The sequence below is a fragment of the Kosakonia sp. YIM B13588 genome, from assembly GCF_042788165.1.
Classification (GTDB): Bacteria; Pseudomonadota; Gammaproteobacteria; order Enterobacterales; family Enterobacteriaceae; genus Kosakonia; species Kosakonia sacchari.
Genome location: NZ_JBHZPO010000011.1, coordinates 1 through 185,411, shown reverse-complemented (window position 1 = coordinate 185,411; position 185,411 = coordinate 1). Strand labels below are relative to the sequence as shown.

General features: G+C 52.7%; 160 protein-coding genes, 3 tRNA genes, 3 pseudogenes, 3 riboswitches and 1 other annotated feature. Of the genes and pseudogenes, 115 read left to right on the top strand and 51 right to left on the bottom strand.

Annotated features, from left to right (window positions below):
• Positions 1–77: 77 nt before the first annotated feature.
• Positions 78–2,111 carry a methionine--tRNA ligase gene (metG, locus tag ACFX4U_RS18385; protein ID WP_313506894.1) on the bottom strand — a complete coding sequence of 678 codons (2,034 nt, stop codon included), beginning with the start codon at positions 2,109–2,111 and terminating at the stop codon, positions 78–80.
• A 291-nt stretch (positions 2,112–2,402) separates the two neighbouring features.
• Here metG and apbC point away from each other — a divergent pair, with 291 nt between their 5' ends.
• On the top strand, positions 2,403–3,512 hold the full coding sequence (gene apbC, locus ACFX4U_RS18380) for an iron-sulfur cluster carrier protein ApbC (protein WP_017459824.1): 1,110 nt from the start codon (positions 2,403–2,405) through the stop codon (positions 3,510–3,512).
• Between the two features lie 33 nt (positions 3,513–3,545).
• Here apbC and ACFX4U_RS18375 read toward each other — a convergent pair whose 3' ends face one another.
• The 4 genes from ACFX4U_RS18375 to ACFX4U_RS18360 all read right to left on the bottom strand — a co-directional run bounded on the left by ACFX4U_RS18375 (position 3,546) and on the right by ACFX4U_RS18360 (position 6,770).
• Positions 3,546–3,971, bottom strand: coding sequence for a GNAT family N-acetyltransferase (locus tag ACFX4U_RS18375; RefSeq protein WP_305735537.1), 426 nt, complete (start codon positions 3,969–3,971; stop codon positions 3,546–3,548).
• Between the two features lie 12 nt (positions 3,972–3,983).
• Positions 3,984–4,319: an RcnB family protein gene (locus ACFX4U_RS18370; RefSeq protein ID WP_200550425.1), complete on the bottom strand. Its 336-nt coding sequence runs from the start codon at positions 4,317–4,319 to the stop codon at positions 3,984–3,986.
• A 198-nt stretch (positions 4,320–4,517) separates the two neighbouring features.
• Complete coding sequence (locus ACFX4U_RS18365; protein ID WP_349350653.1) at positions 4,518–5,531, bottom strand: zinc-binding alcohol dehydrogenase family protein; 1,014 nt, start codon at positions 5,529–5,531, stop codon at positions 4,518–4,520.
• Positions 5,532–5,639: 108 nt separating this feature from the next.
• Entirely contained in the window at positions 5,640–6,770 is a 1,131-nt protein-coding gene (locus ACFX4U_RS18360; protein ID WP_200550426.1) for an ABC transporter ATP-binding protein, read from the bottom strand.
• Between the two features lie 352 nt (positions 6,771–7,122).
• Between ACFX4U_RS18360 and ACFX4U_RS18355 the strand changes: the two genes are divergently transcribed.
• From ACFX4U_RS18355 to ACFX4U_RS18330, 6 genes are all read left to right on the top strand, one after another.
• The gene (locus tag ACFX4U_RS18355; RefSeq protein WP_313506690.1) at positions 7,123–8,358 is read left to right on the top strand and encodes an extracellular solute-binding protein; all 1,236 of its coding nucleotides are present in this window, start codon (positions 7,123–7,125) and stop codon (positions 8,356–8,358) included.
• Positions 8,359–8,414: 56 nt separating this feature from the next.
• Complete coding sequence (locus ACFX4U_RS18350; protein ID WP_313506691.1) at positions 8,415–9,722, top strand: sugar ABC transporter permease; 1,308 nt, start codon at positions 8,415–8,417, stop codon at positions 9,720–9,722.
• 10 nt (positions 9,723–9,732) lie between these two features.
• On the top strand, positions 9,733–10,584 hold the full coding sequence (locus tag ACFX4U_RS18345) for a sugar ABC transporter permease (protein WP_020454348.1): 852 nt from the start codon (positions 9,733–9,735) through the stop codon (positions 10,582–10,584).
• Between the two features lie 4 nt (positions 10,585–10,588).
• On the top strand, positions 10,589–11,788 hold the full coding sequence (locus ACFX4U_RS18340; protein ID WP_305735540.1) for an arabinogalactan endo-beta-1,4-galactanase: 1,200 nt from the start codon (positions 10,589–10,591) through the stop codon (positions 11,786–11,788).
• A gap of 30 nt (positions 11,789–11,818) precedes the next feature.
• Positions 11,819–13,876 carry a beta-galactosidase gene (locus ACFX4U_RS18335; protein ID WP_313506692.1) on the top strand — a complete coding sequence of 686 codons (2,058 nt, stop codon included), beginning with the start codon at positions 11,819–11,821 and terminating at the stop codon, positions 13,874–13,876.
• A 66-nt stretch (positions 13,877–13,942) separates the two neighbouring features.
• Positions 13,943–14,260 carry a glucose PTS transporter subunit EIIB gene (locus tag ACFX4U_RS18330; protein WP_313506693.1) on the top strand — a complete coding sequence of 106 codons (318 nt, stop codon included), beginning with the start codon at positions 13,943–13,945 and terminating at the stop codon, positions 14,258–14,260.
• A 223-nt stretch (positions 14,261–14,483) separates the two neighbouring features.
• Here the strand turns inward: ACFX4U_RS18330 and ACFX4U_RS18325 are convergent, their stop codons facing one another.
• Positions 14,484–15,749, bottom strand: a complete 1,266-nt coding sequence (locus ACFX4U_RS18325) for a maltoporin (protein WP_313506694.1) — start codon at positions 15,747–15,749, stop codon at positions 14,484–14,486.
• A 268-nt stretch (positions 15,750–16,017) separates the two neighbouring features.
• On the opposite strand from ACFX4U_RS18325, the gene ACFX4U_RS18320 reads away from it, so the two are divergent.
• The 5 genes and pseudogenes from ACFX4U_RS18320 (at position 16,018) to ACFX4U_RS18300 (ending at position 25,399) form a co-directional block, all read left to right on the top strand.
• Entirely contained in the window at positions 16,018–17,091 is a 1,074-nt protein-coding gene (locus ACFX4U_RS18320) for a LacI family DNA-binding transcriptional regulator (protein WP_313506695.1), read from the top strand.
• Positions 17,092–17,854: 763 nt separating this feature from the next.
• Positions 17,855–22,516, top strand: a complete 4,662-nt coding sequence (locus tag ACFX4U_RS18315) for an autotransporter outer membrane beta-barrel domain-containing protein (RefSeq protein ID WP_380218521.1) — start codon at positions 17,855–17,857, stop codon at positions 22,514–22,516.
• 131 nt (positions 22,517–22,647) lie between these two features.
• A riboswitch (TPP riboswitch) is annotated at positions 22,648–22,742 on the top strand.
• A gap of 67 nt (positions 22,743–22,809) precedes the next feature.
• A pseudogene (locus ACFX4U_RS18310) lies at positions 22,810–23,507 on the top strand (integrase); the annotation flags it as partial.
• Positions 23,498–24,391, top strand: a pseudogene (locus tag ACFX4U_RS18305) (methyl-accepting chemotaxis protein); the annotation flags it as partial. The pseudogenes ACFX4U_RS18310 and ACFX4U_RS18305, both read left to right, overlap by 10 nt.
• Before the next feature lie 336 nt (positions 24,392–24,727).
• Positions 24,728–25,399 carry a hypothetical protein gene (locus ACFX4U_RS18300; RefSeq protein WP_380218523.1) on the top strand — a complete coding sequence of 224 codons (672 nt, stop codon included), beginning with the start codon at positions 24,728–24,730 and terminating at the stop codon, positions 25,397–25,399.
• A 606-nt stretch (positions 25,400–26,005) separates the two neighbouring features.
• On the opposite strand, the gene ACFX4U_RS18295 is transcribed toward ACFX4U_RS18300, so the two are convergent.
• On the bottom strand, positions 26,006–26,536 hold the full coding sequence (locus ACFX4U_RS18295) for a hypothetical protein (RefSeq protein WP_349350522.1): 531 nt from the start codon (positions 26,534–26,536) through the stop codon (positions 26,006–26,008).
• A 381-nt stretch (positions 26,537–26,917) separates the two neighbouring features.
• Positions 26,918–27,013: riboswitch (TPP riboswitch) on the top strand.
• Between the two features lie 34 nt (positions 27,014–27,047).
• Between ACFX4U_RS18295 and thiM the strand changes: the two genes are divergently transcribed.
• The 9 genes from thiM (at position 27,048) to ACFX4U_RS18250 (ending at position 36,492) form a co-directional block, all read left to right on the top strand.
• A complete protein-coding gene (gene thiM, locus ACFX4U_RS18290) occupies positions 27,048–27,830 on the top strand; it encodes a hydroxyethylthiazole kinase (RefSeq protein WP_305735546.1) in 783 nt (260 codons plus the stop codon).
• Entirely contained in the window at positions 27,827–28,627 is an 801-nt protein-coding gene (gene thiD, locus ACFX4U_RS18285) for a bifunctional hydroxymethylpyrimidine kinase/phosphomethylpyrimidine kinase (RefSeq protein ID WP_313506699.1), read from the top strand. The genes thiM and thiD overlap by 4 nt, the downstream gene beginning before the upstream one ends.
• Before the next feature lie 150 nt (positions 28,628–28,777).
• On the top strand, positions 28,778–29,830 hold the full coding sequence (fbaB, locus tag ACFX4U_RS18280) for a class I fructose-bisphosphate aldolase (RefSeq protein WP_131410601.1): 1,053 nt from the start codon (positions 28,778–28,780) through the stop codon (positions 29,828–29,830).
• A gap of 235 nt (positions 29,831–30,065) precedes the next feature.
• Positions 30,066–31,220 carry a mandelate racemase family protein gene (locus tag ACFX4U_RS18275; protein ID WP_305735549.1) on the top strand — a complete coding sequence of 385 codons (1,155 nt, stop codon included), beginning with the start codon at positions 30,066–30,068 and terminating at the stop codon, positions 31,218–31,220.
• A gap of 88 nt (positions 31,221–31,308) precedes the next feature.
• Entirely contained in the window at positions 31,309–32,937 is a 1,629-nt protein-coding gene (locus tag ACFX4U_RS18270) for an ABC transporter substrate-binding protein (protein ID WP_313506700.1), read from the top strand.
• On the top strand, positions 32,934–33,971 hold the full coding sequence (locus ACFX4U_RS18265; protein WP_313506701.1) for an ABC transporter permease: 1,038 nt from the start codon (positions 32,934–32,936) through the stop codon (positions 33,969–33,971). Before ACFX4U_RS18270 ends, ACFX4U_RS18265 begins: the two co-directional genes overlap by 4 nt.
• A complete protein-coding gene (locus ACFX4U_RS18260) occupies positions 33,968–34,873 on the top strand; it encodes an ABC transporter permease (RefSeq protein ID WP_313506702.1) in 906 nt (301 codons plus the stop codon). The genes ACFX4U_RS18265 and ACFX4U_RS18260 overlap by 4 nt, the downstream gene beginning before the upstream one ends.
• Positions 34,845–35,708, top strand: a complete 864-nt coding sequence (locus ACFX4U_RS18255; protein WP_313506703.1) for an ABC transporter ATP-binding protein — start codon at positions 34,845–34,847, stop codon at positions 35,706–35,708. The genes ACFX4U_RS18260 and ACFX4U_RS18255 overlap by 29 nt, the downstream gene beginning before the upstream one ends.
• Positions 35,709–35,718: 10 nt before the next feature.
• Positions 35,719–36,492 (top strand): ABC transporter ATP-binding protein, encoded by a 774-nt coding sequence (locus ACFX4U_RS18250; RefSeq protein ID WP_305735554.1) that lies wholly within the window; start codon positions 35,719–35,721, stop codon positions 36,490–36,492.
• Positions 36,493–37,353: 861 nt separating this feature from the next.
• Here the strand turns inward: ACFX4U_RS18250 and yegS are convergent.
• From yegS to ACFX4U_RS18235, 3 genes are all read right to left on the bottom strand, one after another.
• Entirely contained in the window at positions 37,354–38,253 is a 900-nt protein-coding gene (yegS, locus tag ACFX4U_RS18245; protein ID WP_313506704.1) for a lipid kinase YegS, read from the bottom strand.
• A gap of 250 nt (positions 38,254–38,503) precedes the next feature.
• Positions 38,504–39,865 carry a tRNA 5-hydroxyuridine modification protein YegQ gene (yegQ, locus tag ACFX4U_RS18240; RefSeq protein ID WP_380218529.1) on the bottom strand — a complete coding sequence of 454 codons (1,362 nt, stop codon included), beginning with the start codon at positions 39,863–39,865 and terminating at the stop codon, positions 38,504–38,506.
• A 117-nt stretch (positions 39,866–39,982) separates the two neighbouring features.
• On the bottom strand, positions 39,983–40,714 hold the full coding sequence (locus tag ACFX4U_RS18235) for a tetratricopeptide repeat protein (protein WP_313506706.1): 732 nt from the start codon (positions 40,712–40,714) through the stop codon (positions 39,983–39,985).
• 233 nt (positions 40,715–40,947) lie between these two features.
• On the opposite strand from ACFX4U_RS18235, the gene ACFX4U_RS18230 reads away from it, so the two are divergent.
• On the top strand, positions 40,948–41,412 hold the full coding sequence (locus tag ACFX4U_RS18230) for a helix-turn-helix domain-containing protein (RefSeq protein ID WP_313506707.1): 465 nt from the start codon (positions 40,948–40,950) through the stop codon (positions 41,410–41,412).
• A gap of 41 nt (positions 41,413–41,453) precedes the next feature.
• Here ACFX4U_RS18230 and baeR read toward each other — a convergent pair whose 3' ends face one another.
• The 7 genes from baeR to yegD all read right to left on the bottom strand — a co-directional run bounded on the left by baeR (position 41,454) and on the right by yegD (position 54,070).
• On the bottom strand, positions 41,454–42,176 hold the full coding sequence (gene baeR / locus ACFX4U_RS18225) for a two-component system response regulator BaeR (protein WP_131410581.1): 723 nt from the start codon (positions 42,174–42,176) through the stop codon (positions 41,454–41,456).
• Positions 42,173–43,693: a two-component system sensor histidine kinase BaeS gene (baeS, locus tag ACFX4U_RS18220; protein ID WP_313506709.1), complete on the bottom strand. Its 1,521-nt coding sequence runs from the start codon at positions 43,691–43,693 to the stop codon at positions 42,173–42,175. The genes baeR and baeS overlap by 4 nt, the downstream gene beginning before the upstream one ends.
• The gene (locus ACFX4U_RS18215; protein ID WP_313506710.1) at positions 43,690–45,105 is read right to left on the bottom strand and encodes an MFS transporter; all 1,416 of its coding nucleotides are present in this window, start codon (positions 45,103–45,105) and stop codon (positions 43,690–43,692) included. Before ACFX4U_RS18215 ends, baeS begins: the two co-directional genes overlap by 4 nt.
• Positions 45,102–48,179 carry a multidrug efflux RND transporter permease subunit MdtC gene (gene mdtC / locus ACFX4U_RS18210; RefSeq protein ID WP_313506712.1) on the bottom strand — a complete coding sequence of 1,026 codons (3,078 nt, stop codon included), beginning with the start codon at positions 48,177–48,179 and terminating at the stop codon, positions 45,102–45,104. The genes ACFX4U_RS18215 and mdtC overlap by 4 nt, the downstream gene beginning before the upstream one ends.
• The gene (locus ACFX4U_RS18205) at positions 48,180–51,302 is read right to left on the bottom strand and encodes an MdtB/MuxB family multidrug efflux RND transporter permease subunit (RefSeq protein ID WP_313506713.1); all 3,123 of its coding nucleotides are present in this window, start codon (positions 51,300–51,302) and stop codon (positions 48,180–48,182) included.
• Complete coding sequence (locus ACFX4U_RS18200) at positions 51,302–52,537, bottom strand: MdtA/MuxA family multidrug efflux RND transporter periplasmic adaptor subunit (protein WP_349350525.1); 1,236 nt, start codon at positions 52,535–52,537, stop codon at positions 51,302–51,304. Before ACFX4U_RS18200 ends, ACFX4U_RS18205 begins: the two co-directional genes overlap by 1 nt.
• Positions 52,538–52,717: 180 nt before the next feature.
• Positions 52,718–54,070, bottom strand: coding sequence for a molecular chaperone (gene yegD / locus ACFX4U_RS18195; RefSeq protein WP_313506715.1), 1,353 nt, complete (start codon positions 54,068–54,070; stop codon positions 52,718–52,720).
• 133 nt (positions 54,071–54,203) lie between these two features.
• Between yegD and alkA the strand changes: the two genes are divergently transcribed.
• Together alkA and ACFX4U_RS18185 are read left to right on the top strand one after the other, a co-directional pair.
• Positions 54,204–55,052 carry a DNA-3-methyladenine glycosylase 2 gene (gene alkA / locus ACFX4U_RS18190; protein WP_313506716.1) on the top strand — a complete coding sequence of 283 codons (849 nt, stop codon included), beginning with the start codon at positions 54,204–54,206 and terminating at the stop codon, positions 55,050–55,052.
• On the top strand, positions 55,027–55,218 hold the full coding sequence (locus ACFX4U_RS18185; RefSeq protein WP_380221005.1) for a hypothetical protein: 192 nt from the start codon (positions 55,027–55,029) through the stop codon (positions 55,216–55,218). The genes alkA and ACFX4U_RS18185 overlap by 26 nt, the downstream gene beginning before the upstream one ends.
• Here ACFX4U_RS18185 and ACFX4U_RS18180 read toward each other — a convergent pair.
• Positions 55,211–58,540 carry a diguanylate cyclase gene (locus ACFX4U_RS18180; RefSeq protein WP_313506717.1) on the bottom strand — a complete coding sequence of 1,110 codons (3,330 nt, stop codon included), beginning with the start codon at positions 58,538–58,540 and terminating at the stop codon, positions 55,211–55,213. The two genes, ACFX4U_RS18185 and ACFX4U_RS18180, sit on opposite strands and share 8 nt — an antisense overlap.
• Before the next feature lie 353 nt (positions 58,541–58,893).
• Here ACFX4U_RS18180 and udk point away from each other — a divergent pair, with 353 nt between their 5' ends.
• The 3 genes from udk (at position 58,894) to asmA (ending at position 62,079) form a co-directional block, all read left to right on the top strand.
• Positions 58,894–59,535 carry a uridine kinase gene (udk, locus tag ACFX4U_RS18175; RefSeq protein WP_017458502.1) on the top strand — a complete coding sequence of 214 codons (642 nt, stop codon included), beginning with the start codon at positions 58,894–58,896 and terminating at the stop codon, positions 59,533–59,535.
• Between the two features lie 86 nt (positions 59,536–59,621).
• Complete coding sequence (dcd, locus tag ACFX4U_RS18170) at positions 59,622–60,203, top strand: dCTP deaminase (protein ID WP_017458501.1); 582 nt, start codon at positions 59,622–59,624, stop codon at positions 60,201–60,203.
• A gap of 25 nt (positions 60,204–60,228) precedes the next feature.
• Positions 60,229–62,079: an outer membrane assembly protein AsmA gene (gene asmA, locus ACFX4U_RS18165; RefSeq protein ID WP_313506718.1), complete on the top strand. Its 1,851-nt coding sequence runs from the start codon at positions 60,229–60,231 to the stop codon at positions 62,077–62,079.
• A 46-nt stretch (positions 62,080–62,125) separates the two neighbouring features.
• On the opposite strand, the gene ACFX4U_RS18160 is transcribed toward asmA, so the two are convergent.
• Positions 62,126–62,710 carry an NUDIX domain-containing protein gene (locus ACFX4U_RS18160; RefSeq protein ID WP_313506719.1) on the bottom strand — a complete coding sequence of 195 codons (585 nt, stop codon included), beginning with the start codon at positions 62,708–62,710 and terminating at the stop codon, positions 62,126–62,128.
• 84 nt (positions 62,711–62,794) lie between these two features.
• Here ACFX4U_RS18160 and ACFX4U_RS18155 point away from each other — a divergent pair, with 84 nt between their 5' ends.
• Complete coding sequence (locus ACFX4U_RS18155; RefSeq protein WP_313506720.1) at positions 62,795–63,550, top strand: DeoR/GlpR family DNA-binding transcription regulator; 756 nt, start codon at positions 62,795–62,797, stop codon at positions 63,548–63,550.
• A gap of 41 nt (positions 63,551–63,591) precedes the next feature.
• Here the strand turns inward: ACFX4U_RS18155 and ACFX4U_RS18150 are convergent, their stop codons facing one another.
• Positions 63,592–65,175: a TerC family protein gene (locus ACFX4U_RS18150; protein WP_313506721.1), complete on the bottom strand. Its 1,584-nt coding sequence runs from the start codon at positions 65,173–65,175 to the stop codon at positions 63,592–63,594.
• Between the two features lie 693 nt (positions 65,176–65,868).
• On the opposite strand from ACFX4U_RS18150, the gene ACFX4U_RS18145 reads away from it, so the two are divergent.
• The 39 genes from ACFX4U_RS18145 (at position 65,869) to ugd (ending at position 109,807) form a co-directional block, all read left to right on the top strand.
• Positions 65,869–67,014 carry a polysaccharide export protein gene (locus ACFX4U_RS18145; RefSeq protein ID WP_065370566.1) on the top strand — a complete coding sequence of 382 codons (1,146 nt, stop codon included), beginning with the start codon at positions 65,869–65,871 and terminating at the stop codon, positions 67,012–67,014.
• Between the two features lie 2 nt (positions 67,015–67,016).
• The gene (gene wzb / locus ACFX4U_RS18140; protein WP_313506722.1) at positions 67,017–67,460 is read left to right on the top strand and encodes a low molecular weight protein-tyrosine-phosphatase Wzb; all 444 of its coding nucleotides are present in this window, start codon (positions 67,017–67,019) and stop codon (positions 67,458–67,460) included.
• A gap of 2 nt (positions 67,461–67,462) precedes the next feature.
• Positions 67,463–69,631, top strand: a complete 2,169-nt coding sequence (wzc, locus tag ACFX4U_RS18135; RefSeq protein ID WP_305735568.1) for a tyrosine-protein kinase Wzc — start codon at positions 67,463–67,465, stop codon at positions 69,629–69,631.
• Between the two features lie 103 nt (positions 69,632–69,734).
• Positions 69,735–70,580 (top strand): colanic acid biosynthesis glycosyltransferase WcaA, encoded by an 846-nt coding sequence (wcaA, locus tag ACFX4U_RS18130; RefSeq protein WP_044489411.1) that lies wholly within the window; start codon positions 69,735–69,737, stop codon positions 70,578–70,580.
• The gene (gene wcaB, locus ACFX4U_RS18125) at positions 70,580–71,071 is read left to right on the top strand and encodes a colanic acid biosynthesis acetyltransferase WcaB (protein ID WP_131410548.1); all 492 of its coding nucleotides are present in this window, start codon (positions 70,580–70,582) and stop codon (positions 71,069–71,071) included. Before wcaA ends, wcaB begins: the two co-directional genes overlap by 1 nt.
• Positions 71,068–72,285 carry a colanic acid biosynthesis glycosyltransferase WcaC gene (gene wcaC, locus ACFX4U_RS18120; protein ID WP_313506724.1) on the top strand — a complete coding sequence of 406 codons (1,218 nt, stop codon included), beginning with the start codon at positions 71,068–71,070 and terminating at the stop codon, positions 72,283–72,285. Before wcaB ends, wcaC begins: the two co-directional genes overlap by 4 nt.
• Complete coding sequence (gene wcaD, locus ACFX4U_RS18115) at positions 72,260–73,480, top strand: colanic acid polymerase WcaD (RefSeq protein ID WP_017458489.1); 1,221 nt, start codon at positions 72,260–72,262, stop codon at positions 73,478–73,480. The genes wcaC and wcaD overlap by 26 nt, the downstream gene beginning before the upstream one ends.
• Positions 73,481–73,493: 13 nt before the next feature.
• Positions 73,494–74,240, top strand: a complete 747-nt coding sequence (gene wcaE, locus ACFX4U_RS18110) for a colanic acid biosynthesis glycosyltransferase WcaE (protein WP_200550460.1) — start codon at positions 73,494–73,496, stop codon at positions 74,238–74,240.
• Positions 74,241–74,262: 22 nt separating this feature from the next.
• The gene (gene wcaF / locus ACFX4U_RS18105) at positions 74,263–74,817 is read left to right on the top strand and encodes a colanic acid biosynthesis acetyltransferase WcaF (protein ID WP_313506725.1); all 555 of its coding nucleotides are present in this window, start codon (positions 74,263–74,265) and stop codon (positions 74,815–74,817) included.
• A 26-nt stretch (positions 74,818–74,843) separates the two neighbouring features.
• Entirely contained in the window at positions 74,844–75,965 is a 1,122-nt protein-coding gene (gene gmd, locus ACFX4U_RS18100; RefSeq protein ID WP_305735571.1) for a GDP-mannose 4,6-dehydratase, read from the top strand.
• Between the two features lie 2 nt (positions 75,966–75,967).
• Positions 75,968–76,933 (top strand): GDP-L-fucose synthase, encoded by a 966-nt coding sequence (locus ACFX4U_RS18095; RefSeq protein ID WP_313506726.1) that lies wholly within the window; start codon positions 75,968–75,970, stop codon positions 76,931–76,933.
• A 2-nt stretch (positions 76,934–76,935) separates the two neighbouring features.
• Positions 76,936–77,409, top strand: coding sequence for a GDP-mannose mannosyl hydrolase (locus tag ACFX4U_RS18090; protein ID WP_017458484.1), 474 nt, complete (start codon positions 76,936–76,938; stop codon positions 77,407–77,409).
• On the top strand, positions 77,406–78,710 hold the full coding sequence (gene wcaI / locus ACFX4U_RS18085) for a colanic acid biosynthesis fucosyltransferase WcaI (RefSeq protein WP_313506727.1): 1,305 nt from the start codon (positions 77,406–77,408) through the stop codon (positions 78,708–78,710). The genes ACFX4U_RS18090 and wcaI overlap by 4 nt, the downstream gene beginning before the upstream one ends.
• Entirely contained in the window at positions 78,707–80,143 is a 1,437-nt protein-coding gene (cpsB, locus tag ACFX4U_RS18080; RefSeq protein ID WP_313506728.1) for a mannose-1-phosphate guanyltransferase, read from the top strand. The genes wcaI and cpsB overlap by 4 nt, the downstream gene beginning before the upstream one ends.
• 109 nt (positions 80,144–80,252) lie before the next feature.
• A complete protein-coding gene (cpsG, locus tag ACFX4U_RS18075; RefSeq protein WP_313506896.1) occupies positions 80,253–81,623 on the top strand; it encodes a colanic acid biosynthesis phosphomannomutase CpsG in 1,371 nt (456 codons plus the stop codon).
• Between the two features lie 59 nt (positions 81,624–81,682).
• The gene (gene wcaJ / locus ACFX4U_RS18070) at positions 81,683–83,077 is read left to right on the top strand and encodes an undecaprenyl-phosphate glucose phosphotransferase (RefSeq protein ID WP_017458480.1); all 1,395 of its coding nucleotides are present in this window, start codon (positions 81,683–81,685) and stop codon (positions 83,075–83,077) included.
• A gap of 9 nt (positions 83,078–83,086) precedes the next feature.
• A complete protein-coding gene (gene wzxC, locus ACFX4U_RS18065; protein WP_305735573.1) occupies positions 83,087–84,565 on the top strand; it encodes a colanic acid undecaprenyl disphosphate flippase WzxC in 1,479 nt (492 codons plus the stop codon).
• A 32-nt stretch (positions 84,566–84,597) separates the two neighbouring features.
• The gene (gene wcaK / locus ACFX4U_RS18060) at positions 84,598–85,878 is read left to right on the top strand and encodes a colanic acid biosynthesis pyruvyl transferase WcaK (protein ID WP_020454300.1); all 1,281 of its coding nucleotides are present in this window, start codon (positions 84,598–84,600) and stop codon (positions 85,876–85,878) included.
• Positions 85,875–87,095: a colanic acid biosynthesis glycosyltransferase WcaL gene (gene wcaL, locus ACFX4U_RS18055; RefSeq protein WP_313506729.1), complete on the top strand. Its 1,221-nt coding sequence runs from the start codon at positions 85,875–85,877 to the stop codon at positions 87,093–87,095. The genes wcaK and wcaL overlap by 4 nt, the downstream gene beginning before the upstream one ends.
• A 10-nt stretch (positions 87,096–87,105) precedes the next feature.
• A complete protein-coding gene (gene wcaM / locus ACFX4U_RS18050; RefSeq protein ID WP_313506730.1) occupies positions 87,106–88,521 on the top strand; it encodes a colanic acid biosynthesis protein WcaM in 1,416 nt (471 codons plus the stop codon).
• A gap of 177 nt (positions 88,522–88,698) precedes the next feature.
• Positions 88,699–89,592, top strand: coding sequence for a GalU regulator GalF (gene galF, locus ACFX4U_RS18045; protein WP_305735577.1), 894 nt, complete (start codon positions 88,699–88,701; stop codon positions 89,590–89,592).
• A 405-nt stretch (positions 89,593–89,997) separates the two neighbouring features.
• Positions 89,998–91,086 carry a dTDP-glucose 4,6-dehydratase gene (gene rfbB / locus ACFX4U_RS18040; protein WP_313506733.1) on the top strand — a complete coding sequence of 363 codons (1,089 nt, stop codon included), beginning with the start codon at positions 89,998–90,000 and terminating at the stop codon, positions 91,084–91,086.
• Positions 91,083–91,982, top strand: a complete 900-nt coding sequence (gene rfbD, locus ACFX4U_RS18035) for a dTDP-4-dehydrorhamnose reductase (RefSeq protein ID WP_313506734.1) — start codon at positions 91,083–91,085, stop codon at positions 91,980–91,982. Before rfbB ends, rfbD begins: the two co-directional genes overlap by 4 nt.
• Before the next feature lie 47 nt (positions 91,983–92,029).
• Positions 92,030–92,908, top strand: coding sequence for a glucose-1-phosphate thymidylyltransferase RfbA (rfbA, locus tag ACFX4U_RS18030; RefSeq protein WP_313506735.1), 879 nt, complete (start codon positions 92,030–92,032; stop codon positions 92,906–92,908).
• 2 nt (positions 92,909–92,910) lie between these two features.
• Positions 92,911–93,459 carry a dTDP-4-dehydrorhamnose 3,5-epimerase gene (gene rfbC / locus ACFX4U_RS18025; protein WP_313506736.1) on the top strand — a complete coding sequence of 183 codons (549 nt, stop codon included), beginning with the start codon at positions 92,911–92,913 and terminating at the stop codon, positions 93,457–93,459.
• Positions 93,460–93,505: 46 nt separating this feature from the next.
• Entirely contained in the window at positions 93,506–94,504 is a 999-nt protein-coding gene (pseB, locus tag ACFX4U_RS18020; RefSeq protein ID WP_313506737.1) for a UDP-N-acetylglucosamine 4,6-dehydratase (inverting), read from the top strand.
• Positions 94,504–95,655, top strand: coding sequence for a UDP-4-amino-4,6-dideoxy-N-acetyl-beta-L-altrosamine transaminase (gene pseC, locus ACFX4U_RS18015; protein WP_313506738.1), 1,152 nt, complete (start codon positions 94,504–94,506; stop codon positions 95,653–95,655). Before pseB ends, pseC begins: the two co-directional genes overlap by 1 nt.
• Complete coding sequence (gene pseF / locus ACFX4U_RS18010; RefSeq protein WP_313506739.1) at positions 95,656–96,366, top strand: pseudaminic acid cytidylyltransferase; 711 nt, start codon at positions 95,656–95,658, stop codon at positions 96,364–96,366. It begins immediately after the preceding gene.
• A complete protein-coding gene (pseG, locus tag ACFX4U_RS18005; RefSeq protein ID WP_380218543.1) occupies positions 96,344–97,882 on the top strand; it encodes a UDP-2,4-diacetamido-2,4,6-trideoxy-beta-L-altropyranose hydrolase in 1,539 nt (512 codons plus the stop codon). The genes pseF and pseG overlap by 23 nt, the downstream gene beginning before the upstream one ends.
• On the top strand, positions 97,875–98,927 hold the full coding sequence (gene pseI, locus ACFX4U_RS18000) for a pseudaminic acid synthase (protein ID WP_313506741.1): 1,053 nt from the start codon (positions 97,875–97,877) through the stop codon (positions 98,925–98,927). Before pseG ends, pseI begins: the two co-directional genes overlap by 8 nt.
• A 1-nt stretch (position 98,928) precedes the next feature.
• The gene (locus ACFX4U_RS17995) at positions 98,929–100,167 is read left to right on the top strand and encodes a hypothetical protein (RefSeq protein WP_313506742.1); all 1,239 of its coding nucleotides are present in this window, start codon (positions 98,929–98,931) and stop codon (positions 100,165–100,167) included.
• Entirely contained in the window at positions 100,160–101,140 is a 981-nt protein-coding gene (locus ACFX4U_RS17990) for a polysialyltransferase family glycosyltransferase (protein ID WP_313506743.1), read from the top strand. Before ACFX4U_RS17995 ends, ACFX4U_RS17990 begins: the two co-directional genes overlap by 8 nt.
• Before the next feature lies 1 nt (position 101,141).
• On the top strand, positions 101,142–102,491 hold the full coding sequence (locus ACFX4U_RS17985) for a DUF6418 domain-containing protein (protein ID WP_313506744.1): 1,350 nt from the start codon (positions 101,142–101,144) through the stop codon (positions 102,489–102,491).
• Positions 102,476–103,459, top strand: coding sequence for a glycosyltransferase (locus ACFX4U_RS17980; RefSeq protein ID WP_313506745.1), 984 nt, complete (start codon positions 102,476–102,478; stop codon positions 103,457–103,459). Before ACFX4U_RS17985 ends, ACFX4U_RS17980 begins: the two co-directional genes overlap by 16 nt.
• Entirely contained in the window at positions 103,459–104,229 is a 771-nt protein-coding gene (locus ACFX4U_RS17975) for a DUF4422 domain-containing protein (RefSeq protein WP_313506746.1), read from the top strand. The genes ACFX4U_RS17980 and ACFX4U_RS17975 overlap by 1 nt, the downstream gene beginning before the upstream one ends.
• Complete coding sequence (gene glf, locus ACFX4U_RS17970; protein ID WP_313506747.1) at positions 104,226–105,371, top strand: UDP-galactopyranose mutase; 1,146 nt, start codon at positions 104,226–104,228, stop codon at positions 105,369–105,371. Before ACFX4U_RS17975 ends, glf begins: the two co-directional genes overlap by 4 nt.
• A 14-nt stretch (positions 105,372–105,385) precedes the next feature.
• Entirely contained in the window at positions 105,386–106,822 is a 1,437-nt protein-coding gene (locus ACFX4U_RS17965; RefSeq protein WP_313506748.1) for an undecaprenyl-phosphate galactose phosphotransferase, read from the top strand.
• 144 nt (positions 106,823–106,966) lie between these two features.
• Positions 106,967–108,373, top strand: coding sequence for an NADP-dependent phosphogluconate dehydrogenase (gndA, locus tag ACFX4U_RS17960; protein WP_313506749.1), 1,407 nt, complete (start codon positions 106,967–106,969; stop codon positions 108,371–108,373).
• A gap of 267 nt (positions 108,374–108,640) precedes the next feature.
• Entirely contained in the window at positions 108,641–109,807 is a 1,167-nt protein-coding gene (ugd, locus tag ACFX4U_RS17955; RefSeq protein WP_249881374.1) for a UDP-glucose 6-dehydrogenase, read from the top strand.
• Between the two features lie 43 nt (positions 109,808–109,850).
• Here the strand turns inward: ugd and ACFX4U_RS17950 are convergent, their stop codons facing one another.
• Positions 109,851–110,855 carry an NAD-dependent epimerase gene (locus ACFX4U_RS17950; protein ID WP_313506750.1) on the bottom strand — a complete coding sequence of 335 codons (1,005 nt, stop codon included), beginning with the start codon at positions 110,853–110,855 and terminating at the stop codon, positions 109,851–109,853.
• A 204-nt stretch (positions 110,856–111,059) separates the two neighbouring features.
• Between ACFX4U_RS17950 and wzzB the strand changes: the two genes are divergently transcribed.
• Positions 111,060–112,043: an LPS O-antigen chain length determinant protein WzzB gene (wzzB, locus tag ACFX4U_RS17945; RefSeq protein ID WP_313506751.1), complete on the top strand. Its 984-nt coding sequence runs from the start codon at positions 111,060–111,062 to the stop codon at positions 112,041–112,043.
• Between the two features lie 41 nt (positions 112,044–112,084).
• Here the strand turns inward: wzzB and hisIE are convergent, their stop codons facing one another.
• The 9 genes from hisIE to hisL form a co-directional block, all read right to left on the bottom strand.
• Entirely contained in the window at positions 112,085–112,696 is a 612-nt protein-coding gene (gene hisIE, locus ACFX4U_RS17940; RefSeq protein ID WP_305735596.1) for a bifunctional phosphoribosyl-AMP cyclohydrolase/phosphoribosyl-ATP diphosphatase HisIE, read from the bottom strand.
• Positions 112,690–113,466 (bottom strand): imidazole glycerol phosphate synthase subunit HisF, encoded by a 777-nt coding sequence (gene hisF / locus ACFX4U_RS17935; protein WP_249881378.1) that lies wholly within the window; start codon positions 113,464–113,466, stop codon positions 112,690–112,692. The genes hisIE and hisF overlap by 7 nt, the downstream gene beginning before the upstream one ends.
• On the bottom strand, positions 113,448–114,185 hold the full coding sequence (gene hisA, locus ACFX4U_RS17930) for a 1-(5-phosphoribosyl)-5-[(5-phosphoribosylamino)methylideneamino]imidazole-4-carboxamide isomerase (protein WP_313506752.1): 738 nt from the start codon (positions 114,183–114,185) through the stop codon (positions 113,448–113,450). Before hisA ends, hisF begins: the two co-directional genes overlap by 19 nt.
• Entirely contained in the window at positions 114,185–114,775 is a 591-nt protein-coding gene (gene hisH, locus ACFX4U_RS17925) for an imidazole glycerol phosphate synthase subunit HisH (protein WP_200550489.1), read from the bottom strand. Before hisH ends, hisA begins: the two co-directional genes overlap by 1 nt.
• Entirely contained in the window at positions 114,775–115,842 is a 1,068-nt protein-coding gene (gene hisB / locus ACFX4U_RS17920) for a bifunctional histidinol-phosphatase/imidazoleglycerol-phosphate dehydratase HisB (protein ID WP_313506753.1), read from the bottom strand. The genes hisH and hisB overlap by 1 nt, the downstream gene beginning before the upstream one ends.
• Positions 115,839–116,900, bottom strand: coding sequence for a histidinol-phosphate transaminase (gene hisC / locus ACFX4U_RS17915; protein WP_380218551.1), 1,062 nt, complete (start codon positions 116,898–116,900; stop codon positions 115,839–115,841). The genes hisB and hisC overlap by 4 nt, the downstream gene beginning before the upstream one ends.
• Complete coding sequence (gene hisD / locus ACFX4U_RS17910; protein ID WP_313506755.1) at positions 116,897–118,201, bottom strand: histidinol dehydrogenase; 1,305 nt, start codon at positions 118,199–118,201, stop codon at positions 116,897–116,899. The genes hisC and hisD overlap by 4 nt, the downstream gene beginning before the upstream one ends.
• Before the next feature lie 4 nt (positions 118,202–118,205).
• Positions 118,206–119,105 carry an ATP phosphoribosyltransferase gene (gene hisG / locus ACFX4U_RS17905; RefSeq protein WP_017458451.1) on the bottom strand — a complete coding sequence of 300 codons (900 nt, stop codon included), beginning with the start codon at positions 119,103–119,105 and terminating at the stop codon, positions 118,206–118,208.
• Positions 119,106–119,140: 35 nt separating this feature from the next.
• Positions 119,141–119,263: a sequence feature (His leader region), on the bottom strand.
• Positions 119,239–119,289 carry a his operon leader peptide gene (gene hisL, locus ACFX4U_RS17900; RefSeq protein WP_001364200.1) on the bottom strand — a complete coding sequence of 17 codons (51 nt, stop codon included), beginning with the start codon at positions 119,287–119,289 and terminating at the stop codon, positions 119,239–119,241. (Overlaps the previous feature by 25 nt.)
• A gap of 175 nt (positions 119,290–119,464) precedes the next feature.
• Here hisL and ACFX4U_RS17895 point away from each other — a divergent pair, with 175 nt between their 5' ends.
• The 4 genes from ACFX4U_RS17895 to tsuB all read left to right on the top strand — a co-directional run bounded on the left by ACFX4U_RS17895 (position 119,465) and on the right by tsuB (position 123,456).
• Positions 119,465–120,292 carry an SDR family oxidoreductase gene (locus ACFX4U_RS17895; RefSeq protein ID WP_313506756.1) on the top strand — a complete coding sequence of 276 codons (828 nt, stop codon included), beginning with the start codon at positions 119,465–119,467 and terminating at the stop codon, positions 120,290–120,292.
• Between the two features lie 339 nt (positions 120,293–120,631).
• Complete coding sequence (locus ACFX4U_RS17890) at positions 120,632–121,993, top strand: APC family permease (protein ID WP_017458449.1); 1,362 nt, start codon at positions 120,632–120,634, stop codon at positions 121,991–121,993.
• A 164-nt stretch (positions 121,994–122,157) separates the two neighbouring features.
• Positions 122,158–123,213 (top strand): thiosulfate utilization transporter TsuA/YeeE, encoded by a 1,056-nt coding sequence (tsuA, locus tag ACFX4U_RS17885; protein WP_305735602.1) that lies wholly within the window; start codon positions 122,158–122,160, stop codon positions 123,211–123,213.
• Positions 123,214–123,228: 15 nt separating this feature from the next.
• Positions 123,229–123,456: a thiosulfate utilization sulfurtransferase TsuB/YeeD gene (gene tsuB, locus ACFX4U_RS17880; RefSeq protein WP_020454267.1), complete on the top strand. Its 228-nt coding sequence runs from the start codon at positions 123,229–123,231 to the stop codon at positions 123,454–123,456.
• Between the two features lie 32 nt (positions 123,457–123,488).
• Here the strand turns inward: tsuB and sbcB are convergent, their stop codons facing one another.
• Positions 123,489–124,913 carry an exodeoxyribonuclease I gene (gene sbcB, locus ACFX4U_RS17875; protein ID WP_349350526.1) on the bottom strand — a complete coding sequence of 475 codons (1,425 nt, stop codon included), beginning with the start codon at positions 124,911–124,913 and terminating at the stop codon, positions 123,489–123,491.
• Between the two features lie 210 nt (positions 124,914–125,123).
• Between sbcB and dacD the strand changes: the two genes are divergently transcribed.
• The 4 genes from dacD (at position 125,124) to ACFX4U_RS17855 (ending at position 128,566) form a co-directional block, all read left to right on the top strand.
• The gene (gene dacD, locus ACFX4U_RS17870) at positions 125,124–126,284 is read left to right on the top strand and encodes a serine-type D-Ala-D-Ala carboxypeptidase DacD (RefSeq protein ID WP_313506817.1); all 1,161 of its coding nucleotides are present in this window, start codon (positions 125,124–125,126) and stop codon (positions 126,282–126,284) included.
• Positions 126,285–126,405: 121 nt separating this feature from the next.
• The gene (gene sbmC / locus ACFX4U_RS17865) at positions 126,406–126,879 is read left to right on the top strand and encodes a DNA gyrase inhibitor SbmC (RefSeq protein WP_200550498.1); all 474 of its coding nucleotides are present in this window, start codon (positions 126,406–126,408) and stop codon (positions 126,877–126,879) included.
• Positions 126,880–127,005: 126 nt separating this feature from the next.
• A complete protein-coding gene (locus ACFX4U_RS17860; protein WP_305735607.1) occupies positions 127,006–128,064 on the top strand; it encodes an FUSC family protein in 1,059 nt (352 codons plus the stop codon).
• 166 nt (positions 128,065–128,230) lie between these two features.
• Entirely contained in the window at positions 128,231–128,566 is a 336-nt protein-coding gene (locus ACFX4U_RS17855) for a DUF496 family protein (RefSeq protein WP_017458442.1), read from the top strand.
• A 31-nt stretch (positions 128,567–128,597) separates the two neighbouring features.
• On the opposite strand, the gene ACFX4U_RS17850 is transcribed toward ACFX4U_RS17855, so the two are convergent.
• On the bottom strand, positions 128,598–129,458 hold the full coding sequence (locus tag ACFX4U_RS17850; protein ID WP_313506819.1) for an L-threonine kinase: 861 nt from the start codon (positions 129,456–129,458) through the stop codon (positions 128,598–128,600).
• A 453-nt stretch (positions 129,459–129,911) separates the two neighbouring features.
• Positions 129,912–130,094, top strand: a riboswitch (cobalamin riboswitch).
• Between the two features lie 98 nt (positions 130,095–130,192).
• Here ACFX4U_RS17850 and ACFX4U_RS17845 point away from each other — a divergent pair.
• From ACFX4U_RS17845 to cobT, 16 genes are all read left to right on the top strand, one after another.
• A complete protein-coding gene (locus tag ACFX4U_RS17845) occupies positions 130,193–131,572 on the top strand; it encodes a cobyrinate a,c-diamide synthase (protein ID WP_313506821.1) in 1,380 nt (459 codons plus the stop codon).
• Positions 131,569–132,525: an adenosylcobinamide-phosphate synthase CbiB gene (gene cbiB, locus ACFX4U_RS17840; RefSeq protein ID WP_305735611.1), complete on the top strand. Its 957-nt coding sequence runs from the start codon at positions 131,569–131,571 to the stop codon at positions 132,523–132,525. Before ACFX4U_RS17845 ends, cbiB begins: the two co-directional genes overlap by 4 nt.
• An 11-nt stretch (positions 132,526–132,536) precedes the next feature.
• Positions 132,537–133,169 (top strand): cobalt-precorrin-8 methylmutase, encoded by a 633-nt coding sequence (locus ACFX4U_RS17835; protein WP_313506907.1) that lies wholly within the window; start codon positions 132,537–132,539, stop codon positions 133,167–133,169.
• Entirely contained in the window at positions 133,166–134,305 is a 1,140-nt protein-coding gene (gene cbiD / locus ACFX4U_RS17830) for a cobalt-precorrin-5B (C(1))-methyltransferase CbiD (RefSeq protein WP_313506823.1), read from the top strand. Before ACFX4U_RS17835 ends, cbiD begins: the two co-directional genes overlap by 4 nt.
• Positions 134,299–134,904 carry a precorrin-6y C5,15-methyltransferase (decarboxylating) subunit CbiE gene (cbiE, locus tag ACFX4U_RS17825; RefSeq protein ID WP_305735613.1) on the top strand — a complete coding sequence of 202 codons (606 nt, stop codon included), beginning with the start codon at positions 134,299–134,301 and terminating at the stop codon, positions 134,902–134,904. The genes cbiD and cbiE overlap by 7 nt, the downstream gene beginning before the upstream one ends.
• Positions 134,894–135,463 carry a decarboxylating cobalt-precorrin-6B (C(15))-methyltransferase gene (locus ACFX4U_RS17820; RefSeq protein ID WP_305735614.1) on the top strand — a complete coding sequence of 190 codons (570 nt, stop codon included), beginning with the start codon at positions 134,894–134,896 and terminating at the stop codon, positions 135,461–135,463. Before cbiE ends, ACFX4U_RS17820 begins: the two co-directional genes overlap by 11 nt.
• Positions 135,456–136,229 carry a cobalt-precorrin-4 methyltransferase gene (locus ACFX4U_RS17815; protein WP_305735615.1) on the top strand — a complete coding sequence of 258 codons (774 nt, stop codon included), beginning with the start codon at positions 135,456–135,458 and terminating at the stop codon, positions 136,227–136,229. Before ACFX4U_RS17820 ends, ACFX4U_RS17815 begins: the two co-directional genes overlap by 8 nt.
• Positions 136,210–137,265 (top strand): cobalt-precorrin 5A hydrolase, encoded by a 1,056-nt coding sequence (gene cbiG / locus ACFX4U_RS17810; protein ID WP_305735616.1) that lies wholly within the window; start codon positions 136,210–136,212, stop codon positions 137,263–137,265. The genes ACFX4U_RS17815 and cbiG overlap by 20 nt, the downstream gene beginning before the upstream one ends.
• Positions 137,265–137,990, top strand: coding sequence for a precorrin-3B C(17)-methyltransferase (locus ACFX4U_RS17805; RefSeq protein WP_313506824.1), 726 nt, complete (start codon positions 137,265–137,267; stop codon positions 137,988–137,990). Before cbiG ends, ACFX4U_RS17805 begins: the two co-directional genes overlap by 1 nt.
• Positions 137,987–138,772, top strand: a complete 786-nt coding sequence (locus tag ACFX4U_RS17800) for a cobalt-precorrin-6A reductase (protein WP_349350528.1) — start codon at positions 137,987–137,989, stop codon at positions 138,770–138,772. The genes ACFX4U_RS17805 and ACFX4U_RS17800 overlap by 4 nt, the downstream gene beginning before the upstream one ends.
• 10 nt (positions 138,773–138,782) lie before the next feature.
• Positions 138,783–139,577, top strand: coding sequence for a sirohydrochlorin cobaltochelatase (locus ACFX4U_RS17795; protein ID WP_313506828.1), 795 nt, complete (start codon positions 138,783–138,785; stop codon positions 139,575–139,577).
• The gene (locus ACFX4U_RS17790) at positions 139,574–140,284 is read left to right on the top strand and encodes a cobalt-factor II C(20)-methyltransferase (RefSeq protein ID WP_313506830.1); all 711 of its coding nucleotides are present in this window, start codon (positions 139,574–139,576) and stop codon (positions 140,282–140,284) included. Before ACFX4U_RS17795 ends, ACFX4U_RS17790 begins: the two co-directional genes overlap by 4 nt.
• Before the next feature lie 202 nt (positions 140,285–140,486).
• The gene (locus ACFX4U_RS17785; RefSeq protein WP_313506832.1) at positions 140,487–142,010 is read left to right on the top strand and encodes a cobyric acid synthase; all 1,524 of its coding nucleotides are present in this window, start codon (positions 140,487–140,489) and stop codon (positions 142,008–142,010) included.
• Positions 142,004–142,549 (top strand): bifunctional adenosylcobinamide kinase/adenosylcobinamide-phosphate guanylyltransferase, encoded by a 546-nt coding sequence (cobU, locus tag ACFX4U_RS17780; RefSeq protein WP_313506834.1) that lies wholly within the window; start codon positions 142,004–142,006, stop codon positions 142,547–142,549. Before ACFX4U_RS17785 ends, cobU begins: the two co-directional genes overlap by 7 nt.
• Positions 142,546–143,286, top strand: coding sequence for an adenosylcobinamide-GDP ribazoletransferase (cobS, locus tag ACFX4U_RS17775; RefSeq protein WP_313506836.1), 741 nt, complete (start codon positions 142,546–142,548; stop codon positions 143,284–143,286). Before cobU ends, cobS begins: the two co-directional genes overlap by 4 nt.
• Positions 143,287–143,313: 27 nt before the next feature.
• Complete coding sequence (cobT, locus tag ACFX4U_RS17770) at positions 143,314–144,372, top strand: nicotinate-nucleotide--dimethylbenzimidazole phosphoribosyltransferase (RefSeq protein ID WP_313506838.1); 1,059 nt, start codon at positions 143,314–143,316, stop codon at positions 144,370–144,372.
• A gap of 39 nt (positions 144,373–144,411) precedes the next feature.
• Here cobT and ACFX4U_RS17765 read toward each other — a convergent pair whose 3' ends face one another.
• Positions 144,412–144,723: a helix-turn-helix transcriptional regulator gene (locus tag ACFX4U_RS17765; protein WP_305735625.1), complete on the bottom strand. Its 312-nt coding sequence runs from the start codon at positions 144,721–144,723 to the stop codon at positions 144,412–144,414.
• A gap of 237 nt (positions 144,724–144,960) precedes the next feature.
• Here ACFX4U_RS17765 and fusA point away from each other — a divergent pair, with 237 nt between their 5' ends.
• From fusA to ACFX4U_RS17720, 9 genes are all read left to right on the top strand, one after another.
• Positions 144,961–147,063, top strand: coding sequence for an elongation factor G (gene fusA / locus ACFX4U_RS17760; RefSeq protein WP_313506840.1), 2,103 nt, complete (start codon positions 144,961–144,963; stop codon positions 147,061–147,063).
• Between the two features lie 216 nt (positions 147,064–147,279).
• Entirely contained in the window at positions 147,280–147,633 is a 354-nt protein-coding gene (locus ACFX4U_RS17755) for a type II toxin-antitoxin system RelE/ParE family toxin (RefSeq protein WP_380218560.1), read from the top strand.
• 4 nt (positions 147,634–147,637) lie between these two features.
• Entirely contained in the window at positions 147,638–147,940 is a 303-nt protein-coding gene (locus ACFX4U_RS17750) for a helix-turn-helix domain-containing protein (protein ID WP_249881412.1), read from the top strand.
• Positions 147,941–148,022: 82 nt separating this feature from the next.
• A complete protein-coding gene (gene ldtA, locus ACFX4U_RS17745) occupies positions 148,023–148,973 on the top strand; it encodes a L,D-transpeptidase (protein ID WP_313506845.1) in 951 nt (316 codons plus the stop codon).
• A 144-nt stretch (positions 148,974–149,117) separates the two neighbouring features.
• On the top strand, positions 149,118–150,143 hold the full coding sequence (locus ACFX4U_RS17740; protein ID WP_380218564.1) for an LLM class flavin-dependent oxidoreductase: 1,026 nt from the start codon (positions 149,118–149,120) through the stop codon (positions 150,141–150,143).
• 374 nt (positions 150,144–150,517) lie between these two features.
• Positions 150,518–151,099 carry a hypothetical protein gene (locus ACFX4U_RS17735; RefSeq protein WP_305735629.1) on the top strand — a complete coding sequence of 194 codons (582 nt, stop codon included), beginning with the start codon at positions 150,518–150,520 and terminating at the stop codon, positions 151,097–151,099.
• A 187-nt stretch (positions 151,100–151,286) separates the two neighbouring features.
• Positions 151,287–151,763 (top strand): cold shock domain-containing protein, encoded by a 477-nt coding sequence (locus ACFX4U_RS17730; RefSeq protein ID WP_313506849.1) that lies wholly within the window; start codon positions 151,287–151,289, stop codon positions 151,761–151,763.
• Positions 151,764–152,003: 240 nt separating this feature from the next.
• Complete coding sequence (locus ACFX4U_RS17725) at positions 152,004–152,543, top strand: DUF2058 domain-containing protein (RefSeq protein WP_313506851.1); 540 nt, start codon at positions 152,004–152,006, stop codon at positions 152,541–152,543.
• A 37-nt stretch (positions 152,544–152,580) separates the two neighbouring features.
• Positions 152,581–152,826 (top strand): DUF2543 family protein, encoded by a 246-nt coding sequence (locus ACFX4U_RS17720; protein WP_097399497.1) that lies wholly within the window; start codon positions 152,581–152,583, stop codon positions 152,824–152,826.
• Between the two features lie 97 nt (positions 152,827–152,923).
• Here the strand turns inward: ACFX4U_RS17720 and ACFX4U_RS17715 are convergent, their stop codons facing one another.
• Together ACFX4U_RS17715 and ACFX4U_RS17710 are read right to left on the bottom strand one after the other, a co-directional pair.
• Positions 152,924–153,433 carry a hypothetical protein gene (locus ACFX4U_RS17715; protein ID WP_313506853.1) on the bottom strand — a complete coding sequence of 170 codons (510 nt, stop codon included), beginning with the start codon at positions 153,431–153,433 and terminating at the stop codon, positions 152,924–152,926.
• Positions 153,434–153,963: 530 nt separating this feature from the next.
• Positions 153,964–154,299 (bottom strand): gamma-glutamylcyclotransferase family protein, encoded by a 336-nt coding sequence (locus ACFX4U_RS17710; RefSeq protein WP_305735632.1) that lies wholly within the window; start codon positions 154,297–154,299, stop codon positions 153,964–153,966.
• A gap of 210 nt (positions 154,300–154,509) precedes the next feature.
• Between ACFX4U_RS17710 and ACFX4U_RS17705 the strand changes: the two genes are divergently transcribed.
• Positions 154,510–155,817 carry an MFS transporter gene (locus ACFX4U_RS17705; protein ID WP_313506855.1) on the top strand — a complete coding sequence of 436 codons (1,308 nt, stop codon included), beginning with the start codon at positions 154,510–154,512 and terminating at the stop codon, positions 155,815–155,817.
• A gap of 108 nt (positions 155,818–155,925) precedes the next feature.
• Here the strand turns inward: ACFX4U_RS17705 and ACFX4U_RS17700 are convergent, their stop codons facing one another.
• Together ACFX4U_RS17700 and ACFX4U_RS17695 are read right to left on the bottom strand one after the other, a co-directional pair.
• Positions 155,926–157,104 carry a CocE/NonD family hydrolase gene (locus ACFX4U_RS17700; RefSeq protein WP_313506856.1) on the bottom strand — a complete coding sequence of 393 codons (1,179 nt, stop codon included), beginning with the start codon at positions 157,102–157,104 and terminating at the stop codon, positions 155,926–155,928.
• A gap of 285 nt (positions 157,105–157,389) precedes the next feature.
• Positions 157,390–157,465 (bottom strand) — tRNA-Asn (locus ACFX4U_RS17695).
• Positions 157,466–157,471: 6 nt separating this feature from the next.
• Between ACFX4U_RS17695 and ACFX4U_RS17690 the strand changes: the two genes are divergently transcribed.
• From ACFX4U_RS17690 to ACFX4U_RS17680, 3 genes are all read left to right on the top strand, one after another.
• The gene (locus ACFX4U_RS17690; RefSeq protein ID WP_353891278.1) at positions 157,472–157,630 is read left to right on the top strand and encodes a DUF5951 family protein; all 159 of its coding nucleotides are present in this window, start codon (positions 157,472–157,474) and stop codon (positions 157,628–157,630) included.
• Positions 157,631–157,639: 9 nt separating this feature from the next.
• Complete coding sequence (locus ACFX4U_RS17685; RefSeq protein ID WP_380218568.1) at positions 157,640–159,106, top strand: EmmdR/YeeO family multidrug/toxin efflux MATE transporter; 1,467 nt, start codon at positions 157,640–157,642, stop codon at positions 159,104–159,106.
• Positions 159,107–159,187: 81 nt separating this feature from the next.
• Positions 159,188–159,263: transfer RNA gene (locus tag ACFX4U_RS17680), tRNA-Asn, on the top strand.
• A gap of 449 nt (positions 159,264–159,712) precedes the next feature.
• Here ACFX4U_RS17680 and ACFX4U_RS17675 read toward each other — a convergent pair.
• From ACFX4U_RS17675 to ACFX4U_RS17650, 6 genes and pseudogenes are all read right to left on the bottom strand, one after another.
• Positions 159,713–161,491 carry an aminopeptidase P family protein gene (locus tag ACFX4U_RS17675; protein ID WP_313506857.1) on the bottom strand — a complete coding sequence of 593 codons (1,779 nt, stop codon included), beginning with the start codon at positions 161,489–161,491 and terminating at the stop codon, positions 159,713–159,715.
• A gap of 19 nt (positions 161,492–161,510) precedes the next feature.
• Positions 161,511–162,965 (bottom strand): AMP nucleosidase, encoded by a 1,455-nt coding sequence (locus ACFX4U_RS17670; RefSeq protein ID WP_313506858.1) that lies wholly within the window; start codon positions 162,963–162,965, stop codon positions 161,511–161,513.
• A 136-nt stretch (positions 162,966–163,101) separates the two neighbouring features.
• Positions 163,102–164,079 carry an MDR family oxidoreductase gene (locus ACFX4U_RS17665; protein ID WP_313506859.1) on the bottom strand — a complete coding sequence of 326 codons (978 nt, stop codon included), beginning with the start codon at positions 164,077–164,079 and terminating at the stop codon, positions 163,102–163,104.
• Positions 164,076–164,813 (bottom strand): annotated as a pseudogene (locus ACFX4U_RS17660) (TetR family transcriptional regulator C-terminal domain-containing protein). Before ACFX4U_RS17660 ends, ACFX4U_RS17665 begins: the two are co-directional and overlap by 4 nt.
• 146 nt (positions 164,814–164,959) lie before the next feature.
• Positions 164,960–165,148, bottom strand: a complete 189-nt coding sequence (locus ACFX4U_RS17655) for a YjfB family protein (RefSeq protein ID WP_017458405.1) — start codon at positions 165,146–165,148, stop codon at positions 164,960–164,962.
• Positions 165,149–165,307: 159 nt separating this feature from the next.
• Positions 165,308–165,796, bottom strand: coding sequence for a GNAT family N-acetyltransferase (locus tag ACFX4U_RS17650; protein ID WP_380218571.1), 489 nt, complete (start codon positions 165,794–165,796; stop codon positions 165,308–165,310).
• Between the two features lie 96 nt (positions 165,797–165,892).
• On the opposite strand from ACFX4U_RS17650, the gene ACFX4U_RS17645 reads away from it, so the two are divergent.
• Positions 165,893–166,825, top strand: a complete 933-nt coding sequence (locus ACFX4U_RS17645; RefSeq protein WP_313506863.1) for a LysR family transcriptional regulator — start codon at positions 165,893–165,895, stop codon at positions 166,823–166,825.
• Between the two features lie 350 nt (positions 166,826–167,175).
• Positions 167,176–168,720 (top strand): methyl-accepting chemotaxis protein, encoded by a 1,545-nt coding sequence (locus tag ACFX4U_RS17640; RefSeq protein WP_313506864.1) that lies wholly within the window; start codon positions 167,176–167,178, stop codon positions 168,718–168,720.
• A 315-nt stretch (positions 168,721–169,035) separates the two neighbouring features.
• Here ACFX4U_RS17640 and ACFX4U_RS17635 read toward each other — a convergent pair.
• Positions 169,036–169,111: transfer RNA gene (locus ACFX4U_RS17635), tRNA-Asn, on the bottom strand.
• Between the two features lie 330 nt (positions 169,112–169,441).
• Between ACFX4U_RS17635 and nac the strand changes: the two genes are divergently transcribed.
• Positions 169,442–170,359 carry a nitrogen assimilation transcriptional regulator NAC gene (gene nac, locus ACFX4U_RS17630; RefSeq protein ID WP_017458401.1) on the top strand — a complete coding sequence of 306 codons (918 nt, stop codon included), beginning with the start codon at positions 169,442–169,444 and terminating at the stop codon, positions 170,357–170,359.
• 104 nt (positions 170,360–170,463) lie between these two features.
• A complete protein-coding gene (gene cbl, locus ACFX4U_RS17625) occupies positions 170,464–171,414 on the top strand; it encodes an HTH-type transcriptional regulator Cbl (protein ID WP_200550541.1) in 951 nt (316 codons plus the stop codon).
• Positions 171,415–171,459: 45 nt separating this feature from the next.
• Here cbl and shiA read toward each other — a convergent pair whose 3' ends face one another.
• Both shiA and ACFX4U_RS17615 read right to left on the bottom strand, forming a co-directional pair.
• A complete protein-coding gene (gene shiA / locus ACFX4U_RS17620) occupies positions 171,460–172,785 on the bottom strand; it encodes a shikimate transporter (RefSeq protein WP_313506866.1) in 1,326 nt (441 codons plus the stop codon).
• Between the two features lie 341 nt (positions 172,786–173,126).
• On the bottom strand, positions 173,127–173,672 hold the full coding sequence (locus ACFX4U_RS17615) for a chorismate mutase (protein ID WP_313506868.1): 546 nt from the start codon (positions 173,670–173,672) through the stop codon (positions 173,127–173,129).
• A 294-nt stretch (positions 173,673–173,966) separates the two neighbouring features.
• Here ACFX4U_RS17615 and ACFX4U_RS17610 point away from each other — a divergent pair, with 294 nt between their 5' ends.
• Entirely contained in the window at positions 173,967–174,479 is a 513-nt protein-coding gene (locus ACFX4U_RS17610; RefSeq protein ID WP_313506870.1) for a GNAT family N-acetyltransferase, read from the top strand.
• A 49-nt stretch (positions 174,480–174,528) separates the two neighbouring features.
• Here the strand turns inward: ACFX4U_RS17610 and ACFX4U_RS17605 are convergent, their stop codons facing one another.
• On the bottom strand, positions 174,529–175,320 hold the full coding sequence (locus tag ACFX4U_RS17605) for an MBL fold metallo-hydrolase (protein ID WP_313506871.1): 792 nt from the start codon (positions 175,318–175,320) through the stop codon (positions 174,529–174,531).
• A gap of 227 nt (positions 175,321–175,547) precedes the next feature.
• Entirely contained in the window at positions 175,548–175,892 is a 345-nt protein-coding gene (locus tag ACFX4U_RS17600; protein ID WP_313506873.1) for a helix-turn-helix domain-containing protein, read from the bottom strand.
• A 90-nt stretch (positions 175,893–175,982) separates the two neighbouring features.
• Here ACFX4U_RS17600 and ACFX4U_RS17595 point away from each other — a divergent pair, with 90 nt between their 5' ends.
• Positions 175,983–176,309, top strand: coding sequence for a nuclear transport factor 2 family protein (locus ACFX4U_RS17595; protein ID WP_313506876.1), 327 nt, complete (start codon positions 175,983–175,985; stop codon positions 176,307–176,309).
• The gene (locus ACFX4U_RS17590; RefSeq protein ID WP_313506878.1) at positions 176,309–177,088 is read left to right on the top strand and encodes an SDR family oxidoreductase; all 780 of its coding nucleotides are present in this window, start codon (positions 176,309–176,311) and stop codon (positions 177,086–177,088) included. The genes ACFX4U_RS17595 and ACFX4U_RS17590 overlap by 1 nt, the downstream gene beginning before the upstream one ends.
• Positions 177,089–177,953: 865 nt before the next feature.
• Here the strand turns inward: ACFX4U_RS17590 and ACFX4U_RS17585 are convergent.
• Positions 177,954–178,802, bottom strand: coding sequence for a toll/interleukin-1 receptor domain-containing protein (locus ACFX4U_RS17585; RefSeq protein ID WP_129991155.1), 849 nt, complete (start codon positions 178,800–178,802; stop codon positions 177,954–177,956).
• 55 nt (positions 178,803–178,857) lie between these two features.
• Complete coding sequence (locus ACFX4U_RS17580) at positions 178,858–180,501, bottom strand: CBASS cGAMP-activated phospholipase (RefSeq protein WP_129991154.1); 1,644 nt, start codon at positions 180,499–180,501, stop codon at positions 178,858–178,860.
• 672 nt (positions 180,502–181,173) lie between these two features.
• On the opposite strand from ACFX4U_RS17580, the gene ACFX4U_RS17575 reads away from it, so the two are divergent.
• The 3 genes from ACFX4U_RS17575 to ACFX4U_RS17565 all read left to right on the top strand — a co-directional run bounded on the left by ACFX4U_RS17575 (position 181,174) and on the right by ACFX4U_RS17565 (position 184,316).
• Positions 181,174–181,761, top strand: coding sequence for a TIR domain-containing protein (locus ACFX4U_RS17575; RefSeq protein ID WP_129991153.1), 588 nt, complete (start codon positions 181,174–181,176; stop codon positions 181,759–181,761).
• A gap of 516 nt (positions 181,762–182,277) precedes the next feature.
• Complete coding sequence (locus tag ACFX4U_RS17570) at positions 182,278–183,495, top strand: toll/interleukin-1 receptor domain-containing protein (RefSeq protein ID WP_129991152.1); 1,218 nt, start codon at positions 182,278–182,280, stop codon at positions 183,493–183,495.
• A complete protein-coding gene (locus ACFX4U_RS17565) occupies positions 183,492–184,316 on the top strand; it encodes a hypothetical protein (RefSeq protein ID WP_129991151.1) in 825 nt (274 codons plus the stop codon). The genes ACFX4U_RS17570 and ACFX4U_RS17565 overlap by 4 nt, the downstream gene beginning before the upstream one ends.
• 361 nt (positions 184,317–184,677) lie before the next feature.
• Here the strand turns inward: ACFX4U_RS17565 and ACFX4U_RS17560 are convergent, their stop codons facing one another.
• Positions 184,678–185,334 carry a hypothetical protein gene (locus ACFX4U_RS17560; protein WP_380219121.1) on the bottom strand — a complete coding sequence of 219 codons (657 nt, stop codon included), beginning with the start codon at positions 185,332–185,334 and terminating at the stop codon, positions 184,678–184,680.
• Between the last annotated feature and the right edge of the window lie 77 nt (positions 185,335–185,411).

The window sequence follows — 185,411 nt, the reverse complement described above, 5'->3', positions numbered from 1 at the left end:
CCTGTTAGGGCGCGGCTGGTAAGAGAGCCTTATAGGCGCATCAGAAAAACCTCCGGCTATGCCGGAGGATATTTATTTTACTTCACTTGCTGGCCTGCTTTTGCGCCGCTATCAGGGCTTAACAGGAAGATATCTTTCCCGCCAGGGCCGGCGGCCATCACCATCCCTTCGGAGATACCAAAACGCATTTTGCGCGGTGCCAGGTTGGCGACCATCACCGTCAGGCGACCAATCAGCGCGCTCGGATCCGGGTACGCGGAACGGATGCCGGAGAAGACATTGCGTTTTTCGCCATCCAGATCCAGCGTCAGGCGCAGCAGCTTATCGGAACCTTCAACGAACTCGGCGTTTTCAATCAGCGCCACGCGCAGATCGACTTTCGCGAAATCATCAAAGTTGATGGTTTCCTGAATCGGGTTATCTGCCAGCTCGCCGGTGACCGGTGCGGCAGCCGCTTTCACTTCCTCTTTTGAGGCTTCCACCAGTGCTTCTACCTGTTTCATTTCGATACGGTTGTACAACGCTTTGAAGGCGTTAATTTTGTGGCCGAGCAGCGGCTGGTTGATGGCATCCCACTCAAGCGTCGTATTGAGGAACGCTTCGGTGCGCTCCGCCAGCGACGGCAGAACCGGTTTCAGCCACGTCATCAGCACGCGGAACATGTTCAGCCCCATGGTGCAGATGGCTTGCAGATCGGCGTCGCGGCCTTCCTGTTTTGCCACCACCCACGGTGCTTGTTCGTCAACGTAACGGTTCGCCACGTCGGCCAGCGCCATAATTTCGCGTACCGCTTTGCCGAACTCACGACTCTCCCACGCTTCGCTAATGGTCGCTGCCGCGTCGGTAAAGGTTTTGTACAGCGCAGGATCCGCAAGCTCTGCGGCCAGCACGCCGTCGAAACGCTTATTGATAAAACCGGCGTTACGGGAAGCGAGGTTAACCACTTTATTTACGATGTCGGCATTCACGCGCTGGATGAAATCTTCCAGGTTGAGATCGATATCATCGATGCGCGAAGAGAGTTTCGCCGCGTAGTAATAGCGCAGGCTGTCGGCGTCGAAATGGTTCAGCCAGGTGCTGGCTTTGATAAACGTCCCGCGCGATTTGGACATCTTCGCGCCGTTCACCGTCACATAGCCATGGACGAACAGGTTGGTCGGCTTACGGAAACCGCTGCCTTCCAGCATTGCCGGCCAGAACAGGCTGTGGAAATAGACGATATCTTTACCAATGAAGTGATACAGATCGGCGTCGGAATCTTTCTGCCAGTACGCGTCGAAGCTGGTGGTATCGCCACGTTTGTCGCACAGGTTTTTGAACGAACCCATATAGCCAATCGGCGCATCCAGCCAGACGTAGAAGTATTTGCCCGGCGCGTTCGGGATTTCAAAACCGAAATAGGGCGCATCGCGGGAGATATCCCACTGCTGTAAGCCGGATTCAAACCACTCCTGCATTTTGTTTGCCACCTGCTCCTGCAGCGCGCCGCTGCGCGTCCACGCCTGCAACATTTCGCTGAATGACGGCAGATCGAAGAAGAAATGCTCAGAATCACGCATCACCGGCGTCGCGCCGGAAACCACCGACTTCGGCTCAATCAGCTCGGTCGGGCTGTAGGTTGCGCCGCACACTTCGCAGTTATCGCCGTACTGATCCGGTGATTTACATTTCGGGCAGGTGCCTTTCACAAAACGGTCCGGCAGGAACATGCCTTTTTCCGGATCGTAGAGCTGAGAGATGGTGCGGTTTTTAATAAAACCGTTCTCTTTCAGGCGGGTGTAGATAAGCTCCGACAGTTCGCGGTTCTCGTCGCTGTGCGTCGAGTGGTAGTTGTCGTAGCTGATGTTAAAGCCAGCAAAATCGGTCTGATGCTCCTGACTCATGTCCGCAATCATCTGCTCCGGGGTGATCCCCAGTTGCTGGGCTTTCAGCATGATCGGCGTGCCGTGGGCATCGTCCGCACAGATGAAGTTGACCTCGTGGCCGCGCATTCGCTGGTAACGGACCCAGATATCAGCCTGGATGTGCTCCAGCATATGGCCGAGGTGGATGGAGCCGTTGGCGTACGGCAGTGCGCACGTTACCAGAATTTTCTTCGCGACTTGAGTCATAGTAGGCATTACATCTTCTTGAGAAAAAGGGGGGAGAAATATTACCAAAAAGGTAAATATTGCGCCACGCGAGAAGGCCTTTTGGCGCGTTTTAATCCAGATAAGGTTTTTTGGGTAAAGATTGCTCCCTCAGTACTAAGGGCTTTAAGAACGTTTCAATCCCTATATGAATACATGAGTAATAATTAACCCATGCGTTAACGGCATTTATCCGTAAATGAATAATTGTTGCCCGTGGGGTAAACTTGCTGGCTACAATGTCGTTTTCAGAACAACTACAAAGGAGTCGGGATGAGTTCGCAATCCCAGGCCAAATCCCCGGAAGCGTTACGCGCGATTGTCACCGGGACGCTGGCCGATTTTCAGCACCCAACCCTGAAGCACAATCTCACCGCGCTTAAAGCGGTGCACCATGTCGCCTGGCTGGATGACACGCTGCACGTCGAGCTGCTGATGCCGTTTGTCTGGCGCAGCGCGTTTGAAGAGTTAAAAGCGCAGTGTAGCGCCGAATTGCTGCGTCTGACCGGCGCGCGCGCCATCGACTGGAAGCTGTCGCACAACATCGCTACCTTAAAACGTGTGAAGAACCAGCCTGGCGTAAACGGTGTGAAAAACATCATTGCCGTCAGTTCCGGCAAGGGTGGGGTAGGGAAATCCTCCACGGCGGTAAACCTGGCGCTGGCGCTGGCGGCGGAAGGGGCGAAAGTCGGTATTCTCGACGCCGATATTTATGGCCCGTCGATCCCGGTTATGCTCGGTGCGGAGCATGAGCGTCCGACCTCGCCGGACGGCACGCATATGGCGCCGATTATCGCCCACGGTCTGGCGACCAACTCGATTGGTTACCTGGTCACCGATGATAACGCCATGGTGTGGCGCGGCCCGATGGCCAGCAAAGCGCTGCTGCAACTGTTGCAGGAATCCATGTGGCCGGATCTGGATTACCTGGTGCTGGATATGCCGCCAGGCACCGGTGATATCCAGTTGACGCTGGCGCAAAACATTCCGGTGACTGGCGCGCTGGTGGTGACAACGCCGCAGGATATCGCGCTGATCGACGCCAAAAAAGGCATCGTCATGTTCGAGAAAGTGGAAGTGCCGGTGCTCGGGATTGTTGAAAACATGAGCATGCATATTTGCAGCAACTGCGGTCATCACGAACCGATTTTTGGCACCGGTGGTGCGGAAAAACTGGCCGAACAGTATCACACCGAGTTGTTGGGTCAGATGCCGCTGCATATTTCGCTGCGTGAAGATCTGGATAAAGGCACGCCGACCGTGGTGAGTCGCCCGGACAGCGAATTTACCGCTATCTACCGTCAACTTGCCGGGCGCGTAGCCGCGCAGCTTTACTGGCAGGGCGAAGTCATTCCTGGCGATATCGCGTTTCGCGCGGTGTAAGCCAGTCAACCTCTCCCGTTCGGGAGAGGTTTTTTACTTCTTCAGATAGTGCATCAGCACGTAATCCCCTTCCGGCGAAACGCCCTGTGCTTCGATATGCCAGCCGTGGTGCTGATAAAACGCCAGCGCGGCTTTGTTATGCTGCAGGCATTTCAGCGCACCGGTGCCGGTAAAGGTAGATTGCGCATGTTTGAGCAGTGCGCTGCCGACGCCTTTGCCCTGAAAGGCCGGGTCGACAAACAGGTTGTGCAGGAAATTGTCGTTTTCATACACCGAGGCGAACCCCAGCCGGTGGCCCTCTTCTTCGGCGACCCAGATGGTTTCATCGAGCGTGGCGGCGTCAAAATCTTCCAGCCGCCAGTCGCTGCCATCAAGCCAGTGCCAGCTCGCTTTGCGGGCGTGTAAAAAAAGGGTGCGTAAAAACGGTCTGTCACTTTCCTGCCAGCGGCGAATAATCATTCAGCTCCTGGTTTAGCGATGGTAAAAGATGTCGCCGTTATAGGCTTTGAGGATTTTGCCTTCGGCATCGGTGATAAGTACATAGTTGCCGCCCATGTAGGTCCAGTGGCTACCGGCTTCGGGGGCTGGCAGGTTACGCAATTGCCACTGTTTAATGTTGTATTCTTCGCTGCGGTACATCGCCGGTACGGTATCGCCAATGGTGAATTTCGTAAAGTCAGCGACAAATTCGTTAATTTCGTAAGATTGCGGCCCGGTTGCGCCTGGCGTAGCGGTTTGCGGTGCGGCAAAGGCCGTCGAGGCGGTTGCCAACAGCGCGCCCAGAAGCATCATTTTTGTTTTACTCATACTCTCTCCAGGTTGTTCTTATACATTTCACGCGGTTGCATAAATAGCACGCCATCATTGCCGTTAACTGACAGCGGAGCAACCACCAAAAAATAACGCTTTGGTAAAAAGTGTAAGCAAACCCAGGGCAGAGCAGGAAAAGCGGACGGCGATTTTCGCTATCCGCTTGTAACCTTTGAGAATAATCCTGGCTAATCGTCAGTCAGCAAACCCTTCCAGCACGATTTTGCCCACCGCCCGCTGGCTTTCCAGCAGCGCATGGGCTTTGCGCAGGTTCGCGGCAGTGATGGTGCCAAAGTGCTCGCCAAGCGTGGTTCTTAACACGCCTTCATCGATCAACTGCGCCACGCGTGAAAGCAACTGGTGCTGGGCAATCATATCGTCAGTGGTGAACATTGAGCGGGTAAACATAAACTCCCAGTGCAGCGAAATGCTCTTCACCTTCAGCGGCAGCGCGTCCAGGCTTTGCGGATCATCAATCAGCGCCAGTTTACCCTGCGGTTTCAGGGCATTAATCAGCTGCTGATAATGCTCTTCAGTATTATTGAGGCTGGCGACATGTGAAACTTGTTTGACGCCGATGCGCGCCAGCTCTTCGGTCAGTGGTTTGCTGTGGTCAATCACATAATGCGCGCCCAGTTCTTTTACCCACTGCTGGCTGGCGGGGCGGGATGCCGTACCAATCACCGTTAAGCGGGTTAACTTACGCGCCAGCTGCGTCATGATCGAGCCTACGCCGCCCGCCGCGCCAACAATCAGCAGCACATCATTTTCGCTGCCGCCCTCTTTGATGCCAAGACGGTCGAATAACAACTCCCAGGCGGTAATGGCGGTTAAGGGCAGTGCGGCGGCGGAAGCGTTATCCAGCGTTTTCGGTTTGCGCGCCGCGATGCGTTCGTCCACCAACTGGAATTCGCTATTGCTGCCGGGGCGGGTCAATGCGCCGGCGTACCACACTTCATCGCCCGGCTGGAACAACGTTACCGCTTCACCCACGGCAGTCACCACGCCAACGGCATCCCAGCCCAGTATGCGCGGTGCATCGGCGTTAAAACCGGCGCGCACTTTGGTGTCCACCGGGTTGACGGAAACGGCTTTCACTTCAACCAGCAAGTCGTGGCCGCTGGCGGTCGGTTGTGGCAGTTCAATGTCGGTAAGAAAATCCAGATTGCTGCCGTTCTGCGCGGCGCGGGTAATAGCGATAGCTTTCATCATGGCTCCGTTAATGCGTTTTTAGTGTCGATGCAGATAAGGGTAGTCAAAGCCTATCTGATGAAAAACACGCAAAACGGAGCAGCACTTATCCTCGATGAGTGAAAATCAATTGATCTGGCCATCCGGGGAGTCCGGGTTTGGCACCGGAATATCGGCGCTGACGCGCAGATCCTGGTCGTCGAAAATCATGCAGTGGCGGCTATCAAAGGCGAGGGTAATTTTCTGCCACGGACGGAAATGGACATCCCCCGGCAGCAGAATTTTTATGTTGTCATGGCCGTAGCATTGTCCGAACAGGTAAGTGTTATTACCCAGCCGTTCCACCACTTCACACTGAAATTCCAGCGGCGTGCCGCGCGTGACATCCGTCGATAGATGCTCCGGGCGAATGCCGAGCGTGATCGAAGCACCGGGTTCCAGGCGCGAGGTGTCGATACCGAGCGTTAATTGATGCCCCTGCGCCAGCGTGAGAGTCACTTCGCCGGGTTGCCAGGCTTTAACCGTTGCGGGCAGGAAGTTCATCTTCGGCGAGCCGATAAATCCGGCGACAAACTTGTTTTTCGGGTTGTAATAGAGCGACATCGGCGAGCCCATCTGCTCGACATTGCCGTAGTTCATCACCACGATTTTATCCGCCAGCGTCATTGCCTCCACCTGATCGTGGGTGACATACACCATGGTGGTTTTCAGCTCCTGATGCAGGCGCGCAATGTGCAGGCGCATCTCAACGCGCAGTTCGGCGTCGAGGTTTGAGAGCGGCTCGTCGAACATAAATACGCGCGGGTTGCGCACAATCGCGCGGCCAATGGCGACGCGCTGGCGCTGGCCGCCGGAGAGCTGTTTCGGTTTTCGGTCCAGCAGGTGGCTCAGTTGCAGGGTTTTCGCCACCATCTCCACCTGGCGGCGGATCTCCTCTTTCGGCACTTTGTTCACTTTCAGCCCGTAGCCCATATTTTCCGCCACGGTCATATGCGGGTAGAGCGCGTAAGACTGGAACACCATCGACACGCCGCGATGCGCCGGCGCGACATCATTCATCACTTCGTCACCAATCAACACTTCGCCTTCGCTGACCTCTTCCAGACCGGCAATCATGCGCAGCATGGTGGATTTGCCACAGCCGGAAGGGCCGACAAATACCGCGAATTCGCCATCATCAATCGACAAATTGACATTGTTCAGCGTCACCGTGTCGCCAAACCGTTTGGTGACATTCCTCAGTCGTATATTGGACATCAACGTTCCCCGAATGTAGTAGCCGTTATTTACCGTTTATGCCGTGCGCTGAGTGTTTTTGTACTACGTATAACAATCATCTGGCGTTGCTGCGTAACGGCGAAAAATCTTGCTATGACTATAACTTCCAGTGTTTTTGCGCCCTATATCGAATTTTCATTTCTGTAATGCCGGTCACATAACTCACCGTTTATGCTCGTTTTATTAATTAGTAAAGCGTAGCGTATAACAAATTCAATAAGGCGGATGAATACGTCTTAAACCCTGCAATATCAGGTGCTTTATTTAAAGGGTATTCTGGTGCTGCGCCATAAAAACCACAAAATTGTTATACCTTGACATGAGGTTGATAATGAAAAAGAACATACTTACTGCACTGATCCTCTCTGCACTCGCCGTTGGCCAGACGGTTAGCCTGTCGGCGCACGCCGCCACCCGACAGCTGAATGTCTGGGAAGACATCAAAAAGTCGGTCGGCATTCAGGACGCCGTAAAAGATTTCGAACAAAAGTACGACGTCAAAGTTAATGTGCAGGAGATGCCCTACGCGCAGCAGCTGGAGAAATTACGCCTTGATGGCCCGGCCGGGATTGGCCCGGATGTGCTGGTCATTCCCAATGATCAACTGGGTGGCGCGGTGGTGCAAGGGTTGCTGACGCCGCTGAATCTGGATAAAGAAAAAGTTGACGCCTTTACGCCTGCGTCCATCAACGCCTTTCGTCTGGATAACACTCTGTATGGTGTGCCGAAAGCGGTGGAAACCCTAGTGCTTATCTATAACAAAGAACTGATTGATAAGCCGCTGCAAAGCCTGCCGGAATGGCTCGACTATTCGAAAAAACAGCGCGCGCAGGACAAATACGGGCTGCTGGCCAAGTTTGACCAGATCTATTACAGCTGGGGCGCCATCGGGCCGGAAGGCGGCTACCTGTTTGGTAAAAACGATAAAGGCGGCTTCAACCCTCAGGATATTGGCCTCAATAAACCGGGCGCGGTGGAAGCTGTCACTTTCCTGAAAAAATTCTACGCCGAAGGCGTGTTCCCCTCCGGCATCCTCGGCGATAACGGCCTGAACGCCATCGATTCACTGTTTACCGAGAAAAAAGCCGCAGCGGTAATCAACGGCCCGTGGGCGTTCCAGCCGTATGAAGCGGCGGGTATCAATTACGGCGTCGCGCCGCTGCCGAACCTGCCGGACGGCAAGCCGATGAGCTCGTTCCTCGGCGTGAAAGGCTATGTCGTTTCAACCTGGAGCAAAGACAAAAAGCTCGCCCAGCAGTTCATCGAATTTATCAACCAGCCGCAGTACGTGAAAACGCGCTATATCGCCACGCGTGAAATCCCGGCGCAGAAAGCGATGATTGACGATCCGGTTATCAAAAATGACGAAAAAGCCAGCGCAGTAGCGGTACAGGCGGCGCGCGCGACGGCAATGCCGGGCATTCCGGAAATGGGCGAAGTGTGGGGGCCGGCAAACGCCGCGCTGGAGCTGAGCCTGACCGGCAAACAGGAACCGCAGGCGGCGCTCGATGCGGCCACCAAACAGATCCATATGCAAGTTGAAGCGATGCAGGCCAGTAACCAGTAACCGCGTGTTGTTGCGAAACGGGAGGGGCACCTCCCGTTGTTGAAAAGGAGTCGTACGTGATTATCAGTCCCAGCGAAAATTTTGCCAAAACGCGTTGCGCAGGTCGACATGCGTGGTGCGGGCTGCTGCTGGCCGTTGTGCCGGGTTTTGGTCAGTTTTATCACCGCCAGTGGTTCAAGGGCCTTATCTTCCTGGTGCTGCTTAGCAGCTTTATGGGCATTTTTTACGATTTTCTGCGTGAAGGATTGTGGGGGTTATACACCCTTGGCGAAGAAGTCCCGCGGGATAACTCCATTTTCTTACTGGCGGAAGGGATTATCAGCGTACTCATCATCGCCTTTGGCGTGATGGTCTATTACCTCTCGCTGCGCGATGCGTGGGTAAACGGTAAAAAACGCGACGCAGGAAAACCGCTCAACAGCGTGCGCAAACAGTACCAGATGTTGCTCAGCGACGGTTTCCCGTATCTGATGATCACGCCAGGCTTTATTCTGCTGGTGTTCGTGGTGATTTTCCCGATTCTGTTCGGTTTCGCCATCGCTTTCACCAACTACAACCTTTACCACACGCCGCCGGCCAAACTGGTGGACTGGGTGGGATTAAAGAACTTCGTCAACATCTTCACCTTGTCGATCTGGCGTTCAACCTTCTTTGATGTGCTGCAATGGACGGTGGTCTGGACGCTGCTGGCTACCACGTTGCAGTGTTCCGTTGGCGTGCTGCTGGCAATTCTGGTGAACCAGAAAGATCTGCGCTTTAAGCCGCTGGTACGCACCATTTTTATCCTGCCGTGGGCGGTGCCGGGATTTGTCACCATTCTGGTGTTCGCCGGGATGTTTAACGATTCGTTCGGCGTGATTAACAATGCCATTCTCGCGTTCTTCGGCATTGCGCCGAAAGCGTGGCTGACGGATCCGTTCTGGACCAAAACGGCGCTGATCATGATGCAAACCTGGCTCGGTTTCCCGTTTGTTTTCGCCATGACCACCGGCGTGTTGCAGGCCATTCCTGACGATTTGTACGAGGCGGCGAAAATGGATGGCGCGGGCACCTGGACACGGCTGCGCACCATTACGCTGCCGTTGGTGCTGTACTCGATTGCGCCAATCATCATCACCCAATACACCTTCAACTTTAACAACTTCAACATCATCTATCTGTTTAACAACGGCGGCCCGGCAGTCGCGGGGGCGAACGCGGGTGGGACGGATATTCTGGTGTCGTGGATTTACAAGCTGACGATGTCCTCCTCGCAGTACGCGATTGCAGCGACCATCACCATTTTGCTGTCGATTTTTGTCGTCGGCCTGGCGCTGTGGCAGTTCCGCGCGACCAAATCCTTTAAAAACGACGACATGGCATAAGGGAGGAAAAATGGCTCAATCACAAAGTATCCGCCGCGAGAAGTGGATCCGCCTGACGCTCTCCTGGCTGGTTATCGCGCTGGTATCGCTGATGATTATCTACCCGCTGGTGTGGACGATTGGCGCGTCGCTGAATGCCGGTAACAGCCTGCTCAGCACCTCGATAATCCCGGAAAACCTCTCGTTTCAGCACTATGCCGATCTGTTTAACGGCCAGGTCAACTACCTGACCTGGTACTGGAACTCAATGAAGATCAGCCTGCTGACAATGGTGCTAACGCTTATCAGCGTCAGTTTCACCGCCTATGCCTTTTCCCGCTTTCGTTTTAAAGGGCGGCAGAACGGGCTGATGCTGTTTTTGCTGTTGCAGATGATCCCGCAGTTTTCGGCGCTGATCGCCATTTTTGTGCTGTCGCAACTGTTGGGCTTAATCAACAGCCATATGGCGCTGGTACTGATTTATGTCGCCGGGATGATCCCGATGAATACCTATTTGATGAAAGGCTATCTCGATGCCATTCCGCGCGATTTGGATGAGTCCGCACGCATGGACGGCGCGAGTAACTTTCGCATTTTTATTGAGATCATCATGCCGCTGTCGAAACCGATTGTCGCCGTGGTGGCTCTCTTCTCTTTCACCGGGCCGCTGGGGGATTTCATTCTCTCCAGCACCATTTTGCGCACCCCGGACAAATACACGCTGCCGATTGGGCTTTACAACCTGGTGGCGCAAAAAATGGGCGCCAGTTACACCACCTACGCGGCGGGCGCGGTTTTGATCGCCGTTCCGGTGGCCATTCTTTATCTGGCATTGCAAAAATACTTCGTCTCCGGCCTGACCTCCGGCAGCACCAAAGGATAACCACATGAAAAGATTTGCACCCGCTCTGCTTGCTGTCTGTCTTGGTAGTTTGTCCGCCAGCACCTTTGCCGCCGACGCGTTAAAAACGCGTCCTTTTAGCGGCATGCCCGCCGATTTCATCAAAGGCGCGGATATTTCAACGCTGCTCGACGCCGAGAAACACGGGGCGAAGTTTTATAACGAAAATAACCAGCCGCAGGATGCGATCGCCATTCTGAAAGCCAACGGCGTCAACTATGTACGTTTGCGTTTGTGGGTGGACCCGAAAGATGCGCAAGGCCAGGCCTACGGCGGCGGTAACAATGATTTAGCCAGCACGCTGGCGCTGGCGAAACGGGCCAAAGCGCAGGGTATGAAACTGCTGCTCGATTTCCACTACAGCGATTTCTGGACCGATCCGGGCAAACAATACAAACCCAAAGCCTGGGAGAAGATGGATTACCCGCAGCTGAAAACGGCCATCCATGACTACACCCGCGACACCATCGCCCGCTTTAAGCAAGAAGGCGTGCTGCCGGATATGGTGCAAATCGGCAATGAGATCAACGGCGGCATGCTGTGGCCGGAAGGCAAAAGCTGGGGGCAGGGCGGCGGTGAGTTTGACCGGCTGGCGGGCTTGCTGAATTCCGCTATCGACGGTCTGAAAGAGAACCTGAAGAACGGTGAACAGGTAAAAATCATGTTGCATCTGGCGGAGGGCACCAAGAACGATACCTTCCGCTGGTGGTTTGATGAAATCACCAAACGCAATGTGCCGTTCGATGTCATTGGCCTTTCGATGTACACCTACTGGAACGGGCCAATCAGCGCGTTGCAGGCCAATATGGACGACATCAGTAAGCGCTACAACAAAGATGTGATTGTGGTGGAAGCGGCCTACGGCTATACGCTGGCGAACTGTGATAACGCGGAAAACAGCTTCCAGGCAAAAGAAGAAAAAGAGGGCGGCTACCCCGGCACTGTGCAGGGGCAATATGACTATATTCACGATTTAATGCAGTCGGTAATCAATGTTCAGGGCCATCGCGGCAAAGGTGTTTTTTATTGGGAGCCAACCTGGATTGCCGTTCCCGGAAATACCTGGGCCACACAAGCGGGCATGAAATATATCAACGACCAGTGGAAAGAGGGAAATGCCCGCGAAAACCAGGCGTTATTTGATTGCCAGGGGAAAGTGCTGCCATCGGTAAAAGTCTTTAATTAATTTTGGTGTGGTAAATTTCAGGAATTCATTATGAATAAATTTGCGCCTTTAAGCCCGAAGGTCGTCTCGCTATTGCATGGCGCGGACTATAACCCGGAACAGTGGGAAAACTATCCCGATATTATTGATAACGACATTGCCATGATGCAGCAGGCAAAATGCAATGTAATGTCTGTCGGCATATTCAGCTGGTCGAAACTCGAACCGCAGGAAGGGGTATTTAATTTCGCCTGGCTGGATGATGTCATCGATAAATTATATGCCGCCGGTATCCATATTTTTCTGGCCACGCCAAGCGGCGCGCGTCCGGCGTGGATGTCGCAAAAATACCCGGAGGTGTTGCGGGTCGGGCGCGATCGCGTCCCGGCGCTGCACGGCGGGCGGCACAACCACTGCATGACCTCGCCGGTGTATCGGGAAAAGACGCTGAAAATCAATACGCTGCTGGCAGAGCGCTATGCGCACCATCCGGCGGTGCTGGGCTGGCACATTTCCAATGAATATGGCGGCGAATGCCACTGCGCGTTGTGTCAGGAGAAATTCCGCGGCTGGCTGAAAGCACGCTATCAGACGCTGGAAAACCTCAATCACGCCTGGTGGAGCGACTTCTGGAGCCACACTTACAGCGACTGGTCGCAGATCCAGTCACCGGCGCCGCAGGGCGAAGTCTCCATTCACGGGCTGAACCTCGACTGGCGGCGTTTTAACACCGCGCAGGTAACCGACTTTTGCCGCCATGAAGTGGCCCCGCTGAAAGCCGCCAACGCGACGCTGCCGGTGACCACCAACTTTATGGAGTATTTCTACGATTACGACTACTGGCGGTTGGCTGAAGCAATTGATTTTATCTCCTGGGACAGCTACCCGATGTGGCACCGCGATAAAGACGAAACGGCGCTGGCCTGCTACACCGCCATGTATCACGACATGATGCGCACACTGAAAGGCGGCAAACCGTTTGTGCTGATGGAGTCGACGCCGAGCGTCACCAACTGGCAGCCGACCAGCAAGCTGAAAAAGCCGGGAATGCACATTCTCTCGTCACTGCAGGCGGTGGCGCACGGTGCCGATTCGGTGCAGTACTTCCAGTGGCGTAAAAGCCGCGGGTCGGTCGAGAAGTTCCACGGCGCGGTTATTGATCACGTCGGGCATCTGGATACGCGCGTGGGTCGTGAAGTCTGCGCGCTGGGCGACATGCTCAGCAAACTCACCCCGATAATGGGATGCCGTACCGATGCCCGCGTGGCGATCATCTTCGATCAGCAAAACCGCTGGGCGCTGGATGACGCCGAAGGCCCGCGCAATAAAGGGCTGGAGTATGAAAAAACGGTTAACGAGCACTATCGACCGTTCTGGGAAAAAGGCATTGCCGTTGACGTGATCAATGCCGATGCCGATCTCAGCCGTTATCAACTGGTGATTGCGCCGATGCTGTATATGGTGCGCGACGGTTTTGCCGAACGCGCAGAGGCGTTTGTCGCGGCGGGTGGTCATCTGGTGACCTCTTACTGGACCGGCGTGGTCAATGAGAGCGATCTCTGTTATCTCGGTGGTTTCCCAGGTCCGCTGCGCAAATTGCTTGGTATCTGGGCAGAAGAGATTGATTGCCTGGACGATAACGAGCGCAATCTGGTGCAGGGACTGGCGGGGAATGAAGCCGGGTTACAGGGGCCGTATCAGGTGCGCCATCTGTGTGAGTTGATTCATACCGAGCGCGCGCAGGCGCTGGCAACTTACCGGGATGATTTCTACGCCGGGCGACCCGCAGTGACGGTCAATCATGTCGGCAAAGGCAAGGCCTGGCACGTTGCCTCACGCAACGATCTCGCTTTCCAGCGCGACTTCTTCGCCAACATCATTGATGAGCTGGCGCTGCCGCGCGCGTTGCAACACGATTTGCCGCCGGGCGTCGTTGCCACAGCGCGTACCGATGGCGAAAGCACCTTTGTCTTTATCCAGAACTTTAGCGCCCAGCAGCAGGCGATAACGCTGCCTGGCGGCTATCAGGATTGTTTATCTGGTTCGTCGGTCAGCGGCGCGATGTCGCTCGCTCCCTGGGATTGCCGGGTTGTAAGCCGTAAAGCGTAAGTGAACCTTCCGCGCCTGCCCATTCGGGCAGGCGTTTTTTTATCTGCTGATTATCAGGAGACTATTATGGTAAGCCTTAAATCCTTCCTGCATTACTTCTCTGAACCGAAAAACGCGACTGCAACGCCCATTAGCGAAGGGGAGTTACAGAAAATCCAGCGGCTGGCGCAAGCCTTTGGCGGCGCGCCGAATATTGCGCATGTGGATGCCTGCTTAACCCGTTTACGCGTGACGGTAAACGATCTGGCTGTTGTCGATTCTCAGGCACTGCAAAATGAAGGGGCGTTGGGTGTAATTATTCTTGGCCAGGAAGTCCATGCTATTTTCGGTAAACAATCCGATGCGCTGCGTAAATTACTTGATGAACATTTCTCATCTCGCTAATAAATAAAAAAAGGGATACCTGCATGGGTATCCCGAAATAAAACAGTGGCAACTTTGCTCAGTTTGCGGAGATAAAGTAAATAATGATGTTACTCGTTAATACATACAACGTGGTGCATTATCTTTTTGCGACAACATAGTTTCCCGGTATTGGCTTATTGAAATAAAAAGCCAGAGCAAACAGATTCAGCCAACAAAGAGATAAAGTGAAGGATGAAGCGTATTACCACCAGGCTTCAACCTGAACACCGAAGTTCCAGGTATTATTTTTCGTTCCATCTTCAAATGATTTTCCGTCTTCCGAATCATTTAAATAGGAAGCGAAAAGGCGTAACTCAGGACGAGACATAAATTCCGGGCCGTCCGCCAGACCGACGGCAAAAGTATATTTCTCGCCGCTCTGTTTGTAGTGAGTGCCGTTTTTATAATCATCTTTCTGGTAGAAACCGCCGACTTCACCAATCAGGCGCACATAATTGGTGAGCTGATACTGAGCGCGGCCAACCAGCGAAACCAGACGCGTTTTGTCGGTGTATTCGGTAATGTCGTTGGCCGAACCGTATGTCAGCACGTGGTTCAGTGAGAACTTATCGGTAATCGGAATAAGACCGGTGTTAATCACGCGATAGCCGCTGGCGTCATTAACGTAGTGCCACATGTCGTACCAGCCGCCGCCCTGCGACACCATGTTCTGCGCCAGCCCTTTGTTGGCGTATTGCAGCACCAGCTTGTTGTAGCCGCCAAACATATCCTGGCTGATTTCACCGGTCACCATGACGCCATCATCGGCTTCATACAGGCCGCCATACTGTTTCTGTTTTTTGGTCGGGTTTGGCATGGCGTAGTCGATGCCGAACTCGGTCCACGCGCCTGACCACGGTTTCCAGCCCGCGTAGCGCAGGTCGATATAGTTGATATTGACGTCGTTATCGTTATCCACGCGGTAATCGACATCGTTGGCGTCGCCACGGATCCACGCCACGGACACTGCGCCCGGGCCTAAGGTGTAATTTTCAACACCTGCGCCGGAGCCGGAAATGTTCCAGTATTTAGTATCGATAATGTGCAGATCGTGACGCTGGTAGTAACGTTTACCACCCCAGATCACCGCGTTGGGATCGTTAGGGATAAGCCCTTTGATTTGCAGGTTTAACTGGCGCAAACCAAATTGAGCGTCATCGCCAATGGTGGTTTCGTTGTCGTTGGAGCCGTCGGAAACCATGCTGACCATGGTGTCGAGGTAAAAGCTCACTTCGTCTTTTTTATACACTTCCGAGCCCAGTTCCACTTCCCCGTAGGTGTCGGATTCGTTACCGAGGCGGCCGAGTTTGTTTTTCTGCCACTCCACCTGTCCGCCATCGCCCGACACGCCTACGCCACCGCGCAGGTAACCGTGAAAGTCGATAGGCACAGATGAGGCAGCCAGGATGGATGGTGAAGTCAGCGCAGCGGCTAACGCAAGTGTGAGAGTGCGTAGCGTAGTGTTCATATCATTCCTCTTATTGTTTTGTATTACGTTCACATAAACGCTGTCATAAAATGCCTAAATGTAAAAACAGGCAAACTAACGATTGCGAATGTGTGATTAAGTGCAAATAAATCAGCGTTTTTTGTTACAAGTAGCGAATTCCTTCACAATGTTCGCTATTGTGAGCGTGATACTTATTTGGCGAAAAAGAGGCGAGGAAAAGTGTGGTGAGCGTTTTTTTAGATGGCCCCTGTTACAATCGGCGCATAACAACATAAGGAACCGGACCATGAAGTCTAAAAGTGCGACGTTAGAAGACGTTGCCCGCCATGCGGGTGTCTCCTATCAGACCGTGTCCAGGGTACTCAACAAATCTGCCAATGTATCCGAAGCCACGCGTCTCAAGGTTGAGAAATCCATAGAGTTATTGCGCTACGTACCCAACAGGCTGGCCCAACAGCTGGTCGGCAAGCAGAGCCAGACCATTGGGCTGGTGACCACTTCGCTGGCATTGCACGCGCCATCGCAGGTGGCGGCGGCGGTAAAACGCTATGCCAACCTCGATGGTTACCAGGTACTGATCTCAATGATTGATGAGAACGTCAATCATGATATTCAGGCTGCCATCAACGAACTGAAATCACAGCTGGTCGATAAAGTGATCATCAACGTACCGCTGGAGACCGAACAGGCGCAGCGCATCGCGTCTGACAACGACGACATCGTCTGCCTGTTTCTCGATGTTGACCCTTACAGTTCGGTGTTTAACGTTTCGTTTAACCCGGCGGACGGTACCCGTGCCAGCGTCAAACACCTGTACGATTTGGGACACCGGGAGATTGCTTTACTGGCCGGGCCCGAAAGTTCTGTCTCCGCGAAGCTGCGCCTGAAAAGCTGGATCGAAACCCTAAACGGCTATGGCCTGAAACCGGTGATGGTTTTTCACGGTAACTGGGACGCGCAAAGTGGCTATGCCGGTGCGCTACAGATGCTGCGCGAAACGCCAAACTTTACCGCCGTGTTGGTAGGTAACGACCAGATGGCGCTGGGTGTGTTAAGCGCGTTTCATCAGCACCAGGTGGCGATCCCCGGTGAGAAATCGGTCGTCGGTTATGACGACACCTACGAAAGCTCATTCTTTTACCCGGCGCTGACCACCGTCTCGCTGGATCTTGATTTACAGGGTAAGGAAGCGGTTCGGCGGCTGCTCGACAGCGGTCACGGCGATGCCGCTCGCAGCTCTTCGGTATTGCCCGCACGGCTTATTGTGCGCCACTCAACAGGGGCACTGCAGGCGCAGGACACCAACCTGCAAGAGATCGCCCAGCAACTGCAATCCATTGCGCACAAGTTATGGAAATAATTACGCTTTAATGTCACCTGTCATCCGGCACTTGTGTCGGGTGACATCACCGCGCCGGCTCACTTACCAATCCATTATTCCGCGTTTCAGCCATGTATATCATTTTGGCCTTGCGCTGAGGCTGCATTTATTTTCGGATTTTTAATTTTATTTATTAACACAAAAATAACAGGCAACTTGTTAATATTTATCACTTCATTGAGCGAAATAAACGACGGTTAAAAAATGCTTTTGCCTGGTAACTGTCCAGCAGTTTGCTGTTAAGATAACTCGTGCATGAGGGTTAATGCCGACGTTTTCGGGTAAATGTAATTAAGCGTTTACTTAACCGATAAATACTTTGTGATCTTAGCGGTAACGGTAAGCGGATATATTTAATATTTTAAGTTCGGTGCGTTATTTTCTGTGTGATAGCGTTTTGTTTTATCTGTTCCATTAATTTATCTTCCATGACTGTCACGAATTGTTCAGTTGAGGTCGCGGTGCGTCTGCATGAGTTGTGGGTGTTGCCCGTATTTTACCGAAATAAATTACAGGAACGCTTATTTTAAATATAAGGAAGTTCTCTATGGAAAGGATGGTTAAACCTAATGCAGGGAAGTTAATACAGCAATTCTCTGCACCCTCTAAACTGGATATGACGCGCTACCCCTCATCCGGTTTAAATAGCGTGCCGAATATGAAAACCACGCTTACACGCCTTTCCTGCGCAGTAAGACTTACTTTTCCCGTGTTGTTGTTTTTTACGGGCATTCCAGGTGCTATGGCCGTAAATATTACGCAAAATACGCTTTACGATAAGCCGGTTAACGATATTACCGATGGTCTTAAGTTCAATCCGAATAGCAGTCTGGAAATTACCGCTGGAGCCGGTACCGTCAATATCACTAACGGCTCTGGTCCCTATGCAGTAGAGATGGACAGCGCTTATTTATGGTTACATGGCGGTTCGCTTAATGGCGCAGGCGATCTGTTTTTGAATGGTCAGTCGCACATTCAGTTCGGCGGGGCGCAAATCGGTGGTGTCCCCGCATCGACAAGCGGATATGGCGGCACACTCTCGTTCGGCAACCTTGTGACCAGCACCGGTGCTGGCACGTCAACGTCTATTAATATTTATGATGCGCAGTCGATAATCGTGGCCAACAGCATCAACCTGCAGTCTGAAACAAGCCAGTTCGTCCAGACCGGCGGCACGACCACCGTGGCGCATGATATGTCGATTTCTCCCAGTGGCGGCGCGGTGAGTGGCGGGTTATCGGTCAGCGGTTCCGCAATTCTCAACGTTGGCGATAATCTCACCGCCGATCTCGCTGGCGGCGGCATGGGGTTGCATATTGCCGATGGCGCAACCGTTAATGTTGGCGGTGATTTAACGCTCTCAAATGATCGAACACTCAATGACATTAATGCGGTCGCGGATAACGCATTAATTCGCAATGCGGACGTGCATGTTAACGGCGATATGAACCTTAACGGCACGCATGCCGGTGACTCGGCGTTGCAAATACATGGTGGTTCTTCCGGGCAACACGTAGTTATCGGCGAAAATATGAATCTTAATGCGTCTGCTGCCGGTAATGACATGAAAACGGTACTCGGTAATAATGCGTGGGTGGATGTGGGGGATAATATTAACCTTGGCAGCGTATCCGGCGCAAATAACACCCTTTATATCGGTGACGCATTAACGGATGAACAAAATCATATTCGGGCAACTCGCATTATTATGAGCGGGGCTGGTAATAATAAAGTTATTTTTAATAATAATTTTTCTACGCAATCGAATGATGATGGCTATGTTTTTAATATGCAAATAGTGGGTGAGGGCAGTGTCGAATATCAGTCGGGTCATACCACTCTGGGTTTAGAATCTGATTATAGCGGTGATACGCTAATTAGCGGCGGTTTGGTTACGATTAATCATACGAAAGCGCTGGGATCAAACACTATAACAATTAATACTGACGAAAATGACTGGTCGCAAGGGCTGGAAATTGCCGGGATGGAACACTACGCCTTCACCAATAAAATGATCGGTACCGGTGTGACTACCGTGTCAGGGGATGTCATCATTTTTATTAATAAAAACACCTATGCCGGAATGTGGAATATTACCGGAAAAGCGGCAGCCAGTAAGGATTTATTATTCAGTAACAATGCGTTTGGTGCGGGTACTATTCATGTTGATGTGAATGGGGAGTTCAGTGCACAAACAGATGCGGCTTTCGAATTTAATAATCACCTGACCGGTACGGGCGATTTTATTGCCGATAATAACCACAACGCGTTTAATTTTACCGCAGATGTGGGGCGTGATTTTTCCGGTGATGTCTATCTCAGAAACAACGATTTTCTGCTGGATGGGGTCAATACCGCCGCGCTTACACAGGCCACACTGCATGTTGAAAACGGCAACACGACTACCGTTGGCGCAGGCACCCAATCCATTGGCGGCCTGGCTTTCAACGGCGGCACCATGGTATTTGGCGATGTCGGCTCTCTACCTTTAGTTGAGGCGGCGGGAAATGTGGATTTGTCCGGGCGGGGCACCATTCAGATCAGCAACAGCAGCAGTTTGCAGCATGCGCCGCCTGATATCAGCAAACCGCTCATGCAACAGGACGAGGCGGACGTCGTACATCAGTTGGTGGAAAGCCAGCAAGCCGTAACCGGCGCTGGCGGTAATTTGCTGCTCGTCGATGAAAATGGCCAGGCTGTTTCCGCAAAAACGGAGCACGACGTTACGCAAAATGGCCAGACCGTGGCGAAAGGGCACTATGACTATCGTCTTACCAGCGGTAGCGGTGCGGATGGTATGTATATCAATTACGGGCTGACTGAGCTTGAACTGCTGGCGCAGGGTAATGACGCCCTGACATTGAACGCCGAAGGCAACAGCGATAACGCCGCCGATCTGAGCGCGAAAGTCAGCGGAAGCGGTGATTTACAAATTAATACCGACACCGCAGTTTCACTCTCCAATCAGGATAACGACTACACCGGCACAACGCGGATTGTGGCAGGTGAGTTGCAGTTAGCCAACGATCACACCCTGGGCAACACCTCGTTGCTCGACATGGCCTCTGCAACGGTGCTGGACATTCATGGCTATCAGCAAACGCTGGGCGCGGTGGAGAGCGAGCAAGGATCGCGGATTGATCTTGCTGGCGGCACGCTGACGGTGACCAAAGGCGGCGATATCGCTGGTGCGCTCACCGGCGGTGGCGCGTTGAATTTCACCAGTGGGCAGATGGCTATCCACGGTGACAATACCGCGCTCAGTGCCGATATCACCATAACATCGGGGGCATCCGTCACCCTCGATACTCCTCGTGGACTGGGAACCGCGGGCATCGATAACCTCGGTTTTCTCAAATTTAACGGTGCTTCCGGTCTGTTTGAAAACACGCTTACCAATAACGGGATTGTTGTGCTGAACGACAGCGACATCCAGTTTACCGCTGACAACACCTATTTCGGCGGGACGGTTGAGATTGGCGACGGCAGCCAGCTTACGGTTAATGCGGCAAATCAGTTGAGTTGCGCGTCGATAATCAATGACGGAACGCTTCGGCTGGTGACCAACGATGACTGGACCGTGCAAAACAGTGTGACCGGTTCGGGCGGGCTGGAAAAAGGTGGCCTCGGCATCATCACACTCTCGCAGGCCGCTGCGCTTTATAAAGGTGAGACGAATATCCGAACCGGCGGCGTGAAGTTTGGTTCCCCCGAAGATCCGTTCACGCTGGAGTCATCGCACGTCAATATCTATCAGGACGCCGCACTTATCGGCAACGGCGCGGTAGCAGGCGATGTCACCAACGCTGGCACCCTGGCGATCGGAACCGGGAAGCAGTCTGCACGCGCGGCCGGTGCCGCCGCAGTGAGCGATGTGTTAACCATTAACGGTAACCTGAGTAACAGCGGCACCGTTCAGATAGGCGCGGCAACAAGCGGCAAAGCGCCGGGTAATCAACTGGTAGTGAAGGGCGATTACCAGGGCAGCAACGGTGTAATTAATTTCAACACCGTTCTGGCGGATGACAGCGCCGCCACGGAAACGCTGCGCGTGGAAGGCGATACCAGCGGTACGACAAAGGTCAGCGTTAACAATGTCGGCGGCACTGGCTTGCCTACGCTAAACGGGATTCGGCTCATCCAGGTAAACGGTCACTCCGCCGGGCAATTCACTCAGCAGGGGCGAATTGTCGCGGGCGCGTATGAATATATGCTGGTGCGCGGCAACGGGCAGGATCATGCGCACTGGTATTTAAGCAACCAGATGCCAGAAGACGTGCCGCCTGACCCGGATGACCCGCCGACCGAACCGGAAGATCCCCCGAGCGAACCGGAACAACCTCCGACTGAACCCGGGCAGCCGCCCTCTGAGCAGCCCGATCCTGACCCGACGCCATCCCAACCGGAACCACCGCAATCCGCAACGCCGGTTAACCGCCCGGAAGGGGGAAGCTACACGGAAAATCTGGCGGCAGCCAACCGCATGTTTGCCTTCCGTTTGCAGGATAGCGAGACCGATAACGCGCAACTGGGCGATACCGCAGAAAGCGGCATGTGGATGCATCAGGCGGGAACGCGTAATCGCTCGCGCGACGGCAGTGGGCAGTTGAAAACCTCGTCGACTCAGTACGTAGTGATGCTGGGCGGCGACCTGGTGCAGTGGAGCGACGACCGCCAGGGGCGCGGGCGCGCGGGCGTTATGGCCGGGTATGGAAACAACCACAGCAACACGTACTCGGACATCAGCGGTTACGATGCTGACGGTCGGGTAAACGGCTATACGGCAGGCGTATACGGCGCATGGTACGCCGATGATGTGGATAAAACCGGGCTGTATATTGGCAGTTGGGCGCAATACAGCTGGTTTACGAATTCAGTCAGCGGCGAGGAACTCTCTGGCGAGTCGTATCAAGCCAAAGGCGTCAGTGCGTCCGTTGAAACCGCCTGGAACTGGAAAGCCGCGGAGTTTTCCGCCAGCAACGGTTCGCGGACAATCTGGCACATCCAGCCGCAGGCGCAGGCTATCTGGATGGGGGTAAAAACCGAAGATCACCGTGAAGCAAACGGCACGCGTGTCAGCGGCGACGGGAGTAACGCGCTACAAACGCGGCTCGGGATCCGCAGTTGGTTGAACAGCTACGGCAGTGAGGATAATCAAAACGGACGCACGTTACAGCCGTTTATCGAAGCCAACTGGATCCACAACACGCAGCGTTTCGCCACGCGTATGGATGGTGAAACCATCAGCCAGGCGGGCGCGGAGAATGTCGGCGAAGTGAAAATCGGCATTACCGGCAGGTTGAACCCGCAACTGAGTCTGTGGGGCAATGTCGGCCATCAACTCGGCGGCAAAAGCTATAGCAGTACGCAAGCGACGTTGGGTGTTCGTTATGAATTCAAATAGTTGTCCGTACGTCTTACATTGCAGGGTTTGCCCGTATGTGTCGCTTTTGCCGGAAGGCTGGTTTACAACACCCGACGCGCGCATTATCCTGAGTGGCGGTTACTAAACGGTTAACCGCAACGTATTGATTTTTAAATGACTCGGGGTGCCCTTCGTATGAAGGCTGAGAAATACCCGTACCACCTGATCTGGATAATGCCAGCGTAGGGGGCCGAAATTAGGCTTACTTATCATGAGATTGCATCTCTTTTTGTCCGTGCTGAATGCACTTGAGGTACAAAAAGGGCTTAATCATGAGGTACAGAACTCTTCCATACACGTTTCAACGAAACGGCAATTACTATCTGCAAATCCGGCTTTCAAATGGCAGGATGTATAAAAAATCCCTTCTCACTGATAGTTATCGTGAAGCATCTGCTTTGATGGTTGGTGTTACGCCAATCATTCCTTTTGTTAAATTATTAGCTACGCCGCTCCTCCTGTTCGAATCATTTTTGTCTAATCTGATTGCGTCAGAACGCAAGGCTGTGAGAAATCCACTTTTGCCCCACCAGCAGATAGCTCCTCCTGTTGAAATCGTGGAATCTCAACCGGCAGCCGAACCGGAAAAAGTGCTAACCCTCTCGGATGCGTGGGCGATGTACAAAGACGAAAAGGGGCGAAACTGGACGAAATCGATCTCAATGGCGAATGAGCGTTATATGGAAGTATTGCTAACTGTCTTGGGCGGAGAAACTAATGTCGCGGCTATCACCAAGCAGGACATTAAACAGGTGATGGAGGTCGTTGAATATCTCCCAAAACGCGTTTTTCAACCTTATCGCTCGATGACTATTCAGCAACTGATCGAATGCGATGATGTTCCACCTGATGAGCTGGTTGGGTTGAGGCCATCCACAAGCATCTCAAGCTCTGTAAATCACTATTCAAAACTTTTCTCACTGAGGGCAAAGACGTGTTGCAAAAGCCGCCAACTGATGGCGTCGTGTCCTTTTTCCTCTTGACTCTGCCCGTCTTCACTGTAAGCAGATGACTACCGGAGAACTGCATAGCCCGGTGATATTGCGCTCGAAAGATGAAATCGGTACGTTGCTCAGCTCGCTGGAGCAGATGCGTCTTTCGCTGGTGGATATCATTGCACAGGTTCGTCATTCAAGCGAAAGCGTGGCTCATGCCGCAGAAGAGATTGCCGCAGGAAATACGGATCTCTCGGCACGAACAGAGTCGTAGGCCGCTTCCCTTGGCGAAACGGCTGCCGGTAGAGAACAACTGACTTCCACGGTGAAACACACCTCAGAAAACACGCACCTGGCTAACCAGCTTGACAGCAAAATGCGCAACTCTGCGCAAGAGGGAAGCGGTGCTTTCAATAAAGGAAACCGAAAGCAGCTCAGGCAAAATCGACACAATTATCGGCCTGATTGAAGATATTGCTTTCCAGACTAATATCCTGGCGCTTAACGCGGCCGTTGAGGCAGCCCGCGCTCGCGAGCAGGGGCGCGGTTTTGCCGTTGTCGCTAGCGAAGTCCGCAATCTGGCGCAGCGCTCGTCGGTTACTGCGAAAGAGATTAAGGAGTTGATTGAGCAGTCCGGCACTCAGACTCAGCCTGGCAGCGAAAGGGGGAGCGAGCGGGCGAAAGCATGAAGCGCATTATCGCTTCCGTTAAACAGGTGTCCGAACTGATGTCGGAGATTGATCTCTCCACCGATAAGCAAAGCCGCGGTATTGAGCAGATCAATATTGCTGTCGCGCAAATGGATTCCGTTACCCAGCAGAAAGCCGCACTCGTTGAGGAAGCCTCTGCCGCGGCACATTCGCTGAAAGTGCAGTCGCAATTACTTAAACAGGCTGTGGCTGTCTTCAAACTTAACTGATGACAAACGGTGACAGACAGGCTTCGGCCTGCCTTTCTTTTTGTGGTCGCGTTATCTTTGAAGGTGATTTTGCGCTCCGGTTCCAGCAACGCGAGGCGTTTGAAAGGAAGCGGGGGTTGGTAAGGCTGGGCTGGGTTAAGCAAAAATCAGACTGCAAGAAAAAGTGCGAAACAATCAAAATTAGGAGTTTTCCTACGTTTTGATAAGCAGTAGACTATCCTTTTACCTATCACATAACAAAATGAAATATACGATTCCAGCCAAGTTGTTCTTCGGTGTTTTAGCTCTGACTTTTGTTTGTTTAACATACTTGTTGATTAATGTGGTGATTTAAAAATGAAAAATGAAACGACAGAGATAGATTTACTCGAGTTGCTTTTCTTTATGAAAAAGAAAAGTAAAAGTGTCATTTTCTCAATGGCGGCAGCGCTGATTTTAGCAATTGTTTTTTTGTTGGTAGAAAAAGATAAAGTAAATATAAACTATGAAATAAAAATAAACAGTGATGCTCCCAGTATGATTATTAACTGTGATGCTGATTTTGATTGCAAATCGAATTTCATTGAATCGATTATCAAAGGCATTAATGACAGATTTACTATTCAGTCAGATGAAAGAACTAAAGTAATTAATCTCACCTGGAGAGGCAAGACTTCAGAAAAACCGATCGCTGATGCTGCAATTAAAACGATATATCAAAAAATCAACGCTTGGTATATTCAGGATTATCAAGCGTATAAAAGAATAATTGATGATAATAAAAACAACGTGATGAATGGTACTGAACTATATACAAAAATAGCCTTTATTACAAAGCTGGACTATTCGAAGGAAAAGGATTTTATATTTATCAGTAAAGGTGACGTCAGTAAGAAATATAAAAATGGTATATTCATCGTGTTATCGTTAATGGTGGGGTTTATTTTATCAACTTTTTATCATTTAACGAAAAGAAGCATTATTGAATATAATGAAAAGAAAATATTCAAAAAATCACAAATTAACTAATAAGCATGGTTGTTTGTTACCCAAAGTGATACCAGTGTATAAATAAAGTATAAGCCCGCCGAGTGAATTATCCACAAAATGGGGTTCACTCGAGAGTTGCGGGCTTTTTACAGTAGTAAATGGAAACAGGATCAACCAGATGGGCGTTATACAGTACCCATTTCCTTAGCAGAGTAAGTAATTAAAAAATTTAACTGATTCATCTTTAATCAACACGATTGATAACCGGGAACATCAGGATAGATCTATAAAAATTCGTTTCGGATATTGTATTGACACTGACCACATAACCATATTCCTTTCCTGTCCATATTTCTTTTATCCACCACGGTTCGGTACATACTGAGAGAGCCCCGTTTGCCTGGCTGGGGCAGAGCAGGTTAGCAGAATAGAGATGGACTCCTGAGATGACGGAAAAGTTGAATCAGATTCAACTGATTCAGGGTGCCCTTCCTTGTGAAGGCTTAGAAATACCTGTATTACCCGATCTGTAAGATACCCACGTCAGTTACGACGGGATTTTCCGCCGTTGTGTACCCGAATAATTTTCACAAATGAAAAAAGCCCACCTTTTTAGGTTCGGGGGCAGATCTGGCGCGCTTAAATTTACCGTAGGCTGTACGTTAAAAAGTAGCGGCTTGCGTGCTGTTCGATGCTGTATACCCTGCCGCTGTAATCGACCCGAACCGTGTCACCGTCAACGGCGATCGCCGATAGGGTGCCGCTGCCAGTCAGGAATGGAAAGTCGTCGTAAAGCTGCTGTACGCTAGCTCCATCGACGTTGCGTAGGTAATACCGGTATACGGTCGGGACGGTGGCTCCGCCTTCGCTGTTCTGCGTGGTGTAAAGCCATGTGCCTGGGGCGACCTGGCGCACGCTCTGAAGCGTGTCGCCTGCTCGCGGATCTGGCTGATAACTCAGCCAGGCGAAGATGGCCAGCAACACAGTTAACAGCCAATGGGCCGCATTAATGCGCACCTTCTGATAAAACCATAAATAAGTTTGCGGCAGTGCGGCGTTACGTCCGTAGCCGTGACTGCGTGCTTCTCTCATTTCTCTCATTTCTCTCATTTCTCTCATATTGTTTTGTAGGATCTGCTGTCTACTTATAGGGCCGATGCCTGGCGGTGATGCCATCTTCCTTCTCCTTTTCCCTTTGAAGGTTATGGGAATAATGTGGAGGCAACTCATTGATAAGCAAGCATTAAAAAACGTTCTTTACGGTGTAGAGAAAGATACCTGTGATTTTAGGAACCATAGAAATCAACGTGTCAGGCTGCCTGCAGGTATCGATGTTGTGTTCATGACCGCTATGAAATCATTAAATTCTCATGACTTGCACCTGCTTGTTGAAAAGCCGATTAGCCGGTGAAACCGTCGTCGTAATGTGGGCGCATCCGCGTGGGTTGTGATGAGAGGCAGATGCCGTTTTTAAAGAGGTTGTGTCTTTGTTTCCCCGCTGGCATGATCCTGAACAGAGATTAATGAGAGCATTAATCGCAATTAGTTGAATTTGTTTTAAATGACTCGGGGTGCCCTTCGTATGAAGGCTGAGAAATACCCGTACCACCTGATCTGGATAATGCCAGCGTAGGGAAGTCAGATGCCTGCCCGGCATCCCTTCTTCACGCCGGGCAGGAGCGAAACCATGCAACCTGACCTGCTTGATCCTGTGCAACTCGCACATGCGTTACAGCAATTCCGCCGCCGTTCTCCCCTTGTGCATTGTATGACCAATGACGTCGTACAAACCTTTACCGCTAACGTGCTGCTGGCGCTTGGTGCATCACCCGCGATGGTGATTGATAGCGAAGAAGCGCCACAGTTCAGCGCCATCGCCGATGCCTTGCTAATTAACGTGGGCACCTTAACGCGCGAACGCGCCGCAGCGATGCGCGCGGCGGTAGAGAGCGCGAATGCCGCACATAAACCCTGGACACTCGATCCCGTTGCCGTTGGCGCGCTCACGCTACGCACGCAATTCTGCCAGCAATTGCTGGCGTTGCGCCCGGCGGCGATCCGGGGGAATGCTTCGGAAATCCTCGCGCTGGCCGGCATGAGTGCAGGTGGGCGCGGCGTGGATTCCACCGACACCGCCAGCGCGGCACTGCCTGCTGCCCAGGCGCTGGCGCGGCAAAGCGGGGCGATTGTTGCGGTAAGCGGCGAAGTGGATTACATCACCGATGGCCCGCGCGTGCTGATGGTCACCGGCGGTGATGTGCTGATGACACGCGTGGTCGGCACCGGCTGCGCACTCTCGGCGGTGGTAGCTGCCTGTTGCGCGTTGCCGGGCGATAAGCTGGAGAATGTCGCTGCGGCCTGTGCGTTTATGGCGCAAGCCGGTAGCCTGGCCTGCGCGAAAAGCACCGGACCGGGCAGTTTTGTTCCCGCCTTTCTGGATGCGCTGTACGCGCTGGGAGGCAACGCATGAAACGCATCAACGCGTTAACCATTGCCGGTACCGACCCCAGCGGTGGGGCGGGTATTCAGGCGGATCTGAAAACCTTTTCGGCGCTGGGCGCATATGGCTGTTCGGTGATCACCGCGCTGGTGGCGCAAAACACCCGTGGCGTGCAGTCGGTGTACCGCATTGAACCCGACTTTGTTGCCGCGCAGCTTGATTCCGTGCTCAGCGACGTGCGTATCGACACCACCAAAATCGGCATGCTGGCGGAAACGGACATTGTTGAAGCCGTCGCGGAGCGACTGCGGCGCTACCAGGTGCGCAATGTGGTGCTGGATACGGTGATGCTCGCAAAAAGTGGCGACCCGCTGTTATCGCCCTCAGCGGTCGCTGCGCTGCGTCAGCATTTACTGCCGCAGGTTTCACTTATTACGCCTAATTTGCCGGAAGCCGCCGCGCTGCTTGATGCGCCACATGCCCGCAGCGAACAAGAGATGCATGCGCAGGGCGAAGCGCTGCTGGCGCTCGGCTGTGAAGCGGTGTTGATGAAAGGCGGTCATCTGGATGACGCCGAAAGCCCGGACTGGCTGTACACCCGCGACGGGGCACTGCGCTTTACGACACCGCGCGTGAAAACGAAAAATACCCACGGCACGGGCTGCACGCTCTCTGCCGCGCTGGCGGCGCTGCGCCCGCGCCATGACGACTGGGCATCAACCGTTGCGCAAGCAAAACAGTGGTTAACGGCGGCGCTCGCGCAGGCGGATACGCTGGAAGTGGGGAACGGCATTGGGCCGGTGCATCACTTTCACCAGTGGTGGTAAACCGCTATACGAAACGTGCCAGCAGATAATGCTGAAAAAATGGCCAGCGGTGGAAAATCTGACGAGAGAGAACCAGGCTTATCTCTGCCTGCCGTCAGGCAGGTAAGGATAATCCAATTCGCTTTGCGCGAAGCTTACGGGAGCATAGCTATGACTGATATTGTGCAGTTACTTGGCAAAGACGCCGACAGCCTTCTGCAACACCGTTGTATGACCATCCCCGCTGACCAGCTCTATCTGCCAGGACACGATTATGTTGATCGCGTAATGGTCGACAATAACCGCCCGCCAGCGGTGCTGCGAAATATGCAGACGCTGTATAACCACGGGCGGCTGGCGGGCACAGGCTATCTGTCTATTTTGCCGGTCGACCAGGGCATCGAGCACTCGGCGGGCGCGTCGTTTGCCGCCAACCCGCTCTATTTCGATCCGAAGAACATTGTCGAGCTGGCGATTGAAGCGGGTTGTAACTGCGTGGCATCCACTTACGGCGTGCTGGCGTCGGTTTCGCGCCGCTATGCGCACCGCATTCCCTTCCTGGTAAAACTGAACCACAACGAAACGCTCAGCTACCCCACCGAATATGACCAGACGCTGTACGCCAGCGTTGAGCAGGCGTTCAATATGGGCGCGGTCGCCGTCGGGGCGACGATCTATTTCGGTTCGCTGGAGTCTCGCCGCCAGATTGAGGAGATCTCCGCCGCCTTTGAACGCGCGCATGAACTTGGCATGGTCACCGTATTGTGGGCGTACCTGCGTAATTCGGCATTCAAGAAAGATGGCGTTGATTATCACGTTTCCGCCGATTTAACTGGCCAGGCGAACCACATTGCCGCCACCATTGGCGCGGATATTGTGAAGCAGAAAATGGCGGAAAATAACGGCGGCTACAAAGCAGTGAATTTCGGTTACACCGACGAGCGCGTTTACAGCAAGCTTACCAGCGACAACCCGATTGATCTGGTGCGTTACCAGCTGGCGAACTGCTACATGGGCCGTGCCGGGCTGATTAACTCCGGCGGCGCGGCAGGCGGCGATACCGATCTCGGCGACGCTGTTCGTACGGCGGTTATCAACAAACGCGCGGGCGGCATGGGGCTAATCCTTGGCCGTAAAGCGTTTAAGAAAACCATGGCCGACGGCGTGAAGCTGATTAACGCCGTGCAGGATGTCTATCTTGACGAGAAAGTGACCATCGCCTGATGCGTCCTTTACCCTCCCTGCGGGGAGGGTAAACTAAAAACGCCATTTCATTTCTGCTCAACTCCCTTCCCGATCGTCATCACATTTCCGTAACCTTTTGTGAAAAACGTCACGCACCGTCGTGCGCATGCCCAAAAAATGGCGGCCGCTTAGCGGAAATTGTCCGAGGATGCGGTGTATTTTTGTGCATATATTTGCTTATGAAACAGCTTTTCAAAAATACCAAGGATCTGTAATGAAAATTGAATCTGTCAATGTCACCGTCTTTCAGCATCCCACGCGTCGCGTTTCCGACAGCGCCGGGCACTCGCACCCGGGGCCGGAAACGCAGGCCAAAATGGCGATGCTGACGATCACCGCAGACGATGGCAGCAAAGGCTACTCCTTCGCGCCGCCGGAAGTGGTGCGCCCGTTTGTGCTCAACGCTTTTTTCCGCAAAGTGATGGTCGGGCAGGATCCGTTTAACCGCGAGCGCATCTGGCAGGATCTGGTGCACTGGCAGCGCGGCAGCGCACATCAGTTAACCGAGCGCGCATTGTCGTTTGTTGAACAAGCGCTGTGGGATCTGATTGGTCGCAAATTAAACATGCCGGTGTACAAGCTGCTTGGCGGCTACCGCGACAAAGTGCCTGCTTACGGCAGCACCATGTGCGGCGACGAACTGGAAGGCGGGCTTTCGACTCCGGAGGAGTACGCCGCGTTCGCGGAAAAACTGGTGGCGCGCGGCTACAAAGCCATCAAGTTACACACCTGGATGCCACCGGTGAAATTCGCGCCGAACCCGAAAATGGACGTCAAAGCCTGCGCGGCGGTGCGTGAGGCGGTCGGCCCGGATATCGACCTGATGATTGACGGCTACCACTGGTACAGCCGCACCGAGGCGCTCTATATCGGCAAAGAACTGGAAAAACTCAACTTCGCCTGGTTCGAAGAGCCGATGGAAGAAGAGAGCATGTCCTCTTACGCGTGGCTTGCGGAAAATCTGTCGATTCCAATTATCGGACCGGAAAGCCTCGGTGGGAAACACCACAGCCGCGCAGACTGGGTAAAAGCGGGCGCCTGCGACATTCTGCGTGCCGGAGCCAACGGCGTGGGCGGTATTTCGCCAACGCTGAAAGTGGCGAACCTGGCGGAATCGTTCGGCATGGATTGTGAAGTGCATGGCAACGGTGCGGCGAGCCTGGCGGTGATTGGCGCAATCCGCAACTGCCGCTGGTACGAGCGCGGTTTGCTGCACCCGTTCCTCGACTATGACCAACCGGCAGCGTACTTAAACAGTATCGTCGACCCGATGGATGAAGAGGGTTTTGTTCATCTGCCGCAGCGACCGGGACTCGGCGAAGACATCAATTTTGCGTATATCGAAGCCAATACCGTCAGCCACGACTGACAGATAACAATAAATGCCCGGAGGCAATGACTTTCGGGCTACACAAGCCGATTTCCGGCAAAACGTACTCTACAAACGGTATGCACAGATGAAAAAAACTTCCCTCGCGGGAGCGTGTTTACTCGCGCTCTCGCTGGTGATGGGGAGCGGCGCGGCGTTGGCGAAAACGCCGCCCGATCAGCTCATCATCGGCATGAACATGAACAACCTGCTGACCCTCGATCCGGCGGCAATGACCGGCAACGAAGTGGTCGGCATTGTGGTCAATCTCTACGATTCGCTGGTTGAGCTCGATCCAAATGAACTCACCAACGTCAAACCGGCGCTGGCGGAGTCCTGGGATATCAGCCCGGACGGCAAAACGCTCACCTTCCACCTGCGCAACAACGTCAAGTTTCACTCCGGCAACCCGCTGACCGCGCAGGATGTGGTGTGGTCGATGCGCCGCCTGCTGCATTTGAACCTGGCGCAGGCGTCGGTGTGGAAATCCTACGGTTTTAGCAAAAAGAATATCGACCAGCAGGTGAGCGCACCGGACAACAACACCGTGCAAATCACCCTGCCTAAGCCTAACGATCCGCAACTGGTTATCTACTCGCTGGGCGCGCTGGGCAATCTCGGCGTGCTGGACAGCAAAACCGTGCAAAGCCATGAAGTGAACGGTGACTGGGGCAACCGCTGGCTGACTACCAACGAAGCGGGTTCCGGCCCGTTTATGCTGGAAACCTGGCAGGCGAAAGATGTGCTGCGTATGAAGCGCAACCCGGATTACTGGCGCGAGGAGCCAAAGCTGAGCCGCGTGGTGCTGCGCCATTTCCAGGAGTCGCAAACCCTGCGTCTGATGCTGGCGAAAGGCGATCTGGATATTGCCAACAACATGGCGGTATCGGATATCAACGCGCTGCGTAAAGACCCTGACGTGACGGTTGAAGCGGTGCAAAAGGGCACGGTTTATTACGTGGCGATGAGCATGAAAGAGCCGCATTTCGCCAACCCGAAAGTGCGCGAAGCGGTGCGTTATCTGATTGATTACCAGGGCATCAATAAAGCGCTGATGCCGGGCTACGGCGTGCTGCACCAGCGGCCGATCAAAGCGGGTATGCCCTCAACGCTGCCCGATCCCGGCTACCGGCTGGACATTCCGCGTGCGAAAAAACTGTTAGCGGAAGCGGGTTACCCGCAGGGTTTTGACACCACGCTGCGCGTACTGGCTGACCAGCCGTTTCTCAATATCGCCATTGCCGTGCAGTCAACGCTGATGCAGGCCGGGATCAACGCCAAAATCGTCACCGGCACCGGCAACCAAATTTATGGCGCGATGCGTGAGCGTAAATTCGAAATGCTGGTGGGGCGCGGCGGCAGCGGTGTGGAGCCGCATCCTCACTCGAGCCTGCGCGCGCTGGTCTATAACCCGGATAACAGCGACGAAGCCCGGCTGACCAACTTCCAGGGCTGGCGCACCAGTTTCTACGATAAACCGCTTAACGAGATGATCGACAACGCGTTGCTGGAGCGCGACCCGGAAAAACAGAAAGCGGATTATCAGCAAATTCAGCTGCGCTATGACCAACTGATCCCGGCGCTGATCCCACTCTCGCAAATGGTGGATTCGGTGGTGGTGCGTAATGAAGTGAAAAACTTCCAGTCGCACCCGTCTGCCACCACATTCCTGCGCGATGTGTACAAAGTGCCCGCCACCGGAGGAGAGAAAGGATGAGTTCGTTACTGCTTGCGCCTGGCTCACGCACCAGACGCCTTTCAAAACGGTTAACTCAGGTGGTGGTGACGCTGTTTGGCCTGTTGCTGCTGACCTTCTTTATTGGCCGCGTGATGCCTGTCGATCCGGTGCTGGCGATTGTTGGCCCGGATGCGGATCACAGCACCTATCAGCAGGTTTATCAGCAACTGGGGTTTGATAAGTCGCTGCTGACCCAGTTCGGCATTTACCTGAACAACCTTTTGCACGGCAATCTCGGCAACGCGTTGCTGACCGGCAAACCAGTGCTGGACGATATTGCGCGCGTCTTCCCGGCGACGCTCGAACTGGCGACGATGGCGATTATCGTTGGCGCCGGGCTGGGTATTCCGCTGGGTGTGCTGGCGGCGGCACGGCGTAACAGTGTGTCCGATTATGTGGTGCGCATTATCAGCCTTGCCGGTTACTCCACGCCGATTTTCTGGGTCGGCATGATGGGACTGCTGCTGTTCTACGCCTGGCTTGGCTGGGTCGGCGGTGCCGGTCGTCTGGATCTGGGGCTGGATGGCGTGGTTTTGCGTCGCACCGGGCTTATCACTGTGGATGCGCTGCTGGCAGGCAACGGCGCGGTGTTCTGGAATGCGCTTAATCATCTGGTGCTGCCCGCCTCGCTGCTCGGTTTCCACTCGCTGGCGTATATCAGCCGCATGACCCGCAGTTTTATGCTGGCGCAACTGTCGCAGGAGTTCATCATCACCGCGCGGGTGAAAGGGTTGACGGAACGCCAGGTCATCTGGAATCACGCGTTTCGCAATATCCTCGTGCAACTATTAACGGTGGTGGCGCTGGCTTATGGTTCGCTACTGGAAGGGGCGGTGCTGATCGAAACCGTCTTTTCGTGGCCGGGCTTTGGTTCCTACCTTACCGGCAGTTTATTGCTGGGCGATATGAATGCGGTCATGGGCTGCGTACTGCTGGTCGGGGTGATTTTCGTGATGCTCAATCTGCTCTCCGACATGCTTTACCAACTCTTTGATCCGAGGACGAAATCATGACGGTCTCTTTTGATTCGCCGGTCTCTTCGGCAAGCCGCGAGCGCAGCCTGCGCATCAAACGCGGCGTCGGGCGTGCGGCCGGTTTTATCGGCAAAATGGCGCGCAACCCGCTCACGGCAATCGGTGGCAGCATTATTTTGTTGCTGTTGGTGGTGGCGATTTTCGCGCCGCTTATCGCGCCCTATAACCCGCTGGTTCAGGATCTGGAAAATGCGCTGAGCGCGCCGAATGCCACGCACTGGTTTGGCACCGATGAGTTTGGTCGCGATATCTTCAGCCGCCTGGTCTACGGCTCGCGTATCACGCTTTATATCGTGCTGCTGGTTTCCGTTACCGTTGGCCCACTGGGGCTGCTGCTTGGCGTCAGCGCCGGGTACTTTGGCGGCAAGGTCGATATGGTGCTGATGCGTGTGACCGACATCTTTATCTCGTTTCCAGGGCTGGTGCTGGCGCTGGCGTTTGTCGCGGCGCTTGGGCCGGGGCTTGAACATGTGGTGATCGCCATTACGCTCACCGCCTGGCCGCCGATTGCGCGTCTGGCGCGCGCGGAAACCCTCTCATTGCGCCAGGCCGATTTTATCTCCGCCGTGCGCTTGCAGGGTGCGTCTCCGGTGCGTGTGCTGTGGCGTCATATTGTGCCGCTGTGCCTGCCGTCGGTGATTATCCGCATCACCATGAATATGGCGGGGATCATCCTGACTGCGGCGGGGCTGGGCTTTTTAGGCCTGGGCGCGCAGCCGCCGGAGCCGGAGTGGGGCGCGATGATCTCAAGCGGGCGCACCTACATGATGGAGTGCTGGTGGGTAGTAACCATTCCGGGGCTGGCGATCTTGATCAACAGCCTGGCCTTTAATTTCCTGGGAGACGGCTTACGTGACATCCTCGATCCTCGCAGCGAATAATTCGCCGCTACTCGATGTGCGCAACCTGCATGTCGATTTTATCAACGGGCGCGCGGTGACCCATGCGGTACGCGGCGTCTCCTTCAGTCTTGGTCAGGAGAAACTGGCGATTGTCGGTGAGTCTGGCTCAGGGAAATCCACCGTCGGGCGCGCCTTGCTGCGCCTGCACCCGGCGAAAGCGCGCATTCAGGCAGAGGCGATGCAGTTTGGCGACGTTGATCTGCTGAACATCAGCGAAGCGCAGATGCGCCAGGTACGCGGCAAGCGTATTTCGATGATTATGCAGGATCCGAAATATTCGCTGAACCCGGTGGTTTGCGTGGGCGATCAGATTGCTGAAGCCTGGCTGACGCACCATCCAGGCAAGAAAGCCGAGGCGAAAGCAAAAGTGCTGGAGATGCTCGATGTGGTGCGCATCCGCCAGCCGGATCGCGTTTATCATCTCTACCCGCACGAGATTTCCGGCGGGCAGGGACAGCGCATCATGATTGCCATGATGCTGATCACCGACCCGGAACTGGTGATTGCCGATGAACCTACCTCGGCGCTGGATGTTTCGGTGCGTTTGCAGGTGCTGGGTTTGCTGGATGACTTAGTGAAATCGCGCGGGCTGGGGCTGATTTTTATCAGCCACGACATCAACCTGGTGCGCAGTTTCTGTGACCGCGTACTGGTGATGTACGCCGGGCGGGTGGTGGAGTCGATTGCCGCGAAAGATCTTGATAGCGCGCAGCACCCCTACACGCAGGGGCTGATTCACGCCCTGCCGGAAATCCATAACCGTCGCCCGGAATTGCCGGTGTTGCAGCGTCAGGCCAGCTGGCTCGGCGAATAAGGAGAGCAGAATGATCAACGTAAAACACCTTCACCTCGCGTTTGGTGAAGGAGAGAAGCGCAATCAGGTGCTGGAGGATGTCAGTTTCAGCGTGCGGCCGGGTGAGATTTACGGGCTGGTGGGGGAATCCGGCTCCGGCAAAACCACGGTGTTGAAATGCCTGGCCGGGTTGTTTACCCACTGGGAAGGCGAGTTAGCAATCAACGGCCAGCCGCTGGAAAAGCGCCTTAACCCGGCGCGCTGTCGGCTGGTGCAGATGGTGTTTCAGGATCCTTACGGCTCGCTGCACCCGCGCCATACCATTGGCGACATTCTGGAAGAGCCGCTGCAAATTCACGGCATTAACGACCGCGATCGGCGCATCAATACGCTGCTGGATAAAGTAGGGTTAAACCGCGCTTTTCGTGACCGTTATCCGCATCAGCTCTCCGGCGGCCAGCGTCAGCGTGTGGCCATCGCCCGGGCGCTGATTCTGGAACCGCGCGTATTGCTGCTCGATGAACCGACCTCGGCGCTGGATGTCTCGGTGCAGGCGGAAATTCTCAACTTGCTGGCGGCGCTGCATCAGGAGTCTCAACTCACTTACCTGATGGTGACGCATGATCTTGGCGTGATTGCTCATTTGTGCCAGAAAGTGGCGGTGATGCAGCACGGTAAAATCCTCGAGACATTAACCGTCGATGCGCTGGTGAGCGGCGCGGCGCAAACGGATTATACGCGGATGCTGGTTAACGCCAGCCAGCAATATAGCCGCGAGATGGCACGCGAGGTGGCGGCGTATTAAATTTGTCTGCCGTCCGGCTTATCTGTCGCGATTGTGGAAGGGTTCCGTTCACCATCAGAACGGTTCTCACAATAGACTTCATTGCGGTGAACGGGACCATTGCACCCATTCGGCATGCCACATCGATTGCCGGATGGTGCATATCCGGCCTACAACAACGTACTTTTCAGCATCACCGGCTTTGTTTTGACTTTCGGTCTCACAGCGATGGGGTTGAGTCCCCGCTGAAATCGGCGAACCGGAGCGTGAATGACAAGGGCTGGACGCCATGGATGGCGGCCAGAGGCGAATCGAGCCACGACGGCGAGTCGAGCCGACCGCAGGCAGGCATGCGGGAGGTGAGCGTAGTGCGCAGCACCGATTTCCTGCGGGGCCGCAGGGATTGATAAGGGGAGCGCGGCAGCTCCCCTTATCCCGTTCACCGTATGTGAAGCTTCAGAAACGCCAGAACGTCTGGTGAACGGAACCATTGCACCCATGCGGCATGCCGCATCGATTGCCGGATGGTGCATATCCGGCCTACAACAACGTACTTTTCATCACCACCGGCTTTGTTTTGACTTTTGGTCTCACAGCGATGGGGGTGAGTCCCCGCTGAAATCGGCGAACCGGAGCGTGAATGACAAGGGCTGGACGCCATGGATGGCGGCCAGAGGCGAATCGAGCCACGACGGCGAGTCGAGCCGACCGCAGGCAGGCACGCGGGAGGTGAGCGCAGTGCGCAGCACCGATTTCCCGCGGGGCCGCGGGGATTGATAAGGGGAGCGCGGCAGCTCCCCTTATCCCGTTCACAGTATGTGAAGTTTCAGAAACGCCAGAACGTCTGGTGAACGGAACCATTCCACAGTGGTGGTACATACGTTAACGCAATAACGGGCAATCCGGCGGCAACCGGCATTGCAACGCATTCGGTACCACTTCAATGCGAAATTGCTCACCGCGCAGCGGTTCGCCGTCGAGATTAAACGTCATTTCATGCGGGGCATTGATCTCAAACCATGCCGATTTCCCGTCGACAATATGCGGATTATCTTCCGGCTGGGTCAGGGTAGTGAACAGCGCCGGAAGCAGCTCATCGCCGGTGAAAATCCGTAGCTGTAATAAGCCGTCATTGATCAGCGCCTGCGGGCAGAGTTGCTGTCCGCCGCCCGCCTGGCGGCCATTGCCGATGCCGATCACCAGTGCGTCGCCCTGCCAGTGAAAATCCTCACCGCTTATGTCGCAGCGATCCGCTTTCAGCATATCCATGCGCATCAGACCGTGAATCAAGTAGGAGACGCCACCGAGCGCGGCTTTGAGTTTTTCCGGCGTTTCACTGGTAATGCGGGTGCCAAAACCGCCGGTCGCCATATTGATAAAGCAGGTTTTATCGTTCACGCGGGCGATATCAATCGGCACCGCTTTACCGACAATCGCCAGTTGCAAGGCTTTATCCAGCGCTTCCGGGATGCCTGCGCTGGTGGCGAAATCATTGGCGGTGCCGAGCGGCAAAATGCCCAGCGCCGGGCTTGTCTCTCCTTTGCTGTTCACCAGCGCGGTCGCCACTTCGTTAATGGTGCCATCGCCGCCACCGGCAATCACCGTGGCAACGCCGAGCCGTTGTGCCTCCTCGACATAGCGCACCGCGTCGCCTTTTTCCCAGGTGACGCGCACCTGAATATCCATGCCTTCGTCGCGCAATAGCGTTACCGCTTCGCGCAGGGCTTCGTCCCCGGCGCTTTTACCGTTGAGGATTAACAAACTTGTGGGAAATGCGCTCATTCTCTTCATCCTTATTGAATTCGATGAGAAAAGTGTATCTCAGGAGAGAAAAGTGGGGAGAAAAAGCAGAGAAAGGATGAAAAAAAATCAGCCTGCGTAAGGGAGATTACGCAGGCTAAGGAGGTGGTTCCTGGTACAGCTAGCATTTATGGGTTATGTTTTTCAGCGAGAAGGATAATACCCGTATTAAACGGGGCGGTATGTGATCCGATTCTAAGATTTTTCGCGCCGAAAAAATAACCCTGCTCAATCACTTCGCGTGAGGATTACGCGTTGACTGACCGGTGAAATTACGCATTAACAGCGCATATTCCAGCGCCATATCCTGCGGAACCGGTAGCCAGACAGTATAACCGTCTCCAGGCGCGACCGGCATGGCTTCGCCTTTGGCGTTTTCCATATGCTCCAGCGTAAAGTTGACGTTGCCCTGCGGCGTCATCAGCTCCAGGCTATCGCCAACGGAGAACTTGTTTTTCACCGCGACGGCCGCAAAGTCGCCTTTGCGCTCACCGGTGAATTCACCGACAAACTGCTGGCGTTCGGAAACGGAATAACCGTATTCATAGTTCTGGTAGTCGTCATGGGTGTGACGGCGCAGGAACCCTTCGGTGTAACCACGGTGCGCCAGGCCTTCCAGCGTCTCCAGCAGCGAGGTGTCGAACGGCTTGCCCGCTGCGGCGTCGTCAATCGCTTTGCGATAAACCTGCGCAGTGCGCGCGCAGTAGTAAAACGATTTGGTACGGCCTTCGATTTTCAGCGAATGCACGCCCATCTGCGTTAAACGTTCAACGTGTACGATCGCCCGCAGATCTTTCGAGTTCATGATGTAAGTGCCGTGCTCGTCTTCGAAGGCGGTCATGTACTCGCCCGGACGCTGGGCTTCTTCAATCATGAAGACTTTATCGGTCGGCGCACCAACGCCGAGCGTAGGTTCAATGTTTTGTACCGGAATCGGTTCATGCACGTGCACGATATTGCCGATAGCGTCTTCTTTGCCTTCCTGCACCTTATATTCCCAGCGGCAGGCGTTGGTACAGGTGCCCTGGTTTGGGTCGCGTTTATTGATATAACCCGAGAGCAAGCAGCGGCCGGAATAAGCCATGCACAGCGCGCCGTGCACGAAGATTTCAATTTCCATTTCCGGCACTTGAGCGCGGATTTCGGCAATCTCTTCCAAAGAGAGCTCGCGGGAGAGGATGACGCGGCTCAGCCCCATTTGCTGCCAGAACTTCACGGTCGCCCAGTTAACGGCGTTGGCCTGCACCGAGAGGTGAATCGGCATCTGCGGGAAGTTTTCACGTACCAGCATGATTAAACCGGGATCGGACATAATCAGCGCGTCCGGCCCCATATCCACCACCGGTTTCAGATCGCGAATAAATGTTTTCAGCTTGGCGTTATGTGGGGCAATGTTCACCACCACGTAAAACTGCTTGCCCAGCGCGTGGGCTTCGTTAATGCCGATTTGCAGGTTTTCGTGGTTGAATTCGTTATTGCGCACGCGCAGCGAGTAACGCGGTTGGCCCGCGTAAACCGCGTCTGCGCCATAGGCGAAAGCGTAACGCATATTTTTCAGCGATCCCGCCGGGGAGAGGAGTTCCGGTTTAAACATGATGTTCTCATTCTGATGACAGGTCAGACAGCCTCACCGCAGTGAGGCAGTAGGGGAGTTCCCCTAAATTTAGGGCGGGAATTGTAGCGCCGTGGGGCAGGGGAGTAAACCCGCGCGTTAGTTCACGCGCAGGTAGGTGCCATCGGCGCTGACGTTATGGCCGAAACCGCAGTTCATCGCGTCATCGGTTTTCATCTCCAGCCTGTTGAAATCCGCCGTCAGATTCAGCGAAATGGTGCATTGGGAAATGCCTTCATCACGCAAAACGATGTCGCCTTTGCCGTTTTTCAGCGTCACTTTTTCGCTGAAATCGCCCATATTTGGCCCGGAGTACAGCCCCATAATGCCGAAATAAAGACCGGACCAGTCGGCCTGCCAGCTCTCTTTACCCTGCGGTTTGAGCGTGAGTACTTCCCACTCGCTGCGCCCGGCGTACTGCCAGTATTCACCTGCGGCGGAAGCCGGTTTTGGCAGCGCCTGCAGCTTGTCCTGAATACGTGAAAGGTTATATTTCGACTTTTCATCGTCCGGCATAATGGACAGCCACGCCTGCGCTTTGCGGTACTCGCCCTGGCGGATCCAGGTAAGCGCGACGTTGTTGTAGGCGGTCGCTACCAACACATCGTTCGGTTTATCTTTGCCTAATTCGCACTGCTCCAGCCATGCCGCCTGTTCTTCGAAAGCCTCGCGCGCTTTGGGGTAGTCTTTTGCTTTGTAATACTGATCGCCTTTTTTGGCGTAATCGGCGATTTTCGCGCAGTCTGCATCCATCTGTGCTTCGGTTAGCTCTGCCTGGCAGTTGAACGCTGCAAAGAAGAGTGTCAGCGCACCGTAGTAGTATTTCCTCACTATCCCTTTCCTTTTATTGTTGTTAGGCCTGGCGGCTGGCGAAACGATACTCTGCCCCAGGCGGCAGCCATCATACAGATGATTGCGCCGTTGTTCACGGAAGACGTATTCACTGGGGTTATACTTGACGACAGGCCGTGTCAGGCTGCTGTCGGGTTGCTGTCAGGTGCGGATCGTGTTGCTGTCTGCGGGGTTGGGTGACACTACAGGCCGGATTCATCAGGAGAAAGAGTATGAGCGATAACAAAGTAAAAACATTACGTCTGGCTCGGGCCTGGTCACAGGAACAACTGGCGGAGATGGCGGCGCTGAGCGTCAGAACCGTGCAGAGAATTGAAAATGGCGATCAGCCTTCTCTGGAAACACTCAGCGCACTGGCGGCGGTGTTTGGCGTCAGCGTTACCGCGCTTTCCGCGCAGAGCGAGGCGGGCGAAGAGGCGCTGGATAAACGCATCACCGCAGCGCGGGAACAGCTCGATGCCGAAAGCAGTTTCTGGCGCATGTTGATCACCGCCGTTGTCGTCTGCGTGCTGCTGTTTTTCCTCAACCGCAGCACCTCGCCGGATAGCGATTGGTCATTGTGGGTGGCGGCGATTTGGGGCGGGCTAGTGGCGGTGAAAGGGCTGCGGATTTTTGTCTTCGCTAATCTGATTAGCCAGTGGCATAAGCAGCGTTTGCAGCGATTGCTGCGTAAATAACGTGGATGAAGCGTGTCGGGCGCATGCGCCCGACATACGGCTTACGCCAGTTTGCAGGCGTCGGCTTCCCAGCGGTAGCCGACACCGTAAACGGCGCGGATAAAGGATTGCTCCTCATCCAGCGCTTCAAGTTTGCGGCGCAGGTTTTTGATATGGCTGTCGATGGTGCGGTCCGTCACCACGCGATAATCATCATACAGATGGTTAAGCAACTGCTCGCGGGAGAAGACTTTGCCCGGCTCGCTGGAGAGGGTTTTCAGCAGGCGAAACTCAGCAGGGGTAAGATCCAACAGCTTGTTGTGCCAGCTCGCCTGGAAACGGCCTTCATCGACAATCAGCGGGCTTTCTGCGTCCAGCCGCTCCAGCTCGCGCTGCGGTTTGCAGCGGCGCAGAATGGTTTTCACGCGCGCCACCACTTCACGCGGGCTGTACGGTTTGCAGATGTAATCATCCGCGCCAATCTCCAGCCCCAGCAGGCGGTCGATCTCTTCGATTTTCGCCGTCACCATAATAATGGGCACGTTAGAAAAACGGCGGATTTCCCGACATAACGTTAATCCGTCGGTACCGGGGAGCATCAAATCCAGCAGGATCAGATCCGGCGGCGTCTGGCGCACGTAAGAGAGCACCTGATCGCCGTGGTTAATCAGCGCTGGCGCGTAGCTTGCCGCGCGCAGATAGTCGAGCAGCAACTGCCCAAGCTTTGGCTCATCTTCAACAACCAGGATGCGTGGCGTGTTTTCATCGATCGGTAACTCAGTCATACATCTCTCGTTTTTTCGCGTTCAAGCGGTAGTTCAACTGTAATGCTAACCCCGCCGAATGGCGAGTGCGCCGCATGGATAGCGCCACCGTGCGCTTCCACAATATTCAAACAAATAGCCAGCCCCAGGCCGGAGCCGCCGCTGGCACGGTTACGTGAGCCTTCCGTGCGATAAAAGCGCTCGAAAAGCCGTTTGAGTTGCTCATCGCTGACGCCCGGCGTGCTGTCGGCAAAGCGCATCACCAGCGTATTGTCGCGGGTAACAACCTGGATAAGCGTTTGCCCGCCCGCATCGGTGTAGCGCAGGCTGTTTTCCAGCAGGTTATTAAACAACTGCATCAGGCGATCGGGATCGCCAAACACCGTGGCGCTGGCGGGCACTTCAAGAGAAAGGGTCAGATTGCGGCTGGCGTAACGCTCGCGGAAAGCGCCTGCGGCGATCTCCACCAGCGACACCACATCCACCGGCGCTTTCTGGTAGGCCAGCGCGCCTTCATCGGACATCGACAGCTGGTGCAGGTCATTGACCAGCTTTGTCAGCGTGCCAACTTCCGCCTGTAACGAAGTTACCGATTCCGGCGTGAATTGCCGCACGCCATCCTGAATCGCCTCCAGCTCGCCGCGCAGCACCGCCAGCGGCGTGCGCAGTTCATGCGAGATATCCGCCATAAAGTCACGGCGCATCTGCTGGTTACGCTCCAGCGTGCTGGCGAGCTGGTTAAAGTCGCGCGCCAGCCGGCCAAGCTCATCCTGGCTACCGGGATTGACGCGGGTGGAGAAATCGCCCGAGGCGAGCCGGTGGGTGCCATCGACCAGCCGTTTTACCGGCGCCAGTAAACCGCGCGCCAGCGGGAAAGTAGCCAGCGCAGCAAGCAGCGTGGCAAGACCGACAATCAGCCAACTGGTGCGCCGCTGCTGGCGATCAAAGTTGATATCGGTATTGCGCGTCAGACGCTCAATCGGCGAAGCGATAACCCAACCGACGGTCGCATTATTAACAACAATCGCCCGGCGAGTGCCGTCCGACGGCACCGGTGAGCGCGGGCCGACCAGCACATTATTATCCTGATCGGCGACCCAGAATTTGGTGCGCCAGCCGTGCGGCGGCATATCCGGCGGTGGCGGTCCAGGCTCGCGTTCCATTTCGCCATCCGGGCCGGGACGCATGTCGCGGTCCATGCCAGGCGGTGCGTTTCTGTCCATCTCGCGCGGCGGCTCGCCGGGGCCACCAGGCCTGTCTTCTTCACGATCGTTATCGCGTTCGAATGAACGCAAGAGCTGAAAAATCACCCGGTCGTTGTTGCGCAGAAACTGCCAGCTTCCGTTCTGCGCATACTGCTCGGCCAGCGAGTCGCTCAGCATTTGCAGGCGCTGTTCGTTACCACGCTTAATGTAGTCAATAAAACCGTGCTCAAAGCTGAGACGCACCGCCCAGTGCATGGTGATCAGCAGAACAATGCAGGTGGCTAAAATCGCCAGAAACAGTTTGGCCGTAATACCCGGCCGCCAGAACTTCATGATTCTCTCCTGTTGCGACGGGCAATCACGACGTTCTGGCTGGCATCATTCGGGACGCGGGCGAAGAGCAACGCCGGAAGTGAAATAATCACCGCCATGCTGAGATACGTGTAAAGGAAAACATGGTGCGCCACCCCGCTGTCTGCGGACAGATGCTGCTGACCAAACAGGCCGAGCAGCAGCCCGGCGATGGTCACGCCGATACTCATCGATAACTGCATGATCATTGACAGCAGACTATTGCCGCCACTGGCCAGCTCATCGGGCAGATCTTTGAGCGTTAAGGTGTTCATGGAGGAGAAGCGCATTGAGTTGATCATACCCTGGCAGAACAGCACCACCGGCAGCAGGTAATACCAGCCGAGCAGCGCCGTTGCCATAAACAGCAGGCTGATGGCGGCCAGGCCAAGCGTGGAACAGACCAGCGCGCGGCGGTAACCAAAGCGGTTCACCACCTGCACCACGATGCGTTTCATCCCCATGCTGCCCAGCACCATCGGGATCATCATCAGCCCGGCGTGAAAGGGCGAAAACCCCAGGCCAATCTGCAAAAACACCGGCGTCATAAACGGCAACATACCGCTGCCGATGCGTCCGGTGAAACTTCCGGCCAGACCCAGCGAAAAAGAGGGGGTGCGGAATAACCGCAGATTAAACAACGCGCCGTCGTTGCCCCTGGCATGCAAAAGATAAAAGAGAATTGCCGCCGCGCCCACCGCCACCAGCGCGCCGAGTTGCCACGACGTTAGCCCCAGCCCGCGATTACCATCGAGCGCCAGCGTCAACGTTGCCATGCCGCCCGCGAGCAGCACAAAACCCGCCATATCAAAGCGGCGGGTTTGCAGGGTGTAGTTGGGCATCAGGCTCAGGGTGGCAATCGCACCGAGAATGCCCACCGGCAGGTTAATGAGGAAAATCCAGTGCCAGGAGGCATATTCAACCAGGATACCGCCAAGCGCCGGGCCGAGCAGCGGGCCTACCTGCCCTGGCAGGGTGACAAACGTCATCGCCGCCATGTACTGATCGCGCGGGACAATTTTCATCACCGTTAGCCTGCCAACCGGCACCATCATCGCGCCGCCGACACCTTGCAGCACACGTGACATGACCAACTGATCGAGCGTAGAAGCCTGGGCGCAAAACAGTGAACCGGTGGTAAACAGCACAATGGCGGCAAAAAAGATGTTTCGCACGCCAACCCTGTCTGCCAGCCAGCCGCTGGCGGGCAGCATCACCGCTACCGTCAGCACATAGGAGACCACTACCATATGCATGTGCAGCGGGCTCTCCCCGAGGCTTTTCGCCATCGAGGGGAGCGCCGTGTTAACAATGGTGGTATCCAGCGACTGCATAAAAAAGCCAAAGGCGACAATCCATAGCTGCCAGCGGATGTTTTTGGGTAGCTCATTCATTCACTAACAGGCTCTCTTTCGTGTCGGCTAAAACGCATACGCAGGCGGTCGAAGAAGAGATAGACCACCGGCGTGGTGTACAGGGTGAGCAACTGGCTCATTACCAGCCCGCCGACAATGGTGATACCAAGCGGCTGGCGTAGCTCGGAGCCATCGCCACCGGAGATAACCAGCGGCAGCGCGCCAAACAGCGCCGCCAGTGTGGTCATCATAATCGGGCGAAAACGCAGCAGACAGGCCTGGAAAATCGCCTCTTCAGCCGTGAGGTTCCCCTGGCGCTGCGCTTCAAGCGCAAAGTCGACCATCATTATCGCGTTCTTCTTTACAATCCCAATCAATAACATAATGCCAATGAGCGCTATTAAACTGAACTGCGCACCGAAAAGCTCAAGCGCCAGCAGCGCGCCCACGCCCGCCGAGGGCAGGGTAGAGAGAATGGTCAGCGGGTGAACATAGCTCTCATACAAAATCCCCAACACGATATAGACCGTCGCAATGGCCGCCAGGATCAGAATGACCTGTGAGTTCATCGTCTCCTGGAACACCTGCGCGGTGCCGGCAAAACTGCCGCGCACGCTGGAAGGCACACCAAGCTGTGTCATCGTGCGGTTAATGGCATCGCTGGCTTGCGATAACGAGGTGCCTGTTGGCAGGTTAAAGGCAATGGTCGATGCCGCCGACAACCCCTGATGATTTACCGACAGCGGCGCGTTGGCGGGCAGCCAGTGCGCGAAGTAGGAGAGCGGGATCGTTTTGCCGTCACTGTTGATGACGTACATCTTATCCAGCGCGCTAACATCCTGGGTGTAACGCGGGTCGACTTCCATCACCACTTTGTACTGGTTTAGCGGCTGGTAGATGGTGGAAATTTGCCGTTGACCGAAAGCATTATTCAGCAGGCTGTTGGCTGCCTGGACGCTGATACCGAGCCGCGACATGGTTTCGCGGTCATACACCAGATTCATCTCCGCACCGTTATCCTGCTGATCCGAGTTAACGTCCGCCAGCTCCGGCAGCGCGGCAAGGGCTTTGCGGATTTTGGGTTCCCATTCGCGCAGGGCGCTGAGCGAGTCCGACAGTAAGGCGAACTGGTAGCTGGCGTTGGCCTGACGTCCGCCGACGCGAATATCCTGCACGGCCATCAAAAACAGGCTCGCGCCCGGCTCTTTGGCCAGCTTGCCGCGCAGACGATCAATCACCTGTTGCGCGGTCTCTTTACGCACATCGCGGGGTTTCAGGGTGATAAACATCATGCCGCTGTTAACGCGCGAACCGCCGGTAAAGCCGGTGACATTATCCACTGCTGGATCGTCGCGGATGATCTTCATAAAGTCCTGCAATTTGCCGCGCATCGCCTGGAACGAAATGCTCTGATCGGCCTGAATACCGCCCATCAGCACGCCGGTATCCTGCTCCGGGAAGAAGGTTTTCGGGATCGAAATATAGAGCCAGATATTGAGCGCGATGGTGCCAATTAACACTAACCCGACTAACCGCGCGTGGTTGAGCACCCATTTCAACGAACGCGCATATTGCCGCTGCAGCGCCACCAGCAGGCGGCCGAAGCCTTTTTCCCGGCTGCGCTCGCGGGGTTTATGCGCTTTTAACAACCAGCCGCACATCATCGGCGTTAGCGTCAGGGAAATAATCAGCGAAATACCAATCGCCACCGACAGCGTAACGGCGAATTCGCGCAGCAAACGTCCCGGAAGCCCCGCCATCAGCAGCAGCGGCAGGAATACGGCCACCAGTGAGATACTCATCGATAACACGGTAAAGCCCACTTCGCGCGTACCTTGCAGCGCCGCCTGCAAAGGTTTCATCCCTGCTTCCAGATGGCGCGAGATATTTTCCAGCACCACAATGGCATCATCGACAACAAAACCGGTGGCAATGGTCAGCGCCATCAGCGACAGGTTATTCAGGCTAAAGCCGCATAAATACATGGCGGCAAAGGTGCCGATAAGCGACACGGGCACAGCGACTGCCGGGATCAGCGTTGCGCGGCCTGAACGCAAAAACAGGAATACCACGAGGATCACCAGCGCCACCGAGATAACCAGCGTCTGTTCGACCTCGGCCAGCGAAGCGCGAATCGTCGGCGAGCGATCCTGGGCGATTTGTAAATCGATCGCTGCGGGAATGGTTTGCTGCAAGCCGGGCAGACGCGCGCGAATACTGTCCACCGTCTGGATAATATTGGCTTCCGGCAGTTTGCGGATCATCAGCAAAATGGCGGGTTTCGCATTAGTCATCCCGGCGTTGCGCACGTCCTGCACCGAGTCAGTGACTTTAGCGACATCGCTTAAGCGCACGGCGGAGCCGTTTTTGTAGTGAATGATTAACGGTTGGTATTCGGCGGCGGTTTTCAGCTCGTCGTTGGTTTGCACCTGCCAGCGTTGCGCGCCATCTTCCACTGCGCCCTGCGGTTTGCGCACGTTGGCATTGCTGATTGCCGTGCGCACCGAATCCAGTGACACGCCCTGGTTAAACAGCGCCTGCGGGTTTAAATCCACACGCACCGCGGGCAGGGAACTGCCGCCAACATCAACGTCGCCCACGCCATCAATCTGCGCGATGGTTTGCGCCAGTTGCGTCGAGGCGAAGTCATATAACTGACCCTGCGAATAGGTGTCTGACGTGAGCGTCAAAATCATGATTGGCGCAGAAGACGGATTCGCTTTGCGATAGGTTGGGCGCGATGGCATGCCGCTTGGTAACAGGTTTTGCGCCGCGTTAATCGCCGCCTGCACATCGCGCGCCGCGCCGTTGATATCGCGGTCGAAATTAAACTCAAGAATAATACGCGTGCTGCCCAGCGAGCTGGATGAGGTCATTTCGCTGACCCCGGCAATGCGCCCGAGCGAGCGCTCAAGCGGTGTCGCCACGGAGGAGGCCATGGTTTCCGGCGACGCGCCCGGCAGTGAGGCGCTGACCATAATCACCGGAAAATCAACCTGCGGCAGCGGGGCGACCGGCAGCAACCGGAAGCCGAGAATGCCGCACAGCGTAATGGCGAGAGAAATCAAAATCGTCGCCACCGGGCGGTAAATGAAGAGGGCGAAAAACTTCACTTACGCCTCCTCTTCACGGCGCGGGAAACGCTTTTTCACCGCCAGCGACAGGCGATCAAACAACAGGTAAATCACCGGCGTCGTAAAGAGCGTCAGCACCTGGCTTACCAGCAAACCACCGACCATGCCAATGCCCAGCGGGCGGCGTAACTCTGCGCCGACGCCGGTGCTCAGCATGAGCGGTAGCGCACCGAGCAGCGCCGCCAGCGTGGTCATTAATATCGGGCGAAAACGCAGTAAACAGGCCTGGAAAATCGCATCGCGCGGCGACATGCCCTCTTCGCGTTCGGCGGCGAGGGCGAAGTCAATCATCATGATGGCGTTTTTCTTGACGATACCGATAAGCAAAATAATGCCAATGATGGCAATCACATCCAGTTCACTGCCGGACACCATCAGCGCCAGCAGCGCGCCAACGCCTGCCGTTGGCAATGTCGACAGGATGGTGATGGGGTGAATAAAGCTCTCGTACAGCACGCCGAGCACGATATACATCGCCGCGACCGCCGCAACAATCAGCCAGATGGTGCTGCCAAGCGCCGCCTGGAACGCCAGTGTGCTACCCTGGAATTGCGTGGTGATGTCCGTCGGGAAGTTGAGCGTTTTCTCGCTATCCAGCACGGCCTGCACCGCATCGCCGAGCGAATACCCCTCCGCCACGTTGAAGGAAATTGTCGTCGACGGGAATTGATCCAGATGGTTGATACTCAGCGGTGCGTAGCGTTGCTCCACTTTCGCAATCGACGAGAGCGGCACGATGCCGCCATCGGTGCTGGTCAGGCGGATGTTGTCCAGCGCGGAAAGCCCCGGCGTTTGCGCCGTGTCGTGTTCCAGCACCACGCGATACTGGTTTGCCTGGGTGTAAATGGTGGAGATCAACCGCTGACCAAACGCGTTATAAAGAGCGTTATCCACATCCGCCATGTTGATGCCCAGGCGGCTGGCACTGTCGCGATCGACATTAACGTAGGCCACCAGGCCTTTGTCCTGCCAGTCGCTGCTGACATCCGCTAACTGTGGCAACGCCTGCAGTTTGCTCACCAGTTGCGGCACCCAGGTACTAAGCGCATCTAACGAGTTGGCCTGCAAGGTGAACTGATATTGCGTGCGGCTGACGGTGGTATCAATGGTTAAATCCTGCGTCGGTTGCAGGTAAAGTGCGACGCCGGGCACTTTCGCCGCCGCCTGTTGCAGGCGCTCAATCACCGGCTGGACGCGATCGTCGCGCTCATCCAGCGGTTTCAGGTTGATTTGCAATCGTGCGCTGTTAAGCGACGGGTTGGTGCCATCAACCCCGACAAAGGAGGTCAGGCTTTCTACCGCCGGATCGCGCAGGATAATATCGGCCACCTGGCGCTGGCGTTCGGCCATGCTGGCAAAGGATGCGGATTGCGGCGCTTGCAGGGTGCCCTGGATAATGCCGTTGTCCTGTACGGGGAAGAAACCTTTCGGAATAAACACCCACAGCATGATCGACAAAAACAGCGTTCCGACCGCCACGCTCAGCGTCAGCCACGGGTGATTGAGCACTTTGCTCAGTAGCCTGCCGTAGGCCGCGATGACGCGCTCGAAGAAGCGCTCCGAGGCGCGGGAAAAACGGTTCTGTTTGCGCAGAGATTCGGCGCTCAGCATGCGTGCGCACATCATCGGCGTCAGCGTCAGCGACACAATCGCGGAAATCAGGATCGCTATCGCCAGCGTGACGGCAAATTCGCGGAACAGGCGACCGACGATATCCCCCATAAACAGCAGCGGGATCAGCACAGCAATTAACGAGAAGGTCAGCGAGATAATGGTAAAACCGATCTCACCGGCCCCTTTCAGGGCGGCGGCAAGCGGTTTTTCGCCTTTTTCGATATAGCGCGAGATGTTCTCGATTACCACAATGGCGTCGTCAACCACAAAGCCGGTGGCGATGGTCAACGCCATTAGCGTCAGGTTGTTGATGGAGAAATCAAGAAACACCATCGCCGCGAATGTCCCGACCAGCGACAGCGGCACCGCCACGCCCGGAATAATGGTCGCCGGAATATTGCGCAGGAAGACGTAGATAATCATCACGACCAGCGCGATGGCCAGCATCAGTTCAAACTGGGTGTCGTCAACCGACGCGCGAATGTTGTTGGTTCTGTCCGACAGCACTTTCACCGTCACCGATTTTGGCAGGCTTTCGGTTAACTGCGGCAGCAGCGTACGGATGTTGTCGGCGGTGTCGATAATGTTCGCCCCCGGCTGGCGCTGAACATTCATGACAATCGCTTGTTGCTTATTGGCCCATGCGCCCAGCCAGCTATTTTCTGCGCCTTGTTCAACGGTTGCGATATCGCCAAGGCGGATCGGCGCGCCGTTCTGATACGCGACAATCAACTGGCGATACTCTTCGGCAGACTGCATTTGATCGTTGGCAGAAAGCGTGACGGCGCGGGTTGGGCCGTCGAGGCTGCCTTTCGCCGAATTGACGTTGGCGTTACTGATGGCGGTGCGAATAGTTTCGCTGGTCAGCCCGAGAGCAGCAATCGCCTGGGCATTGAGTTTGACGCGCACCGCCGGGCGCTGGCCGCCTGAAAGTGTCACCAGGCCGACGCCGGAAACCTGCGAGATTTTCTGCGCGACGCGTGTTTCCACCATATCTTCCACCTGGGTCATGGGCATGGCGGAAGAGGTGACGGCGAGCGTCATAATCGGTGGATCTGCCGGGTTAACTTTACTGTAGACCGGCGGGTTGGGCAGATCGGACGGTAGCAGGCTGTTTGCGGCATTCATTGCCGCCTGCACTTCCTGCTCGGCGACATCGAGCGGCAAACTGAGCTGGAACTGCAATGTCACCACCGACGCGCCGCCGGAACTTTGCGACGACATCTGTTTTAAGCCGGACATCTGACCAAACTGGCGCTCCAGCGGTGCGGTGATCGCCGACGTAACCACATCGGGGCTGGCGCCGGGGTAGAGCGTCACCACCTGAATGGTCGGGTAATCGACTTCAGGCAGCGCGGAAACGGGCAGAAAACGGTAGCCGATAATACCGGCAAGCAGGATCGCCACCATTAACAGCGTAGTGGCGACCGGACGCAAAATAAACAGACGGGAAGGGCCGCCCGTCCGGCCCGGCGGTAGCAACTGCATCAGGAATGCGCTCCTTTGGCCGGATGTTCACGCTTTGCCGGTACGGCGTCGGCGTTTTTCGCATCCACGACTTCCACTTTCGCCCCTTCGGTCAGGCGGTCAATGCCGTCCGTCACCACGCGATCGCCCGCCGACAGACCCGCGGCAATCACCACTTTCTGGCTGTCCTGAATACCTGGCGTGACGGTGTGTTTGCTGACCTGATTTTTATCGTTCAGAACCCAGACGAAGTTGCCTTCGTTGCCCATTTGCAGGGCAGCGGCCGGGATCACTACCGCGTCCTGCTGCGTGGCCACCAGCATGCGCGCGTTGACGAACTGGTTGGGGAACAGAGCATCGTCCTGGTTATCAAAGCGGGCTTTCAGTTTGATGGTGCCAGTGGTGGCGTCAATCTGGTTATCGAGACTTAACAATGTGCCGCTACTCAGCTTCTGTTTATTGGTGCGATCCCAGGCTTCCACCACCAGTTGCTGACCTGCTTTTTGCGCCTGCACTACGGTGGCGATTTCGCTTTCCGGCAGGGTAAACACCAGATCGATGGGGTGCGTTTGCGTCAACACCACGATGCCGGTGGTGTCGCTGCTGCTGATTTGGTTGCCGATATCCACCTGTTTTAAACCCACGCGCCCGGAAATGGGCGCGGTGATACGGCTCCAGTCCAGCTCTAACTGTGCACTGGCCACGGACGCTTCATCCGCTTTCACGGTGCCTTCCGATTCGGTCACCAGCGCTTGCTGGCTATCGAGATCCTGGCGTGAAACCAGGCTGGTTTTCGCCAGTTGCTGGTAGCGAGAAAGGTCACGGCGGGCGTTGGCGAGTGTGGCTTTATCTTTCGCCAGTTGGCCCTGCGTTTGCGCCAGTGCCACTTTGAACTGGCTTGGATCGATTTCCGCCAACAGATCGCCGGCTTTTACTTGCTGACCTTCCTGGAAATGGATCGCCATAAGCTGGCCCGAAACGCGGCTGCGCACGGTAACGGTGTTAGCGGCGGTAATGGTGCCGAGCCCGGAGAGATAACGCGGTACGGCTTCACGGGTTGCGGTTGCGGCCTGCACCGGCGGCAGCGCACCACCGCGCATACCATGACGGCCACCAGCCGGCGCACCCTGGCGCTGAGTCTGTCCGGTAGCGGTAGAAGAAGGATCTTTATGTGCGAACTGGTACCAGGCTACGCCCGCTACCGCCATGACCACGGCCGCGACAAGCGTGCGGCGAAACGTAACACTGCCTTTCATCGTTATAGGTATCTCATCGGAAAACTAATGGCGAAATAATACTAGTTTAGTAACGGCATGCCCCGGAAAAATGGAGGAAAAATGAAACACTGTCTGGAAACGTATGGCAGGTAGGGTAATTTGCGTTAGGGGGATTTTAAAGAAGAAAATAATGCCGGGAGGGATCCTCCCGGCAAGATATTAACGAAACAGTGTCTGCGCCCAGCGCGCAAGACCGGCGGTGACGGAGCCGAAGTCATCGCCGCCCGCAATCGGGATCCCCGGCAGGGTTTGCGCCAGCGCTTTTTTAATCAGCGGTGAACGCGCGCTACCGCCGGTGAGATAAATCACTTCCGGCGTTTCCGCGCTGTTTGCCAGCGCCAGTTGCACCTGTTCAAGGATGCGTTGCAGCGGTTGATTTAGCGCGCTTTCCAGACCTTCCTGGTCTATCGCCGCCGCGAGATTATCGCTAATAAAGGGCAGTTGCGCGCTAACCTGTGCGTCATCGGAAAGGGCGATTTTACTCTCTTCGGCGCTGCGCACTAACCGGTAGCTCAGACGCTGCCGCCACACTTTTACCAGCAGCGCAACTTTCTCCGCATCGCGGGCTTCGCGCAGGAGATCGTTAAGCAAGCGGCCATTGGCGGCGCTGTAAAACTCGGTCTGCGCGGGAACATCGTTAATCGCTACCGCATTCCACCAGGGCAGGATCGGCAGGGCGATGCCTTTTTCTGTCTGACCGCCCATGCCGAGCAGCGGCATCAGGCTTTTGAACGCCAGCGCAATGTCTAAATCGTTACCGCCAACGCGGCAACCGCTGTGGCCCAACAGACTGGCGGCGCGTTCTTGCTTGTCGCGCCACTGTGGCCCCATCAGCAATAATGAGCAGTCGGTCGTACCGCCGCCGATATCCACCACCAATACACGTTTTTCCGCACTTAGCGTGGCTTCAAAATCGAGCCCGGCGGCGACTGGTTCAAACTGGAACACCACATCACGGAACCCGGCGCGCTTCGCGGCGCGCTCAAGGATGCCTTGCGCCTGCGCGTTGGCTTCCTCACCGCCCAGCCCCTGGAAGTTGATCGGGCGGCCAATCACGGCCTGATCAATACTTTCCGGCAGTTGCGTTTCTGCCTGCTGGCGAATATGCAGCATCATGGCGCAGACCAGATCTTCGAACAGGGCGATTTGCTGCGGTTTCAGGCCGCTGGCACCAAGGAAGGATTTCGGTGATTTAACAAAGTACACCTCTTCCGGGTCGCTGACGTATTGACGCAATGAAGCCAGCCCGAACTGCACGCTGGCGGCGCTAACCTCAATATCTTCCTCGCGGTTAAAGCTCATTGCCCGACGCAACAGCGCCTGGGTTTCGCCGTCTGTCGCCGGAACCTGATGGTGGCGATAGAGCCACTCGCTGACCGCTTCACGCGTCGGTGCGCAGAGCATCGACGGGAGTAAGGTACTGTTGTTTTCCATTTTCAGCAGTTGCGCAGCGCCGTCGCGCATCACCGCGACTGAGCAGTTTGCCGTACCGTAGTCAAAACCAACAAACACGTGTTTATCCCCATGCCAGTGAAGAAGGGGGGCGACTTTAGCCGAATGCGTGACGGGCGACAACAGGAATATGAAAGCAAGGCGGAAAATGCCCGGTTTGTTATGCTGTTAGCGTCACTATTCAGGAGTTGCTATGTATACACTGCACTGGCGCAAGCCATATGACTGGGCGTGGATGTTCGATTTTTTACGCGCGCGCGCCGTGGCGGGCGTTGAAGAGATTAGCGCAACGCGTTATGTGCGCACTTTCCATTATCATGGGCATCGCGGATTAATCACCGCCGAGCCTGACTTAGCCACCACGACGCTGAAGGTCATACTCAGCGATGGGCTTGTGCCGGTGGCTGAACACTGTCTGGTGCGCCTGCGGTGCTTGTTTGATCTGGATTGTGACGCAGAAACCGTCAACACCGCGCTGGGCTCACTTGGCGCGGCGCGGCCCGGTTTGCGTTTGCCGGGCAGTGTGGACCCTTTTGAACAGGCGGTACGGGCGATTTTGGGGCAACTGGTGAGTGTGGCTATGGCGGCGAAACTGACCGCAAAAGTGGCGCAGCGCTTCGGTGAACCGCTGGCAGACGCGCCGGGAATGATCTGTTTCCCCACGCCGCAGCAACTGGCGCGAGCGCAGCCGGAAGAACTCAAAGCGCTGGGCATGCCGCTAAAACGTGCGGAGTCGCTCATTTTTCTTGCGCAGACGGTTTGCGACGGTACATTTCCGCTCAGCCCACCCGCGGATATGGAACAAGGGGTGAAAGCGCTGCAAACCTGGCCGGGTATCGGTCGCTGGACCGCGAACTATTTCGCGTTGCGTGGCTGGCAGGCGAAAGATGTATTCCTGCCGGATGATTACCTTATTAAGCAGCGTTTTTCCGGGATGACGCCCGCGCAAATTCGCCGTTACGCGGCGCGCTGGCAGCCGTGGCGCTCATATGCGTTGTTGCATATCTGGTATACCGATGGCTGGCAGCCTGAAGGGGAATAAGGCTATTTTTCTTGCCATTTTGACCCCGGGCAGTGCTCAAAATCCTCACGTACTGCGTGTACGCTCCGGTTTTTCCGCGCTGGCCGTGGCCAAACTAGCTGCGACAATAACGCCTTATTTACCCTCCATGACGGCGAAATGTCTGTATTTACATCAATTCAGTTAATTGCGAAATAACTGGTATTCAGCATCAAATCCAGCGGCTGTGCCTGAGAAATAATATCTCCGTAGATCAAATCGATACCGATTCCCGACAGGGTATCCATCATCAGCGGCTGATGAGTTGGCCCGGCGATACTTTTCACGCTCAGTCGCTGCGCGTGACCCTGAATAATGGTCACCATCATCTCGTCCATCAGGTTGCCGTGGACATTGGTGACTAACTCAGGCTCCAGCAACAGGTAGTCGGCCATATGCGGTGTGAGGTGGTTAAACACTTCCAGATCGTGCCCGATATGGCTGAAAATAATGCGGCAACCCGCATGGCGCAGTCGTTTGAGATTTTCAGTAATGGTGTTGCCTTCGCGCATCAGCGCATCGGCATGAATAATCAGGTGCAGCAAACGTCCCGGCATTGGCCCGCTTTCCAGCATTTGCAGCAGTTCTGTCACCAGAGACTGACTGGCCAGCCCAACGACGGAAAGGGGCAGGGCGACGCCAAGGCCCTTACCCGCGACGGCTGTCGCATGGTTGCGGAAAAATTCGTGAAACACCCGTCTGTCGAGTGCGCGGATAAGTTCCGGTTCCGACAACCCTGAGCGGAACGCGTGCTCCTCCATCACTTCCCCTTCGCTGGTCCACAGGCGCAGCGACAGCAGCCAGAAATTACAGGCCTCCGGCACGCGCGGCGAGGCCACGCCGCGCGCAATCATCAGCAAATGGTTGTCTTTGATCATATGCCACTGCTCATCCAGTGACATCATGCTGCGCTCATGCTGCATCAGCCCTTGCTGCGCTTCGTAGACGGTAACGATGCCGCGACCATTGTTCTTGGAGGCGTAACAGGCGATGTCCGCCTGCGACATGACGTCTGATGCCTGGTAATTGGTCTCATCAATAATCGTAATCCCGGCGCTGGCGCCGATGTGGTGCAAACGGCCTTCCCACATAAACTGGTAATCATTAATGGCTTCAACCATCCGCCCGGAGATATAGCGCGCGCTCTCGATATTGCAATCTGGCAGCAGCAGACCAAACTCATCGCCGCCGAGACGGGCGAGAATATCGGTGGATCGCAGCATACTGAGCATCAGCGAGGAAATTTCGCGCAACAAGGCATCACCGGCGGCATGCCCGGCGGTGTCATTCACTGCCTTAAAGCGGTCGAGATCGATAAACACCAGCGCGTGTCGCTGGTGGAACTCCTGCACGGTCACCAGCAGGCGCTTGAGATGATTTTCAAAACTGACGCGGTTCGCCAGGTGGGTGAGGGCGTCATGAGAGGCGCTGTAACTGAGCTGGCGCAGCATTTTGCGCGACTCGGTGACATCCTGGATAACCAGCACCGAGCCGATATTCTGCCCGTCCAGCGTGCTTAACGGCGTGACGCTGTAGTGGATATCGAAGCTGCCGCCGGTACGACAGTGCAGCACCACATCCTGCTCAATCGCGGTACGCGACATATCGCCGCTATGAATGTTTTCCATCGCCGGACCGTTATCGCCGAAGGTGATGCGCAGCACCGTCAACAAGGGCTGACCAATGGCGTGTTCCTGCGGCCAGCCGCTCATTTTTTCCGCCACCGGATTCATAAAGGTGACTTTCATATCAACATCGGTACACAGCACCGCTTCGCCGATGGAATCCAGCGTAATGTGCAGCCGCTCTTTTTCCTGGAACAGCGCATCGTTAAGCTGTTTTACCTCAGTCATGTCCATATTGACGCCGAGCAGTCGCTCAACTTCGCCGTTCTTATTGAGCACGCGGTTTGCAAGGGTGCGGATGTGGCGAATCCCCTCTTTAACCGGCACTCTGAATTCCAGCTTGAAGGCGACGCGGGCGGCCAGCGCATCGCGGATAACGCGCTCGGTTTCCGGGCGATCCTCCGGCAGAATGCGTTCGTACCACAGATGCCAGGTCGGTTTCATATGCGCAGGGACTTCGTACATTTCAAACATACGTTTATCCCAACTGATGATGTCTGGCTCCAGCTCCCACTCCCAGATACCGATACCGCCCGCTTCGTTCGCAAGGGTAATGCGCTCCATCAGGCGCTTGTTCACCCACTCGGTCTGCTTCAGGTCGTTAATATCTTCGATCTGGGCAATGAAATAGAGCGGAGTGCCGTCGGCGTGGCGCACGACAGAAACGGCCAGCAACCCCCAGACCAGATCGCCATTACGCGTGTAGTAGCGCTTTTCCAGTGAGTAGGTGGGAATGTCGCCGCGCACCAGTTGATCAAGCAGTTCGAGGTCTTTGTGTAAATCTTCCGGCCAGGTGAGTTGCTGAAAGTTCATTAAACGCAATTCATCCTGGCTGTAACCCAGAAACTGGCACAGCGCTTTGTTGGCCTGCAGCCACTGCCCTTCGGTGCCGACTAACGCCATGCCAATCGCGGAATATTCCATGGCGTTACGAAAACGTTCTTCGCTTTCGGTAATGTGCTTCCGTTCGGCGCGAAAGGCGTACATCACCATAGTCATCACGTTAACCGGCAGCAGGATCATCAAAAACGGCAGCCAGGGCGCGTTGGTCATCACACCGCTTTTCGGCGCGATAATCAGGTTCGGTTCCCGCGCGATGATCAACGACACCATCATGACGGTTATCAGAAAGACCAGAAACGCTTCCATGCGCGGCAGACGAACCGCACTCCACATCAACAACACAATGACAGCGGTAAATGGCCATGGTAAATAATGCAGCGACAGCCAACTGAGCGTCAGCGTAATGGCAAGCGTCGCCAGCGTTTCCAGCAATAATTGCGGTTTGCGATGGCGCAGCAAGTAGTGCGGTTTGAATAATAGCCCGAGCGGCACCAGCGCCAGCGCGCCAATGGATTCTGACAACACCCAAATAATAAAGGTACGCAAAACGTTTTCTGGCGGTACCAGCAAACAGATCAGCGCACCGCCGACCAGCGGCGGAACCACCGCGCTGCCGATGGCAAGGCGGATCCAGTCGCTCAGATTTTGCAGCGGGTTATACCAGGGCAGCAATTTACGCAGCAGCATCGCGCCGACGGCCGCTTCAACAATATTGACGGCGGTATAACGCAGATCGACGAAAGAGACGGAAAAAAGCAGGACGGTGGCGGCAACATTCCCCAGCGCGCAGGCGAACGCGATGCCGGGCCACATCTTGCCTGCGTGGCGGTAAAACGCCACGGTCATGATCGCGGTGGGAAACCAGAGCGGGGCAATGACGGTACCAAAGCGGATCAGTTCCAGCGAAAACAGGGTGAAGATAAAAGAGAGTAGCCCTAAACTGAGCAGCCGCAGTCCAGGATGGGGTGTGGTAACCAAAACGCGCTGGTGTTGTTTCTTCATTACCGCTTAATCCGCAAGCCCTGTGCCGTCCGGAACAGAGTCCGACGAATGAAATTTGAAATTTGGATTATGCTAGTACAAACAATTTACAATTCCTATGCCGGGCGCTCATAATTTGACATCTTAGTGTTATTAATTACTTAGTGGATGAATAAAACGCGCACCGCGCTCCATTTTTGAGCGGTTTGCTTTGCGAATAATGCGTTATGCGGGTAAAAATTGGCGACTTTTTATCACACCTGAATCCCATGTCTATTCGACTGGTATCGTGACGGTGAAATCCCTATAATTGCGGCGTTTGACGCTCTGGCGTCGCCCTTCCTTTACATCCAGGTTATCAGGTCGCTAAATTTATGACTGATCAGTCTCATCAGTGCGTCATTATCGGTATCGCCGGCGCATCCGCTTCAGGTAAAAGCCTTATTGCCAGTACTCTTTACCGCGAACTGCGCGAACAGGTAGGTGATGAACATATTGGCGTTATTCCGGAAGACAGTTACTACAAAGATCAAAGCCATCTGTCGATGGAAGAACGTGTAAAAACCAACTATGACCATCCGAGCGCGATGGATCACAGCCTGTTATTCCAGCATTTAGAATCGCTTAAACGCGGCGAAGCCATTGAGTTACCGGTTTACAGCTACGTTGAACATACCCGTACGCAAGAAACCATTCGCATTGAAGCCAAAAAAGTCATCATTCTGGAAGGGATCCTGCTGCTGACCGATTCACGCCTGCGCGATGCGATGAACTTCTCGATTTTCGTCGATACGCCGCTGGATATCTGCCTGATGCGCCGTATCAAACGTGACGTTAACGAGCGTGGCCGTTCAATGGATTCGGTAATGGCGCAATACCAAAAAACCGTGCGTCCGATGTTCCTGCAGTTTATTGAACCCTCCAAACAGTACGCCGATATTATCGTGCCGCGCGGCGGTAAAAATCGCATTGCCATTGATATTCTGAAAGCCAAAATCAGCCAATTCTTTGAGTAATAATGTTAGGCTGTCACCGTTCGTATTAATTTGCCCGGCCCCTGAGGCGCGCTCAGGGGTATGTCGCATCAAAAGGAGAATGTGCCATGCGTCTTTGTGACCGAGATATAGAAGCCTGGTTGAACGACGGTCGGCTCGCGATTAATCCGCGCCCGCCGGTTGAGCGTATTAACGGTGCGACGGTGGATGTCCGTCTGGGCAACAAATTCCGCACATTCAGTGGGCACACGGCGGCGTTTATCGATCTCAGCGGCCCAAAACACGAAGTTAGCGCGGCGCTTGACCGGGTGATGAGCGATGAAATTGTGCTGGCAGAAGGCGACGCTTTTTACCTGCACCCTGGTGAACTGGCGCTGGCGGTGACATATGAATCCGTCACACTGCCTGCGGATTTGGTTGGCTGGCTGGACGGTCGCTCTTCGCTGGCGCGTCTGGGTTTGATGGTGCATGTTACCGCGCACCGTATCGATCCGGGCTGGTCAGGTTGCATCGTGCTGGAGTTCTATAATTCAGGCAAACTGCCGCTGGCATTGCGCCCGGGTATGCTGATTGGCGCGTTGAGCTTCGAGCCGCTTTCTGGTCCGGCAGAACGCCCTTATAACCGCCGTGAAGATGCGAAATATCGCGATCAGCAAGGCGCGGTCGCCAGCCGTATTGATAAAGACTGAGTGAAGTAGAGCTACTGAGGACGCCATGAGAAGAGTGTTAACCACGCTGATGATCCTGTTGGTCGTGCTGGTAGCCGGCCTTTCGGCGCTGGTGCTACTGGTCAATCCCAACGATTTTCGCGCTTATATGGTGCGTCAGGTTGAAGCCCGTAGCGGTTATCAATTGCAGCTTGATGGCCCGCTGCGCTGGCATGTCTGGCCGCAGCTTAGCATTCTCTCAGGGCGGATGACCTTAACCGCTCCCGGTGCGCAGACGCCAGTGGTCGCCGCCGATAATATGCGCCTTGACGTTAATCTGTGGCCGTTGCTTTCGCATCAGTTGCAGGTCAAACAGGTGATGCTCAAAGGCGCGGTTATCCAGTTAACGCCGCAAAGCGCCGCCGCGCCGCAAAAAGGCGCGCCCGTGGCACCGCGAGAAAACAACCTGCCGCAGGTGGAAGAGGATCGCGGCTGGTCCTGGGATATCGCCAGCCTGCAAGTGGCTGATAGCGTGCTGGTGTTCCAGCACGATGATGATGAACAACTGACGGTGCGCGATATCCGCCTGCAAATGGAGCAGGATTCGTTGCACCAGGCAAAGCTTGATTTCGCCGGGCGGATTAACCGCAATCAACGTGATTTAACGCTCTCTTTCAGCGCGCAAGTAGATGCCCGCGATTATCCGCATAACCTCACCGCTGCCATTGATAACGTGAAATGGCAATTGCAGGGCGGCGATGTCCCGACGCAGGGCATCGAAGGAGAAGGGCACTTACAGGCGCAGTGGCAACGTGCCCAGCAGCGCCTGACGCTCAACGATCTGAGCCTGCGCGCGAACGACACCGCGCTCACCGGTAACGGCAGCGTGACGTTTGGCAACCTGCCGGTGTGGGCGCTTGATTTGCAGTTTGATTCTCTCAATCTTGATAATTTGTTACCGCCGGAGCAGACCGCCGATAACAGCGGCTCGCCGCAGCAGCAAGGGCAGGCGCAAAACCGCCTGCCGCGCCCGGTTATCTCCACCAGCCTGGACACGCCGGAGTACAACGGGTTACGCAGTTTTACCGCACAGATTGGCATTAGCGCGAAAAGCGTGCGCTGGCGCGGAATGCAGTTTGCGGATGTGGTCGGGCAGTTCAACAATAATGCCGGTTTGCTGTCGATCCCCACGCTGCAAGGAAAAATGGGCAACGGGCAGATCTCGTTACCGGGTGAACTGGATGTGCGCAGTGAGAGATCCCTCGCGACCTTCCAGCCAAAACTGGATAACGTTGAAATCGGCACCATCCTGAAAGCCTTTAATTACCCGATTGCCCTGACCGGCAGCCTGAGCATGGCAGGCGATTTTTCCGGACCGAATATCGACGCCGAAGATTTCCGCCGCCACTGGCAGGGCGAGGCACATGTCGATTTGAAAAACAGCCGTATGGAAGGGCTCAACTTCCAGCAACTGGTACAGCAGGCCGTGGCGCGCAGCAGCGATGTGCAGGCGCAGGAAAACTACGATAACGCCACGCGGCTTGATAGTTTCACCAGCGATGTGTCGCTGGATAAGGGGCAGATGAAATTCAGTGACATGCAGGGGAGTTCAGCGCTGCTGTCGCTTACCGGGGAAGGCGAAATGGATCTGCTGAAAGAGCAGGCGGATACCCGCTTTGAAGTGCGTGTGATGGAAGGCTGGAAAGGGGAGAGCGAGCTTATCGATTTCCTGAAAAATACCCCCGTTCCGCTGCGCGTATACGGTAAATGGCAAACGCTCAACTATAGCCTGCAAGTGGATCAACTGCTGCGCAAACACCTGCAGGATGAAGCGAAACGCCGGTTAAATGACTGGGCGGATCGCAACAAAGATCGCCAGAGCGGCAAAGATGTGAAAAAGCTGCTTGAGAAGATGTAAGCGAGCCAGTTTGCCGGGTGGACACGGCACCACCCGGCAACGCAATTTACAAAATGCCTTCCAGCGCCAGGTGCTGTAACAACATAATGGTTTTGCCGTCGGCAATCTCACCGCTGCGAATAGCCGCCAGTGCGGCGGTGAAATCCATCTCCACTACTTCGATATCCTCCCCTTCATCGGCTAAACCGCCTCCATCGCTGGTGCGTCGGCTGTCATCATATTCGGCGATAAAGAAGTGCAATTTTTCGCTGACCGAGCCGGGGCTCATCCACGCTTCAAACACCTTTTGCACCTGCTCAAGCCGGTAACCGGTCTCCTCTTCTGCTTCCTGTTTTATGCGCTCTTCTGCGGCAAGTTCATCCAGTAAGCCGGCTGCCGCTTCCAGTAAGAAGCCGCTGTGCTGATTAACGAACAGCGGCAAGCGAAACTGCCGGGTGAGGATCACGCTGCGTTTGCTCGCGTTATACAGCAGGATCACCGCGCCGTTACCGCGGTCGTAAACTTCGCGGCTCTGGCGCTGCCATTCACCGTCTCTGCGGCGAAAGTCAAAGGTGTACTTCGTCAGTTTGCCCCAATCTTCGGATAAGGGTTTGGTCGCAACAATGCGTACTTGTGCATTTTCAGATGGCATATTCGCTCCTCAGGACGTAAGATTGCATCTTATCGTGCAGTTTCGTGCATTAACAAGATATTTCGTGCAAACAGGAGCACCCCTATGCTGACCTCACAGCGCAAACAACTGATCCTTGCCCGGCTCGCTGAAGAGGGGCAGGTGCTGTCAAAAAATCTCAGTGAGCAGTTCGGCATTTCAGAAGATACCGTGCGCCGCGATTTACGCGAGCTGGCGGCGGAAGGGCGCTTACAGCGGGTGCACGGCGGTGCGTTACCAGCATCGGCGGCGGTGGTCACCTTTTCTGAGCGACAAACATTGCAATCGGATGCCAAGCGGCGCATCGCGCAGAAAGGGGCTGAACTGGTATCACCCGGGCAAGTGGTGATGATCGATGGCGGCACCACCACCAGTGAGTTAATCCGCTTTTTCCCTGACGATCTGCGCATTACCGTCGTCACCCACAGCCCGAGTATTGCTGTCGGGCTGGCACAACATCCGCTCATTAACGTGGTGATGATTGGCGGCCAGCTTTATAAACACTCTATCGTCAATGTCGGCGCGGCGGCGCTGGAGGGGATTGTTCGCGTGCGCGCCGATCTCTTTTTTATGGGGGTGACCGGCGTGCACGTTGAGGCGGGCTTAAGCACCGGTGATTTCGAAGAGTCGCGTATCAAGCATGCCATGGCGCAAAGGGCGGCAGAGACGGTGGTGCTGGCCTCACCGGAAAAATTAAACACCGCCTCACCGTGGGTGATCGGTGATATCGGGCTTATCAATACGCTGGTGGTCGATGCACAAACTGATGAGCGCACGCTGGAGCCGTTTGCCCGGCGTGGCATTGCGATTGTCAAAGCGTAGGAAAACAGGCCGGGAATGGCCGGGGCGAACCCCGGCATGCTTTACACTTCGTAATCGAGATTAGTGTCGCTGCCAAGCGGAATAAGCTGCACTTTTTGCACCCGGTGGCTTTCCACATCGAGCGTTTTTAGCAGGTAATCCCCCACCTGAACCTCTTCTCCCGGCTGCGGAATGCGTTGCAAATATTCCATCAGCAGCCCGGCAATGGTGTGATACTCGCGTTTATCGTCGAGCGGCAGCGGTACATATTGCACCAGATCCTCCAGCGGCATATGACCATTTGCCGTCCAGCTCCCGTCACTGTTTTTCTGAATATCGTGGCGCGCGTCAATCTCTTCCACTTCGTTGGGCAAGTTGCCGGCGATGGTTTCCATCACATCGCTTAAAGTGACCACTCCTTCAACGGAGCCAAACTCATCCACCACAAACGCAAAGTGGGTACGGGCATTACGGAACTGTTCCAGCGCCTGCAGCAGCGGCAATCCTTCCGGGAACACCAGTGGCTGGCGCACCAGCACGCGCAGATCGAGCGGTTCGCCGTGTAACGATTGCTGGAGCAGATCGAGGATATGCACTACGCCCAGCAGGGTGTCATCCTCTTCGCCACCGGTAACCACCACGCGCGTATGCTGGTTTTTATCCAGCAGCGCGCGGACTTCAGCCTCCGGCGCGCTCAGATCGATATGTTCAATATCGTGACGCGACGTCATGATGCTGCTCACCGTGCGCTGATTAAGGTTCAGCACGCGCTCAATCATCCGCCGCTCTTGCGGATTGAAAATCTGACCATCGTCGCCATCACGCAGCATCGAGGCGGCATCGGCATCCAGCTCCGCTTCTTCTTTACGCCCGCTCAGCAAACGCATGACCGTTTCGGTGGTGCGCTGGCGCAGCGTTCGGTCGGCGAACAGAAAACGGCGGCGGTTGAAGATAGCCAACTGGTTCAGCGCTTCAATCATGACCGAGAAGCCAATGGCGGCGTACAGGTAACCTTTCGGAATATGGAAACCAAACCCGTCGGCCACCAGGCTGAAACCGATCATCAGCAGGAAACTCAGACACAGAATAACAATCGTCGGATGGTTATTGACGAAGCGGGTGAGGGATTTACTCGCCAGCAGCATCAGTGAAATGGCGATAACCACCGCCGCCATCATCACGGCCAGGTGATCAACCATCCCCACGGCGGTGATCACGGAGTCCAGTGAGAAAACTGCGTCCAGCACGACAATCTGCGTCACCACGGCCCAGAATTTCGCGCCGCGCCGCTGCGTGGGGTTGTCGCTGTCTTTCCCTTCGAGGCGCTCGTTGAGTTCAACCGTGGCTTTAAACAACAGGAACAGCCCGCCCACGAGCATGATTAAATCGCGGGCGCTGAAACTGAGCCCGCGAACGGTAAATAAAGGTTGGGTCAGCGTGACCAGCCAGGAAATTGAGGCCAGCAACAGCAGACGCATCAACATGGCGAGTATCAAACCGGTGACGCGCGCACGGTCACGCTGTGCCGGCGGCAATTTTTCGGCGAGAATTGCAATAAAAACCAGGTTATCAATACCCAGCACCAGTTCAATCACCACCAATGTGACCAGACCAGCCCAGATTGACGGATCGGCAATCCATTCCATCGTTAACGTAACACCTTATGTGATATGACAATTGTCACAACGCGATCATGGATAAAGATGAGATAAATTGCAATGTCAGCCTGCGATTTATCTTATTTTAGGTCGTTATTTAAAACGCTTTAATTGTTCTTTCCTTATCGTTTCTGTGATTAATTATCACTATTTAAATATGGATAATAGGAAAAGTCGCATGGGTAATGCTATGTCAGTTTTTTGTCAATATGCGGTAAATCCTAAAAAGCTAAAATTTTGGTCTTAATATTATTCTTAAAAAGATGTTTATCCCTGAATGTCGCCTTGCCTGCTATTCGCTTAGCTGCAACAATTCCTCCAGCATCGTTCAAATATACCAGCGTCTTTATTTTCAGCATTGTTAATCAGTGCGAAAGCCGGTACCTGCCGTATTTTATCTGGTTGGCAAATAGCGTCACCAGAAAGAGGATGTAATGGATGACTATCAATGACTTAGCGTCAATCAGTGAATTGGTAACTGAAAGCCAGGGGCGGTAGCGTGCCTGCGGGTATGTCAATCAGCCTGGATTATTCTGTAATCGCATGTGGTTGAATAAACGCTTTTTAGGACTGATGCCAGTTATATTTCTCAAGAATTAACTGCATTCTGAATCTGTGTACAGCTTGAGCGCTTATTTAAATCGCACAGGATAATTACTCTGCCAAAGTGATAATTAATCAATGATGAAATCTAAAACGAAATTGATGCCATTATTGGTGTCCATTAGCTTGATGAGTGGCTGCACCGTCTTCCCCGGGAGCAATATGTCTACGATGGGAAAGGATGTGATTAAACAGCAGGATGCTGATTTTGATATAGACCGTATGGTGAATGTCTATCCATTAACCCCGCGTCTGATTGAACAATTGCGCCCGCGCACCAATGTTGCCCAACCGAATATGTCACTGGATCAGGAGATTTCCGCCTACCAGTACCGCGTTGGCCCAGGGGATGTGCTGAACGTAACCGTTTGGGATCACCCGGAACTCACCACACCGGCCGGTCAGTATCGTAGTTCGAGCGATGCCGGTAACTGGGTACAACCCGATGGCACCATGTTTTATCCGTATGTCGGCAAGATTCACGTCGCCGGTAAAACGCTTTCCGAGATCCGTAGTGATATTACCAGCCGTTTAGCGACCTATATTGCTGACCCGCAGGTGGACGTTAATATCGCCGCGTTCCGCTCACAAAAAGCCTATATCTCCGGCCAGGTGGCGAAATCTGGCCAGCAGGCGATCACCAACGTACCGCTGACCGTTCTTGATGCGATCAATGCCGCAGGTGGCCTGACCGACAGCGCAGACTGGCGCAACGTCGTGCTGACACATCAGGGCCAGGAGCAGCGCATTTCGCTGCAGGCGCTGATGCAAAACGGCGATCTCAGCCAGAACCGTTTGCTCTATCCGGGTGACATTCTGTTTGTTCCGCGTAATGACGATCTGAAAGTGTTCGTGATGGGCGAAGTGAAAAAACAGAGCACGCTCAAAATGGACTTCAGCGGCATGACGCTGACCGAAGCGCTCGGCCAGGCCGAAGGTATCGATCTGACCACCTCCAACGCCAGCGGCATTTTTGTTATTCGTCCGCTCAAAGGCAGCGAAAGCGGCCGTGGCAACAAGATCGCCAACATTTATCAGCTCGACATGTCGGATGCGACATCGCTGGTTATGGCAACGAACTTCCGTCTCCAGCCGTATGACGTGGTGTATGTCACAACCGCACCGGTTGCGCGTTGGAACCGTCTCATCAACCAGTTGCTGCCGACAATCAGTGGCGTTCGCTACATGACCAACACGGCCAACGACATCCAAAATCTGCAATGACTATGTTCAACAAAATTCTGGTGGTATGCGTGGGGAACATTTGTCGTTCCCCAACGGCAGAACGGCTGCTGAAAAAATACCAGCCCGCTTTAACGGTGGCGTCAGCCGGGCTGGGCGCGCTGGTTGGACGTAGCGCGGACGCCAACGCCGTGAGTGTGGCGGCGGATAATCACCTCTCTCTGGAAGGGCATTGCGCGCGACAAATTACCGGAAAAATGTGCCGCGAATACGACCTGATTCTGGTGATGGAAAAGCGACATATTGCCCGCCTGTGCGAGATTGCCCCGGAAATGCGTGGAAAGGTCATGTTATTTGGCCACTGGGATAACGAGCGGGAGATCCCCGACCCGTATCGCAAAAGTCGTGAAGCTTTTGAAGCTATTTACACCTTACTTGACCAGTCTGCCCGCCATTGGGCGCAGGCATTGCAAGCTCAGCAGGGATAATAATGACAGAGAAAACACACCATTCGCATTCTGCTGCCCCGGCGGTGGGCAACGACGAAATCGATATTGGCCGTTTGCTCGGCACAATCATTGAGGCTCGCTGGTGGGTGCTGGGCATCACCTCGGTCTTCGCACTGATTGCTGTTGTCTACTGCCTGTTCGCCACTCCCATTTACAGCGCTGATGCGCTGGTGCAAATCGAGCAGAACACCGGAAGTTCGCTGGTACAGGATCTGAACAGTGCACTGTCGAACAAGCCACCGGCGTCGGACGCGGAAATCCAGCTTATTCAGTCACGCCTGGTGCTGGGTAAAACCGTTGACGATCTTGATCTGGATATTTCGGTAGTCAAAAACACCTTTCCGCTGTTTGGCGCAGGGTGGGATCGCCTGATGGGGCGACAAAACGAGACGGTGAAAGTCACCACGTTCACGCTACCAAAAGGCATGAACGATCAGACCTTTACCTTAAAAGTACTTAGCCCGAAACAATATCTGTTAAGCAGCGACGGTGGTTTTGAAGCGCGCGGCGAAGTGGGGCAGCAGCTCAGCAAGCAAGGCGTCACCATGATGGTGAGTGCCATCCAGGCCTCGAATGACAGCGAGTTCACCGTGACCAAGTTTTCTACGCTTGGCATGATTAACAACCTGCAAAACAACCTGACGGTAACCGAGAACGGCAAAGACACCGGCGTGCTGAGCCTCACCTATACCGGCGAAGACCGTGATCAGATCCGCGCCATTCTGGACAGCATCACGCGCAACTACCTTGAGCAAAACATTGAGCGCAAATCCGAAGAAGCGGCCAAGAGCCTGGTCTTCCTCGATAAGCAACTGCCGGAAGTGCGCAAAAACCTTGATGAGGCCGAGGAAAAACTCAACACCTATCGCCAGCGCAAAGACTCTGTGGATCTGCCGCTGGAAGCGAAATCGGTGCTCGATTCGATGGTCAACATCGATGCGCAGTTGAACGAACTGACCTTCCGCGAAGCGGAAATCTCCAAGCTCTATACCAAAGTTCACCCGGCTTACCGCACCTTGCTGGAAAAACGTAAAGCGCTGGAAGATGAAAAATCGAAACTGAACGATCGCATCACCGCGATGCCGGAAACGCAGCAGGAGATTGTTCGCCTGACGCGTGATGTCGAATCAGGCCAACAGGTTTATATGCAACTGCTGAATAAACAGCAGGAGCTGCGTATCACCCAGGCAAGCACCGTTGGCGATGTGCGTATCGTCGACCCGGCCATCGCACAACCGGGCGTGCTGAAGCCGAAGAAAGCGCTGATCATTCTTGGCAGCATTATCCTGGGCCTGATTGTTTCGGTGGTCGGTGTGCTGCTGCGCTCGCTGTTTAACCGCGGCATCGAAAGCCCGCAAGTGCTCGAAGAACAGGGCATTAGTGTCTACGCCAGCATTCCGCTGTCGGAGTGGCAAAAAGCGCGCGATAGCGTCAAAACCATCAAAGGGGTTAAACGCTATAAGCAGAGCCAACTGCTGGCGGTGGGGAATCCGACGGATCTGGCCATCGAAGCGGTGCGCAGCCTGCGTACCAGCCTGCACTTCGCCATGATGCAGGCCAATAACAATGTGTTGATGATGACCGGTGTTAGCCCGTCAATCGGTAAAACCTTTGTCTGTGCCAACCTGGCGGCGGTGATTAGCCAGACCAATAAACGCGTGCTGCTGATCGACTGCGACATGCGCAAAGGCTACACCCATGAACTGCTGGGCACCGACAACGTGAATGGTTTGTCCGAAGTGTTGGCCGGGAAGGGCACTATCGAGAGTTGCGCGAAGCCGACCTCTATCAGCAACTTTGACCTTGTACCGCGTGGTCAGGTGCCGCCAAACCCATCCGAGCTGCTGATGAGCGAACGCTTCAGCCAGCTGGTGAAATGGGCCAGCAGCCACTACGACCTGGTGTTGATTGATACTCCGCCAATTCTTGCGGTAACGGATGCGGCAGTAGTGGGTCGCCATGCAGGGACCACGCTGATGGTGGCGCGCTACGCGGTGAACACGCTCAAAGAGATTCAGACCAGCCTGAGCCGCTTCGAGCAAAATGGTATTCAGGTGAAAGGCGTGATCCTGAACTCGATTTTCCGCCGTGCGACCGGCTATCAGGATTACGGCTACTACGAGTACGAATACAAGTCCGATTCAAAATAACCAGATCTTACCTCTATCCCTCAACGCGCTGCGCCTTTTCCCTGACGGGAAAAGGCGGCAGTAAGGGCGAAAGCGGCATGTTGAACGCATTAGGGAACGCATCATGAGCACAACAGCAAACCCGTTAATTTCAATTTATATGCCAACCTGGAACCGGCAGCAGCTGGCGATCCGCGCGATTAAATCGGTGCTGCGCCAGGATTACCCGCACTGGGAAATGATCATTGTTGATGACTGCTCCGCAAGCTTCGAGCAACTGCAACAGTTTGTTGATGAGCTGGGCGACCCGCGTGTCAGTTACACGCGCAACGCCTTTAACTCTGGTGCTTGCGCGGTGCGCAACCAGGCGATTTTGCAGGCGAAAGGCCAGTACATTACCGGTATTGACGATGACGATGAATGGACGCCAAACCGTCTGTCCGTTTTTCTGGCGCACAAACATCTGCTCAATACCCGTGCTTTTTTGTACGCCAACGATTATGTCTGCCAGGGCGAAGTCTATTCGCAACCGGCGAGCTTACCGCTGTACCCGAAATCGCCGTTCTCGCGCAAGCTGTTCTACAAGCGCAACATCGTTGGCAACCAGGTTTTCACCTGGGGCTGGCGTTTTAAAGAGAGCTTGTTTGATACCCAACTGAAGGCGGCGCAGGATTACGACATTTTCCTGCGGATGGTCGAGGAGTACGGCGAGCCGTGGAAAATCGAGGAAGCCACGCAGATCCTGCACATTAACCACGGTGAAATGCAGATCACTTCCTCACCGAAGAAATTTTCCGGTTACTTCCATTTTTATCGTAAACACAAAGACAAATTCGATCGCGCCAGCAAGAAATATCAGCTGTTTACCCTCTACCAAATCCGCAATAAGCGGATGAACTGGCGCACATTGTTGACGCTGTTTTCTCTGCGCAACGGTAAGCGTCTGGCTGATGGGCTGCGGGGGAAATAATGCGTCTGGAAGATTTTCGCGCTAATCACTGGAATTTGCGCCCGTGCTGCATGGTTGCGGCGTACCGCATTGCCCATTTTTGCTCCGTGTGGCGCAAAAAGCATGTCATCAACAATCTCTGGGCCGCGCCCGTCATTTTGTTGTACCGCTTTGTCACGGAATGCCTGTTTGGCTATGAAATTCAGGCCGCCGCGACGATTGGTCGCCGCTTTACCATCCATCACGGCTATGCGGTGGTGATCAATAAAAACACCGTCGCCGGGGATGATTTCACCATTCGTCATGGTGTCACCATCGGCAACCGTGGGGCCGATAGCCTGGCCTGCCCGGTGATTGGCAACAACGTTGAACTGGGTGCCAACGTGGTGATGATTGGCGATATCACCATTGGTAACAACGTCACCATTGGCGCGGGTAGCGTGGTGCTCGACAGCGTGCCGGACAACGCGCTGGTGGTCGGCGAGAAAGCGCGCGTGAAGGTGATTAAATGAATATTTTTCAATTTAACGTGCGCCTTGCAGAAGGCGGTGCCGCAGGCGTTGCGCTCGATTTACATCAGCGTGCGCTGCAACAGGGCATTTCATCACGTTTTATTTACGGCTATGGCAAAGGCGGCAAAAAAAGCGTCAGCCACGACAACTATCCTCAGGTCTATAAACAGACGCCACGTCTGACTTCCATCGCTAACCTGGCGCTGTTTCGCCTGTTTAACCGCGATGTGTTCGGCAACCTGAATAATCTCTATCGCACCGTGACCCGCACGGAAGGGCCGGTTGTGCTGCACTTTCATGTGATGCACAGCTACTGGCTGAATCTGGATGAGCTGGTGACATTTTGCCAGAAGGTGAAAGCGCACAAGCCGGATGTCACCTTTATCTGGACGCTGCATGACCACTGGAGCGTGACCGGGCGCTGCGCCTTTACCGATGGCTGTGAAGGCTGGAAAGAGCATTGCCGTAAATGCCCGACGCTGTCGAACTACCCGCCGGTGAAGGTTGACCGTGCGCATAAGCTGGTCGATAGCAAACGTCAGTTATTCAACGACATGCTGGCGCTCGGCTGCCAGTTTATCTCCCCCAGCCAGCACGTAGCGGACGCCTTTAATAGCCTGTATGGCGCGGGGCGCTGCAACATTATCAATAACGGTATTGATGTGGCGACTGAAGCCATTCTGGCCGAGCTGGCACCGGTGAAAGTGACGCAAGGTAAACCGAAGATTGCGGTGGTGGCGCACGATCTACGCTATGACGGGAAAACCAACCAACAACTGGTACGCGACATCATGGCGATGGATGACCGTGTGGAACTGCATACCTTCGGTAAGTTTTCCCCGTTTGAGGGCAGCAATGTCATCAACCACGGTTTTCTGACCGATAAGCGCAAATTGATGAGTGAACTCAACGAGATGGATGCGCTGGTCTTTAGTTCTCGCGTCGATAACTATCCGCTGATTCTGTGCGAAGCGTTATCTATCGGTGTCCCGGTGATTGCCACCCACAGCGATGCGGCGCGCGAAGTGTTACAGAAATCTGGCGGGAAAACGTTCAGCGAGCAGGAAGTGTTGCCGCTGGTGCAGTGCCATAAAGCCGACATTGCCCAGGCGGTATTTGGCGAAAGCCTTGACGCGTTCCGCGCGCGCAGCCGCCAGGCATACAGTGGTCAACAGATGCTGGAGGAGTATGTCTCATTCTATCAAGGTCTGTAGCTACCTCCTGCTGCCGCTCATTTACCTGCTGGTTAACGTCAAACTCCTCCAGTTGGGGGAGAGTTTTCCCATCACTATCGTGACGTTTTTGCCGGTGCTGCTGTTGCTCTATGTTGAGCGCATCAGCGTGAAAAAACTGATGATAGCGCTGGGGGCCGGGGCAGGGCTGACGCTGTTTAACTTCATTTTCGGTAAGTCGCTGGACGCCAGCAAATATGTCACCTCGACGATGTTGTTTGTTTATATCGTTATCATCATCGGCATGGTGTGGAGTATCCGCTTCAAAACTATTTCGCCGCATAATTACCGTAAGATCTTGAGATTTTTCTATGCGGTAGTGGCATTCGTGGTGCTACTTGCGGCAATGGAAATGGCGCAGATTATCCTCACTGGCGGCAGTAGTTTAATGGAGGGGATTTCGAAATATCTCATCTATAGCAACAGTTACGTGCTGAATTTTATCAAGTTCGGCGGTAAACGTACTACGGCGTTATATTTCGAACCGGCATTCTTCGCTCTGGCGTTAATCTCAATTTGGCTCAGCATCAAACAGTTTGGTATCAAAACGCCGAAGACCGATGCTATGATTTTGGCAGGGATAGTTCTTTCGGGATCGTTCTCAGGGGTAATGACATTTATCCTGTTTTATCTGCTGGAATGGGCTTTCCAGTATCTGAACAAAGAGGCGATCCGTAAAAAGTTACCTTTGGCAATTATTTCACTGGCAGTGTTTATTGTTGGCGTTGTATTTGCTTTTCCATATATCGCAGAACGAATCGGCGATTTAGGTACGGAAGGCTCTTCCTCGTATTATCGTATTATCGGTCCGCTGGTGATGGTGGGATATTCACTGACCAATATTGATGGTGTAGTAAGATTTGGCTCACTTTACGAATATGTCGCATCATTCGGAATCTTTAACGGTGCGGACGTCGGGAAAACAATAGACAATGGGTTGTATCTGCTGATCATTTATTTTTCATGGTTCGCGGTATTACTGACCGGATGGTATCTGTTTAAAGTTGGAAAAATGACGATAAATGCCTTTGGCAACAATCAGAATTTTCGTGTTCAACTTTATCTGTTCACTCCGATATCGTTGTTTTTTACGGGGTCTATCTTTAGCCCGGAATATGCGTTTTTAATTGTTTGTCCGTTTATTCTGCGCAAGGCGTTGAATATCGCGGCTACATGAAGAGGTGGGTCAAATGCTGCTAAGTGTTATTACTGTCGCGTTTCGTAATTATGAAGGTGTGATGAAAACCTGGCAGTCGCTGGCTCACCTGGCGAAAGCGAAAAATATTGAATTCGAATGGATTGTGGTTGACGGCGGTTCTCAGGATGGTACTGAGGAATTTCTGAAAAACCTCAACGGTCAGTACAATTTACGCTATATCAGCGAACGCGATAAAGGCATCTATGATGCCATGAATAAAGGGATCGATATGGCCGCAGGACGCTTTGCGCTGTTTCTCAATTCCGGCGATATTTTCCATGAAGAAATTGTGGATGTTGTTCGTCAGCTGGATGATGAGCAAGAGAACGCAATGTATATTGGCGATGCGCTGCTGGATTTCGGCGATGGCACAAAAATACGTCGTGGCGCAAAACATGGCTGGTATATTTACCACAGCTTACCGGCCAGCCATCAGGCTATATTTTTCCCGGTAAATGGTCTGAAAACTTACCCCTACGATCTGCAATATAAAGTCTCTTCCGATTACGCATTAGCCGCCAGAATGTTTAAAGCGGGATTCCCGTTTAAGCGTTTGAAAGGCCTTGTGTCTGAATTTTCGATGGGCGGCGTATCAACGTCTAATAACCTTGAATTATGTCAGGATGCTCGCAATGTGCAGCGTAAAATATTACGCATGCCGGGCTTCTGGGCACAGTTGTCTTATATGTTGCGTTTACGGACGACCGGCAAAACGAAAGCCTTATATAACAAAGCATAACGCTCAGATATAAGGAAAAATGATGCAGGATTTAAAAGGATTCTCCGTGCCGAAAGGCTTTCGGGGCGGCAACGCTATTAAGGTTCAACTGTGGTGGGCGGTTCAGGCGACATTATTCGCCTGGTCCCCGCAGGTGCTGTATCGCTGGCGCGCATTCCTGTTGCGCTTATTCGGCGCAAAGGTTGGAAAAGGCGTGGTTATTCGTCCATCGGTAAAAATTACTTATCCGTGGAAATTAACATTAGGCGATTACAGCTGGGTAGGAGATGACGCAGTGTTATACACGCTGGGTGATATTTCTATCGGTGCGAATTCAGTGGTTTCTCAGAAATGTTATTTGTGCACCGGCAGTCACGATTATATGAGCGCGTATTTTGATATTAACGCGACGCCAATCGTGATTGGTGAGAAGTGCTGGCTGGCGACAGATGTGTTTGTCGCGCCGGGCGTCTCCATCGGCGACGGGACGGTAGTCGGTGCGCGCAGCAGTGTTTTTAAATCGCTTCCGGCAAATGTGATTTGTCGTGGCAATCCCGCAGTGGTGACGCGCGAACGCGTTGAAAAGGTAACTCCCTGAACTGGGACTATTGAGGAAAATAAATTATGTCTAAAGTCGCTCTCATCACCGGCGTAACCGGGCAAGATGGCTCTTATCTGGCTGAACTGCTTCTGGAGAAGGGTTACGAAGTTCACGGCATTAAACGCCGCGCTTCCTCATTCAATACCGAGCGTGTGGATCACATCTATCAGGATCCGCACACCAGCAACCCGAAATTCCATCTGCACTACGGTGACCTGACCGATACCTCCAACCTGACGCGTATCCTGCAGGAAGTGCAGCCGGATGAAGTCTACAACCTGGGCGCGATGAGCCACGTGGCTGTGTCGTTCGAATCCCCGGAATATACCGCCGACGTTGATGCCATGGGTACGCTGCGTCTGCTGGAAGCCATTCGCTTCCTGGGTCTGGAGAAGAAAACCCGTTTCTACCAGGCGTCCACCTCAGAACTGTACGGCCTGGTGCAGGAAATCCCGCAGAAAGAGACCACGCCGTTCTACCCGCGCTCTCCGTACGCCGTTGCCAAACTGTACGCGTACTGGATCACCGTGAACTACCGTGAATCCTACGGCATGTATGCCTGCAACGGCATTCTGTTCAACCACGAATCTCCGCGTCGCGGCGAAACCTTCGTGACCCGCAAAATCACCCGTGCTATCGCCAACATCGCACAGGGTCTGGAATCGTGCCTGTACCTCGGCAACATGGATTCCCTGCGTGACTGGGGCCATGCCAAAGATTACGTGAAAATGCAGTGGATGATGCTGCAACAGGAAAAACCGGAAGACTTCGTTATCGCCACCGGTGTGCAGTACTCCGTGCGTCAGTTCGTGGAATTTGCCGCCGCACAACTGGGTATCAAACTGCGCTTTGAAGGCACCGGCGTAGAAGAGAAAGGCATTGTCGTTTCTGTGACCGGCCATGACGCACCGGGCGTGAAACCGGGCGATGTGATTGTTGCCGTTGACCCGCGTTACTTCCGTCCTGCTGAAGTGGAAACCCTGCTGGGCGACCCGAGCAAAGCGCACGAAAAACTGGGCTGGAAACCGGAAATCACCCTGCAGGAGATGGTCTCCGAAATGGTGGCAAAAGATCTGGAAGCAGCGAAAAAACACTCACTGCTTAAGGCCCACGGTTACGAGGTTGCCATCGCGCTGGAGTCCTGAGCATGACCAAACAACGTGTTTTTGTGGCTGGCCATCGCGGGATGGTGGGGTCAGCCATCGTACGGCAGCTCGAACAGCGGGCGGATATCGAACTGGTGCTGCGTTCCCGCGAGGAGCTGAACCTGTTAGATAGCGCGGCTGTGAATGCGTTTTTCGAAAACGAACGTATCGACCAGGTTTACCTGGCGGCGGCGAAAGTGGGCGGTATTGTGGCGAACAATACCTACCCGGCGGACTTCATCTACGAAAATATGATGATTGAGAGCAACATCATTCACGCCGCGCACAAGAACGACGTGAACAAACTGTTGTTCCTCGGTTCGTCCTGCATCTATCCGAAACTGGCTCACCAGCCGATTGCGGAAAGTGAGCTGTTGCAGGGGACGCTGGAGCCGACCAACGAGCCGTACGCGATTGCCAAAATCGCCGGTATTAAGTTGTGCGAATCCTACAATCGTCAGTATGACCGTGATTACCGCTCGGTGATGCCGACCAATCTGTACGGGCCGCACGACAACTTCCACCCGAGCAACTCGCACGTTATTCCTGCGCTGCTGCGCCGTTTCCACGAAGCGACGCAGGAAAATGCGCCGGATGTGGTGGTGTGGGGCAGCGGCACACCGATGCGCGAATTCCTGCATGTGGATGATATGGCTGCCGCCAGCATTCACGTTCAGGAGCTGGCGCGCGAAGTGTGGCAGGAGAATACCGAACCGATGCTGTCGCATATCAATGTCGGCACCGGCGTGGACTGCACCATTCGTGAACTGGCGCAAACCGTGGCAAGCGTGGTGGGCTACAAAGGTCGCGTGGTGTTTGATGCCACCAAACCGGACGGAACGCCGCGCAAACTGCTGGATGTGAACCGCCTGCATCAGCTTGGCTGGTATCACGAGATCTCACTGGAAGCGGGGCTTGCGAGCACCTACCAGTGGTTCCTTGAAAACCAGCACCGGTTCCGGGGGTAAGTATGTTTTTGAGTCAGGAAGATTTTGCCACGGTGGTGCGTTCGACCCCGCTGATTTCCATCGATTTGATCGTGGAAAACTCACGCGGCGAGTTTTTACTCGGTAAGCGCACTAACCGTCCGGCCCAGGGATACTGGTTTGTCCCGGGCGGACGCGTGCAAAAGGACGAGCCGCTGGCGGCCGCTTTCGAGCGACTGACTCAGGCGGAACTGGGACTGCGCCTGCCGATGTCGGCAGGCGAGTTTTACGGCGTCTGGCAGCACTTCTATGACGACAACTTTTCCGGCCCGGATTTCACCACGCATTACATCGTGCTGGGCTTTCGCCTGCGCGTGGATGAGGACACCCTCGCGCTGCCGCCGGATCAGCACAACGACTACCGCTGGGGAACGCCGGAGTCGCTGATTGCCGACCCGCTGGTACATGACAATAGCCGCGCCTATTTCCTCGACGCGCAGGGAGTACCGGGCTTATGAAAATCCTGGTCTATGGCATCAACTATTCGCCGGAGCTGACCGGGATCGGTAAGTACACCGGCGAAATGGTGGAATGGATGGCCCGTCAAGGCCATGACGTGCGCGTTATCACCGCGCCGCCGTACTATCCGGAGTGGAAAGTGGGCGAGCATTACAGCGCCTGGCGCTGGCGCAAAGAGCAGGGCGTTGCCACCGTGTGGCGCTGCCCGCTGTATGTGCCTGCGCAGCCATCGACCTTAAAACGGCTGCTGCATCTGGGCAGTTTTGCCCTGAGCAGTTTCTTCCCGTTGATGGCACAGCGTCGCTGGAAACCGGATCGCATTATCGGCGTCGTGCCGACCCTGTTTTGCACACCGGGCATGCGCCTGCTGGCAAAACTGAGCGGCGCGAAAACCGTGCTGCACATTCAGGATTATGAAGTCGATGCCATGCTGGGTTTAGGCATGGCGGGCAAAGGTAAAAACGGTCGCGTGGCGAAGCTGGCGACCGCTTTTGAACGCAGCAACCTGCATAACGTTGACAACGTGTCGACCATCTCCCGTTCGATGATGAATAAAGCGCGGGAGAAAGGCGTGGCTGCGGACAAAATCATTTTCTTCCCGAACTGGTCCGAAGTGGCGCGTTTTCGCGATATCGACGATGGATCCGTCGCGCAACTGCGCCGCACGCTCGGCCTGCCGGATGACAAAAAAATCATTCTTTACTCCGGCAATATCGGTGAGAAGCAGGGGCTGGAAAACGTCATTGAAGCGGCGGCAAAACTGCACAACCAGCCGTGGCTGTTTGTGATTGTCGGCCAGGGCGGCGGCAAGGCGAGGCTGGAAAAAATGGTCAGCGAGCGCGGGCTTCACAACGTGAAATTCTTCCCGTTGCAGCCGTATGACGCGCTACCGGCCTTATTAAAAATGGGCGATTGCCATCTGGTAATCCAAAAGCGCGGCGCGGCTGACGCGGTGCTGCCATCCAAACTGACCAACATTCTGGCGGTCGGCGGCAATGCGGTGATCACCGCCGAAGAGAGTACAGAACTTGGCCAGCTGTGCCTGACCCAGCCTGGCATTGCGGTCTGCGTTGAACCGGAATCGGTGGAGGCGCTGACCTGGGGCATTGAACGCGCACTGGCGATGCCCAAAAACAACACGGTGGCACGTGAATATGCCGAACGCACGCTCGAAAAAGAGAACGTGTTAAGCCAGTTTATTGCAGATATCAGCCCGGAGAATTCCACTCAGCCCGCACGTGCCCGCGAAAGCGCGCATGACGGCGAACTGAACTTCGATGGCAATGGGGATAAATCATGAGTCAAACACAACTCTATCCGGTCGTGATGGCCGGCGGCTCTGGCAGCCGTTTGTGGCCTCTGTCCCGTGTGCTTTACCCTAAACAGTTTCTCTGCCTGAAAGGCGAACTCACCATGTTGCAAACCACCATCTGCCGCCTGAACGGCGTGGAGTGCGAAAGCCCGGTGGTGATTTGTAACGAACAGCACCGCTTTATCGTCGCGGAGCAACTGCGTCAGCTGCACAAGCTGACCGAAAACATCATCCTCGAACCGGCAGGCCGCAACACGGCACCGGCTATCGCGCTGGCTGCGCTGGCGGTGAAACGCCACAACCCGGATAGTGATCCGCTGATGCTGGTGCTGGCCGCTGACCATGTGATTCAGGATGAAGAGGCGTTTCGCACGTCGGTACGCAATGCGATCCCTTATGCCGAGGCGGGCAAACTGGTGACCTTTGGTATCGTGCCGGATCTGCCGGAAACCGGTTATGGCTACATCCGTCGCGGTGCGGTTTCTGCCGGTGAAGTTGATGCGGTGGCGTTTGAAGTGGCGCAATTTGTCGAAAAACCCAACCTCGAAACAGCGCAGGGTTATGTGGCAAGCGGTGAGTATTACTGGAACAGCGGCATGTTCCTGTTCAGCGCCGGTCGCTACCTGGAAGAGCTGAAAAAATACCGCCCGGATATTCTTGAGGCCTGCGAAAAAGCGATGGACGCCACCGACCCGGATATGGACTTTATCCGCGTTGATGAGGCGTCTTTCCTCGCCTGCCCGGAAGAGTCGATTGACTACGCGGTCATGGAAAGAACCGCCGATGCGGTGGTAGTGCCGATGGATGCAGGCTGGAGCGATGTTGGCTCCTGGTCGTCGCTGTGGGAAATCAGCCAGCACACGCCGGAGGGAAACGTCCATCACGGCGACGTCATCAGCCATAAAACCGAAAACAGCTACGTTTATGCGGAATCTGGCTTGGTTACGACCGTCGGGGTGAAAGATCTGGTGGTGGTGCAGACCAAAGATGCGGTGCTGATTGCCGACCGTAATGCCGTGCAGGATGTGAAAAAAGTGGTCGAGAAAATCAAAGCCGACGGGCGCCACGAACACCATATTCACCGCGAAGTTTACCGTCCGTGGGGCAAATATGACTCCATCGATTCCGGCGATCGCTACCAGGTAAAACGCATTACCGTGAAGCCGGGCGAAGGACTTTCCGTACAGATGCATCACCACCGCGCAGAACACTGGGTGGTGGTCGCCGGTACGGCAAAAGTGACGATTGATGGCGAGGTGAAACTGCTGGGCGAAAACGAATCTATCTATATTCCGCTCGGCGCGCGCCACTGTCTGGAAAACCCTGGGAAAATTCCGCTCGATCTGATCGAGGTGCGCTCCGGTTCGTACCTTGAAGAGGATGACATTGTGCGGTTTGCCGATCGTTACGGCCGTATTTAATTCCCGTGCCGGATAACGCGAACGTTATCCGGTTTATAAATTTAAATTAATCAACAAGATATGGCCATTTTACGGTCACGGCTGACTGTTGCCTGAAGAAGAGGTAATGATGGAAAAATTAACCTGTTTTAAAGCTTACGATATTCGCGGCAAGCTGGGCGAAGAACTCAATGAAGACATTGCATGGCGTATTGGCCGCGCCTATGGGGAGTACCTGAAGCCGCAAACCATCGTGCTGGGCGGCGATGTGCGCCAGACCAGCGAAGCGCTGAAACTGGCGCTGGCGAAAGGGTTGCAGGACGCCGGTGTGAATGTGTTGGATATCGGGCTTTCCGGTACCGAAGAGATCTATTTTGCCACTTTCCATCTGGGCGTTGACGGCGGTATCGAAGTGACCGCCAGCCACAACCCGATGGATTATAACGGCATGAAACTGGTGCGTAAGGGCGCGCGTCCGATCAGCGGCGATACCGGCCTGCGCGATGTGCAGCGCCTGGCTGAAGCCAATGATTTCCCGCCGGTGAACCCGGCAAAACGCGGCAGCTACGAGCAAATTAATCTGCGCGACGCCTATATCGATCACCTGATGGGCTATATCGACACCAACAACCTCAAGCCGCTGAAACTGGTGATTAACTCCGGTAACGGCGCGGCAGGTCCGGTGGTGGACGCTATTGAAGCCCGCTTTAAGACGCTGAATGTGCCGGTGACTTTCGTCAAAGTGCATAACGAGCCGGACGGCACCTTCCCGCACGGTATTCCTAACCCCTTGCTGCCGGAGTGCCGCGACGATACCCGCAATGCGGTGATTGAGCATAACGCCGATATGGGCATTGCTTTCGATGGCGACTTTGACCGTTGCTTCCTGTTCGACGGGGAAGGGCAGTTTATCGAGGGCTACTACATTGTTGGCCTGCTGGCCGAAGCGTTCCTCGAAAAACATCCGGGTGCGAAGATCATTCATGACCCGCGCTTGTCGTGGAACACGGTGGATGTCGTTGGCCGCGCGGGTGGTACACCAGTGATGTCGAAAACCGGCCATGCCTTTATTAAAGAGCGGATGCGCGAAGAAGACGCTATTTATGGCGGCGAAATGAGCGCGCATCACTACTTTCGTGACTTTGCCTACTGCGACAGCGGCATGATCCCGTGGCTGCTGGTCACCGAGCTGTTGTGCCTGAAAGGCAAAACCCTGGCGCAACTGGTGAGCGACCGCATGGTGGCGTTCCCGGCGAGCGGCGAGATCAACAGCAAACTGACGGACCCGGTGACGGCGATCAACCGCGTTGAACAACACTTCACGCCGGGGGCGCTGGAGATCGACCGTACGGACGGTATCAGCATCGCGTTTGCCGACTGGCGCTTTAACTTGCGCTCTTCCAATACAGAACCCGTTGTACGCCTGAACGTTGAATCGCGGCGCGACGAGGAACTGATGAAAGCGCGAACGCAGGAAATTCTGGCACTGTTAAATCAATAACGATAAGGCGTTCCTCTCCCCGATGCCGGGGAGGGTGAACATTACAGGCAGGTACAACAATGACTCATCTCAAAAAACGCGACCGGGCCAAAACGAATGCATCGTTAATCTCTATCGTGCAGCGCTTCTCCGACATCACCATTATGTTCGGTGGCCTGTGGTTGGTGTGTAAGGTCAATGCGCTGCCGTTCTTCTACATGCATCTGCTGATGGCTCTGATTACGCTGGTTGTTTTCCAGATGATCGGCGGAATGACCGATTTTTACCGCTCCTGGCGGGGCGTAAAAATCATGACTGAACTGACGCTGCTGTTGCAGAATTGGACGCTGAGCCTGATTTTCAGCGCCGGTCTGCTGGCGTTCAACAATGATTTTGATAACACCTTCAACATCTATCTCGCCTGGTATTTGTTGACCTCGATGGGATTGATGATGAGCCGGGCGGTGATCCGCTTTGGTGCAGGCTGGATGCGTAACCTGGGCTACAACACGCGCCGCGTGGCGGTGGCCGGTGATATGCCGATGGGCCAGGAACTGCTGGAAGGTTTTCGCAATGAACCGTGGCTCGGGTTTGATGTAGTCGGGGTTTATCACGATCCACAACCGGGCGGCATTACGACTGGTTGGGCGGGAAATCTCGACCAGCTGGTGGAGGATGCGAAAAGCGGGAAAATTCACAACGTCTACATCGCCATGTCGATGAACGATGCGGCCTGCATTAAAAAGCTGGTCCGCCAGCTGGCCGATACCACCTGTTCGGTGATCCTTATCCCTGACGTTTTCACCTTTAACATCCTGCACTCGCGTGTGGAAGAGGTGAACGGCGTGCCGGTGGTGCCGCTGTATGACACGCCGCTTTCCGGTGTCAACCGCATCCTGAAACGTCTGGAAGACATTGTTCTCGCCTCGCTGATTTTGCTGCTCATCTCTCCGGTGCTGCTGGCGATTTCGGTGGCGGTGAAACTCAGCTCACCGGGGCCGGTTATCTTCCGCCAGACGCGCTATGGCATGGACGGTAAGCCGATTAAGGTGTGGAAATTCCGCTCCATGAAGGTGATGGAAAACGACAAAGTGGTGACCCAGGCAACGCAGAACGATCCGCGCGTCACCAAAGTCGGCAGTTTCCTGCGCCGCACGTCGCTCGATGAACTGCCGCAGTTTATCAATGTGCTGACCGGCGGTATGTCGATCGTTGGTCCTCGCCCGCATGCGGTGGCGCATAACGAGCAGTATCGCTCGCTGATTGAGGGCTACATGCTGCGCCATAAAGTGAAACCCGGTATTACCGGCTGGGCGCAAATTAACGGCTGGCGCGGTGAAACCGACACGCTGGAGAAAATGGAAAAACGCATTGAGTTCGATCTCGAATACATCCGTGAATGGAGCCTGTGGTTCGATATCAAAATCGTTTTTCTGACCGTCTTTAAAGGCTTTGTTAACAAAGCGGCGTATTAAGGAAAGGTCATGAGCCTGAGAGAAAAAACCATCAGCGGCGCGAAGTGGTCCGCCATGGCGACCCTGACCATTATTGGTCTGGGGCTGGTGCAGATGACCGTGCTGGCGCGCATTATCGATAACCACCAGTTCGGCCTGCTGACCGTCTCGTTGGTGATTATCGCGCTGGCGGATACGCTGTCGGATTTCGGCATCGCCAACTCGATTATTCAGCGTAAAGAGATAAGCCACCTCGAACTGACCACGTTGTACTGGCTCAATGTTGGGCTGGGTATCGTGGTCTGCATTGCCGTTTTCTCCCTGAGCGGAGCGATCGCCAATGTGCTGAATAACCCGGATCTGGCACCGCTGATTAAAACGCTGTCGCTGGCCTTCGTGGTGATCCCGCACGGCCAGCAATTTCGCGCGTTGATGCAAAAAGAGCTGGAGTTCAACAAGATAGGCGCCATCGAAACGCTGTCGGTGCTGGCGGGCTTCAGTTTTACGGTCATCAGCGCGTTCTTCTGGCCGCTGGCGATGACCGCGATCCTCGGTTATCTGGTTAACAGCGCCGTGCGCACGCTGTTGTTTGGCTATTTCGGCCGCAAAATTTACCGTCCGGGGCTGCATTTCTCGCTGGCGTCGGTCAGCTCCAATCTGCGTTTTGGTGCCTGGCTGACGGCAGACAGCATCATCAACTATGTGAACACCAACCTCTCCACGCTGGTGCTGGCGCGTATTCTCGGCGCCAGCGTCGCCGGGGGCTACAACCTGGCGTACAACGTGGCGGTAGTGCCGCCGATGAAGCTCAACCCCATCATTACTCGTGTGCTGTTCCCGGCGTTTGCCAAAATTCAGGACGATACGGAAAAGCTGCGCGTGAACTTCTACAAGCTGCTGTCGGTGGTCGGGATCATTAACTTCCCGATCCTGCTGGGGCTGATGGTGGTGGCGAACAACTTTGTGCCGCTGGTGTTTGGCGACAAATGGAACAGCATTATTCCCATCCTGCAACTGCTGTGTATTGTCGGCCTGTTGCGCGCGGTGGGTAACCCGATTGGTTCGCTGCTGATGGCGAAAGCGCGGGTGGATATCAGCTTTAAATTCAATGTCTTTAAAACGTTTCTCTTTATCCCCGCCATCATCGTCGGTGGACATCTGGCGGGGGCGCTCGGCGTGACGCTCGGTTTTCTGCTGGTGCAAATCATCAACACGGTGCTGAGCTACTTCGTGATGATTAAACCGGTGCTCGGTTCCAGCTACCGTCAGTACATCCTGAGCCTGTGGCTGCCCTTTTACCTGTCGCTGCCGACCCTGGTGGTGAGCTACGGCCTGGGCCTGGCCCTGAACGGACATCTGCCGTTGGCGGCGATGTTGGCGATTCAGGTCGCGGCGGGCATGGTGGCGTTCGCCGGGATGCTGATTGTGTCGCGTAATGCGCTGGTGGTGGAGATGAAACGTCAGTTTTGCCGCAACGAGAAACTTAAAACGCTGCTCCGCGCAGGATAAGAAACCTGATTGAACCCCTTTATGAGGTCGTTATGAAATTATTGATCCTTGGCAATCACACATGCGGCAACCGTGGTGACAGCGCTATTTTACGTGGGCTGCTGGATGCGATTGCCCTGATTGAGCCGGATGCAGAGGTGGATGTGATGAGCCGCTATCCGGTGAGCTCATCCTGGTTACTTAACCGCCCGGTAATGGGCGACCCGCTCTATAGCCAGATGAAAGAGCAGAACAACGCCGCCGGGTTGATGGGGCGCGTGAAGAAGGTGCTGCGCCGCCGTTACCAGCACCAGGTATTGCTCTCCAGGGTGACGGATACCGGTAAGCTGCGCAATATCGCGATCGCGCAAGGGTTTACCGATTTTGTCCGCCGCCTGGCGGACTATGACGCGATTATTCAGGTCGGCGGCTCTTTCTTTGTTGATCTGTACGGTGTGCCGCAGTTTGAACACGCACTGTGTACGTTTATGGCGAAAAAACCGATCTATATGATTGGGCACAGCGTGGGACCGTTCCAGAACGAGGCGTTTAACCAACTGGCGAATTATGTTTTTGGCCATTGCGATGCGCTGATCCTGCGCGAAACAGTCAGTCTGAACCTGATGAAGCAGAGCAATATCACCACGGATAAAGTCGAGCAGGGCGTCGATACCGCCTGGCTGGTGGACCACCATCAGCACGATTTTGTGGCCAGTTATGCCGTGCAGCACTGGCTGGATCTGGCGGCGAAAGAGAAAACCGTGGCGATTACGCTGCGCGAACTGGCGCCGTTTGATAAACGACTCAACACCACCCAGCAGGCCTATGAACAGGCTTTTGCCGAGGTGGTCAACCGGATCATTGATGCGGGTTATCAGGTTATTGCGCTCTCTACCTGTACCGGTATCGATAGCTATAACAAAGATGACCGCATGGTGGCGCTCAATCTGCGCCAGTATGTCAGCGATCCGTCGCGCTACCACGTGGTGATGGATGAGCTGAACGATCTGGAGATGGGCAAGATCCTTGGCGCGTGTGATTTAACCGTTGGTACGCGCCTGCACTCCGCGATTATCTCAATGAACTTCGGTACGCCGGCGATTGCCATCAACTATGAACACAAGTCGGCAGGCATCATGCAGCAACTCGGGATGCCGGAAATGGCGGTCGATATTCGCCATCTGCTGGATGGTTCTTTGGCGGCGATGGCGGCCGACACGCTGGGGCAACTGCCTGCGATTAATCAACGTCTGGCGACGGCGGTGGCGGCGGAGCGCGAGCACGGCATGAAAATGGTCAAATCGGTGCTCGACCGCGTACAGGGGGTGAAATGAAAGTCAGCTTCTTTTTGCTGAAGTTTCCCTTATCTTCCGAAACCTTTGTGCTCAACCAGATTGTCGCCTTTATCAATATGGGTTTTGAGGTTGAGATTGTCGCCCTGCATAAGGGCGATATGAACAATACACACGCGGCGTATACCGAGTACCGGCTGGCGGAAAAAACGCACTGGCTGCTGGCCGAGCCGGAAGGGCAGATGGCAAAACTGAGTTATCGCGGACAGGCGATAGCGCGGGGTATCTGGAAATCCTCCACCTGGAAAGCGTTGAATATGTCGCGTTACGGCGACGAAGCCCGCAATCTGATCCTGCCAGCCATTTGTGGCCTTGCGCCGCGCACGTTCAGCGCCGATGTCTTTATCGCCCACTTTGGCCCGGCAGGCGTTACCGCCGCAAAACTGCGCGAGCTGGGCGTCCTCAAGGGCAAAATCGCCACCGTATTCCACGGCATCGATATCTCGCATCGCGACGTGTTGAATCATTACACGCCTGAATATCAGCAACTTTTCCAGCGCGGCGATCTGATGCTGCCGATCAGCGATTTGTGGGCCGGCAGACTGAAAAACATGGGCTGCCCGGAGACCAAGATCGCTGTGTCACGCATGGGGGTCGATATGGCCCGCTTTAGTTTGCGCTCGGTTAAAAACCCTGGTAGCCCACTGCAAATTATCTCTGTGGCGCGCCTGACCGAGAAAAAAGGGCTGCACGTCGCCATTGAAGCGTGCCGTCTATTGAAAGAACGCGGCGTGGATTTCAAATATCGCATCCTCGGTATTGGTCCATGGGAACGCCGCTTACGCACCCTTATCGAACAATTCCAACTGGAAGATGTCATTGAAATGCCGGGCTTTAAACCCAGCCATGAAGTTAAAGCGCTGCTTGATGAAGCCGACGTCTTTTTGCTGCCGTCGATTACCGGCGCGGATGGGGATATGGAAGGCATCCCGGTTGCGCTGATGGAGGCGATGGCGGTGGGGATCCCGGTGGTTTCAACCGTCCACAGCGGCATTCCGGAGTTGATCGATGCCGGGCGGTCCGGCTGGCTAGTGCCGGAAAATGATGCCGAGGCGCTGGCGCAGCGTCTGGCTGCTTTCGGTGACATGGAGAGCCGTGATTTAACACCGGTGGTGACGCGGGCGCGAGAGAAAGTCGAGAACGACTTCAACCAGAAAATCATCAACCAGCAACTTGCCAGTCTGTTGCAGACGCTTTAACAGAGGTTTTATGACCGTGAAGAAAACAGCAACTGCGCTATCGCGACGCACCTTCCTGGCCGCCGGTTCCGCGCTGGCGGCGATCCCTTTGCTACACACTCCAGCCGCCCGCGCGTTGGGACGTAACGACACGGTCAGTATCAGTGATTACAACCGCAATGACTGGCCCGCCGCGTTTAAACAAGCTTTTGCTGACGGGCAAACGGTGGAAGTCCCCGCTGGTGTGGTCTGCGACAATATCAACACCGGTATTTTTATTCCCGCCGGCAAAACGCTACTGGTGCGCGGCGCGCTGAAAGGTAACGGACGCGGGCGCTTTGTGTTGCAGGACGGTAGCCGGGTGGTGGGAGAGAAGGGCGGTAATTTCTATAACATCACGCTGGATGTGCGCGGTTCCGACTGTGTGATCAAGGGCGTGAGCATGAGTGGCTTTGGCCCGGTGATGCAGATTTACATTGGCGGCAAAGATGCGCGCACGATGCGCAATTTGGTCATCGATAACATCACGGTGAGCAAAGCTAACTATGGCATTTTACGCCAGGGTTTCCACAACGAACTGGACGGTGTGCGGATTACTAATGGTCATTTCAGTGACCTACAAGGTGATGCTATCGAATGGAATGTGGCCATCAATGACCGTAACATCCTGATCTCCGACCATGTGATTGATAATATCAACTGCACCAACGGCAAGATTAACTGGGGCATTGGCATTGGGCTGGCGGGTAGCACTTACGACAATAACTACCCTGAAGATCAAGCGGTTAAGAACTTTGTCGTGGCGAATATTACCGGTAGCAACTGCCGCCAGTTAGTGCATGTGGAAAACGGTAAACACTTTATTATTCGCAACGTTAAAGCGAAAAACATCACTCCGGATTTCAGTAAAAAAGCCGGGATTGATAATGCGACCGTGGCGATTTACGGCTGTGATAATTTCGTTATTGATAATGTTTCAATGGTCAATAGCGCCGGCATGCTGATTGGCTATGGTGTTATCAAAGGCGATTATTTGTCGATCCCGCAGAATTTCAAACTTAACGATATCCAGCAGGACAACCGCAGCAGCAAATATAAGCTGCGCGGCATCCAGATATCGTCCGGTAACGCCACGTCGTTTGTGGCTATCACCAACGTGAAAATGCAGAGCGCAACGCTGGAATTGCACAATAAACCGCAACATCTTTTCCTGCGTAATATCAATGTGACGCAAGAGGCGGCCAACGGCCCGGCATTGAAGCTGAACTTCGATTTACGCAAAGATGTGCGCGGGCGTTTTATGGCGAAACAGGACACCTTGCTGTCGTTGGCGAATATTCATGCAGTCAATGAAAACGGGCAAAGTTCAGTCGATATCGACCGGGTCGATCAGCATGTGGTGAATGTCGATAATTTGAACTTCCGTTTGCCGGCGAAGCGGCTCTAAGCGCGGGAAATGGCCTTTTACGATAAATCCTGGTGATTTAGCACCAGGGTTAGGATTACATCTACTGCCTTGCAGGGACGTTAGGCGTAACATCTTTCACTCTCCTCGCTGCGAACGCACTGGCGAAAACAGGTTAAAGGTTTATAATTCATCCAATTATTATAGGTGGAAGAAATAATGGTTAATTTGAAAGCAGTTATTCCGGTAGCCGGTCTGGGGATGCATATGCTCCCGGCCACGAAAGCGATTCCAAAAGAGATGCTACCGATCGTCGACAAGCCGATGATTCAGTATATCGTCGACGAAGTTGTTGCTGCAGGGATCAAAGAAATCGTTCTGGTGACTCACTCGTCAAAAAACGCGGTGGAAAACCACTTCGACACCTCCTACGAACTAGAAGCGCTGCTTGAACAGCGTGTTAAACGCCAGTTGCTGGCGGAAGTGCAGTCTATTTGTCCGCCAGGCGTGACGATTATGAACGTGCGTCAGGCGCAGCCGCTGGGGTTAGGCCACTCTATCCTCTGTGCGCGCCCGATTGTAGGCGACAACCCGTTCATCGTTGTATTGCCGGATATCGTGCTGGATACGGCGACCGCCGATCCGCTGCGTTACAACCTCGCGGCGATGGTGGCACGCTTTGCTGAGACCGGCCGCAGCCAGGTGCTGGCAAAACGCATGAAAGGCGATCTCTCTGAATACTCCGTTATCCAGACCAAAGAGCCACTGGATACAGAAGGTAAAGTCAGCCGTATTGTGCAGTTTATTGAAAAACCGGATCAACCGCAGACGCTGGATTCCGACCTGATGGCAGTGGGACGCTATGTGCTTTCTGCCGATATCTGGGCGGAACTGGAAAAAACCGAGCCGGGCGCGTGGGGTCGTATTCAGCTGACCGATGCGATTGCAGAGCTTGCAGAAAAACAGTCTGTTGATGCGATGTTAATGACCGGCGACAGCTATGACTGTGGTAAGAAAATGGGGTACATGCAGGCCTTTGTGAACTACGGTCTGCGTAACCTGAAAGAAGGTCAGAAATTCCGCGAAAGTATTAAGAAATTGCTGGCGCAGTAAATAATTAAAACGGTGTATTGAAGATATTTACAGCAGGGGCAGAAAGGGTTGCCGTAAGGACATTTGATCCTTTGGTTATTCTTACTGCCCTTTTTATTTTCATTATAAAATCAACGAGTAAAAAAGGTAGGCATGGGTAATTATTGCGCTGACGTAAGCTAGATTTTTCCTTGTTTCCGTCCTTGTTTCGGCGGAGAATAGCCGCTTAGCATTTTGTGCCAAGTGGCGAATTCTAATAAGGGTAGCGCAGTCGTTAACATTGTAAATTGCTGACAAAAGCACACAGTGCACAGGTAGCTGAAGAGCCTGGGGCGGTAGCGTGTCTAAAATATGTTCTAGTAAGTTAATAACCAATCTTAACTACCCTTAAATTAAAACATAGCATAACAAAAGCGGAAGATACTCGTGAAAATACTGGTCACCGGTGGAGCAGGTTTTATTGGGTCTGCAGTCGTTCGTCATATCATTAATAACACTGCTGATTTCGTGGTTAATGTGGATAAATTAACCTATGCCGGGAATTTGGAATCACTGGCGGAAATCAATAACGACCCGCGTTATGTTTTTGAACGTGCGGATATTTGTGATAGTGATGCAATGGCGCGGATTTTTGCTGAGCATCAACCTGATTCGGTCATGCACCTGGCGGCAGAAAGTCATGTCGATCGCTCGATTACTGGCCCCGCCGCGTTTATTGAGACAAATATTATTGGCACTTATGTGTTGCTTGAAGCTGCACGCCAATATTGGGCACAGTTGGATGAAGCGCGCAAAGCGGCCTTCCGTTTCCATCATATCTCCACTGACGAAGTATATGGTGATTTGCCTCACCCGGATGAAGTGACCGCTGGTGAATCATTGCCTCTGTTCACCGAGCAAACAGCTTATGCGCCGAGCAGCCCTTATTCAGCCTCTAAAGCCTCCAGCGATCATCTGGTCCGCGCATGGCGCAGAACCTATGGCTTCCCGACAATTGTTACCAATTGCTCCAATAATTACGGACCGTTCCATTTCCCGGAAAAACTGATCCCGCTGGTTATCCTGAACGCGTTGGCGGGCAAAGCGCTGCCGGTGTATGGCAAAGGGGATCAAATTCGCGATTGGTTGTATGTTGAAGATCACGCACGTGCGCTTTATACCGTGATCACACAAGGTGTTGCGGGTGAGACTTATAATATCGGCGGCCATAACGAAAAACAGAACCTCGATGTTGTCCACACGATTTGTGACTTGCTTGATGAAATCGTACCGAAGGCAACCTCTTATCGTGAGCAGATCACTTACGTAACTGACCGTCCGGGCCACGATCGTCGCTATGCAATTGATGCCGATAAAATCAGTAAGGAACTGGGCTGGAAACCGGTTGAAACTTTCGAAAGCGGCATCCGTAAAACGGTTGAGTGGTTTTTGTCCAACAGCACATGGGTAGAGAACGTGCAAAGCGGCGCCTACCAGTCGTGGATTGAACAAAACTACGGGAAGCGCAGCGAATGAATATTCTGCTATTCGGAAAAACGGGACAAGTCGGCTGGGAACTCCAGCGTTCGCTGGCACCCTTGGGAAATCTGATTGCGCTGGATGTTAACTCGACAGAGTATTGCGGTGACTTCAGTAATCCTGAGGGTATTGCTGAAACCGTGCGCCGCATAAAGCCTGACGTAATTGTTAACGCCGCTGCGCATACCGCAGTTGATAAAGCTGAGTCCGAGCCGGAATTTGCCTCACTGTTGAATGCGAAGAGCGTTGAAGCTATTGCGCGTGAAGCCGCAAAAATTGACGCATGGGTGGTTCACTATTCGACCGATTATGTTTTCCCGGGCGATGGTGAAACGCCGTGGGTGGAAACAGATAGCACCGCTCCACTGAATGTTTATGGCCAGACAAAACTTGATGGTGAAATTGCCCTGCGAGAAAACTGCCCGAAGCACCTTATTTTTCGCACCAGTTGGGTTTACGCCGGAAAAGGCAACAATTTCGCGAAGACCATGCTAAAGCTGGCGAAAACGCGCCAGGAACTCTCGGTCATTAATGATCAATTTGGCGCCCCGACAGGTGCTGAGTTACTTGCGGATTGCACTGCTCATGCAATCCGCATTGCGCTGGCACAACCGCAAGTGGCAGGTTTATATCACTTGGTTGCGGGCGGTGAAACCTGCTGGCATGACTACGCGGCGCTGGTTTTTGCTGAGGCCAGGGAAGCGGGAGTTGAACTCGTTTTAAATAAATTAAACCCGGTAGCGACAGAAAGTTTCCCTACGCCGGCGAAACGTCCGCACAATTCACGACTGAACACCGATAAGTTTCAGCGCACTTTTGGTCTGGTTCTCCCGGACTGGGAGCTTGGCGTGAAACGTATGCTGGCTGAGCTATTTAACACAACGCCAATTTGACTATTTGAAAAGTGCCTCTGAGCAGGCATTTTGCTCGGGATTACGAAATGAAAACACGTAAAGGAATTATACTGGCGGGCGGTTCGGGAACTCGCCTGTACCCGGTTACAATGGTTGTGAGTAAACAACTGCTGCCAATTTATGATAAGCCAATGATTTACTATCCGTTATCCACGCTGATGCTCGCGGGGATTCGCGATATTTTAATTATCAGTACCCCGCAGGATCTGCCTCGCTTCGAACAACTTCTCGGTGATGGTAGCCAGTGGGGGTTAAGCCTGCATTATAAAGTACAGCCAAGCCCTGATGGGTTAGCACAGGCGTTTATTCTTGGTGAAGAATTTATTGGTAACGACTCCTGCGCGCTGGTGCTGGGCGACAATATTTTTTATGGACATGATTTGCCGAAGCTGATGGAAGAAGCCGTTGATAAAGAAAATGGTGCGACAGTGTTTGCCTATCATGTAAACGACCCTGAGCGATATGGCGTTGTAGAATTCGATGCGGCAGGTAAGGCGATTAGCTTGGTTGAGAAGCCTGTGGAACCAAAAAGTAACTATGCCGTGACAGGGTTATATTTCTATGACAATGATGTCGTGGAAATGGCAAAAAGTTTAAAGCCTTCTTTGCGTGGTGAACTTGAAATAACAGATATTAATAGTCTTTATCTTAGGCAAGGAAGACTATCGGTGGCGATGATGAGACGTGGTTATGCCTGGCTTGATACTGGGACTCATCAGAGTCTAATAGAGGCAAGTAATTTTATTCAAACGATAGAAGCGCGTCAGGGGCTTAAAGTTTCTTGTCCTGAAGAAATAGCCTATCGAAAAAAATTCATCGATGCGGAACAGGTTAAATTTTTAGCAGAACCATTGAAAAAAAATGCTTACGGTCAATATTTGTTGAAAATGATTGAAGGGAATTAAGAATGAACGTTATTAAAACTACAATCCCTGATGTATTGATTTTTGAGCCAACTGTTTTTGGCGATGAGCGTGGCTTTTTTTTTGAACGCTATAACCAGAAACTTTTTGAAGAAATTATCGGGCAGAAAACTGAATTCGTACAAGATAACCACTCAAAATCATCGAAAGGTGTTCTTCGTGGCTTGCATTATCAATTACCAGATTATTCGCAAGGGAAACTCGTTCAGTGTGTGGTCGGCGAAATATTTGATGTTGCAGTTGATATCCGCCAAAGTTCGCCAACTTTTGGTCAGTGGATAGGCGTGTATTTATCAGCACAAAATAAACGGCAAATATGGATTTCGGAAGGTTTTGCCCATGGGTTCCTGGTAGTTAGTGATGTTGCTGAATGTCTTTATAAGACAACAAACTATTACGCCCCTGCATTTGAGCGCGGCATTCGATGGGATGACCCAACTTTGGGAATCAACTGGCCGCTTGAAGGCCCGTTTAATCTGTCTGAGAAAGACAAAATACAACCCCTCTGGAATAACGTTCAGTTTTTTGAATGAAAATATGACGGGCAATGACGTCTAACATTTTGTAGAGTACAATGACATGTTTAATGATAAAGTAATTCTTGTTACAGGTGGTACTGGGTCGTTCGGTAATAAATTTGTTCGCATGACCCTTGAAAAATACAATCCTAAAAAAATCATTATTTATTCTCGCGATGAGATGAAACAATGGGAAATGGCAAAGCATTTTAAAGATGAAAGCCGTATTCGTTTCTTCATTGGTGATGTTCGCGATAAAGATCGTTTATACCGTGCATTAGATGGTGTTGATTATGTCGTTCATGCGGCGGCGACTAAAATCGTACCAACAGCAGAATACAATCCATTCGAATGTGTTAAAACCAATATTAACGGTGCCATGAACGTTATTGATGCATGTATCGATAAAGGTATCGAACGTGTCGTCGCGCTTTCTACCGACAAAGCAAGTAGTCCTGCCAATCTGTATGGTGCTACGAAGTTGGCATCTGACAAGCTTTTTGTCGCGGGTAATTCTTATTCTGGTGCAACCAAAACCCGCTTTGCCGTAGTGCGCTATGGTAATGTTATGGGGTCACGAGGTTCAGTTATTCCATTCTTCCTGTCTATCAAAGATAAAGGTGAGCTGCCGATTACAGATGATCGCATGACGCGTTTTATGATTACTCTGGAGCAGGGCGTTGAGTTAGTCTGGCATGCGTTCAATGATATGGTTGGTGGCGAAATTTACGTGAAGAAAATTCCGTCAATGAAAGTGACTGATGTTGCCACTGCCGTTGCGCCGGATGCTGCTCAAAAAGTTATTGGTATCCGTCCCGGTGAAAAACTGCATGAGCAAATGATCAGTGCAGAAGATGCTCTTTATACTTATGAGTATCCAGAACATTTTAAAATCCTGCCTGCAATTCATAATTGGTGTGATTCGCCGGAACGTATTAAAGATGGTAAGCGTGTGCCGGAAGGCTTTGTCTATGAAAGTGACAGCAATGCCGAATGGATGAGCATTGATGCACTCCGTCAGTGGATTGATGAAAATCGTGAAAAAGTGGGCAATATCTGATGAAATTTATCCCCTACGGCCGGCAGGATATTTCTGAAGAAGATATCAGTGCCGTGGTAGACGTACTGAAGTCTGATTTTCTCACCCAAGGGCCCTGCGTTCCGCAATTTGAGCAAGCAATTGCTCAGTATGTCGATGTTAAACATGCTGTTGCAGTCAATAGCGCAACTTCTGCACTTCATATTGCTTGCCTGGCGCTGGGATTGAATAAAGGCGACTGGCTCTGGACATCGCCGAACACCTTTGTCGCTTCAGCGAACTGCGCTCTTTACTGCGATGCCAATGTGAGTTTTGTTGATATTGATCCACAGACTTACAATATGAGTGTCAGTGCTCTTGAAGCCAAACTCATTGCGGCTAAAGCCGATGGCAAACTGCCAAAAATCGTTGTACCTGTGGCATTTGCTGGTCAGTCATGTGAAATGGAAGCCATCCATAAACTTTCTCAGCAATATGGTTTTTCCATTATTGAAGATGCATCGCATGCGATTGGCGGCAACTATCAAGGGGCCAAAATCGGCAACTCACGTTTCGCTGATATAACAATCCTGAGCTTCCACCCGGTTAAAATTATTACAACCGCTGAAGGCGGCATGGCGCTGACTAACAGCGCTGAATTAGCTGAAAGAATGCAGCTTTTCCGCAGCCATGGCATTACCCGCGACAACGATAAAATGACTAAATCTTCAGAAGGTGGCTGGTACTACCAACAGGTCGATCTTGGTTTAAACTACCGCATGACCGAACTGCAAGCCGCACTGGGAGTAAGCCAGTTGAAACGTATCGACGGCTTCGTTGCACGTCGTCACGAACTGGCAAAACGTTATCTCACTGCATTTGAGGGTGTTTCTGTCTCTTCGCCGGTTCAATCGGAAAGTGGCTACAGTGCTTTGCATCTTTATCCGCTAACGGTTAACGATCCGATGCAACGTAAGCCGTTGTTTGACTACCTGCGTAACAAGGGCATCGGGGTCAATGTTCACTATATTCCGGTTCATACGCAGCCGTATTATGCACAGTTGGGGCATAAAGTTGGGGATTACCCGATTGCTGAAGATTATTATTCCCGGGCGATAAGTATTCCTATGTATTCGACGCTGACTGATGAACAACAAGACTATGTGATCAAATGCATCCGGGAGTTTTTTTAAATGAATGTGGCAATCATTCCTGCACGTGGTGGCAGCAAGCGAATACTGCGTAAAAATATTAAAGAATTTTGCGGGAAGCCGATGATTGCCTGGTCAATTGAAGCCGCTCTCAGGAGCGGCGTTTTTGACCGAATCATTGTTTCAACGGATGATGAAGAGATCGCGACAGTTGCACGTCAATATGGCGCGGAAGTCCCGTTTATGCGACCTGAAGAGTTGTCGAATGATTTTGCCGGGACTATCCCCGTCATTCATCATGCTACTGACTGGCTGTCCAATCATGGCTGCATTGCAGATTTTGTTTGCTGCATTTATGCAACAGCACCTTTCATCCATTCCACAGATATCATTCGTGGGCTGGAAATTCTTCGCGAACAGCAAGGTGAGTATGCTTTTACAATAACCCGCTTCCCGTATCCTGTTCAGAGAGCATTGAAAGTGAGTGCCGAACAGCGTATCAGCATGTTTTCGCCAGAAATGTTCCATGTTCGTTCTCAGGATCTTGAAGAATCCTGGCACGATGCAGGGCAATTTTACTGGGGAACATCAGCTGCATGGTTGAATGAGAAACCCATATTTAGTGCAGATTCTTATGCGATAGAGCTTCCGCGTGAGCGTGTTCAGGATATCGATACGCCAGAAGATTGGAAGGTTGCTGAGTGGCTGTTTAAAGCCATGGAGTTAAAAAATGAATATTTATCTGCGAACTGATTCGTCACTTTCAATTGGTTCAGGCCATGTCATTAGATGCCTGAATCTAGCGAAAGCTTTAAGAAAATCAGGTGCGCAGTGTTTTTTTATATCGAAAAATCATCGCGGGAATATTATTGACAAAATTATTCAAGAAGGTTTTTCAACTAAAGTCATAACTGTTGATAACAAATCTGACGCCTATATTCGTAATGAGAAATTTTGGCTAAATGGTAGTCAGGGAGACGATGCATCGCAGTTTATCTCTTTGATAGAAGAACAAGGGCAAGAACCTGATATTATCATTGTTGATCATTATTCTCTTGATAAAGAGTGGGAGAAAGTAGTCAAACAGCATTTTTCAGATGCTCGCTTGGTTGTAATAGATGATCTATGCAATAGACCCCATTTCTGTGATCTGTTAATCGACCAGACTTACCAACGCCGTCCCGAAGAATATGTCTTCTTAAATGAAAATAATGGTACGGTTTTGGCCGGGACAAAATTTGCTTTGCTTGATCCATTATTTTCAGGCTTAAGAAAACAATCTATAGCATGCAAAGAAAAAGTTGATCATCCAAAAACATTAATGCTCACAATGGGGGGCGTTGATGCGCATAACATAACCGGTAAAGTTCTGCAATACCTGACCCAGACTGCTTTTAAGAATATAGATAAAATAACCGTTATATTAGGCACTGCGTTCCCATATCGTGAAGAGATACATGCACTTGCTGCAAAAACTAATTATAATATTGAAGTTCTGACCAATGTAAAGAATATGGCTGAACTTATGCTTGAGCACGATTTCGCCATCGGTGCGTTAGGCGGAACGACCTGGGAACGCTGCACTATGGCATTACCGGCTGTAAACATTGCAATTGCCGATAATCAACTGACGATTGCGGAAAACCTCGCAAATTCAGGTGCAATAGTTCTTTATGCTGATAATTTTAATAAAGATGAATTCGTAGATGCGGTGCAATATCTCTTTACTCATTATCATGAGCAGAGAATTGTTGTGACGGATATGTGTGATGGTCTGGGTCTTTTCAGAGATATTCAGGAAATAATACCTGTACCTGCTAAAGATGGTATTAACGTTACGCTTCGTTTGGCTACGCAAGAAGATATTAATTTTGTTTTCCAGCTTCAGTGCGAGCCTCACACTCGTAAATTTGCGCGTAATCAAAATATTCCATCTTTTGAAAGCCATGTCTCGTGGATGGCGCATAAATTAAATGATGATAAATCAGAGTTTTATATTATTGAGCATGGCAGTTCATGTGGCGTATTGAGACTGGATCCCGTCAGTCATGTATCTGCAAAATATGAATTATCGATATTTCTGACTGCGAAAGACCAAGGCAAAGGAATTGCAAGTGCAGCTATCAAACGTGCTTTGATGGTACATAATGGCGATACAATACTTGCGACAGTATTGCCAGGAAATAATGCATCGCATCAGTTGTTTGAGCGCCTTGGTTTTATTAAAATATCTCCCGACCAATATATTAGTGAGAAAAATAATGCATGAATTTATAACCATTGATGGCCGTAGAATTGGTAAAGACCATCCTCCTTATATTATTGCAGAACTCTCGGCTAACCATAATGGTGATATTAATCGCGCCTTTCGAATCATGGAAGAAGCAAAAGCAGCAGGAGCAGATGCGATAAAATTACAAACATACCGCGCTGATACTATCACTATTGATTGCGACACCGAAGACTTCCAGATTCATGGTGGATTATGGGATGGCCAAACGCTTTTCAATTTATACAAAGGTGCGCAGATGCCATGGGAATGGCATAAGCCTTTATTTGAAAAAGCCAAAGAGTTGGGTATTACTATTTTCAGTAGCCCATTCGATTTTACCGCTGTCGACTTACTTGAAGAGTTGGATGCACCTGCATATAAAATTGCGTCCTTCGAAGCCATCGATCTGCCTTTGATTAAATACGTCGCTAAAACCGGTAAGCCCATGATTATTTCTACAGGGATGGCTGATGAGCAAGAAATCCAGGAAGCCATCAATGCAGCAAGAGAAGGGGGGTGTAAGGAACTCGTCGTTTTACACTGCGTAAGCGGTTATCCTGCGCCGGCGGAAGATTATAATCTGGCAACCATTCCTGATATGGCAGAGCGATTTGATATTATTACTGGGTTGTCTGACCATACGATTGACAATACAACTGCTATTGCTTCTGTTGTGCTCGGCGCAAGTGTCATTGAAAAACATGTAACTTTGGATCGAAATGGCGGAGGTCCGGATGACAGTTTTTCGCTTGAACCTGATGAGTTAATGGCGCTTTGCCGTGATGCCAAAATTGCATGGCAGGCATTGGGACGCGTTAATTATGAACGTAAAGAGAGTGAAAAAGGGAATGTTAAATTCCGGCGTTCACTTTACATTGTAAAAGATGTGAAAAAAGGGGAAAAGCTGACACCTGAGAATGTGAAGAGTATTCGCCCGGGGTTCGGTTTAGCGCCTAAGTATTATGATGCAATTATGGGTAAGCCTTTAAATCAGGATATTAATAAAGGTGTTCCATTTGATTTGAAATTTATTGAAAATTAAAATGCTACTGAATAAAATTTTCAATAAAATGCTCCCCTTGTCTTTAAGAGGAGGAGCATTAGCCAGCAAATTCATTCTTATAATATTTATTTCCCACAATTATACTTTGTCAAATTTAGGCGAGTATGCCTTAATCGTAGCTGGCGTTAGCTATACGGGTTATTTGCTAGGTTTTGATTTTTATACTTATTCGTCAAGGAGAATAATCGGATCTTCGAGAAAAGAACAAAGCTCATTCCTTAAAAATCAGTTTTTTTTATATTTCATTCATTATTCTCTTGCTGTATTAATAACTTGCATGTTTGTGCTTTACGAGCCTGCATTAAAAAACGTAGCTATAATTTTTGTTATTTTAATTATACTGGATCATTGCTCACTGGAGGTGATGAGATTATTAGTAGTATATGAACATCCTTTCAGTGCTAACTTACAGTTTTTTATTCGTAATGGTCTTTGGGTGTATGCATATATACCGTATGCTTTTACGAACGCCGATGTGCCATTTTACACCATATGGTTTTTTTGGATTGTAGCTGAAATAATAAGTATTTTTTTTATAATAATAGTATTAAAAAAGATACCATTTTCTTTAATCATGCGCTCCAAAATTGACCACCAATGGATTCTGCAGGGCCTTAAGGTTTGCCTTCCGCTTCTAATATCAACGCTTTCGTTGCGCGGTATGTTCACAGCGGATAGATATATTCTGGGCTATTTTGGGAATAAAGAAATAGTCGGTGTTTATTCTTACTTCTCTAGTTTTTCATCTTCAATAATGGCTTTCGTCGATGCAAGTGTGGTAATGCTTTTTTACCCAAAATTGGTGAGATATTCAAAAGAAGGTTTAAGAAAAAAATACCTTGCTACAAAACAAAAGTTTTTAAAAGCACTCGTTATAACAAGTCTCTGCATTACGGCAACACTTATGATATGTGTCCCTTATATTTCTAAAGTGATAAAGAAAGAGAGTTTTTTAAATTCGCTGCCATTGTTCTATATATTACTGCTTGGATCTATAATGTATTGTGTTTCACTTGTTTATCATTTCGATTTATATGCAAGGAATTTAGATCGTTATATTATCAAATCTAGTATACTTGCATTTTTGGTTTCTATTGTATTGATGGTTATTTTAGGTTATCTATATTCATCTATTGGTATAGCTATAAGCCAATTTATAGGTATAACGGTGTTGCTCATAGCAAAATATAGATTTTGCAAGTTAGGGCCATATGATTGATGTAATATATATTTCAGGAGTTTTAAATGAAAGCCATTTGGTTTATGTGGCATCGTTTATAAATAAGATCAAGAATGAGGGTAACTTTAACTTCGCCATATATTATGAAAATAATTCGAGATTCTTGTCCAGTGCTAAAATTCATACCAGTATTATTGAAAAATGGTTAGGTAAAGTTAACTATGTTAAACCGGGCAAGAGCATTCGGGCTGGGTATCGAAAAGAAATTCTTCATCTATTTATCGGTTCTGTAGGTATTAAGCCTGTTCTATTGATGCGAAAAAGCAATATTACTTGTAAAATTAGCAATATTGTAATTGATGAAGGCATTGGGTCTGCATCCGATATTCATACTATGCAAAAAGTTTATATGCGTGAGCGTAAAATAAATAGTTTCAAGGCTTACTTATACGCTTTTATCTATTTTTATTTAAAAAGAGGCGTTTTGGCTAAGCAAACTTGGAGATTGTTTGATGGCCTAAAACCGAATCAACAAATAATGGATTTTATCAAAGCCAAATCGGTACCAATAAAATATGATAACACCTCATACATGCTTTTACTTACGCAACCCTGGGTTAAGCTCGGTATTCTTACTGAGGATGAATACAAAGACTATATTAGCAACATCATTAGTGAAGCGAATGCGTTAAAGCTAAAATTGATAGTAAAACCTCATCCTTCGGAAGATTTTCAGTTGTATGAAAACCTTGGCCTCAATGTGATAGATACACTGACACCGGTTGAATTATGTTTCGATTTTGATAATTGTTTTGCCGTTATAGGTTTTAATAGTACGTCACTTATTTTATTGAATGCCATATATAATACACCTGCTTTTAGGTTAAGCTTTGAAAAAATCGACAGTGTTGTTAGTTGCTCACGTCTTCAGGAATCTCTTTTCAATAAATATACAAGTCAGCGAATGAGTATAATAGATATTTTTAATGAATTATCTATAAGTGAGCACTAATATGGTGATTTTTATTTGTTTTTTGAGCGCCTTTCTTATATGGTCTATCAATATACTTGGTCTAACATCTTGGTCATTAAATATAATATTTGTTGTAGTTTGGTTTGTTACTATTCTCACATGTATTAAAAGCAAAAAAAAAGAATCTGTACTTAATATTATTATGATTTATAGCATGAGCGTGGGCGTGATTTGCTGTCTTATTGTTGAGGGAGGCGCTTATTTATCTGAGATAAGAATGTTCGGCAGACTCAGTGGAGCCACTGTTCGTGTAGGTTTTACAGCTTTAATTTTTTTGCTGACGACGATTTCGATCACCGGTATTCTCAGTAAATATTTACAGCCAGTAAATACAATGGATAAAAAAATTAACTGGTCTATAAATATGCTAATACAATTAATTATATTTTGTTCCTTTTTGGGGCTCCTTTTTGTCTATGCAAAATATGGAACACCCAACTCTAACGGGGTCGATCGTTTTAAATATTGGAGTGATATAGCTCCCGCATGGGGGCGATATTTGCAATTTCTGTTGCTTCAGTTTTCTTTTCTTTTAGGTATTAAATATTCAGAGTCTAAGGCTAAAAAATATATTGTACTTCTTGTGGCTTCTGTTTTTATGCAGTTTATTGGTGGCGAGAAATTCACTGGTCCTACATTATCAATTCTTTTCTTCTTGATACCTTTTCTATTTTATCTACAAAAGGATTTGATTTCAGAAATACTTCGCCCTAAAATTATAATAATTATTTTTGCTGTGGTGTCGATATTTATATTTTCATCCTATTTAAGTTATACGGCAATATATGGTGACTCGGCACAAGGCATTCGTTACTTACTTGAACGTGTCGCGCTGCAAGCGCAGGTTTGGTGGGCCGTTGATTCGACCTCTGATATAATTAACCCTCATTTGAGTCTGGCTTGGTTGCTTAAAAACGGTTTTGGCCTGGGTTTAAATGAAGGGAATGCCATTTTTGGCATGTATTTCCTTATGCAAAAGATTACCCCCTCTGATGTTTTTCTACGATTTGTTGATAATGGGATACGTTTTACGATGGGGGCACCCGTTAATTATAATTATTTCTTTGGTACTGTGCTTGGTCCAGTCGTTGCAATATTCTTTGGTTTTTGGGCTGGTTTCGGTACATGGTTGTTACGTAATGCTATTCTAATGAAAGATCTTTTTTATGGATTTATAGTTTTAAAATATTATTACTTTATCATTCAAATTTGCATTATGTCTGATTGGTATTATTTTTTTACTGCTAAATTTATGGCATTCACAATTTTTATTGTTTTTTATTCTCTCGTATTACAAAGGATAATTATCAAGAAATGGAAAATTGCGTAAAATATTCTATTATAGTCCCTATCTACAATGTAGAACGTTTCTTGAAAGATTGCCTTGATTCCATTCAAAATGCAATGACAGATGAATGTGAATGTATTTTAATTAATGATGGTTCGACAGATAATTCAGGGCATGTTGCAGAAGTATACTGTAAGACACACGAGTTTTTTCATTATCATGAGAAAGAAAACGGTGGGCTATCAGAAGCACGTAACTTTGGGTTACAATTTGCAAAAGGAGAATACATCCTTTTTGTGGATTCAGACGACGTTGTTAGCCCGATAATAATACATGCTATCAATGTTGCGCTTGAAACGAAGAACACAGATGTTGTCTATTTTAACTTTTTAAAATTTTACTCAGGAAATGTAATTAACTTACTTGCAGGGGATATTAATGACTTGCAAATTAGATATTCAGGCCGTAAAGAACTATCGAAGATGCCTAATTTTTCCTGGGCTCGAGTAGTGAGACGCAAGCTCTATGCTGAGAATAAATTTCCTGTAGGTGTAATATATGAAGATGTATATACCTCTCCTTATATAACTCAGCAAGCAACTGTTGTCGCTTTTATTGATTTGCCCTTATATGGTTACCGTAAGCGCAGTGGGTCTATTACAACTGATTCGGCTGAAAGGCAATTTAAATTATTTGAAGCTGTAAAACTGCTGAAGGCCAGACAAGAAAGGGGAGAGGTGGAATTCGTACTTTACTCCACAACCCTTATAAATTTATCTCAGTCGTGTCTCGTTAGTCTGGCTCGTATTGAAGACGCTAATACTCGTTCGATTTATAGAAAGCTTATTAAAAATGAATTTAGTGCCTTAACTTTTATGAATATTGTGTTCAGTTATTCTAAAGTTAAGTTTAAATGCCTTGCTATGGCATCAAGAATTTCGTTTGGTTTATATATTTTAGAAAGGGTTTTGAGGCCTGTTGTTTTATTTTCAGATAAAAGGAATCACTGATGCCTCTCACTGTATATATTGTTAGCCATAAACCTTACGATTTCCCTTTAGCACTTGGGTATGTACCTCTTCAGGTCGGAAATGCCTTAGAGTCTATTGCTAGTATCGCACAGAGAGACTCCAGCGGTGATAACATTGCCCATCTTAATCCTTCATTTTGCGAGTTAACCGCAGCCTACTGGCTCTGGAAAAATGCTCAGGAAGATGTCGTGGGTCTTGCCCATTATCGCCGTTATTTCGCGTCCGCCACTAGTAATCTGACAGTGAAAGGAAAACGTATTGCTTCGCCTGTAGAGTTACAGGAAATGCTGAAAAGTGCCGATATTCTGGTGGCTAAACCCAGGAATTATTTCATCACCAGCATTAAGAATCATTATATCCATGCCCATAATGAATCCGACTATACTCAACTTCGCGATGAAATTGTTCTACAGCAGCCAGACTATCTAACTGATTTCGACGATATAATGGGCGGCACAAAAATCAGTCTTTACAATATGTTCGTGTGCAAAAAGTCGTTGATCAATGAATATTTTTCCTGGCTTTTCCCGATGCTGTTTGCGCTTGAAAAAAAAATCGACTACCAGAACTATGACACATACCAAAAACGCGTTTTTGGATTTATGGCAGAACGTCTCTTCAACGTCTGGCTTCATCACCAGCAGGGGCGTCTGCGAATCATGTATTTGCCTGTTGTGAATATTGATGGCGAAAACCTGTTTTTGAAAGGCATTGGCTTGTTAAAACGACATCTTTGGGGAAAAAAATGAAAGTCGCTATTGTAGGTGCTGGTATCTCTGGTGCTGTGATTGCACGATTATTAGCTGAACAGGGAATCGCATCTGTCGTTTTTGACAAACGCTCTCATATTGCAGGTAACTGCCATTCAGAACGCGATCTGCACACTAACGTCATGTTGCATGTATATGGCCCCCATATTTTTCACACGGATGATAAAGAAGTTTGGGATTTTGTTAATCAGTATTCAGAGTTTATGCCATACACCAATCGCGTGAAGGCAATCTATAAAGGCAACGTTTATTTGCTACCCGTTAACCTGCATACAATTAACCAGTTTTTCAACAAAACGATGCGTCCCGATGAAGCACGTGCTTTTATTGAATCCAAAGCTGATAAATCCATATTAGAACCTCAAAATTTTGAAGAGCAGGCTATCAGCATGATTGGTCGTGAGTTGTATGAAGCGTTCTTTAGAGGCTATACCCGTAAGCAATGGGGCTGCGAACCCACGCAACTACCGGCCAGCATCCTGAAGCGCTTGCCGCTGCGTTTTAATTACAACGACAATTATTTTAATCACCAGTTTCAGGGCATGCCTAAAGAGGGTTATACCGAAATGGTGGCAAATATCCTCGATCACGAACTTATTACAGTCAGAACAGGGACTGAGTTCGTGGCTTCAGAAAGTGCAGCCTGGCAGCATGTTTTCTGGTCAGGTGCGTTGGATGGTTATTTCAACTTTAGTGAGGGACGTCTGGGTTACCGTACCCTGGATTTTGAGAAGTTCACTGCCGATGGTGATTATCAAGGAACCGCTGTTATTAATTACTGTGAAGAGGAAGTTCCTTATACCCGAATTACTGAGCATAAGCATTTCTCGCCATGGGAATCGCATGAAAAAACAACCTGCTATCGTGAGCTTAGCCGCTTCTGCACCGAGGACGATATTCCGTATTATCCGATCCGTATGGTTAAGGAAAAAGAATTACTTAACCGCTACTTAGATAAAGCGCTGGAGTTGAGTAATACAACGTTTGTTGGTCGGCTTGGGACGTATCGCTACCTGGATATGGATGTTACAATCAGGGAAGCCATTGATGTTGCGAAAAAATTCCTCGAATGTCAAAAAAATCAGGAACCAATGCCTGTATTTAATATAAACCCACGCTAAAATCAGGTATTGTCATGGATAAGGATAATTTTTTGAATAAATATAATCCATTGCTATGCAGGGTTTGCCTCGCAACATCGGATTTTATATTTTTTAATTTATCACTTGTACTTTCCATTGGCTGTGTATACTGGATATTTAATGATCTCTATCGTTTTATTCCAGATACGCAGTTAAAGGTGCGCATTATTTCCCATGCCATTCTTGGATTTATTTGCGTGGCATGGTTTTGGGTTCGGTTGCGGCATTATTCTTATCGCAAACCTTTTTGGTTTGAGTTGAAAGAAATTATCCGCACTATTCTCATTTTCGCTGTGTTTGATCTGGCTCTGGTTGCCTTTTCAAAATGGCAATTTTCCCGTTATGTATGGGTCTTTTGTTGGTCGTTTGCGGTAGTATTACTACCATTTTTCAGGGCCATGACTAAACATCTTCTGAATCGTCTGGGAATCTGGAAGAAAAAAACCATTATCATGGGCAGTGGTAATAACGCGATTGAGGCTTACCATGCACTCCAGAGCGAAGAAATGCTTGGCTTTGATGTCGTTGCATTTTACGACGAGGAATGTATAGAGACGACCCTGCAGGGCTACCCGGTACTTCAGGATCCCAATGTTCTCTGGGAACTGAAGAAAACGGGCGATATCCATTTTATTGTGGCATTCGAAATGGAAAACAGTGATAAGACCATCAACTGGCTACGCGAGTTGTCGAAGAAGGATTGTCGTTCTGTCACCGTTATTCCTTCTCTGCGAGGGCTACCGCTTTACAACACGGATATGTCATTTATCTTTAGTCACGAAGTTATGTTGTTGAGGATTCATAATAACCTTGCAAAACGCACTTCCCGTTTCCTCAAGCGGACATTTGATATTGTTTGTTCATTATTCATCATTACCATTTCGTCGCCCCTGCTCCTTTATCTTTGGTACAAAGTCACCCGCGATGGTGGCCCTGCAATTTATGGTCATATGCGAGTTGGTCGCCACGGTAAACTTTTCCCTTGCTATAAGTTCCGCTCAATGGTGATGAATTCGCAGGAGGTTTTACAAAAATTGCTGGATTCGAATCCTGCAGCGCGGGAAGAGTGGGATCGTGATTTTAAGCTTAAGCATGATCCTCGAATTACGCCGGTTGGTCGATTTATTCGAAAAACCAGTCTTGATGAATTGCCGCAACTTTTTAACGTTCTCAAAGGGCAGATGAGTCTTGTTGGTCCGCGACCAATCATTTCGGAGGAACTCAGCCGTTATGATGAAAATGTTGATTATTATTTAATGGCTAAACCAGGGATGACAGGATTGTGGCAAGTGAGTGGGCGTAATAATGTTGATTACGACACACGTGTCTATTTTGACTCCTGGTATGTTAAAAATTGGTCGCTCTGGAACGACATTGCTATCCTGTTCAAAACTGTTAGGGTCGTTTTGCACAGAGATGGCGCATACTAAACTCCGGCCTTTTCATCTTTGTTGCGTCCAATTTGATGCAACATCAATTGCTACCTCATGGTTTCAAACCTGAGTTAACATATGCTTCACTTTGCCTGCCGATGGTTTGTGCGGCAGGATATCCTCACCTGACAGGAGTATGTAATGTCCAAGCAACAAATCGGCGTTGTTGGTATGGCGGTAATGGGGCGCAACCTGGCGCTCAACATTGAGAGTCGCGGCTACACCGTTTCAGTTTTCAACCGCTCCCGTGAAAAAACCGAAGAAGTCATTGCCGAAAACCCGGGCAAAAAGCTGGTTCCTTACTACACCGTACAAGAATTTGTCGAATCCCTGGAAACCCCGCGCCGCATTCTGTTGATGGTGAAAGCTGGTGCAGGCACCGATGCTGCTATCGACTCCCTCAAGCCATATCTCGACAAAGGCGACATCATCATTGATGGTGGTAACACTTTCTTCCAGGACACCATTCGCCGTAATCGCGAACTCTCTGAAGAAGGTTTCAACTTCATCGGCACCGGCGTTTCCGGTGGTGAAGAAGGCGCGCTGAAAGGTCCATCAATCATGCCTGGTGGTCAGAAAGAAGCCTACGATCTGGTTGCTCCGATCCTGACTAAAATTGCTGCAGTTGCAGAAGATGGCGAACCTTGCGTGACGTATATTGGTCCGGACGGTGCGGGTCACTACGTCAAAATGGTGCATAACGGTATCGAATATGGCGATATGCAGCTGATCGCCGAAGCGTACGCGTTGTTGAAAGGCGGTCTGAATCTCTCTAACGAAGAGCTGGCGAAAACCTTCAGTGAGTGGAACGCAGGCGAGCTGAGCAGCTATCTCATCGACATCACCAAAGATATCTTCACCAAGAAAGATGAAGAAGGTAAATACCTGGTTGATGTGATCCTCGACGAAGCGGCGAATAAAGGCACCGGTAAATGGACCAGCCAGAGCTCGCTGGACCTCGGCGAGCCGCTGTCACTGATTACCGAATCCGTGTTTGCGCGCTATATCTCTTCCCTGAAAGAGCAGCGTGTTGCCGCGTCTAAAGTGCTGTCTGGCCCGCAAGCGAAAACAGCAGGGGACAAAGCTGAATTTATCGAGAAAGTACGCCGTGCGCTGTACCTCGGTAAAATTGTTTCCTATGCGCAGGGCTTCTCTCAACTGCGTGCTGCTTCTGACGAGCACAACTGGAACCTGAATTACGGCGAAATCGCGAAGATCTTCCGCGCAGGCTGTATCATTCGTGCGCAGTTCCTGCAGAAAATCACCGACGCCTATGCCGAGACCCCGGCTATCGCAAACCTGTTGCTGGCACCGTACTTCAAGAAAATCGCGGATGACTATCAGCAGGCGCTGCGTGACGTAGTGGCCTATGCCGTGCAGAATGGTATTCCGGTACCGACCTTCTCTGCAGCGGTGGCATACTACGACAGCTACCGTTCTGCAGTACTGCCCGCGAATCTGATTCAGGCTCAGCGTGATTATTTCGGTGCGCACACGTATAAACGTACTGATAAAGACGGCGTGTTCCATAGCGAGTGGCTGGATTAATCTGATAATCACCCATCTGGTTTACCCAAGCCCGGTTACTAAAACCGGGCTTTTTTTTCGTCTTAACCGCCTTTTTTTCGGGCAGTCATATTCATTTCGTCGATTATTGCCTGCTAAACCATACATAAACGCTGCTGTTGACGGCTGATTGTCGCCTTGACAGTCCCTCAACAGAAGAGGTAAAAACCCCAACAGTTATTGATATAAAGCGGGTGGCGACGGGATCGTCATCTCCGGTTTCATACACTCACAAAAGTTGCTTATCGAATGAAAATAACAATCTCCGGAACAGGTTACGTTGGGCTATCGAACGGGATTCTGATTGCGCAGAACCATGAAGTGGTGGCGCTGGATATCGTTCAGTCCAAAGTAGATATGCTTAATCAGAAGATCTCTCCCATTGTTGATAAGGAGATTCAGGAGTATTTGCAGAATAAGCCGCTGAACTTCCGTGCGACGACGGACAAACTGGACGCCTATCGCGGCGCGGATTTTGTCATCATCGCCACGCCGACGGATTACGATCCGAAAACGAACTACTTCAACACCAGCAGCGTGGAATCAGTGATCCGTGATGTTCACGAGATCAACCCGCAAGCGGTGATGATCATTAAATCCACCATTCCGGTGGGCTTTACCCAATCCATCCGTGAAAAATACGGTATTGATAACGTTATCTTCTCACCGGAATTCCTGCGTGAAGGTAAAGCGCTGTACGATAACCTGCACCCGTCGCGTATCGTTATCGGCGAACGCTCCGAACGCGCCGAACGTTTTGCTGCGTTGTTGCAGGAAGGCGCGATCAAAAAAGATATTCGCGTACTGTTCACTGATTCAACCGAAGCCGAAGCGATTAAACTGTTCGCTAACACCTATCTGGCGATGCGCGTGGCGTACTTCAACGAACTGGATAGCTATGCAGAAAGCCTGGGGCTGAACAGCCGTCAGATTATCGAAGGCGTATGTCTGGATCCGCGTATCGGCAATCATTACAACAACCCATCGTTTGGTTATGGTGGTTACTGCTTGCCGAAAGATACCAAACAGCTGCTGGCGAACTACCAGTCAGTACCGAATAATATTATTTCGGCTATCGTTGATGCTAACCGCACCCGTAAAGACTTTATTGCGGATTCTATCCTGGCGCGTAAACCGAAGGTGGTGGGTGTCTATCGTCTGATTATGAAGAGCGGTTCCGATAACTTCCGCGCCTCTTCGATTCAGGGCATCATGAAGCGCATCAAAGCGAAGGGCGTGCAGGTCATCATTTATGAACCGGTCATGCAGGAAGATGAATTCTTCCACTCCCGCGTGGTACGCGATCTGGACGCGTTCAAACAGGAAGCGGATGTCATTATCTCCAACCGTATGGCACAAGAGCTGGCGGATGTGGAAGAGAAGGTCTACACCCGCGATTTATTCGGCAACGACTAAATGTTATTACAGAAAGTAAAACGGCCCGTCAGGGCCGTTTTTTTTACACGTTATAAAAATTTCTGTACCAGTCAACAAAGCGCTTCACACCCTCTTTGACAGAAGTCTGGGGCTTGAAGCCAGTCACAGCATACAGCGGTTGGGTGTCTGCACTCGTCTCCAGCACATCGCCGGGCTGAATCGGCATCATGTTCTTCTGCGCTTCAATCCCCAGCGCCTCTTCCAGTGCCGTGATGTAATCCATCAGCTCAACCGGAGAGCTATTGCCAATATTGTAAACATGGTAAGGCGCGGAGCTGGTTGCCGGTGATCCGCTTTCAACAGTCCAGTTTGCATCTGGCTGCGGGATCACATCCTGCATACGGATAATCGCTTCCACGATATCGTCAATGTAGGTGAAGTCGCGCTTCATTTTGCCGTAGTTGTATACATCTATGCTCTTACCTTCCAGCATAGCTTTAGTGAACTTGAAGAGCGCCATGTCCGGACGTCCCCATGGGCCATAGACCGTAAAGAAACGCAGGCCGGTCGTTGGCAGACCATAGAGATGCGAATAGGTATGCGACATCAGTTCATTGGCTTTTTTCGTTGCCGCATAGAGTGATACCGGGTGGTCAACCGAATCATCAGTAGAGAACGGCATCTTTCGGTTTAACCCGTAAACGGAGCTGGAGGAAGCATACAGCAGATGTTGCACTTTATGATGACGACAGCCTTCAAGTACGTTCAGATGTCCAATCAGATTAGATTCTGCATACACGTGCGGGTTTTCCAGCGAGTAACGGACACCAGCTTGTGCTGCGAGGTGAATAACGCGGTCGAATTTCTCACGCGTAAACAGTTGCGCCATCCCTTCGCGGTCAGCGAGATCGATTTTATGAAAATGGAAATCGGGAGAGGCCAGTAAATCTAGGCGCGCTTGCTTCAGACTGACATCGTAATAGTCGTTGAGGTTATCGATACCCACCACCTGATGGCCCGCCTGCAGCAGGCGTTCACTGACATGATAACCGATAAACCCGGCAGCGCCGGTAACCAAAAATTTCATAGCTAATCCTTTCTAACATCTAAAACGTACAATCTGTCTATTGTATGATCCCAGACTGGTAATCGCTATCAGTTATAAAAGCGGTCATAGTTCTTAAATAGTGCCTGGTAAAACTTATTTACATGAAGTCCTATAGAAAAAAAATAACGAACCGCTAAACTCGCGCTCTATAATTCTCTTTTGCGCTTCTCATTTAGGGTTGCTATGACTTACGAAAAACAAAGTTTGCCTGCCGGGCAGAGTAATGATTCAGAACAGATTGATTTGTTAGATGTTTTATCTCAAGTCTGGCGTGGTAAGTGGATTGTAGCCTTATTTATTCTTGCCGCTGTTATTATTGCTGGTGTCTATATAAGCATCGCCAAAGAAAAATGGACCTCGATCGCGGTGATCAATGCTCCGGATGCCGGACAGATTGCTGGTTACTCAAATGCGATGAGTGTCATAATCAATGATCCACGGTTTGATATCACGGATATCCAACAACGCGTGATTGTGCGTTTCAATTCGGCTTTTTCTGCTCTCACGGAAGCTCTTAAGAACCAGGAAAAACCTGAAGATCTGACAATTGGCGCCGCAGTGCAGGGGCAACCATTACCCCTCAAGCTAGCCTATGCTGGCTCAAGTGCTCAAGATGCACAGAGAAAGCTGGCAGAATATATTGAAAAAATCGACCAGCAAATCGCCAGAGAATTGGTAGATGATTTAAAGACCAATATTAAATCTCAAACAACAAATTTGGTCGCATCGTTGTCGACACAGGAAAAAGTGGCTCAGGAACAAAAGAGCTTGCGTATCAAGCAGATTATTCAGGCGCTCTCGGTGGCTAAAGAGTCTGGTGTCAAGTCGCCACAAGTGCAACAAACAGAAAACGTGTCTCAGGACACTATGTTTCTGCTCGGCAGTACGGCGCTGGAATCAATGGTGAAAAATGAATCTTCCCGTCCGCTGATTTTTTCTGATGATTACTATAAAACTCGGCAAAATTTATTAGATATCCAGAGCATTGTCGTGAAGCCGCAGAGTATACATGCGTATCGCTATGTAATGAAACCAACATTGCCAATTCAGCGTGACAGCCCTAAGCGCGCATTAACTATGATATTGGCACTACTGCTGGGTACTATCGTTGGATCCGGATTCGTTCTCATGCGTAACGCATTCCGAAATTATCAATCGAAAGCATAAGCACAAAAAAAACCGGGCAGCGCCCGGTTTTTTTACGCCCGCTATTTGTGCCGCTTGCGTAAATTCTCAATCACGGTCGTCAAATCAAGCTGCTGATCCTGCAGCAGCACCAGCAGGTGATACATCAGGTCAGAGGCTTCGTTAGTCAGCTCTTCGCGGTCGTTCACGGTTGCCGCCAGTGCCGTTTCTACACCTTCTTCGCCCACTTTCTGCGCGATACGCTTAGTGCCGCTGGCGTAGAGTTTGGCGGTGTAAGAACTTGCCGGGTCGGCCGTTTTACGTGCAGCGAGCAGCTCTTCTAACTGGTAAAGGAACAACCACTGGTGGCTGGTGTCGCCAAAGCAGCTGGATGTTCCCGTGTGGCAGGTTGGGCCGATAGGGTTAACAAGGACCAGCAACGTGTCGTTGTCGCAATCAGGGGCTATGTTCACCACATTAAGAAAATGACCCGAGGTTTCACCTTTGGTCCACAAGCGCCCTTTAGTGCGGGAGAAAAAAGTGACTTTGCCGCTTTCCTGCGTTTTAGCCAGCGCTTCTTTGTTCATGTAACCCAGCATCAGCACTTCGCCGGAAACCGCATGTTGCACCACGGCGGGCAGCAGTCCGTCGGTTTTTTCCCAGTCCAGTTGGGCCAGTTGTTGCTCTGTTAACATACCCTGATCTCCACGCCCTGGCCTGCCAGGTACGTTTTTAATTCACCAATATTGATAATCTGCTTGTGAAACACGGAAGCTGCCAGCGCGCCGTCAACGTTCGCATCGCGAAAGGCTTCCAGGAAATGTTCCATGGTGCCCGCTCCACCAGAAGCAATCAGCGGTACGTGGCACACCGCGCGCACTTTCTTCAGTTGTTCAAGATCGTAGCCATTGCGCACGCCATCCTGGTTCATCATGTTCAGCACGATTTCACCGGCGCCGCGCTTTTGCACTTCCTGCACCCAGTCCAGCGTTTCCCATTGCGTAACACGGGTCCGGCTCTCATCACCGGTGTACTGATTAACGTGATATTTGCCCGTGTCGGCGTCAAACCAGGTGTCGATACCGACCACAATGCACTGCACGCCAAAGCGATCGGCCAGACGTGTGATTAATTCAGGATCGGCCAGCGCAGGGGAGTTAATCGAAATTTTATCTGCGCCAAACGAGAGAATTTTCGCCGCATCGTCAGCAGACTTAATCCCACCTGCGACACAGAAAGGAATATCAATCACTTCCGCCACGCGTGACACCCAGCTCTTGTCCACCACGCGGCCATCGCTGGAAGCGGTAATATCGTAGAATACCAGCTCGTCCGCGCCTTCTTCGGCGTAGCGTTTTGCCAGCGGCACAATGTCGCCAATAATTTCGTGATTACGAAACTGTACGCCTTTCACCACCTGACCATCACGCACGTCAAGACAAGGGATTATCCGTTTTGCCAGCATTGAATGGCCTCCTTCACCGTGAATTTACCTTCCAGCAGCGCACGTCCGACAATCACGCCGCGCACGCCAGTACCGCGCAGGGCGGCAATATCCTTCAAACCACCAATGCCGCCGGAAGACTGAAACGCCACCTGCGACCAGCGGGCGCAAATCTCTTCATACAGAGAAACGTTCGAGCCAGCGAGCGTACCGTCGCGGGAAATATCGGTACACAGCACATGTTTCAGCCCAACCGCCAGATAGGTTTCCACCAGTGCTTCCAGCGTCACACCGGAGTTCTCCTGCCAGCCGCTCACCGCGACCTGTTTCGTGCCCTGTTCATCGATGCGCACATCCAGCGCCAGCACCAGCTTGTCTGCGCCAAAGCGTGCAAACCAGCCTTTCACAACCTCCGGTGATTTTACTGCCGTCGAGCCGATTACCACGCGGGCAACACCGGCTGCGAGCAGGGCGGCGACGTCCTCTTCCGTGCGTACACCGCCACCAACCTGTACCGGAACGTTCACCCCGGCAACCAGCGTTTTCAGCAACGGGATCTGGCGTTTCGCCGGATCTTTCGCGCCGGTTAAATCGACGAGGTGCAGCACCTGCGCGCCCTGAGTGGCGTAATCCTGCAAGCGCGGCAGCGGGTCGTTACCATAATCGCGCTGCTGTGCGTAGTCACCCTGATGAAGACGTACGACGGTGCCGTCAATTAAATCTAAAGCCGGAATAATCATCACATCTCCAGGAAGTTTTTCAGCAGTTGCGCACCCGCGCGGCCGGAACGTTCCGGGTGAAACTGTACGCCGTAGAAATTATCTTTCTGCACGGCAGCGGTAAACGGCTCGCCGTAATCGCAGCGGGCAATGGTGTACGCATTCACCGGCATGGCGTAGCTGTGCACAAAGTAGAAGTAAGCGCCATCTTCGATGCCCTGGAACAAGCGGTTGCCAGCTTTTGCGTAAACCTGGTTCCAGCCCATATGCGGCAGTGGCAGGCCAACGTCTTTCATCTTTGGCACATCCTGTTCGATGATGCCTAACAAATCGACGCCGTGGGTCTCTTCGCTAAAACGTCCGAGCAGTTGCATCCCCAGGCAGATACCGAGCACCGGTTGCGTACAGGCTTTCACCAGTTCGATCAGCTCGCGCTCGCGCAGCTGATCCATCGCGGCCTGCGCCGTTCCGACACCGGGTAAAAACAGTTTGTCTGCGCGTAGCACCACATCCGGATCGCGACTGACTTGCGGCTCGTAACCGTGGCGCGAGACGGCGGATTTCACCGAGTTCAGGTTGGCGCAGCCGGTATCGAGGATCACCACATTCATCACAGCACTCCTTTTGATGAGGGGAGCGTATCGCCTTCCACGCGGATCGCCTGGCGCAGCGTGCGGCCAAATGCTTTAAATAAGCTTTCCACGCGGTGGTGGTCGTTTTTGCCTTTGGTTTTGAGATGCAGCGTCACGGCCATGGTGTAAGAGAGCGAGCGGAAGAAGTGCTCGACCATTTCGGTGCTCAAATCGCCCACGCGCTGGTAGGCAAACTCCGCTTTATATTCGAGGTGCGGACGACCTGAAATGTCCAATGCACAGCGTGCCAGGCACTCATCCATCGGCAACACAAAGCCAAAACGGTTGATACCGCGTTTGTCGCCGAGCGCCAGTTTGAGCGCTTCACCCAGCGCCAGCCCGGTATCTTCTACCGTGTGATGATCGTCAATATAGAGATCGCCTTTCACCGCAATTTCCATCCGAAAACCGCCATGCGTCGCAATCTGATCAAGCATGTGGTCGAAGAAACCGACGCCAGTGTGAATTTTGCTGCCGCCTTCGCGATCCAGCCACACTTTGACATCAATCTGCGTCTCTTTGGTGTTGCGCTCAACGTGTGCATACCGGTCGCGGCGCGTCAGTTGCTCACCAATCATCGCCCAGTTCAGTGTCTCTGGGTTGTATCGAAAACCGCCAATCGACATGTTGTTCGCCAGCTCAATATCAGTGGCGCGGTCGCCAATCACATAGCTATTCGCGCGATCGAGTGCGCCTTCTGCCAGCCAGCGTTCCACCAGCTTCACTTTTGGCTTACGGCAGTCGCATGCATCGGCAGGCAGGTGCGGGCAAATCAGCACCTCTTCAAATTCGATGCCCTGGGAGGTGAAGACCTGCATCATCAAGTTGTGCGGGCCATCGAAATCCGCTTGCGGAAAGCTGCTGGTACCCAGACCGTCCTGATTGGTGATCATCACCAGTTTGTAACCGGCTTTTTGCAGTTTCAGTAATACCGGGATGACCTCCGGCTCAAAGGCCAGTTTCTCGAATTTATCCACCTGATAATCGGAAGGGGGTTCGGAAATCAGGGTTCCATCACGGTCAATAAACAGGTACTTCTGGCTCATACTGGCTCCGCACGTAAAGCGTCAATGACGCGCTGGCTCTCTGCACGGGTACCGATAGTGATACGCAGGCAGCCGCTTAAAGAAGGTTGTTTGTTCTGGTCTCTCAGGATAATGCCTTGATCCCACAATGATTTAAACACTGCACTGGAGGCAGTCAGACGCACGAGAATATAGTTAGTCTCTGAGTCGAACACCTGCTCCACACACGGAATATCCCGCAGCGCGGTAACCAGATACTGGCGTTCAACCAGAATTTGCGCCACCCGTTCGCGCATCGCGACAATGCCCTGCGGGCTGAGCGCTTGCGCGGCAATATCCGCCACCGGTGTAGAGAGCGGGTAGGGGGCAATCACTTTTAACAGCAGAGCGATAACGTCTTCGTTGGCAAGGGTAAAGCCGCAGCGCAGGCCTGCCAGCGCAAACGCTTTCGAGAGTGTACGCAGTACCACCAGATTCGGATATTCACTGAGCCAGCCGGCCAGCGTGGCCTGCGGGCAAAACTCAATATAAGCTTCATCCGCCACAACAATTGCTTTGCCGCGCGTCATTTCGAGCAAGACGCGGAAATCTTGGGGATTAATAATCTGCCCGGTGGGGTTATTTGGGCTGCAAACGTAGATAACTTTGACACCGTCCAGTTTGTCGGCAATGCCTTGCAGATCCAGCTGCCAGTCAGAAAGCGCGGCCACGGTACGGTACTCCACGCCCAGCGTCTCGGCACTGACGCTATACATGCCGTAGGTCGGCGGGCAGAACAGCACCGCGTCTTTACCCGGTTCACAAAACGCGCGGATCAATAACTCAATGCCTTCATCTGCGCCACGGCTGACCAGCACTTGCTCCGGTTTTACGCCCGCATAGTGCGCATAACTTTCGATAACCGCTTTCGGCTGGCACTCCGGGTAACGGTTTAATGTTTGCTGTGTCAGTTCAAAAGGAACCGCTGTCGGGAATTCATTGGCATTCAGCCAGACGTCACCTCTACCGCCAAGACGGCGAGCCGACTGATAGGGCGTCAGTTCGCGCACATTTTTACGCGCCAGTTCTTCAATGCTCATGCTTGCTCCTTTAATGCGTTAACGCGCAACGTGACGGCGTTTTTGTGAGCGGTCAGGCGTTCTGCCGCCGCCAGCGTTTCAATGGTGCTTGCCAGTTGCGCAAAACCGTCGCGGGAGAGCTCCTGCACCGTCATACGTTTCTGGAAATCGGCCAGACCCAGGCTGGAACAGGTGGCGGTATAACCATAAGTCGGCAGCACGTGGTTGGTACCGGAGGCGTAATCGCCTGCGGATTCCGGTGACCAGTCACCAAGAAACACCGAGCCTGCGCTGGTGATACTCTCCACTAACGAACGGGCATCGCGGGTCTGAATAATCAGGTGCTCCGGGCCGTATTGGTTGGAAATCGCCACACATTGCGCTAAATCGCGCGCCACAATCAGGCGGCTGGCAGAAAGCGCCTGGCGAGCGGTTTCCGCGCGCGGCAGTTCCGCAAGCTGGCGTTCAACCGCCTCGGCTACACGGGTCGCTATTTCGCTATCCGGCGTCAGCAGGATCACCTGCGAGTCCGGGCCGTGTTCCGCCTGCGAAAGCAGATCGGAGGCGACAAAATCTGGCGTTGCGCCGCTATCGGCAATCACCAGCACTTCGGAAGGACCGGCTGGCATATCGATTGCCGCGCCGTCAAGACGCTGGCTGACCTGACGTTTGGCTTCGGTTACAAAGGCATTACCGGGGCCAAAAATTTTGTCGACCTTCGCGATCGATTCGGTGCCAAAGGCCAGCGCGGCAATAGCCTGCGCGCCGCCCACTTTAAAGATCGCCTGCACGCCACAAAGCTTCGCGGCATAGAGAATTTCATCGGCAATCGGCGGCGGTGAGCAGAGCACCACTTTCTGGCAACCGGCAATGCGTGCCGGAGTGGCCAGCATTAATACGGTTGAAAACAATGGCGCAGAACCGCCGGGAATATACAGGCCCACCGAGGCGATAGGTCGGGTAACCTGCTGGCAGCGCACACCCGGCAGGGTTTCAACATCCACCGTTTGCAGCTTTTGCGCGGTGTGGAAGGTGTCGATATTTTTCACCGCTACGGCCATCGCTTGCTTGATGTCGTCACCCAGGCGCGCGCTGGCATCGGCGATTTCCTGTTCGGTGACTTTCAGCGCGTCGACCTGCGTTTTGTCGAACCTGGCGCTGTATTCACGCAGGGCGTCATCGCCGCGCGCTTTCACAGTATCGAGGATCTCAATCACGGTACGCGTGATGCTATCAGAGGCAGAGATCGCCGGGCGCATCAGCAAGTCGCGTTGCTCTGCTTCGCTACAGCTGTTCCAGTCGATTACGGTATTGAAGCTCATGGCCTTACTCCATCATCTTCTCAATCGGCAGCACCAGAATGGAACTTGCCCCCAGCGCCTTCAGTTTTTCCATGGTTTCCCAGAACAGGGTTTCGCTGCTGACCATGTGCATTGCCACACGCTGCTGATCGCCCGCCAGCGGCAGAATAGTGGGACGTTCAGCGCCAGGCAGCAGGGCGATGACCTCTTCCAGACGCTCGCTTGGCGCGTGCATCATGATGTATTTCGATTCGCGCGCCTGAATAACACCCTGAATACGGGTCAGCAGTTTGTCGATAAGCTGCTGTTTGGCATCGGTCATTTCACCGTCGCGCTGGATCAGGCAGGCTTTCGAACGGTAAATCACTTCCACTTCGCGCAGGCCATTGGCTTCAAGCGTCGCGCCGGTTGACACCAGGTCGCAAATCGCATCCGCCAGACCCGCACGCGGGGCGACTTCAACAGAACCATTTAACAGACAAGATCGGAAAGAGACGCCTTTCTGATCGAGATAGCGTTTTAACAGGTGCGGATAAGAGGTGGCGATACGTTTACCGTCCAGCGCTTGCGGGCCGTTCCAGCTTTCGTCAACCGGGGTTGCCAGCGACAGGCGGCAGCCGCCGAAATCGAGGCGACGCAGGGTGAAATAGCGCGGGTCTTCACCCTGTGCGCGGCGGGTCAGCAACTCTTCTTCCAGCACGTTTTCGCCGATGATGCCCAAATCAACGACACCGTCCATCACAAGGCCAGGAATGTCATCGTCGCGTACGCGCAGAATATCAATCGGCATATTTTCCGCCAGAGCGATCAGGCGCTGGGTGTGCAGGTTAATTTTAATCCCGCAGCGGGCTAGTAGTTCGCGTGAATCTTCGCTCAGGCGGCCGGATTTCTGAATAGCTATGCGTAAACGCGAGTTGTCTAACATTCTGTTGTCCTCTTTTATCCTGCTGAATTTGGTTCAAAAAAAAGCCCCCGGAAGAAGATCTTCCGGGGGCTTTCTCTGCGTTCATGCACCACTGGAAGATCCAAATGTCTTCCAGCACACATCGCCTGAAAGACTAGTCAGGATGATGGTGATGATGGTGGTGTTTAAATTGAACGCGGGTCATAAAATTCTCGATGAATGTTTATTCATAAGTTGTCAGTTAACGTAAACCACTTTGGTCGCCCAAGGCAAGGGCTTTTTTTTATCATTAAATCATTTCATATTCGTTCTATGAATTGTCAGTTATCACTGGCTGGCGTAGCCTTAAACAGGTGGAAGCGAGAGTGCAGGGGAGAGGCATGAAAAAGGTCGCTATTATCGGATTAGGATGGCTGGGAATGCCGCTGGCACTGTCATTAACGGCGCGAGGCTGGCAAGTTACCGGCAGTAAAACCAGCCAGGATGGCATCGAGGCGGCGCGCATGTGCGGCATCGAAAGTTATGTGCTCAACCTTGAACCAGAATTAGTTTGCGAATCGGAGGATCTGGATGCGCTGATGCAGGTCGATGCGTTAGTCATCACCCTCCCGGCGCGCCGCAGCGGCCCTGGCGAAGAATTTTACTTGCAAGCGATGCAGGAGATCGTCGACAGCGCGCTGGCTTATCGCATACCGCGCATTATTTTTACCAGTTCCACCTCTGTTTATGGCGATGCCCCCGGCATCATTAAAGAAAACACGCCGCGCCAGCCCGTCACCGCAAGCGGACGGGTGCTGAAAGAGCTGGAAGACTGGCTGCATAATTTGCCCGGCACATCGGTGGATATTTTACGCCTGGCAGGGCTGGTGGGACCGGCGCGCCATCCGGGGCGTTTCCTGGCCGGAAAAACCGCGCCTAACGGTCAGCACGGCGTTAACCTGGTGCATCTCGACGATGTCGTCGCCGCGATTACTTTGCTACTGCAGGCGCCGAAAGGCGGGCACATCTATAATCTCTGCGCGCCGGGACATCCGTCACGCGAAAGTTTCTACCCGGCAATGGCACGACAGCTTGGTCTGGCGCCGCCCAACTTCACCGTGTCGCGTAGCGATGATGAGAAGGGAAAAATCATCGACGGCAACCGTATTTGCCATGAACTGGGTTTTGAATATCTTTATCCGGATCCGGCTCAGATGCCGCTGGCGTGATTTTTTTAGCAATTAGTGCTATTAAAATGTTTAATAATTCAGCGATAGCCTAAAATTCAATCACTTAGTTGCATAAACAGTGCAGGGCAGGACATACCGTATTGTCATCCTGCTTCAGGATGGTGCAAAATACGCCGCTGCAAAAAAATGAAGAGACTAGCCGACGTTAATCCGTCGGTTATTTTTTTTGCAAGCACAAACGTCATTCAATAAAAGAGGCCGGGCTTCGTACCGGATAGATACACATTTAAAAACCGACAGTCGTTGTCGCTGAGGAAATAACACAAATGGGGCAATTTTTTGCTTTTGCGCCGGCACTCGCCGTACAGGAGAATCGCCATGACGCATAACGTTACTCCAAAAACCTCTCGCGTGGAATTACGTAAGACGCTTACGTTGATTCCGGTTGTAATGATGGGCCTGGCCTATATGCAGCCAATGACGCTGTTCGATACGTTTGGTATCGTCTCTGGCCTGACCGATGGCCACGTGGCAACCGCGTATGCCTTTGCGTTGGTCGCTATCCTATTTACTGCGCTGAGCTACGGCAAGCTGGTACGCCGCTTCCCGTCTGCTGGCTCTGCGTATACCTATGCTCAGAAATCCATCTCCCCGGCCGTTGGCTTTATGGTGGGCTGGTCATCGCTGCTGGATTATCTGTTCATGCCGATGATCAACATTCTGCTGGCGAAAATTTACTTTGAAGCGCTGGTGCCTTCGGTGCCGTCGTGGATTTTCGTGGTGGCGCTGGTGGCTTTTATGACGGTCTCCAACCTGCGAAGCATCAAAACCGTGGCGAACTTCAACACCCTGATCGTTATCCTGCAAATGGGGATTGTCGCCGTCATCGTTGGTTTGATCATCTACGGTGTTTCCCACGGCGAAGGTGCTGGCACGCTGGTAAGTTCCCGCCCGTTCTGGTCTGAAGGCGCCCATGTTGTGCCGATGATCACTGGCGCAACTATCCTGTGCTTCTCGTTTCTCGGCTTTGACGGTATCTCTTCCCTTTCTGAAGAGACCAAGGATGCTGAGCGTGTGATCCCGCGCGCCATCTTCCTGACTGCGCTGATCGGTGGCATGGTATTTATCGGGGCCTCTTATTTCCTGCAACTTTACTTCCCGGACATCTCCCGATTTAAAGAGCCGGATGCTTCTCAGCCGGAAATCATGCTGTACGTTGCGGGTAAAACATTCCAGTGGGGCGTGCTGATTTTCTCCAGCGTGACCGTGCTGGCGTCCGGTATGGCCGCGCATGCGGGCGTTTCTCGTCTGATGTATGTGATGGGGCGCGATGGCGTATTCCCGACCCGTTTCTTCGGTTATATCCATCCGAAATGGCGTACTCCGGCGTGGAACGTGCTGCTGGTTGGCGCAATTGCGCTGCTGGCGATCCGTTTTGACCTGGTAACGGCCACGGCGCTGATTAACTTTGGTGCGCTGGTGGCGTTCACCTTCGTTAACTTGTCGGTGATCTCCCAGTTCTGGATCCGCGAAAAACGCAATAAGACGCTGAAAGACCATTTCAACTATCTGGTGCTGCCAGTGTGCGGTGCGCTGACGGTTGGCGCACTGTGGATCAACCTTGAGCAAAGCTCGATGATCCTGGGTCTTATCTGGGGCGCTATCGGCCTGGTTTATCTGGCGTGTGTGACACGCAGTTTCCGCAACCCAGTACCGCAGTACGAAGATATCGCGCAGTAAATTTTCTTCTGCACATCGAAGCCGGAGCGTTGTCTCCGGCTTTTTTATATCGATTACCTCCCTATTAATAACCTGGCGAACTAAGTTAGATAATTTCGTTATTGGTTCCCGCCATGCTGCACGTGGAAAATTCACGATCTGGTTTTTCTGACGTAGCTACCGTTATGTTTTCAATGATATTAAGTGGATTGATTTGTGGCGCACTGCTGGGGTTTGTGATGCAGCGTGGGCGCTTCTGCCTGACCGGCGGATTTCGCGATATGTATATCGCCAAAAATAACCGGATGTTTTATGCCCTGTTGATTGCCATCGCCATTCAAAGTGTCGGTGTCTTTGCCTTAATCCAGAGCGGAGCGCTGCAATACAATGCCGGGACGTTCCCGTGGCTTGGCACTGTTGTTGGCGGTTACATTTTCGGACTGGGGATTGTCTATGCTGGCGGTTGCGCGACTGGCACCTGGTACCGTGCAGGGGAAGGGCTGATCGGGAGCTGGATTGCGCTGTTTACCTATATGGTGATGAGTGCGGTTATGCGCTCTCCACATGCTGACGGCATTAACAGCCTGCTGAAAACCTACAGCACAGAACATAACTCGATTGCCGAGACCTTCGGCGTTTCTGTCTGGCCTTTTATCGCCCTGCTGCTTGCCGTCACGCTGTGGGCGGTCGCCAGAGAGTTGCGTAAGCCGAAGCTGAAGATTGCGTCATTACCACCGCGTCGCACCGGGCTTGCGCATCTGCTGTTTGAAAAGCGCTGGCATCCTTTTGTCACTGCGGTACTTATCGGTCTTATCGCACTGTTGGCCTGGCCGCTCAGTGAAGCGACTGGCCGTATGTTTGGCCTGGGCATTACCTCACCCACCGCCAACATTTTGCAGTTCCTGGTGGCGGGGCAGAGTAAGTTCCTCAACTGGGGCGTCTTCCTGGTGCTGGGCATTTTTCTGGGGTCGTTTATTGCCGCGAAAGCCAGCCGTGAATTCCGCGTACGCGCGGCGGATGCACAAACCACGCTGCGCAGCGGGTTTGGCGGCCTGCTGATGGGCGTGGGAGCCAGTATGGCTGGCGGCTGTTCGATTGGTAATGGTCTGGTGATGACCGCGATGATGACCTGGCAGGGCTGGGTCGGGCTGGTATTTATGATCCTTGGCGTATGGACAGCGTCATGGTTTTTATATGTCCGTCCGCAGCGCAAAGCGAAACTGGCGGCGGCTGCGGCTTAACTTACAGGAGCTGTTATGGCTGTAAAAAAACTGGACGTGGTAACGCAGGTTTGCCCGTTTCCTCTGATAGAAGCAAAAGCGGCGCTGGCGGAGATGGCCCGCGGCGATGAACTGATTATTGAGTTCGACTGCACCCAGGCGACGGAAGCTATTCCACAATGGGCGGCGGAAGAGGGGCACACCATTACGGATTACCAACAGGTTGGCGACGCCGCCTGGAGTATTACCGTGCAGAAGGCGTAAGCCGATGCCCTCCCGTTACCGGGAGGGCACTCTCAGACAATTTCTTCGGCGTACTGCCACAACGCTTTCAACAGCGCCTGCTTTTCATTGTCGCCGTCATATTGCTGGAACAGCGCCTGAAGCGCTTCGGCGTAATGTTGCAAAAACTCAGGAGTAAAGACATTGCGGCGATGGGTAAGCCAGCGCTGCTGTTCGTGCTCATCCAGCGTGCCGGGGAAGTTACGCGCCCGGTAGTTAAACAGCAGTTTTTCAATGCGCGCATCGGCAAAGGTGATGTCCAGCGCGGGCAGGTTACGCGGCTCGGTTTCCAGCAAAATTTTCATCGCGGCGCGGTCAGCATCGCTGAAAAAACCGTTGTAGATTTGTGCATCCACGTTATCGGAAGGGACAAACGGTTCCGCCTCGGCGAAAATCGCTAATACTTTCTCGCGCACTTGCGGGTTATCGCGCAGGATTTGCAAATTATCCAGACACTGCTGGCGGTTAATGCCCAGCCGCTCGGCATCCTGCGGACGCAGTGTATTGGCCTGCGCGAGTATCGGGCACTTATTCAGATGCACCAGTTTCACCGGCACTGCCGCGCTATCGCCGAGTTCCGCTTTCGGTGTATACAACCTTTCGCGCAGCGCATCGGTATCCAGTTCCAGTAGCGGCGACATATCTCCCGCCAGATCCACCATAATCACCGCGTTGCGGTTTTCCGGGTGCCAGGCCAGAGGCGTCACCCAACTGGTGTTACCGCGCCAGGCACCAAACATCCCGGAGACATGCACCAGCGGTTTCATTTGCGGCACATCGATCAGCGTTGCCAGCTTCTGCTTGTGACGATGGCTGAACAGGTAGTCGAACAGCTTCGGCTGCTTAGTTTTCACCAGTTGCGCCATAGCGATAGTGGCGTAAACATCCGCCATCGCATCGTGGGCGTTAGCATGTTCAATACCGTTGGCTTTTGTCAGGTGCTCAAGGCGGAAGCTGGGCAGACCGTCTTCATTTTCCGGCCAGTTAATCCCGTCCGGGCGCAGGGCGTAGCAGGCGCGCATAACGTCCAGCAGATCCCAGCGTGAATTATGGTTCTGCCAGCTCCACGCATACGGATCGTAGAAGTTGCGGTAGAAAATATTGCGCGTCACTTCGTCATCAAAACGCACATTGTTGTAACCGAGAACACAGGTATTTGGCACGGTGAACAGATCGTGAATGCGTTTGGCGAAAGCTGCTTCATTCTCGCCTTTGGCGCGCGCTATTTGCGGGGTGATACCGGTTATCAGCACCGCTTCCGGCTGCGGCAGATAGTCGTCCGCCGGTTTGCAGTAGAAGACTTCCGGCTCGCCAATGATGTTGAAATCCGCGTCGGTGCGGATTGCGGCGAACTGCGCCGGGCGATCCAGCGCCGGGCTGGTACCGAAGGTTTCGTAATCGTGAAAGAGAAAAGTGGGCGTTGCGGCGGAATCAGACACCAGATGCTCATCCTGTCAGTAAATATGCCCTCTATGGTAAACCATCCCGACGCGTGTGCCGAAGGAAAACCGGTCATTCTTCCGCAGACCTTCGCAAAAACAGGTGGTTAAAATCGATCTGTGTCACACTTTTTTGCAATTTAACCAGGTAACGACACACGAAGTTCCGTACAAAGAACGACGATTTTAGATGCTATTGAGGATATTTCATTGAAACGCCGTTTGTTTGCTGCTTCTTTGCTGGCGGTTTGCGTGAACCACGCTTACGCCGACGACTTACCTTTTGCCCCTCAGCCCCCGGCGATTCAGGCGGGCTCCTGGGTATTGATGGACTACACCACCGGGCAAATCTTAACGGCAGGCAATGAACATCAGCAACGTAACCCGGCGAGCTTGACCAAACTGATGACCGGCTACGTGGTTGACCGTGCCATCGATAGCCACCGCATCAGCGCTGATGATGTCGTCACCGTCGGAAAAGACGCCTGGGCAAAAGGAAACCCGGTGTTCGATGGTTCTTCACTGATGTTCCTCAAACCAGGCGATCGCCTGACGGTACGTGATTTAAGCCGTGGTTTGATTGTTGATTCCGGTAACGATGCCTGCGTGGCGCTGGCGGATCACGTGGCGGGCGGGCAACCGCAGTTTGTCGCCATGATGAATGATTACGTTCAGAAGCTGAATCTACGCGATACCCATTTTGAAACCGTACACGGGCTGGATGCGCCGGGCCAGCACAGCTCGGCGTATGATTTGGCGGTCCTCTCTCGCGCCATCATTCATGGCGAGCCGGATTTCTACCATATGTACAGTGAAAAAAGCCTGACGTGGAACGGCATTACCCAGCAAAACCGCAACGGTTTGTTATGGGATAAGGCGCTCAATGTTGACGGGCTGAAAACCGGCCATACGTCTGGCGCGGGCTTTAACCTGATTGCCTCAAGCGTGGACGGAGAGCGTCGCCTGATTGCGGTGATCATGGGGGCAGACAGCCCAAAAGGTCGTGAAGAGCAGGCGCGTAAGCTGCTTCACTGGGGTCAGCAGAACTTTAATACCGTGGAAATTTTGCGTAACGGTAAAAAAGTGGGTAGCGAGCGTGTGTGGTTCGGGGATAAAGAGCAGGTTGATGTCGGCACCGATCAGGATTACTGGCTGGTGCTACCGAAAGCGGAACTGCAAAACGTAAAAGCCAAGTATGTGCTGGACAGCAAAGAGCTGGATGCGCCGCTGGCAGCGCATCAGCGCGTGGGTGAAATCCAGCTTTATGATCGCGATAAAGTGATCGCGCACTGGCCGCTGGTCACGCTGGATAGCGTCGGCAAAGGCGGCTTGTTCTCGCGTCTGAGCGATTACCTCCATCATAAAAGCTGACACCGTCAAGCGTCGTCTGGAAGGCATGCGAAGTTGCTCGCATAATTGAGCGGTGGCAGATGGCAGGCATACGCCTGCCCGTTATACTGTATGTTCGAACAGTAACGCTAAGGGAGTTAGTATGAGCTACACAGTCAAGCAGTGTGAAAAACGCCGTATCGCCGGGTTTCATCTGGTCGGGCCGTGGGACGAGAAAGTTAAACAGGGATTTGCGCAGCTGTCGATGTGGGTTGATAACAAGCAGATCCAGCCGCTGGAGTGGATTTGCGTTTATTACGACAACCCGGATGAAGTGCCAGCAGAAAAATTGCGGGCGGATGTGGCGATCACCGTTGACGCTGCGTTTCAGGTGCCAGCCAACAGCGAAGGGGTGATGACCACCGAGGTTCCGGGCGGTCAGTATGCGGTGGCGCAGGCGCGGGTTTACAACGAAGAGTTTGCCGCCAGTTGGGATCTCTTTTTCGATGAGTTGCTCACCGATCAGGCATTACAGATTGCGGCCGGGCCCTGTTTCGAAATTTATCGCAACGACGGGCAACGCGACGGTTACTGGGAGATTGAGATGTATATTCCGGTAGAGTCGAAAGTGCTGTAAGCCGTAAACATATGCAAAGGGACGTCAGGATCAAACTGGCGTCTCTTTTTTGTTTTAAAAGGTGATATCTGCCACTGAAAAATCCTACAATTGCGCCTCTTTTTATTTCTAGCCCGGAGAACGGCCGTGCGCCGCGACAAATCGCTCAGCCCTTTTGAAATTCGTCTTTACCGCCATTATCGCGTCGTGCACGGCGTGCGCATTGCTCTGGCCTTTGTACTGACTTTCCTGCTGATCCGCCTGCTGGATGTGCCGGAAGGTACCTGGCCATTAATCACGCTGGTGGTATTGATGGGGCCAATTTCCTTTTGGGGGAATGTTGTTCCGCGCGCTTTTGAGCGTATCGGCGGCACCATCTTCGGGGCCGCACTGGGGTTGGTGGCGTTGAGGCTGGAGCTGATTTCTTTGCCGGTGATGCTGGTGTGGTGTGCCGTTGCGATGTTTATATGCGGCTGGCTGGCGCTCGGTAAAAAGCCTTATCAGGCGCTGATTATCGGTGTGACGCTCTCGGTGGTAGTCGGCGCGCCTACCGGGGATATGCAAACAGCGCTGTGGCGCAGTGGCGATGTCATTATTGGTTCGCTGCTGGCCATGTTGTTCACCGGCATCTGGCCGCAGCGTGCATTTTTGCACTGGCGCATTCAGATGGCGAATTATGTCACGGCGTTTAACCGGGTCTATCAGGCGGGGTTGTCCCGCAACCTGGTGGAGCGGCCGCGTCTGGAAAAGCACCTGCAAAAAATTCTCAATGACGTGGTAAAAATGCGCGGCTTAATCACGCCGGCCAGTAAAGAGACCCATATCCAGAAAGCGATTTTTGAAGCTATCCAGACCGTCAGCCGTAATTTGGTGTGCATGCTGGAGCTGCAGATCAATGCCCACTGGAGCTCGCGCGCCAGCCATTTTGTCATGATCAATGCGAGTACGTTGCGTGAAACGCAGCAGATGACGCAGCAGACGTTGCTGACCATTGCCCACGCGTTGTATGAAGGCAACCCGCAACCGATTCTGGCAAACACGGAAAAGCTCAATGAGATTGTCACCGAGTTACGCCAGTTAAGCCGCGAGCACCAAAGTGATGCGCTGGTCGAAACGTCTATTCATGGTTACGTCTGGTTAAGCCTGGAGCTGGCGCGCCAGCTGGAATTGCTATCGCATTTGATCTGCCGGGCATTGCGCAAATAAGCGGCAGATAGCCGCTGTACACAGTCTGGTTGTTTCGATTCAGCTGGATTTGTGGTTATGATAGGCAAAAGGAAAAATTATTGTCATATGCAACCGCTTTGGGTAGGTTTGCCTCTAAGCTTGTTGCGTTAACGAATCCGAATCTCACATTATCAGGGGTGTAAAAATGGAAACAACCAAGCCTTCGTTCCAGGACGTTCTGGAGTTTGTGCGTCTGTTCCGCCGCAAAAACAAGTTGCAGCGTGAAATTCAGGACGTTGAGAAGAAGATCCGTGATAACCAGAAGCGCGTACTGCTGCTGGATAACCTCAGCGATTACATCAAACCGGGCATGAGCGTCGAAGCCATTCAGGGCATTATCGCCAGCATGAAAACCGACTACGAAGATCGCGTCGATGATTACATCATCAAAAACGCCGAGCTGTCGAAAGAGCGTCGCGACATCTCCAAAAAGCTGAAAACCATGGGCGAACTGAAGTCGGTTGAAGCGAAAACCGAATAATGCCTCGCGGTGAGAGGTTCGCCTCTCACCTTTATTTCACGCCGCCCGCCACCATCTTCAACAAGTAGTTTTTCGGCCAGTGCGCCGCCAGCTCACTCTTCGTTAAAAACCGGCAAACCGCTTCCACATCATGTCGTGCCGAATCAAGAAACAAACCCACCACACTGCCGCTGTGCGCCACGTTCAGACCGTATAAATCGAACCGCTCCACCAGATTGAGCAGGGTATTGAACGCGGGTTTCGGCAATAGCGCCTGGCTGGCTATCGCGCTAAGCGTTGCGGCCTGGCCGAGCAGCGCGGCATCCTTTTGTGCGCACGCGCGCTGTAGCGTTTGCCACGCGCTGTCCAGTATTTCCGCATTGTCCAGCAGCGCCTGCTGGCGCGCCATCCGGTGATAATCTGCGGTCGTCAGCGTCAGCGGGCTTTCCAGTAACAGGATCTCGGTGTGTGGTAGCGCGCCACAGGGAATGCGCGTTGCGGCCGTGTTGTGGTCAAACAGCGTCAGGCCTGAAAACAGCGTGCTGTCGGTCGGCTCCAGCGCCACGCAAAGCTGTGCCAGCGTCTCTTCATCCAATGGTTGATTGAGGTGTCGGGCTGCTGCCACGGCTGTCGCCGCGATATCGGCGGTGCTGCTGGCCATGCCTTTCGCTACCGGAATCGTCGAGTGGCAGTCAATACGCAGGGTCGATGAAAGTGACGCGGGGAGTTGCCAGTGCGCCAGCAGTTGCCTGAGCATCGCGCGGGTAAGCGGGCGTTCATTGGCAAGCGGCATACCGGTGGTGACTTCCACGTGGCTGTACCACGCCACCGGGCAGGAGACCAGCTTTTCACCGCCGAGGATCCAGCCCTGGATGATTTCGCCGCAGGATGCGGGACATGCTGCCTGCGTCACGGTGCTTCCCCTTAAAAATAAAACCGGATAGTGTCACTTCATCCGCTCGAATGCCAGCGTTAACAACTGCTGGTATATAACCCGCAAGGCATGAAGAATGCTTCGTTATTGCTATTCGCAGATGGCTTTTACCGTCGCCAGGTAAGGATTTTCGCAAGCTCGATACCGCACAACGTTTTTCGTCAGCGTTATTACGTGGTTCCATCAGTATTTCGTTTACCGCCTGAAACGGTCTTGAATTACCCGCGCAGCGTTGAGTCAATTCCGGCGCTAAAAATCGTTTGGTAAAACCTGAATAAATCAGGTGTTGATAAAAGCGGGTGCGCAATACATTGTCATAGCGCAACAAACTCGCGTTTACGCGACGATAAACTGCTTCAGTTTTCTTTCCCTGCGGCAATCCAGTGCGCTTTGGGGAAATGTCATGAGAACGCGAACCCTGTTTTCGCGTCGTGACGCAATAAGCCAACAGGTTTTGCCGCCGCTTTTTGCGCGGCTGGGAAGGGGGTGGAAATCCCCCGCAGCCCCCGCTGCTGTGATGCTGACAACCCCGAAAACGCCACTGATCGCCAGATCGGGAAGGACGGGTGAGGATGACGCTAAGCCAGAAGACCGACCTGATGGGTCATTATCAACAACTTCGGTGGGAAGTGGGTTGCTCAGAAGCGTACGGTCGCAAGACCGGGCAAACGCGCGCCTGACTTCAGCTTTCCACCCGTAATGGGGTGTCAGCAATGTCAAACAGGCGCAGCGCCTTTCTCCTTGCCGGAACCGGCAGCGGCTGTGGGAAAACCACTGTCACGCTGGGGCTGCTCACTGTTTTTAAGCGCCGTGGCTTACGCGTTCAGCCGTTCAAAGTCGGCCCGGATTACCTTGACACTGCCTGGCACAGCGTTGTTTCTGGCGTTGCCTCCCGCAACCTCGACAGCTTTATGCTGGCGGAACCCACGCTGAACGCGCTTTTTTGCGAGCATGTCGCTGACTGCGATGTCGCCGTTATTGAAGGCGTGATGGGATTGTTCGACGGCTACGGCACCGACCCCGATTATTGCAGCAGCGCCGCGCTGGCAAAACAGCTCGGTGTTGCGGTGATTTTACTCGTTGACGGCAAAGCGGTATCGACCTCCATTGCCGCCACGGTGATGGGTTTTCAGCACTTTGATCCGCAACTGCCGATTGCCGGCGTTATCGTTAACCGGGTCAACAGCGACAGCCATCTTCAGCTACTCAAACACGCCATTGAACGCTATTGCGCGCTCCCGGTGCTGGGTTATGTCCCGACCACGCCTGGCATTGCGCTGCCGGAGCGCCATCTCGGGCTGGTGACCGCGCGTGAATCATTGGTGGAAGCCCGGCCATGGCACGATTTTGCCGGGCATCTGGAGCAAACCCTTGATATTGACCAACTGCTGACGCTCAGCCAGGTCACGACCCTTCCCGCAGGGCAAACACCGCCATTACCGGACGCCGTTGCAGGCGCAGGGCTGACGCTGGCATTAGCCTTTGATGAAGCCTTTAATTTTTATTACCCCGATAACCTCGATTTACTGGAACGCGCAGGTGTTCACATTGTGCGCTTTAGCCCGCTGCGGGATCGCCAGTTGCCGGAATGCCAGATGTTGTGGCTTGGCGGGGGTTATCCGGAGCTGCATGCGCGGGCGTTATCAGAAAATACCCCGATGCTGGAGGCTATCCGCGCGGCGCATCGGCGAGGTGTGGCGATCTACGCTGAGTGCGGCGGGCTGATGTATCTCGGCACCGCGCTGCGTGACGCGGACGGCGACGAATGGCCGATGGCGAATGTGATCCCCGGCCTTAGCGTGATGGGCAACAAACTGACCCGCTTTGGCTACTGCGAAGCCCGCGCCACGCAACAGACCTTACTGGCAGCTGCCGGTGAAACTTTGCGCGGTCATGAATTTCACTACTCGGATTTCACCGCACAAACGGCGGCGGTGCTTGACTGCCATAAAACCCGCGACGGCGAAGTGCTGAAACGCTGGCAGGGCGGCTGGCAGGTTGGCAACACGTTCGCCAGCTATCTGCATCTGCATTTCGCCCAACGCCCACAAATGCTCAATCACTGGTTTGCCGCTGCAAGGAGCGCGCAATGACACTGCTTGCCTGGGCTGTGGCCTTTTTACTCGACCGGTTGCTGGGCGACCCGCTGCACTGGCCGCATCCGGTGCGCTGGATTGGCGCGCTGATTAATTTACTGCAAAGCATGGTGCGGCGCTGCTGCCATAGCGATAACGCGCTGCGCATTGGCGGCGGCGTGATGTGGCTGGTGGTGGTCGGCGTGAGTTGGAGCCTGGCCTGGGGCGTACTGGTGCTGGCGAACGCCATTCATCCTTGGTTTGGCTGGTGCGTTGAGGTGTGGATGATTTTCACCACGCTTGCCACCCGCTGCCTGGCGGACATGGCGCGGGAAGTTGAAAAGCCGCTGCGCGACGGACTACTTTTCCAAAGCCGCGAAAAACTCTCCTGGATCGTCGGGCGCGATACCCGCCAGTTGCAGCCGCCGCAAATCACTCGCGCGGTGGTGGAAACGGTCGCCGAGAACACCGTCGATGGGGTGATTGCGCCGCTGTTCTTTTTGCTGCTCGGCGGCGCGCCGCTGGCAATGGCCTACAAAGCGGTCAACACGCTGGATTCGATGGTCGGCTACAAACATGAAAAGTACCGCGCCATTGGCATGGTCAGCGCCCGGCTGGATGATGTCGCCAATTTTATCCCGGCGCGCCTGAGCTGGTTTTTGCTGAGCGTCGCCGCCTGGTGTTGTCGCCAGAATGCCCGCGCCGCGCTGCGTATCGGTTTTCGTGACCGTAACAATCACAGCAGCCCGAACTGCGCCTGGCCGGAAGGCACCGTGGCGGGGGCGCTCGGCGTGCGACTTGGCGGACCAAACGACTACTTCGGCGAACGCGTCGACAAACCCTGGATTGGTGATGACACCCGCGCCATTGACGTTGATGACATCGGGCGAACCATCCAGATGATGTGGCTGGCTTCGACGCTGGCGCTGGCGCTGTTTGCGCTGGTGCGTTTTGTGTGGATAGGAGCCTGAGGATGGAAAAGATGGATTATTTGCAGCAACCGCAGGCTATTGAAGCCAAAAGTTTTGTCATTATCGGCGACATCATTAAAGAGACGCGTCCCGATTACCGCTTTGCCAGCCCGCTGCATGAAGCGGTTATCAAACGGGTCATTCACACCACAGCGGATTTTGACTGGCTCGATATCTTATGGTTCTCCGCCGATGCGCTGGAAAGCCTGTGCACCGCGATTCAACAGGGCTGCACGCTTTATACCGATACCACCATGGCGCTTTCCGGCATTAACAAAACGCTGCTGGCGCAATTCGGCGGCGAAGTGCGGTGTTATATCTCCGATCCGCGCGTGGTGCGCCGCGCCAAAGCTGACGGCATCACCCGTTCGATGGCGGCGGTTGATCTGGCGCTGGGTGAAGAGGGTGGCAAAGTGTTTGTCTTCGGCAATGCGCCCACCGCGCTGTTTCGCCTGCTGGAACATAACACGCCGGTGAACGGCGTGGTCGGCGTGCCGGTCGGGTTTGTCGGCGCGGCGGAATCGAAAGAGGCGCTGGTGGTGAGCGGCTTACCGGGTATTGCCGCACGCGGGCGCAAAGGCGGTAGCAACGTGGCGGCGGCGATCGTTAACGCGCTACTTTATAGCCTGCGGGAGGCGCAATGAGCGAACCAGCGTTCGACGACCCGGTGTGGCACAACGGGAAAGCGCTGCGCAAAGGCTATACCACCGGTTCCTGCGCGACGGCGGCGGCGAAAGTAGCAGCACTGATGGTGCTGCGCCAGCACCTTATTCACCAGGTGTCGATTGTCACGCCGTCGGGCGTCACGCTGCGCCTGAACGTCGAATGCCCGCATGTGGAAGGCCTGCAGGGGATTGCTGCCATTCGCAAGGACGGCGGCGATGACGTTGATGCTACCCACGGCATGCTGATTTTCGCCCGCGTCACGCTCAATGATGAGGGGGAGATAACCCTGCGCGGCGGCGAAGGCATCGGCACGGTGACCCGTAAAGGCATTGGCCTGGCGGTGGGAGAAGCGGCCATCAACCGTACGCCGCGCCAGACTATCGAAGCCGCCGTGCGCGAAGTGATTGGTCCGACGCGCGGCGCAGAGGTGGAAATTTTTGCCCCGGAAGGGGAGGAGCGGGCGAAGAAAACCTACAACGGCAGGCTCGGAATTCTTGGCGGTATTTCAATTATTGGCACCACCGGCATTGTCACGCCGATGTCGGAAGAGAGCTGGAAACGCTCGCTGGCGCTGGAGCTGGAGTTAAAACGTGCCGCCGGGATGGAGAGCGTGATCCTGGTGCCTGGCAACCACGGCGAGCGTTTTGTTCGCGAGCATCTGCGCGTATCTGGCGAACTCGTGGTCACCATGAGTAATTTCGTCGGCTACATGATCGAAGAGGCGGTGCGCCTCGGTTTCCGGCATATCGTGCTGGTCGGTCACCCCGGCAAGCTGGTGAAAATCGCCGCCGGGATCTTTCACACCCACAGCCATATCGCCGATGCGCGCATGGAAACGCTGGTCGCACACCTGGCGCTGCTTGGCGCGCCGCACGCACTGCTGCTGGCGGTGAGCGAATGCGACACCACCGAAGCGGCAATGGAACACATCGACGCTGCCGGGTTCAGCCAGCTTTACGCTCATCTGGCAACCCGCATCTGCCTGCGTATCGAACAGATGCTGCGCTTTACGAACAACCCGCCGCAGTGCGACGCCGTGATGTTCTCCTTTGATAACAAGGTGCTGGGCGCGAACCGTCCGGTTGAAGAAATTGCGAGAGATCTCAGATGTTGACCATTGCCGGAATGGGGCCGGGTAATCTGGCGCTGATGACGCCGCAGGCGCAAGAGGCGGTGGCGCAGGCTGAAGTGCTGGTCGGCGGTAAACGCCATCTGGCGCAGTTCCCTGATTTTGCCGGGCAACGGCGGGCGCTGGATGCCGACATTCCTGCTTTGCTGACGTGGCTGGAAAAACAGAGCGCGCGCAATGTCGTGGTGTTGGCCTCCGGCGATCCCTTGTTTTACGGCATCGGCACACGGCTGGTGGCGCACTTCGGTATTGTGCAGTTGCGCATTATTCCCGGCATCAGCGCCGCGCAGTACCTCTGCGCGCGCACCGGTATTGATATGAACGATATCTGGCTGACCAGCAGCCACGGGCGCGACGTCGATTTCGATGCCCTGGCGCGCGCCAGCAAAGTCGCGATGGTGACCGATGCCCGCTGCGGGCCAAAAGCCATTGCCGACGCGCTGATTTCGCGCGGGGCAGCGAATCGCTGGCTGGTGATTGGCGAAAACCTCGGTATGGACAATGAACGTATCCACTGGCTGCGCCCGGCGGATGTGCAGGAGCATTACGAAATGAATGTGGTGGTGATCCTCAATGAACGATGAGCGGTTTATTCGCGGTGAAAAAGTGCCGATGACCAAAGAGGCCGTGCGCGCAGTGGCGCTGTCGAAGCTGGCGCTGCACGATGCCCGCCATCTGATTGATATCGGCGCGGGCACCGGCAGTGTGAGCATTGAAGCGGCGCTGGCGTACCCGCAATTGCAGGTCACGGCGATTGAACGCAACCCGGCAGCGCTCGGGCTACTGGAGGCGAATTGTCAGCGCTTTGCTTGCCGTAATATCACCCTGATCCCCGGTATTGCGCCGTTGTTCATTGAGCAGCCTGCGGATGCGGTATTTATGGGCGGCAGTGGCGGTAACCTGACGCAACTTATCGACTGGTCGCTGGCGCAACTTAACCCCGGCGGGCGGCTGGTGATGACCTTTATTCTGCAGGAAAACCTCAGTACCGCACTGGCACACCTGGCCGATTGCCCCGTCACTGCGCTGGATTGCCAGCAACTTCAGGTTTCTCAACTGACCCCGCTTGGTAGCGGCCACTACTTCAAAGCGCATAATCCCGTTTTTTTAATTTCCTGTGAAAAGGAGCAACACCATGGCTGAGCACGCGGATGCACAACCTGTCTGGTTTGTGGGCGCAGGACCGGGCGATAAAGAGCTCATCACGCTGAAAGGGTATCGCCTGTTGCAACAGGCGCAGGTGGTGATTTACGCCGGTTCGCTGATTAATACCGAACTGCTGGAATACTGCCCGCCAGACGCAGAGTGCCACGATAGTGCTGAACTGCACCTTGAGCAAATCATCGACCTGATGGAAGCCGGGGTGAAGGCCGGGAAAGTGGTGGTGCGCCTGCAAACCGGCGACGTTTCGCTGTATGGCTCGGTGCGCGAACAGGGAGAAGTGTTAACCCGCCGCGGCATTCGCTGGCAGGTTGTACCCGGCGTCAGCGCGTTTCTCGGCGCGGCGGCGGAGCTGGGTGTGGAGTACACCGTGCCGGACGTGTCGCAAAGCCTGATCATCACCCGCCTCGAAGGACGCACGCCGGTGCCGGAGCGCGAGCAACTGGAGGCATTTGCCAGCCATCAGACATCGATGGCGATTTACCTCTCGGTACAACGCATTCACCGCGTAGCGGAACGCTTAATCGAAGGCGGCTACCCGCAGACCACGCCCGTGGCGGTTGTTTACAAAGCGACCTGGCCGGAAAGCCAGACGGTGCGCGGCACGCTGGCGGATATTGCTGACAAAGTACGCGATGCCGGGATCCGCAAAACCGCGCTGATCCTCGTGGGCGCATTTCTGGGCGAAGAGTTCCACTACTCGCGGCTTTACGCGGCGGATTTTAGTCATGAATACCGCAAAGCCTGAATCGATAGCGCTGTTTTGTCTGACGCCGGGCGGTGTGGCGCTGGCGGCGCGGCTGCAATCTGCGCTGCCGATGACCTGTTTTACCAGCGAGAAACTGCTCACTGCGGGGTTTCAGCCCTTCGAGGGGAGTTTTGCGAAGAGTCTGCGCGAGGCGTTTTGCCACTTTTCAGCGCTGATTTTTATCGGCGCAACCGGCATTGCCGTGCGCGTTATCGCCCCGCTGGTGAATGACAAGTTTAACGATCCGGCGGTGATCGTCATTGATGAGCGCGGGCAGCATGTGATCAGCCTGCTTTCCGGGCATTGCGGCGGTGCGAATGCGCTGGCGCGCTACCTCGCGGCGGTGCTGGACGCCGATCCGGTGATCACCACCGCGACAGACGTGAACGATCTGGCGGCTCTCGACACGCTGGCCATCCAGTTAGATGCGCGAATGCAGGATTTTCGCGCGGCGGTAAAGACCATCAATCAGATGCTGGTCAGCGGTAAACGCGTTGGCCTGTGGTGCGAAGCGGCGATGCGCGAGAACGTGGCGCGCTGCGATACGCGCGGTTTTATCGCGGTTGAGCGCCTTGATGCGTTACCGGAACTGGATGGTGTCGTGTGTGTAACCACGCAAGCGGCGCTGCCAGCACTGCCGTTGCCCGTTTTCAAGCTGGTGCCGAAACGCATCGTGGCGGGGATGGGCTGTCGGCGTGACACGCCGTTTACGCTGCTCTCGACGCTGTTGCAACGCCAGTTGCAGACGTACGCCATTGACCCGCTGGCGCTGCGCGCGATTGGCAGCATCACCTTAAAGCAGGATGAAAAAGGGCTGGTTCAACTGGCACAAAGCCTGGGCGTGCAGTTTGACGTTTTCACGGCTGAGGCATTGCGGCAATACGAACACCATTTTCCCGCTTCGGAATTTGTCCGCCGCAACGCCGGGGTCGGGAGCGTCTCCGGCCCGGCGGCATGGCTGATGAGCGACGGGCAACTGACTGGCGAAACCCTGCGCGAGCAGGGCGTGACTATTACTTTGGGAGTTTCACACTGATGTTAACGGTAATCGGAATTGGCCCCGGCTCACAGACAATGATGACCATGGAAGCCGTTGAAGCGTTGCAGGCGGCGGAAATTGTGGTCGGTTACAAAACCTATACCCATCTGGTGAAAGCCTTTACCGGCAATAAACAGGTGATCAAAACCGGCATGTGCAAAGAGATCGAACGCTGTCAGGCGGCGATTGAGCTGGCGCAGGCAGGACATAATGTGGCGCTGATCAGCAGCGGTGACGCGGGGATCTACGGCATGGCCGGGCTGGTGCTTGAGCTGGTGAACAAGCAGCAACTGGATGTTGACGTCCGTCTGGTGCCGGGCATGACCGCCAGCATTGCCGCCGCGGCGCTGCTCGGCGCGCCGCTAATGCATGACTTTTGTCATATCAGCTTAAGCGACCTGATGACGCCGTGGCCGGTCATTGAAAAACGCATTGTCGCGGCGGGTGAGGCGGATTTCGTTATTTGCTTCTACAACCCGCGCAGCCGGGGTCGCGAAGGCCACCTGGCGCGCGCGTTTGAACTGCTCACAGCCAGCAAAAGCGCCGACACGCCAGTGGGCGTGGTGAAATCTGCCGGGCGAAAGAAAGAGGAAAAATGGCTGACCACGCTTGGCGAGATGGATTTTGAACCCGTCGATATGACCAGCCTGGTGATTGTCGGCAACCGCGCCACTTATGTGCAAAACGGCCTGATGATCACGCCCCGGGGCTACCCCCTGTGACCGCCGGAGAGGTGTTGGTTATCGGCGGCACCAGCGATGCACGGCAAATTTGCCAGCAACTGGACGCAGCCAATGTGTGCTACACGCTGTCGGTGGCGACGCCGACCGGGCAGCAGCTTGCAGGGAATATTCGCGGCCAGGTCCGCTGCGGGCGGCTGGAGATGGGCGATATGGTCGCGTGGCTGCAACACCACGGTACGCGCTGGGTCATTGATGCTTCGCACCCGTATGCCGATATGGTGAGCCGCAATATTGCCGCGGCCTGCGCGCAGGCGCAGGTGCTGCTTAGCCGCTATCAGCGCCCGGAGCAGTTACCGGATTTAACCCATCCGTTGCTGTTTTATGTCGCCACGCTGGAAGAGGCCTGCGCCAAAGCCCGCGAACTGGGCGAGCGCATTTTGCTGACCACCGGCAGTAAAGATCTGGCGCGCTGGCGCGAGGGCTTGCCGGATAAAACCTTGCTGGCGCGCGTGCTCCCTGTGCCGGAGGTGGTGGCGCAGTGCGCGGCGCTGGGTTTTGGCGTCGGCGATATTTTCGCGCTCTGCGGCCCGTTCAGCGCCGGGTTTAACGCCGCGTTTTATCGCCAGTACCGGGTGGAGGTCATGATCACCAAAGCCTCCGGCGCAGAAGGTGGTTATCTGGAAAAAGTACAGCCCGCGCTGGATGCCGACATCCCGTGCATCGTCATTGCCCGCCCGCAACCTGCGGTGAGTGGGGAAGAGTTACTCGACAGTCAGGATGCCTTCGCCAGGCGGTTGCGGCGCTGGCTGGCGGCACAGTGAGGAGAGAAAAGTGAAAAAAGCCCTTCTGGTGGTGAGCTTCGGCACCAGCTATCACGACACCTGTGAGAAAAACATTGTTGCCTGCGAGCGCGAGCTGGCGGCCAGTTGCCCGGATCGCACCCTGTTTCGCGCGTTCACCTCCGGCATGATCATTCGCAAGCTCAGGCAGCGCGATAATCTGCACATTGATACCCCGCTGGAGGCGCTGCAAAAGCTGGCGGAACAGGGTTATCAGGATGTGGCAATCCAGTCGCTGCACATTATCAACGGCGACGAATATGAAAAAATTGTTCACGAAGTGCAAATGATGCGCCCGCTGTTTAAACGGCTGGTGATTGGTGCGCCGCTGCTCAGCAGCCATGAAGATTACCTGCATCTGATGCAGGCGCTTTCGCGCCAGATGCCGATGGTTGCCGCGGACGAACGCGTGGTGTTTATGGGCCACGGTGCCAGCCACCATGCTTTTGCCGCGTATGCGTGCCTTGATCATATGATGGCGGCGCATCGCTTCCCGGCGCGCGTCGGCGCGGTGGAAAGCTACCCGGAAATCGATGTGGTGATCGACAGTTTGCGCCATGAAGGGGTGAAAGCCGTCCACCTGATGCCACTGATGCTGGTGGCGGGCGATCACGCGATTAATGACATGGCTTCCGATGACGACGATTCGTGGAAAACGCAGTTTGAACGCGTCGGTATCTCTGCCACGCCGTGGCTGCAAGGCCTGGGTGAAAACGCTGATATCCGCGCGATGTTTGTTCAGCATTTGCAGCAGGCGCTTGAACACGCGCTGGAGGTGGCGGCATGAGCGGAAAACTCTATGCGCTCAGCACCGGCCCGGGCGCTGCGGATCTGATCACCGTGCGCGGTGCGCGCATTCTCGGAAAGCTGGATGTGCTGTATGCCCCGGCGGGGCGCAAAGGCGGCGATAGCCTGGCGTTGTCGATTGTGCGCGAGTACCTCGGTGAGCAGACCGACGTGCGCTGTTGTCACTTCCCGATGAGCGCCAACAGCGCGGAAAAAGAGGCGGTGTGGGATGAGGTTGCCGCTGCGCTGGAGGCTGAAGTGCAGGCCGGTAAGCAGGTCGGTTTTATTACGCTTGGCGACGCCATGCTGTTCAGCACCTGGGTGTTTTTGCTGCAGCGCCTGCAACACCCGCAAAATCTGGAGATTATTCCCGGCGTCACCTCGTTCGCCGCTATTGCCGCGCGGGCGCAAACACCGCTGGCGATGGAACAACAGTCGCTGGCGGTGGTCTCCTGCACCGCGCCGGAAAGCGACATCCGCCAGGCACTGGCGCAGCACGACAGCCTGGTGTTGATGAAAGTCTATGGCCGTTTCGCGCGGATCAAAGCGCTGCTTGCGCAAGCGGGGTTGCTCGACCATGCGCTGATGATGGCAGAAGCCACGCTGCCGGGAGAACAATGCTGGCGGCGGTTGGGCGAGGTGAGCGACGATCAGCCGTTGCCCTATTTTTCGACCATTCTGGTGAATAAACAGTGGGAGAAGGCATAGCAGCGCCCTGATATGCGAGGGCTACCGGTGTTCACCCGCGAGGTTAAGCGGAGTATGCCGATAATGGAGTAATCATCATATTATCGCCAGCCATGACATTGCTTTATTCTACATGGCTTGTGAGAAGTAAAACGGCACGGCGGGCAGCAGTGCCGCTGTGCAAACATGCCCACATATGGGCGACGCAGGTTAAGGAGGCGTCATGACGCAGGCCATTATGCTGCAGGGCACCGCATCGGACGTGGGCAAAAGCGTGCTGGTGGCGGGGTTGTGCCGTATTTTTCATCAGGACGGGCTAAAAACCGCGCCGTTTAAATCGCAGAATATGGCGCTTAACTCCGGTATCACCGCAAGCGGTCATGAGATGGGGCGCGCGCAGATCTTTCAGGCCGAAGCGGCGGGTATCCAGCCGGATGTGCGCATGAACCCGGTGCTGCTAAAACCGACCAGCGATCGCAAAGCGCAAGTGGTGCTGATGGGCAAAGTCGCGACCGATATGGACGCCGTGAGTTATCACGAATATAAACCGCGCCTGCGCGAGCAGATTATCCGCGTGTACCAGAGCCTGGCGCAGGAGTATGACGCGCTGGTGCTTGAGGGCGCCGGCAGCCCGGCGGAGATCAACCTGCGCGACCGGGATATCGTCAATATGGGCATGGCGGAGATGGCCGCTTGTCCGGTCATTCTGGTTGCTGATATTGACAGAGGCGGCGTGTTTGCCGCGATTTACGGCACGCTGGCGCTGTTACAGGAGCACGAGCGCTGGCGGGTGAAAGGGGTGATCATCAATAAGTTTCGCGGCGATGTCGCGCTGCTCACCCCTGGAATTAAGCAGATAGAAGAATTGACCGGCGTACCAGTGATTGGCGTAATGCCGTGGCTGGAGGTCGACCTTGAAGATGAAGACGGCGTGGCATTACAGCGCGGGAAATACTTGCGCACCGGCGAGCGGGCGCTGAATATCGCCGTGGTGCAACTCCCGCATATCTCTAATTTCACCGATTTCAACGCGCTTGCCGCTCAGCCGGATGTGCGCGTTCATTACGTGCGCACACCGGACGAGCTGCACAGCGCCGATCTGCTTATCCTTCCCGGCAGTAAAAACACCCTTGGCGATCTTAACTGGTTGCGCGAAAGCGGGCTGGCGAAAGCAGTGCTGGAACGCCATCGCGCGGGTGTGCCAATTATCGGCGTCTGCGGCGGGTATCAAATGCTTGGCGACACCCTTATTGATGAGGTGGAGTCCGGGCTGGGGCAACTGCCAGGGCTGGGGTTGCTGGAGACGGTGACGCGGTTTGCCCGCGATAAAACCACCACGCGCGTCGAGGCGAGTTTGTCGGAGGCGCTACCCGGCTGGCTGGCGCCGTGTGCCGGGCTAACGCTGCGCGGATATGAAATTCATCTGGGTGAAACCACGCGCAGCAGCGGTTGCCAGCCGGCGATGTGGCTACAAAAAGCGGGTCAGCGTGTGGCAGACGGCGCGGTCAGCAACGACGGTCTGGTGTTTGGCACCTATCTGCATGGCTTGTTTGATAGCGACGCGTTCACGCGCACATTGCTTAACGGGCTACGCCAGCGCAAAGGGCTGCCGCCGCTGGATGCGCGCGTTGATTATGCGCAGTACAAAGCGCAGCAGTTTGATATCCTCGCCGACGCCATGCGTCAGCATGTGGACATTGATCGTATTTATCAAATTATGCAGCAACATCAGGAGCAGGCATGTTAACCCTTGTTACCGGCGGCGCACGCAGCGGCAAAAGTCGCCATGCCGAATCGCTGGTCGCGGACGCAAAAACGGTGCTCTATATCGCCACTTCGCAAATCTTTGATGATGAAATGGCGGCGCGTATTGAGCACCATCGGGCGGGACGCCCCAAAAACTGGCGCACCGAAGAGCGCTGGCAGCAGTTGTCAGGCCTCATTACCCCGCATAACAACCCTGACGAAGCGGTATTGCTGGAGTGCATTACGACGCTTGTCACCAATCTGCTGTTTGCTTCTGGCGCGGGCGACGACCCGGATAACTGGGATTACGCTGCGCTGGAAGCGCAGGTTCAGGATGAGATTGAGCAATTGATTGCAGCCTGTGCGGCGTGCCCGTCGCCGGTGGTGCTGGTGACCAATGAAGTGGGCATGGGCATTGTGCCGGAAAACCGGCTGGCGCGGCATTTCCGCGATATCGCCGGGCGCGTCAACCAGCGGCTGGCGCAGGCGGCAGATCACGTCTGGCTGGTGGTGTCCGGGATTGGAGTCAAAATCAAATGATCAAATTGTTCTTCGCCACGCTCTCTTTTATCAGCCGTTTGCCGGTACCAGGTCGTTGTGTTCAGGGGCTGGATGTTGCGGATTATGTGCGCGGCATCGTGACATTTCCGCTGGTTGGCCTGCTGCTTGGGGCGCTCAGCGGTGTCGTCGTGCTGGCGTTGCAACCCTGGTGCGGCGTGCCGCTGGCGGCGCTTTTTGGCGTGCTGGCGCTGGCATTGCTAACCGGCGGTTTTCATCTGGATGGCCTTGCGGACACCTGCGACGGTGTCTTTTCCGCGCGGCGACGCGAACGGATGCTGGAGATCATGCGTGACAGCCGACTTGGTACCCACGGCGGCCTGGCGCTGGTGTTTGTGCTGGTCGCCAAAATCCTGGTTATCAGCGAGCTGCAACTGCGCGGTGTCAGCATGATTGCGGCGCTGGCGATGGCCTGCGCCGCCGGGCGTGGTTGCTCAGTATTACTGATGTTCGGCCATCGCTATGCGCGCGAAGAGGGGCTGGGCAACCTGTTTATCGGCAAAGTTTCCGCCAGAGACACGCTGGTCACACTGGCAATCACGGCGTTGCTGGCGATTGCCATATTGGGCATGAAAGGGATTATTGCGCTGCTGGTGACGCTGGCGGCGATCTTCCTGCTGGGGCAGATGCTTAAACGCACGCTGGGCGGGCAAACCGGCGACACGCTGGGTGCAGCGATTGAACTTGGCGAACTGCTATTTCTTCTGGCGCTGCTCTGAACAGCCCGCAACATAACGAGAAACAAGATGCAGACATTGACGACACTACTGGCAAGTATCCCGGCTCCCGATAACGTAGCGATGGTGCAGGCACAGCGTCATCTGGATGGTTTACTGAAGCCGGTTGGCAGCCTTGGCCGACTGGAGGCATTAGCGGTGCAACTGGCGGGAATGCCGGGGTTAAACGGCAAGCCGCTTAGCGGTGAGAAAGCCATTGTGGTGCTGTGCGCCGATCATGGCGTCTGGCATGAGGGCGTGGCGGTATCACCGCAGGTTGTCACCGCGATTCAGGCGGCGAACATGACGCAGGCAACGACAGGCGTTTGCGTACTGGCCGCGCAGGCTGGTGCGAAAGTACATGTGCTGGATGTTGGCATTGATGCCGATCCGATCCCGGGTCTGGTGAATATGAAAGTCGCGCGCGGCAGCGGCAATATCGCCACCGGTCCGGCGATGAGCCCAGAGCAAGCCGAAGCGTTGCTGCTGGAAACGATGCGCTATACCCGAGAGCTGGCGGCGCAAGGCGTGAAGCTCTTCGGTGTCGGTGAACTCGGTATGGCGAACACCACGCCGGCGGCGGCGATTGTCAGCGTGCTGACCGGCGAAGAGCCTGAACATGTGGTCGGCATTGGCGCAAACCTGCCGGAAAGCCTGCTCGGACATAAAGCGCAGGTGGTACGTAAAGCGATTGCCGTCAACCAGCCCAACCCCGCCGATGGCCTTGAAGTGCTGGCAAAAGTGGGGGGGTACGATCTGCTGGGAATGACCGGCGTGATGCTCGGTGCGGCGTCTTGTGGTTTGCCGGTGGTGCTGGATGGTTTTCTTTCTTACGCGTCGGCGCTGGCGGCGTGCCGCATTGCGCCACAGGTAAAACCGTACCTGATCCCTTCGCATCTGTCGGCGGAAAAAGGCGCGCGTCTTGCGCTGGAACATCTGGGGCTGGAACCGTATCTCAACATGGGCATGCGCTTAGGCGAGGGGAGCGGGGCGGCGCTGGCGATGCAACTGGTCGATGCGGCCTGTGCGATCTACAACAACATGGGCACGCTGGCGGCGAGCAATATTGTGTTGCCGGAAACGAAATAACGATGTCTTTTGCCGGGTGGTGCTTCGCCTTGCCCGGCATTACCCCTCTTTTTGCATCGCCTGCAATAGCGTATCCAGCAACCCCGGAAAGCAGGCGTCGAGGTCTTCACGGCGCAGGGAGATCATATTTTCCCGACCCTGCGGGCGCTGCCAGACCACGCCGCTATCACGCAGGACGCGCCAGTGGTGCGTCATCGTGGATTTCGCCACATCTTCCGGGCGCAGGGCGTTACAACTCAATTCGCTGCCGTCGGCAAGTCGTTTAACCATCGCCAGGCGCAGGGGATTGCCAAGGGCAAAGAGCACATTTTCGAGACGAAATTGCTCACGTTCGGGGTGGTTAGCGATCATAATCTTCCTGTGTCGGCGGTGGCTGTGCTGGAAAAGCAGCAGCCCGTATCGGCGGCTGGGCCGGTACTATACGCAAACTGCTTTGCGAAAGCCACGAGGTCAATCGCGGCTCAACCAATCGTAAGAATAGCAAAAATAGTTCGAATATACTCGTACAGTTGTACTATTATAGATGCCGTGAATGAATAGCGGCCAATTCCGGTCGCGAACTAACAGTCAAATGACTAAGGACGCATCATGCCCCGACCCATCCCCCTCGAACGTTATCGCAACATCGGTATCTCCGCGCATATCGATGCCGGTAAAACAACCACCACTGAGCGCATTCTGTTTTACACCGGGATGAGCCACAAACTGGGTGAAGTACACGATGGCGCGGCAACAACCGACTGGATGGCGCAGGAGCAAGAGCGCGGCATTACCATTACGTCTGCGGCGGTAAGCTGCTTCTGGCCCGGTATGGACAGAGGTTTTGAGCCGCACCGCATAAACATTATCGACACCCCCGGGCACGTGGATTTCACCATTGAAGTGGAACGTTCCATGCGTGTGCTCGACGGCGCGGTAATGGTGTATGACTCCGTGGGTGGCGTGCAGCCGCAGTCGGAAACCGTGTGGCGTCAGGCGAATAAATACCACGTGCCGCGTCTCGCGTTCGTCAACAAGATGGATAGACCCGGCGCGGATTTTTTCCGCGTGGTGCAGATGATGATCGACCGCCTGAAAGCCAACCCGGTGCCGATTGTGATCCCGATTGGCGCGGAAGAGCACTTCACCGGCGTGGTGGATTTGATCAAAATGCGCGAAATCATCTGGGATGACGCGACGCAAGGCATGACTTTCAGCTATGGTCCGGTACCGGATGAGCTCATGGCAACCGCGCTGGAGTGGCGTGAGAAAATGATCTCTGCGGCGGCGGAAGCCAGCGACGAGCTGATGGATAAATATCTGGAAACTGGCTCGCTGGACGAAGCGGAAATTATTGCCGGTCTGCGCAAACGCACGGTTGCTGGCGAAATTCAGCCGATGCTGTGCGGCAGCGCCTTTAAAAATAAAGGCGTCCAGCGCATGCTCGACGCGGTGGTGGAACTGATGCCGTCGCCGCTGGATATCCCTGCCATTCAGGGCGTGGATGAAAAAGGCCAACCGGCAGAGCGCCATGCGAATGACGACGAACCGTTTTCGGCGCTGGCGTTCAAACTGATGACCGACCCGTATGTTGGCCAGCTTACCTTTATCCGCGTCTATTCCGGCGTGCTGAAAAAAGGTGATGCGGTTTACAACCCGGTGAAAGGCAAGAAAGAGCGTATCGGACGTATCGTGCAGATGCATGCCAACGATCGCCACGAAGTGGATGAGCTGCGCGCCGGGGATATTGCCGCCTGCGTCGGTCTGAAAGATGTCACCACCGGTGACACGTTAAGCGACCCGGATAAAGTGATCACCCTGGAGCGCATGGAGTTCCCTGAGCCGGTGATTTCGCTTGCTATTGAGCCGAAAACAAAAGCGGATCAGGAGAAAATGGGCATCGCGTTGCAACGGCTGGCGTCAGAAGATCCATCATTCCGTCTGCATACTGACGAGGAGTCCGGACAGACGATTATTTCCGGGATGGGCGAGTTGCATCTGGAAATTATTGTTGACCGCATGAAACGTGAGTTTGGCGTGGAGGCAAATATTGGTCGCCCGCAGGTTACCTATCGCGAAACCTTGCGTAAAACCGTGAAGGATATCGAAGGTAAATTTGTGCGCCAGTCCGGCGGTAAAGGTCAGTATGGTCATGTAGTTCTGACGCTTGAACCGCTGGAGCCGGGTAGCGGCTTTGTATTTGAAGACGCGACCAAAGGCGGCGTGGTGCCGCGCGAGTACATTCCTTCAGTGGAAAAAGGCCTACGCGAAGCCATGAACAACGGCGTGCTGGCGGGTTACCCGGTCGTCGATGTGAAGGCAACCCTGACCTTCGGTTCCTATCACGATGTCGACTCCTCGGAAATGGCCTTCCGCATGGCGGCGATCTTTGGCTTCAAAGATGGCGCACGTAAAGCGGCTCCGGCAATCCTTGAGCCGATCATGCATGTGGAAGTGGAAACGCCGGAAGAGTACGCCGGGAACATTATGGGCGATCTCTCTTCCCGTCGCGGGATGGTGCAGGGCATGGAAGAGCGTTTCGGTAGCCAGATTATCCGCGCCGATGTGCCGCTGGCCGAGATGTTTGGCTACTCCACCACGCTGCGATCCATGTCGCAAGGCCGCGCGACCTACAGCATGGAGTTCCACCATTATGCGGAAGCGCCGCGCAACGTGGCGGATGACATCATCGCCAGCCGCGCAAAAGCATAACGCATAGGCTGTAACAGCAAACCCCGCTCCGGCGGGGTTTTTTCTTGTATGAAGCCGGGCCGCAAAATCAATGCAACGTTGCATTTTGCGGTTGATGTTCAGGAATCACGCTTTCATTACTTTCCATCTGTGCATGCATACACCAACCGAACTCTACATCATTCAAATATAGAATTTGATCTATATAGTTTTTGATCTATATTAATGAGGTGTGTTGTGTGGCAGATAACAATGACGCAGACGTTTGAAAAGTGGTTTGATGCACTGGGTGACAACGATCGCGCCAGTGTGCTGGCGGCGCTGATGGTGCTCCGGGTTAAAGGTCCACAGCTACCAAGACCTTACGCGGATACAGTAAAAGGCTCGCGTAATAACAATATGAACGAGTTGCGCATACAAAGCCGGGGCGAACCGTTTCGGGTTTTCTATGCCTTTGATCCGCAGCGCGTGGGCATATTGCTTTGCGCTGGCAACAAGGCGAGTCATGAAAAACGTTTTTACGATGTGATGATCCAGATTGCAGATCGGGAGCTAACTCACCATCTGCACAAGATTAAAATCAAGGAGTAACACGATGAGCAAAACGCTGGAACAGCTAATTGCCGAACAAAAGGCCGATGTTGTCACCGCTGCGCAGTCACTCGCGCAAGAGATGCTGCTCAACATCCACCTTGCCGAGCTGCGTGAGCGGGTACAAAAAACGCAGATCGAAATGGCGCAGGAGTTGGGGCTGAAGCAGCCCACGGTAGCGGTGATGGAAAAGCAGGGGCGGGATATTAAACTTTCCACGCTGAAGCGCTACGTGGAAGCGACAGGCAGCAAGCTACGCATTGATATTGAGCTGCCGGATGGTTCGCACTATGGCTTTGCGCTCTGAAGCGATAACGTGCTGTAAAAAAGAGAAAACCCGCAAAGCAAACTATCATTAGCAAATACCCGTTGCGCCCGAGGAAAAGATGATGCGCTGCGTTAAACTGCTTTGCTGTTGTGTTGCTTTACTCTGTGCCCAGGGCGCGCAGGCCGTAAGTTATCCGCTGCCGCCGGAAGGCAGCCGGCTGGTGGGAAGCCCGCAAACTATCACCATTGCGCAGGGAAACACGTTACCGCTGGAAGCGTTCGCCGCGAAGTACGGACAGGGGTTGAGTAATATGCTTGAAGCCAACCCGGATGCCGATCCCTTTTTACCTAAAGCTGGCTCACAACTGGTCATTCCGCAGCAGGTGATCCTACCCGCTACTGTCCGCGAAGGCATTGTGATTAACGTTGCGGAAATGCGCCTCTACTATTACCCAAAAGATTCGAATACGGTCGAAATCTTACCGATTGGCATCGGCCAGGCCGGACGCGAAACACCGCGCAACTGGGTGACTTCGGTGGAACGCAAGCAGGAAGGGCCAACCTGGACGCCCACGGCGAATACCCGAAAAGCGTACGAGAAAGAGGGAAAAACTTTACCTGCGTTTGTGCCTGCCGGGCCGGATAACCCGATGGGGCTTTATGCTATCTATATCGGGAAGCTGTACGCCATTCACGGTACGAATGCTAATTTTGGCATTGGGCTTCGTGTCAGTCAGGGCTGTATCCGTTTACGCAGCGACGACATTAAATACCTCTTCGACAACGTGCCTGTGGGAACTCGGGTGCAGATTATCGACCAGCCGGTCAAAATTACCACCGAGCCGGATGGTAGCAGTTGGGTGGAAGTTCACGAACCGCTATCCCGTAATCGCGCCGAGTTTGAGTCCAGTAACAAAGTCCCGCTTCCCGCCACCCCAGTATTACATGCGTTGATGAAAGGCGAAGGCATTGATGCGAACCGCGTAACCCAGGAGCTGGAGCGCCGTTCCGGTATGCCGGTAAATATTAGTGCGCCTGCTGTGGACAACCCGATAGATAAACAACCGCTATAGAATGGTTTATCAATAAATTTGAACTTTAAGGTTAAACAATCGGTATTTATTCTTCTCAGGGAGTGCGTAGAGTAAGGGCAATTCTGGACGGGAAACTAATTCCCGCCTGCTGATTACCTCTCTGAACAGAAGGACTACGACGCCATGAAGAAGATCGGATTTTTGTCATTTGGTCACTGGACACCTTCGCCGCAATCCGCGACACGTTCAGCGGCTGATACGCTGCTGCAATCCATCGATCTGGCGGTTGCCGCTGAAGAGCTCGGCGCGGATGGTGCGTATTTCCGCGTGCATCACTTTGCCCGCCAGCTCAGCTCACCTTTCCCGCTACTGGCCGCTATTGGCGCCAAAACGCACAAAATAGAGATTGGCACCGGCGTTATCGATATGCGCTATGAAAATCCGCTGTATATGGCAGAAGATGCCGGTGCGGCGGATTTGATTTCCGGCGGTCGTTTGCAACTGGGCATCAGCCGGGGTTCCCCGGAACAGGTTATTGATGGCTGGCGTTATTTTGGCTTTCAGCCGGCGGAAGGCGAAACCGATGCGGATATGGCGCGCCATCATACGGAAACGTTTCTGGATGTGCTGCGCGGCGAAGGGTTTGCCAAACCGAACCCGCAGCCGATGTTCCCGAACCCGCCAGGCTTGCTGCGCCCGGAACCCTGGTCTGAAGGTTTGCGCGAACGTATCTGGTGGGGCGCAGGCTCGAACGCGACAGCGGTTTGGGCGGCAAAACTGGGGATGAACCTGCAAAGCTCCACGCTGAAAGATGATGAAACCGGCGAACCGTTCCATATCCAGCAGGCGCAGCAGATTCGAGCCTACCGTGAAGCCTGGAAAGTGGCAGGGCACTCGCGCACGCCGCGCGTTTCCGTCAGCCGTAGTATCTTTGCGCTGATGGACGATCGCGATCGGGCTTACTTCGGTGGCAGCCGTGACGACAGCGATAAAATCGGCTTTCTTGATGAGAAAACCCGCGCTGTTTTTGGCCGCAGCTACGCCGCAGAACCGGGTAAATTAATCGAACAGCTGAAAAAGGATGAGGCCATTGCCGAAGCGGACACACTACTGCTGACGGTGCCGAATCAATTAGGCGTGGATTATAATGCGCACGTGATTGAGTCGATTCTTAAGCATGTCGCACCGGAGATGGGCTGGCGTGATTGATTTGAAACTCTGCGCGTGTTTACAAATTAGCGTCGCGATGAGTTACGAGACTTATCGGTGAATTAACAGCCTGTATTCTGTGGCAAGACACGCGAGATTGTAACCGTATTCGTTATTACCCGATGTGAGCTAAACCTGAATCATTTTCTGCGCGCAACAGTGCCGGAAAGCGATTCAGGTTTTTTTGCTTCCTGATGGCGGCAAACCCGTGTCGGATAATAGCCAGGGATAAACACTTATCCCAGCGGAGGGTCTGTTATTTTTCCAGGGAACATATTTCTTCCCCCCCTTTTTTGGTAGCGAAAGGCGTTTTCGATCCTTTTCATTGAAGAGCATAATTACGCCAGAATACCGAATAAAGGCCGGGGATATAAATGCACAGAATATTAACGCTGTTACTGTCGGTTTTACTTGCCGGGTGCATTAGCTCCCCGCAAAAAGCGCAATACAACGCGGAATACGCGAACCGCCAGGATATTCGGGCGCATGAGGTCTACCGCTTCATGACGAAACCCGTCAAATCCAGCGGGGAAAAATATTGGGGCGCAGGAGACTTAGCCGAACTTCTCTATGTCGTTGACGATAAAGCGGCAGTGGTTGAGTTACGCTTTAACTACCCGGCGAAATCAATGCAGGTCACCGCGCGCGACGCGCAGAACAAGGTGTTGCGCGAGAGAACATTTATCCTGATGGATGAAGCAGCGAGTAAACCGGCTGACTCGGATATTCGCTACTTTTATCTGACAAAAGAAGGCGAGTTAGCCACTACGTCCCGAAATTGCACCCCCGATATGAGTGCGGGTTGCCGGTGGTGGAATTATAAACTGTTTATTACTCATAATGCAGACCTGGCGGTGCAGTACGAGCACGGTGCGGCGGGTTTGGCCTTTTTAGTTTTCCCTATGTACAGCTCCAGCCAAAACCTTGAGATTTTCCCGAAAGCGACGGGCGGCTGAACTTTACTGCCGTTGAAAGCCTTACCTCCTCATCGTGTGGCGCTTTTATAAAGCGCTGCGCTCCGTTTTGCAGTGCGGAAATTTATCACCGACACTTAAGCCAAAGACGTAGTCGGCGCAGGCATTGTGCTTTAAACTGCGCGCAGCAAAAACAGTGCAAATGAACGATTAAGTAGGTGGTAAGGCGATGAACGGAAAGATCACAACCTGGTTTAAAGATAAAGGTTTTGGATTTATCAGAGATGAAAACGGAGAAAACCGTTACTTTCATGTGATTAAGGTCGCCAACCCTGAGTTGATTAAAAAAGATGCGGCGGTAACGTTCGAACCCACGACAAACAACAAAGGGTTGTCTGCTTATGCCGTGAAAGTGGTCCCGGATAGCAAATACATCTATATCGCCGGTGAACGAATTAAGCTCACTTCGATCAAATCTTATCTGGTGTACAGCGAAGAAGTTCCTGCCGATGCCCGCATCGATAAAGACAATGCGGTGCTATCTGTTGGCGCGTTGATGGGGAGTATTCGGCCGAAATCAGCCGCGAAGCCTGGCGAAATGCGCTCGCTAAAAAAACTGGCAATCACCACCTTTCAGGGAACAACCCTGATCTTCTCTGAAGACGAGATAGACGTGGATGCGACGGTTAAGCTGCTTAAAGTCTAAAAGCATGCAGATTGGTTTGCTGCCGAAACCGGCGTTTTATAAACCGCGTTTCGGCACCATTGATTGTGCGCTATGGTACCCGCTTTTTTGCTCAACCTGCTCGGCCATGGCAATGTTTTCGCCCCGTGGAGAGTGTGGAGTGGCGAGCGTAATGTCTGCTCTACGCAGGCTGCAATCTGGTCTCGAGGCAACAATTACAGCTATAATCCGACACATTGTTCAACCGGTTTACAGACGAAAATGACAAAACTCACCTTACAAGAGCAGATGCTCAAAGCGGGATTAGTAACCAGTAAGAAAATGGCCAAAGTCCAGCGCACTGCTAAAAAATCACGCGTTCAGGCGCGTGAAGCAAGAGAGGCAGTGGAAGAGAATAAAAAAGCACAGCTTGAGCGTGATAAGCAATTAAGCGAGCAACAAAAACAAGCTGCGTTATCCAAAGAATATAAAGCGCAGGTGAAACAACTTATTGAAATGAACAGGATCACCGTTGCTAAAGGCAATATAGATTTTAATTTCACAGATAATAAGTTAATTAAAAAAATAGTGGTGGATAAAAATACTCAGGCACAACTGATTAACGGTCGTCTCGCCATTGCTCGTCTGGTTGTTGATGGCAAGAATGAGAGTGAATATGCGATTATTCCTGCAATCGTAGCCGATAAAATCGCTCAGCGGGATGCGAATAGTATTGTATTAAACAGCGCACTTAGTCAGGAAGAGCAAGATGAAGATGATCCGTACGCTGATTTTAAAGTGCCTGATGATTTGATGTGGTAATAACCACTGCAAACGATCTCAACCTCCGGGGGAATGTATGAGTAACGAAGTACCGCTTAAATTTTATGACATCGTGGATGAGTATTCGACGGAAACCGAAAAAACGGTAAAAGAATCAGAACGCGATGCGCTGGCGCACTATTTTCAGCTACTGATCACCCGTTTGATGAATAACGAAGAAATCAGTGAAGAGGCGCAGCAAGAGATGGCCAATGAAGCGGGTATCGACGCGCTGCGTATTGATGAGATAGCGACGTTTCTGAATCAGTGGGGCAACGAGTAACCTCTGTTACCGTGATTCCCGAAAGCACGAAATTGCATTTTTATGTCCGCTCGCCGCAGGCAGCGGACATCGCAACTATCCCCGAACGCGGAAAACATCAGTAGAGGATATTTGCCATCGCTTTGTACCGTTCAGGTAACGCGCTGTTCAACGCAAGGACTTTTTCAAGAATAGAGAATGTCGGTGCTTTTTTAGCGCGTTCGCAGTCGACAATCGCGGAACGTATTATCGCCGCTGCCGTAGCAATGTTGTTAAAATACTCTTCCGATTCTGCAGTTTGTAATTCGCCCGAAACAGCGTAACGGACAATAGGCCACTCTGTAAAATCAATTAACGGGAACGCTTCTTTATCGGGTGATATGTTGGCTAATAACAACTCTTCTGCTTTTTTATGATCTTTTTGTGCAGTTGAAAGTAGCTGTAAGCGATATTTCATTTTTGACAAAACATCGTCATTCACTTTTTCTGACGAGAGTGCCGTAATAAAAGCGGATAACTCATCCTCTGGCGGGCTGTGATCATAATGCGTTTTCCGCTGTCTTTCAGAAAAAGGTTTGGTGTTATTTGATGCGATTTCAATCAAGTAATTTAAAATTTCTAATGTCATTTGATGTACCTTATGAATTTTTCGCGGTCTGCTTTGGAGCATAATAAATATGCTGGCGACAGTTTTGTATCACTGCTAATAAAGCCTGTAATGAAAATAACTTGTGGCGTGCCCATAGACCAATATATGAAAGTCGCTTTATATGAACGTTTTAAAACGCCCCTTAGCGCCTGTTTCATCGTTAAATAGCATCGCTTAACCAGGCTTACAAAATGAGTATCATTGATGGCGTGTCGTTTGAAAAACGAAAAATAGTGCTGCCTGGTGTGAGTTCAACTCAACATGGTTAACAACGATGAGTTTTTTCTGCTGATGTGAGTCCACCCGCTGCGAGAGGCAATATCGCCGGTATTTACTGTTTGCTTTTCTTCATATACGTCCCGGTATTTCGCAAACCGCTAGCGTTTTGCGGCTTAGCGATTAGCGAGGCACAAACCCCGCAAAAGAGGGGCCTTATTCAGCAGAAAGGTTCAGCTGGCTTGCTTCAGACATGCTGCATTTTGCGATGAAGGCTGTTAATCACAGCGATGCTATGCTTTTTCCTGCGGTTGCAGTTGATAAATCCATGCCGTCACATGCTTACCGTCGAGCGTGGTCACATCCACCAGAACACGATCGTAGCCCTCTTCGAATTCGTCCAGCATCGGCCAGTGCGTCGCCAGATTAGCGGATACAAACAGGTAACCATCAACCCGGGGACCGTCTTTATCCAGCACAATGCCGGGGAAATCGGCGGCGGCTCCCCAGCCAAATTCATAAAACGTTCCTGTGACGTAACCCGGCAGCCACTCTCCACCGATGTTTTCCAGAATATAGGCATTCGAATGGCCGGGGCGAAGCGTCCCGTAAACAAACAATGATTCCATTTTCCCTCATTATCTAACGCGATGAATAACCAGCAGAATGATCATCAACATACGTTTAAGCGGTGCGGTTCGCAACTGTCGCGAATCGGAGCAAACGCGCTATCCTGTATCTCAAGGATCAGGGACTTACCCACATTGTTAACCTTACCGTGGGGATGATGGGGCTAACACAAAGCGAAAAGCAAAATTGGCGCAAATGGGATGGATTGTATGAAAGTTGATGTGTTGATGCGTCCTGGCTCCCGTTTCTTCTTATTGCAAACGGGCACATCGCTGGGCATGGTGTCGGGGCATATTTTCCGACTGGCTATGGCCTGGTGGTGCCTGCAAGTCACGCACTCGGCGGTCGCTTTTTCTTCACTCATTGCGATATCCGTGGCGGCAGAGATTTACCTTAAACCGTTTCTGGCGTCATTTGGCGATCGCTTCAATCGCATCAAATTTATCATTGCCTGCCAGTTCGCTGTTTTAGGGATCATCGCATTATTCTGCCTGGCAATTTATCTGGGATATTTCAATCTGGTGGCTATCACCTCGGGACTCGTGGTGATGAGCGCTATCTTATCTGTGCGTGAACCGACGATTATGGGGATAATTCCCGATCTCGTGGCAGAAGGGGAAGTGACGCAGGCCATATCGCACCGCTCGACCATCAATTCCATTATTATGTTGATAGGCCCGGTGATTGCCGCTTCGCTTATTTCGATTTTTTCCGCTGGAGTTGCGCTGTATATTTCTGCACTGGTTTATGTATTGTCCTACATCGCATTTATTATTTTATTGTTTAAATATGATGTGGACGCCGTTTCAACGGGCGAAAAGGAGACATGGTTTCATAAAACGAAAGGGGCATTTAAAGCGATTTATCATGTTAAATCTGAGTTTCATATTGCATTGGTCTCCTCTGTCATTAATTTTACGATGTTTCCTTTCTTTTCCGTGACGATACCGTACTGGATCAGCACTGAATTAAAGCTTCCCGCTACCTATCTTGGCGCATTCGAATTCTCATTTGCTTTGGGATTGATTGTTAGCAGCCTTTACATTAACGCTCTCATAAGAGAATGGGCGGGGCGGCTCAATACTGTTTTATTTGGTTTTGTCCTTTTGGGCAGCAGCGTCATGGCAATTGTCCTGATGGGAAATATCTATAAGTCTATTGCGCTGGCGTTCTTTTGCGGTATGGCGTTTATTTTTATTAACGTCAACCTCAGTACGCTGCGCTCAGCGGCGACACCACGTGATTACCGAACAAGAATGAGCGCCATGGCAGGCTTTTTATCCAGTCTGGCGAACCCTTTTGGCGTGGCTATTGCTGGCTGGTATATCAGTTTATTAGGTGTGGTTCCGTTTACTGTTATTTCCGGTGCCGTTGTGGTGTTAATAGCCCCTGTAATTCTATGTTCTTTTCATTTGCGTCGGGCTCTTTCACTTGATGAGGTTGAAATGAAAGGGTATTACGAAAAAACCTATCCGGCAGCATTTTATAAACGTGGGCAATATGAAGAGGAAGCATAAACAATATTCAATAGAAGCGCTTTTAAGTTATGACCAGACATCGCATGGGTTGCCGGTCTGGCAACCCATGCTGAGTACGTTTTCTCTGTGACTGGTTTCTTTTCGCGGCTAAGGCGTCTTTCCGGTGACGACACGGTTATTAATGGCGTACACCGTGCATTTAGCCGCGCCAGGACGCTGCTCCTGTTGACAGATACTTAGCGCCGTTTCTGCGGCTTCATGGCTGTTTCTGGCCCAGTACGCAGCGCCCCAGTCGCCATCCTCGTCCGTGGCAAAGGCTTTTTCATAGCGTTGCGTTGCTGCATATTCTGAGAACGCTTTTTTCCCGGCGGCATTGAGGGCGGGCGGTGCAACCAGGTGCGTTTCGGGCAGAGGCACAGCTTCGCAAGTCGGTAAATGCTGCTGTTTTAGAAATGCAGCCACCGTCTGCCACCAGAAACTCTCGGGCGCTGAATCCATAAAGACATGGCCGTTATTACCGAAGGCAGGCATCGTGATGAATTGCGCCGTGTGGCTTCCCTGTTGATAGGCATCGAACATCTCTTTGCCCATCGACGGCGTGAAGGATTTATCATTTTTCGCATACAGCCACAGGGACGGGATCTGCGCTGTTTTCCCGTAACGTGCGTAAGCTTGCAGCAGACCGGCTTTATCGCAGAGTGATTTCCCGTCAATCGCGCCCCTTCCGCCGTCGAAATTGATCACCGCCTTAACGCCTGGTGGATTAGCCGCGCCAGTAGCAATCACCGCAAAACCGCCTGCGGACATCCCGGCAAGGATCGCGTTATCCGCTGCGGCCCACGGCTGGTGGCGCACGGCATCGAGGGCGGCGAGCAGGTTACGGGTGTCCTGCTCCCCGGCCCGCAGATGTAAAGGTTGCGCGCAGGAGCCATCGGCATACTCCGCCGCACCGCTTGATTGCCCGTAGCCCTGGCGCAGGACTACCACCGCCGCATAACCATGGCGCGCAAAGGCGATAGCCGTTGCGGCATAACGGTTCGGGTTGATTATCCAGCGATCAAATTCGGCAGTGCCAACGGTTCCATTCGTGATTAACACCACGGGCAAAGGCGTTTGGCTGGCCATGCGGGTCACAAAGGCATCCAGCACGGCCGGCTGATCATTATCTAAGGTGACCGCCAGCAAAAGCGGCTCTCTTATTAGCCCGTCAATCTGTTGGTATTCAGGAACTTGCCTTGCAACATCAGCATGGCCTGCAACAGTAAAAAGAAGGAGTGCGGTGGCGAAAAAGCGTTTTGCCAGACGAGTCGTAAAACGTTTGCGCATGGTGGTTAACCCTGAAATGTTTATCCCTGATAGACGCGACGTGACTGGCGAGCAACTTTACCTGTCTATTTCATGTGGCGCGGTATTGATTACGCATGTCGATGGTTTCTGCAAGTAGCGATTAGAGCATTAAGGTAAGCAAACATTTTCAACGGATTAGGTTATAGATTGAGCTTGATACTGAAGACGCGGAAACGGGCGGTTTCGGGAAGGGCAAAACTTATCGCTATGCTTAGCGGCGCGATAAAAGCAAAAAGCCTGCTTAAAAGCAGGCTTTTCTGAATCTGGCTCCTCTGACTGGACTCGAACCAGTGACATACGGATTAACAGTCCGCCGTTCTACCGACTGAACTACAGAGGAATCGTTGTGGAGGCTTATCTTAGCGGCGAAAAATCTTTTGTCAAACCTCATTTCTCGCAGGGTGTTCTGACTGCTGAATCCATCGACAATTTGAGTTCGTTATCATCGTTTTCTGCCGAAATGCTTTGCAGGATCAGGGTTTCTCCCCCATCATTTGAAATGTGATTTCACCTTTTGCGGCTAAGGACCAATTTGAACGTCGTTACTCCTCTTCGCCAGGCTGTCATGCGCACGCCGTGGTACAGAAAGCGTAAAAGCTACCGTGTTTTATTCTGGCGAGAAATCACCCCCCTTGCCGTACCTATCTTCCTCGAAAACACTTGTGTCCTGATGATGGGCGTGCTCAGCACCTTCCTCGTAAGCTGGCTGGGCAAAGAGGCGATGGCGGGTGTTGGCCTTGCCGATAGTTTTAACATGGTGGTGATGTCGTTTTTCGCGGCTATCGATCTGGGAACCACGGTGGTGGTGGCCTTCAGCCTCGGTAAGCTGGACGGCGAACGTGCGAGGGCGGCGACGCGCCAGTCGCTGGTGATCATGACGCTGTTTTCGATTGTGCTGGCGGCGGTGATCCACTACTACGGCACAGAAATTATCGATTTTATCGCCGGGGCGGCAACGGCGGAGGTCAAAGCGCTGGCGCTGACCTACCTTGAACTGACGGTTCTCAGCTACCCGGCAGCGGCCATTGCGCTGATTGGCAGCGGTGCGCTGCGCGGTGCGGGCAATACCAAAATCCCGCTGCTGATTAACGGCGGCATGAATATCCTCAACATTCTTATCAGCAGCGTGCTGATCTACGGCCTTTTTGGCTGGAAAGGGATGGGCTTCGCCGGGGCTGGGCTGGGGCTGACCATTTCTCGCTATATTGGCGCGGTGGCGATTATCTGGGTGCTGATGATTGGCTTTAACCCGGCGCTGCGTATTCCGCTAAAAAGTTATTTCGAAAAGCTCAACTTCGGCATCATCTGGGAAGTGATGGGCATTGGTATTCCTGCCAGTATTGAATCGGTGCTATTTAATGGCGGCAAACTGCTGACGCAGATGTTCGTTGCCGGAATGGGCACCAACGTTATCGCCGGTAACTTTATTGCCTTCTCCGTAGCAGCGTTGATCAACTTGCCAGGCAACGCGCTGGGTTCCGCCTCCACGATTATCACCGGTAAGCGGCTGGGCAAAGGGCAGATAAGCCAGGCTGAGCGCCAGTTGCGCCATGTATTCTGGCTCTCGACGCTGTTGCTGACGGTGCTTGCATGGGGAACCGCGCCGTTTGCCGGACTTTTCGCTTCGTTTTACACCCAGGAAGACGATGTAAAAGAGGTGGTTAAAGTGCTTCTCTGGCTTAACGCGGCATTTATGCCCATCTGGGCGGCATCGTGGGTGCTGCCCGCCGGGCTGAAAGGCGCGCGCGACGCCCGTTTCGCCATGTGGGTGTCAATGCTGGGGATGTGGGGCTGTCGCGTCGTCGCCGGTTATACCCTAGGGATTATGCTCGGTATGGGCGTGGTCGGTGTCTGGCTCGGGATGTTCCTTGACTGGGCGGTGCGCGGCGCGCTGTTTTACTGGCGTATGGTCAGCGGGCGCTGGCTGTGGAAGTACCCGAAGCCGCAAAAAAGCACCATTTCTGCACAGAATGGAGAATAATTCGGCAAACGCGCCAAAATGTGAAAATCAGGCTTTGACAAGGGCCTGGGGCATCGCTAATATTCGCCCCGTTCACACGATTCCTCTGTAGTTCAGTCGGTAGAACGGCGGACTGTTAATCCGTATGTCACTGGTTCGAGTCCAGTCAGAGGAGCCAGATTCAGAAAAGCCTGCTTTTAAGCAGGCTTTTTGCTTTTCTGCGTTCTAACATCCCGCTTAATTTCCCGCATAACCCATCACGATGTGTTTCTTCGGCGCGTTTTTCCGGTAACGAAAAGTGTTGCCAGCTTTAAACTCGTGGGCGAGAAATGCCTGCAAAAAAGGTTCTTATCGGTGGTGGTTTGCCGTGCCGAAAACGAGCGCCATTCCCACACCGACAGTTAGCAGAATATCCTTGCCCGCATCCATAATATTTCACCACGAAAGCCTATTTGTTCCGGAAGCCAAAAATAATCCACAGAATAAACAGTGCCGACACCGTCACGGCGAACACCATGCTCGTCAGTTCGAGCGTCGATAAGCTGGCAAAGAAACGCTGAAGAGTCATTACGCCTGCACTTATTAAAATCAAACCCGCCGCAGCGGGTTTGTGAATGAAACGAATGCTTAGCTTGCCTGCACGCGCAGCGGGGCAGTGGCGGCATCCAGCCATGCGCGGGCGTCGTCATCAACCAGTGGCGATAGAGTGTCGCGCACCTGCTGGTGATAGTCATCCAGCCACTGCTGTTCCTGTTCATTAAGCAGGCTCCACTCCACCTGGCTTAAATCAATAGGAATAAGCGTCAGCGAAGCAAAGCGACAGAATCCCGGCTGGCTTTCCACCACTTCTGCCTGGTTTTCGATACGAATGCCGTAGTTATCCGCTAAATAGTAGCCCGGCTCGATGGTCATGATGTTGCCCACCGACAGCGGCCACGGATTGACCTTTTTCGCAATGCGCTGCGGCTGCTCGTGGATCAACAACTGATGACCAACGCCGTGTCCGGTGCCGTGATCGAAATCCAGCCCCAAATCCCACAGCGCCCGGCGGGCAAACGCATCCAGTTGGTGGCCGTGCGTACCTGCAGGAAATTGCAGGGTGAACATCGATAAAAAGCCTTTCAGCACGGCGGTGTAATGCAACCGTTGCTGAGCATTGAGAGGGCCAAACGACAGCGTACGCGTCGCGTCAGTGGTGCCGTTTTGGTACTGACCGCCAGAATCATTCAAATAGAAGTTGGCGCAGGTAATCGACTTATTCGTTTTTTCGCTGCTGTGGTAATGGCACATCGCCGCATTGCTGGCGGAGGCTGAAATGGTGCTGAAACTCTGTTCAATAAAGCCGGGTTGCCGCTGGCGGAATGCCAGCTGTTTTTGCTGCGCTTCCAGTTCGGTTACGGGGTTGCCCGCTGCTTCACGGGCGGGCACTTCGCGCGCCAGCCAGGCGAGGAAATTAACCCACGCTGCGCCATCCTGCTGGTGGCTTTCACGGTAACCGGCCAGTTCGGTCGCGTTTTTATGCGCTTTGATAAAGGTAATGGGATCGGCGCTCCACAGTACTTCGCCACCCTGTTGTTCGATGGCAAAACGCAGTGCCACCGGCGCGAAATCACCATCAAGCAGGATGCGTTTGCCAGCAGCGATCTGCTGGCAACGCGGCAGGAAATCCTCGAAATCATGCAGCGTCAGCGTGGAGGTGAGCTGCGCAGATAAACCGGCGGTTTTCTGCGGGTTGACAAACCATTCGACGACACCTTCGCGGCTGAGTAGGGCGAATGAATGCGCCACCGGGTTCATCGCGATGTCCGAACCGCGAATATTCAGCAGCCAGGCGATATTATCCGGCAGGGTAATCGCCAGGTAATCCGCGCCTTTTTCCGCCAGCACCCGCGCGATGCGTGCGCGTTTATCGGCACTGCTTTCACCGCTTATCGCCAGCGGCATTTCACGGATCGCGCCGCACGGTGCCGCCGGGCCATCGGCCCAGATGGCATCGAACGGATCGCTATCCACTCCCACCAGTTTACAGTGCGTGGCATTCAGCGCCTGAAACTGGCTGTTGACCATCAACAGCGGCTCAAAACCGATGCGGCTGCCCGCAGGCAATGAAGCGTTTAACCACTGGTCCAGCGGCTCGTTGTGCAGATGGTGGATCTCGAAATCATGGAGATTCACTTCGCTGCGCACCTGCACCTGGTAGCGGCCATCCACGAATAACAGCGCCTTATCGCGCAGCACCAACGCCAGCCCGGCAGAACCGGTAAAGCCGGTGAGCCACTGGAGTTTATTATCATGTGGCGCGCAGTCTTCGCTCTGGTGCGCATCGGCGCGCGGAACAATCATACCGTCAAGCTCCAGGGCGACCAGCCGATCGCGTAACGCTTGTAACGGTGTCGGGGTTTGCATGGTTAATCCTTTTTAATTGTTATCTGAATGGCGGTTCGTTAAAGGTGCGCAATTTACGCGAGTGCAGGCGATCGCCCTCAGCGCGGAGCAGGTCGATGGCGCGGATGCCAATTTGCAAATGCTCGGAAATCGCCCCTTCGTAAAAACGGTTGGCCTGGCCGGGAAGTTTGATTTCGCCGTGCAGCGGTTTATCCGACACGCAGAGCAGGGTGCCATACGGCACGCGGAAGCGATAACCCTGCGCGGCAATGGTGGCGCTTTCCATATCAATCGCCACCGCGCGGCTTAAGTTAAAGCGCAGTGAGGAGGCGGAATAACGCAGCTCCCAGTTGCGATCGTCGGTGGTGACCACCGTGCCGGTACGCAGCCGCTGTTTGACTTCCTCACCCGGCATGTCGCTTACCTCTTTGGTCGCGTCGTACAGCGCACGTTGCACTTCAGCGATGCTCGGGATTGGAATATCTGGCGGCAGTACGGCGTCCAGCACGTGGTCATCGCGCAGGTAGGCATGCGCCAGCACGTAATCGCCAATCGACTGGCTTTCACGCAGGCCGCCGCAGTGGCCAATCATCAGCCAGACATCCGGGCGCAGCACGGCCAGGTGATCGCAAATCGTTTTCGCGTTCGACGGGCCAACGCCAATGTTAATCAGCGTAATACCCTGACCGTCAGCGGTGACGAGGTGCCAGGCCGGCATCTGGTGTTTTTTCCACGCCAGGTCGGAAATGGCCTGCTCCGGCGCTTCCGTATCGGCAGTGATCCAGTTGCCGCCCGCGCAGGAGAGTGCGACGTAAGGGCTGTCCGGGTTGAGGATTTCGCTACAGGCCCAGCGCACGAACTCGTCGACATAACGCGTGTAGTTGGTGAACAACACAAACGGCTGGAAATGTTCAACCGGCGTGCCGGTGTAGTGGCGCAGCCGCGCCAGCGAGAAATCGACACGGCGCGCATCAAAATGGGAGAGCGGATAAAGCTCGGTTGGGTGGAACAGTCCATCGGCGGTCTCATCACCAATCTGCGCCAGTTCGGTGGTGGGAAAATGGCGCGTTAAGCCCGCGCTCATTGATCTGTCCAGCGTCAGCTCCGAACCGTCAATCACGTAAGGGTACGGGATTTCATGCGCGGATAACCCCACTTCGATGTGCGCGCCATAGTCCTGGCACAGCAGTGTTAATTGTTCGAGTAAATAGGGACGAAACAGCGAAGGGCGGGTGATGGTGGTGGTGTAACAGCCCGAATGGGTGAAGCGGGCGTAGGCGCGGGTTTTCGGTGGGTTCGTCGCGCTGCCATTCCAGCTTACGGATAACTGCGGATAGACGAATAACCCTTGTGCGCGGGCTTCGGTATCGGGAAGCTGGCCGTCGTCAATATAGCGAGCGATCGCCTGACGAAGGGCCTCAACGGAACGGTCATACAGCGCTTCAAGTTGATCCAGCGCTTGTTCCGGGGTCAGATTTACACCCTTATTATTCATCTTTATCTCCTTATCTGCTCTACGGCTGTAGCCGATAGTATGTCACAGGAATGTGAAACGAAAGCAGTGTGCAACGGGATTCGGAGGAAACGGATGAGGGAACGATCCGGCGCGACAGCCCGCGCCGGAAGGCGGATTAGCCGCTGATTTTCACCAGCGTACGACCCTGGATTTTATTACTCAGAAAATCGGCGGCGGTAGCCGGAGCCTGTTCCAGCGTAATTTCGGTTGCGGCCTGCTGGTAGTAACTTTCCGGCAACGTACGTGCGAGATTTTCCCACACCGCACTGCGCTGTGCGGTTGGCACCATCACGGAATCCACGCCTTGCAAACGGACGTTTCGCAGAATAAACGGCATCACGGTGGTCGGCAGTTCGAAACCACCTGCCAGACCGCATGCAGCAACGCAGCCGCCGTAGTTCATCTGCGCCAGCACTTTGGCCAATACGTGGTTGCCAACGGTATCGATCGCACCGGCCCACAGCTGTTTTTCCAGCGGGCGGGTTTGTTCAAAATCGCTACGCGGCAGGATCTCATCGGCGCCCAGCTTACGCAGAAAATCATGGGTAGATTCACGCCCGGTCACGGCGGCAACGGTGTAGCCCAGCGCTTTCAGCAGCACAACAGCGGTGCTGCCGACGCCGCCGCTGGCACCGGTGACCAGCACGGTACCGTCCTGCGGTTTAATTCCTGCATCCTGCAGCGCCATGACACACAGCATGGCGGTAAAACCTGCGGTGCCAATGATCATTGCATTGCGCGCACGTAAACTTTCCGGCAGCGCAACCAGCCAGTCACCTTTAACGCAGGCCTGCGCGGCAAGTCCGCCCCAGTGGTTTTCGCCCACGCCCCAACCGGTGAGGATCACGGCCTGGCCGGGAGCAAAACGCGCATCGCGGCTTTCGCTCACGCGACCGCAAAAATCAATGCCTGGCACCATCGGGAACTGGCGAATGATTTTGCCTTTACCGGTGATAGCCAGCGCGTCTTTGTAGTTAAGGCTGGACCAGTCAATGTCGACCCGAACGTCGCCTTCGCCCAATGCGGGCAGGTCGACCTCTTTCACTTCCGCCAGGGTTTTATTCTCATTCTGTTCCAGAACTAATGCTTTCATGACTGCGTTTTCCTCGTCGGATGAGGTGTATTTTCGGCGTTTTCGCCGTCCTGTGCAGATGCTCCATCCCCCGTCATGCTTCACGCAGCAGGGGCGGTTGTTATGCTGTGCTGGAAAAATTTCCAGTACTGATCCAGCGGCTCGACGGAGCGGAACAGCTTGGCGCGCATCACTGCGCCTTCCCAGCCGGACCAGAACACGCTGGCCAGTTCGCGGCTTGCGGCGTCTGGAGGCAGTTCGCCGCAGGCTTTTGCTTCATCCAGACATCTTGCGACGCGCGTTTCCCACTCGGCGAGGATGGCTTTCAGGTGCGCCGGGAAGGCTTCTGGTAACAGTGGTGTTTCCTGCAACAGGTTGCCCACCAGACAACCACGGCGGAAACCATATTTCGCCATTCCCATGCCTGCGTGATGTACAAAGGCGGCCATGCGTTGTAGCGGAGTGAGTTGGGTATCGCCTAAAAATTTATCCAGTTTATGGGCGAAAAAGTCGCCGTAAGCGGCCAGCACCGCCATGCCAAATTCCTGCTTACTTTTAAAGCAGTGATAGAACGAGCCTTTAGGAACCGCGATATTTTTGATCACCGCATCAATGCCCGCCGACAGATAGCCGGTTTCGGTTATGACTTCCAGGCCTGAGCGAATCAGCGCCTGGCGGGTATCGGTAAAGTCGCGCTCGACTTTTGGCGGCCGTCCACGGCGGGTTTTTTGCAGTGCTGCTGTTTCGCCATTCATAATTTAGACCGATCGGTTTTAATTCGGCAGAGGCTACGCCGATTTACCATTCCAGGCAAGTGAAGAAACAAAAAAGCCCGCACGAGGCGGGCTTGCAAACGTTGCCAGTTGGCGCTGTTACCACAAACGCCAGCGGGCAAACCGGGTTACGCGGTGGTATTGATATTACGACCGATTGCCGGGTTGGAAGGTAACTGCGGGATCTGCTGAATCAAGTCGCTGGCGATCGTTTTCTGGGTATCGAGCGCTTTTTTCAGCACCAGCGTGTTGACTTGATTATCAAGCTGATAAGAGTCAAGGCTGCTGGCTAATGATGCAATTTGTATCGGATCCATGCTGTAAATCCTTTATTGTAGAAAAAACAACCAAAGAACAGCTATGAGTATAGCTGCACAGTTTTTATCGGCAGTAAGCGCTGGATCTTTAAGCGAGGCGTAAGACGAACCTGATGATGAATAAGTGAAAACCCGCCGTGGCGGGCTAATGAAAAAAGATTAAGCGCGGGAGCTTTCGGCGAATTTCAGCAGGGCATCGCCATCCAGCCGGTAACGCACCCATTCACTTTGCGCCCGCGCGCCGATGCCCTGGTAAAAATCAATGGCCGGCTGGTTCCAGTCGAGCACGCTCCACTCCAGACGACCGCAGCGACGCTCAACGGCGTACTGCGCAATCTTTTGCAGCATCGCTTTTCCGGCACCGTTACCGCGAAAATCCGGTGAAACGTAGAGATCTTCCATGTAAATGCCGTTGCGACCAAGCCAGGTTGAATAACTGGTGAAGAAAACCGCACAGCCCACGGCTTTGCCTTCGATTTCACAGATTAAGGCTTCCGTTTTGCTCGTTGCGCCAAACAGGGTTTCGCGAATTTCATCTGCTGTGGTGATCACTTCTTCAGGTGCTTTTTCATACACCGCCAGTTCATAAATCATCGCAAAAATGGCGTTTGCGTCAGTCGGGCGGGCCGGGCGGATGGTAATGCTCATTGCTTTTCCTGTTGTTTTTATCGGGAGTTCAAAATTGATGGTCGCCAGCATAAGCGGTATTGTGCAAAGAATTAAGTGCAATGAAATCACTACTCGATGAATATTATGCATCCAACGTTACGGCGTCTTGATCTCAACCTGTTACCTGTTTTCGACGCGGTCTACCGCCACCGTTCTGTGCGCCAGGCGGCACACGAGCTGGCGATGAGCACATCGGCGCTCAGCCACGCGCTCTCAAGGCTACGTGTGACGCTCAACGACCCCTTATTTTATCGGGAAGGGCACCTTATGTGCCCAAGCGTCTATGCCAGCCAACTTGCGCCCGCGATCGCGTTGGCATTAGCGCATCTGAACCATGAACTCACCCCGCAAGCGGAGTTTAATCCCGCGACGACCACAGACTGTTTGCAGGTCGCAATCACCGATTTCACCGCGTTTAGTATTTTTCCCGCGCTGATGGCTGAATTGCAGCACACCGCACCCGGCCTGCGTTTTGAGTTTCGCTATTTGCCCCATAGCCCGGCGCTCAATGAGTTACTGGCAGGAGAAGTGGACTTTGCGCTGGGGTTTAGCGCGCCGCAGGATCTTCATTATGCAGAGCTGGACGAGATCGGCTGGTTTGCGGATGAATATGTCGTTATCAGCAATCAACACAGGCAACAGTTAACGCTGGACGATTACCTTGCCGCGCGCCACCTGGTGGTGACGCCGTGGAATGAAAATAAAGGCGTGCTGGATTGTGAACTCGAACGTCTGGGTTATACGCGACAGGTGGCGATAAAAACGCCCTCGATGCTCAGCGCGCCTTTTATTATCGCCGACAGCGATCTGCTGATGGCGCTTCCGCGTTCGGCAGCGGAAAAGTTTAAGCAGGCGGCAAGGATCACCATTTTTGCGCTGCCTTTTACGGTTGCCCCATTTGAGGTGAAGATTTATTCCCATAAACGCAGCGGCAAGCGAGGAGCGGCACAGTGGTTGCAGAAGGTGTTGAAAGCACTATCGCATACGCAAACTACGCGCAATACGTAAAAGTTTGCTTGTGAGCCATACACTGCGCAGGGCGCACAAAAACGGCGATGACTCGTTAGCGAATGCGGCGGGATTGCTGTTCCCTTCCGGGGGCGGCTTCGCGCGTGAGTGTGACCGCGTTCTTATTTATTAATAAGACTTTCGCCGGATGAATTAACCCGCCAAAAATAACACTCTATTTATTAATCAGTTACTTTTTCATAACCTCAAAACGGTTAAGTTGTGAAAGATATACAACTTCTATCGATTAACTCGTTTTTTTTTATTTCCGATATAGAGATAAGGCGCGGTTCGAACGCCCGAAGCCGATGCTGTACCCGCCATATAAAACAACAATAGGTACTCATGCCATGAAACTATCCCTCGCGCAAAAACTTTGGCTCCCTCTCATCGTGGCACTGGTGTGCCTTGCCGGGACACTGCTCTACAGCTCTTTTACGGTCAAAGAAGACCAACTGGCACTGCGGAAAAACGAGTTGCAACATGTTTCGCAACTGGCGCTCAGTATCGTCAAAACACAGGCCGCGCTGGTTGATAAAGGGGCGATCACGCAACCGGAAGCGCAGCAGCGCGCAACCCAGTTAATTAAGGATTTACGCTATGGAGAAACGGGATACTTCACTATTCTCAATACCCAGGCCGAAGTGATTATGCATCCGATCAACGCCAAGCTGATTGGTCAGGGGCCACAGGTTGCGGATGCCAATGGTGCCTACATCTTCAGAGATATGGTTGCGGTTACTCGTGATAATCAGGCCGGATTTACCGCTTACGTTTTCCCCCGTCCCGGCGAGACAGAAGCGCAACCGAAAATCGCTTACAGCATTCCGTGGACGCCCTGGGGCTGGATCATCACCACCGGCCTTTATGTGGATGATATCGATGCGGCATTCCGGGTTTCGCTCTACCAGAACCTGATTGAGTTTGTGGCTATCAGCATTTTGCTGTCGGTGATCGTCTATCTCATCAACCGGGGAACGTTGCTGGCGCTTGGGGGCGAACCTCGTTATGCCGTTGATGTCGCCGCACGGATTGCCGCCGGGGATCTTTCGCAGACGGTGGATAAAAAAGCGGGGGACAACTCAAGCCTGATCCACGAAATGGGCGTGATGCGTGAGCAACTGACCGCCGTGATTAAAGACATTCGCGAAGGGGCGGAGATAATCAACACCAGCACTCATGATATTGTTGCAGGAAATCAACAAGTTGCTTCCCATTCTGAGCAGCAGGCGATATCGCTGGAACGCACCTCGTCCAGCATGGAACAGATCACCGCTGCCGTGAAACAAAACGCGGAGAATGCCGGGCAGGCGCGCCATCTGGCGAGCGAAGCCGTGGATATTGCTTCGCGCGGCGGTGTGGTAATGCAGAGCATGAATGAAACCATGAACGGTATCTCCGAAAGCGCCGGGAAAATAGCGAGCATTATCGAGGTGGTCAACGGTATCGCATTTCAGACCAATATTCTGGCGCTGAACGCGGCGGTTGAAGCGGCCAGAGCCGGTGAGCAGGGCAGAGGTTTCGCGGTGGTCGCGGGTGAAGTGCGCAGCTTGTCGTTGCGCAGCTCGCAGGCGGCGCAGGAAATTAAAGGGCTTGTTGAAGAGTCTGTCACTCGGGTTAACAACGGCTCGTCACAAATCAAAATTGCCGGCAGCAGTATCGACGAGATGATTGTGGCGGTGCGGCGCGTGTCGGACATCATGTCGGAAATCTCCGTCGCGACCGACGAGCAGAGTAAAGGCATCAGCCATGTTAACGAAGCGATTGTGCAAATTGATGCGGTCACTCAGCAGAACACCGCTCTGGTTCAACATGCGGTATCAGCGGCCAGTGCGCTGGAAGAGCAGACCCGCCGGCTGACGCAAACGGTGGCCTTTTTTAATACCGGCAGATAATCACCGCAGCAACACACTTACGGGCCTGCAGAGGCCAGGCCCGTTAATCCTCTCCCTGCCAGACACGCTATTGCAGGCAAACCAGCATCCGCAACAACGGGACTTAAACTTCACTTTTATACTGCACGAACAGCCTTTATTCCTGAATTGGGCAAGTGTAAGCCCTGAACGGCCCGCAATAGCTGAAAGAAGGAGAGGGGAAAACCGCGCCTGAGGCGCAAGTGCTCAGCGAACAAAGTAACGTTTTGCCTGAAGGAAAGGTTAGTAGACGACAGAAAAGCAAAAAGCCTGCTTAAAAGCAGGCTTTTCTGAATTTGGCTCCTCTGACTGGACTCGAACCAGTGACATACGGATTAACAGTCCGCCGTTCTACCGACTGAACTACAGAGGAATCGTGTGAACGGGGCGAATATTAGCGATGCCCCGGAGCCTTGTCAAAGAATGGATCGTGCTGTCGCGATCGTTTGCTGACTATTTCAGCAATCTGTTGCCGGGAGAAGCACTTATGCGCGCATTTGCACCAAAACTGTGCAGTGCATCTTTCATGGGGCAGCATACGAACCACTGTTTCAGTAATAATTCCCCCGGTTGTAATTAGAATCTCTTATTATCCAGCCTGTTAGCGCCTTTCATTTTGCCTAACTAAAACTGGCAAGCATATTGCAACTCCTCTGGCTACATCACATCCGGCGTTGGCACTGGTATCCGTACAGGAGGCAAAATGAACTTAAGACGACTGAAATACTTCGTAAAAATCGTCGATATTGGAAGCCTGACTCAGGCAGCCGAAGTATTACACATTGCGCAGCCCGCGCTGAGCCAGCAGGTTGCCACTCTGGAAGGCGAGCTGGATCAGCAATTACTTATTCGCACCAAACGCGGCGTGACGCCGACGGAAGCGGGCAAAATCCTCTACACCCACGCACGGACGATTCTGCGCCAGTGCGAACAGGCGCAACTGGCGGTAAACAATGTCGGTCAATGCCTGCGGGGACAAGTCTCCATTGGCCTGGCGCCGGGCACTGCCGCGTCTTCCGTCACCATGCCGCTGTTGCAAGCGGTGCGTAACGAGTTGCCGGAAGTTATGGTCTATCTGCATGAAAATAGCGGCACAACGCTGAACGATAAATTGCTCAGCGGTCAACTGGATATGGCGGTGCTGTATGAACGCGCGCCTGGCGCGGGGATTAACAGCCTGCCGCTGCTAAAAGAGGATTTGTATCTGGTGGGCACGCGTGACTGCCCGGGCCAGAGCGTCGATCTGACAGCGGTTGCCGATATGAATCTTTTCCTGCCGCGCGATTACAGCGCTGTCCGTTTGCGTGTTGATGAAGCGTTTTCGCTGCGTCGGTTGACCGCGAAAATCATTGGCGAAATTGAGTCGATCGCCACGCTGACGGCGGCGATTGCCAGCGGAATGGGCGTGACGGTACTGCCGGAGTCTGCCGCGCGTTCGCTGTGCGCCGCGACCAACGGCTGGATGGCGCGCATCACCACGCCTTCAATGAACTTGCCGTTGTCATTAAACGTTTCCGCGCGCGGCACGCTCTCGCCGCAGGCGCAGGCGGTGAAAGATATTTTAATGTCATTAGTCAGCCGCCCGGCGATGGAAAGCCATGAGTTGCAGCTGGTGAGCTAAGCATTATTCCTTAATGGAATATGATGCTGGTTTTTATTATTTGTCCTGCCTGGCCGCAGACTTTAACAATAACGTCATGTCTGACAGGCCAGGAGCAGTGAAGGGTGAATTTCCAGCAACTCAAAATTATCCGCGAGGCGGCGCGGCGGGATTACAACCTGACCGAAGTCGCCAACATGCTTTACACGTCACAATCCGGCGTGAGCCGCCATATTCGTGAGCTTGAAGAAGAGCTGGGGATTGAGATTTTTATCCGTCGCGGCAAACGTTTGTTGGGCATGACGGAACCCGGTAAAGCGCTGCTGGTGATTGCCGAGCGTATTCTTAACGAGGCGAGCAATGTGCGCAGGCTCGCCGATCTCTTTACCAATGACACCTCTGGCGTGCTGACCATTGCCACGACGCATACCCAGGCGCGCTACAGCTTACCATCGGTGATTAAAGCGTTTCGCGCACTGTTCCCGGAAGTGCGGCTGGAGTTGATTCAGGGCACCCCGCAAGAGATTGAATCTCTGCTGCATAACGGTGGCGCTGACATCGGTATTGCCAGCGAACGCTTAAGCAATGACAACTCGCTCGTGGCATTTCCCTGGTTTCGCTGGCACCACAGTTTGCTGGTACCCTCCGATCACCCGCTGGCGCAATCCTCACCGTTAACGCTCGAAGATATCAGCCGCTGGCCGCTAATCACTTATCGGCAGGGGATCACCGGGCGTTCGCGTATTGATGAAGCGTTTGGTCGCAAAGGGTTAATCCCGGATGTAGTGCTGAGCGCGCAGGATTCCGATGTTATCAAAACCTATGTCGAGCTGGGGCTGGGTGTTGGGCTGGTGGCGGAGCAATCAAGCGGTGAGAACGAAGAGGGCAAACTGGTGCGGCTCGATACGCAACACCTGTTTGATGCCAATACCGTCTGGTTAGGGTTAAAACGCGGCCAGTTACAGAGGAATTATGTCTGGCGTTTTATTGAGCTGTGTAACGCCGGGCTGTCCGTAGAAGATATCAAACGTCAGGTGATGGAGCCGGATGAAGCGGCGATCGATTACCAGATTTAACACTGGTGATAAGCAACAAAGCCTCCGCATGCGGAGGCTTTGTTTTTACTGATGTGTGTGCGGCGGTGTTTTCATCAGCATCGCTGTCAGAGCGGAGAGCAGACAGCCTGCCAGCAGATAAATGGCGACGGCATGCCACTCGCCGCCGGAAAAGTTCAGCAGTGCGGCGGCAATAAACGGCGTAAAACCGCCGCCGACCACGCTGGCGACCTGGTAACCGACGCCCGCGCCGCTGTAGCGATAACCCGCGCCGAACATTTCGGTGAACATCGGCTGCTGTACGCAAACCACCATATCGTGGGCGATATTGGCCAGCAGTAACGAGAAGATCACCACCCCGAGAATGGAGCGCGTTTCCAGTGCCATAAAGAACGGGAAGGCACTCAGCGCGCCGATCAGAGCGCCGGTGATGTAGATGCGCCGCCGCCCATAACGATCCGCCATCCAGGCGAATAACGGAATAGTCAGGCAACTTATCCCGCCGACCAGCAAGCCGATATTAAGGAACAGCTCACGCGGTAAACCCAGATTTTGTGTCGAGTAATTCAGTGCAAAGGCAGTGACGATATACATGGTCAGCAGTTCGCACAGGCGCAGGGCGATGATTTTCAAAAACGCCCCCGGATGGCGAAACAGCGCTTCAAACACCGGCGGGCGTTTTTTTATCTGCGTCGGCTGTTGCGTCTGCGCTCGTTCAAACTCGGCCGATTCTGCCATGCCGTTACGCACCCACAGCGCACCGAGCACCAGTACAATGCTGAACAAGAAAGGCAGACGCCAGCCCCAGCTCAGAAACTGCTCGTTGGTGGTCAGGCTGCTGATGAGCGACACAAGCCCCGTGGAGAGCAACAACCCGACGCCATACCCGACCTGAACGCCGCTGCTGTAGAAGGCTTTTTTCCCGGCGGGCGCGCTTTCGACAGCCAGCAGCGCCGCGCCGCCCCATTCACCGCCAACGGCAAAACCCTGGATGGCGCGCAGGATGACCAGTAACGCCGGTGCCCACCAGCCAATGGTGGCAAAAGAGGGGAGAATGCCAATACAGGCTGTGGCGATCCCCATCATCCAGACCGTCATCATCAGCATTCGCTTGCGACCGAGACGATCGCCGAAATGACCAAAGACAATGCCGCCGAGCGGGCGGAATAAAAATCCGACGCCAAATGTGGCGAAAGCGGCAAGCGTACCCATCGCCGGGTCTATCTGCGGGAAAAATTCGCTGTTAAACACCAGCGCAGCGGTGATGCCATACAGTAAAAAATCAAACCAGTCGACCACTGCGCCGGCGAAGCTGCCCCAGGCCGCACGGCGGGCGCGATTCAGTGGTGGTAACTCTTCATCGGGGCGGGTTGTGATGAGCGTGGAGTCCATAGTTGTTCTGTCCGTTCCTCAAAATTGCAAAATTTTCTAGTTTTAATAGGGAGAAAAGGTTACTCACATCGTACGCAGCCAAAAAAGCCGCTATTGAGACTACAGCGACAGCGGACAGGTGAAAACTCTTTTGCAAAGCGGGCGGCATGAAAGGGGGAATTTAACTCAGGGGGCGTTCATGCACAGAAGATTATTCGGTTATTGAATGATTTGCGCGCGTGGCATTCGGTCGGTCGATGTTAAACCGCAGGCTCCGTCTACAAAGCGTTATCTTCCTGGCGGATGCCCGACCTGTCATGCGCCGGGCATTTGTGTTTTTTCATCGCGAACGGCATTTGTGACTAACGTGCACGATGAATAAGGCGTAAGGCGGCAAGGAGATTGTTTTTATCCGCTTCGCTAAGATTCGGAGCCATAATTTGTGCCGACAGCCATGCGGTGTCCGCTTCAGTGAAAGCGCCAGTGAGCAACCGCTGGCTGATGGCGGTGAGCAACTGGCTATCCAGTTGATTTATCTGTTGCCGGGTTGCGTCCAGACTTCTGACAGTGCTGTTGGCATCCGGTGTGGCTAACCAGTCGGCCATATAGCGATACTGAACGGCTTTGCTGGCGTTCATCAACGCGCGGAAAAAAGGCTCCACAGAGCGGGGATCCAGACCCGCGTCCTGGGCATTTTTCACCGCTTCTGCCAGTACTTTTTGCTCCCGCTCAACATCTTCTACGGGGGAATGGTGCTGTGCCTTGTAACTGGCGACGTCTTTCATTATCAGCATGCGTTCATTGAGCGCAGATGAAAGTGTGCTGAGCGACACCGATGCGACGGAACCTGCAAAAACATTGCCGCACATGAACAGTGATGAAAGGAAAACAACCGCAGACTGGAACATCAACTTACCCTCCTGTCAAAACCCAAAAAAAAGCCGTTCTCGGGGAAGAACGGCGAATCGACCATCACGGCTAAAATCACTAACACGATTCATATTCTATTAGTTGCGTTAATGAATTATTTCCTAACGGGTGTTTTATGTAAGTAAATGAAACGATGTAAATAAGGTACAAAGAGTGGGGGAGCAGCATGAAAATTGTGCTGATGCATTCGGGATGTACAATATGAGGCGCGGGAACGCCTGAAGCTGTCGTGTCGATCAGGCTTAACGCTTGTTACCATTGGGAACATTCAGATGACAGATATCACAATCGAACCAGCGCGAAGCGAGCACCTGGCGGCGTTAAGAGCCATTGAACTTGCATCGTTTGAAACGCTGCGCGAGGCGGGCGCAGTAAGCGGATCGCCTGTCGCTAGCAGTCTGGAAGATTTGCGCGAGCTATGCAGGGAAGGGATGTTACTCGTTGCTTTCGCGCCGGACGACATTCCCGTCGGGTTTGCCGGCGCCGCGATCATAGAGAACTGGCTGCACATTACCGAAGCGGATGTTCACCCGAATTGGCAGCGGCAGGGCATTGGGCGGCGCCTGATGCACGCGCTTTTATCAGAAGGCAAAGCGCGTGGTTTAAACGGCGCCTCGTTGACGACCGATCGTGACGCGCCCTTCAACGCGCCTTTTTACGCTTCGCTGGGTTTTGACATTATTGAAGGCAGCGCCATTTCATCCCGGCTGAAAGCGGTGCTTGCTGCGGAAGCTCTGGCCGGGCTGGATCCGAAACGGCGGGTTGCCATGCAATTATTGTATTGAAATCAAGTGGCGCAGTGCGTTATGCGCGAACGGATAGATAAACCATTGCTTAGCGCAGGCAAGCGATATATTTCTCACCTGAACGGCGCACAATTTCCGCAGCATGTTGCACGATCTCCCGCCCTTCAAACGCGCCGTAGAGTTTCGCGAATTCCACCGCATCCAGCCGGCGTGTCATTTCACGAACCGTCTCTGCCGGCAGCGGCAGCATATTGGGATAGCTCCACATAAAGGAGACGGTATTCGCGCCTGGCGCGACCTGAACGATATCGCCGGACAGCAGCACACCTTCATCACGCGCCCAGTGGAGAACACAGCCACCGGCAAAATGGCCGCCAAGGCGCATGATACTCACGTCTGAGGTCAGTTGCAGGGTGTCGCCGTCCCAGAGGGTAATGTACGGGCTGTCGCGCATGATCCACTCGCGATCGCGTTCATGCAGATAAATCGGTGCGTCAAACGCGGCGGCCCAGTCTTGCATGGTGGTGTAGAAATGAGGATGCGAAATAGCGATAGCCTTGAGCCCGCCCAGAGAGGAAATCAGCGTTTTTGTGGCGTCGTCGAGGGTGGAGATGCAGTCCCATAAAATATTGCCCTGCGCTGTTCTCAGTAGAAAAGCGCGCTGCGCAATCGCGAAATCAGGCACGGTTTTGATGCTAAAAAGATCGCTCTCATGTTGTTGCCATTTATTTATATGCGAGGCCAGAAGGGTTGGAAAATCAATCCATTTCTGTCCCGTTACCGGCACGAACTGGCGTTCATCTTCGCAGATATCGCACCGGTGTGGGTGAGTGTCGGTGATTTCATACGATGTGCCGCACGCGTTGCATAAGGTGATCATTATCGTCCTCTCTATTGCGGTTACGTCAGTGATAAAGGGGTTTTGCAGAGAATGGCTTCTTTTGCCGGGCGATGCCCGCGCCATTATTTGAATAGCAACATCTTTAGCATGGCACATTGCGGCCGCGATATGTGCTGGACAGTGCGGCCATAACAGAGGAAAGCGCGATGAACGACTGAACGGTTCAGCGCGCTGTGTCAGAACGGAGGAAAAGTTTAGCGCCGGATTTAAGGCACGTTCGGTGGGAAGGCGTCGCGTTTTTCTGCCCATTTCAGCATGGCATCCAGCGCCGGGCACAGGGCCTGGCCCCACTCCGTCAGCCTGTATTCCACCTTCGGCGGGATCTGCGGATAGACCTTGCGCGACACAATGCCATCCGCTTCGAGCTGCCGCAGTTGCTGGCTCAACATCTTTTGCGAAATGCCAGGAATAAGCCTGCTGAAATCGGAATAGCGCTGCACTTTTCCATCAAATAAATGAAACAGGATGACCAGCTTCCAGCGGCCTTCCAGTAATCGCAGCACCTGTTCGACGCCAAGCGCGGCGGTATCGGGGGTATAAACCTTACTCATAAGCCTGTTACTAACTTTTTTGTGCGTTCTTGATGATTTGACACTATATGGTGAAAATGAGAGCACCGCAAACCGAAGGAGCCTCTCACCATGTCTTTGTCACTACCCGACGCTATTGCTATCTACTTCGCCATCAGCAATGGCGCAGATATCACCAACGTTAACCACTGTTTTACGCCTGATGCCGTGGTTATCGATGAACATAAGACCCATCGCGGCCATGAAGCCATCCAGGCCTGGCAACGCAACGTGCAGAGTGCGTTTGAGTACACCGTTGAACCGATCAGGGTTGTTGATGACGGAACGCGGTTAACGGTGACATCGCATGTGGCGGGCAATTTTCCCGGCAGCCCGGTGCAGCTAAGCCATGCGTTTACCTTACTGGACGGGAAGATCGCCTCACTGGAGATCGTTTGATGAGTATGAATCTGGACTTACAAGGAAAACGCGTTCTGGTCACGGCGGGCACCAAAGGCGTTGGGAAGGCGGTTGTTGGCCTGTTTCATGAACAGGGAGCGGAAGTGTTAACCACCGCGCGGATCCAGCCTGATGAATCGTTAGCGGATCACTTTGTGGCAGCCGATCTGACAACGGTTGAAGGGTGTCATCGCGTCGCGAAAGCAGTGCAGAGTCGCCTTGGTGGCGTAGACATTATTGTTCATGTTGTTGGCGGCTCGACAGCGCCCGCGGGTGGTTTTGCAGCGTTAGGTGAAGAGGAATGGCAGCAGGAACTGAATCTCAATCTGCTCCCTGCGGTCCGCCTCGACAGAGCACTTTTACCCGGCATGCTCGCGCAGGGAGCGGGGGTTATTATTCATGTCACCTCTATCCAGCGCGAACTGCCGTTGCCGGAATCGACAACAGCGTATGCCGCGGCAAAGGCTGCACTCTCTACCTACAGTAAAAGCCTGTCGAAAGAGGTATCACCAAAAGGGATCCGCGTGCTGCGTGTCGCACCCGGCTGGATTGAAACTGAAGCCTCTGTCGCGCTGGCCGAACGGCTTGCGCACCAGGCGGGAACGGATTACGCAGGCGGAAAGAAAATCATCATGGATTCGCTCGGCGGCATCCCGCTGGGGCGCCCGTCAAAACCTGTGGAAGTGGCCAGTCTCATTGTGTTCCTCGCTTCATCGTGTGCGGCGGCGATTACGGGAACAGAGTACGTTATCGATGGCGGCACAGTCCCCACCGCGTAATCGTGACGGCCACTGCGCGTGACATCAACGCAGCGGAATGGTGTACGTCGATGGCTGTTTATTCTCTCTCGCGAGCTGGAATGTGCGTAAATCAGGCGCGGAAAAGAACGAACGGCTAAAGGGAAGGCTGCAACACGTTGCCAGGCCTGAAAAGCAAAAAGCCTGCTTAAAAGCAGGCTTTTCTGAATCTGGCTCCTCTGACTGGGATCGCCTTTGCCAGTATGTGGCTGATAAATAGGCTAGAGTAGAAATCCCTTCCAGTCAAGACCCCTAAAATGACCCCCTTTATTTTCAGAGAAAAAGCCTCATCTTTAGGAACTGCAGTAAGAAATATACTATTCGTGTGGTCGAAGAATTCGGATTGGATAAGATCTCAGATTAGGGAGGACTGGAGCCCTTACGTTCTTTAACCATGTCTGACTGCCTGATAAATGTAAGCGGCGTACATTGCTAACATTATGGTGTTTCGAAAAATTGAGATCAGTTAAATACTAATGCGGATGGTGCAGCCAGAACGCAATTCCTTCTGAACGTAAGGGGAAAGCGGAGGATAGAAATGGTTTAGTCACCATACGCTTCGGTCTTTAGCAGATCATTTCTCTTTGAGTTTAGCTGGTAATACAACAATTCTAGAGCCCGTCGTCATCTCTTGGAACATACTGAACGTCATCCATAATTATATTAGGATATAATATATTGATTGGTATGCTTCAAGCCAAAAGGCCTTATTGCCCCGAGTTGTTAGCCAGACGTCGGCGTGCAAGTCGGGGGCGGGAATAGGCATCATGATTCTCAGCGTCCAGACTTTGATGCTAATCCTTTTAGCACGACATCAATACCTTACGTGCCAAGTAGGCCTGTAGTTTTAATGCTTTGGAGGAAGTAGCAACCTTGACTCTGAAAGCTCATCAGATGAAATCCCAGCTCGGCGGTAAAGCACATCAAGGTGAGTCAACGCAGAAAAATCGTCAGAGATGTTTTTCTCGTAGCCTTGTTGAATCCATTGTTGCAGTTCGTTATTCGCGAGTTCATAGCGGCTCCCAGGGTTTGGAAAAGCCACTTCAAAGCTTTTGTTCAGTTCTGTTTGTTTACTATCAGATGCAAAGCTTTCAAAAGCATAATTTTTGACCCTCCGGCGTTTTGTACGCTGGCCCAGTTTAGCAAATATCAGTTCCGAAAAGATCCATGGTGAGGATAAATGAGTCTTGTTTTTTACATACTCACCGATTTTGACGGAGTTATTGGTCTGAAGAAAGAGCAGAAGCTCAGTGCTCGCAATCATATTTTGAAGTGCAGAGTTAAGGATCATGTAAACATTTGAAGTGGTTCGATTTCGGAGATCATAGTCAAAGGTTTGACTGGTTTTTTTATAGCAGAATTCCTCGTCAATGACCCTCAGAATTTCGTCAGCCCACCCCCAGACGCATGAGTCAACAAACACATTCAGTCCTAATTTTTCAAGACTCAGTGCCAGTTTAATGACATCTTCTTCGTCACGGTGAGCATGTGAGAGGAAAACGTCAGCATGAACTTCAGGAAAACAGGCGTCGACTATAGCTTCAGCGTTAAGTACATTTTCGCTGCCGAGGAGAAAACTTTGAAGTTTGTCTCTGTTGAATGCTGCATTGCTTTTTTGCCTGAATAGCGAGATTTCGGACGATGAGTGATTTAACGCACGGGCATCAAAATTTTGAATTCCAATATCAACAAACATGAATTATGGTTCCTCAAAAATTACAGTTAGTATCTTTTAAATATTCGTGGAATTATCAGATATTCTTTTTCTCGCGCCAGTCATCTGCAAGGTTTCCATCCAAGAAACGCGACCTCACTTCAGCGAATGTATCCACAGCTAAACTATTTCCTCGCTGTGCCATCTCTTCAATTGAAGAGACATCATCGAGTTTTATTTCCTCCGATGATTGTTGGTTCACTCTTAACATACGTGTAGGCCCAATCAGATTCCTGGCGATCTGATGAGCGGCATGCTCCTGCGTAGAGAAGAAAAGGTCAGTAAATTGTAATGCCCAGCCAGCAAAGCCTTTACCCAACGAGGAAGAAAAATCGTACTCATGGGAAATGGTACCGATATTCAGTACATCGATACGGTCAATAGGGATACCCAGATAACGAACAGCCTCTGATATAGCTGGCAAAATGGGGTTATTGGCCCATAAACCCCCATCAAGATAATCGAGTGCGGTTTTGGTATCATCCTGTATGCTGGCTTCCTGAAAATAGGTAGGAGCTGCCGAAGAAGCAAGTGCGGCATCGACAGCACTTATATGCTCGTACTGTGTCCGATCAGGGCTATGAGCGGTAACGATACTATCTGATTCGCCTCTTACTGCCCTGACAGTTGGCAGTACTAGCCTAGAGCGTGCATTTTCGGAGAGATTGCGATCACCAAATACTTCAGTGAGCATCTCTCTTAGGGTCGATGATTCATGCTTGGAACGCAGAAATTGTTTGGCCATTCCCTGCTGCGGGAAAATGGACGGTCCTCGTTCCCGATAGAACTGTAGGATTTCAGCTGGTGGTATCCCCATAGCGAGGCCAATCGCAAGAATAGCGCCTGTTGAAGTCCCGGCTATAAGATCAAAATGCGAGGCAAGGTTATTGTCTCCCCCTCGTCCCAACATATCATCCCATTTAGCGAGTACTGATGCGGTAAATGTTCCTCTGAGTCCCCCTCCATCGAGCGCCAGAATTCGAAAATTTCGGCCACTGCTGATGTTGTGGCGAACACGGGGTAAAAGTTTTAGCTGGTTTACTACAGCATTGGCAATATTTGAGGTGTCCACCTCGTATGCAAGCATTCTATTTGCGTCTTCGCTGAGTCCGTTTTGCAATTGTGACAGGATTTCAGGGTGGTCTTTGACGTATCCCTGCGTTGCGCCACCAAGACCCGCGGCCAAAAATGCTGGTTTGCCGAGACTCAACATGCAGCCAAGTTCAGCAGGCACGCCTGCTCTGCTTTTATTAATGTCCCACCATTTTCCGCCAACGCAGACAATTACATCGCTTGTTTCGGCAATCCACTCACGCATTGAAAGCAATATTTCATTTGCATCAGTTGTTGCACCGTCCCCCTTTACCGGAACAATATGTACGGTAGTGCACTGGCGAAGGCGTTCGATCTCAGCAGTTTGTTCAGTTGTTTTGGAGAACGCTTGAGAGCGGACTAAGAGAATGTCACCACGATGTCCACCTGCACCAACGTACTGTCTGGCTGCAGCCTCAATAACAGGAACAAGAGAAGGGTGACTGCCATGTACAATAGAACCACCCTCCCGCAATACCAGTTTTACAAGCTGGTGAACGAATCGACAAATGCTCTCTTCATCAGCAGTTTCTGAAATTGAGCCAGAGAGATGAACGCGACATCCACTTAAAGGACTACGAGGCAGCATGAAGTATCCTTATTGAAATCAACCGCATGATGTGCGTGCGGAAAACCACCAGTACAGGTGGTATGCTTTGATTGGATAATAGACAGCACAACCTTAATATGAGAATAACCCCACGGGTGTGAAAAATGAGGTGCCTTAAGGCCGCAACCGCATCGGAAATATATAATAATCAAGCATTATGAGAAAACTCAATTGCTGTTGCTAACAAGCAAGAAAGATAGTTTGTTTATCTTTATAAATCCATTTTATCAGTGTTTAATTTTGTTATAATCACTTTGCAGAACGAAAAATTTCCTGTAATAGACTTACTTCCAATAGATGGGTTTTAAAACTAACTTTCTTGCAATAAGTCAATATTTTTCAATCAATTAAAGCTAATATTATGATTGCAAATTTTTCATGGCTACCATAACTAAACTTTTTGCCAACAATCTATATTTATGATAATTATATTTACCAACATTCGGGTAAGAGCTTGCTGCTAAGGTAAGTGGCGATAGGAAATTGAAGCCGTCATTAAGGATGCGCTAAATTAATTGTCGCAGCCATTTGTGAATTAGTTCACAATATATGACACTTGTTGAACCTGATAATCATCAGCCTTACTTAGCAGAGTAAACTGGGTGCTTTTTACAAACTAAAATTTTTGCAGTTATCAAAAGGAGTTGATTCATGGCCAAGAAGGTGTTTTTCAGTTTTCACTATCAAGATGTTGTCGAATTCCGAGCCAATGTTGTTCGTAAGCACTGGGTGCTAAAGTCGGACAGAGAGGAGGCTGGTTTCTTTGATAAAAGCATCTGGGAAGAAAACAAGAAAGATGGCGATATAGCGCTCAAGAAGATGATTAACAAAGCACTTGAATATACCAGTAATACGGTAGTCCTAACTGGAACTGAGACTTTCGAAAGACCTTGGGTCCGTTATGAAATAATGAAAAGCTTCCTTCGTGGAAATCATTTACTTGTTGTGCATATTAATAACATAAATGGGAAGGATGGCAAAACCAAACCTAAAGGCAGAAATCCACTGGAGTACGTTGCTGCATGTTTTTCAGCTGATGGGAAAACAGTAACATTGAAAGAATACACAGATGGGAACTGGGTTGAATATAAAAAGATAGATGGAAAATCCACACATACTTGCTCGACTTCAATGTCCTCAGGATATGAAAACAAAGCCATAAAGTTAAGTTCCCTTTACCTAAGTTATGACTGGACGCTCGATGAAGGTTATAAAAATTTTTCATCGTGGTTAAAATAATATCACATCGAGGTTTTTAGTTTTGCCTAGATATTTTATCAAATGACAGATGATGAAAATTTCGGATGGCTGCACTGACAGATTTTAGAGTAATAATTGAATTACGTGAAAATATAACAAAGAGCTTTATGATATCTTCTTTCATCATTATATTAGAGGTGTAGACCTTGTTTTTGGTGTCAAAAGACACTTCGATAAATTAGGTTTGAACCTTATATTGATTGCATAGGTGATTCTCAGTTAAATCAGAATGCGGTAACGAGAGTAACAACTGAAGTGCCGAGGAATATTTACTCACCATCAATCTCGTTAATGCCTTGCTAAGATAAGTCTTATACATGTTACTGTCGTCTCACGTTTTCAACGAAATTATAAGTATTATGAGCAAAAGGATGAGTTTATTAAAGGTTTTTCTGATTGCTTAAATAAATATAAAATCGGTGTGTTTGACTCTTGGCGTTGAGGGAATAATTAAAAATTATTCCCAAAAAACAATAAAATATTGAGAAGTTATATATGATTACCATTTTGCATAATGAATCCTGCGCGGTTTTTGCTAAAGCGGTGAAGGAATTGCTGTATGAGTTATTTCACAATAACGTATCAATTGAACTGGTTCTGAGTGGCCAGGTTACCTCATGGCCGGGGGAGCCAGAGTGGAATGATTTATTGATATTTTTGTTTGACGAAAGCTCGACTCCTGAACAATCTGATGATTTTATCAGAAATTTTCTTTCTAATAGACAGGAAACGGCACTGTTGCTACCTGTTGCAATTAATACTTTTACACTAATCCCACCTGGTGTTGCTTCAGAATATAAAGCGCTTCCCTTTGACAATACGATACTCATTCCAGATGGCGGACTTACGCGCCGTGTGGGGGCAATGCTGGGTTTACGCCTTCAGGGTCGAAATACTAAGGTGTTTATATCCTACCGTGCCGTTGATGGAACGCAGATTGCAAAACAGATTGAAGCTCATCTCCACGAGCTAGGCTATAAACCTTGGAGGGATGAGGCACTTGAGCTTGATGGTAATACCAGAATTTTGCCCGGGGACCCCGTTCAAAAAAACATAGAGTCAGCATTGACTGAGGCCAGTTTACTTTTACTTATTGATACTCCGGAGTCTATCAATTCAAGGTGGATCGCAGAGGAAATCAATATTGCAGATGGCATGTTGATCCCCATCCTTCCAGTCGTCTTTAGGACAAAATCCGATCAAAAAAAAGGTCCCCGGTTGCGCACATTATTGAATCTTCAGCGATGGGTCGATATGCCTTTTGAAGATGTACATGTACAGACACCTCTTTCAGAAGATGAACTGGATACAGTTACTCAGCAGATTGAAACGTATCTTTGCGACATTTTTATCAGAAGATGCCGCGTTCCTTTCATCGTAGAAAACAGCTTTAAGGATGCCGGTTATGACTGGGCTTCATTGAACAAAGCACTTTCTATGTACAGATCGAGCAAAGTCAATAATCGAAGATTTCAGACTACAGTCAATAGCCACTGTTCGGCGTATTCTGAAGTCTACCTGCCAGCTCTTGATAAATTCAGGCAGTTCCTAAAAACTCAGCCAAATTCAAATTATGCCTTTTTTATTTACGATGGTGATCTATTATCTTTTAATCAGCTAGAGTGTTTTCTCGATGGGTACGTAACGGTATTACATTACCAGGAAGTATCTGCTTTATTAGCCTCAAATTTTGTTGATGTGGGGAATAAATGACAAGAGGACAGGAGCGTAATACGAAAATCAATGTCTCTTTTGAAGGGCTTGATGTAGGGTTAACAGGCGCGATTCCAGAACGTGAAAGCTGGACCGAAAGAGCTATGGATAGAGGGATCCTCGAATTCGTGGCTCTATTCAGTGGATTAATTTTTAAGTACGGAGGAAGGATTGTCCATGGATGCCACCCAAGTTTTACGCCTATAATTCTTCGACAAGCAAGATTGCACGCAACATGGAATTCAAGGCCACCTGTCACGCTTGTTATGTCAGACTTGTGGTTCTCTGGATACCTTGAGGATGAAATTGCTGCAATGACGGATGTTGCAGAGTTGGTTGTGACCCGTAAACGCGGTCACGGAACGGTTGCCAATGCGCAAACAAGAAATGGAAGCCTGAAAGATATGCGTAAGGTTCTGGTTGCATCTCAGAATATGATGGTGGCAGTAGGTGGAAAAATGCATACAAAAGATGGTATCAATCCCGGAGTCGCTGAGGAAATGGAACTTGCTCAAGAACATAGGTTACCGTGTTATCTTATTGGAGGACTCGGGGGATTTTCACAGAAGCTTGCGGCGGAGCTTACGCCAGCTTCTCTGAACAACAATTTATCCCGTGAGGACAACATAAAGTTATTTGGTACCCATGATGTATCATCATGCGTCAACGTAATATTTGAGCAATTGTGCCAACGCTATTGGACTTATAATTCTATCAATTTACCGCCTACTACTCTTTCAGACGTACAGGATGTTGTTAAAACCGTCATCATTCAAGAAAGTAAAGTAGGAAAGCCGCGCGGACCTTCTTTCAAAATTTAATTTCACCTTAACCTAGACATTGGGATAGTTATATTAAGGTGATTTTATGATGAAAAATTTTCAAATTGTATTGAATAACTAGTTTTTACTTAATGGTAATTTGACTTGGTGTGTTTGAATAGCTAAAACTTTAACAAACACCTCCGAGTCATTTAAATGGCTTAAACGTTAGGTAATAGTGAGCTTTAAGCGTTATTTCGACGAGTTTAAAAGTTGAAATAGTCATAGACGTGATTGATTGCGACTGTGAAGCAATGTGTATTGATAAAACCAACACAATATTTATGCTTTGATAAAGAGGAAAAGCTGGCACCTCCACCAACAGAGAATATTTTACTCATAAAGATAAGGGATGTACTAACTAATAGACCTCTCCAGTACCTTGATCTACACGTTTATAGAAATCTGAAAATTGATATGGATCAGATATAACTAAATTTTTATAACTGCTAAACTCAAGTTCCATTGTTTTTATAAGAACATTTGCGGGTATAGAGTGTTCTAAGGGGATTTTTTTATAGCCTATGCCCCTGTGATATGCAATTGAGTCTAAGTCTACTTCAACTGCCTTATCGCCGAAATAATAGAAATGATCTGAAATCAACACTTGGTCAGAACTAGTATCACGTTCTAGATTGGTCATGTTAAATGAGCCATTAGCATTGCTATGATGAGAGTCTTCTTGAATCCATTGATTATTTTCATCTTGATGGTAAATATTATCTCCCAACATCTGTACATGGCTACCATTTCTAGCTGGCTTTTTGATAGAGAACCTAACATCATGCCAATAATCATTAAAGCTAATTTTTTCAGTAACCTTCATTAATAGGATGCATTTGTGCTTCACTGATTTTAAATTAGCTCCACCAACTCCTAGGACCCAATCACCTACTTTAGCAGACTTTCTAATTCCAGGTTTGCATGTTGCTAAAGTACAACGTCCATGAAATGGATTAGGAGCAAAACCAAAGTCTCGCGTTATTATATAGACATAAAGATGAGAGTTAGGTTCAATTGACCTGCCCCCAGGATTAGATACAACCGTCAGTTAGTAATGTCGGTTTGTTTACCTTCACATTTTCCATTTCGCCA

Coding starts and splice junctions, on each gene's coding strand:
- ACFX4U_RS18145 (WP_065370566.1), top strand. CDS start 65,869: ATGATGAAATCTAAAACGAAATTGATGCCATTATTGGTGTCCATTAGC.
- hisB (WP_313506753.1), bottom strand. CDS start 115,842: ATGAGCCAGAAGTACCTGTTTATTGACCGTGATGGAACCCTGATTTCC.
- ACFX4U_RS17765 (WP_305735625.1), bottom strand. CDS start 144,723: ATGATCGCTAACCACCCCGAACGTGAGCAATTTCGTCTCGAAAATGTG.
- ACFX4U_RS18270 (WP_313506700.1), top strand. CDS start 31,309: ATGAAAAAAACTTCCCTCGCGGGAGCGTGTTTACTCGCGCTCTCGCTG.
- yegQ (WP_380218529.1), bottom strand. CDS start 39,865: ATGTTTAAACCGGAACTCCTCTCCCCGGCGGGATCGCTGAAAAATATG.
- ACFX4U_RS18180 (WP_313506717.1), bottom strand. CDS start 58,540: ATGAAGAAACAACACCAGCGCGTTTTGGTTACCACACCCCATCCTGGA.
- ACFX4U_RS17995 (WP_313506742.1), top strand. CDS start 98,929: ATGCTACTGAATAAAATTTTCAATAAAATGCTCCCCTTGTCTTTAAGA.
- ACFX4U_RS17820 (WP_305735614.1), top strand. CDS start 134,894: ATGAACGATGAGCGGTTTATTCGCGGTGAAAAAGTGCCGATGACCAAA.
- ACFX4U_RS17705 (WP_313506855.1), top strand. CDS start 154,510: ATGAAAGTTGATGTGTTGATGCGTCCTGGCTCCCGTTTCTTCTTATTG.
- ACFX4U_RS17790 (WP_313506830.1), top strand. CDS start 139,574: ATGAGCGGAAAACTCTATGCGCTCAGCACCGGCCCGGGCGCTGCGGAT.
- ACFX4U_RS18365 (WP_349350653.1), bottom strand. CDS start 5,531: ATGAAAGCTATCGCTATTACCCGCGCCGCGCAGAACGGCAGCAATCTG.
- ACFX4U_RS17980 (WP_313506745.1), top strand. CDS start 102,476: ATGGAAAATTGCGTAAAATATTCTATTATAGTCCCTATCTACAATGTA.
- baeS (WP_313506709.1), bottom strand. CDS start 43,693: ATGAAGTTCTGGCGGCCGGGTATTACGGCCAAACTGTTTCTGGCGATT.
- ACFX4U_RS17605 (WP_313506871.1), bottom strand. CDS start 175,320: ATGATCACCTTATGCAACGCGTGCGGCACATCGTATGAAATCACCGAC.
- ACFX4U_RS17845 (WP_313506821.1), top strand. CDS start 130,193: ATGTCAAACAGGCGCAGCGCCTTTCTCCTTGCCGGAACCGGCAGCGGC.
- ACFX4U_RS17675 (WP_313506857.1), bottom strand. CDS start 161,491: ATGCAAACCCCGACACCGTTACAAGCGTTACGCGATCGGCTGGTCGCC.
- ACFX4U_RS18370 (WP_200550425.1), bottom strand. CDS start 4,319: ATGAGTAAAACAAAAATGATGCTTCTGGGCGCGCTGTTGGCAACCGCC.
- ACFX4U_RS17655 (WP_017458405.1), bottom strand. CDS start 165,148: ATGGATCCGATACAAATTGCATCATTAGCCAGCAGCCTTGACTCTTAT.
- apbC (WP_017459824.1), top strand. CDS start 2,403: ATGAGTTCGCAATCCCAGGCCAAATCCCCGGAAGCGTTACGCGCGATT.
- cbiE (WP_305735613.1), top strand. CDS start 134,299: ATGTTGACCATTGCCGGAATGGGGCCGGGTAATCTGGCGCTGATGACG.
- ACFX4U_RS17895 (WP_313506756.1), top strand. CDS start 119,465: ATGAAAAAGGTCGCTATTATCGGATTAGGATGGCTGGGAATGCCGCTG.
- ACFX4U_RS18275 (WP_305735549.1), top strand. CDS start 30,066: ATGAAAATTGAATCTGTCAATGTCACCGTCTTTCAGCATCCCACGCGT.
- ACFX4U_RS17740 (WP_380218564.1), top strand. CDS start 149,118: ATGAAGAAGATCGGATTTTTGTCATTTGGTCACTGGACACCTTCGCCG.
- cpsB (WP_313506728.1), top strand. CDS start 78,707: ATGAGTCAAACACAACTCTATCCGGTCGTGATGGCCGGCGGCTCTGGC.
- wcaF (WP_313506725.1), top strand. CDS start 74,263: ATGCAGGATTTAAAAGGATTCTCCGTGCCGAAAGGCTTTCGGGGCGGC.
- thiD (WP_313506699.1), top strand. CDS start 27,827: ATGAAACGCATCAACGCGTTAACCATTGCCGGTACCGACCCCAGCGGT.
- galF (WP_305735577.1), top strand. CDS start 88,699: ATGGTTAATTTGAAAGCAGTTATTCCGGTAGCCGGTCTGGGGATGCAT.
- ACFX4U_RS17585 (WP_129991155.1), bottom strand. CDS start 178,802: ATGTTTGTTGATATTGGAATTCAAAATTTTGATGCCCGTGCGTTAAAT.
- ACFX4U_RS18340 (WP_305735540.1), top strand. CDS start 10,589: ATGAAAAGATTTGCACCCGCTCTGCTTGCTGTCTGTCTTGGTAGTTTG.
- ACFX4U_RS18375 (WP_305735537.1), bottom strand. CDS start 3,971: ATGATTATTCGCCGCTGGCAGGAAAGTGACAGACCGTTTTTACGCACC.
- cpsG (WP_313506896.1), top strand. CDS start 80,253: ATGGAAAAATTAACCTGTTTTAAAGCTTACGATATTCGCGGCAAGCTG.
- ACFX4U_RS18090 (WP_017458484.1), top strand. CDS start 76,936: ATGTTTTTGAGTCAGGAAGATTTTGCCACGGTGGTGCGTTCGACCCCG.
- rfbC (WP_313506736.1), top strand. CDS start 92,911: ATGAACGTTATTAAAACTACAATCCCTGATGTATTGATTTTTGAGCCA.
- ACFX4U_RS17965 (WP_313506748.1), top strand. CDS start 105,386: ATGGATAAGGATAATTTTTTGAATAAATATAATCCATTGCTATGCAGG.
- ACFX4U_RS17650 (WP_380218571.1), bottom strand. CDS start 165,796: ATGAGCATTACCATCCGCCCGGCCCGCCCGACTGACGCAAACGCCATT.
- hisA (WP_313506752.1), bottom strand. CDS start 114,185: ATGATTATTCCGGCTTTAGATTTAATTGACGGCACCGTCGTACGTCTT.
- hisC (WP_380218551.1), bottom strand. CDS start 116,900: ATGAGCATTGAAGAACTGGCGCGTAAAAATGTGCGCGAACTGACGCCC.
- wzc (WP_305735568.1), top strand. CDS start 67,463: ATGACAGAGAAAACACACCATTCGCATTCTGCTGCCCCGGCGGTGGGC.
- ACFX4U_RS18185 (WP_380221005.1), top strand. CDS start 55,027: ATGGCTGGCAGCCTGAAGGGGAATAAGGCTATTTTTCTTGCCATTTTG.
- cobU (WP_313506834.1), top strand. CDS start 142,004: ATGTTAACCCTTGTTACCGGCGGCGCACGCAGCGGCAAAAGTCGCCAT.
- ACFX4U_RS17670 (WP_313506858.1), bottom strand. CDS start 162,965: ATGAATAATAAGGGTGTAAATCTGACCCCGGAACAAGCGCTGGATCAA.
- ACFX4U_RS18200 (WP_349350525.1), bottom strand. CDS start 52,537: ATGAAAGGCAGTGTTACGTTTCGCCGCACGCTTGTCGCGGCCGTGGTC.
- wcaJ (WP_017458480.1), top strand. CDS start 81,683: ATGACTCATCTCAAAAAACGCGACCGGGCCAAAACGAATGCATCGTTA.
- ACFX4U_RS18315 (WP_380218521.1), top strand. CDS start 17,855: ATGGCCGTAAATATTACGCAAAATACGCTTTACGATAAGCCGGTTAAC.
- pseB (WP_313506737.1), top strand. CDS start 93,506: ATGTTTAATGATAAAGTAATTCTTGTTACAGGTGGTACTGGGTCGTTC.
- ACFX4U_RS18330 (WP_313506693.1), top strand. CDS start 13,943: ATGGTAAGCCTTAAATCCTTCCTGCATTACTTCTCTGAACCGAAAAAC.
- wcaK (WP_020454300.1), top strand. CDS start 84,598: ATGAAATTATTGATCCTTGGCAATCACACATGCGGCAACCGTGGTGAC.
- dcd (WP_017458501.1), top strand. CDS start 59,622: ATGCGTCTTTGTGACCGAGATATAGAAGCCTGGTTGAACGACGGTCGG.
- baeR (WP_131410581.1), bottom strand. CDS start 42,176: ATGACTGAGTTACCGATCGATGAAAACACGCCACGCATCCTGGTTGTT.
- wcaD (WP_017458489.1), top strand. CDS start 72,260: ATGTCTCATTCTATCAAGGTCTGTAGCTACCTCCTGCTGCCGCTCATT.
- hisH (WP_200550489.1), bottom strand. CDS start 114,775: ATGAATGTGGTGATCCTCGATACCGGCTGCGCCAACCTGAACTCGGTG.
- udk (WP_017458502.1), top strand. CDS start 58,894: ATGACTGATCAGTCTCATCAGTGCGTCATTATCGGTATCGCCGGCGCA.
- ACFX4U_RS17750 (WP_249881412.1), top strand. CDS start 147,638: ATGAGCAAAACGCTGGAACAGCTAATTGCCGAACAAAAGGCCGATGTT.
- wcaE (WP_200550460.1), top strand. CDS start 73,494: ATGCTGCTAAGTGTTATTACTGTCGCGTTTCGTAATTATGAAGGTGTG.
- ACFX4U_RS17815 (WP_305735615.1), top strand. CDS start 135,456: ATGGCTGAGCACGCGGATGCACAACCTGTCTGGTTTGTGGGCGCAGGA.
- ACFX4U_RS18150 (WP_313506721.1), bottom strand. CDS start 65,175: ATGGAATGGATTGCCGATCCGTCAATCTGGGCTGGTCTGGTCACATTG.
- rfbD (WP_313506734.1), top strand. CDS start 91,083: ATGAATATTCTGCTATTCGGAAAAACGGGACAAGTCGGCTGGGAACTC.
- hisF (WP_249881378.1), bottom strand. CDS start 113,466: ATGCTGGCAAAACGGATAATCCCTTGTCTTGACGTGCGTGATGGTCAG.
- wcaL (WP_313506729.1), top strand. CDS start 85,875: ATGAAAGTCAGCTTCTTTTTGCTGAAGTTTCCCTTATCTTCCGAAACC.
- ACFX4U_RS17805 (WP_313506824.1), top strand. CDS start 137,265: ATGTTAACGGTAATCGGAATTGGCCCCGGCTCACAGACAATGATGACC.
- glf (WP_313506747.1), top strand. CDS start 104,226: ATGAAAGTCGCTATTGTAGGTGCTGGTATCTCTGGTGCTGTGATTGCA.
- wcaC (WP_313506724.1), top strand. CDS start 71,068: ATGAATATTTTTCAATTTAACGTGCGCCTTGCAGAAGGCGGTGCCGCA.
- ACFX4U_RS18295 (WP_349350522.1), bottom strand. CDS start 26,536: ATGGCATCACCGCCAGGCATCGGCCCTATAAGTAGACAGCAGATCCTA.
- ACFX4U_RS18160 (WP_313506719.1), bottom strand. CDS start 62,710: ATGCCATCTGAAAATGCACAAGTACGCATTGTTGCGACCAAACCCTTA.
- ACFX4U_RS17700 (WP_313506856.1), bottom strand. CDS start 157,104: ATGCGCAAACGTTTTACGACTCGTCTGGCAAAACGCTTTTTCGCCACC.
- ACFX4U_RS18250 (WP_305735554.1), top strand. CDS start 35,719: ATGATCAACGTAAAACACCTTCACCTCGCGTTTGGTGAAGGAGAGAAG.
- ACFX4U_RS17595 (WP_313506876.1), top strand. CDS start 175,983: ATGTCTTTGTCACTACCCGACGCTATTGCTATCTACTTCGCCATCAGC.
- ACFX4U_RS18155 (WP_313506720.1), top strand. CDS start 62,795: ATGCTGACCTCACAGCGCAAACAACTGATCCTTGCCCGGCTCGCTGAA.
- ACFX4U_RS18265 (WP_313506701.1), top strand. CDS start 32,934: ATGAGTTCGTTACTGCTTGCGCCTGGCTCACGCACCAGACGCCTTTCA.
- ugd (WP_249881374.1), top strand. CDS start 108,641: ATGAAAATAACAATCTCCGGAACAGGTTACGTTGGGCTATCGAACGGG.
- ACFX4U_RS18095 (WP_313506726.1), top strand. CDS start 75,968: ATGACCAAACAACGTGTTTTTGTGGCTGGCCATCGCGGGATGGTGGGG.
- ACFX4U_RS17890 (WP_017458449.1), top strand. CDS start 120,632: ATGACGCATAACGTTACTCCAAAAACCTCTCGCGTGGAATTACGTAAG.
- ACFX4U_RS17725 (WP_313506851.1), top strand. CDS start 152,004: ATGACAAAACTCACCTTACAAGAGCAGATGCTCAAAGCGGGATTAGTA.
- ACFX4U_RS17610 (WP_313506870.1), top strand. CDS start 173,967: ATGACAGATATCACAATCGAACCAGCGCGAAGCGAGCACCTGGCGGCG.
- wcaB (WP_131410548.1), top strand. CDS start 70,580: ATGCGTCTGGAAGATTTTCGCGCTAATCACTGGAATTTGCGCCCGTGC.
- ACFX4U_RS17785 (WP_313506832.1), top strand. CDS start 140,487: ATGACGCAGGCCATTATGCTGCAGGGCACCGCATCGGACGTGGGCAAA.
- ACFX4U_RS17950 (WP_313506750.1), bottom strand. CDS start 110,855: ATGAAATTTTTGGTTACCGGCGCTGCCGGGTTTATCGGTTATCATGTC.
- ACFX4U_RS17645 (WP_313506863.1), top strand. CDS start 165,893: ATGAATATTATGCATCCAACGTTACGGCGTCTTGATCTCAACCTGTTA.
- ACFX4U_RS17615 (WP_313506868.1), bottom strand. CDS start 173,672: ATGTTCCAGTCTGCGGTTGTTTTCCTTTCATCACTGTTCATGTGCGGC.
- ACFX4U_RS17600 (WP_313506873.1), bottom strand. CDS start 175,892: ATGAGTAAGGTTTATACCCCCGATACCGCCGCGCTTGGCGTCGAACAG.
- ldtA (WP_313506845.1), top strand. CDS start 148,023: ATGCGCTGCGTTAAACTGCTTTGCTGTTGTGTTGCTTTACTCTGTGCC.
- pseC (WP_313506738.1), top strand. CDS start 94,504: ATGAAATTTATCCCCTACGGCCGGCAGGATATTTCTGAAGAAGATATC.
- ACFX4U_RS17575 (WP_129991153.1), top strand. CDS start 181,174: ATGGCCAAGAAGGTGTTTTTCAGTTTTCACTATCAAGATGTTGTCGAA.
- ACFX4U_RS18345 (WP_020454348.1), top strand. CDS start 9,733: ATGGCTCAATCACAAAGTATCCGCCGCGAGAAGTGGATCCGCCTGACG.
- shiA (WP_313506866.1), bottom strand. CDS start 172,785: ATGGACTCCACGCTCATCACAACCCGCCCCGATGAAGAGTTACCACCA.
- ACFX4U_RS17720 (WP_097399497.1), top strand. CDS start 152,581: ATGAGTAACGAAGTACCGCTTAAATTTTATGACATCGTGGATGAGTAT.
- ACFX4U_RS18360 (WP_200550426.1), bottom strand. CDS start 6,770: ATGTCCAATATACGACTGAGGAATGTCACCAAACGGTTTGGCGACACG.
- ACFX4U_RS17990 (WP_313506743.1), top strand. CDS start 100,160: ATGATTGATGTAATATATATTTCAGGAGTTTTAAATGAAAGCCATTTG.
- ACFX4U_RS17975 (WP_313506746.1), top strand. CDS start 103,459: ATGCCTCTCACTGTATATATTGTTAGCCATAAACCTTACGATTTCCCT.
- ACFX4U_RS18215 (WP_313506710.1), bottom strand. CDS start 45,105: ATGAATGAGCTACCCAAAAACATCCGCTGGCAGCTATGGATTGTCGCC.
- cbiD (WP_313506823.1), top strand. CDS start 133,166: ATGAGCGAACCAGCGTTCGACGACCCGGTGTGGCACAACGGGAAAGCG.
- wcaA (WP_044489411.1), top strand. CDS start 69,735: ATGAGCACAACAGCAAACCCGTTAATTTCAATTTATATGCCAACCTGG.
- ACFX4U_RS18300 (WP_380218523.1), top strand. CDS start 24,728: ATGAAAAATGAAACGACAGAGATAGATTTACTCGAGTTGCTTTTCTTT.
- ACFX4U_RS17665 (WP_313506859.1), bottom strand. CDS start 164,079: ATGAAAGCATTAGTTCTGGAACAGAATGAGAATAAAACCCTGGCGGAA.
- ACFX4U_RS18230 (WP_313506707.1), top strand. CDS start 40,948: ATGAGCGATAACAAAGTAAAAACATTACGTCTGGCTCGGGCCTGGTCA.
- cbiG (WP_305735616.1), top strand. CDS start 136,210: ATGAATACCGCAAAGCCTGAATCGATAGCGCTGTTTTGTCTGACGCCG.
- ACFX4U_RS18325 (WP_313506694.1), bottom strand. CDS start 15,749: ATGAACACTACGCTACGCACTCTCACACTTGCGTTAGCCGCTGCGCTG.
- ACFX4U_RS17985 (WP_313506744.1), top strand. CDS start 101,142: ATGGTGATTTTTATTTGTTTTTTGAGCGCCTTTCTTATATGGTCTATC.
- ACFX4U_RS17715 (WP_313506853.1), bottom strand. CDS start 153,433: ATGACATTAGAAATTTTAAATTACTTGATTGAAATCGCATCAAATAAC.
- fusA (WP_313506840.1), top strand. CDS start 144,961: ATGCCCCGACCCATCCCCCTCGAACGTTATCGCAACATCGGTATCTCC.
- tsuB (WP_020454267.1), top strand. CDS start 123,229: ATGGCTGTAAAAAAACTGGACGTGGTAACGCAGGTTTGCCCGTTTCCT.
- pseG (WP_380218543.1), top strand. CDS start 96,344: ATGAATATTTATCTGCGAACTGATTCGTCACTTTCAATTGGTTCAGGC.
- ACFX4U_RS17570 (WP_129991152.1), top strand. CDS start 182,278: ATGATTACCATTTTGCATAATGAATCCTGCGCGGTTTTTGCTAAAGCG.
- ACFX4U_RS17580 (WP_129991154.1), bottom strand. CDS start 180,501: ATGCTGCCTCGTAGTCCTTTAAGTGGATGTCGCGTTCATCTCTCTGGC.
- ACFX4U_RS18205 (WP_313506713.1), bottom strand. CDS start 51,302: ATGCAGTTGCTACCGCCGGGCCGGACGGGCGGCCCTTCCCGTCTGTTT.
- gmd (WP_305735571.1), top strand. CDS start 74,844: ATGTCTAAAGTCGCTCTCATCACCGGCGTAACCGGGCAAGATGGCTCT.
- cobS (WP_313506836.1), top strand. CDS start 142,546: ATGATCAAATTGTTCTTCGCCACGCTCTCTTTTATCAGCCGTTTGCCG.
- asmA (WP_313506718.1), top strand. CDS start 60,229: ATGAGAAGAGTGTTAACCACGCTGATGATCCTGTTGGTCGTGCTGGTA.
- wzzB (WP_313506751.1), top strand. CDS start 111,060: ATGACTTACGAAAAACAAAGTTTGCCTGCCGGGCAGAGTAATGATTCA.
- cobT (WP_313506838.1), top strand. CDS start 143,314: ATGCAGACATTGACGACACTACTGGCAAGTATCCCGGCTCCCGATAAC.
- metG (WP_313506894.1), bottom strand. CDS start 2,111: ATGACTCAAGTCGCGAAGAAAATTCTGGTAACGTGCGCACTGCCGTAC.
- ACFX4U_RS18320 (WP_313506695.1), top strand. CDS start 16,018: ATGAAGTCTAAAAGTGCGACGTTAGAAGACGTTGCCCGCCATGCGGGT.
- gndA (WP_313506749.1), top strand. CDS start 106,967: ATGTCCAAGCAACAAATCGGCGTTGTTGGTATGGCGGTAATGGGGCGC.
- ACFX4U_RS18335 (WP_313506692.1), top strand. CDS start 11,819: ATGAATAAATTTGCGCCTTTAAGCCCGAAGGTCGTCTCGCTATTGCAT.
- ACFX4U_RS17565 (WP_129991151.1), top strand. CDS start 183,492: ATGACAAGAGGACAGGAGCGTAATACGAAAATCAATGTCTCTTTTGAA.
- ACFX4U_RS18260 (WP_313506702.1), top strand. CDS start 33,968: ATGACGGTCTCTTTTGATTCGCCGGTCTCTTCGGCAAGCCGCGAGCGC.
- yegS (WP_313506704.1), bottom strand. CDS start 38,253: ATGAGCGCATTTCCCACAAGTTTGTTAATCCTCAACGGTAAAAGCGCC.
- hisIE (WP_305735596.1), bottom strand. CDS start 112,696: ATGTTAACAGAGCAACAACTGGCCCAACTGGACTGGGAAAAAACCGAC.
- hisD (WP_313506755.1), bottom strand. CDS start 118,201: ATGAGCTTCAATACCGTAATCGACTGGAACAGCTGTAGCGAAGCAGAG.
- wcaI (WP_313506727.1), top strand. CDS start 77,406: ATGAAAATCCTGGTCTATGGCATCAACTATTCGCCGGAGCTGACCGGG.
- wcaM (WP_313506730.1), top strand. CDS start 87,106: ATGACCGTGAAGAAAACAGCAACTGCGCTATCGCGACGCACCTTCCTG.
- alkA (WP_313506716.1), top strand. CDS start 54,204: ATGTATACACTGCACTGGCGCAAGCCATATGACTGGGCGTGGATGTTC.
- ACFX4U_RS17855 (WP_017458442.1), top strand. CDS start 128,231: ATGGAAACAACCAAGCCTTCGTTCCAGGACGTTCTGGAGTTTGTGCGT.
- cbiB (WP_305735611.1), top strand. CDS start 131,569: ATGACACTGCTTGCCTGGGCTGTGGCCTTTTTACTCGACCGGTTGCTG.
- thiM (WP_305735546.1), top strand. CDS start 27,048: ATGCAACCTGACCTGCTTGATCCTGTGCAACTCGCACATGCGTTACAG.
- ACFX4U_RS17590 (WP_313506878.1), top strand. CDS start 176,309: ATGAGTATGAATCTGGACTTACAAGGAAAACGCGTTCTGGTCACGGCG.
- tsuA (WP_305735602.1), top strand. CDS start 122,158: ATGTTTTCAATGATATTAAGTGGATTGATTTGTGGCGCACTGCTGGGG.
- hisG (WP_017458451.1), bottom strand. CDS start 119,105: ATGTTAGACAACTCGCGTTTACGCATAGCTATTCAGAAATCCGGCCGC.
- fbaB (WP_131410601.1), top strand. CDS start 28,778: ATGACTGATATTGTGCAGTTACTTGGCAAAGACGCCGACAGCCTTCTG.
- ACFX4U_RS17835 (WP_313506907.1), top strand. CDS start 132,537: ATGGATTATTTGCAGCAACCGCAGGCTATTGAAGCCAAAAGTTTTGTC.
- rfbA (WP_313506735.1), top strand. CDS start 92,030: ATGAAAACACGTAAAGGAATTATACTGGCGGGCGGTTCGGGAACTCGC.
- nac (WP_017458401.1), top strand. CDS start 169,442: ATGAACTTAAGACGACTGAAATACTTCGTAAAAATCGTCGATATTGGA.
- ACFX4U_RS18355 (WP_313506690.1), top strand. CDS start 7,123: ATGAAAAAGAACATACTTACTGCACTGATCCTCTCTGCACTCGCCGTT.
- pseI (WP_313506741.1), top strand. CDS start 97,875: ATGCATGAATTTATAACCATTGATGGCCGTAGAATTGGTAAAGACCAT.
- ACFX4U_RS17710 (WP_305735632.1), bottom strand. CDS start 154,299: ATGGAATCATTGTTTGTTTACGGGACGCTTCGCCCCGGCCATTCGAAT.
- ACFX4U_RS17730 (WP_313506849.1), top strand. CDS start 151,287: ATGAACGGAAAGATCACAACCTGGTTTAAAGATAAAGGTTTTGGATTT.
- wzxC (WP_305735573.1), top strand. CDS start 83,087: ATGAGCCTGAGAGAAAAAACCATCAGCGGCGCGAAGTGGTCCGCCATG.
- pseF (WP_313506739.1), top strand. CDS start 95,656: ATGAATGTGGCAATCATTCCTGCACGTGGTGGCAGCAAGCGAATACTG.
- wzb (WP_313506722.1), top strand. CDS start 67,017: ATGTTCAACAAAATTCTGGTGGTATGCGTGGGGAACATTTGTCGTTCC.
- sbmC (WP_200550498.1), top strand. CDS start 126,406: ATGAGCTACACAGTCAAGCAGTGTGAAAAACGCCGTATCGCCGGGTTT.
- ACFX4U_RS17735 (WP_305735629.1), top strand. CDS start 150,518: ATGCACAGAATATTAACGCTGTTACTGTCGGTTTTACTTGCCGGGTGC.
- ACFX4U_RS17640 (WP_313506864.1), top strand. CDS start 167,176: ATGAAACTATCCCTCGCGCAAAAACTTTGGCTCCCTCTCATCGTGGCA.